Source organism: Hamadaea flava (assembly GCF_024172085.1).
GTDB classification, from domain to species: Bacteria; Actinomycetota; Actinomycetes; order Mycobacteriales; family Micromonosporaceae; genus Hamadaea; species Hamadaea flava.
The window spans coordinates 5942472-6170677 of the sequence record NZ_JAMZDZ010000001.1; the positions used below are offsets into that span (position 1 = coordinate 5942472).

Here is a 228206-nt window from a genome sequence, read left to right on the forward strand (position 1 = left end):
GTGATCGAGAACGACTACTACGACCCGCTGGCCAGGAAGCCGGACGGCTCGCTCCTGCGGCCGGGCCTCGACGAGCAGGTCAACCGGGAACTCCAGGTCGCCTCGGGCTTCCAGGGCATCCTCGACAGCAACGGCCTGGTGAACCAGGTCATCGCCGGAAACCACGACAACCAGCTGGGCGCCGAGACCGGACCGGATTCGCGGTTCAGCAAGACGTTCGGCGCGAGCCGCTACTACCAGGTGGCGCAGGGCTGGCCGGCCGGTTCCGAGTACCACGCCTGGGACGAGGTGACCAACCCCGACGGGACGGTCACCCCGGGCAAGGACAACCAGAACAACTACATCCTGTTCTCGGCGGGCGGCCTCGACTTCGTCGCGGTCGGGCTCTCCTACGGCGTGACGCCGCAGGAGGCCAAGTGGGCGGACTCGATCTTCAAGCGGTACAAGGACCGCAACGGGATCCTGCTGTCCCACGACTACCTGCGGCCGTCGACCAACCCCGACGGGCGGGGCGCGGACTTCTCCGCGCCGGACGGCTCGCCGCTGTACAAGACGGTCGTCGAGGCCAACCCCAACGTCTTCCTGGTCCTCGCCGGGCACGAGCACGGGGTCGGCACGAACCTGAAGACGAAGGTCGGCGTCACCGTCACCCACGACGTGGTGGAGCTGCTGGCGGACTACCAGTTCTACACGGTCTCGGCCGGTGAGCTGTGGCCCGGCAAGATCGACGCCAACGGCGACATCGACGTCAACGGCGACGGCACGATCGACCACAAGGCGACCGACCGGCTGCAATTCGGCGCGAGCTTCCTGCGCCTGCTCCAGTTCGACGTCGCGCGGGCCGAGCTGCACATCGACACGTACTCGCCGTTCCTGAACAACTTCGGGGCGACCGAGTACGACATCCGGCAGGACGGCAGCCAGACCAAGCCGCGCTACAACGGCTCGGAGGACAACCTGACGCTGCCGGTCGACCTGACGACCCGCAAGACGTCGTTCTCGACCGACTCGCTGGCGGCGTACGTGCCGTCCGGGACGATCGGGACGGATCAGGTCACGGCGAACGGCACCGCCACGGCGACCTGGACCGGGCTGGCCCCGGCGACCTCGTACGGCTGGATCGTCACGGCGGAGAGCAGCGACGGCGGTGTCGCGGTCGCTCAGCCGTCCGTGTTCCGCACGACGAAGGGCCGCCCGGAGCTGACCGTCACCACCATCCCGGTGGAGTGGGGGACCGCGGCCACCGTGTCCGTCAAGCTCGCCGCCGCTGGTGTGCCGGTGACCGGCACGGTCGAGCTGCGGGAAGGCGACAAGGTACGCGGTTCGGCGATGCTGGCCGGCGACACGCTGACGTTCCCGCTGCCGGTCGGCCTGTCCGCCGGTACGCACGAGCTGACGGTGTCCTACTCGGGCAACGACCAGCTCGAGTCGGTGCAGACCCCGGTCACGGTGACGGTGAACCTGCCGCCGGCGTGGAACGCGGGTACGCAGTACAAGGCCAACGCCAAGGTCGGCTACGACGGCAAGGCGTACCTGGCCGCGTGGGCGTCGAAGAACGCCAAGCCCGGGGACCCGAACGGCGCCTGGCAGGAACTGGCGATGACCGAGGACGGCGTGGCCGGCTGGACGCCGTCGCGGATCTTCACCGCCGGTGACGTCGTGTCCTACGAGGGCAAGACGTACAAGGCGCTGTGGTGGACGCGCAACCAGAAGCCGGGCAACCCGACCGGGGCGTGGGCCGAGGTGGCTCCGACCCCACCGGACAACAGCCCGGCGGCCTGGACGGCGACCACCGTCTACACCGCCGGTGACCGGGTGACCTTCGACCGCCACGTCTACGAGGCCAAGTGGTGGACCCGCAACCAGGCTCCGGGCGCCGCGAACGGCCCCTGGAAGCTGATCAAGTAAGCGAAGTGGCGACAACCGGATAGGTCAGCGCAGGAACCGGTCCTCGGCCTCGTCGGCGGGGACCGGTTCGGCGAACAGGTGGCCCTGCCCGTACGCGCAGCCCAAGCGGACCAGGTGAGCGCGCTGCTCGGCGGTCTCCACCCCTTCGGCGATGAGCCGCAGGCCGAGTTTGTGTCCCATCAGGATGATCGAGTCGACGAGGTCGCCGCTCTTGGCGTCCTCACCCAGCCGCGACACGAACGACTTGTCGATCTTCAAAGCGTCGATGGGCAGCCGGTGCAACGCCTCCAGCGACGAATAGCCGGTGCCGAAGTCGTCGATGTACAGCTCGCAGCCCAGCGCGTGGATCTCCTCGAGGAAGGTCCGGGCCTGCGCGGGGTCCCGCATGACCACGCTCTCGGTCAGTTCCAGCGCGAGCCAGCGCCCCTCGCACCCGGTCTCGTTCAGGCACTCGGTCAGCGTGCCGATCAGCGTCCGGGTCCACAACTGGCGGTGCGACACGTTCACGCTGACACGCAGGTCCCGGCCTGTCGCCGCCCGCCACGCGGCGAGCCGGCGGCACGAGTCGACGAGGATCTGCTGGCCGATGCCGATGACCAGCCCGGTCTCCTCGGCGATCGGCAGAAAGTCGGCCGGATCGAGCAGGCCCCGGGTCGGATGCTCCCAACGGGCGAGCGCCTCGAACCCGTCGATCCGCCCGGTCGGCAGGTGCACGATCGGCTGCACGAAGGTCCGGATCTCCTGCCGTTCCAGAGCCCGGCGCAGCTCCGACTCGACCTGCAAGCGGCGGACCGCCTTGGTACGCATCGAGTCGTCGAAGACCGCCTGCGAACCCTTCATGCGGGACTTCGCGGTGTACATCGCGATGTCGGCGTCGCGTACCAGATCCTCGGCGGTCGCGGCGGACGAGTCGCCGAAGGTCACGCCGATGCTCGCGGTCACGACCACGTCGTGCCCCTGCACATGGAACGGCTCGGCCAGGCTGGTCTGGAGTCGCCGGGCGACGTCGTCGGCGTCGGAGTTCTGCGCGATGTCGTCGAGCAGGATGAGGAACTCGTCCCCGCCGAACCGTGCCGCGGTGTCCGAATCTCGTAGGTTCTCGTTGATCCGGGCGGCGACCTCGACCAGCAGCCCGTCCCCGGCCGCGTGCCCCAGGCTGTCGTTGACCACCTTGAACCCGTCGACGTCGAGGAACAACACGGCGAAATGGCGGCCGGGCGTACGCCGACGCTGGCGGATCGCCTGCCGGAGCCGGTCCAGGAAGAGCGTCCGGTTCGGCAGTCCGGTCAGGCCGTCATAGAGCGCGGCGGCCCGCAACTGCTCCTTGCCCAGTCGCAGATCGCGGACCATCCGGTCGTAGTCCAGCGTGTGCGACAGCAGCGCCGCCCAGTGGTTGACCGGTTCGCGTCCGGTCTCGACCGCGCGTACCGGGGTGTCGGCGACCGCCAGCAGTCCCCAGTCGCTGTCGTCGACCTTCACCGGCACGACGAAGACGATGCCCTCGGCCAGCCCACCGGCGACGTCGAGCAGGTACGCCGGGGGAAACGCCGTGACGTCCAGCCGCGACGGCAGCTCCGGCGGCGTCCCGCCACGCCGGTACGCCCCGGCGACCTCCAGCGTCGTCTGGTCCCCGGTCCACAGCCCGAGGCAGCCGGCCTCGGCGGGCGTACGCGCGAGCCAGCCGAGCCCGCGCGGATCGTCCCGGTGGCCCAGCAGGAGTTCGGTGCTCACCTCGTACTGCTGGCTCAGCGTCTTCTGCAGGTAGACGTTGTCGTGGAACAGCGCCCGGCCGTGCGCCTGCATCATCGCCCGCATCAGCGGCCCAGCCGGATCGTCCTGTTCGGACACCGTGGTGACCATGTCCATCAGGATCTCGGGCCGTCCGCTGGCCTGCGCCAGCCGCTGCACCGCAGCCGACAGGCCCGGCACGGTCTCGTGCCCGATCGCGTCGGCGACGGCGGCCACGTCCCGGTCGACGGCCGGCGCGGGAACCTCCGGGGCGACCGGCGCCACCGCCGCCCGCAGCTGCTCGGCGACGGTCGCTCCGGCCGGACCTGGTACGCAGCCACACGACTCGCGTACGACCAGCGCCGTCGGCACGTAATGATGGGTGATCGGCTCGCCCGAGCCGTGCAGCAGCCGGGCCAGTTCGGCGATCGCCGTCCGGCCGAGCAGGTGCACCGGCTGCCGCACGGTCGTCAGCGTGGGATCGCCGTACGCCGCGATCCGCTGGTCGTCGAAGCCGATGATGGCCTGGTCCCGAGGCAGGACGAGCCCCTGACCCGTCAGCACGCTCATGATCCCGGCGGCGTTGGCGTCCGTGCCAGCGATGAGCGCCGTCGACGGGATGCCGGCCTCGACCAGCCGCCGCCCGGCCGCCTCGCCGCCCCATTCGTGATTGTCGTCGGCGGCGAAGACGAGCCCGGGATCGACGCCGATGCCGTGCTCATCCAGCGCCTCCCGGTACGCCTCCAGCCGTTCCCGCACGTCGGTCGCGCCGAGGTAACCGGCGAAGGCGATCCGGCGATGCCCGTGCCCGATCAGGTGCGCCACCGCCGCGCGTACGCCCGCCCGGTTGTCCGGCACGATGACCGGGCAGTCCACGTCGGTCACCTCGTCGCCGACGACCACGACCGGCCGCCCGGACTGCTGGACGCTCTTCAGGTACGCCGACCCCACCGCACGCAGGATCACGACCACTCCGGCGACGTGCTCCGCGCCGACGAGGTGGTGGAATTCCGGCGCCCGTTCGATCTCGGTCTGCCCGGTGCCCGCGTCGGTCGTCTGGATCGCGAGGATGTTCGCGCCGAGTTCCCGCCCGGCCCGGGCGATCCCCGTCATGATGCCGCCGAAGTACCACCCGCCGAGAAAGGGCGAGAGCACGCCGAGCGTGAACTCCGTGGACATCAGCGACATGGTATGCCCAAATTGCGAATGACTTAACCCAGGCGCGGCCCGGACCGGCGGAAACAGCTGCCCGAAATGTCACACAAGGCGGGCGCTGCGCTGTGCGTACCATTTGCTGCGGCCGAGGGTCCGCGGGACCCTCGGCCGCACGCACCTAGGGGTTCTGGGTGAGCAGGTGGGCCTTGAAGCCCTCGCCGAACGTCGCGGTCGCGGTGCCGCTGTAGTCGGTGATGAGCACGTTGCCCGAGCCGCAGCCCCACGGGTTCCAGGTCCAGGCGAGGTAGCCGACGCCGTGCGCGTCCGCCCACGCCATCACCTGGTCGATGTAGTCGTGGGCGCAGGTGTTCTGGCCGATCTCACCCGCGACCACCGGCACCTGCGCGGCGACCGTGCCGATCTGACTGTCCCAGCAGGACGTCGTGACGCAGGCGTTGAAGTTGTACGAGTGCCAGGAGGCCACGATGTTGCCCGCCGGATCGGTCGGCTTGTACGCCAGCCACTGGGTCAGGTCGTTGGTCCAGGTCAACCCGGCGACCATGAGGACGTTCGTGGCCCCGGTGGCCCGGACCGCGTTGACCAGGCTCTGCATGCCGGCGACCTGGTAGGAGATGCCGGTGCAGGTGCCGCCGTCACGCAGGCACTTCCAGGCGGCGGTGGCGTCGCTCCAGTTGTTGGCGGCGTCCGGGTACGGCTCGTTGAACAGGTCGAACACCACCGCGTTGGTGCCCTTGAACATGGTGGCGAGCTGCGTCCAGAAGGTCGGCGCGTACTGGGCGTCCGGCATCGGCTTCTGGCAGGTCGCGTTCACATCGGAGCAGGCCGACGAGGTGCCCGTGTAAGTGCCGTGGTTCCAGTGCATCTCGACGATTGGGGTGATGCCGTTGGCCACCAGCAGATCGGCGTACGCCTTCACCGCGGACTGGTAGGTCGAGCCGCTCGGCGTGCCGAAGGTCCCCAGCCAGCAGTCCTCGTTGAGCGGAATCCGCACCGCGTGGATGTTCCAGGCCCTCATCGCGTCGACACTGGCCTGGTCCGGGGTGGCGCTGTCCCACATGCCCTTGCCCTGCACGCAGGCGAACTCGGCGCTGGCCCGGTTGACCCCCAGCAGCCGGTAGGTCGCGCCGCTCGCGGTCAGGATCTTGTTGCCGGACACGTGCAGCGCCGGGGCGGCCGTCCCGCTGGTGCCGGTGACCGTGATGGAGATCGGCGTGGTGGTCGTGGTGGCCCCGAGGTTGTCCACCGCTCGCGCGCTCACCGAATAGGTGCCGGCCGCCACGTTCGTCCACGAGTACGCGTACGGGGACGTGGTGTCCGAGCCGATCACCGTGGAGCCGTTGAGGAAGTCGACCCGGGCGACGGAGCCGTCCGGGTCGCTCGCCGTCGCGGCGAAGTTGACGGTCGCCGGGGCGGTGAACGTCTGGCCCGCCGTCGGACTCGTCAGGCTCGCGCTCGGCGGCTGGTTCGTCCCCGGGCTCGTGCTTGGACTCGTGCTGGGACTGGTGCTCGGGCTCGGTGACGTAGTGCTTCCGGTGCAGGCGACGCCGTTGAGGGCGAAGTCGGTCGGCTGCGGGAACGGGCTCGGCGGGGTGGCGCCGGACGTGGTCCGGGTCCAGTTCCCCTGCAAGCCGACGCTGGCGTTGGTCTGGTTGGTGCCGATCGCCCCGTTCCACCCCGCGTCGGTCGCGGTGATCGCGGTCGTCCCGGTGAAGGTCGCGTTCCACCCACTGGTACGCGTGTGGCCGCTCGGCAGCGTGAAGGTCAGCGTCCAATGCGAGATCGGGTCGCCGAGATTGGTGATGGACAGGGTGGTGGTGAAACCGCCCGAGGTCGGCGTCGACTGCCAGGCGTTCGTGTTGGCGTACGCGACCGTGCAACCCGCCGCGGCCTGCGCCACGCTGGGCAGCAGTACGCCCGCCGCCAGGCTGGTCACCGCGGCCGCAGTCGCGGCGACGATGGTGGACCACCGTTTCATGGAGTCACCCCATATCGAAATACGTATGTGGGAGCGCTCCCATTATTGCGGCGCTGTTTCGTCTGTCAAGAGGCGATCTCTTCGTCCCTGCTCGGCGGCGCTTCTTCGCGCTGGATCAGCCCGCTCGCCGGCGTTTTTCGCGCTGGATCAGGGTTCCTGGCCGAATCTTGACCCAAGATTCGACCTGGAACCCTGATCCAACGGTTACGGCCAGGTCGGCGACCGCCGGATCGGGTCGGCTACGGCCGGGTCAGGTCGAGGCGCGGGGCGACGAGTTCGGCGAACTGCTCGGTGAACTCGACCGGGTGCCGGTCGGGCATCACCTGGATCTCGGTCGCGCCCAGGTCGGCGTACGCCGCCGCCTCGGCGACGAAGGCGTCCACGTCGGCCAGTGGCGCCCGGGTCATCAGGACGGTCTTGGCGATCGCGTCGTAGTCCCGGCCTTCGGCGTCGCAGTGCCGCCGCAGCACGTCGAACTTGTGCGCGACCGCGTCCGGGCCGACCCCGAAGATGTTGCAGGCGTCGGCGTACCGGGCGGCGAGGCGCAGCGTCTTCTGCTCGCCGCCGCCGCCGATCAGGATCGGCGGATGCGGCCGCCGCAGCGGCGCCGGTACGCACAGCGTCTCGGCGAGCTGGTAGTGCTTGCCTTCGAACGGGCCGTCGTCGTCGCTCCAGAACTGGAGGCAGATCCGCAGGGTCTCCTCCAGCCGCTCGAACCGCTCGGCGACCGGCACCACCGGTACGCCCAGCGCCGCCTGCTCGCGCTCGTACCAGGAAGCGCCCAGCCCGAGCCGGGCCCGCCCGCCGGAGAGCACGTCCAGCGTCGTCACGATCTTCGCGAGGACCCCGGGATTGCGGTACATGACACCGGTGACCAGCAGGCCGAGGGTCATGCGCTCGGTGATCGCGGCGAGATAGCCGAGCGTCGTGTAGCCCTCGAGCATCGGCTCCCCGGCCGTGCTGGTCGCCGTCTGCATCTGGAAGAAGTGATCCATCACCGTGAACGACGAGAACCCGGCCTCCTCGGCCAGCCGGGCGGTCTGCGCCAGGGTGGGCGCGATCGCCTCCGGTTCGGCCGGGACGGAGTAGTTCCAGTAGTGAAGGCCGAGCCTCATCGTGTCACCTGCCACTTCGCTAGTACTGCATCACGCAGTACACGACGGTCGGATGGGTGAACCGGTACCACCGGTTCCACTTGTAGTTTTTCGTACACCGGTCGCCGTTGGAGGCACCCGGCACGATGTCGATGACGTGAACAGTGCCTTTCGCTTTGCACTTCGACGCCGCGACCACCCAGCCGGACCCCTTGGGGAACTTGTAGCAGTAGGTCTCGACGAGGTAGAGCGCCAGGCAGAGCCGGTAACCCTCGACCGTGATGTACGGCGACTGCGGGTCGGTGCAGGTGCCCTGCGAGTAGTCGGTGGACAGCACCTTGTAGGTGCCCCGGCTGCCGTTGCAGTTGCCGATCCCGAGGAAGCTGCCCGACTCGTCGACGGAGATGCAGTCGCCGACGTCGACCGGCGACGGCGGGGGAGCGGCTTCGGTCGTCTCCACTACGGTGGGCGGCGAGTACGAGTCGGACGGATACGGGTAGCTCGACTCGTACGACGGCGAGGTCGAGGAGTGGGAGACCGGTTCGCTCTTGTCCCGCAAAAGGAACCAGCCGCCGACGCCGACGCAGCCGCCGATGAGGCAGAGCGCGAGGATGCCGCCGACGATGCCGAAGACCAGGCCCGTCTTGCCCTTCTTGGGCGGTGGGGCCGGCGGGCCGATCGGGGCGCCGGGCGGCACCGGCGGACCCAGCGGCGGAACGGGCGCACCCGTGCTGAGCGTGGGATATGCGGCAGTCGGATCCGTGCCCGGCGGGTTCATGGGGGAACCCGGATACGCCGCCGACGGCGGCTGCTGATAGCCGGGCTGGTTCCACTCCGGAGGCTGGTTCCACTCCGGATAGCCAGGCTGATTCGGCGGAGGGGGTGTGGTCACCCGCCGAGTGTCACACAGGTGATCCACAGCTCGCCAACCGCCGGAGGGCGGGGCAACCGTCTGGCCGCCCCGCCCTCGTTCATCTATCGGTTACGCGACTGATCACGTGACACAGGGGTTGCCGCTGGGGTGCAGCGCCGTGCCGTGGACGTCGGCCGTCGACTCGGCGAGGACCACGTCGGTCAGCAGCGTGTCGAGCACGACCGCCTGCTGCGTGATGCTGGTGCCGGTGGTCGTCGTGCCGTTGAGCTTCAGCGATCCGACGACGAGCGGGATCGTCAGCGGAGCGCTGCCGACCGTCACCGTGACGCCGTTGATCTTCAGTGAGGCGATCGACGATGAGCCCGAGTAGGTCGGCACGAGGCCGCTCGGCCCGGCGGTACAGGTCACCGAGGCCGACGACTGGATGACGCCCAGCTCGATGGTGACCAGACCACCCACGGTGATCTTCGTGGACTCGATCTTCGCGGTGGACGCGGCCTTGTCACCGAGCACCGGGACGATGTTCTGGTTGTTCGGCGACAGGTCGGTGGTCGCGGTGATCACCTTGGCGTCGACGTTCACCAGACCGGAGGTCAGCTTGACGCTGGCCACGGTGTCGCTGTCGGCCGCACACGGCAGGTCCGCCGGGTTGGCCTTGCCGGCCTTGAGGCCGGCCAGGTTCAGCGCGGTCCCCGAGCAGGAGAACACGCCGTTGCGGTCCTGGTCGACGATCGTGCCGACGCCGGTCGGGTCGATCAGCGCCGCCCCGGTCGGAGCGGACAGCGTCACCGTGAAGGTCTCATTGTTCTCGTCGATCGTGTCGTTGACGATCGGGACCGTGACCTGCTTACTGGTCTGCCCGGCGGCGAAGGAGACGACACCGCTGGTGGCGGCGTAGTCGGCCGGGGCCGTCGCCGTCCCGTTGCTGGTGGCGAAGCTCGCGCTCACGGGGAACGGAGCCGGAGCCGACAGCGACACGGTGAAGGTGGCGTTCCCCGCGTTCTCGTTGACGGAGACGTCGTTGATGCTCAGGCCCGGCACCACGACCGTCAGGTTCTGCACGAAGCCGCGGCTCGTGCCGTCGATGAGGAAGTCCACCGCACAGTGGTGCGTACCGGCGGCGGCGTTGGCCGCCACGTTCACCGTTTCGGTGAAGTGCGCGTCGGCACCGCTGGTCACGACCTCGCTGCCCGGGTTGAAGGACAGCGACAGCGGCGGGCCGCAGCCGAACGGCGTCGGGGTAACGGTCACCTTGATCGCCTGGATGCCGGCGAGGATGGCTTCCGAGACCTGGTCCGACGGCACGTTGTTGAGCAGTACGCCGCCGGTCGCGTTCACGATGTCGGTGAACTGGCCACTGACATCGAGGTTGCCCACGTTCACCGCGACGACCCGGACGTTCGCCGCCTGCAGCGCCGAGATCGTCTGGGCGAGCGAGTGGCCGTTGCTCGGGTCCTGCGACGGCGCGTCACCGAAGATGACGATGATGCGCGTGCCGTCCGGCCGGAACGTGACCGCCCCGGTGGACAGCTCGTATAGGGCGTTCAGGTCCGCCTCCGGGAGGTCGCAGCCACCGCCGGCGCTCCAGAGGTTGATCCCGGCCTGCACGGCCGCCGCGTCCGAGGTGATCGCCTGATCCACCTTGAACGGCACCGCGTCGCAGTTGAAGTCCTTGTACTCCGCGACGCCGAACTGTGCGGTCGGCTGGGCCGAGCTGATCGTCGAGAGCACGCCGGCGGCGTTGGTGCGGACGTCGCCGATGGCGGCGCCCATGCTGCCGGTGGTGTCGGCCAAGAAGACGATGTCCGGCTTGGGCGGCACCGTCGGCGTGTGGACGGTCTTGACGATGTCCGCCGTGCCGCCGGGCGGCAGGGTCAGTGTGACGTTCGCAGGTTCGACTCCGGGTTCGGTCGCCGCGGCCGGGGTGGTCGCGAAGCTGAGGCCGGAGGCGAAGGTCGCCAGCGCAGCGAGTGCGATACCCGTACGCAGACGTCCGGACCGCCGTCGGTCGGTCAGGAACATGGTCGCTCCTTTCGCGGGCAGCCGTCATCGGCATCGCCATTCGAATCGCCGTGACGATCCCGATGCGACGGCCAGTGGGGTTGGATGACCACAGTCAAGTAAATGAATTAAGTGCCATCAACTCTTGACTATCCTCAATGGCTGTGCCGATTGATCTCCGTACGCTCGAGGACCGTCCCCAGTGGAGCGGATTGGACGGTGAATGGGTACCCGATCGGCCGATCCGACCGGAGTGGCTATCCCGGTCCCGTGCCCTGTCACGTGAGAATCCCACGCGATTCATGTCCCTCTGTCGGTACTCCGACAATGCCGTGTCTATTGTGGTCCAACCCCGGTTAGTCGGGACCCAGTGGTCCGGACTGCCGGGGTCGGGCTCAGCGGCCCGGGCTCAGCGGCCCGGACTCAGCGGTCGGTGACGATTCCCTCGGCGCGTACGCCGGGATCGGCGGCGAGCCGCAGCCGATAGGTCGTGCCGGCGCGCAGCCCGGTCCAGCACCAGACGTGCCACCCGCCGTCGCCCGGCCAGGCCGCCTCGATCGGGTCGTACCCCGTGCCCTCGACGGCGACGGTCGCCGGTCCTGAAGTGCTGAGCAGGGCGCAGGCCCGGCCGGTGGCGGTCACGAAGGCGGCTGTGTCGGCGGCGTACGCGACCGGCAGTGCTCGCACGTCGGCCGGGGTTCCGGCGTCGACCGGCCGGTTCAGCGGCTCGATGGCGGTCAGGGCGACGGCGGTGGCCCGGCCCGCCGCGCGCGCCTCGCGATCCGCGTCGGCGGCCGCCGACGCCCGATTTCCGGCCTGCTCGGCCGTTGCCCGCGCGGTCACCGCGATCGTCACCACGACCGCCGCCAGCAGCGCGAGACCGATCTTCCTCGCAAACGTGTGCGTCACCGTTCCTCCCCAGGATCGCGCGCTCACGTCTCTCGAACGCGCGTACTAATATCCTTTCACGACAGTTGCCCTTCGTCAACGTTTTCGACGCCGCTGCGGACCTGAGTGATTCGGCGTTCACGCTGCTCAGGGTCTATGACGCGATAGGAGATATGCCACAGTGCGATCACGACGAGGATCGCCGCGACCGCCCAGCCCGGCAGCGGTCCGCCGAACGCGCCGAGCAGCAAGGTGAAGGCGATGGCGGGGACGCCCCAGCCGAACACCCAGCGCACCGGTACGCCGCCGCGCGCCCCGGTGAAAGTGGCGACGAGGAAGTAGAACGCCGCCCCGCCGCAGAGCACCCAGCGGTCGGCCGCCGGCAGATGCCCGCCGGGATGCGCCGCGATCAGGCCGAGCCCGGCGGACATGGCGACGATCGCGCCGGTCATGACGTAGTGCGCGGGGAGGGTGAGGCGGAGCGCGAAGGTGCGGGCGCCGTAGTTGGGCAGTGCGCTGGAGCCGTATTGCAGGGTGAGGTACCAGATCGCGACGAGCAGCCCGAATCCGGCGATCACCGACAGCCACAGCGCGCGGTCCCACTCCGGTACGCCGGCCGCAGCGGACACCAGCTGGGCGACGGCCTCGCCGAGCACGATGATGACGAACAGGCCGAGCCGCTCGCCGAGGTGGGGCGCGTTCGGCTGGGCCGCCTGGATGTCGGGCAGGTCCGGCGCCCGCACCGGCCGCCGCCGGACGTTGCGCGCCATCCGGCGAAGCCAGACCTCCCGCTGCTTCTGCTGTTCGCGCTGCTCGGCGGCGATCTGCTTGTCCGGGTCGAGGGACAGGACGAAGGAGGTGACGATGTCGAGCACGACCCCGGCGAGCCACAGGTAGTACCGCGAATCGGCCAGCCACAGCGACACGATCCACGGGATCACGCCGTTGCCCTGACGGGCCGCCGGCCAGTCGGTCGGGACCAGGTTCGATCGCTTCCAGGTGAACGCGGCCAGGATCCGGCACCCCACGTACGCCAGCACGAACACCCGGTAGTCGTCGCCGTGCCCGTGAACGGCGTGCGGGATCGCCGCGGCCATGACGGCGATGCCGAACATCGCGATCAGGATCGGTCGCTGGCTGACCCGGTCCGCGCGCACGTTGGCGTACAGGCTGAAGGAGGTCCAGACGCTCCACATGGCGTAGTAGAGGATCGCGAAGACGCCGACCTGCTTGAGGCTCAGGTCCTCGTGCAGCAGATGGGCCAGCTGGGCGACGGCCGCCACGATGACGAGATCGAAGAAGAGCTCAAGCCAGGTGGCGTGCCGTTCCTCGACGGCGGCGGGGTTGGACATGATCGGAACTATCTCACCAGCCCGTCCTGGCGACCGGGGCGGATCATGTGAAAAGTCTTAACGGTCAATGTCGCATGGTTCGTGAATCAATTACGGTGACAGCTTCCGATAGAAGGGAAACCGTTATGGCACACCGGATTCGGCTCGCCCTCGCCGGCGCCGCGCTCGCCCTCGGGGCCGCGACGCTCACCGCCGCGCCCGCCCACGCGGCGAGCCTGGTGACCTGCGAGAGCGAAGGCGGCTACTACGACTGCTACCTGCCCAGCGGGTACTACGGCCAGGTCTGGTACTACGACGGCGTACACGTCGCCGGGACCGACGGCTACAGCTCCATGGGCGGCTCCTGTGTCGTCGGCACCAAGCACAGCGTCCGCGTGACCTTCGACGGGGGCGGCCGGTCGAGCACCTCGTTCACCTGCGCGGCCTGACCCCGTCGCTATTACCTGCAGATCAGGGATATGCAGCCTTCCCGAGCCTCGGGAAGCACGCATATCCGTGATCTGCAGCCAAAGAGAGCGGCAAAAGAGAGCGGCGTTGACATCGAAGGAGCGGCATACCACGCTGTGGGAGCGCTTCCACTCCACGGGAGCGAACGCCCCTGAGGGGCGAACTCGTGAAGAGCCCACAACCCGAAGGACGCCCGACGATGAGAAAGAGCCGCATCGCCCTGCTGGCCCTGACGCTGGCAGCGGCAAACCTCGCCGTCCCCACCGGACCCGCGACCGCCGAGGCCGCCCCGGTGACGGTGACCGTCAACGCCCGAGCCGGCCTCGACAACGTCAGCGACGCCGCGTACGGAGTCAACCACGCGGTCTGGGACACCGCCCTCGGCACGAACGCCGTCGCCGACCTCCTCAAGGACGCGGGTACGCAGATCATGCGCTACCCCGGCGGATCCTATTCGGACATCTACCACTGGAAGACCAACACCGCCCCGGGCGGCTATGTCGCCCCCGACACCGACTTCGACCACTTCATGGCCGGTGTCCAGCGGGCGAACGCGCAGGCGATGGTGATCGCCAACTACGGCACCGGTACGCCGGAGGAAGCCGCGGAATGGGTGCGCTACGCCAACGTCGAGAAGAACTACGGCGTGAAGTACTGGGAGATCGGCAACGAGCTGTACGGCAACGGCCACTACGGGTCGAACTGGGAGGCCGACGACCACGCCGACAAAAGCCCGGCCGGCTATGCGACCGTCGTCAAGCAGTACGCCCAGGCGATGAAGGCGGTCGACCCGACCGTCAAGATCGGCGTCGTGCTGACCACCCCGGGCAACTGGCCGGACGGGATCGTCGCCGGCGGTGACGCCGGAACCTGGAACCAGGTCGTCCTGCAGATCGCCGGGCCGAGCGTCGACTTCGCCATCCTGCACTGGTACCCGGGCGGTTCGAACGGCCCGGAGGCGCTGTCGAAGACCGCGCAGGTGACCGACGCGGTGTGGCTGGCCCGCCAGCAGATCACCAAGTACGCCGGGAAGAACCTGGGCATCGCGCTCACCGAGATCAACACCGGCTACGGCCAGAACACCCAGCCGGGCGCGTTGTTCGCCGCGGACGCGTACGCGAGTCTCACGGCCGCCGGCGTCTTCAGCGTCGACTGGTGGAACGTCCACAACGGAATCGGCACGGTGTCGACGGTGGCGGGCCACACCGACTACGGCGACTTCGGCATGCTCTCCAGCGCCAACTGCACCGCCGACGGCACCGTCTGCCAGCCCGCCTTCAACACCCCGTTCGGTCCTTACTTCGGGCTCTCGCTCGCCTCGAAGTTCGCCCCGGCCGGCGCCCAGCTCGTCCGGGCGGCCGCGAGCGATCCGCTGGTCAAGACGCACGCCGCCCGTAAGCCCAACGGCGACCTGTCGGTCCTGCTCATCAACGAGGACGAGGCGAACGCCAAGTCGGTCACGCTCAGCTACGCCGGCTACTCGCCGGCCACCACCGCCCAGGTGGCCGGCTACGGCAACGGCGACACCGCGATCACCACCGCCAGCGGCACGGCCACCTCGGTCACCCTCGCGCCGTACTCGCTGACCGTGCTCACCCTGCACCCGACCGCCGCGGTCACCGGCCCCGCGCAGCCCGCCCGTCCGGCCGCGTCCGGCGTGACGGCCACCGACGCCACGCTGAGCTGGCCCGCCGGGACCGCGGGGCTCAAGTACGAGGTCCACCGGCAGAACGGCACCATCACCGAACAGTGGGGCGAGACCACCGGCACCAGCTTCACCGTCCACAACCTCACGCCCGGCACGCGCTACACGGCCAACGTGATCGCGCGCGACGGCACCGGCAAGGTCTCGTGGGCCTCGCCGCCCGTGACATTCCAGACTGGTACGCCCAGCGCAGCGCCCTGTGCGGTGACGTTCGCGGACGTCAACGACTGGGGCAACGGTTATGTCGGCAGCGTGGACATCACGAACACCGGCACGAACCCGATCGACACCTGGAACCTCGCCTTCACCTGGCCGACCGCGTGGCAGCAGGTCAGCGGCGGCTGGAACGGCACCTGGACGTCCACCGGAGCCGCCGTACGCGTCTCGAACGCCGACTTCAACCGCACGATCGCGCCCGGCGCGACGGTCAACGTCGGCTTCGTCGGGGCGTACCAGGGGCCGAACGTCCTCCCTGCGCTGTTCACGCTGAACGGCGCCCTCTGCACCACCCGGTAACCGATGGGCCGGGGCGACAGCCCCGGCCCACCCTCGCCGCGCCTGTCTAAGGTGGATGTATCTCCTGACACATCGGATCGCCAAGGAGGGCGGCGCATGGGCGTCGACGACGAACTTCGGCTCCGTCATCTCGCCGACGTCCAAGCCACGATTTCGCGCCTCTCCCAGAACTCATTCGCGGTTCGCGGCTGGGCGGTGACGCTGGTGTCGTTCGTTCTCGCGATCCTCGGGACTCGTGCACAGGGCCCGTCGGCGGTCATCCTCGGCGTGCTGCCCATCGCGGTCATCTTCTGGTTTCTCGACGCCTACTACCTGCGGCAGGAACGCCTCTTCCGCCGCCTGTACACGGCGGTCGGGTCGAGCATCGCGGCGGACGAACGTGGTGAGCCGGAACGGCCCGCCGTGCCGCTGTTCGACATGTCCGTCGATGCGTACTCGGCCGACGCGCCCGGTCTGATCGCCACCCTCCTCACCTGGCACGTCGTGGCGATCCCGGGCATTCTCAGCACGGTGGCCTGCATATACGCCGCGCTTGTCGCTTGACGTGAGTGCGCTGTCGCGGCCTGGCGGACGGCATAGGATCGCGGCATGGGAACGGAGATCGAACGCAAGTTCCTGCTCGCCTCGGACGCCTGGCGGTCCTCGGTCGAGCGGTCCATCTCCATGGTGCAGGTCTATCTGGCGTACACCCCGCATTCCCAGGTACGCCTGCGCCGCACCGGTGACAAGGCGTACCTGACGGTGAAGGGCGCGAAGACCGGGATCTCCCGCGCGGAGATCGAGACCGAGGTGCCGCCGTCGTTCGCCGACGAGATCCTCGAAGCGGGGCTTTACGCCCTCAACCCGGTCGTGAAGACCCGCCACCTCGTCCCGGTGGCCGGCCACGTCTTCGAGATCGACGAGTACGCCGAAGCCAACGCCGGGCTGGTCGTCGCCGAGCTGGAACTGCCGGCCGAGGACACTCCGCATCCGCGCCCGGACTGGCTGGGGGACCAGATCAGCGACGATCCCCGGTACGCCAACCTCGCTCTCGCCGAATCCCCGTTCACCACCTGGCGCTGAGTCGCGGCGAGTCAGCGCGACGGCGGCGGGGCGGTGCTTCCGCGGACGACCAGACGCGTTGGAACGAGCGTGGTGCCGGTCTCGTGCTCGGCGCGCTCGATCTGCCGCAGTACGCCTTGGACGCAGCGCCGGCCGACTTCGGCGAAGTCCTGGTGGACCGTGGTCAGCGGTGGGATGAAGGAGTTCGCCTCGGGGATGTCGTCGAAGCCGACGACGCTGACGTCCTCGGGGATCGACTTGCCTCGTTCGTGGAGCGCGCGGAGGATGCCGAGCGCCATCTGGTCGTTGGCGGCGAAGACCGCCGTGCAGCCGGGTTCCTCGGCCAGGCGGAGCCCGGCCTGGTAGCCGGATTCGGCCGACCAGTCGCCGGACAGCGGTGGGGGCACCGGGCGGTCGGCGGCTTCCAGTGTCTGCCGCCAGGCGAGCGCCCGGCGGTTGCTGGCGAAGGACTCCTCCGGGCCCGTGACGTGCCACACAGTGTGGTGCCCGAGATCGAGCAGGTGCGAGACGGCTTGCCGGGTGCCGTCGGCTTGGTCGGTGTCGACCACGCTGTAGAGGTTGCCCGCGTCCGAGTCGGCCACGACGACCTGCACGTTAGGCGGCAACGTCACGGTGGCGGTGTCGAGCAGGTGGACTTCCATGATCACGATGATCCCGTCCACGGCCAGTTCGCCGAGCCGGGTGAACGCTCCGAGGACACTGTCCTGCGTGGGCACCGCGACCGGGATCAGCGTGATCGCGTACCCCTCGTGGGCGGCGTGGGTGGCGATGGCTTCGAGCGTGCGGCTGTTGCCGGTGCTGGCGAGTGAGAAGAGGATCACGCCGATGGTCCGGAAGGCGCCGCGCTTGAGCGCGCGGGCCGCGCTGTTTGGCCGGTAGCCCAGCTCGCGCATGACCGCGAGGACCTGCTCGCGGGTGGTGTCGACGACGCCGGCGCTGCCGTTGGACACCCGGGAGACGGTCTGGGACGACACCCCGGCGACGCGTGCGACATCAGCCATCGACACCCGCCGTGGGTTTGCCATCGCCCTCCGCCCTCCCGTAACGAATCCGAAACCCGCGCTTGACGTGCCGGGTGGCCCGGTGACAGTATCACCGCGCCGATGTTTACGTAAACATCCAGCAAGGTCACAGGATGAAAATCCAGGTGGCGCGCTATGTTTACGTAAACATCATCGATCTAGCGGCGAAGTCTGAGAAGGAGGAGGACATGGCGGTCCTCGCGCCTCCCGCGATCCAACGCTCCGGTCCACCCGGCCGGTCCGGGTCGGCTAGGCGACGCCGAAGCTGGACGGGATGGGCGTTCGTCGGCCCATTCATGGCGGTCTTCGCCTTCGTCTTCCTCGCGCCGATCGCGTACGCGATCTATCTGAGCTTCTTCCGCACGAAGCTCATCGGCGGGACGAGCTTCGTCGGGCTGGAGAACTTCCAGAACGTCTTCACCGACTCGCAGTTCTGGTCCTCGTTCGGCCGGGTCGCCCTGTTCCTCTGTGTCCAGGTGCCGATCATGCTGTTCCTGTCGCTGCTCGTGGCGCTGGCGATCGACAGCGGCCGGCTCTACGGCAAGTCGTTCTTCCGCGTGACGATCTTCATGCCGTACGCCGTCCCCGCTGTCGTCGCGACGCTGATGTGGGGCTTCATGTACGGCCCGCAGTTCGGCCTCGTCGGCAACATCAACGACGCGTTCGGCTGGTCGCTGCCCAACCCGCTCGGTCCCGACTGGCTGCTGGCCTCCATCGGCAACATCGTGACCTGGGAGTTCGTCGGCTACAACATGCTGATCTTCTACAGCGCGCTGCAAGTCATCCCGCGCACGCTGTACGAGGCGGCCGAGCTGGACGGGGCGGGTCAGCTCCGGGTCATCCGCTCGATCAAGCTGCCGAGCATCCGCGGCGCGCTGCTGATCGCGACGATCTTCTCGATCATCGGGACCTTCCAGCTCTTCAACGAGCCCGCGATCCTCAAGTCCCTCGCGCCCAACGTGATCACCACGTACTACACGCCCAACATGTACGCGTACTCGCTGTCCTTCGCCGGCCAGCAGTTCAACTACTCCGCCGCCGTCGCGATCGTCATGGCGCTGCTGACCGCCATCGTCGCGTACGCCGTCCAACTTCGCGGCCTGCGGAAGGAGCGCCAGTCGTGATGACGGCCCGCGCGCGTAAGCGCAGCCCCCTGCTGACCGTCCTGACCGCCATCATGTTGCTGTACAGCCTCGTCCCGCTGGTCTGGCTGTTCATCAACTCGACCAAGTCCCAGGCGAGCCTGTTCGACTCGTTCGGGCTGTGGTTCTCCGGCGACTTCTCGCTGTTCACCAACATCCGCGACACGCTCACCTACGACGACGGCGTCTTCGTCCGCTGGCTGCTCAACACCTTGCTCTACGTGGTGCTGGGCGCGGGCGGGGCGACCGCGCTCGCCACCCTCGGCGGGTACGCCCTGGCGAAGTTCGACTTCTTCGGCAAGCGGGCGGTGTTCGCCGTGGTGATCGGCGCGGTCGCCGTGCCGACGACCGCGCTGGCGGTGCCGACCTTCCTGATGTTCTCCAAGCTCGGCCTGACCAATACGCCGTGGGCGGTGATCATCCCGTCCCTGATCTCGCCGTTCGGGCTCTACCTCATGTGGACCTTCGCGGCCGAGGCCATCCCGGGCGAACTGATCGAGGCGGCCCGCGTCGACGGCGCCGGCGAGCTGCGGACCTTCCTGAAGGTGTGCGTACCGCTGCTCGCGCCGGGGATCGTCACCGTGTCGCTGTTCACCATGGTCGCGACCTGGAACAACTACTTCCTGCCGCTGATCATGCTCAAGGATCCGGACTGGTATCCCCTCACGCTCGGCCTGAACTCCTGGAACGACCAGGCCGCGACCTCCGGCGGGCAGGCCGTCTTCAACCTCGTCATCACCGGGTCGCTGCTCACGATCCTGCCCTTGCTCGCCGCGTTCCTGTTCCTCCAGCGCTACTGGCAGTCCGGCCTGGCCGCCGGCGGCGTCAAGGACTGACTTCTCCGTTCACCGTTCCCTGATTTATCGCACCATCCCTTGAGAGGACCATCATGACGATCAACCGACGCGCATTCCTCCGGGGCGCAGCGGCCCTCGGCACCGCCGCCGCCGCGACGGCCGCGCTCGCGGCCTGCGGCTCCGACGACGACGGCGGCGACAACCCGACGGTCTCCGCCAACGACGTCGACGCCGCGCTCGCCGCCGGCGGCACGCTGACGGTCTGGGCCTGGGAGACCACCCTGAAGCAGGTCGTCACCGAATTCCAGAAGAAGTACCCCAAGGTCACGGTCAACCTGGTGAACGCCGGTACCGGTGACAAGCAGTACACCGCGCTGCAGAACGCGATCTCCGCCGGTTCCGGCGTACCGGACCTGGCCCAGATCGAGTACTACGCCCTGCCGCAGTTCGCGCTGGGCAAGTCGCTGGTCGACCTCTCCGGGTTCGGCGCGAACTCGCTCGACGGCACCTTCACCCCCGGCCCGTGGGCGTCGGTCAAGTCCGGCGGCGTCACCTACGGCCTGCCGATGGACTCGGGCCCGATGGCGCTGTTCTACAACAAGGACGTCTTCGACAAGCACGGCATCGCCGTCCCGGCGACCTGGGACGAGTACGTCGCCGCCGCCAAGAAGCTGCACGCGGCCGACCCGAAGGCGTACATCACCAGCGACACCGGCGACGCCGGCTTCACCACCAGCATGATCTGGCAGGCCGGCGGCAAGCCGTTCCAGGTCGACGGCTCGAACGTGAAGATCAACCTGGCCGACGAGGGCTCCACCAAGTTCGCCGGGCTCTGGCAGCAGCTGGTCAGCGACAAGCTGGTCGCGCCGATCAGCGGCTGGAGCGACGCCTGGTACAAGGGCCTGGGCGACGGCACCATCGCGACCCTGATCATCGGCGCGTGGATGCCGGCCAACCTGGAGTCGGGCGTCGCGGCGGCCAAGGGCAAGTGGCGCGTCGCGCCGATGCCGCAGTGGACCGCGGGCGGCACCGCGACCGCCGAGAACGGCGGCAGCGGCCTGGCCATTCCGAAGCTCGGCAAGAACAACGCGCTGGCCTACGGCTTCATGAAGTACGCCACCACCGGCGAGGGCGCGCAGATCCGTGTCGACAACGGCGCCTTCCCGGCGACCGTCGAGCAGGTGAACGCGGACGCGTTCAAGAACAAGGAGTTCCCGTACTTCGGTGGCCAGAAGGTCAACGAGGTCCTGGCGGCGGCTGCCTCCAGCGTGGTAACCGGCTGGTCCTACCTGCCCTTCCAGGTGTACGCCAACAGCATCTTCAACGACACCGTGGGCAAGGCGTACGTCTCCAGCACCACGCTGACCGACGGCCTCAAGGCGTGGCAGGACGCCGCCGTGAAGTACGGCAAGGACCAGGGCTTCACCGTCAACTGAACCAACCGCTGAACCGGTTGCCGATCCACCCCTGGCCGCGGGCGGGCTGCCACCCGCCCGCGGCACTTTTGACCAATCTGCAAGGAGAGCACCACCGTGACCGCCCCACAGTGGCTGCGCCGCCCCTCCGGCGCCGCGCCGCGCATCTCGTACGGCGCCGACTACAACCCGGAGCAGTGGCCCCGTGAGGTGTGGCAGGAGGATGTACGCCTCATGCGAGAGGCCGGCGTGGACGTCGTCTCGCTCGGCATCTTCTCCTGGGCCAAGATCCAGCCCGCCGCGGACCGGTGGGACTTCGGATGGCTGGACGAGGTCATGGATCTGTTGCACGCCAACGGAGTCGGCGTCGACCTGGCCACTGCGACCGCGTCGCCGCCGCCGTGGCTGACCGCCAAGCACCCCGAGATCCTGCCGGTCAACGCCCAGGGTGAGACGGTCTGGCCGGGCGGGCGCCAGCACTGGCGGCCCACGTCGCCGGTGTTCCGGCAGTACGCCCTGGCCCTGGTGGCGAAGCTGGCCGAGCGATACCGGGATCACCCGGCACTGGTCGCCTGGCACGTGTCGAACGAACTGGGCTGCCACAACGTCTACGACTACTCCGACGACGCCGCCCGCGCCTTCCGCGACTGGCTGCGCGACCGCTACACCACGATCGAGACGCTGAACCACGCCTGGGGCACCGCCTTCTGGTCCCAGCAGTACGCCGACTTCGCGGAGATCCTGCCGCCCCGGCTGGCCGCGACCCACCCGAACCCGACGCAGCAGCTGGACTTCAAGCGCTTCTCCGACCACGCGCTGCGGGCGTACCTGTGGGCGGAGCGGGACCTGTTGCGCGAGCACACCCCGGACGTCCCGGTCACCACGAACTTCATGGTCATGGGCGAGATGAAGACCATGAACTACGCGGCCTGGGCCGACGACGTCGACTTCGTCTCCAACGACCACTACGTCGTGCCGGGCCCGCAGGCCGCCGACGAGCTGTCGTTCTCGGCCAACCTCACGAGCAACATCGCCGGCGGGCGGCCCTGGTTCCTCATGGAGCACTCGACCAGCGCAGTGAACTGGCAGCCGATCAATGTGCCGAAGAAGTCCGGCGAGCTGATCCGCGACTCGCTGACGCACGTCGCGCATGGAGCCGACGCGGTCTGCTTCTTCCAGTGGCGGCAGTCCGCGGCCGGCGCCGAGAAGTACCACTCGGCCATGGTTCCGCACGCCGGGCCGGACAGCGCGGTCTTCCGTTCGGTGACGCGGCTCGGCGCGACGCTGCACGCTCTCGCGCCAGTCGCCGAGGCGGTCCGCGAGCAGGCCCCGGCCGCCATCGTCTTCGACTGGGAGTCGTGGTGGGCGGTCGAGGCCGACTCGCACCCGACCAACCGGCTGAAGTACCGGCAGGAGGCGCTCGACTGGTACACCGCGTTCCTCAACCTCGGCATCCGGGTCGACGTCGTGCCGCACGGCACGCCGCTGGCGGGGTACCGGCTGGTCGTCGCGCCGATGCTGCACCTGCTCACCGAGTCGGCGGCCAAGGAGCTGACGGACTACGCCGAGTCCGGCGGCCACCTGGTCACCACCTACTTCTCGGGCGTCGTCGACGAGCACGACCACATCTGGCTCGGCGGCTACCCGGGCGCGCTGCGCGACCTGCTCGGCATCCGGGTCGAGGAGTTCGCCCCGCTGCTCGACGCCGAGACCGTCCGGCTCGACAGTGGACTGACCGGCACGACCTGGTCCGAACGCGTCGACACCGCCAAGGACGTCTCGGCGCTGGCCCGCTACACCGACGGCGAGCTGGCCGGATATCCCGCGATCACGCGTCGGGTCACCGGTTCCGGCTCCGCGGCGTACGTCTCGACTCGGCTGGGGCCCGCGGGTCTCACCCGGGTCCTGGGCGACCTGGCCTCCGCGGCGGGTCTCGCCAGCGACCTGCCCGCTTCCGTCCGAGGCCAGGTCGAGCTGGTGGTACGCCGAAAGCAGAGCACCAGGTACGCCTTCCTGATCAACCGCACCGCCCGGCCGGTGACCGTCGCCGGACTGGCCGGAGAACCGTTGGTAGGCAAGGTCGCCGGGGGAGCGGTCGAACTGGAACCCCGCGGCGTAGCCGTCCTCCGCCTAGCCCGCTGACTTTCCGCGCGATCATGAACTAACGGTCGTGATCAACCGGTGTGTCGTGTCCCCGCGAGCATGATCGTTCCCGCGGCTCCCTGATCAACTAGCCGCCAGCGTCGTCCCGAGAGCGCCGGCGCTGGCGGTACGCCCGGTGGTGCGTTCGTAGCGGCGTACGAGGTCGCGGGTGCGCGCCTGCCGTCCCCAGCGGCGGTCGGCGCGGAGGATCAGGTTTCGGCGCGGTGGCGGGAAGGCGGCTGTGAGAGCACCGAGCAGGGCCGCCCGAGCGACGCCGAGGTCGGCGAGCAGCCAGGCGACCCCGGGATCGACTGCCACCAGGGCCAGGGCGAGGTGCTCCGGCCGGTGGTCGCGTTCGCGCCGGGCCAACGCCAGCCGCAGCGACGCCTCGTACGCCGCCTGCGCGTCCAGCCCCAGCGGCGGATTCAGCGCGGCACACCGCCGACGGGCCTGACGAGCGCCCAACGGCAACAGCGGTTCGCGGCGGGGCGGCTGGTCTAGCAGGGCAGGACCGGAGCGGTCGAGCAGGCGATCCAGGTCGACGCCCAGGACGGCGAGCGCCGCGCGATCGGCGGCGGCTCCGGCGCCAGGCGTACCGCAGTGGGTGATGCCGTCGCGGACAGCACGGGGCGTGACTCCGGCGGCTGCGAGCACAGTGGACACTCGGGTGGCGTCTGACGTCAGGCTCAGCAAGAGGTGTTCGCTGCCGACCCGGCCCGAGCCGGACTCGCGGGCGAGGCGGAAGGCTCGGCCGACGGCGCGGGCGAGATCGGGATGGTCGCCGCGGAACATTTCAGTCCTCCCCGTGGTACTTGCGATGCACGGTCTGCTTCGTGACACCCAGCCGTACCGCGATGTCCCGCCAGGACCAACCAGCCCGGCGAGCGGCGGCCACCTGCTCGGCTTCGAGTTGCTCGACCAGCCGCCGGAGCCGGGCGACGGCCCGGAGCCCGGCGTCGGGGTCGGCGCTGCGGACGGCTCCGTCCAGTTTCGCCAGCTCGGACATGTCGTCAGCATATGCTGACGACACATCGCCGTCAACATATGCTGACGGCGTGAGGCGCCTGTCAACCTTCGGCCGCATTCCGTGCGTGTGGGGGACATGACGGATCAAGCGACCGGGCCGGGCGCATACGCCGCCTTCGTAGAGGAGGCTCTCGCCCGCCACATCGGGTTGGCGGTCCTGCTCTGCGGCGATCGGCATCGAGCCGAGGATCTCCTGCAGGACTGCCTGGTGAAGCTCTACCTGCGCTGGCGGCAGGTCGCCCGGAAGGGCGATCCGCACGCGTACCTGCGGCGGATGCTGGTCAACGGCAATGTCAGCCGCTGGCGTTCGACCCGGCGGGAGACGCTGACCGCCGAGACGCCCGACCGCGTCGATCCGCTCGCCGAGGTACGCGAGCCGCATGAGCAACTGCGAGCGGCGTTGATGGCGCTCCCACGGCAGCAGCGTGCGGTGGTGGTCCTGCGCTACTACGCGGATCTCAGCGAACAGCAGACCGCCGACGAACTCGGCTGTTCGGTCGGCACTGTCAAGACTCAGCACTCCCGCGCGATGGCCAAGCTGCGCGAGCGAGCGCCGGTCTTCTACTCATCTGTTCTGGAGGTGTACCGATGACGATCGACGAAGAACGCTTCGCGGCGTCGCTGCATGACCTGGCGGACCGCGAGGCGCCTGCGACCTCTGCGGCGACCCAGGTCGTCCGCCGGGCGCAGCGGGCTCGGCGACTGCGTACCGCGCTCGTCTCGACGACGGCGGTGGCGGTTGTGGGCGTGCTGGGTGTGGTCGCGACGGCGGTGGCGGGGGTCGGCGGCGGTCCGTCCGGCGGCTCAGGCGCCGGCGGGCTTCCCGCCGCGAATGCGACCAGAACGACGGAGGCACAGCCGGCGTCGCCGGCGTTGAGGCTCGTCGCGGCGGCCAAGGCGACGTCGCAGACGAGCTTCGCCTTCACCGCGAAAGTCCACGTGCTGGACGACGACCGAGGCAAGAAGTCGTCGCACGACTCTACTTACGTGGGCGCGTTCGACCCGCGACTGCAGCAGGGCTTCATCCGCAATCCGAAGGCCAAGTGGGGCGAGCTGCGTATCGTCGACGGCTTCCTGTACCAGAACAAGGCCGACTTCTGGATCAAGCGGAACGGCCTGGACGTCCTCGTCTACCTCGTGGACGCCGGAAGTGTCGGGTTGCTCAACCCGATGGTGACCGCCGACTTCATGGAGCAGATGACGGTCATCCAGAAGGAGGGAGAGGTCGCCTCGCTCGGCACGTCCGGCAGCGGGGACGCCACGGTCGAACGGTACGCGTTCAGCGCGACGATTCACCCGACCGATTCCGATGAGCCGAAGAGCGTGCCGATCTCGGGTACCGCCGAGGTCAACCTCAAGAGCGGCCTGATCAGCAAGATCGCGTATGAGTCGACGTTCGAGTGGCGGCCGGACGACGACCCGAAGTCCGCGTACTTCCGGGCGCATTACACGGCCGAATGGATCTACTCCGACTTCGGTTTGGCGGTGAACGTCGAGATCCCGGCGAACATCCGGCACTAGCCCCGTTGAGAGAGAAGCCGCCCTGCCCGTCGGTTCGATGGGCAGGGCGGCGGTTCATGCGGGAGACGTCACCACTGCGCGGGCGGTGGCGGCGTCACGACCGGCGGCCGGTCGTCACAGGTGATGGTGTTGGGCAGCTCCCACGACGCCAGCCAGGGTCCGGTGGTGCCGCCGCCGTCGTTGCCGCCGAGGTCGGTCACCGAGAACTCCGACCCCGCCGGGGTGAAGTGGAACGTGCCGCAGTTGTTGATGCCGACCGCCCCGACGTTGCGGGCGTCGACGTTGGCGAACGTGGCCGCTCCGGCCACCCGGGCGCTGAGCACCGAGGTGCCGGTGCCGTCCACGCGTACGTCGGTGAAGTGGACGTTCGAGATGCCGTAGAGGTCCTTCACCGGCCAGTCGCTGACCAGCATGATCGCGTTGTACGTGCTGTCCAGGTAGTGGTCGCCGGTGACGCGGATGTCGGCGTCGATGCTCTTGTCGAGCGCGTAGATCCAGATCGCGCCCAACCCGATGTTCCAGTTCAGTTCGTACGTCCCCGCGCGTACCACGGTGTTGTCGGTGATCGACAAGTGGCCGGCGAACGCGGTGGCGTTGAACCGCGAGCCCACGTGGAGACCGCTGCCCTCGCGCAGCGGGTCGGCCACGAGATTGCCCACGACGGAGTTGTCCGTGCCGCCGTAGATCGCGATGCCGTTGGCGAGCGTCGGCGTCTGGACGGTGTTGCGGCTGAACGTGTTGCGCGCGTTGGCCGTCGTCTCGGACCACATCGCCAGGCCGTCGTCACCGGTGTTGCGGACGAAGTTGTTCGTCGCGACGGAGTCGGTGACGCCGACGTGGAAGTTGAGGCCGTCGGCGATCTGGTCGGCGATGACGTTGTCGCGGACCGTCAGGTTGCTCATCGGCCCGTCGAACCACAGGCCGACCTTCGTGTGGTGGATGTAGAGGCCACTGATGGTCGAGTCGCTCATCGCGCCGCCCACGCCGTTGACCTGGTCGGTGTCGATGCGCTCGCGGACGTCGCCCTCGATGGCGAAGCCCGACAGGTGCACGTTGCGGCTGCCACCCGCGGACGCGTCCTTGCCGTAGAAGCCGACTCCGGTGTGGACGGAGCCGTCCGGCGCCGGTTCGGACAGCGCGACCTCGTGCCCCTTGACGACGGTGTACCAGCTGCCGGCGCCTTCGATCGTCACGTCGTCCACGATGATGTGCCGGTTGACCTGGTACGCACCCGGCGGGAGGTACACCTTCAGGCCCTTGCGCTGGGCGTACGCGATGGCGCGGTCGAACGCGTCCGCCGAGTCGCGGCGGCCGGTCGGGTCGGCCCCGAACAGCAGGACGTTGGCCGCCTTGAATACCACGTGCGGCAGTCCGACCAGCTGCGAGTCGAGCAGGTCGATGACGGTCCAGGCGGCGTTCGTTCCGGCCGGTGCGGTGAGCCGGATCCTGCTTCCGGCCGGGTACGCCTTGCCGAGCAGCAGGCGCTGCTCGTCGTAGAAGTGCATGGGCCGGAACGGCTTGCTGACGACCGGCTTCGGATCGGTGTACGCCGGAACGCACCCGCACTCGGTGATCCACCAGTCCTCGTGCAGCAGCCCGGCGGTCGGGTCGTTGCTGAACGGGTACTGGTTGTAGAGCCACGAGTACTGCGAGGTCAACGTCATGGTGCGCTTGTTCTTGCCGTTCACCGTGACGTCCAGCGGCGCGGTGATGCCGCCGCCGGTCGGGGCGTCCGGAATGCTGTAGCGCACGGTGACCGCGTTGGCCGCGGCGGGCAGCGTGAACTCGACGTACTGCCCGGGAGTCAGCTGGACCGCCGTACGCCCGGAGGCCTCCGCCGGCAGCGTGTACGCCTGCCGGCTCGGGCCGATGACGGAGCCGTTCGTGGCGGCGTTCTCCGCCTCCTGCTCGGCGAATGCGACGGCCGCACCGCGTCCGGCGACCAGCGCCGGGTCGAGCGCGGCGCGCGTGACCACGGGACTGTTCGCCGCTGCGGCCGGGGACGCGCCGACGACCCCGCTGGCGACCAGAGCACCGGTCGCTAAGAGGGCGAGGGCTTTCTTCCTGTGCATAGACCGCTCTCTTCCGGGACGGGGGATAGAGACTGGCCTACGGTAAGACTCGCGTACGCGGCGAGACAATAGCCGATCAGATGATGAAACTTCCCGCGCAAGTCAGTGCAAGAAGTTAACTCAGTGCGGTCAGTCCCAGCGCTGGGCGTTCGACTCGTCCAGCTCGTCGTCCGGCACGACGCAGAAGAGCAGACCGGCGGGGTCCTGCATGATCCACCAGGGGCCAGCCGCGCGTACGCGTCGCGCGCCGAGCGCTTCGAGCCGCGCCACCTCCGCGTCCACATCGGTCGTGTGGAAGTCGAGGTGTACGCGAGCCGCCCCGTCGCCGAGCCGCTGCACGATGAAGCCGAGCCCGTCGGGGGTGAGCTTGGTGCCGCGGAAATCCGGGAACCGCTGGAACACCGGCAGTTCGCGGCCGATGGCACCGGCCCAGAAGGCGACCTCGGCGTCGTGGGTCTCCGGCGGAGCGTCCACGACGATCTGCGAGACGCGGCTGTAGTGCGGCACTTTCTCTCCCTCCGATACGGCTTGCGGCAGACGGTGCGTGTCTCCGATGTGCCCTGTCGGCACGCTACGGCAGATCGTGCGTACCGCGAGTCTTGACGGCGGCGCCGCGGTGATGGATAGTGGGGCTATCCGATAATGGAAAGTGCCGCTATCCGAACGATCGAACAGATTCGGGAGTCGCCATGTCCCGCCTGATCCGTCTCCACCCGCCATTGATGATCACCGCCCTGCTCATGGCCGCGCTGTCCGTCTGGTGCCTCATCGGGCTCGGCGTCGACGACCGCATGTTGCTGGGCGTACCGATCTGGTTGAAGCCGCTGAAGTTCTCCGTCAGCGTCATGATCTACTCGGTCACCCTCGCCTGGCTGATCTCGCTGCTGACCAAGCGCCGCCTCGCCAGCGCGATGGGCACCGTCATCGCCGTCACCGCGCTCATCGAGATGGCCGCGATCGTCGGCCAGGCCGCGCGAGGCCACCGCAGCCACTTCAACTTCGCGACCACTCTGGACGGCGCGTTGTTCATGCTGATGGCAGTCAGCATCGTGGTGCTCTGGGTCGCCACCGCCGTCGTCGCGATCCAGCTCATCCGGCAGAAGATCGGCGATCGGCCGGCGGCGTACGCGATCCGCGCGGGCATCGGAGTCGCGATCGCCGGACTGGCTGAAGGCTTCTTCATGACCCGCCCGAAGCCGGGCCAGATCGACGCGGCGGCCGGCGGCGGCGAGCGCATCTTCGGTGCGCACTCCATCGGCGTCGCCGACGGCGGCAGTGGGCTGCCCTTCGTCAACTGGAGCACCGAAGGCGGCGACCTGCGCGTCGGCCACTTCATCGGCATGCACGCCCTGCAGGCGCTGCCGCTGTTCGCACTGGCCCTGACGCTGCTCGCGCGGCGCATCGGGCGACTGGCCGACGACCAGACCCGGGCTCGGCTCGTGCTGACCGCCGCGACGGCGTACGCCGGACTGACCGCACTGGTCACCTGGCAGGCGCTGCGGGGCCAGTCGGTCGTCCACCCGGACGCGCTGACCTGGTCGGCTGCGGGCGTACTCGGCGTCATCGTGGTCGCCGGGATCGGCTGGGCGCTCCGGCCTCCGGCTCGACCGGCCGGGCGTCCGGCGTCGGCGCTCCCCGAGGTGGCGGGCCGATGAACTGGTTCGCGATCGCCTTCCCGCTCACCGTCCCGTTCTGGGCGCTGATGATCCTGCTGCCGAAGTGGGGTCGGACCGGCCGGATCGTGGCCTCGCCACTGATCGTGCTGCCGGTCCTGGTCGCCTACTTCGGGGCGGTCGCCCCGATCCTGCCCGACTTCGCCGCCGAGATGCTCAACCCCGACCTCGACGGCGTACGCACCCTGCTCAGCAGCGACGCGGGCACGTCCGCGGTCTGGGCGCAGGTGCTGGCCTGGGATCTGTTCATCGGGCGCTGGATCTACCTCGACAGCCGGGCGCGAAACATCCCGTCCCTGATCATGTCGCCGCTGCTCGTCCTGACGATCCTGCTGTCGCCGTTCGCGGTGGTGATCTACCTCGGCCTCCGGGCGTTCTACCAGCCCGCCGGAAAGCCCGCCGGAAAGCCCGCCGGAAAGCCCGCTGAACAGGCAGCTATGTGAGTTCGCCTTCTAGCAGCCCCATCGAGATCTTGTCGTACCACTGGCCGTCCCGGCGGAACGCGTCCCAGAGTCGTCCTTCCTCGACGAAGCCGACCTTCGCGTACACCCGCCGGGCGGCTTCGTTCGCCTCGACGACGGTCAGCCCGATCCGGTGCAGCCGCATCGAGTCGAACCCGTAGCGGCAGATCGTCCGCATCGCGTCGGTGGCGTACCCGCGGCCCCAGTAGTCTTTCTCGCCCAGGTAGACGTCCAGCTCCGCGGCCCCGATCTCCGGCTCGGCGTCGCGCAGCCGGACGAGCCCGATCAGGTTGCCGTCGGCGATCACCTCGACGGCGTACAGGACGTCTCCGTAGGAGTTGCGTTCCCGGTCGGCCAGCCCACGCCGCGCCTGGTCGAGCGAGTTCACGTAGTACTGATCCATCCATCGCATGACGTCCGGGTCGTGGTTCCAGCGCCACAACGCGTCGGCGTCCGCGGGCTCGAAGGCGCGTAACCGGATCAAATCCCCAGTGATCACTTAATCTTCCTACCATGAGCTACGACGTGATCTTCGCCCGGCTTGCGGACGGCCAGAGCTGGGAAGACTTCCTGGCGGCCGAGCCGGCCGACGACGAGGCCCCGCTCGACTCGGCGACGTGGCGGCAGATCGTGCACCGCGTACGCGAGATCCTGCCGGGCGCGACCGAGTCCGGCGACGAACTCCTGCACGAGGAGACGGCGATCCAGCTCTTCTGCCAGGCCGACGCCGCACAGCTCCACTCGCCGTACTGGTTCACGGGAGAGGCTGCCCGCCGTGTCGTCAGCCTGCTCTACCAGGTCGCCGCCGTGGTCGCCGAGGAGACCGGGCTGACCGCTTTCGACCCGCAGGTGGAGGCGCTCGTCGCGGACCAGCGGATCGACGACGCGGTGGCGATCTTCGACAGCGTCGCCGCCTCGTTCGCCCACCACTGACGCCTGCCGCAGGGTTGGGAAGATCGGCGGCGGCCGACGATCAGCGCGCTCTGGGCTCCATGATCGGCGGCGGCCGACGATCTTCGAGGTGGCGAGCGCCATGATCGGCGGCGGCCGACGATCTTCGTCGGGCAGAAGGTCGACGGGGCCGTGGCTATCGACGGGCGACCCGATAGTGCAGGTGGGTGACGGCGGCCGAGGGCGTCACGGAGGTGACGGTGAGCTTGGCCGAGAGGTCGGTGGGGAGGTCGGCGAACAGCCGCGTCCCGCCGCCGAGCAGGAGCGGCACGAGCTGGAGGGTCAACTCGTCGACCAGACCGGCCGCGAGGAACGCCTGGATCGTGGTCGCGCCGCCGAGCACCAGCACGTCCCGGTCGCCCGCGGCCGTCAGCGCCTGTTCGTGCGCCGCCTTCGCCGTCGAGGCGAAGGTGAACGTGCCGCCCGGCATCGTCACCGGCTCCTCCGGCCGATTCGTCAGCACGACCGTCGGCCGGGGATAGGGCGTGTCCTTCCAGATGGGCAGGCCCACCTCGTACATGGTGCGGCCGATGACGACCGCACCCGTCCGCTCCAGCTCCCGCCGCTTCAGGTCCGCGTCGACGCCCACCGCCGAGCCCGTCGGCGTGGCGAACATCCAGTCGTGCAGGCGCTCACCGCCGACGCCCATCGGGTTCCGGTCGCTGATCTGCGGCCCCGCGGAGAAGCCGTCCAGGGAGATCGACTGACTTGCGAACGTGATGGTCACCTTCGGGAGTGTGTCACACAGCTCCGCGCGCCACCCGCTGCTCGTGCACGCGCAGGCTCGCCGTCGCCACGTCCAAAAGCGGCGTTGATACGCCGAAAGCCCTGGCCCGAGCCGTGAGGTCGCCGAGGATCTGTTCGGCTTCGGTCGGTTGACCGGCGACGAGATCCCGGTAGAGCGAGGCCGTGTCGGTCGAGCCGGGCCGGGACACGAACGCCGCGACGTTCGCCAGTGCCTGGGCCGGCATCGGGTGCCCGGCGGCCTCGGCGATGCCGGCTGCCTCCGTCGCGATCTGCGGACCCAGGTGCTCCGCTCCGGCGTCGACGGCCTCGCCGACGGAGCCGCGTACGAGGGTGTTGAGGGCGCCGAGGGTGCTGATGAACACCCACTTGTGCCACATGGCGGTCTGGATGTCGGGGGACACTGCGAAGTCGAAGCCCGCTTCGGAGAGCACCCCCTCGATCCGGCGTACGCGATCCGAGACGCCGCCCGCCGGTTCGCCGATCGTCATGTCGGCCAACGGTGCGAGCTGCAGGATCTCGCCGTTCTCGCCGATGGTCGTGATGACCCGCACGACGCCGCCGAGTACCACGTCCGACCCGTACGCCTTGGTCAGCGTGTCCAGGTGAGCCATGCCGTTCAGGAACGGGACGACCGCCGTACGCGGCCCGACCGCCGGTGCGGTGTCCTCGATGGCCTGTGCCAGCGTCGTCGCCTTCACCGACAGCAGCACGATGTCGTAGTGGCCGGCCAGGTCCGGCGCGGTGACCAGGTTCGGCGTCACCACGGTCTCCTGGCCGAGTCCGCTGATCCGCAGTCCGCGCTCGCGCAACAGCTCGGCCCGTCGCGGCCGGACCAGGAAGGTGACGTCCCGCCCGGCCTCGTGCAGCCGTGCGCCGAAGTATCCGCCGGTGGCCCCGGCTCCTACGACAAGAATCCGCATGGCGCGGACGTTACCAGTTGAACCAGTAACGCAGCTATGCTGTGTGACATGATCGCGGCAGACGAGGCGGCGTTCCGGTTCGTCGCCGGGCGGCCCTCGGTGGACTTCACCGGCACGCTCGGCAAACGATGGCGGAATCCGCCCGTCGAGCGGACGCCGGATCCGGCTGCGCTCGGGCGCTGGTTCGCCGAAGCCGGGCTGACCGACCGGCCCGTGGCGGTGACGACGACGGCTTTGCGTCAGGCGTACCCGTTGCGCGAAGCGTTGTATCGCCTCATGCGCGTGCCGGTGTTCGGGGAGCGACCCACCACGGCCGATCTGAAGCTGGTGAACGACTGGGCCGCGCGGGCCCTGCCGGCGCTGGCCCTGCGGGCCGATCTCACCGCGCGCCTGGTGGAGCCGACCGCGGAAGAGCTGCTCGCCCTGCTGGCTCGCGACGGCGTCGACCTCCTCGGCAGCCCGCACGCCGACCGCCTGCGGGAATGCTCCAGCGAGACCTGCACCCTGCTGTATCTGGACACGTCCCGGGCGGGCAGTAGGCGCTGGTGCTCGATGGATGTCTGCGGCAGCCGCGACAAGATGTCGAGATATCGCCGCCGTGTCGCGGCCGCCGAAGACTAAAGGGCGGCCTTGACCGCGGCGGCCATCGCCTGCTCGCCACTGAGGTTCGGGTGGAACGGGGCGGCGGCCACGGTCGGAATGAGACCCTCGACCCACCGAGTTCCGCCGGACTTGCAGACGTCGTGCCCGATGGTCGGGGTGTAGGTGTCCACATACGACGCGCCGTTGGCGGCCGCCGTGGTACGCAGCATCGAGTTCAGCGATTTCTCCGTGCTCCGCAGGTAGGGCACGTCGCCGAAGGCGATCGGGACGGCCGGGAAGCAGCCGTATCCGCTGTCGGGGACGATGACCGGGTAGCCGACGACCACCACGCGGGCGTTCGGCGCGGCCTGGTGCACGGCCTGCAGCACGGTCGCGATCTTGCTCGCGGTCGCGGTGATCCGGGCCAGCAGCTGATCGGTCCCGTTGGCGGTGTACTTGTCCTTGCACGGGCTGCCGAACGGCTTGCCGTAGCTGGCACTGACACAGTCCTCGATGATGCCGGAGAAGCCGATGTCGTTGCCGCCGATGCCGACGGTCACCAGCGCCGTGTCGCCGGTGACGGCGGCGATCTGGGCCGGGACGGTGATGCCGAGCTGGCCCTCGCCCGGGTTCAGGATGTCGCCGGTGGTGGCCCCGCCGCAGCTGACGTCGGTGAACGCGGACGAGCCGAGCGCGGTCCGGACGAGGTGGGGATAGTTCCGATCCGACCGTACGCAGTTCAGGTCGACCTGCGTCGGGATGAGCGGACCCGACGTGAACGAGTCGCCGAGCGCCACGTATTTGCCGGTCGGCGCGGCTGCCGCCGCGGGGGTCGCGAGGAACGGGAGGGCGATCAGGGCGGCCACCGTGGACGCGAAGGACGCGAAGGCCAGGAGGGACTTGCGCGGGAGACTCATGGACTCCTCCGGGGGACGGTTGTTACCGGGCGGTACGCGCGATTGTCCTCACGGAAGTTATTGATGTCAATACATCTCGACAGCCTTCGGGGGGTTCCGGGATGACGCGTTGTCCGGTGCGGCGGAGGGGCGTCATCCCGGAAGTCTCGCCTCAGACGCGGGTGACCCGGACCGCGTCGGCGATCACGTAGCCCGCGGCGCTGGTCCACCGGCTGACGCCGACGGCGTTGTAGTCACCCGCGGCCATGGCGAAGGTCCCGAGCGACCGCCACGCGCCGCCGCCCGTGGACTGGTCGATGGTGACGGTCTGGTTGCCCGACGAGGTCACGATGACGTGCGGGGTCGCGGTGTTGTAGCCCGCGACGCCCGGGTGCCAGACCTCGACCTTGTAGTTGCCCGCCTCCGGGATGTTCACTTTGAACCAGGCGGCGTCGCTGGCGAGCACCGGGTCGGCGTAGCGGTAGTCGGCGCCGTAGCGCTGGGTCGAGTAGGTGGACGTCGCCCAGTTCGCGCTGGCGGTGAACCGGCCCGAAGTCGTGTTGTCCACGATGGTGCTGTAGCTGGTCGTCTTCGTGGGCAGCCCGAGGTAGGTCGCGATGCCCTTGGCGTGCCCGCGCGCGTCGGCGGTCAGGAAGGCCGCGTTCTTGAGCAGGTTCGCGTCGGCCACGGTGTCGATGAACAGGTTCTCCGTGAGGATCGCCGGCATATTGGTCTCGCGTACGACGTGGAAGTTGGCGGTCTTCAGGCCACGATCGGTGACACTGGCGACAGTACGCATCCCGGCCAGCGCGTTCGCGTGCACCGTGCTGTGCAGCGACTGGGTCGCCGCGTCGGTGGTGAGGTACCGGTAGCTCTCGAAGCCGGTGCCGCCACCGGAGTTGATGTGGATGCTGACGAAGATGTCCGCGCCCCACGCGTTCGCGTCGTCCGAGCGCTGCTGGAGGCTCACCGTCGCGTCGGTCGTCCGAGACATGCGGATGTCGACCCCGGAGTAGGTCGCGAGCAGGATGTCGCGGACCTGCAGCGCGATGTTCAGGGTCAGTGCCTTCTCCTGCAGGCCGTTGCCGACCGCCCCGGAGTCGGTGCCGCCGTGGCCCGGGTCGAGGTAGACCTTCTTGTTGGCGGCGAACGCCGGCACTCCCACCCAGGGGGTGAGGGCGGCGCCGGCGGCCGCAGCGAATAGCGCGCGCCGCCGGATGGGGTGACTGCTCATGGAGGACCTTTCGGCTGGGGGATACCTCTGGGCATCGAAATACTCAGCCGCGTCGAACCGCTCTGTCAAGCCTTAACATGCCTTCACATTGCGTCGTTACTTCTTCACCTCACGCTCGGCTTCCGCTGTGGATTCCGTGCGGATCACGGTTATGCAGGCATCCGAGGGCTTGGGAGGCCCGCATAACCGTGATCCGCACGGCTCAGGAAGCGAGGAAACGGGCGACGTCCGCCTCCTCGGCGGCGAGCTCAAGGTGTCTGTTGTGGAGGGTGCCGTCGAACGCCTCGACCTGCACTCGTCCCGCCGTGCGCTTCCAGCGGCCGACGACGCGCCCGTCCACGACCACCGCCGGGTGCAGGACGCCGCCGCCCGCCTGGATGCGGTGGGCGTACGCGGGGTCCAGGATCAGCGACCGGTCGCGATAGCCCAGCAGATAGGTGTCGTACGCCCCGAGCAGGCGCAGCCCGGTCCCCTGAGTGTCGCCCGGCGTCGTGGCCCGGAACGCGTCCCGGACGGTCGTGATCGGCAGGCCCGACCACGCCGCGAAATCCTCCGCCGTCGCGGGGCCGTACGCGGCGGCGTACCGCCGGGCGAGTTCGGCAAGTGGATCGCTTGGCGGGGCTGTCTTCGGCGCCCACTCGTCGAGCAAGACGTACCCGGGTTCGTCCTTGGCGAGATCCGGCCCCCGGCAGATCAGCCCCATGCCCGCGGCGTACGCCATCAGGTGGGCGGGCGCCTGACCGGTCAGACCCAGGCCCAGCGCCGTCACGATCTCCGCTCGGCTCAACGCCCGTCCGGCAAGAATCGCGGGCAGCTTCGCCATCGCCTTCTCGCACATCCGATCGTCGAGGCCCAGCTGCGCCCGGCGACCCTTGCCCGCGGCGACGTTACGCGGCCCGAAGAGGCTCACCATCCACCGCACATCGGCGGCCGGCACCAGATGCAGCGTCCCGCGCATCAGCCAGGTCCGGGCCAGCCTCCCCGGTTCGGCGCACTCCGCGCGTACGGCCTCGGCGGTGACGTTCCTGGTCCGGGCACGCACCGACAGCCGCATCGCGGCGGTGTCCTGCGCCTGCAAACCGGCGAGGCGTCCGGCCACCTCGACAGCGCCGGCGTCCGAGCGCTCGGCCAGCCCCTGGGCGGCGTACCGGCGTCGCCGGACCTCGTCGTCGCGCATCCGCCCAGCCTAGGCGGCGAAGCGGGTGGCGAAGGCGGCGTACACGGGCGTGTGCGGGAGCGGATCGAGCACCGCGAACACCACGTGATCGAAGTAGGGGACCGCGGTGAGCGCCTCGGCGAACGCGTCGGCCACGACGGCCGGCTCGTTGCGGAACACCCCGCAGCCCCACGCGCCGAGCACCAGCACGCGCTGTCCGTGCGCGGCGGCCACCGCGAGCACCCGGCTCGCGCGGCGGCGCAAGACTGTGGGCACGTCTCCGATGTCCTCGGGCTGATTGCGGTGGATCGCGCCCAGGTTCGGTGCGGCCGCGGTCAGAAACGAGGTCTGGTACGCGGAATCGAGCAACCGGCCCTTGTCGTCGCGAAAGACCGGAACGCCAGGGCTGAAGATCACCCGGTCGCTGTAGCGGAGGTCGCGCTGAGCCCGGTGGAACTCGTAGAACTCGTCGGCCGTCCGGAGGCAGGGGTAGATGGCGGACGCCCGCGCGATGCTCTCCTCCTGCGCCTTCGCCCCGCCGAGGAAGCCACCGCCGGGGTTCTTCGCGGAGGCGAAGTTCAGGGCGGCCGCGTACGGGCCGACGCGGCGCGCGGCGACCAGCGTCGACTCGCGGGTCACCTCGATCGCCGGGGTCGCCTGCGGTCCCAGCGGCGTGAGCGGCTCGTCCGGCCCGTGCAGCCGGGTGCCCGCGATCGCGGAGCGCACCGCGTCGGCGATGTCGATCTCGGCCCCGGCGTCGGTGCGGTAGGAACCGGCTTCCGCGATCGCCACCGTCTGGCGGGCGATCTCCTGCAGTCTCGCGCTCATGACTGGCCAGCGTACGACTTGAGGCGTACGCCGAGTGCAGTCTTCAAGTGGACGCGACCGGGCCTGACCTCGCATTACCGTCGGCGACCATGACGTTGTCTGTTACCGAACTGACGAAGGTCTACGGAGAAGGGGACACCGCCGTCCGCGCGCTCGACGGCGTCACGGTCACCTTCGCCGAGGGCCGGTTCACCGCCATCATGGGGCCGTCCGGGTCCGGCAAGTCGACGCTGATGCACTGCGCTGCCGGGCTGGACACGGTGACCAGCGGTTCAGTGCGGCTGCACGACCAGGAGCTGACCCGGCTCGGCGACGCCGCGCTCACCCGGCTGCGGCGTACGCGCGTCGGCTTCGTCTTCCAGTCCTTCAATCTGCTGCCCACGTTGACCGCGAAGCAGAACATCCTGCTGCCGCTGGAGCTGGCCGGGACCAAGCCCGATCCGGAGTGGATGACGACCGTGATCGACACGCTCGGGCTGGGCGACCGCCTCGGGCACCTGCCGAGCCAGCTCTCGGGCGGCCAGCAGCAGCGGGTGGCGTGCGCGCGGGCGTTGCTGCCCCGCCCGGCCGTCATCTTCGCCGACGAGCCGACCGGCAACCTCGACTCCAAGACCGGGCACGAAGTGCTGGACTTCCTGCGGCGCAGCGTACGCGAACTGGGTCAGACGATCGTGATGGTGACGCACGACCCCAACGCGGCCTCGTACGCCGACCGTGTCGTGCTGCTGGCCGACGGCCGGATCGTCGACGACATCGAGGACCCGACCGCGGACGCGGTGCTGGGCCGGCTGCGGACGTTGGGAGTCTGACGATGTGGCGGGTCACCTTCGCGTCCCTCACCAAGCACGCCCGGCGGCTGGCGGCCACCACGCTGGCCGTGGTCCTCGGCGTCGGCTTCACCGCCGGGACGCTGATCTTCGGCGACACCGCGCAGGCCGGGTTCGACGAGACGTTCGCGCGTACCGCGAGGAACGTGGACGCCGTCGTGCTGGCGGGGGACAAGCCGCTCACCGCTGACCAGCTGACGGCGGTGTCCGGCGTCGCCGGCGTCGAGCACGCCGAGGGCCGGATGGTCACCTCGCTGCCGATGCTCGGCTCGACCGGCCGTCCGCTGGTCAACAACGGCCGCTCCGGGTACGCCGTCTCCGTCGCCGACGACGAGCGTCTGCGCGGTTTCGACCTTGACGGCCGAGTGCCCGGCGCTGGGGAAGCCTTGCTGGACACCGAGACCGCCGCGCACGAGAAGTTGTCGATCGGCCAGACGATTCAGGTGCTCGACAAGGCCGGCACGAAGCAGGTGTACGCGATCTCGGGGCTGGTCGACTTCGGCGTCTCGAAGACGTATTCGGGGCTCAGCGTCGTCGGACTGCCGCGGGCGGAGATCACGCGGCTCACCGGCGAGACCGGCTTCGAGGAGATCGTGATCCGCTCCCGTCCCGGCATCGCCCAGACCGACCTGGCCGGGGCGGTACGCGCGGCGGTGACCGGCTCGACGGCGAACGGCGCGACGGTGCAGACCGGCGACGAACGCCGGACCGATCTGGCGAACCAGGCGACGTCGGTCGCGACGCAGTTCACCTTCATCCTGCTCGTCTTCGGGGTGATCTCCCTCGTCGTCGCGGTGTTCGTCATCTACAACACGTTCGCCATCCTGCTGGCCCAACGCCTACGCGAGACGGCGCTGCTGCGGTGCGTCGGCGCGACGCGACGGCAGATCTTCACCGCGACGCTGCTCGAATCGGCCGCGATCGGACTGGTCGGCGGGGCATTCGGCGTACTGGCCGGGATCGGGGTGAGCTACGGTCTCCCGCTGCTGCTCAACGGGGCGCTCGACGCCGGCGTGCCCGAGCATCCGGTGGTGCTGCGGCCGACGCCGGTCCTCATCGGACTGACGCTCGGCATGGTGGCGACGGTCGCGGCCGCCGTGCTCCCGGCGCTGCGGGCCACCCGGACCAAGCCGCTGGCCGCCCTGCGGGACCTGCCGAGCGCCGTCACGGTAAGCCGCCGCGCGAAGATCATCCGGGGGATCATCGCCTTCCTGATCGCGGGGATCGGCGCGCTCGTCACCCGTCAAGGCCAGCAGACGGAGGACTCGGAGACCGCGACGTTCATCGTGGTGGCCGGCGGCGTCGTGGTCTTCCTCGGCGTACTGGTGGCCTCGCCGCTGTTCATCGGCCGGCTCACCGCCCTGGTCGGACTGCCCGCCAGCCGGCTCGCCGGGCCGCCCGGCCGAGTCGCGGTCGCCAACGCCCGCCGCAATCCGGGGCGTACGGCGGTCACCACCGCCTCGCTCATGATCGGCGTCGGGCTGATGGCCATGTTCAGCATGCTGCTCGGCAGCATCAAGGAGACCGCGCGGGACCAGCTCGCGAGTCACTATCCGGTCGACTACGTGATCACGGCGGTACGCGACGGCAAGACCGGCGAACTCGGCCGGATTCCGGCGGCGTACAGCGACCAGCTCCGGCAGCACGGCGAACTGGCCAAGGTGGCGGTCGTCCGGGGCGCGAAGGTACGCGTCGACGGCAAAACCCTGCACCTGGGCGCCATCGACCATCCCGAACTGCTGCCGCAGCTGCCGGCCGGACTCGTCGACGGGGCGATCATCGTCGACGACAAGCAGCCTGATCCGCAGCTGACGACCTTGCGTACGGCTGCCTCCGGCGACACCACCATCCCCGGCGCGGGCCGCTTCGACGGCCTCGTGACCTGGAGTGAGCTGGCGAAGCTGGCCGGTTCCAGTGACGGCAGCCTCGTCCTGGTCAAGGCGGCCGACGGGGTCAGCCCCGTCGACTCCCGGGCGATCGTCGACCGCGTCGGTTCGGCGTACCCGTTGGTCGAGGTAAGCAGTGTCGCGGACCTGTCGAGCGGCCTGGAGAAGGCGGTGAACGGCCTGATCGGGCTGTTCGCCGGCCTGTTGGGGACCGCGGTCCTGATCGCGCTGTTCGGCATCGCGAACACGCTGTCGCTGTCGGTGATCGAGCGGACCCGTGAATCCGCCACGTTGCGCGCACTGGGGCTGACCCGGGGTCAACTGCGCGGGATGCTGCTCGCCGAGGCGCTGCTCATGGGCGTGGTCGGCGCGCTCGTCGGGATCGCCTTCGGCCTGGTGTACGCACCCCTGGTGCTGCTGGCGGCGTTCCGGGACATCGATCCGGTCATCGTGGTGCCGTGGGATTGGCTGACCGGGATGCTGCTGCTGGCGGCGCTGGCGAGCTGCCTGGCCGCCGTCCTGCCCGCGCGCCGCGCCGGGCGTGGAGCGATCGTGGCGGCGATGGCCGACTAGCCCTCATTCCTTGGGCTCTGGATCAGGGTTCCCGGTCGAATCTTGCCTCAAGATTCGACCCGGAACCCTGATCCAGCGCTTATCGCGAGCGGGGGCGGTTAAGAAAGCGAAGCCCGGACCAGCCCGGTCTCATACGCGAACACGACGATCTGCACCCGGTCGCGCAACCCCAGCTTGGTCAGTACGCGTCCCACGTGCGTCTTCACGGTGGCCTCGGCGACCACCAGCTTCCCGGCGATCTCGGCGTTCGACAGGCCCTGCGCGACCAGCAGCACGACCTCGCGTTCGCGGTCGGTCAGTGTGGCCAACCGGGGTTCGGCGGTGGACACCACGAACCGGCCGGCGAAGTGGTCGAGCAGTTTGCGGGTCACCCGCGGGGCCACCACGGCGTCACCGGCTGCGACGGCGCGGATCGCGCCGAGCAGATCCTCCGGCGGGGCGTTCTTGAGCAGGAAACCACTCGCACCCGCTTGCAGTGCGGCGAATGCGTCCTCATCGGTGTCGAACGTCGTCAGGACCAGCACCTTCGGCCCGTCCGGCTGCTCGGTGAGCTGCTGGGTGGCGCTCACGCCGTCGAGGACCGGCATCCGGATGTCCATCACGACGACGTCCACCGGCTCTCCCCGGCGGGCGAATTCGCGTACCTGGGAGACGGCCGCCGAACCGTCCCCGGCCGATCCGACCACGTCGATGTCGGGCTGCGACGACAGGATCATCTCCAGCCCGGTACGCACCAACGGCTGGTCGTCGACGATGAGCACCCTCATCCGGCCACCGCCTGCGGCAGCGGGGTTCCCACGGGCAGCGATGCGCGTACCTGCCAGCCGCCGGCGGCGCGGGGACCGGCCAGCAAGGTGCCGCCGTGCACGGAGACGCGTTCGCGCATCCCGGTCAGGCCGTGCCCTTCGGCACTGGTCGTGCCGCCGCAGCCGCTGTCACAGAGATCCACCACGATCTCGTCGCCGTCGCGCCGCAGATCCAGGTCCACCTGGGCGTCCGGCCCGGCATGCCGCAGCACGTTCGTCAGCCCCTCCTGCACGATCCGGTAGACCGCCAGCTCCAGCGCGGGCGCGTCCACGGCGCCGACCGTGTTGGCCACCCGGACCGTCAGCCCTGCCGAGCGCGCCCCGGCGACCAGCGGCTCCAGCTCGGCCAAGGTGATCCGGCGACGGCTCTGCGGCGAGTCGGCACTGCCCCGCAGCACGCCCACCAGCCGCCGCATGTCCTCCAGCGCGGCGCGTCCGGTCTCGGCCACCGTCGCCATGGCCTGCCGCGATTTCTCCGGATCGGCGTCCAGCGCGTACCGGCCGCCGTCGGCCTGCACGACCATCACCGCGAGGCTGTGCGCGACCACGTCGTGCAGCTCCCGAGCGATGACCGCGCGCTCGTCGGCCACCGCGATCCGGGCCAGGTGCGCGCGCTCCCGCTCCAAGCTCGCCGCGCGTTCCTCCAGGCCCGCGACGTAGATTCGCCGTTGACGCACCGTGTACGCCATGAGCCAGACGCCGCCGCAGACCCCGGCGTAGAAGAGCGCCTGCTGCCACCAGTGCTCGGCGTCGGAATGCCGGGCGACCTCGATGACGATCCCGATGATCACGACGAACCCGGAGATCAGGCCGCCGCGCAGGGTCTTGCTGTACTTGACCGCGCTGTACATGCCGATGAGCACGGCCAGGTCATAGGGGAGCGGATCGTTGGCCGGCCCCCAGAACAGGACCTGGGCCAGGGCCGCGGCCGAGATGACGCCCATGCTCCAGAGCGGCCGGCCGCGCCGCACCAGCAGCGCCGCCGCCATGGCCAGGCCGAGCCACATGAGCGGCCGGGGTGTCTGCCGCAGGAAGATCGGGAGGCAGGCCAGGCTGGCGACACCCGCCGCGACCAGCAGGTCGAACGCGAGGGACCTCGGGTTGCGCATACCCGTGAGCCTATCCGGCGGCCGGCGCGTGACCGATATGTCGGTTTCACCGGTGTGTATCCTCGGCATGCTCCTCCGACAGCGGGAAGCTGAGGTCTTCGGGTGTCGCGGCCGGGCGCCCTGGACGTATGCTTCGCCTGTTACCGCACTTCCGCATCTCCGATGCCGTCCACAATGTCGTCCATAGTGGCGTGACGGGACGGCCGGCCGTCGAAGGGCAAGGGGGAATGGCGTTCCGATCCAGGTCGGGCGGGACTGGGCCACCAGCAGCCCGAATCCGCCGATGAACGCGTACGTGCCGGCGCCGGCCGAGCCGGTGGAGCCCGACGGCCTCGGACGATTCGCCCGGCGCTGGGCGGAGGCGATCGGCGGGACCAGCGACGGGCCCGTGCCGCATCTGACGGAGTTCCTCGAACGGCTGACCCGTGAGCTCGCGGCCGCACTGCGGGACGACAGCGCCCAGGCGCGTGCGGAAGAGGTGGCGGCGGCCCTGGTCGGCGCCGATTTTCACAGCCCAGCGGCGGTACGCCGGACGATCGAGGTGTTCGCCGACGGCTTCCTCGACGAGATCCGGGGCGAACCCGGGGCCGAGGACGAGATCAAGTTGCGCGCTCGGCTGGGCCAGCTGCTCGGCGGCCTGTCGGCCGGATACGCCCAGGCGCTGCGCGTACGCACCCGGACCGAGCAGGAGGCCGTCCAGCGCGCCGCCCTCCGGGCCGTCCGCCTCGCCGACGACGACCGGCGCGTCGTGGAGGCCCGGTTTCGAGCCGTCTTCGCCGACGCCGCCGTCGGCATCGCCATGGTCGACCTGGGCGGCCGCCTGCTCGAGGTCAACACCGCGTTCGCCCGGATGCTCGGCTTCGTGCCGGAGGAGATCCGGGGCCGGACGGTCGGGGAGATCATCGGCGACAGCGGGCACGGCCCGACCTCCAGCCGCTATCTCGACCTGCTCTCGGGTGGCCGGGATCACTTCCGCACCGAGACGACCCGCGTACGCCCCGACGGCAGCCGGCTGGTGCTGGACCTGTCGATGTCGATGGTGCGCGACGACGACGGCGCGCCCGGCTTCCTGATCGGGGTCACCGTCGACATCACCGAGCGGCGACGGCTGCAGGATCAGCTCTGGCACGAGTCCCGGCACGACGCGCTGACCGGGCTGCCCAACCGGACGTTGTTCGCCGAGCGGCTGGCCGAGCGCCTCGCCGAACCGGCCTGCGGCCGGCTCGGACTGTCCTTTCTAGACTTGGACGGTTTCAAGGACGTCAACGACAGCCTCGGGCACGCCGTCGGCGACCAGCTGCTCATCGCGGTCGCCCGGCGGCTGGAGACGGCCGTCGCCTACGGCGATCGCCTGGTGGCCCGGCTGGGCGGCGACGAGTTCGTGGTGCTCGACGACGACTGCGTGGGCGAGGCGGCCGTCGTCGGCCCGGCCGAGGCGATCCTGGCCGCGTTGCGCGAGCCGTTCCAGGTGGGTGGCCGGGAACTGACCATCTCGGCGAGCATCGGCGTCGTCGACTCCCGGGCGGTCGGCGCCGATCCGCAGGCGCTCATGCGGGCCGCCGACATCACGCTCTACCGGGCGAAGGCCGAGGGAAAGAGCCGGCTGGCCCGCTACGACCCGCGCGACAGCGCCCGGCAGATCACCCAGCACACCCTCGCGACCGCGCTGCCCGCCGCGTTGACGCGGCAGGAGTTCTTCTGCGACTACCAGCCCATCGTCGGGCTCGAGGATAGGCGGCTCCGCGGAGTGGAGGCGCTGATCCGCTGGCGGCATCCGCAGCTGGGCATCGTCGCGCCGAACCAGTTCATCCCGGTCGCCGAGGAGACCGGCCACATCGCCGCCGTCGGCCGCTGGGTGCTCGCCGCCGCCTGCCGCCAAGCCGGCGAATGGGCCGCCGCGAATCCCACGCTGACCTGCTACATCAGCGTCAACGTGGCGGTCGGCCAACTCCGCCGGCCCGGCCTGGTCGACGACGTGATGCAAGTGCTCACCGACGGCGGGATGCCCCCGGAACGACTGCAACTCGAACTCACCGAATCCGCCGTGCTCGGCGACGACCGCGGACCGGTCGGCGAACTGCAGCGGCTCGCCGACGCCGGCGTCCGGCTCGCCATCGACGACTTCGGCACCGGGTACGCCAACCTGGCGTACCTGACGAGGTTGCCGGTTCGCCAGGTGAAGCTGGCCGGGGAGTTCCTCAAGCCATTGCGTACCGGGTCGAGCGTCGATCCGAAGCACGACCGGCTGCTCTCCGCGATCATCACGTTGGCGCACGACCTCGGCCTGAGCGTGACCGCTGAAGGCGTCGAACACCAAGCCCAGGCGGACCGGCTGCGCGCGCTCGGCTGCGACGCCGCCCAGGGCTGGCTGTTCGGCCGGCCCGGCCCGGCCGAGCAAGTCGGGCGGCTCATCGCCCGCCAGAACAGCCAACCCTGAGCTTCCGTGACGGGCACTTCCGCGACGGGCGCTGGGTCAGGGTTCTCGGTCGAATCACGATCCAAGATTCGACCCGGAAACCTGATCCAGCGCCCGTCGGCGGTCAGTCTGGTGATCAGGCGGCGATTCGGTCGCCGAGCAGGCCCGCGAGCTGCTCGACCGCCCCGATCGACAGCGGTGGGTGAGCAGCCCATGCGTACTGGTCCCGAGCGGTTTGAAAGCTGTTGTCGACGCCGATCGACACGAGCGTCCCGTTCGCTAGAGCGACCATGACCCGGTTGACGTGGTCGTGGGGCCCCGAGGTGTACTGCATGATCACGGTACGCAGCCCGCCCGGTGTGGTGCCGCGGGTGCAGGTGTTCTTCTCGCACGGCAGCTCGTCCCAGCAGTTGTAGACCTGTCCGTCGGCCTGCCGGCAGTGCGCGTCGGTGAACTCGACCCGGATCGTCCCCCGCACATCGCCGACGCGTACGCCCCACGTGGTCCGCACATCCGTCGTGCTGCCGCTGAACCGGGGGGCGTCGCCGTCGGCTCCGCTGTACGCGCCTTCCGCCGGCTGGAGAATCCACTGTGCGTCCGGCGCGGCGGTTCGCAGCGCCCGGTCCAGTTCGTCGCCGAGCCAGTTGTAGGTGGGAAAGGACGGCAACGACGGTTCGTAGCGCAAGACGTGCGCGGTGGGGCTGGGCGACGGCGTGAGCGGTGGCTGGGGTGGCGACCCGGTGACACCGAAGGCCAACGTGACCGCCGCGAGGACGGCCACGACGCCGCCGGCCGCCCCCACGACGCTGCGGAGACGCCGGTTCCGGCGCTGCCGGGCGACGATGCCGGGCACGTCTACGGCCGACGGCGGGACCTCGCCGATCACTTCGTCGAACAGAGTTCGGGACATGTCAGGCTCCCATCTTCGAGGCGGTCGAGCGCAGCGTGGCCAGCCCGCGGGAGGCTTGGCTCTTCACGGTTCCCGTGGAGACGCCGAGGATCGCCGCGGTCTCCTCGATCGAGTAGTCCAGGTAGAAGCGCAGCACGAGGACTGCGCGTTGACGGGGGCCCAACGAGGCGAGCAGCCGATCGAGACCGGCGCGGTCGACGACCGGGTCGGTGGGGTCGGAGCCGTGATCCGGGAGCACGTCCACGACCTTTTCGCGTCGCCGCCAGGGACGCCGTCGTTCGTCGAGCCAGGTACGCGTCATGACCGTCTGCGCGTACGCGTCGCGGTTGTCGGCCCCGGCGACCTCCCGCCAATGCCGGTAGAGCTTGCCGACCAGCACGGAGACCAGATCATCGGCCAGATGCCAATCCCGGCACAGCAGGTACGCCGTACGCCGCCAGCGGTCCATCCGTGCGCTGACGTAGACCTGGAAATCGTCCTCGTCGGCTTGTCTCACGACGCTCCCCGTTCTGCTCGCGACGTCGGTCACTGGCACGACGAAGCGAGTGCGGCCGGGGGTTGCACGCGGATTCACGCGGGTGGCAGGGTCACCGTCACCACCAGCCCACCCCCGGTACGCGATTCGGCCCGGACGTCGCCGCCGTGCGCTCGCGCGATGGCCTGGACGATGGACAGCCCGAGTCCCGCACCAGGAGCCTGATGGGCCGTCCGGCTGCCTCGGTGGAACGGCTCGAACAGCGCCGGGACGTCGTACTTGGGGATGACCGGCCCGCTGTTCTCGACGGCCACGAAGACGCCGGCGGCCGAGGGGCCGCAGGAGACGGCGACGAAACCGTCCGGGAGGTTGTAACGGATCGCGTTGTCAACGAGGTTCTGCACCAGCCGCTCCAGCAGTGGCGGGTTCCCCGTGACGGCGGCCTCCTCGGCGGCCAGCCGCAGGTCGAGCGAGCCGAACGGGGTCACCGAGACGACGTGGTCCACGATGTCGGCTAGATCTACATAGGACCGATCGGCGACGCCGCCTTCCGAGCGCTCCGCGCGGGCCAGCACCAGCAGTCCGTCCAGCAGCTGCTCGTGGCGGGTGTTCACCTCCAGCAGCGTCCGGCCCAGCTGGGTCAGCTCCGGAGTCGGCTCGCCGCGATAGAGCGCCACCTCCAGCAGCGACCGGTTCACGGTCAACGGCGTACGCAGCTCGTGGGAGGCGTTGGCGACGAAGCGCCGCTGCCCGTCGAAGGCGTGGTCGAGCCGTTCCAGCATCGTGTCGAAGGCGTCGGCGAGCCGTTTCACCTCGTCGTGCGGGCCGGTGAGACCGATGCGCTCGTGCAGGCCCCGATCCGCGGCGGGCGCGTCGGCGATGCGTACGGCGGTGTCGGTGATCTTGTCGAGAGGGCGCAGCAGTCGACCCGCCAGCAGCCAGCCGATCGCGGTCGCCGCCACGACCACCACCGCCAGGGCGATGCCGCCCCGGGTCAGCAGCGCGTTCAGCGCCACGTCCCAGGCGGATTCGGAGACCTGGTTGACCAGCGTGCCCGCGTCGCCCGGGTTCGCCGACGTGTAGCCGACATTGAAACTCGGCATCTGCCGATCGGCCACGAGCACGTAGGTGATGGCCAGCATGACCAGGCCGGCGACCAGGAAGAGGCAGCCGTAGACGAGGGTCAGCCGCGCGCGGAAGGTCAACCGCTTCACGGCACTCGGTACCCCACACCCGGATCGGTGAGCACGATCGGCGGCTCCCCGAGCTTGCGGCGCAACTTCAGGATGATCATGCGGATCGAGTGGGTGAACGGGTCGGCGTTCTCGTCCCAGGCCTTTTCGAGGAGTTGCTCGGCGGAGACCGGCGCACCGTCGGCGCGCAGCAACTCGGCCAGCACGGCGAACTCCTTGCGGGACAACGGGACGTAGCGACCGTCGCGGTAGACCTCCCGGCGATGCGGGTCGAGCCGGATGCCGCCGCGGTGCAGGATCGGCGGCGTGGCCGGGCGGGCGCGGCGGCCCAGCGCGGTGACGCGGGCGGACAGCTCGGCGAACGCGAACGGTTTCGGCAAGTAGTCGTCGGCGCCCAGCGACAGCCCGGAGACCCGGTCGGCGACGTCGGCGGACGCGGTCAGCATGAGGACCCGCGTCTCGCCGCCGCGCCCGGCCAGCGCCCGGCATACGTCGTCGCCGTGCACCACTGGCAGATCACGATCCAGGACTACCACGTCGTAGTCGTTCACGTCGATGCGCTCGAGGGCCGCCCCGCCGTCGTGGACGACGTCGACGGCATGCGCGTCACCCCGCAGCCAGTGCGCGACCGCGTCGGCGACCAGGGGTTCATCTTCGACGACCAAGATCCGCATGAATCCCATGGTGACACACGGTGATGTCACCTCGCTGTCAACGAATTCGGTGACGGCCGCGAAATCCCGCGGCCGATCTACTGACCGCCGACAGGATCCCTCTCGAAGGAGACGAACCATGCGGATAAGAGCAGCGATCGCGATCGGCCTGCTCGCCACGGCGGCACTGGCCGGGTGCTCGAAGAGCGACGGCGACGGCGTCGCCAGCGCCAACGGCACGTCCAGCCCCAGCGCCACCGCGAGCGTCACCGGCGCGGTCGACGAGAAGGCGCGGGCGCTCCAGTTCGCCAAGTGCATGCGCGAGAACGGCCTGCCGGACTGGCCCGACCCGAAGTTCAGCGACGGCGGCGGGGTGGACCTGAGCGCGCCGGACGGCGCCGACCCGGCCAAGGTCGACGCGGCGATGCAGAAGTGCAAGCCCTACCTGCCCAACGGCGGCGAGCCGCAGAAGCTCGACCCCGCCCGGCTCGACCAGCTGCGCAAATACGCCCAATGCATGCGCGAGCACGGCCTGAAGAACTTCCCCGACCCGACCGACTACGGCTTCCAGCTCGACGGCAACACCTCCGGCATCGACCCGGCCAGTCCGGCGTACCAGGCGGCCGACAAGGAGTGCCAGAAGTTCGCGCCGCCGCCGCCCGGCGAGTCGCCGGGCACGAACTCGGGCAACGGGCGATGAGGCGCCGGATTCTCACCGGCCTCGGGACGGCGGCGGTGGTCCTGGCGATCGGTGTCGCCGTGGTCGCGGCCAAGGGCATCGGCTCCGGCCCGTCGGCGCCCTCGGCCGCGAAGCTGCCCCCGGCCACCGCGACGGTCACCCGTCAGACACTCGTCGACAGCCAGACCGAGAGCGGCGAGCTGGGCTACGGCGACTCGGTCCAGGTCAACGGCAAGCTGCCGGGCACGATCACCGCGCTGCCCGCACAAAACGCAGCGGTACGCCGTGGGCAGCCGATCTATCGCGTGGACAACAATCCAGTCGTGCTCCTGTACGGCGTGCTGCCGGCGTACCGGGCTCTGGTGGCCGGGATGAAGGGCCCGGACGTCAAACAGTTCGAGCAGAACCTGTACGCCTTGGGCTATCGGGGGTTCACCGTCGACGGGACGTTCTCGGCGTCCACGACGACGGCGGTGAAGAAGTGGCAGAAGGCGCTCGGGGTGGCCCAGACGGGCGTGATCGACCTCGGCCGGGTCTACTACGCCCCCGGACCCGTACGCGTGAACGCCCAGCAGGCCGCGATCGGCGACTCGACGGGCCCCGGCATGGCGGTCCTCGACACGACCGGTTCGCAGAAGCTGGTCGGCGTCGAGCTGAGCGTGGCCGAACAGCGCCTGGCTCAGGTCGGCAGCGCCGTCACCCTGAAACTGCCCGACGGCAAGACCGTGCCCGGCAAGATCGTGCGGGCGCGTACGGTGATCAAGCCGGCCGAGGGCAACAATCCCGCCAAGACCGTGATCCGGGTGTCCGTCGCGCCCGACGATCAGCAGACGCTCGCCGCGTTCGACCAGGCCACCATCGACGTCGGATTCACCGCCGGGAAACGGGAGAACGTCCTGACCGTCCCGGTGGCGGCGTTGCTGGCCCTGTCGGAGGGCGGCTACGGCGTACAGGTCGTGGACGGCTCGGCCACGCGCATCGTCGCCGTGCGGGTCGGCCTGTTCGCCACCGGCCGGGTCGAGGTCACCGGGGACGGGCTCCGCGAGGGAGCCACCGTGGGGATGCCGTCATGACCGAGTCCCATGGGGATTCCGTCGTGGAACTGGACGGCGTGACCAAGGCGTACCCAGGTGTGCTGGCGGTGCGCGAGGTGAGCCTGACGGTCGGGCGCGGCGAGCTGGTGGCGATCGCCGGCCCGTCGGGTTCCGGCAAGTCCACGATGCTGCACCTGATCGGCACGCTGGACCGGCCGTCCCGGGGCACGGTACGCATCGACGGCCTGGACGTGGCTCGGTTGTCCGACCGCCAGCTGTCGGCGGTACGCGCGAGCCGGATCGGGTTCGTCTTCCAGCAGTTCCACCTGGCCCCGGGACAGTCCGCCATGGACAACGTGGCGGACGGGCTGCTGTACAGCGGCGTGCCGGCCCGGCACCGACGCGGGCGGGCGGAGCAGGCCCTCGTCAGCGTCGGGCTGGGGGAACGACTGGAGCATCGGCCGCACCAGCTGTCGGGCGGTGAACGGCAGCGCGTCGCCATCGCGCGCGCCATTGTCGGCGACCCGGCGCTGCTGCTCGCCGACGAACCGACGGGGAATCTCGACTCGTCGTCCGGCGCGGGTGTCATGGGGCTGCTGCGGGCGCTGCACGAGGGCGGCACGACGGTCGTGATCATCACGCACGATCGTGAGATCGCCGACAGCCTGCCGCGCCAGATCCACATGAGAGACGGGCAGGTCGTGTCATGAGCAGGTTCACCTCAGGCGAGCGCCGGCCGCCGGACGGTGATCGCAGGAGCAGCACGAGCCTGCGTCCTTCGCGGCTGCGGCCCGCCGATGTGCTGCGGGTCGGCTCGGCCGGACTGCGTACGCGGCCGTTGCGGGTCTTCCTCTCGGCGCTCGGGATCGCCATCGGCATCGCCGCGATGATCGCCGTCGTCGGGATCTCCTCGTCCAGCCGGGCGCAACTGGACAAGCAGCTCGCGGCGCTCGGCACCAACCTCCTCACGGTCTCGCCGGGCGAGACCATGATGGGCGGCCGGGCGGTGCTGCCGGCCGAGTCGGTCGCGATGATCGGGCGCATCGGCCCGGTCACCGGCGTCGCCGCGATCGGGCGCGTACCGGATCTCTCCGTGTTCCGCAGCGATCGGATTCCGGCGATCCAAACCGGCGGGATGTCGGTTCTGGCGGCGCACCTCGATCTGCCGGCGACAGTCGCCGCGCAGCTCGCCGACGGCGTCTGGCTCAACGACGCGACCAGCCGCTATCCGGCGGTGGTGCTCGGCGCGTCGGCCGCCCAGCGGCTCGGCGTCTACTCCGTTCGCGACGGGGTCCAAGTGCTGGTCGGCGGCCGGTACTTCACCGTCGTGGGCATCCTGCAACCGGTCGCGCTGGCACCCGAGCTGGACGTCGCCGCGTTGATCGGATTCCCGGCCGCGGAGTCCTACCTGGCCTTCGACGGGCTGCCCACCACCGTCTACACGCGTACGCGAGACGACGCGGTCACGTCGGTGCGGGCGGTGCTGGCCGCGACGGCCAACCCGGCCGCGCCCAACGAGGTACGGGTGTCCCGGCCGTCCGACGCGCTGGCCGCCCGGCAGGCCACCGATCAGGCGTTCACCGGGCTGCTGCTCGGCCTCGGCGCGGTGGCGTTGCTGGTCGGCGGGGTCGGCGTGGCCAACACGATGGTCATCTCCGTCCTCGAACGCCGGGCCGAGATCGGCCTGCGGCGCTCGCTCGGCGCCACCCGAGGGCAGATCCTGCTGCAGTTCCTCGCGGAATCGCTGCTTCTCGCGGCGCTGGGCGGACTCGGCGGAGTCCTCGTCGGCATCCTCGTCACCAGCTTGTACGCCCGTACGCAGACCTGGCCGGCGGTGGTTCCGGCGTGGGCGACGCTGGGCGGCATGGGCGCCACCGTGGTGATCGGGGCGATCGCCGGGCTCTACCCGGCCATCCGGGCCGCCCGGCTCTCCCCGACGGAGGCGCTCGCGGCCCCCTGACCGGCTCCCGCCCGGGCTCCCGCGCCGGCTCCCGCCCTGGCTCCCGCGCCGGCTCCCCCCGGGCTCCCCCCGGGCTCCCGCGCCGGCTCTCAGATGATCTAGGCGAGAAATGGCGGCCCAGGCGACCATTTCTCGCCTAGATCCACTTCGCCCGACGTGATCTTGAACGGAAAGCGTCGCCAGAGCAGCATTTTCTGTTCAAGATCACCCGCCCCGAAGTGAACGAGCCCGAAGTGAACGAGCCCGAAGTGAACGAGCCCGAAGTGAACGAGCCCGAAGTGAACGAGCCCGAAGTGAACGAGAGTCAGTCGGGGAGCATGGGCATCTCCAGCCCGGGGCCCTTGCCGACAAGCACCCCACGCGTGACGGAGCTGCTGCCGAACCGATCCCGGACCGCGTCCAGCGCCCCGTCGAGGGCCACCCGGTCGGGGGTGCCGAAGGGCAGTTCGAGCTGCATGAAATCTTGGTTCTCCAGGTTGCCGACGCTGATCCCGAGCAGCGTCAGGCCGCGTACGGCGATCATGGGTCGCACGGCGGTCAGCAGAGTCCGAGCGGCGGCGAGGATCTCCTCGGTCTGCACGGTGGGGCGGCTGAGCGTACGCGATCGGGTGGCTCGGGTGAAGTCGCGGAAACGCATCCGCAGCACCACCGTCCGGCCTGGCCGGTCCGCTTTGCGCATCCGCCGGGTGACCCGGTCGACCAGCCCGGCCAGCGTCGCGTCGAGTTCCTCGTAGGACTGATGGCCCCGGCCGAGGGCCCGTTGGGCGCCCATCGAGCCGCGGCGGCGGCCGGTCACCACGCGGCGGGCGTCCTTGTTGTGGGCCAGCGCCCACAGGTGCCGGCCGGCATGCCCACCGAGGATCGAGACCAACGCCGCCTCGCCGATCCGGGCGACGTGCGCGACGGTGCGAATGCCGCGTTCGGCCAGCTTGGCCGCGGTCACCGGGCCGACGCCCCAGAGCATCTGGACCGGCAGCGGATGCAGGAACTCCAGTTCGCGATCGGGCTCGACGGCCAGGATCCCGTCCGGTTTGGCGACGCGGCTGGCCACCTTGGCGAGGAACTTCGTCCGGGCGATCCCGACCGTGATCGGCAGTCCCACCCGGTCCAGAACGTCGGCGCGCAGGCGTACGGCGATCTGGGTCGGCGTGCCGCTGATCTTCCGGAGCCCGCCGACCTCGAGGAACGCCTCGTCGATCGAGATCGGCTCGACCAGCGGCGTGGTGTCCCGGAACACTTCGAAGACAGCCTTGCTGGCCTGCGAGTACGCCGACATCCGGGGTTCGAGCACGATGGCGTCCGGGCAGAGCAGGCGGGCCTGACGACCGTTCATCGCTGTGCGTACCCCTCGGGCTTTGGCCTCGTAGCTGCACGCGAGCACGACACCGTGCCCCACGATGACCGGCTTGCCGCGGAGCGCGGGTCGATCGCGCTGCTCGACCGACGCGTAGAAGGCGTCGAGGTCGGCGTGCAGAATCGAGGCGCCCTCCATTCCCGGATCATAGAACAAATGTTCGACACAAGGGTAGCGATAGGCTGACGACCATGTCTGTCACCGACGACTTCGCGCAGGCCCAGGCCGACGTCAAGCAGCTGCCGACGCGCCCGGGCAACGATGTCCTGCTCCAGCTCTACGCGCTCTACAAGCAGGGCAGCCAGGGCGACGCGACCGGCAAGCGGCCGGGCATGTTCGACCTGGTCGGCCGGGCCAAGTTCGACGCCTGGAGCGAGCTGGCCGGCACGGATCAGGAAGCCGCGCAGACCCGCTACATCGAGCTGGTGAAAAAGCTCCAGTCTGAGGACTGACCGATCGCGACGGTCGCGCCGAGGTCGTCGTCGACCGCGATCTCGGTGCGGAAACCCCCGTCGACCAGCGCCGCTTCCGTCACTCGGGCCTGCTCGTCGCTCGTCTCGATGAGGACCCGGCCGCCCAGCTTGAGCCACGCGCGAGCGCCGGCGGCCACGCGGCGGTGGATCGTCACGCCGTCCGGGCCGCCGTCGAGCGCGGCGCGCGGCTCGTGGTCACGCGCCTCCGGCGGCATCAACGCGATCTGGTCGCTCGGGACATAAGGCGCGTTCACCGCGAGCACGTCGACGCGCCCCAGCAGCTCGCGGGGCAGGGCTTCGAACAGATCTCCTTGATACGCGTGAAGCAGCGCACCGGTCAGGTTGGTCCGGGCGCAGCGCACCGCGACGGGATCGACGTCGGCGGCGTACACCTCGACGCCGGGGACGAATTCGGCGACGGCCCGCCCGACTGCGCCGGTGCCGCAGCAGAGGTCTACGACGATCGAGCCGGGCCGGGCGTACGCGGCGGCCTGCCGGGCAAGGAATTCGGTGCGCCGGCGTGGCACGAAGACCCCGGGTTCGACGAGAATCCGCAGTCCACAGAACTCCGCCCAGCCGAGGATCTGCTCCAGCGGCTCGCCGTCCTCCCGGCGGCGCAGCAGACCGTCGACGGCGGCGGGATCGGCCTCGGCGAGGATCAACTCGGCCTCGTCCTCGGCGAAGACGCAACCAGCGGACCGCAGCCGGGCCACGGCTTGGGTGAACGTGACAGCCATCGCATACGTACCCTACTCGTGCGTATTAGAGTGCCCGGCATGGTCTCCGAGCGGGTGCAGAGCCAGGTCTTCGGCGAGGTGGCGACCGACTACGACGACGTCCGGCCGGGCTACCCGGTCGAGATCGCCGACCGGATCCTGGCGTACGCGGGCCGTCGCCCGGCCGCGATCGCCGAGGTGGGTGCCGGCACCGGCAAGGGCACCGAGGTGCTGCGTACGCTCGACGCCCCGATCACCTGCGTCGAGCCGGACGCCGCGATGGCGGGTGTGCTGCGGCGCCGGTTCCACGACGACGAGTTCGTGGCGATCGAGGTCAGCCGGTTCGAGGACTGGCCACCGCCGGCCGACGGCGTCGATCTGCTGGCCAGTGCTCAGGCGTGGCACTGGGTGAGCCACCAGACGCGTACGCGACTGGCCGCCGAGGCGCTGGCTCCGGGCGGTGTCATCGCCTTGTTCGCCCACGACTTCGGGTTCGACGAGGACACCGCCACCGCGATGCAGAACGTCTACCTCAAGCACGCCCCGGAGATCGCCCACGGCGTACCGGCCAATCTCCACCCCGACGTGTTCCACCCGGACGAGTTGCGGACGTCGCCGCTGTTCAGCGACTTCGAGCAGCAGGAGGTGATCCGGGTCGTGCCCTTTCCGACCCCGCGTTACCTACGGCTGCTGTCGACCTTCTCCAACCACCGCATGCTGCCCGAGCAGCGGCGATCCCAGCTGCACGAGGCGATCGCCAAGCTCATCGACGGCCGCGGCGGGGTGCTGCATCAGCAGCTGACGACCGGCCTGATCCTCGCGCGCCGGGCAGCCTGACCGGTACGCCCGCCGCCCGCCGCTTCCGGAGCAGGTGGGTCAGGTAGAGCAGGGCGGCGGTGAGCACACCCATGTCGTCGAGGTAGATCGGATCGGGCAGCAGATCCACCGGCAGGATCGTGTAGACCAGCGCGCCCCAGAAGGCGACCTTCCCGCCGGTGCCGAGGTCGCCCAGCATGCGCTTGGTCACGAAGAGCTTGCGCGCCAAGCGGATCGCGCCGTACAACGTGGCCAGCGCGATGACGCCGGCGATGACTCCGACGACGATCCAGGCTTCCCGGGACATGGCGCTGAGCGTACCCAGAACCGGCTTGCGTCATGCCAACGCCGACATGACGACCTCCCGCGCGGCTTGTAGCTGGGCTTCGGTGGCGGCGGGCAGGGCGTCCTCCCAGACCGGGAGCGCGTAGCGAGTCGCCTCCAGCATGCCCAGCGGCCGGGGCATGAACCAGACGTGGAAGTGCGCCGCGCCGTCGCCCCAGCGGTAGAGGTGCACGCGGCCTACATCCGGAAGTGCAAGGATCGCGCGCTCGACGCGGGCTGTCACCCGGCCGAAGTCGGCGGCCAGTTCCTCCGGCAGATCCGCGAACGAGTCCACATGGACCCGGGAGGCCAACCAGAGTGTGCCGGGCAGGCTGCCGCCCACCGGCTCGTGCAGCACCCAGTTCGCGTCGGACCAGATGCCGTCGTCCTGGTCGCAGATGCGGCACGGTTCGCCGCCGGGCTCACCGCGGCGGGGCGGCTCGGGAATGGTTCGAGGTCCGGGCTCTACCGGGGTGAGCGGCCCGGCGAAGGGAAGTCTCATCATTCCGTCAGCATGCGCCGAGGACGCCGGTCGATGCAATGCTTGCGTTCAGAAAATGCAACGGCTATGTTTCATTCGTGAAGGAGGATCTCCACGAGGCGACCGTCGCGGTGCTGGCCGATGTCGGGTGGGACGGACTGACCCTGGAACGGGTCGCCGACAAGGCCGGCCGATCGCGGGTGACGCTGTGGCGCAACGGCGTGACCCGGGAGAGCCTGCTGGACGGGTTGCTCAAACGGCTGGCGGCGGACTACCGCGACGCGATGCTGCCGGTGCTCACCGCCGGCGGCGACCCGGCCGAGCGGCTGCGCAAGACGATGAACGCGCTCTGCGACGTCGTCGACGCGCACGCGGACGTGCTGACCCTGTCCGACGAGATGTTCCACCGGGCGGCCGCGACGGCGGACCTCCCGATGCGGTTCCTCGACCCGTTCGTCGCGGTGCTTCGCGACGCCCGGGCGGCGGGCCGGCTGCTCGGCAAGGGCACCGACCTGGATCGGGCCGACATCCTGTTCAACGCGGTCGCCTGGACCTACCTGCACCTGCGCGCCCGGCACGCCTGGACCCCGGCGAAAGCGCGTACCCACCTGCTGCCGATGCTGATCGAAGGGACCGTCCGATGAACTCGCTGCACGACGCGTACTGCTCCAGCCCTGAGTGGGCCGAGATCCTGGTCGGCGAGGTGCTGCCCTGGGGCCTGGCGGGGTTGCCGGAGCCGGAGTACGCCGTCGAACTCGGCGGCGGCTTCGGAGCGAGTACGGCGTACCTGCTGGACTGGGCCCGGCGGCTGACCGTGATCGAGGCCGACGCGACCCTCGCCGCCGGGCTGACCGCCAGGTTCCCCACCGTCGACGTACGCCACGCCGACGCGCGCCGAGTCCCGTTGGCCGACGGCGTCGCCGACGCGGTCGTGTGCTTCACGATGCTGCACCACGTCACCCCGCCGGCCGCCCAGGACGAGTTGTTCTTCGAGGCGGCCCGGCTGCTGCGGCCGGGCGGCTGGTTCGCCGGGACCGACAGCGTGGCGTCGGACCGGCTGCGGGAGTTCCACGATGGGGATGTCTACGAGCCGCTCGACCCCCAAACCCTCCCCGTACGCCTGATGGCGGCCGGGTTCGGCGAGGTGGACGTCGAGGTCGGCGACCGGTTGCGGTTCCGCGCCCGGCGCTGAGGCCTTGCCGCGTCCGGCTGGACGTGCATACTCAGCGAATATGGAGCCAGAACGTCCGGAGATCGGCCGGGACCTCGCGCACGCGTTGCGGACCGGCCCCTTCTCGGCGGCCCTCCATCTGGCCATCGAGGATCGCGGCCTGCGTCTGGAGGAGATCCAGGAGAAGCTGGCCGCGGCGGGGGTGACCGTCAGCCTCACCACGTTGAGCTATTGGCGGCGGGGACGCAGCCGGCCCGAGCGGCCGGATTCCATGAAGGCGGTCCGGCTGCTGGAGGAGATCCTGGCGCTGCCGCCGGAGTCGCTGATCGCCCAGCTCGGCCCGCGCCGTCCGCGCGGCCGCTGGCTCACCCAGCCGCCGGGCACGTTGGACATCGACCGGTTGTTCGAGGACGCCACCAGCGTCTCGCGGATGATCGGCGAGCTGGACCGATGGCTCAACCATGAACTGACCCGGCTGAGTCTGCACGACCTCTATCTGGTCGGCGGCGACCGGCAGGAGATCAGCCTGACCTGCCGCCAGGTGCTGCGGTCCAACGTGGATCGGCTGAGCCGCACGGTCGGCATCTTCCGCACCGACGACCTGAAAGCGTTCACCGACATCCGGGCGCTGCGCAACTGCCGGCTCGGCCGAGTGCGTACCGACGCGGCGTCGGGCCTGCTGGCCGCCGAGATCATCTTCGACCGCATGCTCGCCCGGGGCGACACCGTGGTCATCGAGTACGCCTTCCTCAGCGACTCGGCGACGCCGACCGAGACGTACTACCGCGGCTTCAACGTGCCCGTCAGCGAATACGTCCTGGAGGTGCAGTTCGATCAGCGGGCGGTCCCGGCGCGGTGCTACCGCTATGAGCGCCGGGCGATCCACGCGCCGGACCAAGGCGTACGCGAGATCTGGATCGGCTCGACGCACGGGGCTCACCTGGTCGCCTCCGACGTCCCGCCGGGCATCGTGGGGATGCGCTGGGAATGGGAATAGGACGCGATGGGTGGGCGGCCTCCCTCGTGAGGAGGCCGCCCACCACACCGGTCAGGCGACGTTCAGCGTGACGTCGTCGACGACGAAGCTGGTCTGCAACGACCAGTCCTCGATCCCGGTGAACGTGAGGGTGACCGTCTGCCCGGCGAACTGCGCCAGGTTCACGGTCCGCTCGGCGTACGCCGAATTCGCATTGAGGTTGGAGTAGCCGGCCACCGTCGTGCTGCCCACGGTCACGGCGAAGGTGTCGTAGACGACGCTCTCCGTCTCGGCCGTGGTGATCCGCAGCCAGAACTTCAGGGTGGCGGTGCAGCCGGCCGGGATGGTCACCGACTGCGACAGCGTGTCGGTGTGGGCCGAGCCGCGCCCGCCGAACCACGCGTTGCGGGTGCCGGTCCGGGCCGGGTACTCCGGCCAGGTGCCGACGACGTACTGCGAAGCCGTCCACGGGCTCGTCCCGCTCTCGAACCCGCCGTTGCCGACGAGCTGCGCCGGGGTGCAGCCACCGCCGGTGCCGACCGTCCAGGTGAACTGGGCGGACCCGGTCTTGCTCGCCGAGTCGGTGACGGTGACGGTGACGGTCGACGTCCCAGCCGTGGTCGGCGTACCGGTGATCCGGCCGGTCGACGAGCCGATGGACAGCCCGGCCGGCAATCCGCTCGCGCTCCAGGTGTAGGGACTCGTCCCGCCACTGGCCGACAGTTGCAGGTCGACGGCCTGCCCGACCGCGGTGCTCTGGTTGCCCGGGCTGGTCACCGACGGGCTGCCGGGGTCGCCGCCGCCGATGAATCCGGTGTACAGCAACACATTCGGCGAACCGCTGCCGGGACTGGTGATCTTCCCGGTGGTGCCGTTGGTCACCAGCGCGTTGCGTACCTGGGCGGGGGTGGCCGACGGGTTCGCCCCGAGGTAGAGGGCGGCGGACCCGGTCACGTGCGGCGAGGCCATGGAGGTGCCGGTCATGGTCGCGCTGCCGGTGTTGCTGGAGTAGGACGCCGACACGATGCTCGTGCCCGGCGCGAACAAGTCCAGGCAAGAGCCGTAGTTGCTCGTGCTGTTGCGCGCGTCGGCGTTGGTGCTGTTGCCGACCGTGATCGCGGCGGAGACGCCCTGCGGGCTGTAGTAGCAGGCGTCGTCGCCGGAGTTCCCGGCCGCCTCGACGAACTGCACGCCCGACGAGATCAGGTTGTTCACCGCGCTGTCCATGGCGGCGCTGCTGCACCGGCTCTGGCAGCCGATGCTGTAGTTGGCCACGGCGGGCTTCTGGGCGTTGGCGCGTACCCAGTCGATGCCCGCGATCAAGTCGTCGTTGGTGCCACTGCCTTGGCAGTTCAGGACACGAACGGACACGAGCGACGCCTTCTTGGCGATGCCGTAGGTGGTGCCGACCGCCGTGCCGGCCACGTGCGTACCGTGGCCGTGGCAGTCCTGCGGCGTGCTGTCGTTGTCCACCATGTCCACGCCCTGCTTCACCCGGCCGGTGAAGTCGGTGTGACTGGCGTTGAGCCCGGTGTCCAAGATGTACACGGTGACGCCCTGGCCCGGGTTGGCCGGATAGGTGAACGTCTGGTTCAGCGGCAGGTTCCGCTGGTCGATGCGGTCGTCGCCCCAGTTCGGCGGGTTGTTCTGCGTGTCCAGTACGCCGATCCGCTGCACCTGTTCGACGTAGGCCACGGCGGGATCGGCCGCCAGCTTCCGGGCTTGCGCCTCAGCCAGGTTCGCCGAGAAGCCGTGTAACCCGGCGGAGTAGACGTGCCGGGTCTGCCCGCCGAAGCGGGCACTCAGGTCGCGGGCGCTCACTGCGATGGCCGCGGGGGTAGCGGCGGCCAGTGCGGTGTCCTTCAGCGCCACGATGTAGCGGCCCGGAACGGCGTACGGGCTGTCGGCCGCCCGGATGACGCCGGTCGGCTCGGCGGACGGGGATGCCGACGCCGTTGCGGCGGGGGTGACTGTGGTGGCGAGCGCCAGCAACAGCGTCGCGGCCACGGTGGGGGTGCGATGTGCCAAGGGTTCCTCCTCCCAAGACGCCCCCTGCGGCTTCTGGGGTCGGCCCACCGTCCTTACTGGCTGTTTCGAGCGGAGGGCCGGCCCCGCGGCCGGGTCTTCCTGGCGCCGACCGCGAGGGGCTGGCGGAAAACGTAGGACTCGGTGAATCCACGGTGACAGGTCGTTTAACAGCGGTCGCGGGATCGGCGTCGCAAAACTGTTTATGAGATCGACATCCATTGACACTTCGATAATGGTTAGGCAAACTGTCTAACCATTCGAGCTCTGGAGGTCAGATGAAGCGATACGCAAGGGGCCTCGCCCTCACGGCAGGTCTGGCTCTCGTGGCGGCGCTGTCGCCGGCGACGCCCAGCGCGGCGGCCGCCACCCGCTACGAAGCCGAGGGCGCGACCGTGTCGCAGGGCGTGGTCGAGGCCAACCACCTCAACTACTCCGGCAGCGGGTTCGTCAATGGGGACAACGTCGTGGGGAGCTATACCGAGTGGACGGTGACCGCCGCGAGCGCGGGCACGGCCGCCCTGACGATCCGCTACTCCAACGGCACCACGACCGGCCGACCGGCCGACATCGCCGTCAACGGCACGGTGATCGCGGCGGCGTCGGCGTTCGGCAGCACGACGAACTGGGACACCTGGGCGAACAAATCGGTGACGGCCGCCCTCACCGCCGGGACGAACACCGTACGCGTTACCGCGACGACTGCGAACGGGACGGCCAACCTCGACTACCTCGACGTCGACATCACCGCAGCGGCGACCGACTACCAGGCCGAGAACGCCCTGCTCGCGCAAGCCGCGGTGGCCACCAATCACACCGGCTACACCGGCACCGGCTTCGTGGACTACACCAACGTCGTCGGGTCCTACGTGGAATGGACGGTGACCGCCGCCACCGCGGGAAGCCAGACCCTCACCTTCCGGTACGCCAACGGCACCACCGTCGACCGGCCGATGGACATCGCCGTCAACGGCGCGGTCGTCGCGGCCGGCGTGTCCTTCCCCGCCACGACGAACTGGGACACCTGGACCACCAAGACGATCACCGCGTCGCTCGTGGCCGGCGCCAACACCGTCCGGGCCACGGCCACCACCGCCAACGGCGGTCCCAACGTCGACGTGCTCAGCGTGACCGGAGGCGGCGGCGGTGGGGACACCCAGGCGCCGACCGCGCCGGGCAACCTGCGCTCGACCGGGGTCACGTCGTCCAGTGTGAGCCTGGCCTGGGACGCGTCCACCGACAACGTGGGCGTCACCGGCTACGACGTGTACCGGGGCGGCGTACTCGCCACGACCGTCACGGGCACCACGGCGACCGTCGGCGGGCTGGCGGCGTCGACGGCGTACACGTTCACCGTCAAGGCCCACGACGCGGCGGGCAACAGCTCGGCCGCCTCGAACTCCGTGAGCGCCACCACGAGCGGCAGCTCCGGCGGACCGGCGGTGCCGTTCGGCAGCCACCTGTTCGCGTACGCCGCGGGCATGCTCAAGCCGAGCGGGTCGCAGGCCGCCCTCGACCAGGCCGTGGTCAGCGTGTACACCAAGTGGAAGGCGAACTTCGTCAAGCAGAACTGCGGCAACGGCTGGTACGAGACGATCTCTCCGGACGCCGACCACCCGTACGTCGCCGAGGGCCAGGGCTACGGCATGGTGATCACCGCGACGATGGCCGGAGCCGACGCCAACGCCAAGACGATCTTCGACGGCATGGTGAAGTACGTGCTGGCCCACCCATCGGTGAACAACGCCGACCTCCTCGCGGCCGAGCAGGACACCAGCTGCAAGAGCGTCAACGGCTCCGACTCGGCGACCGACGGCGACATGGACGTGGCGTACGCGCTCCTGCTGGCCGACAAGCAGTGGGGCAGCGCCGGAACCTACAACTACAAGCAGCTGGCGATCAAGCGGATCAACGCCATCAAGGCCAGCGAGATCAACCCGACGACGAACCTGCTGAAGCTGGGCGACTGGAGCAGTTGCTGCGACGCGCTGTACTACACGACGCGCCCGTCCGACCACATGATCGACCACATGCGGGCGTTCCGGACGGCGACCGGCGACACGGCATGGGACACCATCCGCAGCGCCCACCAGACGCTCATCACCAACCTCCAGAACCAGTACGCCCCCAGCACCGGCCTGCTGCCGGACTTCGTGATCACCACGAACACGACGCCGAAGCCGCCGACCGGTGAGGTTCTGGAAGGCCCGAACGACGGCAAGTACTACTGGAACTCCTGCCGTACGCCGTGGCGCATCGGCGCGGACGCCGTCACGAGCGGCAACTCCGCCTCGCTGGCCTCGGCCCGGAAGCTGAACACCTGGATCAAGTCCAAGACGGGCGGCAACCCGGCCGGCATCGTGGACGGCTACTCGCTGAGCGGGGGCAACCTCGACTCCGGCAACGACGCCTGCTTCTACGCGCCGTTCGCGGTCGCCGCGATGACCGACACCGGCAGCCAGGCATGGCTGGACGCGCTGTGGAACCACATGGTGTCGCGGTCGTTCGGCAGCACCGAGTACTACAACATGTCGGTCCAGTTGCAGGTGATGATCGTGGTCTCCGGCAACTACTGGGTGCCGTAGCCCGCAGATACGCGAAGGGGCCGGTGTGCGAGCGTCGGCCCCTTCGCAAGTGCCTCATCTGCTCGCAGTCAGCGGAACGAGGACAGCGCCGTCCGCGCCGCCGCGTAGTCGGCGAGGACTTCCCGGACGGGGGAGAGGACGTGCGAACCGGCGACCGTCGCTATCGAAGCGCGGAGCCGTGCGTACGCCCGCCTTCCCTTGCGCCGCGCGGCGATCCGGACGATCGGGCGTACCACCAGCGCTAGCACGAGGCCGACGAGCAAACCCGCGCCGAGCAGGAAGGTCGGCAGCGGAACCCGGCCCACGTCCGGCATCGGGATCTCCGGCAGCGCCAGCGCGAACATGACGTACCGGACGAGCAGCCAGAGAAGCCCGGCGACGACGGCCAGCGCGCCGATCCACTGCAGTACGCCGAACAGCCGCCACCACGCCGGATTGCGGCCCACCTTCAGATCGGTACGCGCGACGGCCACGTCCAGCGCGTCCGGCAGATCATCCATGCGCCCCCGCGCCGCCGTACGCAACGCGTCCTGCCATGGTGCGGCGAGCCCGCGTCCGGCGTCGTCGGCGATCTGGCGGACGGCCAAGGCCGCTTCGGCCTGCGCCGCCGGGGCGGCCGGTCCGATGGACGTCGCCCCGATGGTGGAGCCGGCGCCGGAAGGAGACGAGCCGACTCGTAGCCGCTGCAACGGGTCCGGCCGGAATCGCCGGATCCACCGCGCGAAGGGCCACCCCGTCGCCTTCCGCGCCCGATGCACGTACGCCTGCTCGGTCGCCGACGCGACCAGCGGCACACCCGCGGCGTGGGCGAGCGCGTCCACCAACGACTTCTCCGAACCCCGATCCAGGTCGGGCGCGGGCGCGGCGACGAGTGGGGTCAGCTGCGCCGACACCGTGGTGACGTCGGCGTCCAACCGGCGCAGCACGGCTTCCCGCCGACGGACCGCGGCGCTCAACCGGGACACCAGGGGGTCGAGCCCCGGCGGCCCGACCGCCGACGTGGCGACCACCGGTACGCCGGCCAGCCCGTCGGCGGCCAGCAGACCGTCTAGATCGGACAGACATTCGCGGAGGTCTCCCGGCGACAGCAGATCCGCCTGGTGCAACGCGACGACGGTCACGTCCCTGTGTGCGGCGAACTGTTCCAGGTACTGCCGGTGGACCACCTTGTCGGCGTACTTCTGCGGGTGCAGCACCCAGACGATCAGGTCCACCACGGCGAGGAGCCGATCGACCTCCACCCGGTGCGACGCCTCGACGGAGTCGTAGTCCGGCAGGTCGAGCAGGACCAGCCCGGACAGCTCCCCGGCCGGGACGGCGTACCGCTTGCCGACGTCGAGCCAGTCCAGCAGCTCCTCCGCGCCGGAACCCCAGACGCAGGCGTACGTCTCGCCGGTGGTGGGGCGGCGTCGCCCGGCGGGGGAGAGGTCCACCCCGGCGAGCCGGTTGAACAGGGTGGACTTGCCGCTGCCGGTCGCACCGGCCAACGCCACGACGGTATGCGCCCGCGACAACGCCAGCCGTTCACCGGCCCAGTCCACCACGGCCTGGGCCGGGGCGAGATCGTCCGCCGACAGGTACGGCGACGTCGTCTCGACGAACTGGCGGAGCGCGCCGACCCGGTCGGCCACGGAGTCCAGGTTCACCGGGCCTCCCGAACCGCCGCCGCGCAGGCTCGCAGGGTCGGCCCCGCCGATCGGTCGACCCCGGAATCGTCGAGCACGGCCCGGAATCGGCCGGCCTCCTCGTCGAGCAGGGCGTCGACCCGGTCCAGCAAATCCTTGCGCGCCTTGGCCGCCAGCTGCCGAACGGCCTGGTCGCCGAAGATCGCCTCGAGCACCTTCTGCGCCGCGATCGTCGTACCGGCGCCGACGGCGATCTCCGCACCGGTCGGGATGAACGCCGTCGCGGCGAAGACGCTGATCATCACCACGAGGCCCAACCCGTTCACGGCGTACGCCCCGGCTCGGGCGACGGCGATGCGATTCCCGGATTCCACCCGCACGAGTTCCAGCACCGAGCGCTGCCAATCGCGTACCAGTCGATCCAGCCGAAGGCTGAGATCCGCCGACGGAGCCGCCAGCTCGGCGTGGGACTTGAGCAGCGCGGACCCGGCCGGATGGGCCCGCCAGGCGGCCGCCGCCTGCTCGGCCGCGTCGGCCGCCGCCCCTCGCACGAACGTGACCACCCCCGACTCCAGCGCGCTTTGCAACTGGTCTGCCGGGCGTGGGCCGCCGGTGACGGTGTCGACGAGCCGATCGCGCCAGCGGGCGACGCGGGCCTGGAGCCCCCGCATGAACTCGCCCGCGCCGACCAGCTCCTGCCAGCGCGCGAGCACTTCGCCGCGCAGCAGGGCGCCGTCGCGGATGCCGCGCTCGACCGCCTTCCCGGCTTCCTCGTAGGCCGACCGGGCCGAGGTCTCCAGCGTCTCCGCCGCCTCGACCTGAGCGTCCGCGGCGGTAGCGAGCGTGCCGACGGTCGGATCAAGTGCCGCCACCGCACCGTCCACGGTCTGCCGGACCACCGCCGCCCGGTCGGCCGCCGACCGGGCCAGCGAATCGAGCCAGCCGCGCAGCTCCGCGATCACCGGCTCGGGCAGCAGCCGACGTTCGTCCACTGTGGTCTCCGGTACGACGAACAGCCGGGCGTCGCCGAAGCCGTTCTCGCCGAGCATCTCGGTCAGATGCGGGGTCACCTCGCTGTCGGCGTCAGCGGGCAACCGGTCCAAGACCATCGCGATCGCGGTGCCGCGTGCTCGGGCCGCGCGCAACAGCTCCCATGGGACGGCGTCCGCGTAGCGCGTCGCGGTGGTCACGAACAGCCAGAGGTCCGCGGCGGCCAGCAGGCGCTCGGCCAGCGCGCGATTGCTCTCCACCACCGAGTCGATGTCCGGAGCGTCCAGCAACGCCAGGCCCGCGGTCAGCCGCTCGCTCGGGACGATCCGCAGGCCGCCGTCGCCCGAAGTGGTACGCCCAAGGCCGGGCAGCAGATGCGCCTCGGTGAACCAGGCGGCGTCGTCGGGATGGCAGACGAGGACGGGATCGCGAGTGGTCGGCCGGCGGGCTCCGGCGGGGCTGACCGGCTCCCGGACGATGCTGTTGACCAACGTGGACTTGCCCGCGCCGGTCGAACCGCCGACGACGACCAGCAACGGCGCGTCGAGCCGGGCCAGCCGGGGCAGCAGATAGTCGTCGAGCTGCGCCCGGGTGGTATCGGCCAGCCGGGCCGAGTCCGCCGCGTCGGGCAGGCCGAGCGGGTACCGCGCCGCCGCGAGCGCGTCGCGCAATGCCCCCAACGCCTCCGCCAGCCTCATGGTCTCCTCTATACCCTTCTCCTGCCCCGCCCGCCCCCGATCCTGCCGCCCCCGATCCTGCCGATCATGAACTTATGTTCGTGCTCGACCGGCGTGTCGCGTCCGCAGCACCCTGATCAACTCCCCGGCGGCATGATCGACATCACTTGCCTCCCAGTCTAGGGAGATCTACAGTGTCGGAGTATCTAGTCAATGACAAGATTCCTGACAACATGGAGGCGCAATGGACCACCTCGTGCTCAGTGACGCCAGCCGGATCGTGGCCGGCATCCTCCTCCTCTCGATCGTGACCATCGAGTTCGGCGGCTGGTTCATGACCAAGATCGTGCGGGGTCAGGTGCCGATGACCGACTTCCAGAAGGCGTTCGCCCGGGCCGGGCACGCGCACGCGGGCGTACTGGTGACGCTGGGGCTGATCGCTCAGGTGCTCGCCGACGCGACGACCTTCGACGGCGCCGTCGGCCGGCTCGTGCGGCTACTCATCCCGGCCGCCGCCATCCTCATGTCCGGCGGCTTCTTCGCCGCCTCGGCCGGGCGTAACGTCACCCAGCCGACCAAGGCCATCGTCATCCTGTGGCTCGGCGCGGCCAGCCTCGCCGCCGGTGCGCTGACCCTCGGGATCGGACTGCTCACCGCCTGAGCCACGTCGCCCAGCCGGTCGAGGTTTTACGGCAGATCATGGATGCGCCGGGAACCTCGGCCGGTTTTGGCATGCGCATCCGTGATCTACCGCCGACGGGGTTGGTTAGAGTGTCGGCTGACCCCTCGCGGAAGGATCGACCGTGCCCCCGACGGTCAAGCGGACTCTGGCGGCGGTGCTTTCTCCCGTCGCCGCGATCGTCCTGGCTCTCGCGCCCGCCACGCCGGCCGCGGCCGAGCCGGACGAGGCGCACAATCAGCAGCTCATCCAGAACCTGGAGGCTGCCGCTCGCGGCTACCTGGAAGCCCAGGACGCGCTGGAGAAATCACAGGCCCGCCAGGTCGTCCTGCGCCGGGAACTGCAACAGGCGACCGCCCAGCTCGCGCCGCTGCGTAAGCAGGTAGGCGCGATCGCGGCAGCGGCGTACACGACCGGGCGGCTCAGCGGCTTCGCGGCGATGCTCGGTGCAGGCACCTCCGAGGACTTCTTCACTCGCGCCACGATGCTGGAGGAGATCACCCTCCGGCAGGATCAGGCGCTCGGCCGGTTGCTGCGGCTGGAGGAGAAGGCTCGTACCGGCAAGGCGGCGATCGACGCCGAGGCGGCGCTCCAGACCGCCCAGGTCGCCGAGATGAAGAAGCGGATGAAGGCGGCCGAGCAGGTCTTGCTCAAGGTGGGCGGGAAGTCGATCCATGGCTGGCTCGACCCGAACTCGCCCGCGGCGATCCCCGCGCCCCGCAATGCGGACGGCAGTTGGCCGAAGGAGAACTGCTCGGTCAAGGACCCGACCAAGACCGGCGGTTGTCTGACGCCTCGGCTGCTGCACGCGTACGAGCAGGCGCGGGCCAACGACTACACGCGGTACACAAAGTGCTGGCGTACGCAGTCGTCGGGTGAGCATCCCAAGGGGCGCGCCTGTGACTTCTCCTCGGCTCGGGCGACCTTCTCCACCTCGGACGCGTCCGGCGACGACAGACGATACGGTGATCGACTCGCCTCGTTCTTCATCAAGAACTCCCGGGCGCTCGGGGTACTGTACGTAATCTGGTACCGCAAGATCTGGTTCCCCGGACTGGGCTGGCGCAGCTACAGCGGATGCTGCGGAGCGGCGGCCGAACACACGAATCACGTGCACCTGTCCGTGTACTGATACCTCCTGGGGGTATGCTGGCCCGCATGAGCGGCAGCGTCAGCCAGATGCGAGCACAGCGGTCGGGACCGCTGCTGCTTCTGCTGCTGCTCCTCGCGGCCGGCATCGCCGGTATGCACACCCTCGGCCACGCCACCCACGGCCCCTCCCACGCACCCATGAGCGTCATGGCCGCCGACCACGCTGCGTCAGGCGTGTCGGCCGGTTGGGAAGGCGGGTCCGGGCGACACGGTCCGATGACCGACCCGACCGTGATGTGCCTGGCCATCCTCGGCGGTGTGGCGCTCCTCGCTGTCGCGCTGCTGCTGCGCTTCCAGCGCTCGACCGCGTCCGGCGTACGCCCGCCGCAACCGGCTGCCCGGGAAAGCGGCCGGGGTCCGCCGCGTACGCCGGTCGGTCTTCTCCTCGCCGACCTCTCGGTATTGCGGAACTAGGACGCCCGGTTCGCCCAGCGTCCGGAATGTCCGTCCACAGAGGAGAAAACTTCATGAACCGCATCGTCAGCCGAGCGCTCCTGCTCGGCCTCGTACCCGTGGCCGCCGTCGCGCTGAGCGCGTGCAACGACTCCGATGACACCGGCATGCCCGGGATGAACCACGGCGGCACGTCGTCCGCGTCCGCTCCGGCCTCGGGTACGGCGAACGCCGCCGACGTCGAGTTCGCGCAGATGATGATCGTCCACCACCAGCAGGCCGTCGAGATGGCGAAGCTCGCGGAGACGCGGGCTGCCGACGCCGAGGTGAAGACGCTCGCCGCCCAGATCAAGGGAGCGCAGCAGCCGGAGATCGACAAGATGACCGGCTGGCTCGCCGCCTGGGGCCGCTCGACCGCCGCCCCGATGGGCCACGACATGCAGAGCATGCCCGGCCTCATGAGCGACGGTGAGATGAAGCAGCTCGCCGCCGCGCAGGGCAACGCCTTCGACAAGAAGTTCGCCCAGCTGATGATCGCCCACCACAACGGGGCCATCGAGATGGCGAACAGCGTCCTGGCCAACGGGGCCGATCCGCAGGTGAAGGCGCTCGCCCAGGCGATCGTCTCGGCCCAGACCGCCGAGGTCGCGCAGCTGCAGAAGATCGTCAGCCGGCTCTGACACACCCCGCCCCGGGCGGGAGTACGCGTACGCCTGCCCGGGGCGGCATCGCACGAGGGAACCTGACATGACCACCCAGCACCACCACGAGCACGGCCAGCCCGCGCCCGCCGTCGCCGAGATCGCACTGACCGCTTGCTTCTGCGGCACCGAGCTGGCACACCTGGAACACGACCTGCGGAGCCGGCCCGGCGTCACGTCCGTCCACATCGACCGGACCAGGTCGGTGGCGCATGTCGGCTTCGATCCGGCACAGACCGACCGGGCGCAGGTGGAGGCGTTCCTTCGCCAGGCGGGCTACGACTGCACCTGCCGGGACTGCGCGGACTCCACCTGCCAGCACGGCCACCCAGCCGCCGGCCACGACGACGAGCACGCAGCCCACGACACCCACGCGACCCCTGAAGAGCACGTCCATGCGGCCTCTGAAGAGCACGCCCACGCGGCCCCTATAGAGCACGAGCACGCTGCCCGGCAGGAGCACGCGGGCCACGACATGTCCCAGATGGGCGCCGAGCATGCGGGCCATGACGGCCATGAGGGGCACGACGAGCACGCGGGGCACGGCGCCGACATGGTCGCGGACATGTTCCGCCGCTTCCTGATCAGCGCGGTCCTGACCATCCCGATCATTCTGTATTCGCCGATCGGCGAGACGTTCGGCTTCACGGCTCACCCGCCGTTCGGGCTGTCGATGGCCTGGTTCGGGCTGATCCTGGCGACCCCGGTGGTGTGGTGGGGCGGCTGGCCGTTCATCTCGGCGGCGGCCCGGTCGCTGCGCCGTGGCGAGGTCACCATGATGACCCTCATCGCGACCGGCATCGGAGTGGCGTACCTGTATTCGGTCGGGGCGACGCTGCTCGGCGAGGAGGAGGACGTCTTCTTCGAGGCCGCAGCGATGCTGACCACGCTCAGCCTGATCGGGCATTGGCTGGAGATGCGGTCGCGCTACGCGACCGGTCGCGCGGTCGAGGCGCTGCTCAGTCTCGCGCCGCCGACCGCTCGCGTCCGCCGGCATGGCGAGGAGCAGGAGGTATCGCTCGACCAGGTGGTGACGGGGGACGAGATCGTCGTCCGCCCGGGCGAGAAGGTCCCGGTCGACGGTGAGGTCCTCGACGGCTCTAGTTACGTCGACGAATCGATGATCACCGGCGAGCCCGTGCCGGTCGCCAAGCAGGTCGGGACGAAGGTCGTCGGCGGCACGATCAACACGACCGGCGCATTCACCTTCCGCGCGACGGCCGTGGGGGCGGACACCGCGCTGGCGCGGATCGTCCAGATGGTCCGCAACGCGCAGGCCTCCAAGGCCCCGGCCCAGCGGCTCGCCGACACCGCCGGCAAATACCTGGTCTACGTCGCGCTCGGGGCGGGCGCGCTCACCTTCCTCGGCTGGGCGGTCTTCGGTTCGCACGGCATCGGCTTCGCGGTCACGGCCGCCGTCTCGGCCGTCGTCATCGCCTGTCCCGATGCCCTCGCGCTGGCCACCCCCACCGCGATCACCGTCGGGGTCGGCCAAGGGGCGCGCGGCGGCGTCCTCTTCAAGAACGCCACGGCGCTTGAGGCCACGGCCGGTGTCACGACCGCGGTCTTCGACAAGACGGGTACGCTCACCGCCGGAACGCCGTCCGTGACGGACGTCGTGGCGCTGGACGGCGTCGACGAAGGCGACCTGCTGAGGCTGGCCGCGTCGGCGGATCAGCCGTCGCAGCACCCGCTCGCCGAGGCGATCGTGGCCGCCGCCCGAGATCGCGGCTCGGCGGTGAACCCGCCCCAGGACTTCGACTCCGTACCGGGGCACGGAGTCGTGGCCACTGTGGATGGTCGTCGGGTGCTGATCGGCAACGCCCGCCTGCTGGAACGGGAGCAGGTCCCCCTGGCCGCACTGCCGGATCGGGCCGCCCTCCTGGCCGCCGACGGCAAGACCGCCATGTACGTCGCGGTCGACGGTGCGCCATGGGGACTGATCGCGGTCGCCGACAAGGTACGCGACTCCGCGAAGGCGGCGATCGGCGCGCTCCACGACGACGGGGTCAAGACCGTCATGCTCACCGGCGACCAGACGCGTACGGCCGAGGCGGTCGCCCGCCAGGTCGGGGTGGACCGCGTCCTCGCCGAGGTGTTGCCGGAGGACAAGGCGGCCAACATCACCCGGCTGCAGGGCGACGGCGCGAAGGTGGCCATGGTCGGCGACGGCGTCAACGACGCGCCGGCCCTGGCGCAGGCCGACGTCGGCATCGCGATCGGGGCCGGCACCGACGTCGCCGTGGAGACCGCCGACGTCGTGCTCGTTCGCGACGACCCCGCCGACGTCGCGTACGCACTCCAGGTGGCGCGCGCTGTGCGTACGAAGATCAAGCAGAACCTGTTCTGGGCGGCGATCTACAACCTGCTCGCCATCCCCATCGCGGCCGGGGTCCTCTATCCGAGTCTGGGCGTCCTGCTGCGTCCCGAGTGGGCGGCGTTGCTGATGAGCGCGTCGACCATCATCGTGACGGTCAACGCGCTCCTGCTCCGGCGGCTGCGCCCCCGGCGTACCGCTGCCGCTTAGTCGGCCGAGGACCGCCGGGGCGCGAGCCGCAGCCGGACCTTGGTGATGGCCCGGCCGGTGACCTCGACGACCTCGGCGGAGAACCCGGGCGCCTTCACGATGTCGCCGGGCTTGTCCGGAATCCGGCCCAGCCGGTCGAGGATCAGCCCGGCGACGGTGGTGTAGTCGATGTCGCCGAGGCGCTCGATGTCGATGCCGAGGTCGGGCAGATCGTGGATGGGGAACGCGCCCGGCAGCAGCAGTACGCCGTCCGCCTCGGTCACGACCTCTTCGATGTCGCGGTCGGTCTCGTCGTAGATCTCGCCGACGACCTCCTCGACGAGGTCCTCCATCGTGATGATGCCGTCGATGGCGCCGCGCTCGTCGACGATGAGGGCGAACTGCTCGCGCTGCTGACGGAACTGCCGCATGGCGTCGGACACCGACAGGGTCTCCGGCATCAACACCGCCGGCCGTACGCGGTCCGCCGCGGACTGCGTACGGTCGCCGCCCAGCAGATCCCGCAGGTGGACGACGCCGAGGACGTCGTCGAGCCCGTCCGGGCCGACGACCGGCGCACGGGTGTGCCCGGACTCGGCCAGCCGGGCGAGGGCCTCGTCGACGCTCAGCGCGACGGGCAACGTCGTGACGTCCCGGCGGGGCACGAGGATCTCGCGGACCATCCGCTCGGTGATCTCGAACGCGCCGGAGATGATCTCCCGCTGCTGCGGCGTGAAGCCCCGCTGCGCCACCACCAGTTCGCGGATCTCCTCGGCGCTGATCTCTTCGCGCGCCGCCCGGGGATCGCCGCCGGTCAGGGCCACGATGAGGTCGGTCGACTTGCCGAGCAGCCACACCACCGGACGGGAGGCGACGGCCATCCAGTCCAGCGGGCGAGCGGCGATCAGCGCCCAGCTCTCGGCCCGCTGCATCGCGATCCGCTTGGGGGCGAGTTCGCCGAGGACCAGCGTGACGAAGGTCAGCACGATCGTCACGACCACGATGGAGACCGGTTCGGCCGCGGTGCCCAGGAACGACAACGGCTCCACCAACGGCTTGGCCAGCGATACGGCGGCCGCCGCGGAGGCGAGGAACCCGGCCAGCGTGATGCCGATCTGGATGGTGGCCAGGAAGCGGTTCGGGTCACGCGACAGCCGGGCGAGCACCCGCCCGCCCCGCGAGGAGCGCTCCAGCCGCTGAATCTGGCTCTCCCGCAGCGAGATGAGTGCCATCTCACTGCCCGAGAGGGCCCCGTTGACCAGTACGAGAATCAGGACAAGCACCACTTGGGTGCCGTATCCGCCCACGGTCTGAGCTCACTCCTTCACGCGTAGTGGCCACCACCGTACCTTGGTCGCTCACGTTCCGGCTGCGACGGTGAACGAGAAACCGCGTGAGAAACATTCGGCCGCCCGGGCAACCACCCGGGCGGCCGAACCGTGGAAGGACCGTGACGGATCGAAACGCAACCAGCCGAGCCGACCAGGCGTACGCAGACTTCGTCGAAGTCGCCTGGCCCCGGCATCTGCGGCTGGCTCTGCTGCTGACCGGCGATCGATGGCAGGCGGAGGAACTGCTCCAGGACAGCCTGGTGCGGATCTACGAGCGGTGGCGGCGGCTGTCGCGAACCGACGACCTCCACGCGTACCTGCGCAAGGTGCTGGTGAACAACCACACCTCGATCTGGCGCCGGCGCCGCCGGGAAAACCTCGTGCACGAAGTCCCCGACCGGCCCGGGCCGTCGGACGACTTCTCCGCGGAAGCTCTGGCGGTACGCGACGCGCTGCGGTCGCTGCCACCGAAGCAGCGCGCGGTGGTGGTGCTGCGGCACTACGAGGATCTGCCCGAACGGGAGATCGCCCGGGTGCTCGGCTGTTCGCCGGGCACCGTCAAGAGCCAGCACTCCAAGGCGCTGGCCAAGCTCCGTCACGTGATGTCCGAACCGGTGAGAAGTAGGTGACTCATATGCAAGAAGAGCAGCTCGGGGACCGGCTGCACGAACTGGCCGAGGTCCCGCCGTCGGCCGCGCCGACCGGGCGGTTGCTGGAGCGGGGCCGTCGCGCCCGGCACCGGCGAGCCGCGGTGACCAGCGCGTCGCTGGCGGCGGTCGTCGCCCTCGGCGTCGTCGGAGTGGCCGCCGCCACCAGCGGTACGCCTGACCGTCCCGCCGCGACGGCGAGCGCCGCCGATCCGCGGCTGGAGCTGGTGGCCGCCGTGACGAAGAGCGAGAACATCAGCTATCGGCTGCGGCTGACCACCGCCACCCCGTCGGGTCAGTCCCTCATGACCTACGAGGGCGCGTTCGACCCGCGGACCGCCACCGGATACGTCCGGGCCCCGCAGGACGACTCGATCATGGTCGAGCTGCTGATCGACGGCACCCGATACATGGGTGCGGAGCGGCCGCAGAGCCCGCTGCCGGCCGACAAAGGGCCGGGGGAGAAGTACGGCCGGTACGGCCAGTACCCGGGCAAGTTCGACCACCTGTCCATCTACGGTGACGCGGACACCGTCGTGGGTGCGGCCGCACCCGACCCGGCCGCGCTGTTCAAGGCGCTGAAGGCCCTCGACGCGACGGTGACCCGGAAGCCGGACGGCTCGGTCCACTTCGAGTACGCCGAGCAGTCCGACAAGGGGCTGACCACCACCAGCACCGCCGGTGACGTCACCTTCGACGCCGACGGCCGGGTGGCGAAGATCGCCATGACCTTCCAGTGGCAGACCACCGTCAAGGGCAAGCTCCAGAGCGGCACGGTCGTGTCGACCCTGCAGCTGTCCGACTACGGCCTCTCGGTGCAGGTCAAGCGGCCGACCGACGTCGTGCCCGCCACCTGACCCACCTCCACCACGCCCGCCGGTCGGCTACGGATCACCCCGTAGCCGGTCGGCGGGCCGCTCCGTGGTGGGTTCCGTAGTCGTCACGGATGTGGGTGGTGCGCCCAGCGCGGGAAGCTGATCTCACCAAACGAGATGCGAACCCAAGGAGCGACACGATGGCCACCACGAAGAACGCCGCGAAGACCACCACGAAGACCACGAAGGCCGCGTCCTACGACGGGTTCACCGAAGCAGAGCGCAGCGCGATGAAGGATCGGGCCAAGGAACTGAAGGCGCGGGGCGCGAAGGGTCCGAAGGTGGACCCTGAGGCCGAAGTGCTGGCGAAGATCGCCGAGTTGGACCCGTCGGACCGGGCGATCGCCGAGAAGATCCACGCCATCATCAAGGCCAACGCGCCCATGCTGACCCCGAAGACCTGGTACGGCATGCCGGCGTACGCCCGGGACGGCAAGATCGTGTGCCACTTCCAGCCGGCTGCGAAGTTCAAGACGCGCTACGCCATGCTCGGCTTCAGCGACCAGGCCAACCTCGACGACGGCGACCTCTGGCCGGCGTACTACGCGATCACGCAGCTCACCCCGGCGGACGAGCAGAAGATCGCCGCCATCGTCGAGCGAGCCGCTGCCTGACGCCTCCCGTAGAGACCGACCGCTACGCCGGGACCCCACCAGGTCCCGGCCAGGTCAGTAGCCGGGCGGCCAGGTGAGCGACAGCAGCAGGTCCATGAAGGCTGCCAGCGAGCACGGCCGAGCGGTCAGCCGGTGGCGGGCACCGCCGGCCTGCCAGGCGGCGGTGAACCCGGAATCGTCCGGATGCACCCCGATCCGGTGGCCGCACAAACTGATCGAGGCCAGCCGCTGGGCCAGGTCACCTTCGTCGAGCCCGACCGTGGAGTGCAGGCTGACGAGCTTTCCGTCGTCGGTCGCGTAGGCGGCGTACCGCTGGGAAGGCGTGAGGACGCGACTGCCGGCGACGGGCCGCCAACCGGGCGGGAGCGCGGGTAGGTGCCACGACGGGGCGGTGTTGACCGGCGGACCGCGCAGCAGCGGGAGGTCGAGAGGCACGTCGAGCAGCAGTTGCCGGAGGGCGCGGGCGGACGCGAGCAAGGGCGGGCTCCATCTTCGTGGGACGGTCGGCCATCGGAGCCCAGCGCTGCGCTCGTCGATACCTTGCCTGATCAGACCGCTTCTTGGGAAGGGAAGCTCAGGAAGTGGGACGCTTCCGGTCGATGCGATAGTGCAGGACCAGGAACGGAAGGCCGAACACCCAGAACGCGTGCTCGGCTCGTAACTGACCGTTGTCGGTATAGACATCGAGCTGTTCGGCGAATCCGGCGACCTCGCCCGCGGTCAGCTCGCCAGACTCGGGATCGATGAACGTCAGATAGTGACCGGGCTGGTCGAGCTCGCTGCGGCTGCTGAGGATCAGGCCGCCGCCGGGCCGGGCGCGCGGCGCGAGCGTCGCGGTGAAGCTGGCCTGGGGCAACGGGAAGCCGACGCTGACATAGCCTCGGTCCTCACGCCGGTAGGTCGTGTAGATCCCGACATAGATCGGCTCGTCGGTGTCGGCGTAGGAGCGGATCCAGCCGCGGACGATGGGCTGGTCCGGGCGGGTGATCGTGTCGATCCGGCTGACCACGCCCCGCTGCGTCTCGCGCTGGTTCATCGGCACGTTCGCCTGGCCCAGCGGGCGCGCCAGCAGGTAGCGGTACAACAGGTAACCGGGCCGCACCCACAGCCGCCACTCCGGCACGATGTCCAGCGTGAACCGGGTGGTGTGCTCGTAGAACTCGCGCACCAGGGGGTCCACTCCCGCCGGGTCGAACTCCGGCCCGGCCAAGTCGTCCAGCGTCGCCACGATGCCCACATCGGCCGCCGCCGGGGTGTAGTCCCCGCCGACCACCTCGGCCAGATCGCGCACATAGCCCGTGCCCACATATTTGGTACGCGCGGCGAGCGGGACGACGAACGGCAGGTCCGCTGGGCGTACGCGTTCAGCGAGCAGGCTGACCTGGGGATCCCGGAAGATGAGGGCGGACAGGCAGCGGAAGGCCACCACGACGACGGCGGCGACGACGGCCGGGGTCACCGACGGCCACAGCGCGCCCAGCGCCCAGCCGAAGACGACGCCGACGACCGGTCCGAGCAGCACCTTCTGCGGACGCAGGCCCATCGCGCCCGCCAGCAGACCGGCGAGCAACCCGATGACGATCGGCCCCCAGCCGGTGATCACGCCGATGAGCCAGCCCAACGGGGCGGCCAGGGCGCCGCTCATCACGATGCGCGACCACAGCGCGGGGATCTGCCCGGGTTGCTGACGCCGCCGCGCGACGACTTCGCTGACGCCCACCGCGACGGCTGCGACGACCGCCCCGATCGCGATGGCGACGCCGCCCGCGCCCGCCGTGAGCGACGCGCCCGCGACCGCCCCGATGATCGCCGCCAGCACCGGCGACCCCTGCTGTTTCGCTTCCGCCACGCGGCGAATCTACCGCCCGAGCAGCGCCGTGCCGTGGTGCAGATCAGGGTTATGCATGCTTCCCGCGCTCGGGGAGGCATGCATAACCCTGATCTGACGGTGAAACGGGGGCGGTATGGCGTTAGGCGTGGCTGGAGCGGCGGCTCCGCCGCGGGTGCGTCTCCCGGTACGCGTAGAACGGCCGGGCCACCGCCGCGACGATGGCGACGCCGATGACGGCGACGGCGACCTGGATCGCCAGTTCCGCCCAGCTCCACGAGAAGTGCCAGTTCACCGAGTTCCAGTCGATCGCGGCGCGGGCGTCGTCGGAGATGCCCAGGTGCTTGGCCGCCCACGAGCCGGCGAGCGCGCCGCCGAAGCCGACCAGCCAGGTGGCCAGGATGCCGATGCTCTGCTTGCCCGGCAGCACCAGGCGAGCCAGCGTACCGACCACCAGGCCGATCAGGATGGCGCTGAGAACGTCGTCAATCCGCATGTCGGTCGCTCCATTCCCTTCAGTCTGCGTACGTCCATTGCCGGATTGGCGGATCGTCAAACCTCGACCCGTCCTGACCAGTGGTTACGGTCTCCCGCTCGACGGTGTGGTGATGCACAATGCGCGGATGATCGAACCCGCGCCCGGTCCCCGGCTGGTCGAGCTGAACCACGTCATCGAGGCCGGCATGACCACGTATCCGGGGTTGCCGGGGCCGGAGATCGCGCCGTATCTGTCCCGCGAGGACTCGCGCGGCCATTACGCGCCCGGCACCGAGTTCACCATCGACTGGCTGCATATCCTCAGCAATTCTGGCACCTATGTGGACAGTCCGTTCCACCGGTACGCGGGCGGCGCGGACCTGGCGGACCTGCCCCTGTCCTCGTTCGCCAACCTGCCGATCGTCGTGGTGACGTCGCGTACGGGGCGGGGCGTCGGGGTGGACGCGCTCCGGCAGGTCGACGTCCGAGGCAAGGCGGTGCTGCTGCACACCGGGTGGGACCGGCACTTCGGGACGCCGGCGTACGGGGTGGACGCTCCCTTCCTCACCGAGGCGGGCGCGGAGTACCTCGTGGAGTCCGGCGTCAAGCTTGTCGGCATCGACTCGCTCAACATCGACGAGGTCACGCCGTTCGGCGCGCGCCCCTGCCATTCGCGGCTGCTCGCCGCCCACATCCCGATCATCGAGCACCTGACCGGGCTGGATCAGCTGCCGGCGACGGGCGCGAGGCTGCACGCCGCGCCGCTGCGTATCCGCGACTTCGGCACCATCGCCGTCCGGGCGTACGCTTTGGTCCCCTGAACAGCCGGAAGGCCGCGCGAATCCGCGCGGCCTTCCGAGTTTTCGAGTGCGAACGTCACGCCGGGTCGGGCGTACGCCACAGCGCGAACGCGAGCCAGGCGCATCCGGCGAGCATCAGTACGCCGTGGCCGATGCGGACCGCTTCGCCGGTGAAGAACTGCGGGATGAACAGGGCGAACCCCGCGCCGAACAGCAACCCCGACAGCTTCGGCAGTACGCCTCCCCGCCACACCGCGACAGCGGCCCAGACCGCGCCGACACCGAGCAGCAGCAGGCCCACGAAGAACGTCGCGACGGCGGCCGGGTGGTAGCGGATGCTGTCGGAGAGGTCGAGCAGGTCCAGCGACTGACCGTCCTTGACCTTGCCCGCCAGCGTGTTGAGCGCGAAGTCCTCCGCGCCGTAGTAGGGCAGCGTCAAGCCCGCGCCGATCCACATGATGACGGCGGCGACCTTGTCGACCCGGAAGAGCGCCAGCGGCACCAGGATGAAGCCGATCATCGCGAACAGGTGAGTCGCGACCCACCACGGCGATCCCATCGCATGGAGGGCTCCGGCGGCGGTGGACTCGTCGGCCCACGGGCGCAGGGCGGGGTAGAGGAGGAAGAGGACACCGGCCACGGCGAGCGCGACGGCGGCGAGGCGATTGCGGGACATCAGGACTCCTGAGGGGTGTGCGCGGAGGAAAGCGAGTTCAGAAACATCTGGATGAGGCGTTCGTAGGTTTCGTCGAGGCCCTGGGGCAGGCCGAAGCCGCCGGCCGACTCCAGGGAGGCGAAGCCGTGGGTGATCACCCGGGCGGCCCGCATGGCGTGCACGAGATCGGCGTCGGAGAGCTGCCACGGCCGCAACGCCGCTCCCATCACTTCGAGGAGCCGCCGACCGGCCTCGGCGAATTCCGCCTGGTGCAACGGGTCGGCCGGCATCGCGGCATAGCGGGCGGGGTGGGCGACCACATAACCCCGGTACGCCCGCATGAGCGTCGCGACCGCGTCGGCCCCGCTGCGCCCCATGACGGCGGTCGCGAACTGGTCCGCCATCTCCCGCAGCACGCGTACGCCGACGAGCGTGCGCAGATCCGCGAGGTTGCTGACGTGCTTGTAGAGCGACGGAGCGGCGACGCCACAGCGCTCGGCCACGGCGGCCAGCGTCAGCGCGTCCAGTCCACGCTCGTCGACCAGGGCGATCGCGGTGTCGACCACCCGGTCCGGGGTGAGCCCGGCCCTAGGCATCGCGACCACCGTCCCGAGCGGCGCCGGGCGCTTGGCTATCTCTCATAGCCTTAAAGCTACGACACGTAGCCAACACTTGTCAACCGCCCAGGCAGCTTCGGCGGTGTCGGCCTGTCCGGCTGGTGGCCGCCCAGGAGGGGAGTAGGTTGGGCCGGGTGATCGTCGCCCGAGCCGCATCAGGCACGCTTCCGCACTTCCCCGACCTCGTAGCCCTCGCCGACGGGCCCCTGCTGTGCGCGTACCGGGAGAGCACCGGGCACGTGCGCGCCGACGGGCGGATCATGCTCGTCGAGTCCGGCGACCGGGGGCAGACCTGGTCCGAGCCCAGGGTCGTCGCCGACGGCGAACACGACGACCGGGATCCGAAACTCGTCCAGCTCCGGGACGGCACAGTCCTGCTGAGCTACTTCGTGCTCGACTGGCATCCGGACGGCAAGTTCACCTGCCTCGGCACGCTGGTGATGCGGAGCGAGGACGGTGGGCGTACCTGGTCGGAGCCGGTGGTCGCCGGTGGGGACGACCTGCTCTGGGCGGTCTCCCACGGCGCGGCCGTCGAGCTGCCCGACGGCGACGTCCTGCTCCCGCTCTACGGCGTCGATCCCCGGCGGTCGACGGGCCTCGACAGCGCGCTCGCCGTCCGCAGTACCGACGGTGGGCGTACGTGGGCGGCGGAGACGGCAGTGCCGCTCGGGATCAGCGCCGACTTCCACTTCCGGGAGCCGACCCTGACCGTGCTGCCGACCGGCGAGGTCGTCGCGTTGCTGCGTACGTCGGTGGAGCACGCCTATCTGGCCCGCTCGACGGACGGCGGCCGCACCTGGACCCCACCCGTGGAGACCGACCTCCCCGCGTCGTCGCACCACGTGCTGCTGCTCGCTGACGGAGCGCTGCTCGTCGCGTACGGCGACATCTCGAAGCGGTTCTCGCCTCGGCGCAGCACCGTCGCGCGGATCGTGACCGACCCCGCGGGCGAGTGGACCGGGCCGGACCTGCATCTGTACGACTCCGGCCACCCGGACCAGGCGAATCCGTCCAGTGTGGAGCTGGAGCCGGGCCGGTTCCTGACGGTGAGCTTCGACGTGCCGGACGCGACCGTCGTCTCCTTCACCAGCGACCGCGCCGCCTACGTCGCGTCGTGACCGGCTCGACGCCGACGATCGTCATCCCGTTGACCGGCTAGACCCTGGATGAGATCGCCCCGAGTGTCACGCCTTGACCGGCTGGACCCCGGATGAGACGCCCCGAGCGTCACGCCTTGACCGGCTCGACGCCGGACGCGGCGTCGACGATGCGGTCGAGTGCCTCGGGCGCGGTCGTGTTGGCGCCGAGCCGGACCACCTTGTTCGCGCCGTGGTAGTCGCTCGATCCCGTGACGACCAAATCGAGGTCGGCGGCCAGTTCGCGCACGTGCGCGCGTTCGGCCGGGGTGTGGTCTTCGTGGTCGGCCTCGATGCCGAACAGGCCGGCCGTGGCGAGTTCCGCGATCAGCTCGTCCGGCACGATCGGGCCGCGCCGTGCGGCCAGCGGATGAGCGAAGACCGGGACCCCGCCCGCGCCGCGGATCAGCTTCAGCGCCGTGAAGACCTCGACGTCCTCCTTGGGTACGCGATACCGCGCGCCCAGCCACTGGGAAGCGAACGCCTCGGAGACCGTGCCCACCAGCCCGGCTCGGACGAGTGCCTGGGCGATGTGGGGGCGGCCGACGGTGCCGCCGGCGGCGAAGGCGCGGATCTCCTCCCAGTCGATGTCGACGCCGTCTTCGCGTAGCAAGGTGACCATGCGTTCGGCGCGGGACTCGCGGGCTTGCTTGACTCGTGCCAGTTCGGCGGCGAACGCCGGTTCCGCCGGATCGAACAGGTACGCCAGCATGTGCAGCCCGACCGAGCGATCCGGGCCGAACCAGCGGCAGGACACCTCGGCGCCCCGGATCAGGGTGAGCCCGGGCGGCAACGCCTCCACCGCGGGCGCCCAGCCCGCCGTCGTGTCGTGGTCGGTCAGCCCGACGACGTCGAGACCGGCGGCTACGGCGTGCCGCACCAATTCGGTCGGAGTGTCGGTGCCGTCGCTGGCGGTGGAGTGCGTGTGGAGGTCGATCACGCCTCCCATTCTGTCGGCTTTCCGGCGATCTTGGTGGCCGGACGGCCGATCGGCGGAGCCAGCGAAAATCTTGACAACATCGATGTATGTGTCGCAGCATGGCGCACTGGAATCGTTTCCACATCCTGGGGAGGAACTCTTGCGACGCATGCCCCGCCTGCTGGCCGCGGCCGTCCTCGCACTGCCGCTTGCCCTGTTCGCCACCCCTGACGCGTACGCCGCCACCGAGCTGATCACCAACGGCACGTTCACCTCGTCCACCACCCCGTGGTGGAGCACCAGCAACACCCCGTTGAGCGTCGACGGCGGACGGCTGAAAGCCGCCGTTCCGGGCGGCACCGCGAACCGCTGGGACGCCATGTTCGGGGAGAAGTCGCCAGCCCTGACACTGCACCAGAACCGCAGCTACACGTTGTCGTTCGACGCCTCCGCCACGGCCACCCGGGCAGTCCGCACGACCGTGCAGCTCAACGCCGACCCGTACCCGGCCACGCTCGACCAGCTGTTCACTGTGGACACCACCGCGCGGCACTTCAGCTGGACCTTCACCGGGACGCTGGAGACCGCGAACGGCGAGATCACCTTCCAGCTCGGCGGGCTCACCGGCGGGGCGTACACCTTCTGGATCGACAACGTGTCCCTCGTGGACAACACCGCCGGCAGCGGCTCGCCGCTCGACCTGACCAGCGGGTTCTACGTCGATCCCGACTCCAACCCGGCGGTGTGGGTCCGGAACAACGGCGGGGACTCCCGAACCGCCCAGATCAACTCGGCCATCGCCACCAAGCCCATGGCCCGCTGGTTCGGCGCGTGGAGCGGCGACATCGGCACCGCCGTCGGCTCGTTCATCGGGGCAGCCGACGCCGCCGACAAGCTTCCGGTCCTGGTCGCGTACAACATCCCGGGGCGCGATGCCTGCGGTGGTCACTCCGGCGGCGGCGCCGGCTCGGCCGACGCCTACAAGACCTGGATCGCCGCGTTCGCCACGGCCATCGGCAGCCGCCCGGCCGTCGTGATCATCGAGCCCGACTCGCTCGCCGACTTCAACTGCATGGACACGGCGGCGATCGCCACCCGGAATGACATGATCTTGTACGCGACGCGGCAGTTCCACGACAAGGCGCCCAACACCTGGGCGTACCTGGACGCCGGGAACCCGGGCTGGGTGGCGGCCGGGACGATGGCCGGTCGGCTGAGCGCCGCCGGGCTCGCCAACATCCGGGGCTTCTCGATCAACGTCTCCAACTACTACACGACCAGCGACGACGTGGCGTACGGGACGGCGGTCAACACCAGCCTCGGCAGCGCGGCGAAGCCGTTCGTCGTCGACACCAGCCGCAACGGGAACGGGACCAACGGCGAGTGGTGCAACCCGGCTGGGCGGAAACTCGGCGTACCGGCGCAGGTCGGCGGGGGTGCGGAGATGCTGCTCTGGCTGAAGGTGCCCGGTGACTCCGACGGCGACTGCGGGATCGGCGCCGGCATCCCGGCCGGTCAGTTCAGCCCGGACCTGGCCGTCCACCTCATCACCGGCTCCTGACCGATCGTTCCGTGCAGATCAGGGATGTGCAGGCCATCTGGGCCTGAGATGGCCTGCACATCCCTGATCTGGTGCTCTCGGGGCGAGGCGGCGTCCAACGGTGCACAATTTGGGCATGTCGGCGGAAAAGGAGCAGAAGACGTCGCGGCGTCTCCGCAAGGCGACCGCGCGAGGCATCCTCGAACGCAGCGGCCTGACCTGCGTGGCGCTGCTGCTGTTCTACTTCGCCGTGCCGATCCGGCCCAGTACGGGGGACTGGCTGATCGTGGTCCAGGTCGGGCTCACCCTCCTGGCCCTGGGGACGATCCTGTTCGGCCTCAAGAACCAATTGCTGCGCCAGCTGGACCAGCCGGACGCCCCGCTCGGCGGGCTGATCGTCGGCATCCTGGGCGGCCTGCTGCTCTTCGCGCTGATCGACTACGCCGTCGCCGTGTACGCCCCCGGCCAGTTCGTCGATCTGAACACCCGGGTCGACGCGCTCTACTTCGCGACGGCGACCCTGCTGACGGTCGGATTCGGGGACATCTCCGCGCACGGGCAGTTCGCCCGCGTGCTGTTGTGCGTACAGATGTTCTTCAACGTCGCGGTGCTCGCGACCACCGCCTCCATGCTGTCCCGGCAGCTCGCCGACCGGGCGAGGTCCCGGCACAACCGCTGAGACCAGGTTGTTCGAATCCTGTCACCGAGATCCGCGTTTGCCCTGCGGGCCCATCGGGGGACAGGTGATGATCGAGGGGATGAAGGAGGACAGATGACCATGAGTTCCATCCCGACCGGTCCCGCGGGCAGTCCGGCGGTCGGACCGGCAGCTGATGCCATCACCGCCGCCGGGCCCGGTGCCGGGCAGGCGACCGTCACCGTGGCGACCTACGGCGACTACGCCTCCGCCCAGCGGGCCGTCGACTATCTCTCGGACAACAAGTTCCCGGTCGAGCACACGTCGATCGTCGGCACCAATCTGCGCCTGGTGGAAAACGTCCTGGGCCGGATGACCGTCGGCCGGGCGGCACTGGCCGGCGCGGCCAGCGGTGCGTGGTTCGGTCTGTTCATCGGTCTGCTCTTCGGCATCTTCGCCGTCGGCAACTGGTTCGGCGTCGTGATCGCCGGCCTGCTGATCGGTGCGGTCTGGGGCGCGATCTTCGGCGCCATCGCGCACGCGGCCACCCGTGGGCAGCGGGACTTCACCTCGCGCAGCGCGCTCACCGCCGGGGAGTACGCCATCGCCGTCACCGCCGACCACGCCGAGCAGGCCCGGCAGTTGCTCGTACGCCTCAACTGGCAGGCCAACGAGGCGGGCACCGGGCGCTGAGGAACCGGGTGGGGGAGAGCGCTCTCTGGTGGGTTGCTATACATTGGCGCCATGGTCGCCCCCCGCCCGCCCGGTCCCCGTTCGCCCACGCTCGAACAGGTCGCCGAGTATGCCGGGGTGAGCCGGTCGACGGTGTCCCGGGTGATCAACCAGGTGTCCACAGTCGACCCGGAACTCCGCGAGATCGTGGAGCGGGCGATCGAGGCGACCGGCTACGTCCCGAACCACGCGGCCCGGTCGCTGGTCACCCGCCGGACCGACTCGGTCGCGCTGGTGGTCTCCGAACCGGCCGGACGGGAGTTCGCCGAGCCGTTCCTGAGCCGGATCTTCACCGACCCGTACCTCGGCCGGATCACCGCCGGGGCGCTGGAGGTGCTGCGCCCCGAGGGCATCCACCTGGTGATCATGCCCGCCGACGCCCCCGCTCATCAGCAGGTCCTGCGGTATCTGCGGCAGGGACACGTGGACGGCGTGCTGATCATCTCCAGCCACGTCGCCGACCCGCTTCCGCAGCAGTTGTGCGACCTGCATGTGCCGGCGGTGCTGTCGGCCCGGCCGGGTCGGCCGCTGCCGATGAGCTATGTCGACGTCGAGCAGCAGACCGGCGCCCGGCTGGCGGCGGAACGGTTCATCGCCTTGGGCCGCAAGCATCCGGCGACGGTCTGCGGCCCGCTCGACACGACTGCCGGGCAGGACCGGCTGGCCGGGTTCCGCTCAGCCCTCGCCGTGCACGGGTACGCCTGGGTGCCGGCCGAGCCCGGCGACTTCACCCGGGCCGGCGGTGAACGCGCGGCGCGGACGCTGCTGACGGCGTACCCGGAGACCGACGCGCTGTTCGTCGCCAACGATCTGATGGCCGAAGGCGCGATGCAGGCGCTCCGCGACCTCGGCCGGCGCGTGCCCGAGGACGTCGCCGTGGTGGGCTTCGACGACAGCGTCTCGGCGCTGGCCTGCCGTCCGCAGCTGACCACGATCCGGCAGCCGCTGGAGGAGATGGCCGCCGAGATGGCCCGGCTCCTGCTGGCCCGCATCCGCGAGCCCGAGGGCCGGCCGCGCTCGGTGATCTTCCATCCGGAGATCGTCGAGCGCGGCTCGGCCTAGGGGGTTACTGGTAGACGCGGACGTAGTCCACCAGCATCTGCGCCGGGAACGGCGTGGTGGCGTCCGGCGAGCCGGGCCAGTCGCCGCCGACCGCCAGGTTGAGGATCACGTAGAACGGGTGGTCGTAGACCCACGGCCCCCGGGTCGACTCGACGGTCGCCTTGCTGGCGTAGAAGACCTCGGTGCTGTCCACGAAGAACCGGATGCCCTTGCTGTCCCACTCGGCCGCGTACACGTGATAGTCCGCGGACAGGTCGGTCGTCCAGATCTTCTCGAACCCGTAGCCGCCGCCCCCGTTGTACGCCGGCGCGTGCAGCGTGGTGTAGCTGCGGGTGGTGTCCTTGCCGAGGATCTCCATGATGTCGATCTCGCCGTTGTAGGGCCATGGCCGCCCGGTGAGGAAGTCGGCGCCCATCATCCAGAACGCGGGCCAGAACCCGTTGCCCTTCGGCACCTTGACCCGGGCCTCGACGCGGCCGTACTGGAAGGTGAACTTGCCGCCGGTGTTCATCCGGTGCGAGGTGTAGTCGCGTCCGCCGACGGTTTCTCGGCGCGCCTCCATCACCAGCGACCCGGCGCCGTTCATCGAGGCGTTGGCGTTGTTGGTGTAGTACTGCAACTCGTTGTTCTGCCCCGTGCCGGTGTCGATCGTCCACTTCGCCGTGTCCGGCTTCGTGCCCGCGGCGCCGTTGAACTCGTCGCTGAACACCAGCCGGGTCGCGGGGAAGCTCGGATCGGCCGGTCGCGCCGGGGGCGTCGTGGGGTTGCCGCCGGTGCCGTAGACCTGGAACTCCCAGATCGAGTAGCCGTACGCGCCGACCCGGGCCGTGCCGTACATCCGCACGTAGCGGCCGGTGCCGTTGACCGTCAGGGTCTCCTTGAACCCGTGCCCCGTCGTGGTGCTGTAGATCGTGCTCCAGGTAGCGGCGTCCGGCGACACCTGGATCTGGTACGCCGTCGCGTACGCCGGGTCCCATTGCAGGATCACCTGGTGGATCGTGGCGGTGGCGCCGAGGTCGACGTAGATCCAGCCGGGGTCGACCCAGCCGGTCGTGGAGCTGGTCGCCCACCGGGACGCGGGATCGAGGTCGAACGCCCGCGCCGGGGTGCACTCGTAGCAGTTCGCGTCGCTCTGCGAGGTCGACGCGACGGCCGGCTTGTTGTAGGACAGCAGGACGTCGCCGCCGGTCGGGGGCGGGCTGCTGGTCGGCGGCGTGCCACCGCCGGTGCGGACGGCGATCTCCCAGAGGGAGTAGCCCCACTGTGTCGCCCTGGCGGTGCCGTAGACGCGCAGGTAGCGACCGGAACCGGCGACGGTCAGCGGCTGCGTTCCGCCCGTCGACGTGGTCGTGCTGTAGATCGAGGTCCACGTCGCGGCGTCGGCCGACACCTGCACCTGGTACGCCGTCGCGTACGCCGTCTCCCAGGTGAGCGTCACCTGGCAGACCGACACGGTCGAGCCGAGGTCGATCTGGATCCACTGAGGATCGGCGGCCGCACTGGACCACCGCGTACCGCTGTTGCCGTCGACCGCCGCGCTCGCCGGAGTGCCGGCGTTCTCGGTGGAGGAGGCGGTCGCGGGCTTGTTCAACGCCGCGTTCGTGGCGGTGTCGCAACCGGTCGACCCGGTCGTGCCGTAGACCTGGAACTCCCAGAGCGAATAGCCGTACGCGGTCGCCCGCGCGGTGGCGTAGACCCGCACGTAGCGGCCCGATCCGGTGACGGCGAGGGTCTGCGTGCCGCCGGTGGAGGTCGACGTGCTGTAGACGGTGGTCCAGGTATTGCCGTCGGCGGACACCTGGATCTGGTATGCCGTCGCGTACGCCGCCTCCCAGCGCAGCACGACCTGGCTGACGGCGGCGGTGGAGCCGAGGTCGACCCGCAGCCATTGCGGGTCGCTGAACGCGCTGGACCAGCGGGTGCCGAGGTCGCCGTCGACCGCGGCGCTCGCCGGAGTGCCGGCGTTCTCGGCGGACGAGGCGGTGACCGGCTTGCCCTGCGAGAGCAGCGGATCGGCGGCGTTGGCCGCGCCGGTCAGCGCGACGGCGAAACCGGCGGCGAGCGCGGCGAGGGCGCAGAGCGCCGTCGTGCGTAACTTCATGACGTCTCCTCTGTGGGCGGAAGAGGGGTGCCTCTCCGGGGACGGGAGAGGCGAGGGAGCGCTCTCTCAGAGCATCGTCCAGGTGTCTACCTATGTCAATCTGACGTTCTCCGACCTGCGACTTTCCGGACAATCGAGATAGGAATGAGGGAGCGCTCCCTCGGAACGTTTGCCGATCTTGCACTCCGGGCAAGCCCGGAGCATGCCGTCACCCCTCCGGATCGCCATGGTCGCCCCGCCGTACTACGACATCCCGCCCAGCGGATACGGCGGCATCGAGATCGTCGTCGCGGACCTGACCGACGCACTGGTCGCGCGGGGGCACGAGGTGACCCTGATCGGCGCGGGAGCCGACGGCACCGCCGGGAAGTTCCGGCGTACCTTCGCCGTGCCGCAGTCCGACCGGCTCGGCGAGCCGATGCCCGAGGTCATGCACGCGGCGATGGCCGCCCGGCTGCTCGACGACCTCGACGTCGACATCGTCCACGACCACACCCTGGCCGGCCCGTTGACGGCGGCGGGCCGGCACGCGCCGACCGTCGCGACGATGCACGGCCCGCTGGAGGGCGAACCCGGCGAGTACTACCGCCAGTTCGGCAAGGACCTGGCGCTGGTGGGGATCTCGGAGTCGCAGCGGTCGCTGGCGCCCGACCTGAACTGGGCCGGCACCGTCTACAACGGACTTCAGGTGGCCGACTATCCCTTCCGGGAGACGAAGGAGGACTGGGTCCTGTTCCTCGGCCGATTCGCCGAGGACAAGGGCGCCGACCTCGCGATCACGGCGGCCCGCGAGGCCGGGCGGCCGCTGGTGCTGGCCGGGAAGATGAACGAACCCGCCGAGGAGGCGTACTTCGACGAGGTGGTGCGCCCCCTGCTCGGCAGCGGCGTGACCTACGTGGGCGAGGCGGACGCCACGCTCAAACGAGAGCTGTACGCCAAGGCGTCCTGTCTGCTCTTCCCGATCCGCTGGCCGGAACCGTTCGGGATGGTGATGATCGAGGCCATGGCCTGCGGCACTCCGGTCGTGGCGCTGGCCGAGGGTTCGGTGCCCGAGATCGTCGACCACGGGCGTACGGGTTTCGTGTGCGGCGAACCCGAGGAGTTGGCCGCCGCCCTCGACCGGGTGCCGGAACTGACCGCTCACGACTGCCGGGTTCACGTCGAGCAGCGGTTCGATGTGGCCACTATGGCCGCCGGATACGAAGAGATCTATCGGTCGGTACTTTGTTGACTGAACACACAGGCTATTCTCAGCCTGGCCCTGCCACGGTCGCCCGGAAGGCTTGTGATCGACGTTTCATGCCCCCGAAGCGGCTACGGCATGGTACGAAAAGGTGACCATCAACCTCGAGGTGCGTTCGGGGGTTAATCGATGAACGACCAGATCAGTACCGATCCCACGCTGGCGGGGGCGGTGTGGCGCAAGAGCGCCCGCAGCAGTCCCAGCGGCGACAATTGCGTCGAGATCGCCTTCGTCCCGGCCGGTGTGGCCGTCCGGGACTCGAAGAACCCCGGTGGCGGCGCCCTCCTGTTCACCGAACAGGAATGGGCGGCCTTCGTCGCGGGAACCAAGGCGGGCGAGTTCGACCTGTAGCACGGCGCAGAAAAGCACCACGGAAAAGGGAGGGCACCGGCCGGCCCTCCCTTTTCCGTGCTCGCTAGCGCAGGTGTTCCGGCCGGACGCCGAGGCCGATCATCCGGGCCGGCAACGCCTGCAGCTTCGGCACCCGGCGCAGCAGCCGGATCGGCCAAGGCGCGGTGATCCGGCCGGTCGCGTGCAGCAGCGGATCGACGATCCGGCGCTGAGCCAGCCGCTGGACGTTCTGGGTGACGACGGTCGGCCGGCGACGGCGGCGCTCCACCTGAGCCAATTCCGCCCCGGTCGGCGTACGCCCGGCGTGCAGGATCGGGCCGAGCAGGCGCGCGGCGGCGACGGCGTCCTGCACCGCCAGGTTCACTCCGACACCGCCGATCGGCGACATCGCGTGCGCCGCGTCGCCGATCAGCAAGGCTCCGGGCGCGTGCCACTGGTCGAGGCGGTTGACCGTCACCGTCAGCAGCTTCACCTCGTCCCAGGTGGACAGTTCAGCGACCCGGTCGGCGAGCGGCGGGGCGAGCCGGGCGACGTGCGCCCGCAACGAGTCCAGCCCCTCGGCCCGGATGGCGGCGTACCCGCCCTTGGCGATCACGAACGCGCACTGGAAGTACTCTCCGCGATCGATGCACAGCATCAAGCCGCCGGCGCCGACGCGCATGTCCAGCCCCTCTGGGTCGGACGGCCGCCGCGAGATCCGGAACCACAGGACGTCCATCGGGGCGGCATAGGTTTGCGGCTTCAGGCCCAGCTCATCGCGTACAAGTGAATCTCGGCCGTCGCACGCGACCGTGAGCCGGGCGCGGATCTCGACCACGCCCTCGGGCCCGTCCGCGACCACCCCCGTGACCGCGCCGTCGGGACCGCGCCGCAGGCCGGTGACCTTGGTCGACCGCAGCAACCGGAAGTTCGGCAGCTGAGCGGCCTCGCGGGCGAGCAGTTCGAGGAAGTCCCATTGCGGCAGGAACATGAGGTAGGGGTGCGCGCCCGTCAGCCGTCCGAAGTCGGCGACCTGGTAGCTGCCGTCGTCGAAGCTGACCCGCAGGCCGCGGACCTTGCGACCGGGCAGCTCCTCGATCTGCCGGCCGAGGCCGATCTCGTCGAGCAGGGTCAGGGTCGACGAGTGGACCGTGTCGCCACGGAAGTCCCGCAGGAAGTCCGCGTGCTTCTCCAGCACCGTGACGTCGACGCCTTGGCGGGCGAGCAGCAGGCCGAGCACCAGCCCGGCGGGACCGCCGCCGACGACGCAGACCGTGGTCTCCATGAGTTCCTCCCCTAATAGCAACTCCCGTTGCATTTGAGTCTGCCACGCGTCGCGCGCTAAAGCAACAGTCGGTGCGATAAGCTGGCGTCATGACAGAGACGGTGCGGCGACCGGGCGGACGGAGCGCGCGAGTCCGCGGCGCGGTGCTGGCCGCGACCAGAGACCTGCTCACCGACGGGTACGCGGAACTGACCGTCGACCGGATCGCCGCCGTCGCGGGAGTCAACAAGACCTCGATCTACCGGCGCTGGACCGACCTCGAAGGTGTCCTCGGCGACCTGCTGGCCGAGTACGCGACCGAGGCGGTGCCGATCCCGGACACCGGGGACCTCGACCGGGACCTCGTCGAACTGGCGTTGCTGATCCGGCAGGGGATGACCGGCGAACCCGGCGACCTCATCGCCGGGCTGGCCGCCGCCGCGCCGCGCAACGAACGGGCGGCTCAGGTCGTCCGGGGCTTCTTCCTCGAGCGCTTCGGCCTAGCGCAGTCCATCGTGGACCATGCGGTCGCCCGGGGTGAACTGCCGACCGGGACCGACGCGCGGGCGGCGATCGAGACCGTCGGTGCACCCTTCTTTCTGCGTCTGCTCGTCACCCGGCAGCCGATCGACGAGGCGTTCGCTCGGCGTACGGCGGCGGCAGGGGTGGCCGCGTTGCGGGCCGGGGTGTTCAGCCCTCCTGGGGGTTTTCGCTCGCCTGCCACAGTTGCCAGGGCAGGCGCTCCCGCCACCCCGGCAGGTCGAACGCCCATGCCGTGACGACCAGACGGACCTGATCGGCGTCGGGCGTACGCGCCTCGAAGTGCGCCTCCGGCCCGCCCTCGCGGAACTCGACGCGGAAAGTCCCGTCATCCTCCCGGTACGCCTGAATGAAGTGCTGCCACGCGGACGGCCGATCGTGGCGCTCGACGACGAGGAACCGGCGATCGGCGCTCAACCCGTCGACGAGTACGCCCAACTGCTCCTCCGACGGATCGTCCCAGGAATCGCCGTCCGCTTCGGTCACACGCAGTCGGGGCAGCAGCATGCCGGTGACTCTAGCCCGCCGCCTTCAGGAGGTGCAGATCACGGATATGCATGCCATCTCGGGCCTGGGAAGCATGCGTATCCGTGATCTGCATGCACCCTCACGGGGCGGTCAGCAGAGCAGGTTCGGCGGGTGGGGGCTGCCTGCGGTACCCGGGGTCAGCTTGGCGATGAGCGTCCAGAGCTGGGCCTGCGATCGTGCGGCGTCGGCGGCCAGGTCGTCGGTCGTCCGCAGCAGCGCCAGATGACGGCAGGCGTGGGCGGCCACGGCGTCCTCGTCGATGCTCGGCGGGCTGGGCACGAGCGGCCCGATGCCCGAGCGCATGCCGTCGACGGCGACGTCTGTCGCGGCCAGTTCGGGGCGCGGATCGGGGAGGGCGGCGTACGTGAGGATCAGGGCGTCCGGCGTATGCCGCCACGAGGTCGAGTGCAGCAGCCCACCGGGAGTGCAGAGCTTCAGGCCGGACAGGCCGAGCGCGACGTCGTCGGGGAACGCGCCGCTCCGTAGTCCGGCGCGCACCATGCGGTAGCGCAGCCGCCCGTCCCACTGGGAGAGCAGGACGACTTCCACGGTGGTCGGGATGCCTGAGCCCGGGATCATCAAGCTACTGTGCCCGTTGTTGCCACCGATGTGCAATAAGACGCGCGTGCGATCTCGCTCAGCGGTCTGGTCAACCGGTGGGGTCCGGCCGGTACCGTGTGTCCATGCTGGCACTGCGCGCCGCCCGCCTGTTCGACGGAGAGCACGCCGCTCTGCTGGAACAGCCGGTCGTACTGGTGGAACAGGGACGTATCGTGGCGGCGGCCAGCGGGCTGGAACCGCCGGTGGACGCCGAAGTGGTCGATCTCGGTGACGTGACGCTGCTGCCGGGTCTAGTCGACGGGCACATCCATCTGACGTTCGATGCCAGTGCCGATCCCGTCGGCCGGTTCGATCGCGTCGACGACGCCGAACTGCTGGCCGGCGCGCGAGTGGCCGCCGAGCGTGCGTTGCAGGCCGGTGTGACGACGGTGCGCGATCTCGGTGATCGCAACTATGTGACGCTGGGCCTTCGCGACGATCCCACGTTGCCCCGGATTCTCAGCGCCGGCCCGCCGATCACGTCGATGAAGGGGCACTGCTGGTTCCTGGGCGGCGAGGCGCTCGGCGTCGACGGCGTACGCCGAGCGGTCCGCGAGCGCGCCGAACGGGGCGTCGACGTCGTCAAGGTGATGGCGACGGGCGGCGAACTGACCGCCGGTACGCAGCCGCACCTGGCCCAGTTCGGGCTGGCCGCCATGCGGGCCGCCGTCGAGGAGGCGCACCGGGCCGGGCTGCCGATCACCGCGCACGCCCATGGCGCGCCGGGCATCTTCAACGCCGCGTCGGCCGGGTTCAACTCCGTGGAGCACTGCTCGTTCACCACCGATACCGGTGCGTCCGCCGACGCCGGGGTCATCCAGGCCCTGCTCGCCAACGGCGTCACCGTCTCGGCCACGCTCGGGCATCTGCCCGGATTCACCCTGCCGCCCCGAATCGCGGCGTTGATCCCGCAACTGTCGGGAGTGTTCCACCAGATCCGGGAGGCCGGCGTACCGGTGGTGTGCAGCAGCGACGCGGGGATCGGCCCGGCCAAGCCGCACGACTGCCTCCCGTACGGCGCCGGCGAGATGGTGAACCTGCTCGGCTACACCCCGGTCGAGGCATTGCGGTCGATGACCTCCCGAGCGGCGGACCTGTGCCGGGTCGGCAACCGCGTCGGGCGGATCCAGCCTGGTCACGACGCGGATCTGCTGGCCGTCGCGGGAGACCCGCTGGCCGACGTCGCCGCGCTGCACGACGTCGTCGGCGTATGGCGCCTCGGCACCCGCGTCCGCTGACGCCCCGCACTCGCCCGCGCCGGGCGGAGCGCGCGCCCGGGCGGAGCGCGCCAAGCGGAGCGGGAGAGCGGCAGAAGACGCGGAAGGGCAAGCGGGCGCATTTCGGGGTATAGATGAGTCATGAGCTGGACACGACGCCGCACGCTGAGCGCATTGGGCCTGGTGGGCGCGGGTGCGAGCCTGACCGGTCTCGCGGCCTGCACGGACGAGAAGAAGACGCCGGGAGCGCAGGACAGCAACGGCGGGAAGGCCGAGGGCAAGGCGCGGGTCACCATCACGAGCCCGGCGGCGGATGCCAAGGACGTCCCCGCGTCGGCCGAGATTGTGTTCTCCGCCACTGAGGCCAAGGAGACCACGGTCGAGCTGAAGAGCAAGGGCGGCAAGGCGGTCGACGGTGCCCCGCACCCGGACGGCAAGGGCTGGCTGCCCGCCGCGACGCTGGAGTACGGCGAGACCTACACGGCCACGGTGACCGCCACCGACGCCGATGGCAAGCCCACCACTGCGAGCAGCACGTTCACCGTGATGGCGAAGCCGTCGAAGCAGGTCCGGTTCGTCAGTTTCCTCGCCGACGGTGCGGTGGTCGGCGTGGGGATGCCGCTGATCATCCAGCTCAGCCGGGCGATCCCGAAGGATCAGCGGGCCGACGTCCAGCGGCGGCTGTTGGTGTCGGCCGAACCGGCGCAGGACGGCATCTGGACCTGGTACACCGACACCGAGCTGCATTGGCGCCCGAAGGAGTTCTGGCAGGCCGGCACCAAGGTACGCGTCGACCTGCGAGTGGGCGGTCTGCCTTGCGGCGACGGCTACTTCGGGCGTACGGATCTGTCGCTGGACTGTTCGATCGGCCCGGCGCTGGTGATGACGGTGGACGACAAGGCGTCGCCGAAGGTGATGACGGTGACGAAGGACGGGGCGGTGCTGAAGAAGATCCCGGTCAGCCTCGGTCGCCCGGGCATGCCGTCGTCCAGCGGCACGATGGTCGTCATCGAGAAGTTCGCCAAGACGGTGTTCGACACGCGTACGGATCCGAATCCGGCCAACCGCTATCGCGTCGACATCGACTGGGCGCAGCGGCTGACCTGGGGTGGCGAGTTCATCCATTCGGCGCCGTGGTCGGTGTCGGATCAAGGCAAGCGCAACGTGTCACACGGCTGTATCAACATGTCGGCGGCGAACGCGAAGTGGCTGTTCCAGCAGACCCGCATCGGTGATCCCGTCGTCGTCAAGGGCACCTCCCGCCAGCTCAAATACGGCAACGGCTGGACGGATTTCACCAAGTCCTGGGACGAATACGTCGAGGGCAGCGCCATTCCGTACGAAAGCTCAGCGAGTCCCGAGCCGACTCCGAGCTAGGTATTCACATACATCTCCGTCAACCGTATCCTCGGGCGAGCCGGTGATCCCCGGTTCACCTACCTGTCACGAGGAGTACGGCGTTGACACACAAACCGATCATGCGCGCCTGCCTCACCCTGGCTGCCGCGCTCACCCTCGTCGCCCCGGCCATCCCCGCGGTGGCGACCGCCCCGGTGTCGGCCACCCAGTCGATCGCGGTAGCAGCAGCCGCGCCCGACATCTCGCTGGCCAACACCAAGGCTCACCTTCAGCAGCTTCAGACGATCGCCACCAACAACGGCGGCACCCGGCGGTCCACCACGGCCGGGTACACGGCGTCGGTGAACTACGTCTACGACAAGCTCGTCGCGGCCGGGTTCTCCGTCGTGAAGCAGACCTGCGCGTCCGGCTGCACCAGCGGCGCCGGGCCGAACATCATCGCGGACTGGCCGGGCGGCGGCGGTGACGCCAACACCGTCTACATGCTCGGCGCGCACCTGGACAGCGTCACCGCCGGGCCGGGCATCAACGACAACGGCTCCGGCTCCTCGACGATCCTGGAGATCGCGCTCACCCTCGCCGCGCAGAACCCGGCGATGCTCAACCACGCCCGGTTCGGCTGGTGGACCGACGAGGAGCAGGGCCTCAACGGCTCGGAGTACTACGTCTCCACGCTCAGCACCACCGAACGCGCGAAGATCAAGGGCTACTTCAACTTCGACATGGTCGCGTCGACCAACGGCGGATACTTCATCAACCGCATCACCAGCGCGATCGGCCAGACCGTCAAGGCGTACTACGACTCGATCGGCGTACAGACCGAGGAGAACACCGAGGGCGCCGGGCGATCGGACGACGCGTCGTTCAACAGCGCGGGCATCCAGACCAGCGGGGTCGCCGCCGGCGCCAGCGCGATCAAGACCTCGGCCCAGGCCACCAAGTGGGGCGGCACCGCCGGGGCCTCCTACGACCCGTGCTACCACAAGGCCTGCGACACCTACCCGAGCAACATCAGCGACACGGTCCTCGACCGGGCGGGTGACGCCGCGGCCTACGCGCTGTGGAACTACGCCGTGGGCACGCCCGCGAGCAACGACTTCTCCCTCTCGGCCTCGCCCACGTCGGGCTCGGTCAGCCCCGGCGGCTCGCTCACCACGACCGTCAGCACCGCGCTCACCAACGGATCCGCGCAATCCATCTCGCTCACTTCGACGGGTACGCCCAGCGGTGTGACCGTGTCCTTCAGCCCGTCGACGGTGACCACCGGCGGCTCCTCGACCGCCACGATCACGGCGTCGGCGTCGGCCGCACCCGGCACCTACACGATCACCCTGACCGGCACCGGGACGTCGGCGACGCACAGTGCGACCTACACGCTGACGGTCAACGGCGCACCCGGGTGCTCGCAGACCAACGCGACCGATGTGACGATTCCGGACAACACCACGGTGGAGTCCCTGATCACGATCTCGGGTTGCGCCGGTAACGCGGGTGCCGGGTCCACCGTCGAGGTGCACATCGTGCACACCTACATCGGTGACCTCGTCGTGTCCCTCATCGCCCCGGACGGCTCCGTCTACACGCTGTCCAACCGGGCCGGCGGCTCGACCGACAACATCGACACCACCTACACCGTGAACCTGTCCAGCGAGGTCGCCAACGGAACCTGGCGGCTGCGCGTACAGGACGCCGCCAGCGGCGACACGGGTTATGTCAACAGTTGGACGCTCAACCTGGCCGGGTCGACGCCACCCGCGTGCAGCGGCACCAACGGCACCGACGTGACCGTTCCCGACAACACCACGGTGAACAGCGCGATCACCATCGCCGGCTGCACCGGCAACGCCGGCTCGACCTCCACCGTCGAGGTGCACATCGTGCACACCTACGTCGGTGACCTCGTGGTCTCGCTGGTCGCGCCGGACGGCTCGGTCTACGCCCTGCGCAACCGGACGGGCGGTTCGGCCGACAACATCGACCAGACCTTCACCGTCAACCTGTCCACCGAGGTACGCAACGGCACCTGGAACCTGCGCGTCCAGGACGCCGCCAGCGCCGACACCGGCTACATCAACAGCTGGACGCTGACCCTGTAAAGAATTTCGCCGACGGAAGGGAACCGTCTCATGTCGTCGTACGTCGATGGCTGGTAGACGGGACCTTTCCTCCCCGCCGGACAGGGCGGGCACGCCACCGCGATCGCCCGCCCTGTCTTACTCGATCCACCCCTTCTTCACCGCGATCACCCCGGCCTGGAAGCGGTTGGCCGCGCCGAGCAGGTCGTGCAGGCGGCTGATGCGTCGCCGCATCGTGCGGACGGACCAGCCGAGCTGGCGCGCGATCGCCTCGTCCTTCAGCCCGCTGACCAGCAGCGTCAGGAGGGCGCGATCGTCCTCGGCAAGACTGTCGTCGGCCGGGGCGTCCAGCGGGACCGCCTGCCGCCAGGCCAATTCCCAGTAGTCGACCAGCGCGTCGAGCAACGTCGACGGCCGGATCACCGCCGCGCGTACGCGGGTCAGGTCGAGCGACAGCGGCATCAGGGCCAGCCGCCGGTCGGCGATGGCGACCTTCACCCGCAGTCCCGGCAGCACCCGGGCCTGTTCGCCATGCCGGATCAGTTCGCGGATGTCGCCCAGGACGCCGGGCCACTCCAACGCCTCGGGTGCGTAGATCGCCCGGTACTGCACGCCCCGGGCCATCGCGGTCTTCTCCACCGGATTGGAGGTCGTCAAGGCGTACGGGGGCCGGTCGAGGGTGATGATCTCCTCGCGCGCCTCCTGTTGCAGCTGGACGAACCAGCGGCCCAACGCCTCACTGCCGTCGGCGATCTCGATCTCCTCGCCACGTCCGGCGTGGGCAGAGGCGAACAGCGCCGAGAGCCGGGCGGCCGCCGCCTGCACCTGATCCAGCTCCGCCGCCCGCGTACGCACCAACGCCGTCACCGCGGCCTGCGGCTCGATCGCGGCGTAGCGGCGGCGAGAGCCGGACAGCCGCCCGACCAGACCCTGCTCCCGCAGCCGGTCGAGGGCGCGCGCGATCCGGTCGGCCGAATGCCCCAGATCCGTCGCGAGTTCGGCCGGGGAAGCCTGATGCCGGGTGAGGATCGCCCGGTAGACCTCCTCGTCGAAGGGGTCGACCCCGGCCGCGGTCAGCTCTCCAGACATGGGCAAGATCTTGGCCCAGGTGTGCCACCGGCAGCAATGGGCCAGGGCGAGATCTTGCCCGGCCACCCCGCTCGTCGGTAGGCACAACACCCATGAGGTCCACCCCACCCCGATCCCTCGCCGTCGCCGTGAGCGCGGTCCTGGCGTTCGGCGGCCTGTCGGCGTACGCGCCGACGGGTTCCGCCGCCGCGCCCGACCCCCTGCGACGGGTCATCGTCACATTGGACGGAGCGGCCGCCGCGACGGCGGCCCCGGCCGGTTCGCTGCGCAACGCGCGTGGCGCCGGTGCCGACCAGGTCGGCCAGGCTCGCCGGGCCCTGTCGGACCGGCAGAGCTCGTTCCTGGACACCGCACGCGGCAAGGGCGTGCATCCGAAGGCCGAGCGCCGGTTCACCCTGCTGGTCAACGCCGTCGCCTTGACCGTGCCGGCGTCCGAGGTCGCGACGCTGTCCAAGGTGCCGGGCGTCACCGGCGTCTACGACAACCTGCGCGTCCGGGCGTACACCGACGTCAGCGTGCCGCTGATCGGCGCGACCGACGTCTGGCAGCAGCCCGACCCGACCGGTACGCCCGCGACCGGAACCGGAGTCACCGTCGCCGTCATCGACACCGGGGTGGACTACTCACACCCGGACCTCGGCGGCGGCTTCGGCCCCGGGCACAAGGTCGTCGGCGGGTACGACTTCGTCAACGACGACGCCGATCCGATGGATGACAACGGACACGGCACCCACGTCGCCGGAATCATCGCCGGCAAGGCGGCCCAGCCCGGTGGGATCACCGGTGTCGCACCCGGTGCGCAGCTCATGGCGTACAAGGTGATGAACGATCAGGGCTTCGGCGAGACCGAGGACATCGTCGCGGCGATCGAGGCCGCGAGTGACCCGGCGAACCCGCACCGCGCGGACGTGATCAACATGAGTCTCGGCGGGTACGCGGACGGCTTGGACCCGCTGGGCCTGGCGGCCTCGGCGGCCAGCGCGGCCGGGATCGTCGTGGTGGCCGCGGCCGGCAACGACGGGCCTGGCGCGATGTCGGTCGGCAGCCCGGCGGCGGCCGACGGGGTCATCGCGGTGGGCGCCTCGGTGAGCAACCTGCGGCTGCCCGTGATCTACCGCGACGGCGTCAAGGTGCAGACCTACCGGGGGCAGATCTCGGCGAACCCGTCGGCGAGCCCGGTGACCGCGCCGGTCGTGAGCATCGGGTTCGGCACGCCGGAGGAGATCGCCGCGGCCGGTGATCTGCACGGCAAGATCGCGTTGCTCAACGGCTATGTCGCGCACGACTTCAACGACCTGTGGCAGGAGCAGATCGACCTCGCCAAGGACCTGGAGAAGCGCGGGGCCCTGGCCTTGCTCGGCGGCCAGGACCCGACCGGCGGACCGGTGCTGGCCGCGACCTCCGGCGTGCCCGCGACCGCCTCCACCGGGAAGATCACGGCACGGCCTGGCGTGACCGAGTCCGGCGACCTCTACCGGATGGACTCGCTGGTCGTGCTGGGCATGGACGAGACGCAGTACCCGGAACTGGCCCGGCTGCTGGCGGCCGGACCGCTGAGCCTGCAGATCCGCGGCGAGGACGCGACCGACCGGATCGCGTCGTTCTCCTCGCGGGGACCGTCACTGCGCTGGGGCCTGAAGCCGGACATCGTCGCGCCCGGGTACGAGATCCGCTCGACCGTCCCGACGAGTCTGTTCGGCCCCGGACAGTACCGGCTGTCGGGCAGCTCGATGGCCGCGCCGCATGTGGCCGGTGCGGCGGCGCTGTTGCGCCAACTGCACCCGGACCAGCCCGCGTCCGAACTCTCGGCGTCGCTGATCGGTACGGCCGCTCCGTTGAAGGAGTCGCCCACGACAGCGGGCGCGGGCCGGTTGAACGTGGCGGCCGCGGCTCGGACCATGCTGTCCGCGACCCCGTCGACCCTCTCCTACGGACTCGCCGACCTGGCGTCCGGCACCGTCGGCGGAACCCGCACCGTGGCGCTCCGCAACGGATCGTCGAAGCCGGTAGCCGTGCGGCTCGCCGCGAGCAGCCGCGACGTCTCCGTCAAGCCGGACCGGGTCACCATCCCGGCGAGCGGCACGGCCACGGTGACCGTGACGCTGAAAGCCAAGCGGCCGACGGCGGACACGGAGATCTCCGGGTTCGTCACCGCCACCGCCGCGACCGGCAAGATCACCATCCCGTACCTGCTGGTGGTGCACCCGCTGGTAGTGCAGACCTCGCCCGATCCCAGCGACGGGCACACCACCGTCTGGGTGCAGTCCTGGGCCGGCCTGAGCGGGCCGCCGGTGATCACTGTGGACCGTCCGCGCGGCCGGTCGTACACGGTGACCACGCGGCCGAACCCGGCCGGGGGCTACATCGCGACGCTGGACGAGCCGGCCGACGGCGCGTACGCGGTGACGGCGCAGGCCACGGCGGTCTCCGGTCAGCGGCTCGTCGGCTGGGGCGGTTTCGAGGTGACGCCGGAGTCCACGCGCGGCGCGGCCTGGCAGCCGATCGGGCCCTACAGCGGCGGCGGGTTCCTCGCGACCGGCCCGTCCGGCACCGGCATCCTCGCGACGGAGGACACCACGTCGCCGTGGGTCTCCGGCGACCAGGGCACGACCTGGAAGCAGTCCGCGCGGCTGCCGATCAGCGGCGCGGCCGGTCTCCTGGAGCCGGTCGCGGACGCGAACAACGCCGACCGCATGTGGTACCCCGTCAACGATCCCATGACGGGTGGGCGGATTCTGCGTACCGACGATCGCGGGAAGACCTGGGACGCACTGCCGCTGCCCGCGAACGGCTGGATCGAACAGCTCGTCTCGGACGCCCAGACCCAGGTGCTCGTCGCGCTCGTCGGCGACAGCCGGCTGCAGGTCAGCTGGAACGGCGGCGACAGCTGGACGGCGTACGACACGGGAGTGGCCGACCCGGTCACCAAGATCGGCCTCAGCCAGGGCAACCTCTACCTCGGCACGGCGAGCGGCGTCTGGAAGCGGCCCGGCATCGTCGACGCGGCGGTCCGCGTCTACTCGAACAGCCGGTACGTGTCGCAGCTCGTCGCCGACGACGGCGTGGTGGCGGTCCTGGTCGGGCAGACCGGCGTGGTCGGCTCGCACGACGGCGGCAAGACCTGGAACACCCTGTACGCCAAGTCGTTCGGCCCGTACGAGCTGCGCCAGTCCGGTGGCGACCTCTACGTCATCACCTTCATCGGGGACGGCCTGATCGGGCACGACCACGGGCGTACCTGGGAGACGATCGAACCGCCGTCGGGCGCGGCCGTCGACCGGGACTTCGACCACTGGGGACAGTCGACCGTCGTCACCAACACTGCCGGGGTGTACGCCCGGACCGGCTCCGGCTACCAGCGGCTGGGCGTGCAGTCGGCGTCCGTCACCGAGCTGGCCGTCGCCGGGACCGAGCTGATCGCCGGGACCAGCAACGGGATCTACCGGACCGCGACGTCGGCGACCACGCCCGAATGGGGTGCGGCCGACGGTGAGGGATACGTCGGGGCGGGCGTACCGCTCGTCGCGGTCTCCCCGCAGGACCCGAAGGTCGTGTGGAAGGTCCGGACCGACGCCTTCGGCGGCTTCGACGTCTCGGTCAGCCGGGACGGCGGGGAGATCTGGGAGCAGAAGGCCCACCAGAACGGCATCCCGCTCGCACTGCTCGTGCACCCGGCCGACCCCGACCGGATCTCGATCAGCTGGGGCCGCATCGACGCCGTGGCCACGTTCAGCACGGTTGACGACGGTCAAACCTGGAAGAACCTCTACCAGGACCGGTACGCCACGGCGCTGGCCGGCGATCCGGCGAAGCCGAACCGCATGTGGTTCGGTACGCCCGAGGGTCTCTACCGCTCCGACGACGGGGGCGTGACCTCGACGAAGGTGCTCGACGGGCAGATCAACGCGATCTCGTTCGACGGTCGCCGGATGGTCGTCGGCGGTGCACAGCTCTGGTCGAGCACCGACGGCGGGCGTACGTTCCGCGCCGGCGACGCCGGACCGCTGGACCTGTGGGTCTCCGACATCGTCCAGGTCGGCGGCGTCAGCTATGCGGCGACTTCGAGCTACTCGGCGTACGGGGTGCTCAAGGGCGGTCGCGGGGTGCTGCGGAGCACTGATGGTGGGCGTACGTGGCACAACGTGTCCACCGCGCTGCAGAACCTCGATGTGCTGTCGCTGGCGGTCAGCGCCGACGGCCAGACGCTGTTCGCCGGTACGCAGAACGGCGGCGTCCACCGGCTGTCGCTCCGCTGAGCCCTTCGGCTTTTGGGAGCTGGATCAGGGATGTGCATGCCTTACCGAGCCTAGGAAGCATGCACATCCCTGATCCGCAGCCAAGCACCTAGAGGAGCGCGGCGTACGCGCCGTCCGATCGCACGAGCGACTCGTGCGTACCGGCTTCGACGATCTGCCCGTCGCGCATGACCACGATGCGGTCGGCGGTGCGGATCGTCGACAGACGGTGCGCCACCACGAAGACCGTACGCCCGCGCACCAGCCGCTCCAGGGCCTGCTGGATGAGGCGTTCGGAGTGGGTGTCCAGCGCCGAGGTCGCCTCGTCGAGGACCAGGATGCGGGGGTCGCGGATCAGCGCGCGGGCGATGGCCAGCCGCTGCCGCTGGCCGCCGGACAACCGCGCCCCGCGTTCGCCGACGACCGTGTCGACCCCGTCGGGCAGGGCGTCGATGAAGTCGAGCGCGTTGGCGTCGGCCAGCGCCTGGCGTACGCGGTCCAGGGAGACGTCGGGCAGTCCGTAGGCGACGTTCTCCCGGATGGTGCCCTCGAACAGGATCGGCTCCTGCGGCACCACCGAGACGAAGGTCCGGTAGGAGCGCAGGTCGAGATCCTGCATGTCCCGGCCGTCCAGCAGAATCCGGCCGGAGGTCGGCCGCAGGAAGCCGATGACGAGGTTGAGCACGGTCGACTTGCCCGCGCCGGAGGCTCCGACGAAGGCGATCCGTTCGCCGGCCGACACCGTGAGGGTGAAGTCCCGGACCGCCGTGCCCGATCCGCCCGCGTACGCGTACCCGACGGATTCGAAGGCGACCTCGCCGCGCACCTCGGTGACCTTCGCCTTGGCCTCGTTGGTCTCCAGGTCGGGCTCTTGCAGCACCTCGCCGACGGACCGGACCGATTCGAGGCCCCGGACGAAGACCGGTCCGAGGCTCATGAGCCCGGTGGTGGCGCTGGTCAGCGTGCCGAAGAAGGCGCTGAGCATGACGACGTCGCCGGGCGTGATCCAGCCGGAGTACGCCGCGAGCGCCGCTCCGGTGAGGCAGCCCGCGCCGAGGACGTTGAGCGTCGTCCAGGCGAGCGCGCCGAATCGGCCGTTGAGCACGTCGACCCGCAGGCCGGCCTCGAAGACCCGCCACAATGTGCCGTCGACCCGGCGCAAGGCGGCCCGTTCGAGGCCGTGCGCTCGGGTGATCGGGATGAGCGTGGTCATCTCGGAGACGCGGGTCGACAGCTGCTCGACTTCGCGGCGGAACCGCTCGTTGTCGGTACGCATCCGTCCGCGCAGCTTCGTCGCCAGCAACGCGGCGCACGGCACGATGACGAGGAAGACCGGCAGGAACGCGGGCGCCCGGAAGGCGATCACGATCAGCCCGCCGAGCAGCATCATCACGGCGCCGAGCCCGGTGTCGCCGGTCTGCTGCACCATCTGCTCGACGCTCTCGACGTCGCGGATCACCTTGTTCTGTAACGCCCCGGCGCTCATCCGGGAGTAGTAGCCGATGGACAGCTGCTGCATCCGGTGGCACAGCGCGGACCGCAGCCGCGTGCCCATCCGGCGTACCGTCCCCGCCCAACAGCGGACGTAGAGGACGTGGAACGGGTAGTTCAGGCTCAGCGACGCGATGAGCAGGCCGGCCGACAGCCACAGCTCGGAGAGCGGCCGATGCTGGACGACGACGTCGATGAGGTTGGCGGTCACGAGCGGCAACAACCAGGTGGGGCTGTGTTTGAGGGCGAAGGCGAGGATGCCGAGCACCAGGCGGCGGCGGTCCTCCCTCAGCAGGTACGCCACACTGCGTACGGGGTGTTCGCCGGAGTAACGATGGTCAAGGGGGTCGGCGTGTGCGGACACGCCGTCGATCTTCACCCGAAGCCGGTGGTCCAGGACAAGAGCGGCCGGGTGTTTCCGGACACAGGGACTACAGCGAGTTCGCCAGCTGGTCGATGAGGGTGATGAGCCGTTCGGCCGTGGCCGTGTCGAGCTGACCGTCCTCGGCGAAGTCGGTCACCTTCTTCCGGAGGTCGTCGACCTTGCCGCCCGCCTCCTCCGGTTCCTCGTCCAGCTTCTCGCGGATGTCGTCGATCCGCCGGTTGAGGTCCCGCGCCCGGTTGTTCGGCAGCCCGGCCGACTCGACGACGGCAGCGATCTCGTCGAGGAGGTCCCCCGGCGCCTTCGATTCCTCAGTAGACGGAGACGGGCTGGGCCCGCCCGCCGAGGTGGTGGCCGTCGTGGGCGTCCCGGCACCCTGGGGCGGGCCCTTCGGCGACCGGTCCGAGAAACTGTAGATCAGCATGATCGCCAACAGGATCGCCAGCGCGCCGCCGGTGATGAGGAACGCCGGGAGCAGCCGCGAGCGCCGGGCCGGTTCGGGCGGCAGAGCCGCCACCATGGTCGGCGGCGACGCCGGGGCCGGTCGGGCCACCCCCGCCGCGTAGGTCCCCGGGATCGCGCCGGCGGCGGTCGTACTGGCGGAGAGCGAGCCGGCCAACGCGGACGCGGCCGGTCGGCGGTTCGGGTCGGCGGACAGACAGGCCATCGTCAGCGCCGCCAGCTTCGGCGGCACCCCCGGCCGGTCGATCGGTGCGACGTCCGCGGTCGGGGTGGCGAGCGCCTGCTGCCAGTCGGCGTACGCCCGCGGCGGCCGGCCGGCCAGCATCTCGTAGAGCACCACGCCGAGGGAGTAGACGTCGCCCGCCGGGGTCGTCGCGCCGCCCCGCTGCATTCGTTCCGGTGCGGCGTACGTGGGCGTGCCGATGAGCCGCCCGCCGTCGGAGTCCGGGCCGTGCGCCAGGGTCGCGATGCCGAAGTCCAGGATCTTCACGCCGGCCGGGGTCAGCATGATGTTGCCCGGCTTCACGTCGCGGTGCACCACCCCGAGCCGGTGTGCCTCGGCCAACCCGGCCGCGACCTGGGCGGCGATCGTCGCGGCCTCGGCCGGCGGCAGGGGACCGGATCGCAGCCGCTCGGCCAGCGTCACGCCCTCGACGTACTCCATGACCAGGTAGGGCACGTGCCCGGACGGCGTCGGCACCTCGCCGTAGTCGTGGACCTGGGCGACGTTCGGATGCGCGATGCGGGCGATCGCGCGGGCCTCCCGCAGGGTCGCCTGCCACAGCGTCGGGTCCGCGGCCAACGAGGAGTCGAGCGCCTTCACCGCCACCGGGCGGCCGAGCACGCCGTCGGTGGCCCGCCAGACCTCGGACATCCCGCCCCGGCCGATCAGCTCCCGCAGGGTGAATCGGTCGTGAATCCGTTGGCCTGGGCTGAACGCGGACATGCCGGACAGTCTGCCCGGCTCCCCGCCGTCCGCGCCACTCGGGCCGTCACAAGGTAAGCGCGGTCTCGACGGCCCAGTCCACCGCCGCGGCGATATCGACCACGGGATACCGCACCGCCCGGATCGTCCGGTCGCCGTCGACGATCAGGATCAGCCGCTTCAGCCGGTGCCGCTCGCCTGCGCGGAACACCGGCAGCCGCAAGGCCGCGGCCAACCCCAGCTCCACGTCGCTCAGCAGGCTGAACGGGATGCTCTCGGCCGTGGCGAAGACCTGCTGCTCGTCCGGCCGCTGTGTGCTCACCCCGCGCAGCGCGATCCCCGCTGTCTTCAACCGGGGATACGCCGTGCGGAACAGCCGGTTCTCGAGAGTGCAGCCCACCGCACCGGGTATCTCGGCCCAGCCGGACGGCAGGGGAGCGGTGGTGCCCGTCGCGGGATAGGCGAACACGACGGCCGGTCCGGCCAGGGCGTCGACCATGCCACCGGCGGCGCTCGGCAGGCGCACCTCCGGCGCCGGCTGCCCGACCAGATCGCGTACGCGGTGAGCGGTCGCGGACTCGTCGGAGTCGGCGGCGGTGAGCGAGCCGTCGCCGAGCCGCCAGCGGTCGCCCCAGTCCTGCAGGGCGACGATCACTCCGAGCAGATCGCGACCGGACTCGGTCAGCGCGTACGCGTACCGAACCGGCCCCGTCTGGTAGGGCTCGCGCCGGAGGACCCCGTCGTCGATGAGCCCCGCGAGGCGTTCGGCGAGCACCTTCCGGGAGATGCCCAACTCGGTCACGAGGTCGTCGAACCGCTGATGCCCCCGGGCGACGTCGCGCAGGATCAGCACGCTCCACCCGTCGCCGAGGACACTGACCGTTTGGGCGACCCCACAGGACGGATCGGGCGACCAGGTGTTCCGCGGCATTGTCACCTCCAGGTGGGACGAGTGGGTTCCTTCGGGGAACCTACCGCACGCGATCGGGCCGGCGACAGTACGCGCTCGGTCTGACGCCCGCTGACCGGGGCGGACGGCATGTGTAACGGTCGTGTGACGATCGGCCGAGGCTGACAACTGACCCGGGATTCAGCCGCTTACCACTTTAGGCACCTATCTGTCCTGCGCAGACAGTTGGCAAACCTAGTCATCGATCAGCGGCACCGGCTGAACGTTCAGTGATGACCACGAGATCATTAATCAGCTGATTCGTGACTGATCCGTTACTCAAAACTCCGAAGCTGGGCGTTAGCTTTGCGCAAGAACGCGGGGGGCGCGGCTGTCAACGGGATATTCCGTGGTCGCTGGCTGCACATCGGCTGGAGGTACTCCGTGGAACCAGTGATCACTGGGACCGAAACGCTTGTCGAACCCGCGACCGGGGACACCTCCCCGGCGAAGCCGGGTTCGGGTGTGAGCAGATCGCCGACCCGGATCGCGCTGGAGCGGCTGCGCCGGGACAAAGTCGCCATGACCTGCTTCGGCATCTTCGTATTCTTCGTGCTGCTGGCCATCTTCGCGCCGCTGCTGGCCAAGCTGGAAGGCCAGGACCCGACCACCTACCACTTCGACCTGATCGACAAGCGCACGACGTTCCCGTACTCGGGCGCCAGCAGCGACCACTGGTTCGGCGTCGAGCCGCGGATCGGCCGCGACCTGTTCGCGCGCTGGGTCTACGGCGCTCGCCCGTCGCTGCTCGTCGCCGGGCTGGTCACCCTGGTCACGACCGTCGTCGGCGTCGTGATCGGGCTGCTGTCGGGCTTCTTCGGCGGCTGGGTCGACCGGGTGTTCTCGTGGATCATCGACTTCATCCTCAGCCTGCCCTACCTGATCTTCGCCATCGCGTTCCCGGCCGTGATCATCTCGGTCGTCTACGGCGGATCCGAGGGAACCACCCCCGAGCAGGTCGCCCGGGTCAGATTCATCTCGCTCATCGTCGTGCTGTCCTTCTTCGGCTGGGCGGGCCTGGCGCGACTCATCCGGGGCCAGGTCCTGTCGCTGCGCGAGCGCGAGTTCATCGCCGCTGCCCGCGTGCTCGGCATCCCCACCCGCCGGGTGCTGTTCCGGGAGCTGCTGCCGAACCTGATCGCCCCCATCGTCGTCTCCGCGTCGCTCGCGCTGCCCGGTTACATCGTGGCTGAAGCGGGTCTCACCTTCCTCGGCGTCGGGTTGATGGACCCCACGCCGTCCTGGGGCGTGACCATCGCCTCCGCGCAGAACTACTACGACACGTACCCGCTCTACCTGTGGGTGCCCGTGCTCGGCATCACCATCCTGGTCCTCGCGCTGAGCCTGCTCGGCGACGCCGTGCGTGATGCGTTCGACCCCAAGACCCGCCGCTAGTCCGGGTCTGGCCAACAAAGAAGATAAGAGGTGACAACTCGTGAGGCGACTCAGGACAACCGTCGTCGTCGGCGCGGTCATCGCGCTCGCCGCGGTGGGCTGTAGCCCGTCGAAGAGCGGGCCGGGCGGCACCAACCCGACGAGCGGTATCGGCCAGGCGCAGACCGCGGTCGACCCGGACGCCAAGGGCCCCGCGCCCGAGGTCTCCGGCGCGAAGAAGGGCGGGACCATCACGGTCTACTCCCAGTCGACGCCGAACACGTTCGACCCGACCGACGTCTACTACGTCGACGCGAACGAGATCGGCAAGCTCATGTGGCGTACGCCGACCCAGATCGCGCTGCGCAACGGCAAGGCGGTCCTCGTTCCGGACCTGACCGACCTGGGCACGCCGTCGGCTGACGGCCTGACCTGGACCTTCAAGATGAAGGGCTCGTTCAAGTACGAGGACGGCAGCGAGGTCAAGGTCGAGGATCTGGCGTACTCGATCAAGCGGTCCTTCGCGCACGACCTGTTCGCCAACGGCCCGACGTACCAGCTGACCTACTTCAAGGACGGCGACAAGTACAAGGGCCCGTGGGCCAGCGGCGACACCTACGCCGGTGTGGAGACCCAGGGCACCGACACCCTCATCGTCCACCTGGCCAAGCCGTTCGCGGACCTCGCCTGGTACATGACCTTCCCGATGTTCACCCCCATCCCGAAGGCCAAGGACACCAAGGACAACTACAAGAACAAGTGGATCTCGACCGGCCCGTACATGCTCGACGCGTACACGCCGGGGACGCAGCTGAAGCTGAAGAAGAACCCCAACTGGGACGCCAACAGCGACGCAGTGCGTCACCAGTACGTCGACAACTGGGACTTCAAGTGGGGCGCTGAGGACGTCGCGAACCAGAAGCAGATTCTGGCGAGCGCCGGCGGCGACGCGACCGCGCTGAACTACTCCAACATCGACGCCTCGCTGATCCCCGACATCGAGGCCGGCAAGAAGAGCCAGCTCGTCCAGGGCGACAGCCCCTGCACCATCGTGCTGCAGCTCGACACCCGGAAGATCCCGCTCGAGGTCCGCAAGGCGATCGCCAAGGCGTACCCGTCGGACCAGATCTGGCAGGCCGCCGGTCTCAACGACTACGTGGCCGAGCCGGCGACGACGATCATGCCGCCGTCGGTGGCCGGGTACAAGAAGTACCCGCCGGTCGCCGACCTCACCGGTGAGGGCAAGGGCGACCCGGCCGAGGCCAAGAAGCTGCTGGAGGCCGCCGGCAAGGTCGGCTTCGAGCTGAGCTGGTACTACGACAACACCAAGCCGATCTCGCAGCAGACCACCGCCATCCGCAAGGAGGCCCTGGAGAAGGCCGGCTTCACCGTCAAGCCGATCGGTGTCACCACCGCCGAGCTGCGCAGCAAGACGTCGGACTACGACGCTCCGGTCAACATGGGCCAGTCGCCCGCCGGCTGGTGCTCGGACTGGCCGACCGGTTCCAGCTGGTTCCCGGTGCTGTTCCAGACGCACAGCATCGCCGACGGCTCGAGCTGGGGCATGCTGCAGGACTCGGCGCTGGACGCGGAGATCGACGCCGTCGCGAAGCTGCCGGCCGCCGAGGCGACCGTCAAGTGGGCCGAGCTGGACCAGAAGATCATGGGCCAGTACATCGCGATCCCGCGTTACTACGACAAGCTCGCTTTCGTCATGGGCACCGGCATCGGCGGCGCCGAGGGCGACGGCACCATGGGCATGCCGTTCTTCCTGAACATGTACGTCAAGTAAGCGTTCCTCCACCCGGCCGGCGTCGCGAGGCGCCGGCCGGGTGCCCCGAAACTCTGCTCAATCGCCAACTCAACGGCACATGGAGGCTCCGGTGCTCCTCTACATCCTGCGGCGGCTCGCCAGCGCGATCTCGGTCATCATCGTGACCCTGGTGGCGAGCTTCGGGCTGTTCTATCTGGCGCCCACCGATCCCGCCGGCGTCATCTGCGGCACCCGCTGCACACCCGCCCGCTACGAGGAGATCTACAAGAGCCTCCACCTGGACCAGCCGGTCTGGCAGCAGATGCTGGACTACCTCCAAGGACTCGTGGTCGGCCGGACCTACACGTCGGGCGGGATCACCATCAATTGCTCGGCGCCCTGCCTGGGGTACTCGTACGGGCAAGGCCAGCCGGTGACGACGCTGCTCGCCAACGCCCTGCCGGTCACCATCTCGATCGTCTTCGGCTCCGCCATCGCGTACCTGCTGATCGGGGTGGCCGCGGGCACGTTCGCGGCCCGCCGTCGCGGTACCGCCCTCGACCGCGTCATGGTCGGCGGCACGCTGACGATCGGCTCCATCCCCTACTTCGTCGTGGCGCTCGTCGCGTCCCTCTACATCCCGCTGTACCTGGGCTTCATCCCGGACGCCGGCTGGACGCCGCTGACCGACAACCCGTTGAAGTGGTTCAGCGGACTGCTGCTGCCCTGGATCATCCTCGGCATCGTGAACTCCGCCTCGTACACTCGATATTCGCGCGCTTCGATGATTGAGTCGCTCAGTGAGGACTACGTGCGTACGGCGCGGTCCAAGGGCATCAGCGAACGACGGGTGATCTACCGGCACGGTCTGCGAGCGGCGATGACGCCGATCGCCACGATCTTCGGCCTCGACGTCGCGTTCGCGCTGACCGGAGCGCTGTTCACCGAGAGCATCTTCGGCCTGCCGGGCCTCGGCCTGGTGACGCTGCGCGCGTTCCAGAAGTACGACCTGCCCGTGCTCATGGGCGGCGTACTCGTCGGCGTGGTGGTGCTGGTCCTGATGAACTTGCTGGTCGACCTTCTTTACACGGTCCTCGATCCCCGGGTGAGGCTCGCATGAGCGAAATGTGGGGCGACGCGGTCGACGCGTCCGCAATCTCGGCCGGCTCCGGCACCGGTCCCGCCACCCCGCCGCAGCCGCGCGGCCCGCAGACGGTCGTCCGCGGCCCGCGGGCACAGCGGACGGCCGGCCCCGGTGAGAACGAGCCCTATCTGGAGATCCGCGACCTCACCGTCGCGTTCCCCACCGCCGACGGCGTCGTCCGGGCGGTCCAAGGGCTGACCTACTCGCTGGAGCTCGGCAAGACGCTGGCCGTCGTCGGCGAGTCGGGCTCGGGCAAGTCGGTGTCCAGCATGGCGATCATGGGCCTGCACGACTCGAAGAGCACCCGGATGACGGGCTCGATCCGGCTCGGCGGCCGGGAGATCGTCGGTATGCCGGCGGACGAACTCAAGCACGTCCGGGGCAAGGCGTCCGCGATGATCTTCCAGGATCCGCAGTCGTCGCTGCACCCGTTCTTCAAGATCGGCGATCAGATCGTCGAGGCGTACCAGGCGCACAACAACGTGTCCAAGCGCGCGGCGCGCAAGCGGGCCGCCGACATGCTGGGCCGGGTGGGCATCCCCAACCCGGCCCGCCGGCTGGACGACTACCCGCACCAGTTCTCCGGCGGCATGCGCCAGCGCGTGATGATCGCGATGGCGCTGGTCAACGACCCGAAGCTGCTGATCGCGGACGAGCCCACGACGGCCCTGGACGTGACGGTGCAGGCGCAGATCCTGGACCTGATCGCCGACCTGCAGCAGGACTTCGGATCGGCCGTCCTGTTCATCACGCACGACCTAGGCGTGGTCGCCGAGATCGCCGACGACGTGCTCGTCATGTACGGCGGCCGTGCGGTCGAACACGGCACGGTCAAGGACATCCTGGGTGCGCCGCTGCACCCCTACACCTGGGGCCTGCTGGAGAGCATCCCGGCGGTGTCCGGCGAGTCGTCCCGGCTGCACCCCATCCCCGGTACGCCGCCAAGCCTGCTGAACCTGCCGACCGGCTGCTCGTTCCATCCCCGGTGCGAGTTCCGTTCGCAGGTGACCGATGACCTGTGCGCGAAGGAGCTGCCTGACCTGGTGGCCCGGACGGATCAGGCGGGCCGGGCGTCGCGCTGCCACCTGGCCCACCCGGATCTGATCTTCGCCGACGAGATCCTGCCCCGGCTGCCGTGAAGGGAACCCGATGACCACGACTGTCGAACCCCAGACAGGACCGGCCGCGGTCGCCCCGGTCAAGGGCGCGCCGCTGCTGGAGCTGCGCGACGTCGTCATGCACTTCAACGTGCGCGGCGACGGCGTACTCGGGGCGAAGGAGAAGGTGCGCGCCGTCGACGGCGTGTCGCTGACCCTGCACGAGGGCGAGACGCTGGGCCTGGTCGGTGAGTCGGGCTGTGGCAAGTCCACGACCGGCCGGCTGATCACGCGGCTGCTGACCCCGACGTCGGGCCAGATCCTCTACAAGGGACACGACATCGCCCGCCTGAAGGAGAAGGAGCTACGCCCGTACCGCCGGGAGCTGCAGCTCATCTTCCAGGACCCGTATTCTTCGCTGAACCCGCGGCACACGGTCGGCGCGATCGTCGGCGCGCCGTTGCGCGTCCACGACATCGTGCCCAAGGGCAGGGAGCTGAACCGGGTTCAGGAACTGCTGGAGGTCGTCGGTCTCAACCCGGAGCATTACAACCGGTACCCGCACGAGTTCTCCGGCGGTCAGCGGCAGCGTATCGGCATCGCCCGCGCGCTGGCCATGCAGCCCAAGGTGATCGTGGCCGACGAGCCGGTGTCGGCGCTCGACGTGTCGATCCAGGCGCAGGTCATGAACCTGCTGGAGGATCTGCGCAAGGAGTTCGGCATCGCGTTCGTCTTCATCGCGCACGACCTCGGCGTGGTACGCCACTTCTGTGACCGGGTGGCGGTCATGTACCTGGGCCGCATCGCCGAAGAGGGGCGGCGCGACGAGGTGTACGGCGCGCCGCATCACCCGTACACCCAGGCGCTGTTGTCGGCTGTGCCGGACCTCGGTGTCGTACGCGGAACGCCGCCGAAGGCGCGGATCCGGCTCACCGGCGACGTGCCGAGCCCGATCAATCCGCCGTCGGGCTGCCGGTTCCGGACCCGGTGCTGGAAGGCCGAGGACATCTGCGCGACCGAGGAACCGCCGCTGGTGGAGAAGGCGCCAGGGCTGGCCGCCGCGTGCCATTTCGCGGCTGCGCCGGAGCGGTCGATCGTCGCCGAGATTCCGCAGGACTGAAACACCCCGACGCGCCCGTCCCTTTTGCCGCTGATCTGCCATTTTGCGGGATAAACGCCCGCCAGATTGGTTCAATGGGGCAGAGGGAAGGGAGCGGGGGATGTCCCACGAAGTCACGATCGGCGACCTGCGGGCCAGCCACTGGAACGTACCCGATTTCGACACGGTCTGGCGCGGACTGAATCCCGCCCAGGTCGACCGGTTCATCCGCGAGATCCATGCCGACGTGGCCCAGGCGATCTCCGCGTACGAGACGGCGCTGGCGGTCGCGGACGAGGAGCGGCAGCGGCTGGAGTCCGAGGTTCTCCGGCTGCGTGGCCCGTCGGTCGTGGCCGCCGAGTACGCGGAGTCGGCCGGTGTGGCCGTCGAGCCGGAGGGCGTAGACCCGACCGCCGAGGCCGAGCCCAATACGCCGGAGGCTGAGCCGGCCGCGCCGCCGGTTCGCGGTCGCCGGGCGAAAACCGCGATCGTCGCAGCCTGACACGGTCAGGGGCGGAACAAGCCGACTGCGCCGGATCTCAGAGTCGAGATCCGGCGCAGTTCGCTGTGCTCGGTTCCGGCGGGCTACGAGTCGCCGCCCATCTTGTCGATGCCGGACTTGGCGGCGTCCGCGCCGCCGTCGATCTTGTCGGAGAACTTGCCGCCGGTGGCGCTGTCGGCCGCGTCCGCTGCCTTGTCGACACCGGCCTTGGCCTTGTCGGTCATTCCGCCCGCAGCGTCCTTCGCCTTGTCGGTCAGGCCGCCGCCGGCGTCGCTCGCCTTGTCCTTGGCGTCGTCGGCCGCGTTCTGCGTGTCGTCGCCGTCCATGCCGAGCATTTCCTTGGCCTTGTCGAGAATGCCCATCGTTGCCTGCCCCCTCCAGTGGCGTCGCCGCTCACTCGGCGCTTGCTAAGGGTGACAGTACGTCGTGCGAATCGCTCTCATGCCGCGTCTCGGGAAAAACCGGCGGGACGATGGCTCACAATCCGGTATGAACCTCGCAGATGATCGCGTACGCCGTTGCCAACGGCGGCTCGACGGGGCGCGGTGATCATCGGACCTCCGGAGGCGGGGCGTTCATATCGGCATCCGTCAAAACCGCAGCTCATCGGCGGTTCCGCTGGCTACGCTCCAAACATGACGCGGCAGACCGAACCCGGCGACGGGTACGAGGACGACGGACTGTTCCGGACGGTGATGTTCGGCTACGACCGCGCCCAGGTGGACGATTACGTGAACGCGATCTGCGACGAGCTGCAGGTGCTCTCGGTCGCCGTGAAGCGGCTCGCTCCGGTCGAGGAGGAGCTGGCGGCGGCGCACGTCGAGCTGCGGCGGCTACAGGGCCAGGTCTCGGCGACCACGCCCAGCGCGACGGCCAGTGCCCGGATCACGCACATGCTGCGGATCGCCGAGGAAGAGGCGGCCGCGCTGCGGGGCGAGGCCGACGAGGCGCTGACCAAGGCCCGCCAGGACGCCGACGTGATCCGCCGGGACGCGGAGCTGGACACCGAGCATGTCGCGGCGGCGCGCCGCCGGGAGAATCAGCGTGCTCGGGAGGACATCATCGCCGGAGCGCGCGCCGAGGCGGCCCGAATACTGTCCGACGCGAACGTGCGCGGCGGGAATCTCGCCGTCAGCGCGATCATCGCCACCAACGGGCACAACGGCTCCGTCAACGGTTCAGTGAACGGCTCGGTCGGCGGCTGCCCGCCCAAGAGCCCGTCGAGGGCCGGCTCGCCCAACGCCGGGCCGATGAGTGCGGGGCCGGTAAGCGCCGTGCCCGCGGACGGTTCCGCGAACGGGCCGGTGCACGGCGTCGCCAAGATGCCGGCGAAGAAGAACGCGGCGAAGAGGCGTACGGAGTCGCCGTAGCGCGCTTCGGCATTCCGGCCCCGGTGGTCAGGCGAACACGTACATTCGCTGCATGAGCACCACGCTGCTGGATCTCAAGCTGGACCGGGCGTTCGGGCACCTGGACGTCAACGCCAACGGCCACATCGAACACGACGACGTCGTGGCCCTGGTCGCCCGGCTGGTCGCCGGCTTCCGGGAGACGCCGGCGAGCCCGAAGTCGAAGGCGGTGGCCGACGGCTTCGAGGAGTTCTGGCAGTCGCTGCTGGTCGCGGTGGATGCCGACGGAGATCGGCGGCTGACGCCCGAGGAGTGGAACACCGGGATGGTCCGGGCCTTCGTCGACGCCGACAGCGGATTCGACCGCCATTTCCGGCCCGCCGTCGAAGCGGTCCTGCGCCTCGCCGACGCCGACGACGACGAGAAACTCGGCATTGACGAATTTCAGACAATGCAGAAGGCGTTCGGCACCCGGCCGGCGGATGCTCAGGAGGCTTTCGACCATCTCGACGCCGACGGTGACGGCGCGCTGACGGTCGAGGAATTGATAACGGCCGCCCGTCGTTACTACACGGGTCAGGGCGGGGCGGCCGGGGACTGGCTGTTCGGAAAGATCGGCTGATCCCGTTTCCGGCAACGACGCCGGGGGTACGGAGCCGCGCATGTCCGAGCCGCGCAACGCGAGGAGCGCGCTGAACCTGCGGCTGGTGCTGGCCAGTTTCGGGCTCATCTTCACGTTGCCGCTGGCTGTCTGGACGGCGTTGGCGGGCTACCCAGTTCCGGCTATTCTGCTAGGCGCGCTGGCGGTGATCGCCTTCGTCGACCTGATCGTGATTCAGGCGCGCCGCCGTCGACGGCACCGCGAGGAACCGCCCGGCACGCATCACTCGCTGTTCGAATAGCGGGGTCCGGCGTGGCGCGACGGGGATCACAGAAATCCGAGCACCAGTACGCCAAGATCGGGGAACATACCCGTCGGCGACTTTGTTCGTTAAGCCACCCAGACCATGTGGGGAGGAGGACAAGCAAATGGCCACAGTGACTGATTACGACGCCCCTCGGCGTTCCCTCGGTGAGGTCGAGGAGGACAGCCTGGAGGAACTCAAGTCGCGTCGCACGTCGGCCCAGTCGCCGTCGGTGGATGTCGACGAGACCGAGGCAGCGGAGGGCTTCGAGCTTCCGGGGGCAGACCTCTCGGACGAGGAGCTGACCGTGACGGTCGTCCCGATGCGGACGGATGAGTTCCGCTGCTCGCGGTGCTTCTTGGTGCACCACCGCAGCCAGCTCGCCAAGCAGAAGGGCGACGAGCTGATCTGCTCCGAGTGCGCCTGATCACGGCGGAGTGACGGCCCCCGGCCGACGACGACCGCGCGGCGGCGATCAGGGCGATGACGATCAGGCGTGCAGGACCGCGACACCGTCGACGCGGTCCTCCGCCAGATCGGTCAACGCCCGATCCGCGTGGCTCAACGCGTACCCGATGGTGTGGACGCGGAGCCGGTGCCGCGCCGCGAGGGAGAGGAACTCGCGGCCGTCGTCCCGGGTGTTCGCCGTGACGCTGCGCAGCGTGCGCTCGTAGAAGAGGTGCTGCTCGTAGCCCAACGGCGGAATGTCGCTGAGATGGATGCCTGCGACGGCAAGGGTGCCACCGCGATCGAGCGCCGCCAGCGCGACGGGGACCAGATCCCCGACCGGGGCGAAGAGGATCGCGGAGTCCAGCCGTTCCGGCGGTCGTTCGCCGGCGCCGGTCGCGGACGTGGCACCGAGCGAGAGCGCGAGTTCCTGAGCGGCCTTGGACCGCGTCATGACGTGTACGCGCGCGCCGAGCGCGATGGCGAGTTGCGCCGTGAGATGCGCTGACCCGCCGAACCCATAGACCCCCAGTACGCCGCCCGGCGGCAGATCGCTCAACCGCAGCGCCCGGTAGCCGATGATCCCGGCGCACAGCAGCGGCGCGACTTCGTCGTCCGGATAGTTCTGCGGCAGGTGGTACGCATAGTCGGCCGGAGCGACGGCGTACTGCGCGTATCCGCCGTCGGCGTCCCAGCCGGTGTAGCGGGAGTTGGGGCACAGATTCTCCGCACCCCGCCGGCAGTACGCGCACTCGCCACAGGTGTGGCGCAGCCAGGCGACCCCGGCTCGATCGCCGACCGCGAACCCGCGAGCTTCCGATCCCAGTCCGACGACTTCGCCGACGATCTCGTGCCCCGGCACCACCGGGGTCCGGTGCGGCGGCAGGTCGCCCTCGGTGACGTGCAGATCGGTCCGGCACACCGCGCAGACGCTGACCCGGATGAGCAGCTCACCCGGGCCGGGCTCGGGAATCGGGTGCTCGGTCAGCCGCAGCGGCCCGGTACGCATCGGCCCCGGCCGTGCGACCTCCCAGGCGGTCATCGACTCCATGACCCCATCCTGGCCCTCAGACGGGACGCCGGCCCGGGAATCCGCAGTCGACCCGGTGGTACCACTCGATGTCGTCGTCGCCTTCGAGCCAGCACCACAGGACCGCCCGGCCGTCGCGTACGCCCGGGAAGTCGAGCAGCACCGGGGCGTAGCCCTTGACCTGGATGTCCTGCTCGGCGATCTCCTCCAGCAGGGCGTGCAGCCGCGCCTCCAGCGCCTTCGCCTCGGCGCGTCCGCCCAGCGGACTCGCCCCGTCGGCGGCGAGGTCGGCGGTCAGCTCGGCCAGGTCGGCTCGGGCGTCGATCAGCTCGTCGATGCGCGGACGGACCTCGGCGTACCGGCGACGGGCCTCCTCCAGCGTGAACACGCTCTCATTATGGGTCACAGCGGCGTGTAGAGGCCGCGTGCGTGGTCGGCTACCGCCGCGCCGGTGATCGTCGCCTCGATCGGCAGCACGTCGAGGCACAGCCGCAGCGCCTCGGTCAGCTTCGCCAGCGGTACCCGCATGGACAGTGTGCAGTGTGGAACCCAGCGGCCCGGTCGGTACAGCTCGGAGGTTTCGATCCCGGCCGCGGCCAGCCGCTCGTGGACCGCGGCGTGGTGCGCCAGCAGTTCCGGCGTGGGCACCGGGCCGAGCCACAGCACCCGGCCCAGAAACTGTCCGATGTAGTCCAGGCTCACGCGCAGCGGCGGCGCCGCGGTCAGCCCGCCCAGTGCGGCCACGACCGCGTCCGGGTCCAGCCGGTCGGCGCCGGTCAGGGAGAGGTGCGGGCGATGCTTGCGGTGGGTCAGGTCCCGCAGCGTCGGCACGCCGGCGGCTTCCAGGGCATCCCACACATTTCGTACGCGTTGGGTCGCGACCGGGTCCAGATACAGCTCGAGCGCGGCGACCATGATCCGGGAGCGTACTCCGGGCGCCCTTCTTTCGGGTGACCTCGGCGTGGCGGTGCGTACCTGGCAAATCCGGCAATTGTTGGGACTTACCCTCCATCCGGAGAAGCCGAATAATCAGGACGGTAGTAGTGCGTACAACATGGATCGGTCGCGGTGCGGCGACCGTTGCAGCAGGCCTCATCTTCATCTTCGGCAGTAGCCAGGCAGCCTTCGCCGCCGCGACGATCGAGATCAACGCGGGCAACGTCCCGACCACGGCGCAGGCCGCCACCCATGGCTGTGACTTCGGTGGCGGGCCGTTCGCGAACCAGGACGTGTGGATCTTCGTCCTGCCCGAACCCAACCTGCAGGGCGATTTCACCTCGCTGACGGTGACCTTCACCGACGCCGGCAACGTCCAGCACGTGCTGAGCATCCCGGCCGACGGCGGCGCGATCGTCGACGACAACGGCACGAGCAAGGCGTACCTCGCGACCCCGGCCGGCTGGACCCTGGTCAACGGCAGCGCCGACATCACCGGCACCGACCCGCAGAACGCCAAGTTCAACCTGACCCACGCCTGCCCGGCGACCGGCTCGCCCAGTGCCGGCCCGAGCGCGAGCACCAGTCCCAGTACGCCGCCGACGGCCAGCCCGTCGCCGTTCGGCGGAGGCGAATCGCCGTCCGCATCGACCGCCGCCTCGGCGTCGACCACCCCGGCGGAGAGCGAATCGCCGACGCCCGGCGAATCGACGTCCGCCTCCACCAGCGGAACACCGGTGCCGAGCGGCTCGGTCAACACCGGCGGCGGTGGCAGCGCGATGAGCATGAGCAGCGTCTTCCTCGGTGGCGGGGCGCTGCTGGGCGCGGTTGCCGGCATCGGGTTCCTCGTGCTGGCCCGCCAGCGCCGTGACCTGGCCTAGCCGACCCGGCGGACCGGGGACCGGGCGGCAGCGACCCGGTCCCCGATCCGGCACCGCCTTCCGGATCGGCTGGTGGCTGGCCTGCGTCGCGCTCGTCGGACTCGGCGGCTGGGGCACCGGCCTGCTGATCGGCGCGGCCGACAAGCCAGGTACGCCGCCCCCGCTCCCGGCCCAGGTGCTCGCGCTGCCGTCAGGCGGCCTCGAGCCGCCCGACCGCGGGCCGGGCCCGCTGACCCGGTCGACCCCACGAAAGATCGTCATCCCCAGGATCGGGCTGCGCGCCTGGATCGAGGAGATCGGGCTGCGCCCGGACGGAGCGATCGAGACACCCTCGTTCGAGCGGGCCAACCACGCCTCCTGGTACAAGCTCGGGCCCAGTCCGGGTGAGGCAGGCGCGGCGGTCGTGATCGGCCACGTCGACTCCCGCAAGAGCGTCGCGGTCTTCTACTACCTGACGCGGCTGCGCCCGGGGGAGGAGATCGAGATCGAGCGAGCGGACCGTACGACGGCGATCTTCACGATCGAGGTCATGCAGTCCTTCCCCAAGGCGGACTTCCCGACCGACCGCGTGTACGCCGGTGGCCCGGTGCCCGAGCTGCGGCTCATCACCTGCGGCGGGCGCTACGACGCCACGTCCCACTCATACTCCGACAACATCGTGGTCTTCGCCCGGCTGACCGGCGTACGCCCACCCCCGCCACCCCAAGTCTGATTCGTGCTCGTGAATGATAACTCGGCTTTTAAAAGGTTGAGTTATCATTTCCTCCGTGACTCTGGAGAAGCCGGACTATCTGCACGGCCGGGATCGGGAGTGGGCGACGTTGAGTGCGTTCGCGACCGACCCGGCGATGGGCGCTCGGTTGGCCCTCGTCTACGGCCGTCGCCGGCAGGGGAAGACGATGCTGCTCGAAGCGTTGGCCCGCGCCGGTGGAGGCTTCGTCTTCACCGGATTGCCGCTGACCGCCCGGCAGAACCTCGTGCGCCTCAGCCGGGCGTACGCAGCGTTCACCGGCGAGGTGGCCACCGCATTCGCCGATTGGGAACAGGCAGTGGACGCGCTCATGCGACTTGGCGAACGCTCCGACCAGCCCTGCCTGGTCGTCCTTGATGAGTTCCAGTACCTCATGGATGGCGAACCCGCGTTGCCGGGCTTCATCCAGCTCGCCCTGGAGCCGTTGGGCCGGGCGCAGACCCGCAGCCGGACACGGTTAGTCCTCTGTGGCAGCGCGCTGCACGTCATGCGGGGCCTTCTCGGCGGCTCGGCGCCCCTACGCGGCAGGGCCAGCCGGGAGGTCATGATCCGGCCGTTCGGATTCCGCGACTCGGCGGACTTCTGGGATCTGAGTGCTGATCCGCAGCTGGCCTTTCAGACGCACGCCCTGCTCGGTGGTACGCCGGCGTACCGGGGAATGGCGGGAGCGGCCCCGTCTTCCGTCCAGGACTTCGGGCGGTGGGTCGCTGAGGCTCCGCTGGCAGACACGTCGGCCTTGTTCCGCGAGGGCGCAGTCATCCTCCATGAAGACCCGGAACTGTCGGACGTCGGTCTCTACTACGCCGTGCTAGGCGCCATCGCGCGTGGCTCGTGCCGTCGCGGCGAGATTGCCGCCGCCTTGGGGCGTAGTGACCAGTCCCTCGCGCATCCGCTCACTGTGCTCGAACACACTCAGCTCATCGAGCGGGTGGACGACGCGTTCCGGCAGCGCCGTCCGGTCTATCGGATCACCGAACCGGTCATCAGGCTGCATCAACTCCTGATCGCGCCGCACGAGCCCGAGCTGGTGGGTGGGGCGGCGCAACAGGTCTGGGAGGAGAACGCCGACACGGTCACGTCGAAGATCTATGGGCCTCACTTCGAGGAGATCGCGCGGCAATGGGCGCTGTGGCATGCCTCGCCGGAGACGCTCGGGGCCCGCGCCAGCGCCGTCCTCTCCGCCACCCTCGCCTGCCGGCTCCATCAGCAGGGCCACGAACTCGACGTCGTCGCGATCCGCCGCCAGCCTTATGACCGGGACGCCGTGCTGGCGATCGGGGAGGTCAAGAGCACGGCGAAACCGGTCGGCGACGGTGACCTCGAACGGCTTGACCACTTGCGCGAGCTGATCCCAGCCGACCGGTACGAGGAGCCGCCCCGACTGCTCCTATTCGCTCGGCATGGATTCACCCGTGAACTGCGGCAATCCGCAGCGTCGCGGCGGGACGTCGAGCTGGTCGACGCGGAGAGGCTCTACACCGGAGGGTGATTCGGGCTTGACCCGGCGGGGCCGATCACCAACTATCGGCACAACGGATCAATCCGGACAATTCATTCGAGGTGATCGGGCATGACGAAGGTGTCCCGGCGAGCCGCCCTCGGCGGTGGGCTCGCGCTCGTGGCCGCGCCGTTCCTGTCGGCCGGGTTCCCGGCGGCGGCTGCGCGACCGCGTACGGAGTCGGGCATGCAGGGACCGGTACGCCTCGGCGTCCTCACGCATTCGGCCGGGCCGCTGGCCGCGTACGCCCAACGGCAGCTGCTCGGTGTGCGTACGCGGGCGGATCAGGTCAACGCCGCCGGGGGACACGGGTCGGCCCCCGAGATCGAGCTGCTCGTACGCGAAGCGGGCGCGGACGAGAAGGCGGCCGCCGCGGCGGCTTCGGCGGTGCTGGACGAAGGCGTGCACGCCGTCATCGTCGCGACCGCGCCCTGGTTGGCCGACGCGGTCGGCGGTCAGTGCACGCTCGGCTGCGTACCGGTGCTGACTCCCGCGACGGGGATCGTCCCGACCAGCCCGTACGCCTTCCAGTCCGCGCCTTCGGCGGCACAGGTTCTGCGTACGCTGATGGGCGCGGCCAAGAAGGCCGGGCTGGCCAAGCTCGCCCACCTCGCGACGGACAAGCTGGCCGCGCCGCCCGTCGTCGACCTCGTCCAGACCGAGGCGGCCAACCAGGGACTGAGCATCGCCGGGTTCGAGCCCGTGCCCGTCGAGGCGACCGATCTGAAGGATGCCGTGGGCAAGCTCGTCGCCGCCAAGCCGGACGCGTTGGTGATCAGCGCACTCCCACCGCAGAGCGGGGCGGCTGTCCGGGACGCGCGCGCGGCGGGTTGGACCGGCCCGATCCTGCTCACGCCGGAAGGCGTGCACCCCACGTTCCACTCGACCGCGGGGGACGCTGCCGACGGCGTACAAGCTGTGAGTCCATGGCTGCCCGCCGCGGATTCGGCGCCGGACAGCGTGTCGAATCTCGCCACGGTCCGGCGGTTCGCGGAGGCGTTCGCGCCGAACGGGCCCGCGAACCCGGCGGCCGGATTCGGCGCGGACGCCGTGGCGCTGACGCATCAGGTGTTTCTTGGGCATCGCGACCGGAAGATGGCCCGCGAACAGTTGGAGAACGCCTGCTGCGTGGGGGTTTGCGGGGTCTACAACCTGACCGCCGCCGATCACAGCGGGCTGGCCGATGACGCCCTGACGGTTCTCACTTCGAAAGCGGGGAAGTGGACCATCTGACATCAGGGTCTGGCGCCGCTGCAACAAACGCGTTAAAGTCTCCGACAACGCTCGTCCGGACGGTTTCCCCCGTGATCGCCCGGACGGGCGTTCCATCGTTCTACAGCTCGTTGCGAACGGCCCAGAGATCGGGAAACGGCCGGTCATGGACCGTTTTCGCGAGCCAGCTCGCGCCGGCCGAGCCACCGCTGCCGGGCTTGTCGCCCATGACTCGCCAGACCGCAGTGAGATGCAACTGACGCCACCGGATGAAGCGTTCGGCGACCTCCATCAGCACCTCGCCCAGCTCGTAGAGATCGGGCTGTTTCGATCCACTGTAGATTTCGAGCCAACTCGTGCCGCGCCGGGCGACCGCGGCCTTCGCGGCGTCGTCGAGGCTGGGCTCGGCCAGCTGCTTCTCCAGATCGGCGACGACCGACGGCATCTCCGCGTGCGGGCAGACCATCCCGGGCCGCTTGTTGCCGAGCAGGAACTCCAGGTGCCGGTACCCGTAGGACTGGAAACCGGAAGCCTCGCCGAAGGCGTCCCGGAACTCCCCGAACTCGTTCGGCGTCAGCGTGGCGAGCAGCTGCCAGGAACTGATCAGCACGTCCTGCGCGCCGATCGACCGGCGCAACGTCCTCGTCGCGGCGCGCACGTCGTCCGCGTCGAGCTGTGTGCGCGCCGTCTCCCACTCGTGGCGCAGCAGCGTGAACAGCAGCTCCATCACCTGCGTCGCGACGATGAAGGAGTACTCCGCCGGGCTCTGCGTCCGCGGGGTCTGGAGGGAGAGCAGCGTCTCGATGTGGGTGTAGTCCGCGTAGGGGGTGGTTCCCTCGAACTCCACCTTGGGGCCGCTACCTCGTCTGCCGTAGACCATGACTTCATCAAACCGCTCCTCCAGGCCCTCGTTGAAGGGCCGTTGCGGCTCGTTACGGCGGTTTGATCTTGCATTCGGCAGGCGTTCGGCGAACCCGGGTTTACGATCGTCAAGTGGACCCAGTGGATTGGCATATTCTGGACGAACTGCAGCGTGACGCCCGGCTCTCGTTCAACGAACTGTCCCGGCGGGTGAACCTCTCCTCGCCCGCCGTCGCCGAGCGCGTACGCCGTCTGCAGGAGACCGGGGTGATCACCGGCTACCACGCCCACGTCGACCTCGCCACGGCCGGACGGCAGGCGACGGCGCTCATCCGGATGCACTGCTACGGGCCGACCTGCCTGCTCCGGGAACCCGCCGTCGCCGACTGGCCCGAGGTACTCCAGATGCATCGGGTCAGCGGCGACGCCTGCTGCGCGCTCAAGGTCTCCGTGGCGTCGATGGCCGACCTCGAACACTTCATCGACCGGCTCGCCGGTTACGGGCGCCCCTCCACCGCGATGATCCTGTCCAGCCCGATCACCTGGCGACCGGTCACGCCGCTCCCTTGACGGGTGCAGATCACGGTTCCGCAGGCATCCTCGGGCGAAGGATGCCTGCGTAACCGTGATCTGCATGTTCGACCAGCGGGTCAGGTGATGCGGGAGCGAGTAACGGGGAAAGCGAGGTGGGAGGAGGCGGCCACGATCGTCCGCAGCCGGGCGAACGCCTCGTGCACCTCGGCGAAGGTCGTGTAGAGCGGAGCGAAACCGATCCGGAGCCGGTCCGGCGTACGGAAGTCGGGGATCACGCCCGCGGCCTTCCACGCCTGACAGATCTGCCAGGCCGCCTCGTGATGCAGCGTCACGTGGGCCCCACGCCGAGCCGGGTCGCGGGGACTCGCCAACCGCAGGCCCAGCGGCGCCAGCCACTCGTCGAACAGCTCGATCGCGTACTGGCCGAGCTGGGCGCCCTTCGCCGCGATCCGATCGACGCCCGCCTCGGCGGTCAGCTTCGCACCCTCCCAGGCGGCGTACCCGCCCATCACCGGGGTCGAGCTGACCAGGAAACGCTCCACAGTGGGCACTGGGTCGTAGTCGAAGCCCATGTCGAACTGGTTGGCCTGCCCGAACCAGCCCCAGATCGGCTGGCGCAGCGATTCCTGGAGATCGCGCCGGACGTACAGGAAACCAGGGGCGCCAGGACCGCCGTTGAGATGCTTATACGTGCAGCCGATGGCCAGGTCCGCGCCCGAGTCCCGCAGCGGCGTCGGCACCGCGCCGGCCGCGTGGCACAGGTCCCAGAGCATGATCGCGCCCCCGTCGTGCGCGGCCCGCGTGATCGCCGCCATGTCCGCGATCGCTCCTGAGCGGTACGCCACATGCTGCAGGCTGATCAACGCGACGTCGTCGGCGGGGCAGGCGGCGATCGCCGCGCGTACCTGGTCGGCGGTGACGCCGAGGTCGAGATCGGTCTTGATCACCTCCAGCCGCATCCCGCGCGCCGCCGCGACGCCCTGGAGCACGTACTGGTCCGACGGGAAGTTGTCGTCGTCGGTGATGATCACCGAGCGGCCGGGCCGGGCCTCGCAAGCGGCGACGGCCAGCTTGTAGAGGTTGACGCTGGCGGTGTCGCACAGCAGCACCTCGCCCGGCTCGACGCCCAGTACGCCGGTCGCCAGGGTGTCTCCGGCGTCGCGGGCCAAGGTGATCCAGCGATCCCAGCCGCGGACCAGGTCGGCGCCCCACTCCTCGTCGAGCAGTTTGATCAGCCGTTCCCGGGTGGCCAGCGGCGGGCGGCCGAGCGAGTTGCCGTCGAGGTAGATCAGGTCGGGCTCTTGCTCGGGGTAGAAGAATCGTGCGCGGTACTCGGCCAGCGGGTCGGCGGCGTCGAGGGCCTGGGCGCGGGTCAGGAGGTCATCCACGCCGCCGACTCTAGCTGCGCCTATTGAGCTGCAGATCACGGATGTGCATGCCACCTTGAGCGCCGGCGGCCTGCGTAACCGTGATCTGCAACTGTCAGTCAGCGGACGTACGCGGCGGTGAGGTTGGGGCGTCCGCTGGTCGGGCTGAGGAACACGCCGCCCAGCCCGGGCCCGCGCAGCAGGAAGGCACTGGCCGACACGGTCGGGATGAGTGGGGCGTACCGGGACATGATGTCGTGGTCGAGGCGGCCGTAGAGCGGCGCGGCGGCCGCCCGGTCGGTCATCGCGGCCAATTCGTCGAGCCGGGCGTTGACGCAGGGCTCGTCGAACTTCGCGAAGTTCACGCTCCACCCGGCGGCGAGGCTGCCGCCGTGGAGCAGCGTGCCGAGGGTGCTCTGCGGGTCGGGGAAGTCGGCGACCCAGGCGCTGTACATCAGGTCGCAGGTCGAATCGGTCGCGCCGATGAGACCCCAGTAGTCACCCGCGTTCAGCGGCGTCGGAGTGATCCGGAAACCCGCCCGCTGCAACCCCGTACGCACGACGGCCGCCCCCGTGGCGTCGTCGGGGGTGTCCGGATAGCAGTAGGTGAGCGTGGGCTTCCGCCCGTGCAGGAGCTGCTTGGCCTGGCTGACGTTGCCGTGCCCCGCACTCGGGTACGCGTCGTAGCCGAGCCACCCCGGCATGGTCGGCGAGAGAACGGTGGTCAGCGGCGTGCCGACAGCGGTGCCGCCCTGGGCCTGGAGCAGGGCGCCTCGATCGAACGCCCAGTTGAGCGCCTTGCGTACGGAGACGTCGGTGATCCGCCGGGTGTTGATGCTGAGGTACTTGGCGAGCCCGGTCGGGCCGGCGAGCGTACGGGTCGACAGCGTCGCGTCGCCCTGCACGACGGGGATCTGGTCGGCCGCCACGTTCGCGGTCATGATCGCCGCCGCGTCCGTCCCCGTCCCCGCCAGCAGGCGCTGGGTCTGCGCCGCCCGGTCCACCGTCCATTCGATGTGGACGGTGTCGGCGTACTGGTGGCGCAGCGGGTCGGAGGCCGGATCCCAGGCGGGATTGCGGCCCAGCGTCAGCGATACGCCGGGGACCTCGGCGATTCGTCGGTACGGGCCGGTCGCCAGGAAGGTCCGGTCGTAGTCGGCCCGCGTGTCCTGGGCCGCCGGCACCGGCGTGGTCGTCGGGAACGCCACGAGATACGGCAACTCGGGATGCGGCTGCGCGAACGTGAAGACCAGCGTCCGATCGTCGGGCAGGCTGATGCCCGGCGGCACCGGCGATCCGGCGTACGGGCCGGGGTAGCTTCCGGACGGGTCCAGCGCGGACTGGAGGTAGTGCGGCCCGAAGGCGCCCTGCTCGCTGAACGACCGCGCGATCCCGTACGCGATGTCGTGCGAGGTGATGGGGCTGCCGTCGGAGAAGGCGATGCCGGGCCGGAGGTGATAGGTCCAGACGCGGCCGCCGTCGCCGGCCTCCCCGGCGTTGGTCGCGAGGTCGCCGACCAGCCGGGTGGGCCCGCCGGCCGGATCTTCGAGGTACCCGGTCAGCGTGCGGTGGAAGAGCTGGGTGGACAGCTCGATGACGTCGTAGATCTGCTGCGGGTCGAGGTGGGCCGGGGGAGCGTCCTGCAGCCAGGTCACCTGACCGCCGGTACGCGCACCGGCCACCGCCGGAGCCGGAGTCGGCGTGGTTCCGGCGAAGTCGAGCACGATCTCCGGGGTCGCCGCCGCCGCGGGTGTGCTGTGGCTGACGACCAGCCCGGTCGCCACCAGCGCTAAGGCAAGAAAGCGTCGCATGCGCGCACCGTATGGCCGGCGGTGGCCGCATCCGGCGTCGCTTAAGCCACGGCTGAAATGGAACGGCCCCCGCGCAGGTGCGCGGGGGCCGTCGGACGTGCGGTCACGCGGACTTCGTCAGGGGCGGGCCCAGGACGAGTCCTCCGACGGCAGGTCGGTGAAACCGTTCTTCTGTGCCGGCGGTTCCAGCAGGTTGGGGCCGGGCGTGGGCTCGGCCTCGGGCAGCGTCTCCGCCGGGGTGCCGAGCTTGCGCGCCCGCTTGGCCGCCTTCCGCTCCTTCCGGCCCTCCACCATGGTGTAGAGGGTCGGCACCAGGATCAGGGTGAGGACGGTCGAGCTGAGCAGACCGCCGATCACCACGACCGCCAGCGGCTGCGAGATGAAGCCGCCCTGACCGGTGATCCCCAGCGCCATCGGCAGCAATGCGAAGATCGTCGCGACCGCCGTCATCAGGATCGGGCGCAGCCGTCGCCGGCCGCCCTCGACCACCGCGTCGACCACGCTCGCGCCCTGGGCCCGGTACTGGTTGACGAGATCCAGCAGCACGATCGCGTTGGTCACCACGATGCCGATGAGCATCAGCATGCCGATCAAAGCCGGTACGCCGAGCGCGGTGTCCGTCACGAGCAGGGCCAGGATCGCCCCGGTGGCCGCGAACGGCACCGAGACCAGCAGGATCAGCGGCTGCACCAGGCTCTTGAACGTCGCCGCCATGATCAGGAAGACGATCGCGATCGCGGCGAGCAAAGCCAGCCCGAGGTTGCCGAAGGCGTCCGCCTGATCGGCGCTCGCGCCGCCGACGGTGTAGCTGGCGCCGGTCGGCAGCTGGAGGGCCTTGAGCTTGGTGTCCAGGTCCTGCGTCGTCTTGCCGAGGTTGCTGCCGGTCGCCGTGCCGCTCACCGTGACGCTGCGGTCGCCGTCGATCCGGGTGATCTGGGTCGGGCCGTCCACGGTGGCCACCGTGGCGACCTGGTCCAGCGTCAGCGGACCGGCGATGGGCAGCTTCTTGAGCTGGTCCAGCGAGGTCGGCGAGGCCGCCCCGAAGGTCAGCATGACCTGCTGCTGTCGGCCGTCCAGGGTGTACTGCCCGAGCGGAGCGCCGCGGAACACCGCGCCGACCGCCTGGGCCACCTGGGCTTCCGTCAGTCCGACCGCCGCCGCCTTCTGGCGATCCACCGTCACCTGGACCCGCGGCGCGCTCGTCGAGAGGTCGCTGGCGACGTCGGTGACGTCGGCCACCTCGGACATCGCCTGGCGTACCTGGTCGCTGGCGGTCTGCAGGGCCGCCTCGTCGTCGGCCTGCACGATGACCTGCAGGGTGCTCGCCGAGAAGCCGCCGCCGCCGTTGCCGGCGTCGACCTTGACCTCGCCGACGTCGGTCAGCTTGGCCATCTCGGCACGCAGCTTCTCCTGCACGTCGTACGCCTTGGCGTCCTTCTTCAGCGTGATGCTGACCGTCGAGGAGTTGCTGCCCCCGGCACCCAGGCCGAAGGTGCCCCCGGAACCGACCGTGACCTGGTAGGTCTCGACGCCCTCGGTGTTCGCCACGACGGACTCGATCTTCTTCGCGGCCGCGTCGGTCACCGCCAGGCTGGTGCCCTTGGGCATCTCCTGGGAGACCGTCAGGGTCGTCTCGCCGGACTGGTCGAGGAAGTTCGTCTTCAGCAGGCTCGCCATCCCCATGGTGAGGAAGAAGACGAGGATCGCCGCCGTCACCGTGAGCCAGCGACGCTTGGTCGCGAACCGGATGATCGGCACGTACGCCCGCTGCAGGATGCTCCGGCGCTCCTTCGCCTCGGCCGCCTCCCGGATCGCCTCGCCGTCCGCCGAGCCGTTGGCCGGCTTGAGGAACCAGTACGCGAGCACCGGGATGATCGTCAGCGACACCGCCAGCGAGGCGAGCAGTGCCACCGTGACCGTGATCGCGAAGCTGGAGAACAGCTGCCCGACCAGGCCGCCGACCAGGGCGATCGGCGAGAACACGGCGACCGTGGTCAGGGTCGACGCCGTGACCGCGCCCGCGACCTCCTTGACCGCGCCGAGGACCGCGTGCTGCTTGTCCTCCCCGTACGCCAGGTGCCGCTTGATGTTCTCGAGGACCACGATCGAGTCGTCGACGACTCGTCCGATCGCGATCGTCAGCGCGCCCAGCGTCAGGATGTTGAGCGAGTAGTCGCCGACCTTCAGCGCGATCAACGCGATGATCACCGAGAGCGGGATGGACACCGCGGTGACGATCGTCGACCGGATCGACAACAGGAAGACCAGGATCACGATGATCGCCATGACCAGACCGAGCGCGCCCTCGGTGGTCAGTCCTTCGATCGACTTCTCGACGTAGGGCGCCTGGTCGAAGACCGCGGTCAGCTGCGCGTCGCCGCCCAGCTTCGACTTCAGCTCGGGCAGCATGTCGGAGATCTCGTGCGAGATGCCCACCGCGTTGCCGTCCGGCGCGGCGAACACCATGATGCCGAGGCTCTCCTTGCCGTTCGTCCGGGTGATGGACGTGGCCGGGGCGAGCTGCTCGGTGATGGTCGCGACGTCGCCCAGCTTGACCGGGACGACCACGGTGCCCGGGGCCGCCGAACTCGGCCGCAGGTACAGGTTCTTCAAGTCGTCGATCTTGGTCAGCGGCGTGCCGACCGAGACCGTCAGGGTCTTGTCGCCGTCGGGCAGGGTGCCGGCCGGCATTGCGATGCCGTTGACCTTCAGCACGTTCATCAGATCGGCGACGGACAGGCCCGCCCCAGCCAGCTTCGCCGGGTTCGGCGCGATGACCAGCTGCGCCTGGCGCTGGCCGGTCAGCTGCGCCTCGCGTACGCCCTCGATGCCCTGGATGGCGGGGATGACGTCCTTGGTGATCTTCTCGGCGAGCTGGCGCTCGTCGCCGCCGTTGCTCGCGCTGAGCAGGACCACGGGGAAGTTGTCCGTGCTGAAGGCGAAGACCTGCGGGTCCACGCCGTCGGGCAGGGTGGCCGAGATGCGGTTCAGCGACGACTGCATCTTGGTCGTGGAGTCGTCGAGGTCGGTGCCGAAGTCGAACTCGACCTGCACCGTCGAGACGCCCTCGGAGGAGGTGGAGGTGACCCGTTTGAGGCCGGGCGTCCCCTGCAGGGCATTCTCGATCGGCTCGGTCACCTGGCTGGCGACCACCTCGGGGGCGGCGCCGGGGTAGGCCGCCGAGACGAAGGCGGCCGGAAAGTCGAGGGAGGGGAAGAGCTGTTGCTTCAGCTGAGGGATCACCATCAGACCGAACGCGGTGACGATCACCGCGACCAGCGCGGTGAGCCCGCGGTTGGCGAGGCTGAGCCTCGAGAAGAACGACATTTTCAACTCCGGGGGTCCGGTGGGCCCAACCCGTTTAGTTTGCCTGAAGCTAATATTTAGCGTTTCACCGGGTTACTGTTACGCTGCTGTTGCGCGGGGGCCGACCAGCACAGGAGTAGCGGTGACCAGCAAAGACGCGGCGATCGCGCGGATCATGGCCGGTCAGCGGCAGTTCCAGCTGGCGATGGCGCGAGATCGAACCAATCCGTTCTTCGCGGTCAACCTGACGATGTCCCAGCTCAAGATCCTCTTCGCGTTGCGGCTGCACGGCGGCCAAGGCGGGCACGAGCTGGCCCAGAAGATGGGGGTCAGCCCCGCCACCATGACGGGCATCGTCGACCGCCTCGTCGCCGGGCGCTACGTCAGCCGCCGCGAAGACCCCCACGACCGGCGCGTACGCCTCGTCGAGCTGACCGAGCGCGGCACCACGATCGTCGACGACATCATGACCGTCGGCGAGGAGCACTCCCGCCGCATCCTGGCCCGCCTCAGCGTCGACGAACTCAGCGTGGTCGCCGACGCGATGGACATCCTCGGCCGGGCCCTCGTCGAGGACGCCACCGCTGCGGAGAGCGAACGGGACACTGCATGATCAGGGTCAATTCGACGCTCCCATAGCGATCCCATAGCGACATGGGAATGACCCTGATCATGGTCAGCGACGATCGGGGTGTCGGGCGATTCGGCGCGGGATCGGGCGGCTGGGTGTGAGCATGATCCAGTGACCTCGTCAACCCTGTTCACGCTGCTGTTGATCACGATAGCGGCGGTCGCTTCGCCGATCGTGGTGGATCGGCTGTCCCGGTGGATCGTGATCCCGGCCATCGTCGTCGAGCTGATCCTCGGGGTCCTGGTCGGGCCGTACGTGCTGCACTGGGCGCAGGTCGACGACATCATCAGCGCGCTGTCCAGTCTCGGCCTGGCCGTGCTCATGTTCATGGCCGGCTACGAGATCGACTTCGGCCGGCTTCGGGGGCGGCCGTTGACCCTCGCGGTCGTCGGCTGGCTGTGCTCGCTGGCGCTCGGGCTGGGGCTGGTCGCGCTGCGTACCGGGTTCAGTTTGAAGACGGTCGTGATCGGGCTCGCCCTGACCACCACCGCGCTCGGCACGCTGCTGCCGATTCTGCGGGATCGGGGCATGCTCGGTACGCCGTTCGGCAACCGGGTGATGGCGGTGGGCGCGATCGGGGAGTTCGCGCCGATCGTCGCCATCTCGGTCGTGCTGACGACCGACAATCCGGTGCACTCGATGATCCTGCTCGTGGTCTTCGCCGTCGTGGCGATCGTGGCCGCCCACCTGGCCCGGCAGCCTCCGTCGCCGCGGATGTCGCGGCTGGTGATCCGAACTCTGCATACGTCGGCCCAGCTGGCGATCCGGCTCATTCTGCTGGTCCTGGTCACGATGGTCTGGCTGGCCTATCGGTTCGAGCTGGACACCCTGCTCGGCTCGTTCGCGGCCGGCATCGTCGTACGCCTCGCGATGCGGCCCGCGTCCGAGCACATGACCCAACAGGTCGAGGCCAAGCTGGACGCGATCGGCTTCGGTTTCCTGATCCCGATCTTCTTCGTGGTGAGCGGGATCAACCTGAACCTCGGCGCGCTCTCCTCGGTCGAGGGGCTGCTGGCGACCGCGCTTTTCGTGGTGGCGTTGCTGGTCGTCCGGGGTGGCCCGATCTTCGTGCTGCACCGGCGGGACCTGCCCGGCGTACGCGATCGGCTGTCGCTGGCCTTGTTCGGGGCGTCGGCGCTGCCGTTGATCGTGGTCATCACCACCATCGGCACGCAGGACGGCGTACTGACGACTCCGCTCGACGCGTCGCTGGTGGCGGCGGGTGCGCTGTCCATTCTGATCTTCCCGCAGGTCGCGATGCGTCTCCTCCGCAGCGGTACGCCGGAAACCGGCGCGTCCACGAAGGACACGCCGGTCACCCTGCCCGCCGAGCCGGAGGCTCTCTAGCTCGCCGGAAGCCGCTACCGGATCAGGTCGTAGACGGTGGTGCCGCCGACGGTCTGCGCGGTGAAGTTCTCCGCCACCCAGCTCGCGATCTGCTGCGCCGAGTTGCTGCCGCCGTTCGACATGCCGCCGAATCCGCTGCTGCCGAGGAAGTAGTGGACCTTCTTCTGCTCGACGAGCTGCTGGAAGTCCGCCAGCGAGATCGACGGGTCGCTGCCGTTGAAGCCGCCCAGGCTCATCACCGGTTCGCCGCTGCCGAGCTGGTAGCCCGCCGCGTTCTGCGAGCCCACCGCCGCTCCGGCCCAGGCGTACTGGTCGGCGTCGGTCCGCAGCAGCTTGACCAGGTCGCTGTTCGGGGTCGACGCGGAGAGCAGACCGCCTGCGCCGCCGCCTCCGCCCATCCGGCCGCCGCCGTCGGAACGCGTGCCGGTACCCGGGAACCCGTTCTGGCCGTTGCCCGGCTGGGTCGCTCCGTTCTGCGTACCCATATTGGGCGGAGCTTGCATGCCCCCGTTGCCGAAGCCGCCCCGCTGACCGCCACCGCCCATCCGGCCGCCGCCGAAGCCCGAGCCTTGCACGGACGGACCGGCCGTGGGAATCGAGCCGGTGTGCGCGGTCGCGGCAGTGTCCAGCGCGTAGGCCGCGGGGCCCGCCAGGCCGGTCGCGATGCTCGCGACCGCGACCACAGTGGCCACTCGGCGCCACCGCAACCAGGGCAACGCGAGGAGCGCGGCGGCCGCGAGCACGCCTACCACGACCACACTGGTACGCAGCCAGGGCACGAAGTCGGCGCTGCGACCGAGCAGCACGCTCGACCAGACGGCGGTGATCGCCAGGGCGACCGCCAGGATCGAGCGGGCCACGATGTGGGCCCGGTGCTGCCAGAGCGAGACGGCCCCGATGCCGATGAGCGCGCCGATCGCGGGCGCCAGCGCCACCGTGTAGTACGCGTGGAAGATGCCGGCCATGAAGCTGAACGTGCCGGCGGTGACCAGCAGCCAGCCGCCCCAGAGGATCAGCCCGGCCCGCATCCGGGAGGTACGCGCGGCGCGGGCGCTCAACGCCAGCCCGCCGACCAGGAAGATCAGCGCGGCGGGCAGCAACCAGGCGACCTGGCCGCCGATCTCGCCGTCGAACAGGCGGGTGAGCCCGGTGGAGCCCCACATGCCGCCGTTGCCGCCGCCTCCGCCGCCGACGCTGCCGACCTCGTCGCCGGTCAGCCGGCCGAAGCCGTTGTAGCCGAGGGTCAGTTCCAGGATGCTGTTGGACTGCGAGCCGCCGATGTACGGGCGGGACGAGGCGGGCCACAGCGACACGATCGCGATCCACCAGCCGGCGCCGGCGATCATCGCGCCGAGCGCGGCCAGCAGCTGCCAGATCCGCTTCCAGAAGCCGACCGGGGCCGCGATCAGGTAGACCAGGCCGAACGCCGGAACGACCAGGAGTGCTTGCAGCATCTTGGCCAGGTACGCGAAGCCGACGAGCCCACCCGCCAGCAACAGCCACTTCGTCTTGCCCTGCTCGACCGCGCGGGTCACGGCGTACGCGCCCGCCACGAGCAGCAACACCAGCAGCGCGTCGGGGTTGTTGAACCGGAACATCAGCACGGCGACCGGGGTCAACGCCATCACGCCACCCGCGAGCAGCCCGGCCGCCGGACCGAACCAGCGGCGTACGGCGGCGTAGAGCAGGCCGACGGCGGCCACTCCTTCGAGCGCCTGCGGAACGAGGATGCTCCACGAGTTGACGCCGAAGATGCGCGCCGAGAGTGACATCGCCCACAGCGACGCCGGGGTCTTGTCCACTGTGATGAAGTTCGACGAGTCGAACGAGCCGAAGAACATCGCCTTCCAGCTCTGCGAGCCGGCCTGCGCCGCGGCCGAGTAGTACGCGTTGGCCCAGCCGGACTTGCCCAGCCCCCAGATGTAGAGGACGCCGGTCGCGACCAGGAGGGCCAGCAGCGCGGGACGCTCCCATCTCCGGCGGTTCGGCCCCGCCGGCGTTGCGGCCGTCGCGGGTTCCAGAGCGGTGACAGGCGTGTCCTGGACGCGGTCTTCTGCGATGGTCATGCCCCCAGGCTGGGCTGATCGGATGGACGTCTCGTCGGACCGGTCTGTGTGGCGCCTGTGAAACTCTGGAGATTTATGGAAAAGAAACCTTACTGATGCGAACGACTCGCGCCCATCACCGCGTTCTGTCGACATGCGTAAATCTGTGCTGATCTTGTCCTTGCTGGTGGCGCTGGCGGGCTGCGGGAACGCCGGTACGCCGTCCTCATCCCCGTCGGCGTCGGACCCGAGCGCGGCGGCCCGGGAGATGCGGTTGCAGTCGGCCAACGCCGTCTGCGTCGCCGACCAGAACCGGGCCCGCCTCGTGACCTACCCGAGCGTGGGCGGCGAACTGGGCGCGGGCTACCTCAACGGCACCGGCGACACCGCAGTCGTCCTGTTGCACCAGGCCGGCGGCGGGCTGTGCCAATGGCTCGGCTACGCCGACGCGTACGCCGCCAAGGGGATGCGCGGCTTCGCGGTCGACATCCGGAACGAGTCCCGGGTCGACGACACCGTCGCGGCGGTCGCGTACCTGCGGTCGACGGGCGTACGGAAGGTCTTCCTCGTCGGCGCGTCGATGGGCGGCACGACGGCGTTGGCCGCGGCCGCGTCGATCCAGCCCCCGGTCGACGGCATCGTCAGCCTCTCGGGCCCGGCGATCTACGCCGGGGCGGATGCCGCCTCGGCCGTGAAGAAGCTGGCGATGCCGGTCGTGTTCGCCGCCGGTACCAACGACGGGAACTTCGCCACCGACGCTCAGTCGCTGTATCAGGACTGCGCTTCGAAGCAGAAGAAGCTGATCCTGCTGCCCGCCAGCGATCACGGCGTACTGCTGATGTCGCGGGGCATGGGCGACTTCGTGCTCGCCTTCGTCGCCGACCCCGTCGCCGCCCTCTCGCTCACCGTCTAACGGTGATCATTGCGTCAGCCATGCTGCTTCACCTGGCGAAATGTCCGCCGGAACAGCATGGCTGACGCAATGATCATGCCTTGTTGAGGGCGCGGAGGAAGGATTCGGCCAGGGGAACCGCGGACGAGGTCGAGTCGCCGCCGTTCTCGACGAACACGGCGAACGCGATGTCGCCCTGCCAGCCCACGAACCAGGCGTGCGTGTGCGCCGGGTTCGCGTCGTACTCCGCGGTGCCGGTCTTACCGCTGACCGCACCGCCGGGGACGTCCGCGAGCGCCTTGCCGGTGCCGCTCGTGACGACCTCGCGCAGCGCCGGGCGCAGCTGGTTCAGGGTGCTCGTCTTCAACGTCGGGCCGTCCGGGGCGACGGCGGCCGGGGAGGGGTCCAGCAGCACGATCGGCTGCTTCCACTGGCCCCGGGCGACGGCGGCGATCGCGCCCACCATGGCGACCGGGGAGACGATCGTGGTGCCCTGCCCGAACGAGGCGGCGGCCCGCTCGGCGGCGGAGCCGCCGGAGGAGACCGCGCCGGTGAAGCAGTCGACGCCCATGTCCCATTTGGTGCCGAGGCCGAGTGCGGTGCCCGCGGCGGCCAGCCCGTCGGGGCCGAGCTTCGGGGCCAGCGACGCGAACGCGGTGTTGCACGACTTCGCGATGTCGGTGTGGAACGGGACCGCGCCGAGCTCGAAGTCGTGCGAGTTCTTGAACGTACGCCCGTCGACGGTGAACGTCTTCGGGCAGTTGACCACTGTGTTCGACGTGATCGAGCCGTTGTCGAGCACCCCGAACGCCGTGACGACCTTGAACGTGGAGCCCGGTGGCACCTGCGCGACGAAGGCCAGGTTGTCGCCGCCGCCGTCCGGTCCGTTCGCCACCGCGATGACGTGCCCGTCGCTGATGCGCATCGCCACGATCGCCGTACGCCGGTCGGTCTTGGTGGCGAGGGCGGCGTCGGCGGCGTTCTGCGCCTTGGTCTCCAGGGTCACCTTCAGCGGCTGCCCGTTGACCGCGTCGGTGTCGTAGACCTGCTGTTCCCGGGTCGTGCCCGCGGACGTCTTGCTGGTGATGAAGACCTGGAAGCCGTCGGTGCCGCGCAGCCGTTCGTCGTACTTCTTCTCCAGTCCGAACAGCCCGACCTGGTCGCCGGCCTGGTACTTGCCCGGGTTGGCGTCCATGATCTCCTTGGTCGCCTCGCCGACCGAGCCGAACAGGGCGCGGCCGAAGACGCGGTTCGGGGCCAGCTCCCGGGTCTCCTCCCGGAAGACGGTGCCGTCGAGGTCGCGGATGTCCTTCCGGATCTGGTCGTACGCCTCCCGCCGCAGGGTCACGAGTTCGACGAAGGAGTCCGGCTTGGCCTCCTTCACGCGGGCGGCCAGGTCGCCGAGGTCCACCGCGACCTTGATCGACTTGAACGCGGCGTCGAGCAGGGCGGTCAGCGCCGGCAGGTTGGTGATCTTCTGCGGCTCGACGCCGACCACGACGACCTGGCGCGACGAGACCAGCGCCTCGCCCTTGGCGTCGACGATGCCACCCCGCTGGGCCTTGACCTGCTTGGTCGCCAGCGACGCCCCGGGCTGCAGGTCGGGGTGGACCACCTGCGGCTGCCAGACCACGTTCCAGGCGTCCTCGCCGCCGACCTTGCCCTTGGCGAGCTTGACGTCCGTCGAGTACTCCCAATGGGCGCCGTCCGGCAGCGTCCAGTTCAGGTGCAGCTTCCCGGTGGCGGTGTCCTTGGTGACCGTGGGTTTGCCCTCGACCTTCGCCGTCGGCGGGGTCAGCGTCCCCGCGTACGCCTTGAGCTGCGTGGCGACGTCTGTGCCCGAAACGGCCTTGCTGTCCGGGTCGACGAAGGTGACCTTGCCATCCCAGGAGCCGGACCCCATGCCCGGCCAGCCGGCGGCGAACGCGTCGAGTGCGGAGCCCGGCTCGGGTTCCTTCGTGCAGGCGGCGAGCGAAGTGGCCGCGAGGAGCGCGGCGAGAGTGGCGGTGAGCAGGCGGCGCGAGGGGGCGTACATGCCGACCATTCTGCGCGAAGAGCACCAACTCGCGCAGCCGCGTATGCCCGGGGTGCCGGTGTCGCCCTTGTTGTGCGGCCCGGGGCGCTTCTGGAGCGTTGTAATCACTGCACTCCTGGCGGCTCGCCCGTGGGGCTCCCCGGCTAGGGTGGAAGTGACGGACGAGCCCACAGCGTGGTGGGTGAGGGGAGCGGTTGTGATGTCACCAGACGGTGGCCTGCTGAGCGGCGAGAGCGTGGACGCTGACGCCGATTCCATGGAAGAGGTCGTGGACGACTCCGCCGACCTCGACGACGATCTGCCCAACGCCGAGCGCCTCGTGGCCACCGCGGTCGCGCTGGCGGGCGAGGACCTCGACACCGCACAGCTGGTGAGCCGCTACTGGCGGTTCGCGCCGGACGAGGAACTGGTCGGGCAGACCCCCAGCGTGATGCTCGCCGCGGTGCGCGCGCACCGCGAGCTGGCGAGCAGTCGCGTCGCCGGGGAACTCAAGCTGCGCATCGCGCTCACTCCCGACGGCCATCACACGGCCATCGAGATCGTCACCGACGACATGCCCTTCCTCGTGGACTCCATCACCGCGGCCCTGTCGGCCCGCAATCTCGACGTGCACATGCTGGTCCATCCACTTCTAGTGGTACGCAGAGAGCCGCTGGGCGAGTTGGTGGAGGTCTGCGCCGACGTCGAGCCCGACGACGCGATCGCCGGCGACCAGATCGAGAGCTGGATGCGGATCGAGACCGATCCGATCCGCGACGCGGCCGAGAACGAGCAGGTCGGCGAGGAACTGCGCCGCGTGCTGACCGACGTCCGGGAAGCCGTCGAGGACTGGCCGTCGATGCGCGCCCGCGCCCTGGAACTGGCCGACGACCTGGCCACCGCCGAGCTGCCGGTGCCGGACAAGGACATCACCGACTCGGTCGAGCTGCTGCGCTGGCTGGCCGACAACCACTTCACGTTCCTCGGCTTCCGCGAGTACAAGCTGGTCGAGGGGCACCTGCTGACCGCCGTCCCGGGCACCGGCCTGGGCATCCTGCGCAACGACCAGGCGCACCCGCGCGAGCTGGCCTCGATGACGCCGGAGGCGTACCGCAAGGCGCTGGAGAAGCGGCTGCTCATCATCACCAAGGCGAACTCGCGGGCGACCGTCCACCGGTCGGCGTACCTGGACTACATCGGCTTCAAGACCTTCAACGCCGAGGGTCAGGTCGACGGTGAGATCCGGTTCCTCGGCCTGTTCAGTTCGGCCGCCTACCGGGGCAGCGTCCGGGATCTGCCGGTGGTCCGCCGCAAGGTCGCCGAGGTGCTCGACCGGTCCGGGCTGAGCCCGCGCAGCCACTCCGGCAAGGATCTGCTGGAGATTCTGGAGAGCTACCCGCGCGACGAGCTGTTCCAGATCAGCACCGAGGACCTCTACCAGGCGTCGGTCGGTGTGCTGCGGATGGCCGGCCGCCGGCAGTTGCGCGCGTTCCTTCGGCGCGACGCGTACGGGCGGTTCATCTCGTGCCTGGTCTACCTGCCCCGCGACCGGTTCACCACCCAGCACCGGCTGGCCATGCAGGAGATCCTGCTCCAGGAGCTGCACGGTGTCGGGCTCGACTACACCACCAAGGTCACCGAGGGTCCCCTGGCTCGGGTGCACTTCATCGTCCGGGTCGACCCGACCGCGCCGCCGGGGGCGATCGACGCCGACGCGCTCGCGGAGAAGCTCGCCGACGCCACCCGGGCCTGGGACGACGACTTCAAACTCGTGCTCGCCCGCAAGCTCGGCGACGAGCAGGCCAAGTTCCTGTTCGGCCGGTACGCCGACGCGCTGCCGGAGACGTACAAGGACGGCTACAACGCGTACGAGGCGATGCAGGACCTCGCCAAGCTGGAGCTGCTGGAGGAACCGGGTCAGCTCGAACTGCACCTGTTCCGCCGCCGGAAGGACGACCGGGACGTCCGGTTCAAGATCTTCCGCTTCGGGGAGCCGATGGTGCTCTCCGCCGTGCTACCGGTGCTGCACTCGCTCGGCGTGAGCGTCACCGACGAGCGGCCCTACGAGCTGCACCGGGACGACGGCCGGGTCTTCGTCTACGACTTCGGCCTCCAACTGCCCGAGAACTCCCGGGAGATGGCCGAGGTCCGGGCGCACGTCGAGAACGCCTTCGCCGCCGCCTGGCGGGGCGAGGCGGAGATCGACGGGTTCAACGAGCTGGTGCTGCGGGCCGGGCTCACCTGGCGGCAGGTCATCGTGCTCCGGGCGTACGCGAAATATCTGCGGCAGACCGGGACGGTCTACACGCAGGAGTCGATGGAGCAGACCTTCATCGCGTACCCGCAGCTGGCCGCCGCGCTGGTCGCGCTGTTCGAGACGCGGTGCGACCCGCAGCTGAAACTGGCCGACGAGGACCGGTCGTTGCAGGGCAAGGAGCTGATCGCGTCGATCAACCGGCAGCTGGACGCGGTGACCAGCCTCGACCAGGACCGGATCCTGCGCCACTACCTGACGCTGATCCAGGCCACCCTGCGGACGTCGTTCTTCCAGAAGGGCATCGACGGTCGGCCGAAGTCGTACGTGGCGTTCAAGCTGGACCCGCGCGCGATCCCCGAGCTGCCCGCGCCCCGGCCGAAGTACGAGATCTTCGTGTACTCGCCGCGGTTCGAGGGCGTACACCTGCGCTTCGGCGCGGTCGCCCGCGGTGGTCTGCGCTGGTCCGACCGCCGCGACGACTTCCGGACCGAGATCCTCGGCCTGGTCAAGGCGCAGATGGTGAAGAACGCCGTCATCGTGCCGGTCGGCGCGAAGGGCGGCTTCGTCCTCAAGCAGGCGCCCGCGCCGACCGACCGTGACGCCTTCATGGCCGAGGGCGTGGCCTGCTACCGGCTGTTCATCTCGGCCCTGCTCGACGTCACGGACAACCTCGACGCCGGCAAGGTCGTGCCCCCGGTCGACGTCGTCCGCCACGACAGCGACGACACCTACCTCGTGGTGGCGGCGGACAAGGGCACGGCGACGTTCTCCGACATAGCCAACGAGATCTCGCTCAGCTACGGATTCTGGCTCGGCGACGCCTTCGCCTCCGGTGGTTCGGCCGGATACGACCACAAGAAGATGGGCATCACCGCCCGAGGCGCGTGGGAGTCGGTCAAGCGGCACTTCCGAGACTTGGGTAAAGACATCCAGAACGAGGACTTCACGGTCGTCGGCGTCGGTGACATGTCCGGCGACGTGTTCGGCAACGGAATGCTGCTGTCGCAACACATCCGGCTGGTCGGCGCGTTCGACCACCGGCACATCCTCGTCGACCCGAACCCGGACTCGGCCACCTCGTGGGCCGAACGCAAGCGGCTGTTCGACCTGCCCCGTTCGTCCTGGGCCGACTACGACGCCTCGCTCATCTCCGCAGGCGGCGGCGTGTTCCCGCGTACGGCGAAATCGATCGAGGTGTCCCCGCAGATGCGGGAGGCCCTCGGCCTGGCCGACACGGTCACCTCGATGAGCCCGACCGAACTGATGAAGGCGATCCTGCTCGCGCCGGTCGAACTGTTCTGGAACGGCGGCATCGGCACCTACGTCAAGGCGACCACCGAATCGCACGCAGAGGTCGGCGACAAGGCCAACGACGCCATCCGGGTCAACGGCGGCCACCTGCGCGTGACCGTCGTCGGCGAGGGCGGCAACCTCGGCTGCACCCAGCGCGGCCGGATCGAGTTCGCCCAGACCGGCGGGCACGTCTACACCGACTTCATCGACAACTCGGCCGGTGTGGACTGCTCCGACCACGAGGTCAACATCAAGATCCTGCTGTCGGCCCAGCCGGAGCTGAGCCTGGAGGACCGCAACGCCCTGCTCGCCGAGATGACCGACGAGGTCGGCGACCTGGTGCTGCGCGACAACTACCAGCAGGCGACCGCGCTGGGGACGGCTCGTTCCCAGGCACATTCGCTGCTGCCGGTGCACCGTCGCCTGATCACCGCGCTGGAACAGTCCGGCCGGCTCGACCGGGCGCTGGAAGGGCTGCCGACCGACGACGAGCTGGCCAGCCGGTTCGCCGCCGGACAGGGACTGGCCACGCCGGAGTTCGCGGTGCTCATGGCGTACGTGAAGATCGCGCTGGAGGAGGACATCCTCCACTCCGACCTGCCGGACGAGACCTGGACCCATCAGCTGCTGTCGGACTACTTCCCGACCCCGCTGCGGGACCGGTGCACCGAGGCGATGGCGCAGCACCCGCTGCGGCGGGAGATCGTCACCACGGGGATCGTCAACGAGGTGGTCAACCGGGGCGGCATCTCCTTCGTCTTCCGGGCGATGGAGGAGAGCGGCGCTCATGCCGCCGACGTGCTCCGGGCGTACGTGATCGTCCGCGACGTCTTCGACCTGCCCCGGTTGTGGGCGGCCGTCGAGGAGCAGGACAACCGCATCCCCACGGACGCGCAGACGATCATCTACCTGCAGGCGCGGCGGCTGCTCGACCGGGCTGTGCGCTGGCTCGTGCAGTCCCGCCGTCAGCTGGACGTCCCAGCCGAGATCGAACGGCTCCAGCCGGGCGTCGCGGCGCTGTTGCCGCAGCTCACGCACCTGTTCCTGGGCGTCGAGCGGGACGCGCTGGCCAAGCACTCGCAGAAGCTCGAGGAACTGGACGTCCCGGTGGAGCTGGCCGAGTGGGGCACCCAGATCCTGCACAGCTTCGGGCTGCTCGACGTGGTCGAGGTCGGCAACCAGACCAGCCGGAGCCTCGACGACGTGGCGGGGGTCTACTTCGTCCTGTCCGAGCGGTTCCGGGTGGACGACCTGCTCACGAAGATCTCGATGCTGCCGCGGGAGGACCGCTGGCAGACGCTGGCCCGGATGGCGCTGCGCTACGACCTGTACGCCGCCCTCGCCGCCCTCACCGCGGAGGTGCTCGCCGCGTCGCCGGACGACGCGGACCTCACCCCGGAGGAGCGGGTCAACCAGTGGGAGCAGGTCAACGAAGCCTCCATCACCCGGGCGTTCAACGCCATCGGCGAGTTCGACTCGTCGCGGGCCGATCTCGCCGCGTTGTCGGTGCTGCTCCGGCAGATCCGCACGCTCGTCATGCGATAGCTCCGCGATGCCCGGCTTGGCGCTTTTGCGCCAGGCCGGGCGTACGCCCGCTGCGTTACATTGAGCGAATGGTGGCTCGATATCTCGCGATCGGCGCGATGGCGGTGGCGTTCCTCGCCGGGTGCTCCTCGGGTACGCCGTCCGCGTCCTCGTCGTCCTCCGCGTCGGCTGCTCCGTCGGCCTCGCCGTCCGAGGCGACCGGCAGCCAGACCTCGGGCGTGGGATCCCCGACGCCGAGCCGGCTGCTGCCGTCGACCAAACCGCCAGCGTCGCCGAAGGCGGGCACAGTGCTGACCGGGACCGTCGTCAAATCCGAAGTCGAGGGCGGCTGCCTGGGGCTGAACGCCGACAACGGCAAGACCTACCAGATCCTCGGCACGGCCGACCGCGACGTGCTGGTGCCCGGCGCCCGCGTACGCGTGACCGGCCGGGTACGCGACGACGTCGCGACGATCTGCCAGATCGGCACTCCGTTCGAGGTGGCGTCGGCAGAACGTCTCTGACCGTCGTCCAGGTTGATCGGCTACCGTTCGCTGCATGACGATCGCTCTGGTCACCGACTCGACGGCGGGCCTGCCCGCGGAGTTCGCCGGCCGGATCCGGGTCGTTCCGCTGGCCGTGGTGATCGACGGCGTCGCCCGCGCCGAAGGCGTCGAGGTCTCCTCCGCCGAGGTGGCTGCGGCCCTGCGCAATCCCAAGCTCAGCGTCACGACGTCCCGGCCGGCCCCGACGGAGTTCGCCGAGGCGTACCAGGCGCTGCTGGACGACGGCGCCACCGGCGTGGTCTCCGTGCACCTGTCGGCCGCCCTCTCCGGTACGCACGAATCCGCTGAACTGGCGGCCCGCGACTTCGCCGGCCGCGTACGCGTCGTCGACTCCCGCTCGACCGCGATGGGCCTGGGCTTTCCCGTCCTGGCAGCCGTCTCCGCCGCCGCATCCGGGGCCACCGTCGACGAGGTGGCCGACGTGGCGACCACGGCCGTCGGGCGTACCGAGACGTACTTCGTCGTCGACACCCTGGAACACCTGCGCCGGGGCGGCCGGATCGGAGCGGCGTCCGCACTGCTCGGCACGGCGTTGGCAGTGAAGCCGATCCTGCACGTCGTCGACGGCTCGATCGTCTCCCAAGACCGCGTACGCACGACGTCCCGGGCACTGGATCGCATGGTGGAACTGGCGATGGCCGCCGCCGGCGACGAACCCGAGGTCGAGATCGCCGTCCAGCATCTCGACACCCCCGAGCGCGCCGAGCAGATCGCCGCGATCGTCCGGGAGCGGCTGGGGGACCGGCTGCGGGCGCTGTACACCTCCGAGGTCAGCGCGGTGATCGGCGCGCACGTCGGGCCGGGCGTCGTCGGGGTCATCGTCCACCGCTGACCCGCCTGTCCCGACCCTCGCCGTCCCACGGGCCGCCTCGCCGTGCGCTGCCCCGCGCTGGCCCGCTGTGCGCTGCCCGCGCTGGCCCGCTGTGCGCTGCCGCGCGCTGGCCCGCTGTGCGCTGCCGCGCGCTGGCCCGCTGTGCGCTGCCGCGCGCTGGCCGGCGTCGCGGCGCCCGGAGGCGTGATGATCTCCGGAAGGCTAGCTACCTGATCTTGGCGCGATAAGGTGCGCACCAGTCCGGAGATCACGAAGCGCTCCGCCGGACGGCGCCGCGCGTCCCGCCGGACGGCGCCGCGCGCCAGCGGAGGGGCAGTGTGCTCTGGTGGACGGGCCGCGCTCGGGCGGACGGGCCGCGCTCGGGCGGACGGGCCGCGCTCGGGCGGACGGGCCGCGCGTCCCGCCGGACGGGACCGCGCGCCCGCGGATCGGACCGCGCTCACGCGGACGGGCCGCGCGGAGGGTTTGCCTCGGCGAATCCGCCGCGTTGTCCACAAAGCGCGGCTGTCCACAGAAGAGGCGTGAGTCGATGGGTGCGACGATCGGTGGAGCGCCTAGCGTCGCCGCGTGACCCAGCCCGACGAACCCGAAGCCCGAGGCCGCCTGGCCGCCCTCGTAGGCAAGCCGTTGGCCAGCCCCGAGCCGAACCGCCGCCCCGAGCAGAAGAGTCACGCAGCGGAGCCGAGCAGCCGCGAGCTGAAGACCAGTCTTGCCAGCGCTTTCGATCCGGGGCGGCCGGGTCTCAAGGCGATCGCCGCGATAGCGGCGGTGGTCGTCCTCGCGGCCGCCGCGTACGCCTGGTTCTCCCGGCCACATGCCGAACCGGTTGCCCCCGCCCCCGCGTCTTCGGCAAGTGCTCCGACGACAGGGCTGATCGTCGCCGTCTCCGGGAAGGTGAAGTTCCCCGGACTCGTCCGGCTACCGGCCGGGGCGCGGGTCGCGGACGCGATCGAAGCGGCGGGCGGCGTACTTCCCGGCACGGATCTGTCCACGGTGAACCTCGCCCGGAAGGTCGCCGACGGCGAGCTGATCACCGTCGGCGCGCCCGCGAATACCACCGCCTCGGGCACGGCCGCCGACGGCAAGGTCAATCTCAACACCGCGACCGCCGCCCAGCTCGACGCCCTGCCCGGGGTGGGTCCGGTGCTCGCCGAGCGGATCGTGGCGTACCGGGATCGCAAGGGCGGCTTTCGCAACGTCGGTGAACTGCGGCAGGTCGAGGGCATCGGCGACGCCAAGTTCGAGCAGCTCAAGGATTTGGTGACGGTGTGACCGGCCGGGATCTCCGGCTGGCGCCGCTCGCTCTCGGCTGCTGGCTGGCGGCGTACGCCGCGCTGCTCACGAGCCTGCCGATCGCGGTCGCGATCACGGCCGCAGCCACTGTGGCCGCTCTCGTCTTCCGCCGGCGGAGGATCGTCTGCCTGGCGTTGATCGGGGTCGCGTTAGGAGCCGGGGCGACGGCGGCCCGCCTCGCGATCCGGGACGATCCAGCGATCACGCGGCTGGTCGACGACAAGGCGACGATCGCGGCGGAGGTGGTCGTCCGCGACGACCCCCGTTCTCTCCCAGGGCGTACGCCCTCTTGGCTGATCGACGCCGAGCTGACGCGGGCGGACGACCTCCGCCTCAGCGTTCCGGTGCTGGTCATCGCCAGCGGCGACGGCGATTGGCGGGCGCTGCTGCCGGGCCAGCGGATAGCGGTCACCGGCCGGCTCGGCGCGACGCGGGGTGGTGATCTCCAGGCAGCCGTCCTCGCGGTCAACCGCCCGCCGCGACTGATCGGCCGCGCGCCCTGGGCTCAGCGCGCCGCCGGAGGTCTGCGCGCCGGACTCCAGAAGGCTTGTGCGGGCTTGGAACCCAGGCGCGGTGGGCTGCTGCCCGGATTGGTCGTCGGCGACACCTCGCGACTGCCGCCGGAGGTGCAGGAGGACTTCAAAGCGGCGGGGATGACACATTTGACGGCCGTCTCCGGCTCGAACGTGGCGATCATCATCGGCTGCCTGCTGCTGTTCCTGCGCTGGTGCCGGGCCAGTCCGGCGATCTGTGCGGCGGCCTGCGTACTGGGGGTCGCCGGGTTCGTCATCCTGGCGCGGCCGTCGCCGAGCGTCCTGCGGGCCGCGGTCATGGGCGGTCTCGCGTTGGCGGCGTTGGCCACCGGCCGGGGCCGGGCGGCACTGCCCGCGCTGTCCGCGACCGTCGCGATCCTGGTGGTCGTCGATCCCGAGTTGGCCGCCGACGCCGGGTTCACCCTGAGCGTCTGCGCCACCGCCGGGCTGCTGCTGCTCGCGCCGGGTTGGCGGGACGCGTTGCAGCGCCGGCTGCCCCGGGTCGCGGCCGAGGCGCTCGCGGTGCCGGCCGCCGCTCAGGTCGCCTGCGCGCCGGTCATCGCGGCGCTGTCGGGCTCGGTCAGCCTCGTCGCGATTCCGGCGAATCTGCTGGCCACGGCCGCGGTTGCCCCGGCAACCGTGCTCGGTGTCCTCGCCGCGGCGAGCTCACCGATCTGGCCGCGGGGCGCGGAATTCGTCGCCTGGCTGGCGAGCTATCCGGCCGCGTGGCTGGTCACGGTCGCGCGGGTCGCCGCCGGTTTGCCGGGAGCCGCTCTTCCCTGGCCCAGTGGTACGCCGGGAGCAGTGCTCCTGGCCGGGTTGACCGTGATGGCACTCGTCGGGTTCCGCAGCGCGACGGTGCGGCGGGTGGTGCTGGTCGTGACGGCGGCGGCGGTGCTGGGCGCGGCCCCGGTACGCCTCCTCGCCTCGGGGTGGCCGCCGAAGGGGTGGCTGGTGGTCGCCTGCGATGTCGGCCAGGGCGACGCGACGGTGCTGCGTACGCAGGACGGCGCGGCCGTCGTCGTGGACGCCGGTCCGGAGCCGGCGGCGGTGGCGGGCTGCCTGGACCGGCTCGGGATCACGACGGTTCCGTTGCTGGTGATCAGCCATTTCCACGCCGACCACGTGGGCGGTGTCGCCGGGGTGTTCCGCGGCCGCCGGGTCTCCGCCGTTCTGACGCCCGACTGGCCGGAGCCGGTGGAGGGGCGTACGGGGGTGCTCGCGGCGGCGGCCGCCGCCCGCTCGCCGGTGAGTGTGGCCACTCCTGGCGAGGTACGCCGCATCGGCCCGCTGACGATGACGGTCACCGGACCGGTGACCCCGTTACGCGGCACGAGGTCGGATCCGAACAACAACTCGATTGTGCTGAGCGTCTCGTTCGGGGGAACGTCGGTGCTGCTCACGGGTGATGCCGAGGTCGAGGAGCAACAGGAGCTGGTCGCGGCCGGAGTCGGTCGCGCCGATGTTCTCAAGGTCGCGCATCACGGTTCGGCCTTTCAGGATCCGGCGTTCCTGGCCGCCGTCGCACCGGCGATTGCGCTGGTCAGTGTGGGTGCGGGCAACGACTATGGGCATCCGAACCCGGCGGTGCTGGCGAGCCTGACCCGTGGCGGCGCGCGTGTCGTGCGTACGGACCAGGCGGGGGACGTAGCGATCGCCATCGACGCTGGTCAACTCACCGTGACGCCCCGGTCGTGAATACCGATGTGCCGCCCACCCCGACGAGTGAGCGGATCATGGCGCTCGGCGTGCGAGTATTGCGGTGTGAGTGCTCCCGCGCTGCTATTGGTTCTCGGTGACGAAGAGTTGTTGGCCTCCCGCGCCGTCAACCAAGTAGTGGAAGCGGTCAGACGGGACGATCCGGTCGCCTCGGTCAGCGAGTTCCAGGGGAGTGATCTGCTCGCGGGCGAGTTGGCGGGCGCGTTGAGCCCGTCGCTGTTCGGCGGTCGCCCGGTGGTGATCGTCTACAACGGACAGGACGCGAAGAAGGACCTGACGGCGGCGCTGCTCGCCTACGCGGCCAACGCCGATCCGGGGGCGACCCTGGTGGTCTGCCACGCCGGCGGCGCCAAGGGCAAGGCCCTCGCCGACGGTCTGAAGCAGGCGGGGGCGGAGGTCGCGCTGGCGGCCAAGCTGTCCCGGCATGCCGACAAGGTCGACTTCATCCGCTCGGAGATCCGGCGGCTCGGCGGCAAGTGCAGCGGCGAGGCGGCCGAGGCGCTGCTCGACGCGGTCGGCAACGACCTGCGCGAACTCGCCGCCGCGTGCAACCAGTTGATGGCCGACACGAACGGGCGGATCGAGCTCGACGTCGTGCAGCGCTACTACAAGGGCCGGGCTGAGGTCAGCGGGTTCGCCGTGGCCGACGCTGCTGTCGCGGGTGACATCCCGGCCGCGCTGGAGGCGTTGCGCTGGGCGCTGGCCACGGGTGTCGACCCGGTCCCGATCGCGGACGCGCTCGCCGACGGCGTACGCACCATCGCACGGGTCGCCTCGGCCGGGCGCGGCGGAAACGCGTACCAGTTGGCGAGCAAGCTCGGCATGCCCGCGTGGAAGATCGAGAAGGCGCAGCGGATGGCTCGGGGCTGGAGTCCGGAGGGCCTCGTGGACGCGATGGCCGCCGCCGCTGTGTGCAACGCCGAGGTCAAGGGCGGTTCCGACGATCGCGGGTACGCCCTGGAACGGGCCATCATGGCGATGGCGGCGGCCCGGAGCGGGCGATGATCGCCGGCATCGGCGCGAAGGATCGTCCGTTCTATGCCCGAGCCCTGGGGCTGCACTACGTCCGGCCCAGTGGTCTGCTGTGCTTCTTCTTCTTCGAGGGCGCGATCGCCCTGGCCACCCTGCTCGCCCTGGCCGAGCTGGTGACGTGGTGGGCGGTCGTGGTGCTCCCCGGCGCGATCGCGATCATGGTGAAGATCAACGATCTGATCGCGGGATTCGGCGCCCGCTCAGCGGCCCGCGCGCAGGCCCGGGCGGCGGTCCGCAGCGCCACCCGGCGGGCGGCCAAACGCGAGGCCAAGGCGGCCCGGCGGCAGGCCGCCCTCGCCTCGGCGGCTGCCGACGGCGGTCCCGCGCAGGTGGACGACGAAGACCTCCTGGAAGAGGCGCCCGCCGCTGTCGGCCGGGCCTCGGTGCCTCAGCCGTACGCCGGCCTGGCCGCCCCGGACGAGGTGCGTTCCAGCCGGGCCCGGCGGCGGCAGTCCGCCGCGCACCGCTACGACTGAGCCCGATCTGGTTCCAGGTACGCAAAAGCCCGCCGCCGATGAGGGCAGCGGGCTTGTCGCGTGTCTGGGGCGTCAGGCCGCGGCGACCGTGTTGAGCCGCTTGGCGATCGACGACTTGCGGTTCGCCGCCTGGTTCTTGTGGATGACGCCCTTGCTGACCGCCTTGTCGAGCTGACGGGAAGCGGCGAGCATCAGCTCCGACGCCTTGGCGGCGTCGCCGGTCTCGGACGCCTCGTGGAACTTGCGGATCGCGGTCTTCAGCGAAGACTTGACCGCCTTGTTCCGCAGCCGCGCCTTCTCGTTCTGGCGGTTGCGCTTGATCTGCGACTTGATGTTGGCCACGTGTCAGCCTCTCCTAGCTCGGGGCATCAACCCCGCTGAAGCGGGGACACAAAAGTTCGACGTGCCAGATTACCAGGCGCGGCCTTGGTCAGCCAAAGCGCAGGGCAGCTCGGGCTGACTAGGTCACCAGCGCCACTTCTGGCGACGCGCCAGCCATTCTATCGCCAGCCGCCCGCAGTGCCGCTGGTGGGTCCGAACATACGGGGAATTCGGGATCTCCGGGCGCATCCCCTGGGTCAGGTAATACCCGGCGAGGCCCGCCAAGGTCGCGTCGAGCGCGTCATCGGGCGCGCCCGCGACGGCAGGATGCGTGGTGAACAGCGTATCCACGTCATGATCGGGCACCGCCGAGATCAGCAGGCTGACCAGGTCGAGCCAGGCCGGTCCACGGCAGAGGTGGTTCCAGTCGCAGATCCACGCCGCACCGGCGGTGTCCAGGATCACGTTGTCCGCCCGCAGATCGCAGTGCATGACGCCGGGCATGGCATCGCCGTAGTCCAGCAGCCGTCGCTCCAGCCGTGCGAGTTCGGCGAGATGCGGCTCCAGCCTTGGGTCCGGCAGCTCGGCCGCGCCCGAGAGCACCGCGGCCCACCGATCGAGGGTGCCGCGCATCACAATGCTGAACGGATCCGGCGCGAACTCGGCCAACGCCGCCGGCATCGGCGTGAGCAGCGCTGCCGTTCGTGCGTACGCGTCCAGGGCGGCGGTCAGATCCGGTGCGCGCCACGGCAGCTCGGGCATGTGCGCGCCGTCCACCGCGTCGAGGCAGATCACGAAGTAGCCGGCCGACTCCGTCGCCCACCGCACCCGGGGCACCGGTACGCCGACCGGCAACGCCTCGGTGATCCGCGCCTCCTGGGCGTACCACTCGGCCACTGTGAGATCGAGTCGCGCGGCCTTGACGAAGGCGCGGAACCCGGCCACCGTGGTGAGGACCGCCGCGAAGCCTTGGGTGAAGCCGCTTCGGGCGACCCGCGCGGACGCGACCTCACCGCCGAGCCGCTCCGCGATCGCAGTGCGCAGCGACTCCGGCAACTGCTCCCAATCGGGCCGTTGCGCGGTCTCGGTGTACGGGATCATGCCCGGAATGGTTCCGCAGAGCCGCGATCGGGCGCTAGTCGTTAAACCACCAGATCGAGGAGGCCACCGTGGAACTGGACGAGTTCTGGGACGTGATCGACGCCGCGCGGGCGGATGTCGCCGGCGAGATCGGCCAGGACGGCGAGGCGCTGGCCAAGGCGCTGACCGACCGGCTCGGGCGGCTGTCGCCCGCTGGGCGTACCGCGTTCGGGCAGACGTTCGCCCAGCTGAGCACCCAGGCTCTCCGGTGGGAGGTGTACGCCGCCGCGTACCTGATCGGGGGCGGTTGTGATCTCGACGGCTTCGAGGACTTCCGCTTCGGCCTGATCGCGACCGGAAAAGACTGGTACGCCAAGGCGCTGGCCGATCCGGACGCGCTCGCCGGGAACCCCGTCGTCGCCGAGGCGGCCGAGTGGGACGACGACAGCGCGATCTTCGCCGAGCTCGTGGGCGACGCCGTCGCCGAGGTGTGCGCCGTCGATCTGCGCAAGCAGGGCGACCCGGCCGGTGAGCGGTTCGACGTCGACGACGACCTGATCATGCGGGCGCGGCTGCCGCGGCTGGCCGCACTGTTCCTGGGCTGGCCCGCGAACGAGGGTTGCCGCTGCTAGGGCTACACATGAAAAGGTTCGGGCCGGGCATGGGATCATAGGAGCGAGCTGCAGCCGCAGCGTCATCCCATCTGACGACGAAACGGACGATCCGTGCCTCCGACGCCCGGTGTGAACCAGCCCGGTGCCACCGACCCCGGTGCCATCCGGAACTTCTGCATCATCGCACACATCGACCACGGTAAATCAACGTTGGCCGACCGGATGTTGCAGCTGACCGAGGTGGTCGATCCGCGCCAGATGCGGGCGCAGTACCTGGACCGCATGGACATCGAGCGGGAGCGCGGCATCACGATCAAGTCGCAGGCGGTCCGCATGCCGTGGACCGTGCGCGAGGGGGAGCGGACCGGCGAGACGGTCGTCCTCAACATGATCGACACTCCGGGGCACGTCGACTTCACCTATGAGGTCTCGCGCAGCCTCGCCGCGTGCGAGGGCGCCGTCCTGCTGGTCGACGCCGCGCAGGGGATCGAGGCGCAGACTCTGGCCAACCTGTATCTGGCCATGGAGAACGATCTGACGATCATCCCGGTGCTGAACAAGATCGACCTGCCGGCCGCCCAGCCTGAGAAGTACGCCGAGGAACTGGCCAACCTGGTCGGCTGCCTGCCCGAGGAAGTGCTGAAGGTCTCGGGCAAGACCGGGGTCGGCGTACCGCACCTGCTGGACGAGATCGTGCGGCGGCTGCCCGCGCCGATCGGCGACTCCGGCGCGTCCGCCCGCGCCATGATCTTCGACTCCGTCTACGACATCTACCGGGGCGTCGTGACCTACGTGCGAGTGGTCGACGGCCGGATCGAGGCCCGCGACCGGATCCGCATGATGTCCACGGGCGCAGTGCACGAGCTGCTGGAACTGGGTGTCATCTCGCCCGAGCCGGTCAAGTCCGGTGCGCTCGGCGTCGGCGAGGTGGGCTACCTGATCACCGGCGTGAAGGACGTCCGCCAGTCACGGGTCGGCGACACGGTCACGATCAACGCCCGGCCGGCCAAGGAGTCGCTCGGCGGCTACAAGGACCCCAAGCCGATGGTCTACTCGGGGCTCTACCCGATCGACGGGTCGGACTACCCGGCGCTGCGGGAGGCGCTCGACAAGCTCAAGCTGAACGACGCCGCGCTGGTCTACGAGCCGGAGTCGTCGGCCGCGCTGGGCTTCGGTTTCCGCGTCGGCTTCCTGGGCCTGCTGCACCTGGAGATCATCCAGCAGCGGCTGGAACGGGAGTTCGGCCTCGACCTCATCGCCACCGCGCCGAACGTGGTGTACCGCGTGCTGATGGAGGACGGCAACGAGGTCGTCGTCACCAACCCCAGCGAGTACCCGACGGGCAAGGTCGCCGAGGTGTTCGAGCCGGTCGCCCGGGTCACCGTGCTCGCTCCCAACGACTACGTCGGCGCGATCATGGAACTCTGCCAGGGCCGCCGCGGCACGCTGCAAGGCATGGACTACCTGTCCGCGGATCGCGTCGAGCTGCGCTACGTGCTGCCCCTGGGCGAGATCATCTTCGACTTCTTCGACCAGCTCAAGTCCAGGACCAAGGGGTACGCCAGCCTCGACTACGAGCCCTCCGGCGAGCAGTCGGCCGAGCTGGTCAAGGTGGACATCCTGCTGCAGGGGGAGACGGTCGACGCCTTCTCCGCGATCGTCCACAAGGACAAGGCCTACACGTACGGCACGACCATCGCCGCGAAGCTGCGCGAACTGATTCCGCGGCAGCAGTTCGAGGTGCCGATCCAGGCGGCGATCGGCTCCCGGATCATCGCCCGCGAGACGATCCGCGCCATCCGCAAGGACGTGCTGGCCAAGTGCTACGGCGGTGACATCACCCGGAAGCGCAAGCTGCTGGAGAAGCAGAAGGAAGGCAAGAAGCGCATGAAGATGGTCGGCCGCGTCGAGGTGCCACAGGAGGCCTTCATCGCCGCGTTGTCGACGTCGGACAGTGGTGACTCGGGCGGCGGCAAGTCCGGGCGCAAGTGATGTTCTGCCCCCGGTGCGGGGCGGCCCTGGAGGCTGCCCCGCCTTCTCAGTGCGGGCAGTGTGCGTACCAGCTGTATGTGAATGCGAGACCCACCGCGAGCCTGATCGTGCACGACGGCGCGGGGAATTTCCTGGCCCTGAAACGGGCTCGCGAGCCGCAAGCGGGACTCTGGGAGACGCCGGGCGGGTTCTGCGACGGCTGGGAGGAGCCGGCGGCGGCCGCAGTACGCGAGGGCCGCGAGGAGCTGGGCGTCGAGGTCGTGCTGGGCGAGTTCGTCGGGATGTACGTCGGCAGCTACCTGTTCCAGGACGAGCTGCTGCCGGTGCTGGACTGCTTCTGGCTGGCCCGGTTGCCCGCGGGCGAGGTCACGCTCGATCCCGAGGAGTCATCGGAGATGGCGTGGTTTCCGCTGGTCACAGCGCCTGCGATGGCGTTCGGCACGATGGACCGCGCGCTCACAGCCGCCGTCCAGATCCTTTGTAGAAAAGATCAGGTCGCTGAGTAACGTCGGCGTCAACCCATCGTTACCCCAAGTGCAGTGTTTGCCGCTTTCGCCCGAATTGCCGGGGCTGAAGCGGACCTATGTGCACAAGGAGTGACAATGCAGATTAAGAAGGCCGGAGCTGTTGCCTTTGGCGCGCTCGCGACCGTCGCGGTGATCGGTGCTCCCGCCGCCGCTTCCGCCCACACCACCGAGGCCAAGGCGCAGTCGATGCGTGAGGTCGCCTCGCCCTTCCTCGGCGCCGCCCGTGACATGTGGCAGGCCCCGTGGGATGGCCCGCAGCAGTCCCTGGTCTCCGCCGGCACCGGTTCCGTCGCGAACGCCGCCGCGTGGCAGATCTGTGCGTCCAACGTCATGGCCGGCGTCGGCGGGGTCATCAACTCCAGCAGCCCGACCACCGTGCTCGACGGCTGCACCAACGCCAACGTCTGGCTGAAGCAGGACACCGTCCCGCCGGTGATCGGCGCGCTGAACGACACGGCGATCGCCGCCGCGTCGTGGCAGTTCTGCGGCTCCAACGGAGTCGCGGGCGTCGGCGGCACGGTCGCCCTCCAGACCCCGGCTACGGTGCTGGGCGGCTGCGACAACTCGAACATCGTGATCAGCGGCCCCGACGGCAACTACACCGAGGCCGGCACGGTGGCCACCGCGCGGACCAAGCTGTCCCCGCAGCAGAAGGTGGCCCTCAAGGCCGCCAAGCAGAACGCCAAGCAGCAGCGCATGGCGGTCAAGCGGCAGCGGCTCGCCGCCAAGCTGGCCGGTGTCGGCGGCGACCAGACCGACGTGGTCCGCGCCGCCTTCGGTGCCCGCAAGGACGCCCTGCTGAACAAGAAGATGCACACCGTCCGGACGGCGGCGGCGTCGCCCAAGGCCGGCATGGGCTGGGGTGCGCCGTGGGACACCGAGCCGCAGTCGCTCGCGACCGTCGGTGACGGCTCGGCGGTTCAGGCCGCCAGCTGGCAGATCTGCGCCTCCAACGTGGTGGCCGGCGTCGGTGGCACCGTCGTCAGCGGCTCGCCCGACGCGGTCTTCGGCGACTGCCGCAACGCGACCGTGAAGATCTCCCAGGACGACCCGACGTCGGTCGTCTCCGTCCTGGACAACACCTCGATCAACGTGGCGCCGTGGCAGGTCTGCGGTTCCAACTCGGTCGCGGGTGTCGGCGGCACCGTCGCGCTGCAGTCGAGCACCACGGTCTTCGGCGCCTGCCACAACGCCGACACGATCATCGACTGACGTCGGGTTCGGCGGTTACGAACAGTTCGGCAGTGGGGCGGATCGACGGGTCCGCCCCACTTCCATGTCCGCTGCGGTCCGCGTCCGCCGTGGTACGCGGTAACGAGATCAGCTTCGGGTCGTTACCCAAAGTGCAGTGTTTGCACCAGTTAGAAGCATTTGTCCACTTTCTTTGGACCAATCTCCAGTACGAGGAGTGACCATGCAGGTGAGAAAGGTGGGGGCGGTCGCCGTCGGCGCGCTCGCGACCGTGGCCGCGATCGGCGCACCCGCCGCCGCGGCACCCGGCTTGACGACGCAGCACGGTGACGCGTCCGCCACGACCGCCGCCGCGACCACCGGTGCCGCGAAGGCGCTGGACAAGGTGGGCGAGCCGTTCTTCCAGCCGCTCATCACGATCGGCGCGGGCTCCTCGGTGAACGCGGCCGCCTGGCAGATCTGCGGCTCGAACGCCGTCGCCGGCCCGGGTGCCGTGGTCACCTCGGGTACGCCGCACACGCAGCTCGGCGACTGCACCAACGCCAACGTCCGGCTCAAGCAGGACACCGTGCCCGGCGTCATCTCCATTTTGGACGACACCTCGGTCAACGCCCTGCCGTGGCAGGTCTGCGGCTCGAACGTGGTGGCCGGCGTTGGCGTACAGGCCGCGGTCGACTCCCCGGCGACCGTCGTGGGCGACTGCGACAACGCCAACACGCAGATCACCGACGGCAAGAACCCGGGCGGCCCGAACAGCCTGGTGTCGCTGCTGTCCGGCTCGGTCGTCAACGCGGCCGCCTGGCAGGTCTGCGGTTCCACCGCCGTCATGGGGGCGGGCGTCTCGGCTGGGTTCAACTCGCCGACGACCGTCACGGGCACCTGCCGCGACAGCAACAACAAGATCAGCGTACGCGAGCCGCAGGCGGACATCCCGCTGCTCAGCAACGTCGTGCTGGACGTGCTGCCGCTCCAGACCTGCGCGCAGGACTCGCTGGTCTCGCTCGTCGGGCTGTCTCCAGCCATCAACAGCCCGGCCAATGTGCTCGGCGGCTGCGTACCGCCGCATTCGATCTACGAGTAGGCCGCTTCAACGCGAAACGGGGGCCCCGACCGGGGCCCCCGTTTTCGTGATCACTTCTAGCGCAGCCAGGGGATCGCGCGGTCGAGCTGGCCGCGCTCCTTCAGCTCCTTGCGCAGCGGGATCTCGTCGTCGATGTAGCCGTCCCAGTTGATGCCCCAGTAGTTCGCCGAGTGCGGCGCCTCGCCGAGCAGCTGACGCTGCACCGGGGTGCGGTTGGCGTACCACTCGCCGTTGGGGTCGAAGTCGATCGCGTCCAGGTGCCGGATCCAGCGATAGGTGTAGCCGACGAACAGCATCTTCCGCGTGATCGTGGAGAGGTTCGTCGACCGGGAGTGCCACTGGCGGCGGTCGAAGATGAACGCGTCACCGGGGTTCGCGGTGATCTCGACGGTGCCCTCGGGGTCCGGGTTGTGCACCGAGAGGTCGGCCGGGCGGGGCAGCGAGTTGACCAGGTGGCTGCCCGGGATGACCTTGGTGGCGCCCCGGCCGGTCTCCGACAGGTCGGAGAGCACGTACGCGATCTTCAGCGAGAACATCGGCCGCGGCAGGTTCGGGTCCATCGTCTCCGGGTCGGAGTTCTGCCGGTAACCGTCCTGGTGCCAGCCCCAGTAGGGCTTCTCCGGCTCCTTGGCCGGCGGGGTCACGTCGAGGTGGTTGTGGTGCGAGTAGATGTTCCAGCCGGCGAGGCCCCACATGTACGGGAGGACCTTGGGGTGCGTCAGCAGATCGCCGAACAGCTCGTCCCGGTTGAGGAAGCCCAGGAGGTGAACGGTGCCGTCCTTGTGCCGCCCGGCCTCGAGCTCCTCGGCGTAGACCCGGTCGACCGCCGCTTCCAGGTCGGCCCGGTGCTCGTCGGTCAGCACGTTGCGCAGCAGCAGGAAGCCCTGCTCGTGGAACTCTTTGCGATCGACCTCGCTGATCGGCTCGTAGCCGGTGAGGCCATAGCCGTAGTCCTTCTTCGCCATGTCTCCCCTAGGGTGGTAAGCGGTCTGGGAGGGACCGGTCGGGACCGCTGCTCGGGCTCGGCCGGACACAAAGCGCGATGGTAACTCGCGTTCCTGGCGGCGTTCAGACCGAGATCTCCACCACTGCAGGGTGCTTACGCTGCGCTTATCCGTGGTCACGGGCGGTTGATGAGACTCGGGGTAAATGTCCGATGTGCTGGATTCGCGGTGCGGCGGTGCCGTCTGGTGTGTTTCCCACTGTGTGAGACGGCACTTTTCGTGCGGTCTAGAGGGCGGCGATCACCTGGGAGGCGTCGTTCACCGCGGCGGGCTTCCACTCGCCGGAGTCGGCGGTCCATACCCGGCCGGCGAAGGTCACGCTGGCCACGCGGTGATCGGCCGCCCGGGCCACCAGCCAGTGGGCGTACGCCCAGCCGCGGGTCGCGTCGGCCGCGCTGACCAGCACCGCCTTGGCCCCGTCGTCGGGCGTGGCGGTGATCGTGCCGTAGTCCAGCTTCATCGCCGCGGCCAGCGAGCCGATCGCGGCGGCGTCGATGGCCGCGCCGTCGGTGTCGGGCAGAGTGCAGCGCACCGCCGCGGACACCTTCCCGAGCAACGCGTTGGCGATCACCTCGGCCTCGTCGGCCCACTTCTGATAAGCCTCCGGGTACGCGGACCGCTGCACCTTCTGGGCGGCCTCGGTGACCCGCATCTTCTGCCAGCCCTTGACCTTCAGCAGGGCGGTGTAGAACTTCTTGGCCGCGTACCGCGGGTCGGCGATCTGGTCCGGCGTGCCCCAGCCCTGGCTGGGCCGCTGCTGGAAGAGGCCGATCGAGTCGCGGTCGCCGCCGTCGAGGTTCTCCAGCTTCGACTCCTGCAACGCGGTTGCCAGCGCGACCACGACCGCCCGGTCGGGCACCTTGCGGCCGATGCCGACCGCGGTGATGGTCGCGGCGTTGCTCATCTGGGTCACGTCCAGCCGGACCTCGGTCTCGGCGTTGGACACCTTGCAGCCGGACGACTGCGGGAGGCGGAAAGTGGGCGAACCGCCCTTCGCGACGAAGTAGAGCACGATCCCGCCCAGCACGGCGACGATCACCAGCCCCACCAGGGTTCCGCGTGCCGCCTTCGTCACGCAGACCACTCTAACCCCGGGCTGCCCTCGGACCGCGCCCCTTCACAGCCCCGGCACTCCCTCCCACAGCGCGAAGTGGCGGGTGGGCGAGTGGTCAGGGGAGCCAGGTGGGGGTGCGCTTCTCGCGGGCGGCGGCGACGCCCTCGCGCCCCTCGGCCGAGGTGAAGTGCCGGACCGACAACGCGGTCAGCTCAGCCATGTCGACGGGGCGTTCCCGCAACAGCCGCTTCGTGGCACGCATCGCGCCCGGGCCGCCGCGCAGTAGTGACTCCCGGAGCGCCTGCGTCGCGGCGTCGAGGTCGTCGGCCGGCACGCTGCGGCTGACCAAGCCGATCTGCGCGGCCCGTGGACCGTCGAAGACGTCTCCGGTGAGGAACAGCTCTGCGGCGGCCCGGGAGGTCAGCCGGGGCAGGACGACCGCTGAGATCACCGACGGGACGACGCCGAGGCGTACCTCGGAGAAGGCGAAGTGCGCGGCGTCGGCGCAGATCGTGACGTCCGCCGCCGCCATCAGGCCGAGCCCGCCCGCCCGGGCCGGTCCGGCGACCACCGCCAGTACCGGCTTGGGGTGCTCGGCCAACGCCGTCAGCACCTCGCCGAGGCGAGCCACCGGCAAGGCGTCCCCGTCGCCCGTCTGCGTCTCCTTGAGATCCGCGCCCGAGCAGAACACCGGACCGGTGTGGCGCAGCTCGACGAGGCGTACGCCGTCGTCGCCGGCCGCGGCCTCCAGGGCCGCCAGCAACTCAGCCATCAAGGCGAGGGACAACGCGTTGCGGTTGGCCGGGCTGTCGAGCGTGATCGTGGCCACCCCGCCGGAGTGCGCCGCCTGAATCAGAGCCATGCCCGTCAGGTTAACGGTCGTTCAACTGCGGCGCTGGGGCAGACTGGTACGCATGCCAGCCACGCTGCCCGACGGCGAGCCCGTCCCCACCTCCGGCGAGTTGCCCGCGACGGCGCTCGACGGCGTACGTGAGCGTGACTTCGGCGTCTATCTCCACGTCCCGTTCTGTGCCAGCCGCTGTGGCTACTGCGACTTCAACACGTACACCCCGACCGAGAGCGGGCTGGCGCAGGGCGACTACGTCAGCGCTGCGCTGGCCGAGATCGAGCTGGCCCGGCGCGTACTGCCGCAGGCCGGCCCGGTGCGAACGGTCTTCGTCGGCGGCGGCACCCCGACCCTGCTCCCGCCGGACGACCTGGCCCGTCTGCTCGACGCCGTCGACCGGACCTGGGGCCTCGCGCCGGGGGCCGAGGTCACCACGGAGGCGAACCCCGAGTCGGTCGACCAGGACTCGCTGGCCCGGCTGCGGAAGGCCGGCTTCACCCGGATCTCCCTCGGCATGCAGTCGGCTGCCGCGCACGTACTGCGGGTGCTGGACCGCAAGCACACACCTGGCCGGGCCACCGCCGCCGCGGCCGAGGCGCGCGAGGCGGGCTTCGAGCACGTCAACCTCGACCTCATCTACGGCACGCCTGGCGAGACCGCGGACGACTTCGAGGCGTCCCTCCAAGCCGCCGTGACGGCCGGGGTCGACCACGTCAGCGCGTACTCGTTGATCGTGGAAGACGGGACGCGCCTGGCCGCACGCATCCGGCGAGGCGAGGTCCCGATGCCCAGCGACGACGTGGCCGCGGACCGCTACCTGGCGGCGGAGGCCGCGCTGAGCGGGGCCGGCCTGGGCTGGTACGAGGTGTCGAACTGGGCGGCGTCGGACGCGGCCCGGTGCGCGCACAACCTGCTGTACTGGACCGGCGGCGACTGGTGGGGGATCGGGCCGGGCGCGCATTCGCACGTCGGCGGGGTCCGCTGGTGGAACGTGAAGCGCCCGGCGCACTACGCCAAGCTGCTCGCCGACGGCCATTCGCCGGGCGCGGGCCGGGAACTGCTGAGCGCGGACGACCAGTACGTCGAGGACGTGATGTTGCGTCTGCGTCTTCGGGACGGCTACTCCCTCGCCCACCTGCGCGAGGACGGCCCGGCGGCCGCCGAACGCGCCACAATGGACGGTCTGCTGGACGCCGCCGAGTACGCGAACGGCCGCGCGGTGTTGACCCTGCGCGGCCGTCTGCTGGCGGATGCGGTCATCCGCGATCTGCTTACTTGATCACGCTGACGGACAACGGATACGAGTAGAGCGTTCCCTCGTTGGCCTTGAGACCCGCGACCACCCCGAAGATCACGGCGATGAGGATGGCCACCGGCAGCGTGAAGAAGCCGATGAACGCGCAGAACAGCACGTAGCTCAGCACCGAGACGATGGCCCACAGGCCCTGGAAGTTCAGTGCGGCGAGGGCGTGCGCCCGGACCGTGGGCGATTCGTTGCCCTTGACGAGCATGGCGATCAGCGGGGGGACCCAGCCGAGCCAGCCACCGCTGATCAGGGCGGCGCCCGCGCCACCGAAGTGGGCGATCAGCGCCCACATCTTCTCGTCCTGGTTGGCATAGCCGACCGGTGCGACCTGACCGGCGATCGGCGGAGGCGGCGTGGAGCCCGTCACCGGGGGAGGCGGCGGCGCGTCGTATTGGGGGGCGGCCGGCGGCTCGGGGTCCGGCGTCCCCGGAGGGGTGGGGGTTTCACTCATGCGCGACACGGTAAGCCCACAGATCAATATCCGCCAGAGCTCGCATTCGACCGGTTGGCGACACTAAGGCGGCCAAATGTCCAGACTATCGTCGCCGGTAGACGTGCAGCCGGACGATTTCGACAGCTTCGTCACTCATGGTGGTCAAGGGGCGATACAGCGCTCCGCCGAGGGAGACGAACGGCCGGTAAACTGGCACTCGCGGCGTACGAGTGCCAGAATCGAGCCGCAGCCCGACCCTCCCCGGGGCCGGGGGCCCGACCACGGAGGGCAGGGAGGTGCGCCGGTGGGACTCGACGATCGCAAGCTCGACGTGCTGCGCGCCATCATCGAGGACTACGTGTCGACCCAGGAGCCGGTCGGCAGCAAGTCCCTGGTGGAGCGGCACTCACTAGGCGTCTCCCCGGCGACCGTGCGCAACGACATGGCCGTCCTCGAGGAGGAGGGCTACATCCGGCAGCCGCACACCAGCGCCGGGCGTGTCCCGACCGACGCCGGCTACCGCCTCTTCGTGGACCGGCTGTCGAAGATCAAGCCGCTCTCCCCGGCCGAACGCCGGGCGATCGAGCGCTTCCTGCTCGGCGCGGTCGACCTCGACGACGTCGTCCACCGGACGGTCCGCCTGCTGGCCCAGCTGACGCGGCAGGTCGCGGTCGTGCAGTACCCGTCGCTGTCCCGGTCCAAGGTGCGGCACCTGGAGTTGGTGCCCTTGTCGACCACGCGGATGATGTTGGTGATGATCACCGACACCGGCCGGGTCGAGCAGCGCCAGGTCGACATCCCCGGCACACTGCCCGCCGAGGACGTACTGGAGCTGCGTCGCATCATCAACGCCAAGCTCGGCGGTCAGCCGCTGACGCAGACCCCGCCGTTGGTCCAGACACTGGTCGAGGAGGTCGCGGAGGAGCTGCGGCCGGCCATGACCACGCTGGCCACCGTGCTGCTGGAGACCCTGGTCGAGCGACACGAGGAACGGATCGCGCTCGCCGGCACGGCGAACTTGACCCGCGCGAGCATGCTGGACTTCGCCGGGTCGATCCGGCCGGTGCTCGAAGCCCTGGAAGAGGAGGTCATCCTCCTCAAGCTGGTCGGCGAGCAGTCCGGTTCCACGCGGGTCAGCATCGGCGACGAGAATGAGTACGCCGATCTGCGCGCCACCTCCATCGTGAGCACCGGATACGGACCGGGCGGGCAGATCGTCGGCGGGATGGGCGTACTCGGCCCGACCCGGATGGACTACCCCGGCACGATCGCGACCGTCCGGGCAGTGGCCCGATACGTGGGCGACCTACTCGCACAGAACTGAAGAGGATCACGTGGCCAAGGACTACTACGGCATCCTGGGCGTGCCCAAGGACGCCACCGCGGACGACATCAAGCGCGCCTATCGGAAGCTGGCACGCCAATACCACCCTGATGTCAACCCGGACCCCGAGGCGCAGGACCGCTTCAAGGAGATCAACGCCGCGTACGAGGTCCTGTCGGACGATCACAAGCGGCAGATCGTCGACCTCGGCGGCGACCCGCTCGCGCCCGGTGGCGGCGGCATGGGCGGTCCCGGCGGGCCGGGCGGCCCCTTCGTCGGCTTCCAGGACATCATGGACGCCTTCTTCGGCGGTGCGACCGCACGTGGGCCGCGGCCTCGCGTACGGCCGGGGGCGGACGCCATCATCCGGCTCGACCTGGAGCTGCAGGAGACCGCGTTCGGCGTCGAGGCCCCGCTCACCGTGGACACCGCGGTGCTCTGCTCGACCTGTTCGGGTGCGGGGACGGCGGCGGGTACGCATCCGGTGACCTGCGACATCTGTCACGGTAAGGGCGAGGTGCAGTCGGTTCAGCGCACCTTCCTCGGCCAGGTCGTCTCGACCCGCCCGTGCTCGGCCTGCCAGGGCTTCGGCACCACCATCCCGCACCCCTGCGCCACCTGCGGCGGTGAGGGCCGGGTGCGTACGCGCCGGACGCTGACCGTGAAGATCCCGGCCGGGGTCGAGGACGGCATGCGTATCCGGCTCGCGCAGCAGGGTGAGGTCGGCCCCGGCGGCGGCCAGCCCGGCGACCTCTACGTCGAGATCCACGAGCGGCCGCACGACGTCTTCGCCCGCAAGGGCAACGACCTGCACTGCAAGGTGACCGTGCCGATGACGGCGGCGGCGCTGGGCACCCGGCTGACCATAAAGACCCTCGACACCGAGGAACAGGTCGACGTCAAGGCGGGAACACAGGCCGGCGCCACCGTCCGGATCAAGGGCCGGGGTGTGCCGCACCTGCGTGGCAGCGCCCGTGGCGACCTGTTCGTGCACCTCGACGTGCGGACGCCGACGAAGATCACGCCCGAGCAGGAGAAGATGCTGCGCGACTTCGCCAAGTCGCGGGGCGAGGAGATGGCCGAGCTGGCCAAGCAGACCGGCGGCTTCTTCAGCTCGCTGCGCAACGCGTTCAACGGCCACTGAGCGGTGAGCAGGCCGCTGTTCCTGGTCGACGCGCTGCCCGCGATCGGACGGTTCGTCCTGGAAGGTGCGGAAGGCCGGCACGCCGCCGATGTGCAGCGGCTCCAGCCGGGCGAGGAGTTGCTGCTCGGCGACGGGCTCGGCGGCCTCGCCCCGGCCACGGTCGTCTCTGCGAGCAAGGGCTCGTTGCTGCTCGATGTGGGGGCGGTCGCGCGTACTGAGCCGCCGCAGCCGCGACTGGTCGTCGCGCAGGGTCTGGCCAAGGGCGATCGCGGGGAACTCGCGGTGCAGGCGATGACCGAGGTCGGCGTCGACGAGATCCTGCCCTGGGCGGCCGCCCGCAGCGTCACCCAGTGGCGCGGCGATCGGGGGGCCAAGTCCCGCGACAAGTGGGCGGCCACCGCCCGCGAAGCGGCCAAACAGGCCCGCCGCGCGTGGGTCCCGGCCGTGGGCGGCACACCCGACGTCTCGACGAAGAACCTCGCCGCGCGCATGGCCGCCGGCTCCGCGTTCGTCCTTCATGAGGAGGCAGTCGTACGCCTGGCGGCCGTCGACCTGCCGGACACCGGTGACCTGATCCTGGTCGTCGGGCCCGAAGGCGGCGTGGCCCCGGCCGAACTCGCCGCGTTCACCGAGGCCGGGGCGGTGCCGGTGCGGCTGGGCGACAACGTGCTGCGTACGTCGACAGCGGGGGTGGCCGCGATCAGCCTGCTGAACACCCGTCTCGGGCGTTGGTGAGGCTCTGCAACTGCAAACGATTGCAAACTCCGACGACCTAGTCAGGTATGCCGCATCCATCAGCGGCGATCGACGCGATCAAGTTATTCGATATATCTGCATGTGCAGAATTATTGGTGGTCTCGGCCGGCTTTCGTAACGTGCTCGGCATGCGTACGACACGTCTGGTGCTCGCCCTCTCGCTCGTCGCCCTGGGGCTGACCGGAGTCGCCGAACCCGCCGCCGCCCAAGGACCCCAGGCCGGTCCGGGACGGGAGGCCTTGGCCGCCAAGGACGGCTGGGCATCGGCCACGACGGGGACGACCGGCGGGGGAGCGGCCGACGCCGCGCACACCTTCGTCGTCCACGACCGGGCCGGTCTGCTCGCCGCGCTCGGCGACGGCGCCGACAGCGCGCCCCGGATGGTGTACGTGGCCGGCAAGGTCGACGGCGACGCCGCCCCGGACGGCTGCGCGAAGTACGCCGACCCCGGCTACACCCGCGAGGCCTACCTGGCGGCGTACGACCCGGCGGTGTGGGGCCGGGCGGCCAAGCCCAGCGGCCCGCTGGAGACGGCGCGGGCGGCCTCCCAGGCGAACCAGTCGGCCGAGACGAAGATCCGGGTCTACGGCAACACCACGATCTACGGCCTCGGCGGCGGCGCCCGCCTGTCCGGGACGAACCTGATGCTCAGCGCGGCCGACAACGTCGTGATCCGCAACCTGGACATCGAGGCCCCGGTCGACTGCTTCCCGAGCTGGGATCCGACCGACGGCGCCGAGGGCAACTGGAACTCCGAGTACGACGCGATCACGCTCACCTACGCCTCGACGCACGTCTGGATCGACCACAACTCGTTCAGCGACGGCCGCTATCCGGACTCGGCACAGCCGCTCTACTTCGGACGGCCATATCAATGGCACGACGGGCTCGTCGACCTGATTCGCGGCAGCGACTTCGTGACGATGTCGTGGAACGTCTTCGTCGACCACGACAAGACCCACCTGATCGGCAACACGGACAAGACGACCAACGGCGACGAGGGCAAGCTGCACGTCACCATTCACCACAACGTCTACCGCAACTCCGGACAGCGTGTGCCCCGCGTACGCTTCGGCCAGGTCGACGTCTACGACAACCTGTATCAGGTCACCGACCCGGACGCGTACTCCTACAGCTGGGGCGTCGGCGTCAGTTCGGCCATCGTCGCGCAGCACAACGCCTTCGAACTGCCGGACGGAGTCGACCCCGCGAAGGTCATCAAGTACTGGAAGGGCACGGCGATCACCGCGTCCGACAACCTCGTCAACGGCGTCGTCGTGGATCTGCTCTCGGCGTACAACTCGGCGAATGTGGACCAGCTCGGCGCGGACGCCGGGTGGACCCCAGCCCTGCGTGCCACCGTGCACGCTCCCACCCAGCTGGCGCGAGTCCTCCGCGACCTTGCCGGAGCGGGCCGCGCGGGGCGCGAGGAGACGATCACCGTCGACCCGCGCGGTGAGTTCCCGACCGTCCAGGCCGCAGTGGACGCGGCGCCCACCGGCAGCCCCACCCGCGTCACCATCCGAGTACGCCCCGGGGTGTACCGCGGCGTGGTGACGGTTCCGGCCGACAAGCCGAATCTCGCTATCGTCGGTACGACGGGCCGAGCCCGTGACGTGGTGATCGTCGAGAACCACTGCAACGGCTGCCTCAAGCCCGACGGCACGACGTACGGCACCACGGGAAGCGCGACGGTCACCCTGAAAGGCGACGGCTTCGTGGCCCGCGACCTGACCTTCGCCAACGACTTCGACGAGGCCGCGCACCCCGAGATCAGCAGTAAGCAGGCCGTCGCGGTGAAGACGACCGGTGACCGGATCCTCTTCGACGACGTGCGGTTCCTCGGCAACCAGGACACGCTGTACGTGGACACCTCCGTGGTCACCTCGACCGCACGGGTCTACGTCCGAGACTCCTATATAGAAGGAGATGTCGACTTCATCTTCGGCCGCGCCACCGCCGTCTTCGACCACGTACGCATCCACGGCCTCGACCGCGGGCTGAACCCGGCGGGCTACTTCACCGCGGCCAGCACGCAGCTGTTCAACCCGCACGGCTTCCTGATCATCCACTCGACGCTGACCAGCGACGCCCCGGCGCAGACCTACTACCTCGGCCGGCCCTGGCACCCGAGCAACGACCCGAACGCCCAAGCTCAGGTCGTGATCCGGGAAAGCGGCCTGCCCGCCGCGATCAAGAGCACCCCGTGGACGGACATGTCCGGCTTCTCCTGGCGAGACGCCCGGTTCGCCGAGTACGCCACCACCGGACCCGGCGCCCTGGGCGATCCGGCCGACCGCCCCCAGCTCACCGACCCCGCCGCGTACACCGTCGCCACCTACCTCGGCGACTGGACCCCACCCCCCTGCTGACCCCCCGCCCCCCGCCCCCCGCCCCCCGCCCCCGCCCCCCGCCCCCGCCCCCCGCCCCCCTTTCCGCGCGATCATGAACTTGTGGTCGTGATCGACCGGCGTGTCGTGTCCGCGGCGCCCTGATCGATTCCCTGAGCTCGTGATCGACTAGCGGGTCGTATATTGCTGAACGTGACCGATTGCCTGTTCTGCCGGATCGTGGCGGGCGAGATCCCCGCGACCGTGGTGTACGAGACCGACGCCGTGCTCGCCTTCCGCGACATCCGGCCCAAGGCGCCCGTGCACGTCCTGGTGATCACGAAGCAGCATTTCGACAGCGTGGTGGACCTTGGCGCCGATCCCGCCGCCGCGAGCGCGCTCATCGCCGCGGTCGGCGAGGTGGCGCGGGCCGAGGGCATCGTCGAGCCCGGCTTCCGGACGATCTTCAACACCGGTCCGGACAGCGGCATGGAGGTGGCGCACGTCCACGCCCACCTGCTGGCGGGCCGTTCCATGGGCGCGCTCGCCGGATGATCAGCGGGGGCGCTATGGTCGCGGGATGATCGACCAGCTCACCCGTTCGGTCCAGCGCTTGCAGGCCGAGGCCCGGATTCCCGCCCTGACCGTCGCGCTGCGCCGCAATGACCGTCCGCTGTGGATGATGGAGGTCGGCGAGTCGGGGACGAGCCGGCCGCTGGACTCGCGTACGCGGCTGCGCATCGGCTCGGTGACCAAGACGTTCACCGCCGTCCTCGTCCTGCAGGCCCGCGACGCCGGGCTGGTCGGGCTGGACGACCCGATCGGTACGCACCTGCCGATCCCCAAGCACGGCGAGCTGACCCTCCGCCGGCTGCTGAGTCACACCGCCGGGCTGCAACGGGAGCCGTTCGGCGACGTGTGGGACACGTTGCGCGTACCGGGGGCGGAGCAGTTCCTGGCCGATCTGGAGCGCGCCGAGGCGCTCTATCCGCAGTCTCGCCGCTTCCACTACTCCAACTTGGCGTACGCGCTGCTCGGGGCGGTCGCGGCGGAGAAGTTCGGCGCGTCGTGGCCCTCGCTGGTCGCCGACCGGATCACCAAGCCACTCGGCTTGGAGAGCATCGGCGCCGACGTCGACGCCCGATGCGCACAGGGGTTCCTAGTCGACCCGTATTCCGATCACGCCCGGCGGGAGCCGTCGACGGACTTCGGGGTCTTCGGCCCGGCCGCGCAGCTGTGGGCGACGGCGGCCGACATGGCGACCTGGGGCGCCTTCCTCGCCGACCCGGCCTCGGTCGACCCCGACGGCCAGGTGCTGACCGCCTCGACGCTGCGGGAGATGCGCTGGCCGCACACCGTACGCGACGACGAACAGTGGATCTCCGGGCTCGGGCTCGGCCTGATGGTCTACCCGCGGCCGCAGCGCGTACTGCACGTAGGCCACAACGGTGCGATGCCCGGCTTCCTGGCCGCCGTCTACGGCCGTGCCGGCGGGCCCGACAACCCAGGCGGCGTCGGGGTGGCCGTGCTGGCCTCCTCGGGCACCGCCGACGACATCTTCCCGTTCACGCATGACCTGGTTGATCAGGCGCTCAGCGCCGACCCGCCGTCCATCGCGCCGTGGCGGCCGGGCGAGCCCGCTCCGGAGGCGTACCGGTCGGTGCTCGGGCGCTGGTGGGGCGAGGGCTACGAGCACGTCTTCCGGTGGTCCGACGGCCGCCTGACCGCCCGGGGCGCCGACGACCCCGTTGGTACGCCGCCGTCGGTGTTCGAGCCGGTGGAACGCGACGTTCTGCGTACGGTGTCCGGTCGTGAGGTCGGTGAGCTGCTTCGACTGCATCGCGACGAAGAGGGCGTGGTGACCCGGATGCACTGGGCGACCTACCGCTTCACCCGGGCTCAGGAGACCTTCGACGGCCAGTTCTGAGCCACGACTTCCCACTGGCCCAGGCGGCGATCCGCGGTCCGGGCGGCGACCGGCGCGGCACCGGCGGCGACACGCCGGGGAATGCGGGCGCCGCCGTCGGCGTTTTCCTCCAGATCAAGGCGGGAATTCCGGTGGCGATGCCCGGTACCATGGAATCCACCGGACGCCCTGAGTGACCGGAGTCGGCAGAGAGCACGGAGAGCAGGTGCGAGAAGGCCGTAGCGCCAGCCCATGACAGAGACCATTTCGAGCAACCGGCAGACACCCGAGCGGGTGCAGACGAAGTTGACCGTCGCTGACCCGCACGCGATGGTCAAGCTCTTGGGCGCGGGCGACGGCATCCTCCGGCTTCTGGAGAAGTCCCTCGTCAGTGACGTCCTCGTGCGCGGAAACGAGATCACGATCTCCGGCCCGGCGGCCGAGAACGCGCTGGCCGAGCGGGTCTTCACCGAACTCCTGGAACTGATCGAGAAGGGCGAGACGCTGACCGAAGACGTAGTCCGCCGCAGCATCGGCATGCTCACCTCGGGTGAGGCCGAGCGTCCGGCGGAGGTGCTGACGCTCAACATCCTGTCCCGGCGCGGCCGGACGATCCGGCCGAAGACGGTCGGCCAGAAGCGCTATGTCGACGCCATCGACGAGCACACCATCGTGTTCGGCATCGGCCCGGCGGGTACCGGCAAGACCTACCTGGCCATGGCGAAGGCCGTCCAGGCGCTCCAGGCCAAGGAGATCACCCGGATCATCCTGACCCGGCCGGCGGTCGAGGCAGGCGAGCGGCTCGGCTTCCTGCCCGGCACGCTCAACGAGAAGATCGACCCCTACCTGCGGCCGCTCTACGACGCGCTGCACGACATGATCGACCCGGAGTCCATCCCACGGCTGATGACCCAGGGCACGATCGAGGTCGCGCCGCTGGCGTACATGCGGGGCCGGACGCTCAACGACGCCTTCATCATCCTCGACGAGGCGCAGAACACCACGCCCGAGCAGATGAAGATGTTCCTGACCCGGCTCGGCTTCGGCTCGAAGGTCGTGGTCACCGGTGACGTCACGCAGGTCGACCTGCCGGGCGGCACGAGCAGCGGCCTGCGGGTCGTCCAGGACATCCTCGACGGCCTCGAGGACGTGCACTTCTCCCGGCTGACCAGCGCCGACGTCGTGCGTCACCGGCTGGTCGGCGAGATCGTCGACGCGTACGCCAAGTGGGACGCCGAGCAGCAGGCCACCCAGATGCCGCACAATTTGCAGCCGCGGCGGGCCGGCCGACGGCGCTGAGCACCACCGCGCGGCCCGGTCAGAGCCGGGCCGCCCGGGGTGCCGTCAGCCTCATGAAGGAAAATGACGAGATGTCCATCGAGATCGCCAACGAGTCCGGCTTCGAGGTCGACGCCGACGAGATCGTCGCCGTCGCCCGGCACGCCCTCGACGAGATGGGCGTGAACCCGCTCGCCGAGCTGTCCGTGCTGCTGGTCGACGTCGACTACATGACCGAGCTGAACCATCGCTGGATGGGTGGCGACGGCCCCACCGACGTCCTGGCCTTCCCGATGGACGAGGAGACGATCGACCACGGGCCCGCCGAGGGCCGGGCCGAGCCCGCGCTGCTCGGCGACATCGTGCTGTGCCCGGAGGTGGCCACCCGGCAGGCCGCCCAGTTCGGCTCGGACGACCCGCGGATGCGTCAGCCCGACGCGCCCGCCCCCACCCCTTCGCCCGACTACGCCATGGCCGACGAGCTGCAGATGCTGACCGTCCACGGCGTACTGCACCTGCTCGGGTTCGACCACGCCGAGCCCGAGGAGGAACGCGAGATGTTCGGCCTGCAGGCCAAGCTGCTCAACAGTTGGCGGGGGCGCGGCCGCTGATGTCCGACGGTCCGTTGATCTGGACGGCGGCAACGCTCGTTGTCGTCGCCGGGTTGGTGGCCATGACGGAGGCCGCGCTCGGCGTGGTGTCTCCGGCCCGTGCCGGTGAGATGGCCAAGGAGGGGAAGCGGGGCGCCGCGACCCTCCAAGTCATCGCCGGCGACGTGGTACGCCACCTCAACCTGTTGCTGCTGCTGCGAATGGCGTGCGAACTCGTCGCCACCGTCATGGTCACCCTCGTCGCCGTCGACGCGTTCGGCACGGCGTGGGGCGCCACCTTCACCGCCGCCGTGATGACCGTGATCCTCTTCGTGGTCATCGGTGTCGCGCCGCGCACGATCGGCCGGCAGCACGCGTACCGGGTCGGCCGGTATGCCGCGCCCATCGTGTTCTGGCTCAGCCGGGTCCTCGGCCCGCTGACCCGCCTTCTGATCGTGCTGGGCAACGTGCTCACGCCGGGCAAGGGCTTCCGCGAGGGACCCTTCGCCACCCAGGTCGAGCTGCGCGAACTCGTCGACCTCGCGGAACAGCGCGGCGTCGTCGAGCACGGCGAACGCCAGATGATCCACTCCGTCTTCGCGCTCGGCGAGACCATCGCCCGCGAGGTGATGGTGCCCCGGACCGAGATGGTCTGGATAGAGAGCGACAAGACGCTGCGCCAGGCGTTGCAGCTCGCGCTGCGGTCCGGCTTCTCGCGCGTACCGGTCATCGGCGAGTCCGTCGACGACGTGCTCGGCGTGGTCTACCTCAAGGATCTGGCCCGTGCGCTGACCGGCGGCTACGACGAGGGCACCACCGTCGGCCGCGTCATGCGCGAGGCGGTCTTCATCCCCGAGTCCAAGCCGATCGACGACCTGCTCGCCGAGATGCAGGCCGCCCGGACGCACATGGCCGTCGTCATCGACGAATACGGCGGCACCGCCGGGCTCATCGCGATCGAGGACATCCTGGAGGAGATCGTCGGCGAGATCACCGACGAATACGACGTGGAGCGTCCGCCGATCGAGCACCTCGCCGACGGCGCGGTGCGGGTCACCGCCCGGTTGCCCGTCGAGGACCTCGGCGAGATCTTCGACGTGGAACTGCCGGCCAACGAGGTCGAGACGGTCGCCGGCCTGCTCGCCCAGGCTCTCGGCCGGGTGCCGATCCCGGGCGCGAGCGCCCAGGTCGGCGGGCTCACCCTCACCGCGGAGGGCGCGACCGGCCGTCGCAACCGCATCGACACCGTGCTGGTCACGCCGCAGAAGGAGCTGCAGGATGCCTGACACCCCCGCCCTCGCGCCCGCGCCCGCCGACCTCACGGCCGAGGACGCGAAGCTGGTCACCCTCGCCCGGTCGGCGCGGGCTCGCGTCGCCGCTCTCGAAGGGGCGGCGGTACGCGATCAGGACGGCCGCACCTATACCGGAGTGACGATCGCCCTGCCCTCGTTCGGATTGGGCGCCCTGCAACTGGCCGTGGCCGCCGCAGTGGCCGCGGGCGCGGCGACGTTGGAGGCGGCGGCCCTGGTGACCGAGGCGAGCACGCTCGACTCGCCGGACGCCGCCGCCGTACGCGACCTGTCGGGCTCAGCCCCGGTCTACCTCGCCGACGCGACCGGCAAAGCGTTCGCCGTCCTGTCCGGCGACTAGCCGACGACGTTCCGCGGTCGGGGGCCGTGGGCGGACGAGCCCACGACCCCTCGGCGGATCAGGCGCGCTACCTCACCTGGTACGCCCGCAGCAGCGTCTCGTCGACGATGTGCCCGTCGGCGGCGACTCCGCGTACCTTCAGGGAGACGAACGTGCCCGCCTTCTGCGGTACGAAGGCGTACCAGCCGTGCGCTGTGCGTACAACATGGACGTTCTTCCACCGCGCGCCGTCGTCGGTCGAGACCTGGACGTCGAGCCGGGTGAGTGGGGCGGTATTGACGCCTGGTTGCGTGCTCACGACGATCGGGACCATGGCGATCGGCGCGGGTGCCGCGTAGTTGTCGTCGTCAAGCTCCGGCGTGAAGCCGACGGCGGTGACCGGCAGCCGGACGACACCGTAGTTCGGGCCGTCGGGATCGGTGTGCCCGGAGCGGAAGGTCCACGTGCCCTTGACGGACGTGCCGAGGCGCGCGTCCCGGGTCACCTCGACCTCCAGCCGGTATTCGGCCGTCTCCGGCGGGACGGTCACCCGCAGCGAGGTGGCCGACTGCTCGGCGATGAGCTGCCCGTCGCGATACAGCCGTGCGGTGGCCGAGCTGGACATGCCGTAGCCCGCGTGCCCGGCGGCGTCGCTGAACATCGCGGGATCGAGGCGCAGATCGTCACCCCGGCGGGTCAGGAAGCTGGTGATTCCGGGCGGATCGGCGAACGACGGGCCGAAGGGAGCTCCGTTCCAGGTCGCCGTAGGGAGCCGACCGGCTTGATGGTGCCGCAGAACGCCCATCAGCGTTGACGAATAGGTGAGCCGGCCGTCGCCTTCGATGACCTCGTCGAGCCCGGACTGGTAGTAGCCGGCGGCGTCGTAGTAGATCGTGCGGTGCAGCGGAAGCTGCGATGGCACACCCGAGGCCCACGCGAAGTCCTCAGCGGGCATCGCGAAGGTGTACGCGTAGGCGGTCGCGCCGGGCATGTGCCGCTGGTAGACGACCTTCTCGGTGGCTAGGCCGCCTGAACCGATCCGCTGGGTGAGCCCGGTGGGAAAGCCGTTGTCGAATCGCCAGGCGCCGAAGTGCAGAGCGGGTGCGTCGGCGTTGTCGCCGGCCGGTCCGTTCCGCCAGAGCGTGGCGCTGATGTTGGTGTAGACGTCGCTCGCCGGCTCGTCGCTCACCTGCCCGGTGTAGTAGCCGGTCGACACGTGGCCGGCGCTGGCGAACCCGTACCCGATCATCTCCGTCGGCAGGAACGACACGTTCGTCATGAGCTCGCCGTCGTCGAAGGCCCCGCCGGCCGAGGTGATGGTGACCGGCCGGGCCCTTCGGGCGTCGAGCGTCTCCGTCTTGTCCCGATCGAGGATGAGCTTCGGATCGACCAGGCTGGTGAGCGGACCGTCGTAGGTCCCGATGTTGGTCAGCAGGAAGTAGCGCCCGGCGGGCAGCCGAAGCGAGGTCGTACGCGAGCCGATGCCGTAGTGGATTCCGGTCTGGCTCACCAGATCGGTGTAGTGCTCAGTGCTGGGCGTGCCGTCGCGCTCGATGACGTCAAAGGTGAGGGTGTATGCCTCGGCTTCCTTCTCCAGGCCGTAGGGGACGCTGACGCTCACTCCGGACGCGGTTCCGACGAGCTGGCCGCTGTAGAGGCCGTCGGGCACGTCGGCCCGGGTGTCTGCGGTTAAGGTCGCGGACGAGGTGCCACCGGCGGGGACGGTCACCGTGGTCGCGCTGAGCGAGAACATCGCCAGGCCGGTGCCCCGGACGGCGAGCTGGAGCGTGACGTCGCTCGTCCCGCTGTTGTGATAGGTGACCGTCTTGGTGATCGGGGTGTCGTCGCCGTGTGGCCACGCGGCCAACCCGAAGCTGACGGACGGCGCTTCCGCGGTGATCGTCTGCCCGATCGCGCGGGCCACATCGACCCGGCCCGCACCCTGCCCGAACGCGGCAATCCCGTCCAGCGGCTTGGCCGAGCCCATCAAGGTCGCCTTCACCTGCGCCGGAGTCCACTGCGGATGCTCCTGCACCAGCAATGCCGCCGAACCCACCGTGTGCGGGGTCGCCATCGACGTGCCCGAGAGCGTCGCGTACGGCTCGCCGGGGGTGCACAGGAAACCCACCGAGCTGCACGCGGCCACGATGTCCACGCCCGGCGCGGAGATCTCCGGCTTGACCGCCGCGTCACCGACCCGCGGGCCTCGGCTGGAGAACTCGGCCAGCTCGTCGGTCTTCGACGTCGCGGCCACCGCCAACGCAGCGTCGGCACTGGCCGGTGAGCCGACCGTCCGGTCACCGAACTCGCCGTCGTTGCCCGCCGCGATCACGAACAACGTCCCGTACTGGGCCGTCAGGTCGTTGACCGCCTGCTCCAGCGGATCGACCTCCGGGGTGTCCGTACCGCCCAGGCTCAGGTTCACCACGTCGGCGCCCTGCTCGGCCGCCCACTGCATCCCCGCCAGAATCCACGAATCGAGGCAGCCGAACTCGACGCAGACCTTGCCGTTGAGCAATTGCGCGTCCGGGGCGACACCCTTGTACCTGCCGCCCGACGCAGCACCACTGCCGGCGATCGTCGACGCGACATGCGTACCGTGCCCCACGTGGTCACGGTCGTCCTCGCCGGGATACTCCGCCGCGAAGTTCACCGAGGAGACGACCTTGCCCGCCAGGTCCGGGTGGGTCACGTCGATGCCGGTGTCCAGCACCGCCACCGTGACGCCCTTGCCGGTCCAGCCCGACTGCCACGCCGTGGGCGCCCCGATCAGCGGAACGCTGACGTCCAGCGTCGGCTTGCGTACGCCGTCCAGCCACACCTTCGCCCCGGCGAGGGACACGGCCGTGGTACGCCGGTTGTGGCCGGTCAGGCCCTGCCACAACACGCCCAGCCGTTTCTTGTCGGCCTTCGCCGCTCGGCTCTTGATCGTCTTGAGGGACTTGCCCAGCTTCAGACCGGCGTCGGCGGGCGGCGTACCCAGCCCTGTCATGATCAGTGGCAGGTCGGGGCGGCGCTGGTCGTAGCCGTACTGGATCAACGAGGTCACGTCGAACAGCCGGGCGTCCAGCCGGCCCGCTGCCAGCAGCGGCTGGGCGTCGGACGGGATGACGGTGACGTGGTCGTGCGACCTCGACATCTTGAAGGTGACGTGCTGGCGGCCCGCGCCCCGGAGCACCGCGACGTTCTTGCCGCTGACCTGGACGACGTCACCGGTGATCAAGGTGACCAGGCGCGTGTTCGCGTCCTGGGCGGATGGGGCCTCGATCGGAGAAACGGTGGTGCTCGCGAAGCCGGGCTGGGCGACGGCGGTCCCGCCGCCGAGCACCAGCACAGCGAAAGCGGCCGCCGTCAGGCGACCGCCTCCCCGTTGGATGCGTAGCATGACCTCCCCTAACTGTGGACGAGACATCCTTGAATGGATGGATGCCTACTCCACATAAGACGACCGGACACCCGGGGAAGGGTGCACCGATCGCGGGAGGTTTTTCAGGCCGTGCGGCTGGGCGTCAGAAACCCAGGCGCCGCAACAGCTTCGGGTCGCGCTGCCACTCCTTGGCGACGCGTACGTGGAGGTCGAGGTAGACCTTCGTGCCGAGCAGGTCCTCGATCTCGGCCCGCGCGGTGGCGCCGATGTTCTTCAACCGGGAGCCGCCCGCGCCGATGACGATCGCCTTCTGACTGGGCCGCTCGACGTAGACGTCGGCGAAGACCCGGGTCAGCCGCTCCTCCGGCAGGATCTCCTCGACCAGCACCGCGATCGAGTGCGGCAGCTCATCGCGTACGCCCTCCAGCGCCGCCTCCCGGATCATCTCGGCGATGAGCACGTGCTCCGGCTCGTCGGTGAGCATGTCGTCCGGGTAGAGCCGGGGCGACTTCGGCAGGTGCCCGACCATGACGTCCACCAGGACGTCCAGCTGGTTCCCGGCGACCGCGCTGACCGGGACGACGTCGGCGAAGTCGCCGAGCTGGCTGACCGCGAGCAGCTGCTCGGCCAGAGCCTGCTTGCTCACCAGGTCGGTCTTGGTGACGACCGCTACGACCTTGGCCTTCAGCTCGGCGATCTCGGTCGCGATGAACTTGTCGCCCTTGCCGACCGGCTCGTCGGCCGGGATGCAGAGGCCGATCACGTCCACCTCGGACCAGGTGGTCCGGACCAGGTCGTTGAGGCGCTCGCCCAGCAGCGTCTTCGGCCGGTGCAATCCGGGGGTGTCCACCAGCACGAGCTGGGCGTCGGGCCGGTGCAGGACGGCCCGGATGATGTGCCGGGTGGTCTGTGGCTTGTTCGACGTGATCGCGATCTTCTGCCCGATGATCGCGTTGGTCAGGGTCGACTTGCCGGCGTTCGGTCGCCCGACGAAACAGGCGAAACCGGCACGGAACTGATCATCAGCCACACGACTACGCTACCGGTCCGGTTTGATCCCCGATGAGGCGGGCGGAAACCCGGTCGCGGGCGCTGGGGGTCGGCCGACTAACCTGGTCGGGTAGTTTGCCGCGTTTCGTAGCCCACCGATGTCACTTATCGAGGAGCCCTGCCATGACCACGGTTGCGCCGCCCGCGTACGAGGAAGTGACCGCGACGTTCGAGCCGGTCATCGGGCTGGAGACGCACGTCGAGCTGGGCACCCGGACGAAGATGTTCTGCGGCTGCCCGACCGGCTTCGGCGCGGCTCCCAACACGCAGGTCTGCCCCGTCTGCCTCGGGCTGCCCGGCAGCCTGCCGGTGGCGAACAAGGCGGCGATCGAGGCCACGATCCGGATCGGACTGGCGCTCAACTGCTCGATCGCCGAGTGGTGCCGGTTCGCGCGGAAGAACTACTTCTACCCGGACATGCCGAAGAACTATCAGATCAGCCAGTACGACGAGCCGCTGTGCAGCGACGGCTGGCTGGACGTCGAGCTCGACGGCGAGCTGGTGCGCATCGGCATCGAGCGGGTGCACCTCGAGGAGGACACCGGCAAGACGCTGCACGTCGGCGGGGCGACCGGCCGGATTCACGGCGCGTCGGAGTCGCTGGTGGACTACAACCGGGCGGGCATCCCGCTCGTGGAGATCGTGACGAAGCCGATCCCGGGCACGGGCGCGAAGGCGCCGATCGTCGCGCGGGCGTACGTCACCGAACTCCGCGACGTCATCCGCTCGCTCAACGTCTCCGACGTACGCATGGAGCAGGGCTCGCTGCGCTGTGACGTGAACACCTCCCTCAACCGGCCGGGCGAGGAGTGGGGTACGCGTACCGAGACGAAGAACGTGAACAGCCTGCGCAGCGTGGAGCGCGCGGTGCGGTCGGAGATGGTCCGCCAGGCGGCCGTGCTGAGCACGGGCGGCCGGATCACCCAGGAGACCCGCCACTTCCACGAGGACACCGGGGAGACCACCTCGGGCCGCTCGAAGGAGACGGCGACCGACTACCGCTACTTCCCGGAGCCGGACCTGGCGCCGCTCGCGCCCGACACGGCGTGGGTGAGCGAGCTGAAGGCAGCGCTGCCCGAGCTGCCGCGAGTGCACCGCCGGCGGCTGCAGAGCGAGTGGGGCCTGTCTGATCTGGACATGCAGTCGGTCGTGAACGCCGGAGCGGTCGAGCTGATCGAGGCGACCATCGCGGCGGGCACGACCGCCGAGGCCGCCCGCAAGTGGTGGCTCGGCGAGTTGTCGCGCAAGGCGAACGAGACCGGCGTCGAGCTGGCCACCGTCGGCGCGACCCCGAAGCAGGTCGCCCAGCTGCAGCAGCTCGTCGACGACGGCAAGCTCACCGATAAACTGGCCCGCCAGGTCCTCGAAGGCGTCGTCGCCGGTGAGGGCGACCCGGCGCAGATCATGCAGGCCCGGGGGATCGAGGTCGTCTCCGACTCGGGCGCGCTGACCGCCGCCGTCGACGAGGCCATCGCCGCCAACCCCGAGATCGCGGACAAGATCCGGGGCGGCAACGTCGCGGCGGCCGGGGTGATCATCGGCGCGGTGATGAAGGCGACCAAGGGTCAGGCGGACGCCAAGACCGTCCGGGAGCTGGTCATCAGCCGGCTCAGCTGAGCCCGCCGTGCTCCGGCCGACGGCTGGGGCGCGGCTACCCGGTCGGGGTCGGCGTCGGTGACACCGACTCGAAGGGTGCCACCTTTCGGGTCAGGGACACCTGCGCCAGCCCCGTCCCACCCACGTGGATGTCGTCGTACGCCTGCAGCGCGACGCTTCCGTTGCCGTCCGGCGCGGAGAAGTAGAGCACGGACATGGCCAGCGGCAACGGCGTACCCGATTCGAGACCGCGAAGGCCCGCGCCGCCGGTCGAGCCCTGGATCATGAGCAGGCTGGAGTCCTCGGTGGCCCCGGAGGCGGGCTCGGCGGGGAGCGTCGAGACCGACCGGGCGTGCAGGTGGCCGGCCAGGATGAGCGGGCAGTGCCCGGCGATCGGCCCGGCCGCGACCGGATCGTGCACCAGCGCCACGTCGACCTTGCCGCCCTGGGCGTCGATGGTGCGGGCGAGCTTCGCCCCGGTCGACTTGACCAGCTCGGTGGTCTTGTCGGTGAGCAGGGAGTCGTCCGCCCGGGTCTGTTTGTCGGGAGTGAACCGGGGGTCGCCGATCCCGGCGAAGGTCAGCCCCTTGACGGTGGTGACGCCGTTCTCCAGGACGATCGCGTTCGGCTGCTGCGCGACCTCTGCCGAGGTCCGCGCCGAGTCGTGGTTGCCTCGGATGTAGATGTAGGGCACCTTGAGCAGCGCGATCGAGTCGGCGTAGGAGCTCTCCATCTCGCTGCCCCAGTCGTTGATGTCGCCCGTGTCCACCACGACGTCGATCTTGAACTGTTCGACGACGGACCGCACGACGGTCCACGCCCCCGGGTTCAGGTGCATGTCCGAGATGTGCAGTACGCGTACCGTCCCGGGCGCGGGGTCATAGGTGGGCAGCGATGACAGCGTGCTGTAGAGCGTGGAGACGTTGTTGACCAGCTTCTGCAGCTGATCGGCGTACGCGGTGTAGTTCTGCGCGATCTTCCGCGCGTCGCCGACGACGGCCGGGGCGTTGGCGAGCAACCCGTCGTAGCGAGGCTCGGCCAGGGCGTCCGCCCGGAAGGTGGCGAGCGCGACGCCCAGCGATCCGCCGGTCACCACCAACGCCAGGCCACCGCACAACGCCACCCGACTCATCCGCCGGAAGACGAGAGCGGCCAGCGCCATCGAGGCGAGGATCGAGACCGACAGCGTCCGCAGGACGAGCCGCACGAGGCCGCTGAGCACGTCGTCGACCGCGTGCTCACTGGCCCGGGTGATCGCGGTGCGGTCCGAGATGAGCGCCTCGGTGCGGCCGCGGTCCAGTGACTCCATCTTCACCGAGATGTGCGCGGGCCCGTCGTGGGTGTCGAAGCTGAGCGACCCCAGCGGCGGGATGTCGACCTCGCTGTCCCCGTAGAGCGTGGGCTCCATCGACAGGGTGGCCTGGAACGGGCCGACCGGAGTCGAGGTGTGGGCGCCGAGGGCGACCCCGATCCAGACTCCGGCGAGGGTGACGATCACGACGCCGAGGATGCGCAGCGCACCGCGCAGCCCTTTGCCGTCGAAGACCGTCTTAACCCGTTGCCGCCACATCAACCAAGACTTACCCGAAGAATCCTGTCATCGCTACTTTCAGGCTCGCCGCGTCCGTCCTTATTGCTGGTCAGGACCCAGATAGAGCCATCGGGAGCGAGTGCGGCGTGTCGCAGCCGGCCGTACTCGTCCACCAATCCCGCGACCGGCGGGCCGGCCAGCGTCCCGGCCGAGCCGTCGAGCGGCAGCATCCACAACCGCTTCCCCCGCAGGCAGGCCGCGATCAGCCGATCCTTGACGATCGTCGCCCCCGAGCAGGAGGCCTCCTCAGGCTTCCAGGCGACGATCGGGTCGACGAACCGTGCATCGTGGGCCGCGCCCTCCACGTCGGGCCAGCCGTAGTTCTTGCCCGGCTCGATGCGGTTGATCTCGTCCCAGGTGTTCTGGCCGAACTCGGTCGCCCACATGTGCCCGCCCGAGTCCCAGGCGAAACCCTGCACATTGCGATGCCCGTAGGACCAGACCAGCGAGTCGCCGAACGGGTTACCCGGGGCGGGCTTGCCGTCGGCGGTCATCCGCAGGATCTTGCCGCCGAGGCTCTTGAGGTCCTGGGAGTTGCCCCGATGCGAGGCGTCGCCGGTGCCCGCGTACAGGAAGCCGTCCGGTCCGAACGCGAGCCGGCCGCCGTTGTGGATCCCCGAGATCGGGATGCCCGTCACGATCGGCTGCGGCCGCTCGCCGACCTTCCAGCGGGCGATCCGGTTGTCCTGCTTGGTCGTGTAGTACAGGAACAGCGTCTTGTCCTGGGCGTACTGCGGCGACGCCGCGATGCCCATGAGGCCGCCCTCGCCGTTCGAGTCCGACTCGGTGATCTTGCCGACCTCGGTCGCGGCTCCCTCCCGCACTGCGAGGATCCGGCCGCTGTCCCGCTCGGTGACCAGGGCGGACCCGTCCGGGAGGAAGGCGACGCCCCACGGTACCTCGAGCTTGTCCACCAGCACGGTCGTGCCGGCGACCGCCGGCGGCTTCGTACTCTCGACCGAGGTGGGCACCGTCGGCGCGGACGCCGCCACGGAATCCGGGTCGCGGGTCTCGGAACAGCCGGTGAGCCCGGCTCCCACGGTCACAGTCGCGATCGCCAAAGCGAGGGCACGGCGCATAGGAGCAACCCTACGCACGGGGGTGCTGCGTGTCGTCATGAAGACGACGACACCGCACCCAGTCGAACGGTTCCCCTCGCATATCGATTTGCCACCGTCTGTGGTGCCGAGGTGGGATCAGTGGTATGCCGAAGATCCGCAACGTCTCGTTCGACTGCGCCGACCCGTACGCGCTCGCCCGGTTCTGGGCCGAGGTCATGCACACCCAGCTGGACTCCGACCATCAGCCGGACGACGAGGAGACCGCCATCCAGCCGCCCGACGGGCCGGCGTTGTACTTCCAGCGCGTACCCGAGCCGAAGTCCGTCAAGAACCGGGTGCACGTCTGCCTCACCCCGGAGATCCGCCGGGACGCCGAGGTCGAGCGCATCCTGGGCCTCGGAGCCACCCTCGTCGCCGACCACCGCCGCCCCGACGGGCTCGGCTGGGCGGTCCTGGCCGACCCCGAGGGCAACGAATTCTGCGTACTGCGCAGCGAGGAGGAGCGCGCCGCGGCATAGGCTGAGGGCGTGAAGATCTGGATCTCCCACCCCGACGCCGTCGAGTTCCTGGGGCCGTTGCCGGACGGGGCGGACCTCGCGTTCCTGCCCACCCCCAGCTCCCCGCTCCCGGGCGACCCGGCCGAGGTGGAGTTCTGGGTGCCGCCGTTCCTGTCCGGCGGCAGCACCACCGTGCTGCTGCCGCAGATGACCTCGCTCAAGGTGGTCCAGTTGCTCTCGGCGGGCGCCGACGCGTGGGCGGCCAAGGTGCCCGCCGGCGTCACGCTCTGCGACGCCCGGGGAGTGCACGACTCCAGCACGTCGGAGTGGGTGGTCGCGGCAATTCTCAGCTCGTTGCGGCGGTTCGATCATTTCGCGCGAGCCCAGGCGGAGCCCCGGTGGTCGTACGCCGACGTGACGCCGACGGACGAACTGGCCGGCAAACGTGTCCTCGTCATCGGCGCCGGATCGATCGGATCGGCGGTGGCCCGGCGACTGGAACCGTTCGAGGTGTCGCTGACCTTCGTGGCGCGCACCGCTCGCCCGGCCGACGGCGTACGCGGAGTGGACGAACTGCCGCAGCTTCTGCCCGCAGCCGATGTCGTGGTGCTGCTGATCCCGCTGACGCCGGAGACCACCGGACTGGTGGACAAGGCGTTCCTGGCCGCGATGCCGGACGGGGCGCTGCTGGTCAACGCCGCCCGAGGGCCGGTCGCGTCGACCGACGCCCTGGTCGCCGAACTGGGCACGGGCCGGCTGTGGGCCGCGCTGGACGTCACCGATCCCGAGCCGCTGCCCCTCGACAATCCGCTGTGGACGATGCCGAACGTCCTGATCACGCCACACGTGGCGGGTTCGGTCCGGGGCGTACTCCGGCGGGGCTACCAGCTCGCCGGAGCCCAGCTGCGCCGGTACGCCGCAGGTCAGGAGCTGGTCAACGTCGTCCGCGACGGCTACTGAGCCCGTTCATCGCGCGGCCGCTGAGCCTTTGGACGGCTGCTGAGCCTTGAGCGGGAGCCGGCCTCGCTTACTGGGCCTGCTCGAGTTCCTTGCCGCTGGCCGCGACCAGCCTGGGAAGGTCCACCGGGCGTACGGCGGTCAGCGTGATGCGGGTGCCGTCGGTGAGGACGGCCTGCGCCTTGTCGCGGCCGGCTGGGACGAGGGCCTCGATCCGGGACCATTCGATCTTCCGGCTACCGAGCAACGCGCGTACGCGTACCCCGTTCGAGTCGGCGTCGGTGCCCGAGCGCCAGGCCCAGACGGCGAAGACGAAGATCCCCAGCGGCACGAAGAAGAACCATCCCGAAGCCCGGAGCAGGGGCAACGCGCCGATGGCGGCGATGAGGCCGGCGACCGGTAGGGCGGTCGGCTGACGGAAGCTGGTCACCTGCGGATTGTCGCATGTCGTGGTAAGTGTCAGACATCACGGCAATACTGTCGGGGTTGGTGCGGCAGCGGCGCTGGAGCCAATCGGGAGGTTGCGATGTCCGTACTGCTCATGATCGGGACCGGTAAGGGCCTCTTCCTGGCCCGGCGCGACGAGGTGGGGCAGGCGTGGCAAGTCAGTGTGCCGCACTTCCCGATGACGGCGATCTACGCGGTGGGCATCGACCCGCGGCCCGCGCAGCCGAGGCTGCTGGCCGCGATCGACAGCTCCCACTTCGGGCCGAGCGTGGCGGTCAGCGACGATCTGGGCGCCTCGTGGCGGGAGCCGGAGGAGGCGCCCATCGCCTTCCCGGCCGGGACTGATACCTCGCTGCGCCGTGTGTGGGCGTTCGCGCCCGGGTCGGCGGCGGGCGATCCGTCGGTCGTCTGGGCCGGCACCGAGCCGTCGGCGTTGTTCAAGTCGGTCGACGGCGGGATCACCTATGAGCTGGTGCGCAGCCTGTGGGAGCACCCGCACCGGACGCAGTGGGGCGAGGGGTTCGGCGGCCAGGCGATCCACACGATCAGCCCGCATCCGGCCGACCCCGAGCGCGTCCTGGTCGCGATGTCCACCGGCGGGGTCTACCGCACGACCGACGGCGGGCAGACCTGGACGGCCAGCAACACCGGGATCAAGGCGTACTTCCTGCCCGACCAGTTCCCCGAGTTCGGCCAGTGCGTACACAAGGTGGCCCGCGATCACGCCAACCCCGATCGGCTCTACCTCCAGAACCACCACGGCGTCTACCGCTCCGACGACGACGGCGTCACCTGGACGTCGATCGCCGATGGCCTGCCCAGCGATTTCGGCTTCCCGGTGGTGGCCCACCCCACGCGGGGTGACACGCTGTGGAACTTCCCGCTGACCGCCGACGGCAGCCGCTTCGCGCCCGACTTCAAGTGCCAGGTCTACCGCAGCACCGACGCCGGGAAGTCCTGGCAGGCGCAGTCGGCCGGGCTGCCGGTCGAGCCCTACTACTCGACCGTGCTGCGCGACGCGATGTGCACCGACACCGCCGATCCCGCCGGGGTGTACTTCGGCGGCCGGAGCGGCGAGGTCTACGCCAGCGCCGACGAAGGGGAGAGCTGGGGGCGGGTCGCCACCCAACTGCCGGGCATCCTCTGCCTGCGGGCGGTCGAACTGTGAGCGTCACCGTGCTGGTGCCGTCCGCTCTGCGTACGGAGATCGCGGGGGCGAAGTCGGTCGCCGTCGACACGACGGGTGACCTCGGCGCGGTCCTGGCCGAGGTCGAGCGGCGCTGGCCGCGCCTCGGCCGTCGCCTCCGTGACGAACAAGGACAGCTCCGGCGCTACGTCAACGTCTACGTCGACGGGGAAGACTGCCGCGGCCTGGCCGGGCTCGCCACGCCCATCGCCGACGGGGCGGAGATTCAAGTGCTCCCGTCAGTCGCCGGCGGTGCCGAGTTCACGGCGGCCGATGGTGACAAGGTCCTCGCCGCCAACTTCGCCGACTGGGTACGCGACCTCGGCCTCACCGTCGAAGAAGTGGGCGCCGACTACGCCACGCTCCGGCTGCCCTGGTCCGGTCGACTGGCCCGAGAAGGCGGCGCACTCTCCGGCCAAGCGCTGATGGCGGCGGCCGACACCGCGACCGTCATGGCGATCAGCTCCGCCAAGGGCGGCTTCGGACCGATGACGACCGTGCAGCTCAACGCCACCTTTCAGCGTCCCGTCGTCGGCGTCGACGTGCTGGTGACCGCCCGGCTGACCAAGCTCGGCCGGTCGATGGCGTTCGCCCAGGTCGACATGGTGGCCGGCGGGGTTCTGGCCGCTCAGGCCACCACCGTGTACGCCCTCCTCTGACTCGCTCCGCTCGCCGCCCGCGGCACCCGCTCGTCGCCCGCGGCACCCGCTCGTCGCCCGCGGCACCCGCTCGCCGCCCGCGTCACCCGCTCGCCGCCCGCGTCACCCGCTCGCCGCCCGCGTCACCCGCTCGCCGCCCGCGGCACCCGCTCGCCGCCCGCAGCACCCGCTCGTCGCCCGCAGCACCCGCTCGCCCCGTGCGCGGCGCTGTCCACTGCACCCACCGCGCTGCCCTCTGCGCGCACCGCACTGCGCCCTCTGCGCGCACCGCACTGCGCCCACTGCGCGCACCGCACTGCGCCCACTGCGCGCGCCGCACTGCGCTCGCCCAAGATCGTCGGCTGCCGACGATCATCTCCGTATTTCGGCCATGAGTGTCGGCAGCCGACGATCTTGGACCGGGGAATCTCCATGAACGGCGGTGGCCGACGATCTTGCGGTGAGCGCAGTGAGCACGGTGAGCACGGTGGGCAGCGCGGCGGATCGCACCTACTCAGGCGCGCCCATACGTAGGCGCCCGTTCGAGTCGATCACGAGCGCCGGGGAACGATCAGGGTCGTGTGGACACGACACGCCGGTCGATCATGGCCGATAGTTCATGATCGCGCGGAAAGCAACCGGGAGGCGGCGGCAGCGGGGGCGGGGGGAGGGGTTAGTAGCCCGCCCGCCTACGGCGGGACCCTGAGCGGGTGAAAGCCGCCCGCGAATCGGGGCGAACCGTAACAAGTTGGGGCGGCTTTCGTACTAGAGGAGGGTGGACCAGAAGGGGACGGGCTTCGGGGAGGGGAGCGGCTCGGCTGTGCCGACGCCGAACTCCCGGTGGAGGTAGTCCGCCAGGGTGTCGCCGTAGCTGACGACGTCGGTCTGCATGACGGACAGCACCGGCAGGTCGGCGATGTCGAGGGCGGGGGCGTATCGGTGGCCGTGGACGGGCACGAGCACCGGGGCTTGGGCCAGCGCCCGGCGGGCCACGCCGATCGCCTTGTCCGTGCTCCTCGGTTTGATGCCCCAGCTGTTGAGCCAGAAGTCGTTCTCCTCGACGTCGAAGAGCACGCCTTCGATGGGCGCGGAGAGTGCTTCGCCGAGTAGGGCGGGGGAGCCGCGCCAGTCGGGCCAGTGCCGGTCGCCCCCCGGTACGCCGGCCGCCAGGAGTGTGCGGTGGTCGGGGTTGAACCGGAAGCCGAACCGGGTTTCGATGGTGCGGAATTCGTCCCCGGTCAGGCCAGGCCCGACCGGGGACAGAAGCGCGCGCAGGAGCTGGTGTGCCACTGCCTGGGTCAACGGCATGCCGCCAGGATATGCGGATCAGGTCCGGGCTCGGGCGGAAGCGCGGGCCGACAGTAGGGCGGAGGCGGTCGCCAGCAGCAGGCAGGCGCCGGTCACCCAGCCCACGGTGGCCCAGTGCAGCTGGAGGCGTACGGGGGTTTGGGTCTCCTCGGCGAGCCCGTTCGCCATCCCGGCCAGTGCGGGGAGGACGACGGCCAGTCCGAGGAGGGCGCCGACACCGACGACGAAGATCGTCTCGGTGGTCACTGTTCGCCGGATCTGGCGTCGGCTGGCCCCGCTGCGGGCGAGGACGAGCCGGTCGGTTCGGCGGGCTTGGGCCGACATCGCCATCGTCGTCGCGACGGCGATCCCGGTGTAGCCGACCGACAGTCCGATGAGGACGAGTGCGAACAGCCACAACAGGCGCATGTCCTCAGCGAACTCGCCTTCGGCGTACGTCTGGGCGTCGACGATCTTCGCGCCCGCCGCCGGGGATCCCTTGGCTCCCATCGCGAACGCTGTCAGGGCGGACGGGTCGTGCGCCCGGACGACGTCCCGGGGCAGGACGAGGTCCTTCCCGGATTCGGCGACGGGCACCGGGAGGGTCTGCCCGTCCGCGAAGGTGACTTGCCGAGTGCTGGTCGCCTTGAAGGAAGCGCGGCCGTAAGCGTCGAACGCCGAGGAGTCGACGAACACCCGAGTGGTGAGGTCGCCGGAGCCGCCGGTGGCGCGTACGGCGGCGTCGGTCAGCCCGGGGGTGTCGTCGGGCAGCGCGACGGAGATCCCGTGCAGCTCCTGGGCCTTGCCGGCGGGGTACGCCTCCCGCATGGTCGTCACCATGCTGCTGAGCAGCACGGCCAGTCCGACGGTGGCGATGATCGGCGCGGCGGTGGCCGCCGTACGCCGGGTCGAGGTCTGGATCTCGCCCCGCACCAGCATTCCCGTCGCGCCCTGGAGGCGCAGCAGCGGCCAGGTGGCCAGGCGGGCCAGCGGCCCGAGCACCACCGGAGCCCACGCGGTCGCGGCGACGATCGCGGCCATCGCTGTGAACAGGGCGTTGTCGACCCGGTGGGACGCGTCGGCGGAGGCGGTCAGCAGAGCCATCCCCAAGGTCAGGGCCGTGGCCAGGACCGCGCAGATCCAGCGGGCGAGCGTCATCGCACGCCGCTCGACGGACGAGTCGAGCAGGGCCTCCATCGGGCGTACCCGGGCGGAGCGGCGGGCCGCCGACCAGGACCCGGCCAGCCCCACGAGCACTCCTACGACGACGGCTGACAGGATCGGCCCCGCCGTTGGGCGTACCACCAGGTCTGGATTCTCCAGCCCCGAACGGACCAGGAACCGGCCCAGCAGGGGTGCGGTGATCAGGCTGAGCAGCGCCCCCGTGGCCGCCGCCGCGACGCCGATCAGCAGCGACTCGCCCACGATCAGCCGCCGGATCTGGCGGGGCGTGGCCCCGACGAGCCGCAGCAGGGCCAGTTCCGGCGGCGATGCGCGGCTTGGAGGGCGAAGGTGCCCGCGACGACGAAGACGGTCACGAATCCGCCCAGGGTGGCCATGGCGACGAGCAGCTGGGTGCCGAGCCAGCGGATGCGCGCGTCGTGCTCGGGTTCGAGCACCTTGCGCGCGTCCCCGGTGACCACCGCGCCGCGCTCGCCCACGGTGCGCTCGATCTCCACAGTCGACGAACCCCAGACGCCGAGCGCGAGGACCCCCGGCGCGAGCTGCGCGGCCTGCGCGTCGCTCAGGTAATACCCCGGCCCGTCCACGGTGCCGACCACGGTCAGCTCGATCGGCCCGCCGCCGGTCAGCACCGGCACCCGCGTGCCCGGCCGCAAACCCAGCCCGGCGTCCGCGACCAGCTCGCCGTCCGCGGGCGCGCTTCCCTCGATCAACTTGTACGCGCCCAGCAGCGCACTGGACCAGTTGTGCCCGTCCGTCGCGTCCAGCTGCCGGTCGTCGACGACGGCTTGGGCGTAGAAGGCACGGTCGACGACGACCTGGGCGACCCCGGGCTGGGCCGCGAGGTCTGCCCGGAGCTTCTCGGTCTCGGCCGCCGACCAGGGGCGCATCGCCCGGACGACGCCGTCGGCGTTCCCGGCGATGGGGGCGTGGACGACGGCCGGGGCGGCGGCGAACCGTTCGGGTGTGCGGGGCGCGGCCGACGCGTAGACGAGCAGCGAGGTGGCCAGCAGCGTCACGCCGAGCGCGAGTGCGGCGAAGGTTCCGGCGAAGCCGCTGATCCGGCCCCGGATGGTGGACAGCGCGATCATCGGGCACCCGCCTCGAGCCGGGTCATCCGGGTGGCGATCTGCTCGGCGTCGGCACCGCTGAGTTCGCCGGCGACCTGCCCGTCGGCCAGGAAGATCACGCGGTCGGCGTACGCGGCCGCGACGGGATCGTGGGTGACCATGATGATCGTCTGCCCGTACGCGTCGACCGAGCGGCGGAGCAGTCCGAGCACCTCCCGGGAGGTGGTGGTGTCCAGGGCGCCGGTCGGTTCGTCGGCGAACAGCACGTCCGGGCGGGTGATCAGCGCGCGGGCGATCGCCACGCGCTGCTGTTGACCACCGGAGAGTTCGGCCGGCCGATGCTGGGCGCGGTCGGACAGCCCGACCTCGGTCAGGACCGCCAGGATCCGGTCGGCCTTGGGCCGGCGGCCCGCCAGCCGCAGGGGCAGTTCGACGTTCTGCGCCGCCGTCAACGACGCGACCAGGTTGAACGCCTGGAACACGAAGCCGACCCGTTCGCGGCGCAGCAGCGTACGCCGATGCTCGGAGAGCCCGGCCAGCTCCACCCCGGCGAGGGTCACCGAGCCCGAGGTGGGCTCGTCGAGCCCGGCGGCGCACTGCAGCAACGTGGACTTGCCTGAACCGGACGGCCCCATGATCGCGGTGAAGGTGCCCCTGTGGAAGTCCAGGTCGACGCCGGCCAGGGCGGTGACCTGCTGATAGGTCTTCTGGAGGTTCGCGAGACGAACTGTGGTGGACATGCCTTCGATTCCAGTCGGGATCGGCGGCGAGATCATTGCCACAGGTGCGACTTCCGGGGTAGTGCCAGCACTACCGCCGTCCGGGAGTGGATCTAGTTATCGTCGAGGCGTGCAGACCCGGACCGCCTGGCAGGCCATCGCGCAGCGGCCGCTGCGGTTCCTGACGTCGTCCTGGCCGTGGCGCTCGCTGGCGTACCTGGTGAGCGGGGTCGCCGTCGGCGTCGTCACCGGCCTGCTGATGATCGGACTGGCAGCGGCCGGCGTGCTGTTGCTCATCGTCGTCGTCGGGATCGGTGTCCTCGTGGTGACGGCGCTGGCCGGGATCTACGTCGCCCGGTTCGAACGGTGGCGGCTCCGCCTGGTCGATCTCGACCGCGCTCCCGACCCGCACCGGCAGCCGTCCGCGCCCGGGCTCCGGGCCTGGCTGACGACCCGGTTGCGGGAGCAGGCGACCTGGCGGGAGTTCTCCTTCGTCGTCATCTGGCTCGGCGGGCTCTGGTTCGTCGACCTGGGCGTACTCGCCTTGACGTTGTGGCTGCCCTTCTACTTCATGAGCGTCCCGATCGCGGATCCGAACACCTGGCCCTGGATGATCATCGGGATCGCCATGCTGCTCCCGGCCCCGTACACGATCACCGCCTGGGCCGGCGCCCGCGCCGCCCTGACCCGGGCGCTCCTCGCTCCGCGGGACGACGAGCTGGGCGTACGCCTGGAGGAGGTGACGTTGTCCCGGGCCCGGCTGGTCGACGCCTTCGAATCCGAGCGGCGTCGCATCGAACGGGACCTGCACGACGGCGCGCAGCAGCGCCTGGTGTCGCTCAGCATGAATCTCGGGCTGGCCCGGCTGGACGCCGCGCCGGGCTCACCGGTGGAAACGCAGCTGGCCGCCGCCCAGGAGCAGGTCTCCCAGGTGCTGAGCGAACTGCGTGACCTCGTCCGCGGGGTGCATCCGCAGGTGCTCGACGATCACGGGCTGGCCGCCGCCATCGACGAGATCGCCGACCGCTCGCCGATTCCGGTCACCGTCGACATCCGCCTGCCCGGCCGGGTCACCGGGGCGGTCGAGCTGACGGCGTACTTCGTGATCGCCGAGGCGCTCGCGAACATCGCCAAGCACTCCGGGGCGAGTCAGGCAACCGTGCGTGGCCGTCTCGAACCGGACCTCCTCGTCATCGAAGTACGCGACAACGGCGTCGGCGGCGCGGATCCGGCCGACGGCACCGGCCTGACCGGGCTGGCCGATCGGGTCGCGGTCGTCGACGGCCGCGTACGCCTGTCGAGCCCGTCCGGCGGCCCGACCCTGCTTCACGTGGAGATCCCATGCCACTCCGTGTAGTGCTCGCCGAGGACTCGCTGCTGTTGCGCGAGGGCCTGATCGGGCTGCTGGGCCGGTTCGGCCACGAGGTCGTCGACGCGGTGGGGGAGGCGGGCGCGATCGCCGCCGCCGTCCGCAGCGCCCAGCCGGACCTGCTGATCACCGACGTACGCATGCCGCCGGGCAACGCGGACGACGGGCTGAAGGCGGCCGTCGATCTGCGGCAGGAGCGTCCCGAGCTGCCCGTGCTCGTGCTGAGCCAGTACGTCGAGCAGTCCTACGCGGTGCGGCTGCTCGACTCGGGCGGTGGTCTGGCGGTCGGCTACCTGCTCAAGGATCGCGTCGGGGCGATCACCGACTTCGTGCAGGCCGTCGAACGGGTGGCCGCGGGCGGCACCGTCGTCGACCCCGAGGTCGTACGCCAGCTGCTCCGCCGACGCCGGGATCCCCTCGAACGGCTCAGCGCCCGGGAGCGCGAGGTCCTGGCGTTGATGGCGGAGGGCCGGTCGAACGCGGCCGTCGCCAAGCAGCTGTTCGTCACCGAGGCGGCCGTGAACAAACACGTACGCAGCATCTTCGCCAAGCTCGACCTGCCGCAGGACACCGAGGACCACCGGCGGGTGCTGGCCGTCCTCGCCTACCTCCGCGCCTAGCCTCAAAGCAGCAGATCACGGTTACGCATGCCTCCCGCTGCGGGTTTGGCCTGCGTAACCGTGATCTGCAAGGTGGCTCTGACGGTAGAGAGTCAGGCGGTGTAGCCGGGCATCGGGTACGCCGCGAGCAGGTCGCGAACCTCGCCGGCGATCCGGTCGAGGGCAGCGGTGTCCTCCTTGACGGCGGCCGTCACCGTCTGGTCCATCCACTCGGCGACCTGCGGCATCTGCGCCTCGGTGAGGCCCCGCGTGGTGAGCGCGGCGGTGCCGAGCCGGATGCCGGACGGGTCGAACGGGCGGCGGGTGTCGAACGGAACCCCGTTGAAGTTCAGCTCGATCCCGGCCGCGTCCAGCGCCTTGGCGGCCGGCTTGCCGGGGATGCCCTTGCTGGTCAGGTCGATGAGGATCAGGTGGTTGTCGGTACCGCCGGAGACCAGGTCGAAGCCACGCTCGTTGAGCGCCACCGCCAGGGCCGACGCGTTCGCGACGATCTGGTGCGCGTACCCCTTGAAGGACGGCTGGGCCGCCTCGTGGAGGGCGACCGCGATGCCGGCGGTGGTGTGGTTGTGCGGGCCGCCCTGCAGGCCGGGGAAGACGGCCTTATCCACGACGGTGGCGTGCTCGGCCTTGGCCATGATCATGGCGCCGCGCGGGCCGCGCAGGGTCTTGTGCGTGGTGGTGGTGACGACGTCGGCCAGGCCGATCGGCGACGGGTGCGCGCCGCCCGCGATCAGGCCCGCGATGTGCGCGATGTCGGCCATCAGGATCGCGCCGACCTCGGCGGCGATCTCGGCGAACGCCGGGAAGTCGATCGTGCGCGGGATGGCGGTGCCGCCCGCGATGATCAGCTTCGGCCGCTCGGCCAGGGCCAGCTCCCGGACCTTGGACATGTCGACGCGACCGGTCTCCGGCTCGACGCCGTAGTGCACCGGGCGGAACCACTTGCCGGTGATCGACACGGGCGAGCCGTGCGTGAGGTGGCCGCCGTGCGCGAGCGACATGCTCATCACGGTGTCGCCCGGCTGCAGGAAGGCGAGGTAGATCGCGAGGTTGGCCGGGGAGCCGGAGTACGGCTGCACGTTGGCGTGCTCGGCGCCGAACACGGCCTTCGCGCGCTCGACGGCGAGGCTCTCGATCGGGTCGATGAGCTGCTGGCCCTCGTAGTAGCGCTTGCCGGCGTAGCCCTCGGAGTACTTGTTCGTCAGCACCGTGCCGGTCGCCTCGAGGACCGCGGAGGAGACGTAGTTCTCGGACGCGATCATGCGCAACTTGTCGTGCTGGCGCTGGGCTTCGGACTCGATCAGGTCGGCGAGAGCGGGATCCTCGGCCGCGAGGTGGGAGATCTTCGGCTCGTGCATTGGGTCAACCTCCTGGCAGACGTAACCCGGCCCGCACCCAGGCGCACGGTGCGTGTGGCCGATCGGATCGCTCCCCGGTGGTTCTCCACCCGAAGTTCGGCGCCAGTCGCGACCTGTCGAAGTTTAGGCCACCTCGTCGGCGGCCTCCCCGGCGGTTCCCGTCGTGGTGTTGACACTTAACCGGTTCAGTGATGTGATGGCGCTCTCACGGACAACCCGACGCCTCAAGGAGTACGCCCATGCTCCGGCGCTTCTGCCTGCTGCTCGCGGCATGCCTCGCCGTCGTCCTGCCCGTCACCCCGGCGTACGCGTCGGACTCGGGTCATGTCACCCGTCAGGGGACCCAGCTGAAGCTGAACGGCAAGCCGTTCAAGTTCTACGGCGGCAACAACTACTACCTGATGTATCAGTCGCCGGCGATGGCCGACGACGTCTTCGCCGACGCCCAGGCGGCCGGGTTCACCGTGCTGCGTACCTGGGCGTGGCTGGACATCGGCAACACCGACGGCAGCGACTCGGTCGCCGGCAAGGCCAACGGCGTCTACCTCCAGTACTGGGACCCGGTGGCGGGCGCGCCCGCGTACAACGACGGGCCGGACGGGCTGGAGCGTCTCGACTACGTCCTCTATCGGGCGCGGCAGAGCGGGATCAAGCTCGTCCTCGCGTTCACCAACAACTGGAGCGACTTCGGCGGCATGGACCAGTACGTGCGCTGGGCCGGGCTGTCGCACCACGACGACTTCTACACCGACGCCCGGATCAAGGGCTGGTACAAGGATTGGATCAGTCATCTGCTGAACCGGACCAACACCCTGACCGGGGTGAAGTACTCCGACGACCCGACCGTGATGACCTGGGAGCTGGCCAACGAGCCGCGGTGCCAGGGCTCCGGCGGGTACCCGACCTCGGACGCCTGCGGCATGCAGCACCCGGAGACGATCACGGCCTGGGCCGACGAGATGACCCGGCATGTGAAGTCGGTCGACCCCAAGCACCTGGTCAGCGTCGGCGAAGAGGGCTTCACCTGCGCCAACCTCGGCACCGACGACTGGACCACCAACTGCGGGCCGGGCACCGACAGCGCCGCGCTCACCGCACTGCCCGCCGTCGACGTGATGTCCTTCCACCTCTACCCGGACGGCTGGGGCAAGACCGCGTCGTGGGGCACGCAGTGGATCACCGACCACATCGCCACGGCCCGACGCCTCGGCAAAGCCGTGATGCTCGGCGAGTTCGGCTACAAGGACAAGGCGACCCGCAACCCGGTCTATCGCGAGTGGACGGACGCGGTGCGGGCCGCCGGCGGCAACGGCTTCCTCTACTGGATCCTGTCCGGCTCACAGGACGACGGGACGCTCTACCCCGACTACGACGGGTTCACCGTCTACTGCCCGAGCCCGGTCTGCGCGACGATCGCCAACGGCGGCGACGAGCTGGTCCACGGCCAGCGCAGCCGGCCGCCGGTCGCCGACCACGACACCGCCGTCACCGAGTTCGACACCCCGATCGGGCTGCACCCGCTGGCCAACGACGTGGCGTACCGGACGTATCTGCGGCCCGCGTCGCTCGATCTGCAACCCGACGTGGCCGGGGTGCAGACCTCGGTCACGGTCACCGGAGGCACGTTCACGGCAAGCTCGGGGGACGTGGGCTTCGCGCCGGCCGCCGGGTTCGTGGGCAAGGCGATCGCACACTATGTCGTACGCGACGCGGCCGGTCGCCTGTCGAACGTGGCGGACCTCCAGGCGACCGTCAAACCCGACCCGACGGCGGCGATCCTCATCGAGTCGTGGGAGTCCGGAGTGGACGGCTGGGCTCCGGGCAGCTGGCAGGCCAACGCCGGCACCGTGGCGCAGACCGCCGACTTCCATACCGACGGGGCGTACGGGCTGCACATCGAGGCGGCCGACGGCGGATGGTTCGGCTTCACCCCGGCTCAGCCGCTGAACATCGCGGGCAAGGCCACCCTGAAGTACGACATCCGCGCCGGGGCGGCCGCGGGCACCTCGACCACGGTCGCACTGCAGGTCGGCGCGGGCTGGGCCTGGTGCCAGGGCTCGTGGACCTGGGTACCGCAGGGCAGTTCCACCACGATCGAGATCGACCTCTTCAACGGAGTGTCGTGCGACCAGACCGCGCTGGGCGAGGTCCACGGCGTCCTGATCTACGTCAGCTCCGGCGACTTCGACCTGGACAACGTCCGGGCCGAATAGCCGGGCTCCGCAGCGGCGCCGGCCGGCGTAGGAGTGGGAGCCGCCCGGCCGGCGCTTCCCCTCGTGATCATTGCGCCAGCCATGCTGCTTCGGGCTGCGAAATGCCCGAAGCAACCGCATGGCTGGCGCGATGATCATGCTTGTGCGGTAGGGCGGAAAACCCAGGCGCGGAGCAGGACGAACCGGAGGAGCGTCGCGAGCAGGTTCGCGCCGATGAGGACCACCATCTCGGCCGGGCGGGCGGGCGTACCGGTGACCGCGTGGAGCAACGCGAGCGACCCGCTGGTGAGGACCAGCCCCAGCCCGAAGATCAGCAGGCCCTGGGCTTGGTGCCGCAGCGCGTCCGCCGATCCGCGTACGCCGAAGGTCAGCCGCCGGTTCGCCGCGGTATTCGCCACCGCCGTGATCAGCAGCGCGAGCAGATTGGCGCCCTGTGCGCCCAGCGCCGACGCGAACCCCGCATACAGCAGCAGGTACGCCAACGTGCTGGCGACCCCGACGCCGCCGAACCGGATGAGCTGCCCGAGCAGGGTGGTCTCGGCGTCCTGGCGGCCCCGGCCGAGCCGTTCGCGCAACTGTGCCAAGGGCAGCGCGCCGGTCAGCAGGTTGCGCCCGACCCGAGCGATCCCGCGCAGGTCGGCCTTGATGGTCGCGACGATGTCGACCCGGCTGTCCGGATCGTCGACCCAGTCGACCGGCACCTCGTGGATGCGCATCCCGGCGTTCTGCGCCAGGACGAGCAGTTCGGTGTCGAAGAACCAGCCGGTGTCCTCGACGAGCGGCAGCAACTCCCGCGCGACGTCGGCCCGGATGGCCTTGAACCCGCATTGGGCGTCGGAGAACGACGCGGCCAGTGTGCCGCGCAGCAGCAGGTTGTAGCCCCGGGAGATCACCTCCCGTTTGGCTCCGCGCACCACGCGGGACTGCCGGGCCAGCCGGCTGCCGATCGCGAGGTCGGAGTGGCCCGTGATCAACGGCGCGATCAGCGGCAGCAGCGCCGCCAGGTCGGTGGACAGGTCCACATCCATGTACGCCAGCACGGCGGCATCGGAGCTGGACCAGACGTGCCGCAGGGCGCGGCCTCGGCCCTTCTGCTCCAGGCGTACCACTCGGGTGTGCGAGAGGGTGGCCGCGAGACTGGCGGCGACCAGCGGTGTCTCGTCGACGGAGGCGTTGTCGGCGATCGTGATCCGGAAGGTGTAGGGCAGGTGCTGAGTGAGGTACGCGTGCAGCCGCCGGACGCTCGGCCCGAGGTCGGCCTCCTCGTTGTAGACCGGGATGACCACGTCCAGGACGAGTTCCCGCTGGCCGGCGGGGTGCACGAGACCGGGTGAAAGGGTCGGCGCTGTCATGACGTCCAGGTTGGCCGGGCCGGGTCAGCGGCGGATCGGCCCGGCCTGGACGTCACCTGTGAGTCGGGAGGTCAGGCGGGCTCGTTGCCGGGCTTCCACTTGATCGAGCAGCCCGTGCTGGGCCAGTGCGGTTCGGCCACGGTCTCGCCCGCGAGCACCGCGTCGACCGCCGCCGCCAGCGACTCTCCGGTGGCGGTCGCACCGCTCTTGGGCCGGGAGTCGTCGAACTGCCCCCGGTACGCCAGCGGCCGCCGCCCCTCGGCGTCAGCTGGCCCGTAAAGGAACAGGTCCGGGGTGCACGCGGCCCGGTAGGCGGTCGCGACCTGCTGGCTCTCGTCGTGCAGGTACGCGAATCCGAACCCGGCCCGCTCGGTCTGCTCCACGAGTTTGGCCGGCGCGTCGTCCGGATAGTTCTCGACGTCGTTGGCGCTGATCGCCACCGTGGCGAGGCCGAGCTTGGCGTATCGGGTGGTCAGCTCGCCGAGCGCCGCCTCGATGTGCCGCACGTACGGGCAGTGGTTGGACAGGAACGCCACGAGCAGCGCCGGGGACTCCCGGTAGTCGTCCAGGGAGACGGGCTCGCCGGTCGCGGCGGAGGGCAGGGTGAAGGCGGGCGCGGGGGTGCCCAGTTCCACCATGAAGGAGTTGACGGCCATACGCCCCAACGTATCCCGCTCATGTGAACGCCGGCCGCCCCAACCCTCAGGATGGGACGACCGGCGTCCGGGAAGGAGTCGGGTCAGTCGGGGACGCGGCGGTACGCCCCGTCGCTGGCGCTGGTCGTCATCGACGCGTACGCCCGCAGCGCCGCGCTGATCGGCCGGACCCGGTCGACCGGCGTGTAGGGCCGATCGCGCTTGTCCTGGGCGACGCGCCGGGCGTCGAGGACGTCCTGCGGCACCTCCAGGACGAGGCTGCGCGCCGGGATGTCGATGCTGATGATGTCGCCGGGCTCGACGAGCGCGATGAGACCGCCGCCGGCCGCCTCGGGCGAGATGTGCCCGATCGACAGCCCGCTGGTGCCGCCGGAGAACCGGCCGTCGGTGATCAGCGCGCAGCTCTTGCCGAGGCCCCGCCCCTTGAGGAAGGAGGTCGGGTAGAGCATCTCCTGCATGCCCGGCCCGCCCTTGGGTCCCTCGTAGCGGATGACCACGACGTCGCCGGGGACGATCTGGCCGGCGAGGATGCCGGTGACCGCGTCGTCCTGGGACTCGAACACCTTCGCCGGTCCGCTGAAGCGCCAGACCTCCTCGGGCACGCCCGCCGTCTTGACCACGCAGCCGTCCTCGGCGAGGTTGCCGTGGAGCACGGCGAGCCCGCCGTCGGCGGTGTACGCGTGCTCGACCGAGCGGATGCAGCCGCCCGCCGCGTCGGTGTCCAGCGTCGCCCACCGGTTCTGCGTGGAGAACGGCTCAGTCGTACGCACTCCGCCCGGAGCGGCGTGGAACAGCTCTATGGCCGCGTCGCTGGTAGACCCGCTGCGGATGTCCCACTCGGCCAGCCACGACGTCAGGTCGGGGGAGTGCACGGAGTGGACGTCGCGGTGCAGCATCCCGCCGCGGTCGAGTTCACCGAGGATGGCGGGGATGCCGCCGGCCCGGTGGACGTCTTCCATGTGGTACTTCGGCGAGTTCGGCGCCACCTTGGCCACGCAGGGCACCCGCCGCGAGACGGCGTCGATGTCGGCGACGCCGAAGTCCAGCTCGGCCTCGCGGGCCGCGGCGAGCAGGTGCAGCACGGTGTTGGTCGAGCCGCCCATCGCGACGTCGAGCGCGACCGCGTTCTCGAACGCCTCGCGAGTGGCGATCGCCCGGGGCAGCACCGAGGCGTCGTCGCCGTCGTAGTAGCGCTTGCACAGGTCGACGATCAGGCTGCCGGCCCGCTCGAACAGCTCCTTGCGGGCGGCGTGGGTGGCCAGCGTGGACCCGTTGCCCGGCAGGGCCAGGCCGATCGCCTCGGTGAGACAGTTCATCGAATTCGCGGTGAACATGCCGGAGCAGGAGCCGCAGGTCGGGCAGGCCGACCGCTCGATGCGGTCCAGGTCCGCCTCGCTCACGGAGTCGTCGGCCGCCGCGACCATCGCGTCGATCAGGTCGAGTTTCTCGTGGACGACGCCCTCGATCGCGACCGTCTTGCCGGCCTCCATCGGGCCGCCGGAGACGAAGACCGTCGGGATGTTGAGCCGCAGCGCGGCCAGCAGCATGCCCGGCGTGATCTTGTCGCAGTTGGAGATGCAGACCAGCGCGTCGGCGCAGTGCGCCTGCACCATGTACTCCACGGCGTCGGCGATCAGCTCGCGGCTCGGCAGCGAGTAGAGCATGCCCGCGTGGCCCATCGCGATGCCGTCGTCGACCGCGATCGTGTTGAACTCGCGACCCACTCCGCCGGCCGCCGCCACCGCGTCGGCGACGAGGCCGCCGAGGTCCTTGAGGTGGACGTGACCCGGTACGAACTGGGTGTAGCTGTTGGCGATGGCGACGATCGGCTTGCCGAAATCGTCGTCGGTCATGCCGGTGGCGCGCCACAGCGCCCGTGCGCCCGCCATAGTCCGGCCGTGCGTGGAGGTCCTCGACCGCAGCTCAACCATGCTGGAAAGTCTGCCACCGAGATCCCGGAACGGCTCGCCGGGCACCCGCCCCGGTCCATCTGTCGGGAACCCGTCGGGTGAACTCCGAATTGTTAACTCCGAATCGCACAGCGGGTGCGGAAAGGATCTTTTCGGTACGGCAGAGTGGAATCGTGCTCCTCCCCTCGGGACTGCCGGCAGCCGCTCCGCTGGAGCGGCCGCTGGTCCTCGCAGCCTCGGTGAGCGCGATAGTCGCGCTGCCGGGCGCCTGGTCCCTGTGGCGGGCGGCCCGTGCCGGCGGCCGGTCCTCCCGCGGCCCCCGGCTGCTTGCCGTCGGGGTCGTGGTGGTCCTGGCCGGGCCGCTCCTCGCAACCTTCGCCGCAGTGGCGTTCCTAGCCGACGGCTGGCAGGACGATCGGCACGAACGCATGATGCTGGGCGCGCTGATCGCGCTCGGGGCCATCGTCGGCGCCCCGATCCTGGGCTGGGGGCTGCTCCGGCTGCCCGGCATCGGCGACACCCCGGGCGTACGCACAAGGCACCTCCTCGACGGGCTGACCATCGGAGCCGCCCTGTTCATCTGCGGCTGGGTGTTCGTCGTGAACCCGAACTCGGCCCTGTTCCCGCTGCCGAGCCGGGGCGGCTGCGTACCGATCGCCGTGGCCGCCGTGCTCACTCCGCTGACCGCCGGGCTGGCCCTGACGCTGTCGAGCCGGGTGCAGCCGCCACGGCGGCCGATCGCGCGGGCGGCCATCGGGGGTGCGCTCGCCGTCGTCGCCGAGACCGCGCTCGGCACCGGCATCTGCTACGGCTTGACCTGGATGATCCTGGTCGGCGGCGGATTGCTGCCGCTCGGCGTCGGGCTGATGGCCGTCCGCCCCCGCTGGCGGGACGTCCGCGCCGAACTGGAGCTGCCCGCCCCGACGTCGGGCCTGCTCACCGCGTTGACCCCGGTCTTCGCCATCCTGGTGGCGACCACGTACCAGGCGTCGCGCAACGAGGGCACCCTCGACCTGCCGACCATCATCGCCGGCATGGTCGTCGGCCTGCTCCTGGTCGCCCGGCAGCAGCTGGGTTACCTCGACGTGAAGCGATACGCCACCCGCCTGGCCGACAGCGAGCGCCACTTCCGGGAGCTGGCCCACACCGACCCGCTGACCGGGCTGAGCAACCGCCGAGGTCTGCTGCGGACCCTGTTCGAGGACGCGGTCGGCGGCCCGCCCTGCACTCTGCTCGCGATCGACCTGGACGGCTTCAAGAACGTCAACGACATGCGGGGCCACGACGTCGGCGACGACGTCCTGGTGGAGGTCGGCCAGCGGCTGCGGCTCAACCTGCGCCCCGGCGACGTGGCGGCCCGCCTCGGCGGCGACGAGTTCGCGGTGCTCATGTGGGCCCGCCCGACCGAGGCGATGCTCGTAGCCGACCGGCTGCTCGGCGTCCTGTGCCGCCCCTATCAGGCCCGTCAGGGCATGGTCTACCTCTCGGCCAGCATCGGCCTCGCCGGCTGCAAGGAGGCCGACAGCGTGCCGATGCTCATGCGCAACGCCGATCTCGCGCTGCGGTTCGCCAAGCAGCGCGGCAAGAACCGGGTCGAGGAGTACTCGCAGGAGTACGACGAATGGCTGCGGCGGCGTACGACGGTCGAGCACGAGCTGCGCGGCGCGATCGAGCGTGACGAACTGCGCGTGGTGTTCCAGCCGGTGGTGTCCCTGCCGTCGATGCGCCCGATCGGGGCCGAGGCGCTCATGCGGTGGCACCATCCCGAACTCGGCACGATCAACCCCGACGAGTTCATTCCGATCGCCGAGGACTCCGGCCTCATCGTCCAGCTCGGCACCTGGGTCCTGAACGAGGCCTGCCGCCAGCTCGCCCGGTGGCTCGCCGACGGCCACGACGTCTGGGTGTCGGTCAACGTCTCGCCGCGCGAACTGCACCCCGCGGAGTATGTGACCCGCGTCGCCGACGTGCTGCGGTCGCATCGCGTACCGGCGTCGCGGCTCGTCTTCGAGGTCACCGAACAGGCCGTCGCCACCGACCTGGAGGAGCTGAAGGCCCGGCTCGCGGCCCTGCGCGACATGGGCGCGCGGATCGCCCTCGACGACTTCGGCTCCGGCTACTCGTCGCTCGGGCAACTGCGCCACCTGCCTGTCGACATCCTCAAGATCGACCACAGCCTGGTCTGGGACACCGGGGTCCGCGAGTCGCAGCCCGCCCCGATGGTGGACGTGGTGGTACGCATGGGGCACCGCCTCGGGCTGGAAGTCATCGCCGAGGGGATCACCGACAAGGCTCAGCGGGCGACGGTGGAGCGGGCCGGCTGCCGATTCGGCCAGGGCAGCCTCTTCGGCTGGGGAGTGCCGGCGGAGCACATGGAAGCGCTGCTCGCTTCGGCCCAGCCGGCCCACGTGCCGCCCGTGATCCCGCCCGCGCTGCCGGCGCAGACGACACCGCTGTCCCAGAAGCTGGGAGAAGTTGACTCAGCGGCTGAGATGCGTAAGAGTTGAGGCCATGTCGACCCGGCACGTCGCCCGAGTACTTACCTGAGCGCACTCTCAGCAAGATCGAGAGTGCGCTAGCCCCGTGCATACAGCACGAGGGCTTTTTTGTTGCTTGAGTTACGGCCGTTGGGGTTACCGAGAGGCAGAAGATGACCAGACCCACACCGGAGGCGCTCGCCCAGCGGGCCGCCGCCCATCGCACGGCGGCCACCCCGCCGCCGCCCGCACCCGTTCAGGTGACCGGCGCGCAGAGCCTGGTCAAGTCGCTCGAGGCGCTCGGAGTAGAGGTGATGTTCGGGATTCCGGGCGGCGCCATCCTCCCGGCGTACGACCCGATCTTCGACTCCTCCGTCCGGCACATCCTCGTCCGCCACGAGCAGGGCGCGGGACACGCGGCGACCGGCTACGCGCAGGCCACCGGCAAGGTGGGCGTCTGCATCGCGACGTCCGGTCCCGGCGCGACCAACCTCGTCACGCCGATCGCCGACGCGTACATGGACTCGGTGCCGATCGTGGCGATCACCGGGCAGGTGGCGCGGCCCTCGATCGGGTCGGACGCCTTCCAGGAGGCCGACATCCAGGGCATCACCCTGCCGATCACCAAGCACAACTTCCTCGTGCAGGAAGGCGAGGACATCCCCCGGATCCTGGCCGAGGCATTCCACCTGGCCGCGACCGGCCGGCCAGGCCCGGTGCTGGTCGACATCCCCAAGGACGTGCTCACCAACCAGACCACCTTCAGCTGGCCGCCGACCCTGGACCTGCCGGGCTACCGGCCGACCCTGCACCCGCACGGCAAGCAGATCCGGGAGGCCGCGCGGCTGATCTCGCAGGCCAAGCGCCCGGTCCTCTACGTCGGCGGCGGCGTGCTGAAGGCGCAGGCGACCGAGGCGCTGAAGGAGCTGGCCGAGCTGACCGGGGCGCCGGTGGTGACCACCCTGATGGCGCGCGGTGCGTTCCCCGACTCGCACCCGCAGCACCTGGGCATGCCCGGCATGCATGGCACCGTCGCCGCGGTGTACGCCCTCCAGCGCTCGGACCTGCTGATCGCCCTGGGCGCGCGGTTCGACGACCGGGTGACCGGCAAGCTGGAGACGTTCGCGCCGGACGCGCACATCATCCACGCCGACATCGACCCCGCCGAGATCGGCAAGAACCGCACGGTGGACGTGCCGATCGTGGGCGACGCCAAGCACGTCATCGAGGAGCTGCTGACCGCCCTCGCCGGGCAGGACGAGACGAGCCGCCGGCGGCTGGCCGAGTGGTGGAGCCAGCTCGACCAGATGCGGACCACCTACCCGCTGGGCTATGACGAGCCCTCCGACGGCACCCTCGCCCCGCAGTACGTCATCGAGCGCATCGGAGCGATCGCCGGACCCGACGCGATCTACGTCGCGGGCGTGGGCCAGCACCAGATGTGGGCCAGCCAGTTCATCAAGTACGAGAAGCCGGGGACCTGGCTGAACTCGGGCGGCCTCGGGACCATGGGGTACGCCGTCCCCGCCGCCATGGGCGCGAAGGTCGGCCGGCCCGGGACGGTGGTCTGGGCGATCGACGGCGACGGCTGCTTCCAGATGACTAACCAGGAGCTGGCGACCTGTGCCCTCGAAGGCATCCCGGTCAAGATCGCCGTGATCAACAACGGCAACCTGGGCATGGTCCGGCAGTGGCAGACGCTGTTCTACGGCGAGCGTTACTCCAACACCGACCTGGGTACGCACAAGCACCGCATCCCCGACTTCGTGAAGCTCGCCGAGGCGCTGGGCTGCATCGGGCTGCGCTGCGAGAGCGCGGCCGACGTCGACAAGACGATCGAGGCCGCGATGGCGATCGACGACGCCCCCGTCGTGGTGGAGTTCGTGGTCGGCAAGGATGCGATGGTGTGGCCGATGGTGGCCGCGGGCACCAGCAACGACGAGATCATGTTCGCCCGGGGCGTGCGCCCCATCTTCGACGAGGACGACCTGTGATGGCCACGAAGCACACGCTGTCGGTTCTGGTGGAGAACAAGCCGGGCGTGCTCGCCCGAGTCTCGGGGCTGTTCTCCCGGCGCGGGTTCAACATCGACTCGCTCGCGGTGGGGGAGACCGAGCACCCGGAGATCTCCCGGATCACCATCGTCGTGGACGCGGAGACCCAGCCGCTGGAGCAGGTCACCAAGCAGCTCAACAAGCTGATCAACGTCCTGAAGATCGTGGAGCTGGAGCCGGCCGCCTCGGTGCAGCGCGAGCTGCTGCTGGTGAAGGTCCGCGCCGATCGGCCGATCCGGTCGCAGGTGCTGGAGACGGTGCAGCTGTTCCGGGCGCGCGTCGTGGACGTGGCCGCGGACGCCCTCACCATCGAGGCGACCGGGACCTCCGAGAAGCTCGACGCGCTGCTGCGCGACCTGGAGCCGTTCGGCATCAAGGAGATGGTGCAGTCGGGCCGGGTCGCCATCGGCCGCGGGTCGCGCTCCATCACCGCCGCGCCCGCGCTCCGATCCGCCGCCTGATCCGTTCTACATATTGAGACATCCCGTCCCACCGTACGGGCCAGTGACGGCCCGGCGGCAGGATGAGCAAGGTTTGCCCAGGAAGGAAGAGTTCAAGTGACCGAGGTTTTCTACGACGACGACGCCGACCTCTCGGTGATCGCCGGCCGCAAGGTCGCGGTGATCGGCTACGGCAGCCAGGGACACGCGCACGCGTTGTCGCTGCGTGACTCGGGCGTCGACGTCCGGGTGGGCCTGCCCGAGGGCTCGAAGAGCCGGGCCAAGGCCGAGGAGCAGGGTCTGCGGGTCGTCACCCCGTTCGAGGCGGCGGCCGAGGCCGACGTCATCATGATCCTCGCGCCGGACACCGCCCAGCGGAAGATCTACGCCGAGGCCATCGAGCCGAACCTGACCGCCGGCAAGGCGCTCTTCTTCGGGCACGGCCTCAACATCCGGTACGGCCTGATCAAGCCGCCCGCCGACGTCGACGTGGCGATGGTCGCGCCGAAGGGCCCGGGTCACCTGGTCCGGCGTCAGTACGTCGACGGCAAGGGCGTGCCGTGTCTGGTCGCCGTCGAGCAGGACCCCACCGGCGGTGCGCTCGCCCTGGCCCTGTCGTACGCCAAGGGCATCGGCGGCACCCGCGCCGGCGTCATCCAGACCACCTTCACCGAGGAGACCGAGACCGACCTCTTCGGCGAGCAGGCGGTCCTCTGCGGCGGCACGGCCGCCCTGGTGCAGACCGGCTTCGAGGTGCTGACCGAGGCGGGCTACTCGCCGGAGATCGCGTACTTCGAGTGCCTGCACGAGCTGAAGCTCATCGTGGACCTCATGTACGAGGGCGGCATCGCCCGGATGCGGTACAGCGTCTCGGACACCGCCGAGTACGGCGACGTGACCCGCGGCCCCCGCGTCATCAACTCCGCCGTCAAGGACGAGATGCGCAAGATCCTGGGTGAGATCCAGTCGGGCGAGTTCGCCCGCGAGTGGATCGCCGAGGACGACGCCGGCCGCCCGAACTTCACCAAGCTGCAGCAGCAGGGCGCGGACCACCCGATCGAGGAGGTCGGCAAGAAGCTGCGCGGAATGATGAGCTGGGTCGACCGGCCGATCACCGAGACCGCCTGAGTTTTTCCGCCAACAGCTGGAACCTTCAGGTAAGGACGGGCCACGCCGGGGCGATCCTCCGGAGCGTGGCCCGTTTTTTGTGCCCCGTTTTGACGTATTGCGTAACGCAGAGTTCATCCACTTGGCGCTCCCCGAAATCCCATGGGTGGGTGCTTTATCGTCCGTTCAGGTATCGTCCGGCCATGCGGTTGGAGTATTCGTACCGAACGGAGCGGTTCGGCGCCGTCCGAATCAGCCCGTTGCAGCGAGTCGTCGAGATCGATGGCTCCGCGGCCGACAACGAGGTCGAGCGGGTCCAAGGGGACGGCTCGACCCGGGTAGTCGGCCGGGACACGCTCCGGGGGATCGAGCGCGACATGGTCATCGTCGTCCCCTGCATGAACGAGCCGCGCCGGGTGATCGAGGGAGTTCTGGCGGGCATCCCGCACGACTGCCTCATCGTCCTCGTCTCGAACAGTGACCGGACCCCCGTGGACCGGTACGACATCGAGCTGCGCTCGCTGGAGGAGTACTGCCGGTTGGCCAACCGGCCGGCTCTGGCGGTGCATCAGCGCGATCCGGGGGTGGGCGCCGCGATGAAGGCGGCGGGCATGCCCGAGATCGTCGACGAGTCCGAAGGCGGCGTACGCCGAGGCAAGGGTGAAGCGATGATCCTCGCCATGGCGCTGGCCGCCATGAGCGGGCGTCGCTACATCGGTTACGTGGACGCCGACAACTACGTCCCCGGGTCGGTCCACGAGTACTGCAAGGTCTACGCGGCCGGTCTCGCGTTGGCCGACAGTCCTTACTCGATGGTCCGCATCGCGTGGGACTCCAAGCCGAAGGTCCGCGACGGGCGGCTGTTCTTCAGCAAGCGCGGGCGGACGTCGGAAGTCACCAACGACTTCCTCAATCGGCTGCTCGCCGAGTACTCCGGATTCGGCACCGACGCGATCGTCACCGGCAACGCCGGTGAGCACGCGCTCAGCCTGGAGCTCGGCCTGCGGATGCGGATGGCCGGCGGGTTCGCCGTCGAGCCGTTCCAATTCGTCGAACTGTTCGAACAGTTCGGCGGGGTGCTGCCGGACGCGTCACCGGTCCCGCCCGAGGTGGGCGTACCGATGTTGCAGATCGGCACGTGCAATCCGCATTTCCACGACAACAAGGGCGACGAGCACGTCCAGTCGATGCGCTTCCAGGCGCTCAACGTGCTCTACCACTCCCCGGTCTGCCCGCCCTCCCTGCGTACGGAGATCTTGGATTTCCTGATCCTGCAGGGGGCGCTGGAGCCCGGTCAGGAGCCGCTGCGGGAACGCGTCTACCCGCCGGTCGGCACCCTCGCCCTGGATCGCCTCTACGACGTGCTCGCCGGTGAGGCGACGTCGTTCCGTCAGTTCGGTCACAAGGTGACCGCTGTGACACCGCGCACGGTCGTGCCGATCGAGCGGGGTGTCGTGCACGACACGGTTCGGGAGACATCGGTGCTCGCATAGGCCGTTGCCCGCCCGGGACGCGCCCGATAGCGTCCCGGACGGGGTGACGTGATGACCGTCACGCCGTGCCAGCCCAGCGCCGGATGCCCCATAAGCCGTACGATTCGCCTGGTAGAGCCCGAGCGCGGCGTTGCGTTCCGGCGGTCCTCCCCACCACGGAGCGGCCGTCTGCGGCGTGCCACCAGCACACGTCATGTCGCGGGCCGGTTTCTCTTTTCTGCCCTGGCCCGTCCGGCCTGGATCACAAGAATCCCGTGAGGCAACAGTGACTCCCGTCGTTCTCATCGCCGAAGAGCTCGCTCCTGCGGCCCTCGACGTCCTCGCCCACGACTTCGACGTCCGGCACGTCGACGGCACCGACCGCCCGGCCCTGCTCGCCGCGCTCGCCGAAGCCGACGCCGTGATCGTCCGAAGCGCCACCAAGATCGACGCCGAGGCGATCGCCGCCGGTTCCCGGCTCAAGGTCGTGGCCCGTGCCGGTGTCGGCCTGGACAATGTCGACTCCGCCGCCGCCACCGCCCGAGGCGTCATGGTGGTCAACGCGCCGACCTCCAACATCGTCTCCGCCGCCGAGCAGGCCGTCGCGCTGTTGCTCGCCGTCGCCCGGCACACCGCCGTCGCGAGCGCCTCGCTCAAGAAGGGCGAGTGGAAGCGCTCGAAGTTCACCGGCGTCGAGATCCAGGGCAAGACGGTCGGCGTCGTCGGCCTCGGCCGGATCGGCGTGCTTTTCGCGCAGCGGATGGCCGCGTTCGGTACCCGGCTCATCGCGTACGACCCCTACGTCCAGCCGGCCCGCGCCGCTCAGCTCGGCGTCCGCCTGGTCGGCCTGGAGGAGCTGCTCCGCGAGTCCGACTTCATCTCGGTCCACCTGCCGAAGACCCCGGAGACGCTCGGCCTCATCGGCGTCAACGAGCTCAAGATGGTCAAGCCCGGCGTACGCATCGTCAACGCCGCCCGCGGTGGGCTGATCGACGAGGCCGCCCTGGCCGACGCGGTCGCCGACGGTCGGGTCGCCGGCGTGGGCCTGGACGTCTTCGCCAAGGAGCCGTGCACCGACTCGCCGCTGTTCGCCTTCGACAACGTCGTGGCCGTCCCGCACCTGGGCGCGTCCACCGCCGAGGCGCAGGACAAGGCGGGCCTGGCCGTCGCCAAGAGCGTGAAGCTCGCGCTCCAGGGCGAGTTCGTGCCGGACGCCGTCAACGTCCAGGCCGGCGGGGTCGTGGCCGAGGCGGTCCGCCCGCTGCTGCCGCTCGCCGAGAAGCTCGGCAAGGTCTTCACCGCCGTCGCCGGCGGAGTCGCCGCCAGCGTGACGGTCGACGTCCGCGGCGAGATCATCGCCAACGACGTGTCGGTCCTCAAGCTCGCCGCGACCAAGGGCCTCTTCGGCGCCGTCGTCGAGGAGCAGGTCACCTACGTCAACGCGCCGCTGCTCGCGGCGGACCGCGGCGTCGAGGTCGAGCTGGTCACCTCGGCCGAGGTCGTGGGCCACAAGAATCTCGTGACGGTACGCGGAGCGAAGCCGAACGGTCGCGTCGTCACCGTCTCGGGCACGGTGGTGTCGAACGGCTTCCGCGACCAGGTGAAGCTGACCGCGGTCGACGACTTCGACCTGGAGCTGGACGCCGAGGGCGTGCTCCTCTTCTTCCGGTACGCCGACCGCCCCGGCATCGTCGGCACGATCGGCACCTTCCTCGGCCAGGCCGGGGTCAACATCGCCTCGATGCAGGTCTCCCGGCGGGCGGCCGGCGGTGAGGCGCTGATGACCCTGACGGTCGACAGTGGAATCGGTGCCGAGCTGCTCCAGCAGGCGGCCGCGTCGATCGGCGCGACTGCGGCGGCGGCGGTTGACCTCACCGAAGAGTGACCGGATGCTTGCTTTGCGTTGCGATGCCCGTTAACCTGCTGAAGTCCCCAGTGGACTTCGGGTCCGTCTTCGGGTGACGCGACCCGCATGTGCTCAAAACCGATGGCCGGGACGATTGCCGCGTCCCGGCCATCGGCGCACCCACCCCCAGTTGGCCCCGCGCCCACCCCCTTCCGCGCGATCATGAACCTATGGTCGTGATCGACCGGCGTGTCGCGTCCCGAGCGCCCTGATCGATCCCGCATGGGACTGATCAACTTGCCGCATCGAGATCAAGTGCCTGCAGCCCGCTGCGGCGGGTGAGAGCTAGCGAGCGGCGGCGTAGGTCGCCGAATGCAGCGCACGAGCCCTGGCCACGACCTCGCCGATCGGCTCCCGGAACTGGATCGCCGGGATGGCCAGCGCACCCTGAAGATGGCGAGCCTGCCAGCGCCGCCACGGCTTCGGCCGCGCCCGGCCCAATACGCCGTCCGCATCCCGAAGCCGGAACGAGAGCGACATCCCGTGGCCGAAGTCGACCCGTTCCACTTCGGCCCAGCCGAAGGTCAGCCCGAGGTGTGGGATGGTCACGCCGTCGGCGTCCATAGCGACGAGTGCGCCTCGTCCCCGTGGGGTGATCGCGGCCGCCGCGACATGAATCCCGCCGAGGCAGATTCCGAACGCCACCACGGTGCCCTTGGCCCAGGGCGCGAGTGCGGTCAGCACGGCGGGCGCGTCCTCGGCCACGACCTCGTCGACGCCATGGAGCAGGAACACCGTCATGGCGACGGTGAAGGCGCCCCACGTGACGGGGGCGAGATCGAAGCCGGGAAGGAACAGTCGTCGATGGGCGACGAACGGTTCGCTCGACGGCCGGTGTATCGCGTTGATCAGCGCCTCGGTGTTCACGCGCTCGACCTGCTCGATGTTGCGTCCGCTGAAGCCGTACCAGAACGCCCAGGTCACCATGACGACCAGGAAGGACAGGTACCAGGCGAGGATGAGGAGATCGACTCCGGCGGAGGAGTCGTACCGGATCGAGCGCGGCAGGAACGTGGGCAACAGGGCCAGCGCCATGTACGGGGACATCCAGACCATGAGGCGGCGGGCGCGGGCTCCCCAGTTCGCCGCCGCCCGCTGGATCGCCGGGTCCGGGTGCGGATACCCGCTTTCCGCTAGCTGCTGGATCTCCCTCCGCGTCGTACGCGGAAGGTCCCGCCAGCGCAGCGTCATCTGCCCTCCACCGATGCCCTCTTGTACGCGTGGGCCGTCTGGAGCAGTTCCACCAGGGGAGCCTGAAGCCAGCCGGCCCGGAGGAAGACGCAGCCCCCGTTGCGGGCGGCGGCGCGCCGCATCCGGCGGCTGACCAGGCTGGCTTCCGGATCGGCGAGGTGCAGGGCCAGCCCCAGGTGGTGGGTGTCCGAGTCGGGGATCGGCCAGATCGCGGCGATCTCCGGCCAGCGGAGCGTGATCCGGGCCTTCGGCAGTTCGACGCCGTCCGGCGTCAGCCGGAGCGCCACCCCGGGCAGCCGGGGCATGAACGGGCTGGAGTACGCCTCCACCGCGACGAAGAAGGGCAGGGCAGCGACGATGAGCACGTTGGCCAGGACGACTAGGCCGCGTCCGTCGGCGTAGGTGTACACCACGCAATAGACCAGCACGATCAGCGGGAATGTGTTGTCCAGATGCCACCAGCGCGTACGCACGTCGCGGCGATCCGGTGGCACATGGCCGGCGGCGCTCAGCGAATGCAACGCCTCGACTGCACGGGGTAGGGCGGATTGGCGTTTCACCGTGATGACGAGGCCGCCGAACACCAGCGCGACCCCGGGCACCGCCAGCAAGGGCGGAGCTTCCAACCACCACAGGAAGACGAGGCAGGCCATCGCGCCGGCCGCGACGATGGAACCGCGACGCTCCAACGTCCGGTAGGCGCGTACAGCTTCGTCGGGGGTGAGCGACGACTGCATCTCGCAATTGTGAGGGCTGCTCGCCACGTGCGGGGGGCGTACCAGAAAGTGGGACGCGAGTACCGCTTCGTAGGACGGTGGCCGTACAGTCGAGCGTACCCAACGGAGTGGAGACGTCGTGCGCATCGCAGTCGTGGCTGGTGACGGCATCGGGACCGAGGTGGTCGCCGAGGGACTCAAGGTGCTGCGCACCTTGCTGCCTTCCGTCGAGACCACCGAATACGACCTCGGCGCGGCACGATACCACCGGACCGGCGAGGTGCTGCCCGCCAGCGTCCAGGAGGAACTGGCCCAGCACGACGCGATCCTGCTCGGCGCGGTCGGTGACCCCAGCGTACCGCCGGGCGTCCTGGAGCGCGGGCTGCTGCTGAAGCTCCGGTTCGACTTCGACCAGTACGTCAACCTGCGCCCGAGCCGGCTGTGGCCGGGCACCGCCGGTCCGCTGGCCGGGGTGAAGCCGGGCGAGATCGACTTCGTCGTGGTCCGGGAGGGCACCGAGGGTCTCTACACCGGCGCGGGCGGCACCATGCACCGCGGGACGCCGGCCGAGGTGGCGACCGAGGAGAGCCTCAACACCCGGCACGGTGTCGAGCGCGTCATCCGCGACGCGTTCGAGCGGGCGACCCGGCGCGAGCGCCACAAGGTCACCATGGTGCACAAGACGAACGTGCTGAGCCACGCCGGCGGACTCTGGGCGCGGACGTTCGACGCGGTCAAGGCGGAGTACCCGGACATCGCGACCGAGTACCAGCACGTCGACGCGGCTTCGATGTTCATGGTGACGAACCCGCAGCGCTATGACGTGATCGTGACGGACAACCTGTTCGGCGACATCCTGACCGACATCGCCGCTGCGGTGACGGGTGGCATCGGCCTGGCGGCCAGCGGCTGCATCAACCCGCTTTCGGCGTACCCGTCGATGTTCGAGCCGGTGCACGGATCCGCACCGGACATCGCGGGCAAGGGCGTCGCGGACCCGGTGGCCGCGATTCTGTCGGTGGGTCTGTGCCTGGACCACCTCGGCCACCCCGAGGCGGCGCAGAAGATCAATGACGCGGTGGCGGCGGAGCTCACGCAGCGTAACGGCGCCGCGGTCGTGACCGCCGAGGTCGGCGACCGTGTCGCCCAGTTCGTATCCGGCGGCGCCGTAGTAGGCGCGCAGTAGCACCACGGCCCGGCCGTGGCCGGGCGCGAGCTTTCTCCCGTTGTCCGGCACAGCCCGGGTCTGCAGTTGAACGACCGTTAGAGGTAAGTTTCAGCCAGACCACGGTGACGCCCGCAGCGCGGCCTCGTCACCCCAGTGGCATCAGATGGAGGGCACGCCGCCATGGGAGACCAGTTCGAGATCCACCCCAACCCCCACCCGGTCGCGCGGGCGGAGCGCGAGGCGCTCCTGGCCAACCCCGGTTTCGGCCGGGTATTCACGGACCACATGGTGACCATCAAGTACGCGGAGGGCAAGGGCTGGTACGACGCGCGTGTCGAGGCGCGTGGACCCCTCCCGCTCGATCCCGCGACGGCGGTGCTCCATTACGCGCAGGAGATCTTCGAGGGGCTGAAGGCATATCAGCTCGCCGACGGCGGGGTGAGCCTGTTCCGGGCGGACGCCAACGCCGCGCGCTTCGTCGACTCGGCCCAGCGGATGGCGATGGCGCCGTTGCCGCCGGAGCTGTTCCTCGGCGCGATCCGCGAGCTCGTCACGATCGACCGCGACTGGATCCCGGGCACCGAGGAGGCCAGCCTCTACCTGCGGCCGTTCCAGATCGCCAGCGAGGTGTTCCTCGGCGTGCGGCCGGCCAAGGAGTACATCTTCTGCGTGATCGCCTCGCCGGTCGGCGCGTACTTCACCGGTGGCGTCAAGCCGGTCTCGCTGTGGGTCTCCAGTGAGTACACCCGCGCCGCGCCCGGCGGCACCGGCGCGGCCAAGTGCGGCGGCAACTACGCGGCCTCGCTCGCGCCGATGGTCGAGGCCGCCGAGAAGGGCTGCGACCAGGTCGTCTTCCTGGACGCGGTGGAGCGCAAGTACGTGGACGAGCTGGGCGGCATGAACGTCTTCCTGGTCCTCGACGACGGCACGCTCGTGACGCCGCCGCTGACCGGCACCATCCTGCCGGGCATCACGCGTGACTCGCTCATGACGCTGGCCCGGGCCGACGGCCGCGCCATCGAGGAGCGGCCGATCAGCATGGACGAGTGGCGCGAGGGCGCGCTCAGCGGCCGGGTGGTCGAGTCGTTCGCCTGCGGCACGGCCGCGGTGGTCACGCCGATCGGGACCATCCGGTCCGAGGCGGGGGACTTCACCATCGCCGACGGCGGCACCGGCCCGGTCACCGACTCGCTGCGCAAGCGCATCCTGGACATCCAGTGGGGCCGGGCTGCGGACCCCTATGGCTGGACGTCTCGCCTCCTCTGAGTCTCACCCGCATTTCAGGGATACGCCGAAAGCACGCGTATCCCTGATCTGTTTTCGCCAGGCACCCAGGACGAGCGGTGGGCTCGCTAGGTGCGCTCGATGGGCGACAGGGAGTCGGCCGTCAGCGACGCGGCGGCCGCGACGACGTCGGCCGCGCGCCCGCCGGGCGGGAGCCGACCGGGCGTGACCCGGCCGGACGGGTTCCGGCCCAGCTCATCGAACGGGTGACCCCGGTAAGGGTGTCGACGTCGGTGCCGGGGCGTCCTAGGTTTGCGGGAGTGCTGTGGTGTGCCATGTCAAACTCCTTCGATACCCCGACCAACGACAGCAGACGTGGCCGGACACTGGCACACCCCCAGCAATCGGACATTGTGCAGGGTATCGCGGACGTTCAGGCGGCCCGGCGTAGAACTTCCATGGATGCGTCCGTTGTAGACCGTGCGGATCTCCGCAACGTCATGGGATACACCGTCGCCGCAGGGGCGGGCGGCGCGGGCGTGATCGTCCGGCTGTGCCGGGAGTCCAGCAGCGACGCGTCCAGCGCCACCATCGCCGCGAGGAGCGCCTGCTGCGCCTGGTCGCTGGTCGGCAGGCGCCAGCCGACGTCGTCCGGCGACACCTCCCAGCGGACGGGACCGCTTCGCAACCGGGTCGGCGGCAGGGGGACCCAGGAATCCGTGGCGTGGCACAGGACGTCCTCGCGGCTCGACAGCTCCGGGCACAGCCGTGCCGCCTCCCCTTCGGTACGCACGAAGAACATCCACCGGTCCTGTGGAGTGACCGCGACGGGTCCCCGCAGTGCGCCGGTGACCGACGGCCGGCCGGGCCCGGTGACCGGACCGCAGACGGCGCGCGCGCCCAGCAGTGCCGGAACCTCGATGACCTCGATCCCGTGGCCGGTGGCCAGGAGCAGCGAGTACGGCGCGTCCTGCCACCATTCCTCGACCTGCGCCGGATCGGTGGTGGCGTCGGAGTCCCAATGGGCCAGTGCCGGGTGGCACGAACTGGTGACGCACCCCGGCCGTCCACATTCGAATCGAGACGGCGCCTCGTCGCCCGCGGGTTCGAGCCAAGCCCCCGGCGTGACGGTCCAGTCCTGTTCCGCGAAGCGCATCGCGGCTCGCCGAAGTCGGAAGTGGGACACCCATCTGTCGATGGCCCAATGCATCTCGTCGTACCCCCTATCCGTTGACCTGCTGCGCTTCCACCTGGTGTTTCCGAAGTTGCCGCATTGCCGAACATCACTGTGCGGTACGGCGTCACCGGTACGGCGTACATCTCGTTGGACCAGGCAACAGCTTGTGCAACTTGCATCGAAAATTACGAGCGAGAGCGGTAACCTCAGCGCACATGGTGTGCGACTAGCCCCGGGGAGGTCGAGCACGTGGACGAGCTGCCGATAGGACGACGGGTCGCCTACTGGCGCAACCGCCGGAAGATGTCCCAGCAGGTCTTCGCCGACCGCCTAGGCAAGTCCAAGAGTTGGGTCGACAAAGTCGAGCGCGGCGTACGCCGGCTGGACAAGTTCTCCGTGGTCTACGAGATCGCCGATGTGCTTCAGGTCGACGTGCAACTGTTGCTGGGCAAGGAACCTGAGCGCAAACCGGAGTCGGTCAACTGTGTCGACGCCGTCGAGGTCGCCGAGATCCGTGCCGCGTTGGAGCGTTACGACGCGTTCAGCGCGTTCTTCAGCCCGGCCGGCGAACCGCCGCCCGTCCCGGAGATGCACAAGGCGGTGAACCACGCCTGGCTGACCTTCCAGCACGCGCGATACGGCGTACTGGCGCGGAGTCTGCCGAAGTTGCTGCGGGACGCGCAGGCCGCCGACACGGCGTACGCGGCGACCGATCAAGCGACCGACGTCGCGAAACTGCTCGGGCAGGTCTACCAGATCTCCTCGTCGGTGCTGCGCAAGCTCGGCGAATTGGAGCTGGCCTGGCTGGCCGCCGACCGGTCGATCGCAGTGGCGCAGCGCGCCGGAGATCCGTTGCTGGCCGGCACCGCGACCTATCGCGTGGGCTCGGCGCTGCTCGCCCTCGGCCGGGCGCGCCCGGCGTTGGAGATCAACGTCAACGTGGCGAACCGGCTCGCCCCCGGGACCGGCGACTCGTCACCCGAACAGCTTTCCGTGTACGGCATGCTGCTCCTTCAGGGTGCCATGGCAGCGGCCCGGATCGGTGACAGCGCGACGATGCGCGACCTGCTCGACGGCGCGGCCGACGCGGGCGCAGCGGTCGGCGAGGACCAGAACCATTACTGGAGCTGCTTCGGGCCGACGAACGTGCTGCTGCACCGGGCCGCGGCCAGCGTCGAGATCGGCGAGGGCGGCCTCGCGGTCAACGTGCACGAGCAGAGCATCCCGGCGTCGTCGTTCACGACGCTGATGCCGGAGCGCCGGGCGCATCACTTCCTCGACATGGCCCGCGGGTTCGCCCAGGTCGGCGACGTCGACCGGGCGGGAGAGATGTTGCTGGAGGGCGATCGGCTCGCGGCGGCCGAGATCCGCTGCCGTCCCATCGCGCACGAGGTACTCTCGGACGTCCTCCGGCGAACCAAGGGCACCCCGTCGGCGCCCATCGCGGAACTGGCCGAGCACATGGGAGTCGGCGTTTGACCGTCCTATATGTAGTCACGTGCGGCTCGCCCGCCGCGCGGGACGTGGCACGCCTCGTCACGAGCGCACAGGAGATCGGCTGGCAGGTCTGCGTCGTCGCGACCCCCGACGGCCGCAAGTTCATCGACGTTCCCGCGATCGCCGAGCAGACCGGGTACGCCGTCCGCAGCACCTTCAAGAACCCCGGCGAACCGGATCTGCTCCCGGCCGCCGACGCGATGATCGTCGCGCCCGCGACCGCCAACACGATCGCCAAATGGGCGGCCGGCATCGCCGACACGCTCGCGCTCGGTCTGCTCTGCGAAGGACTCGGCCGTGGCCTGCCGATCGTCGCCGTACCCTTCACGAACTCCGGGATGGCCGGCCACCCGGCGTTCGTGGAGTCACTCGAACGGCTACGGGGCTGGGGGGTGACCGTCCTCTGGGGGCAGGACATCCTGCCGACGTTCCGGCCCGGCGAGGGCGACGCGCATTTCGAGGCGATGCCGTGGGACCTCGCGCTGAGCGAGATCCGCAAACGCCTCGATGTGGCCTAGTCTGCCCCGAACCCTCTCGGATACTGTGGGGTCGCTGAGCGTTAACGCTCCGTCGGCGACTCCAAGGGGGACGATCGGGTGGCGGTCAGGGTCGGCATCAACGGCATGGGCCGCATCGGGCGAACCTTCTGGCGGGTGAGCCTGTCCCGGCCCGAGCTGGACGTGGTCGCGATCAACGACATCGCCCCCGCCGCCAACCTGGCCTACCTCATGAAATACGACTCGGTGCGTGGCCGGCTCCCGGCCGACATCACGAGTACGCCGAACGCGATCACGGTCGACGGCATGCCCGTCGCGGTGTACCAGGAGGCGGAGCCCGGCCGGGTGCCGTGGGGTGATCTCGGCGTCGACGTCGTCCTGGAGGCGACCGGCCAGTTCTTCTCGGCCAACCTCGCGGCCGCCCATCTGCGCGCCGGCGCGAAGCGGGTGCTGATCTCGACGGCCACAGTGGACGCTGACGCGACCGTCCTGATGGGAGTCAACGAGGAGGGGCTCGACCGCGATCGTCACCGGATCGTGTCGCCCGCCTGCTGCACCAGCAGCGCCGTCGTGCCGATCCTCGCCGTCCTGCGCAACCTCGGCGAGTTGAAGGAAGGCACGCTCACCACCGTCCACGCGTACGACGCGACGAAGAGCGCGCTGCTGGACTCGCCGCACTGGAACCCGCGGATGGGCCGGGCGGCGGCGGCCAACCTGATCCCGGTGCCGCTCAAGCCGGGCAGCCTGCACGCGATGGGCGTGGCCGTCCCGGAGCTAGCCGGTCGCCTCGACGGGCTGCACGTCCGGGTGCCCGCGATCATCGGCTGCCTCGCCGACCTCGTCGTACGCATGCCGCACGCGCCTGCGGCGGAAGCTGTCAACGCCGCGCTCGCCGCGGCTGCGGCCGGGCACTTCAAGGGCGTGCTCGGCTACACCGAGGAACCGGTGGTCTCCTCCGACATCGTCGGGGCGGCCGAGTCGAGCATCGTCGACGGGCAGTTCACCACTGTCGTCGGCGACACGGTGAAGGTCGTGGCCTGGTACGACAACGAGTGGGGTTTCGCCCACCGCCTGGCCGACGTCACCGGCCTGCTCGGGTAGCGTCTGCCGAATGAGCCCCGACAACGGGTCGCTGAGCGACGCCGCCGACCGCGAGATCACGGTTTCCGGTCGAATCTTGGGCCAAGATTCGATCCAGAACCCTGATCCGGCCGGAGCGGCGACGGCCGAGAAGGCGACGGCCGAGAAGCCGACGGTCGGCGAGGTGATCGCCGCGCTGGACGCGTGGTACCCGCCGGCGACCGCCGCGAGCTGGGACCGGGTCGGTCTGGTGCTCGGTGAGCCGACGGCCCGCGTCGAGCGCGTGCTCTGCGTCGTCGACGTCGTGCCGGAGACCGCCCGGCAGGCGCTCGACCTGGGCGTACAGCTGATCGTGTCGCATCATCCGCTGCTGTTCCGGGGCGTCTCCTCGGTCGCGCCGACCACGTACGCCGGTCGCATCGTGCACGACCTGATCCGCGGCGGCGTCGCGTTGCATGTCGCGCACACCAATGCCGACGTCGCGCCGGACGGGGTGAACGAGGCGCTGGCCGACCTGTTCGGGCTGACCGACCGGGAGCTGATGACGCCCGAGGGCATCGGCCGCGTGGGCACCCTGCCGACGCCGCTGCCGCTGCGTGAGCTGACGAAGAAGGCGGCCGAGGTGCTGCCGGTGACCGCCTGGGGCGTACGCGCCGCCGGCGATCCCGACCGGATGATCAGCCGCCTCGCCGTCAGCTCGGGATCAGGCGCGGAGCACCTCGCGGACGTGGCCGTCACGGGTGCGGACGCTGTCGTCACCTCCGACGTGAAGCACCACTACGCGAGCGAGCACATCGCCTCGGGCGGCCCGGCGATCATCGAGGCGGCCCACTGGGCGACCGAGTGGCCGTGGCTGCCGCGGGTGGCGGAGTTGCTGCGGAATCGCTTCGGTATTGAGACGATCGTCTCCCAGATCCGGACCGACCCGTGGAACCTGTACGCCCCCGGCGGAGAATTGATCAGGGAGCAACGGGGTTGATCAGGGTGCCCGGGACGCGACACACCGGTCGATCGTGGCGATAAGTTCATGATCGGCGGGACAAAACAGGGCAGGTAGGGGAGAGGGAACGTATGAAGGCCGACCCGGAAGACCAGCGGCGCCTGCTCGACCTGCAGGCGATCGACACGACGCTGGCCCAGCTCGCGCACCGGCGCAAGACCCTGCCGGAGCTGGCCGAGCTGGATCGGCTGGCCCGGGAGATCTCGTCCCAGTCCGACGAGCGCGTACGCGCCCAGGTGGATGTCGACGACCTTGATCGGGACATCGCCAAGCAGGAGCGTGAGGTCGACACCGTACGCCAGCGGCTGACCAAGGATCAGCAGCGGCTCGACGACGGCCGGCTGCCGGCGCGGGAGCTGACCGCGATCGAGCACGAGATCACCGCGTTGAAGCGCCGCCAGTCGGATCTCGAGGATGTCGAGATCGAGCTGATGGAACGCCGGGACCAGGCACAGGGCACGCTGGACGGGATCGAGCAGCGGCTCGCCCAGGCGCGGGTGGACCGCGAGGCGACCGAGACGAGGCGGGACGAGGCGCTGGCCGAGATCACCAAGGAGGCGGAGTGGAAGGCGGGCGCCCGCAAGCCGCTCGCCGCCGATCTCCCGGCTGAGCTGGTCACGCTGTACGACAAGATCCGCGAGGTGTCCGGCGGGCTCGGCGCGGCGCTCGTCCAGCACGGTCGCTGCGGCGGCTGCCGGATCGAGCTGGCCGGGGCGGACCGCGTACGGGTCAAGTCGGCCCCGGCGGACGAGGTGGTCCGGTGCGAGGAGTGCCGCCGGATCATGGTGCGGACCAGCGAGAGCGGGCTGTGAAGGTCGTCGTCGAGGCCGACGGCGGGTCGCGGGGCAATCCCGGCCCGGCGGGCTTCGGCGCGGTCGTCCGGGACGCCGGGACCGGAGCGGTGCTCGCGGAACGGTCCGAGTCGCTGGGGATCGCGACCAACAACGCGGCCGAGTACGCCGGCCTCATCGCCGGGTTGACGGCCGCGGCCGAGGTGGGCGCGACCGAGGTCGACGTCCGGATGGACAGCAAGCTCGTCATCGAGCAGATGGCCGGCCGGTGGCAGATCAAGCACCCGGGGCTGCGTCCGCTCGCGGCCAAGGCGGCCGATCTCGTCCGCGGCTTCGCGTCCGTGCGCTACCAGTGGATTCCGCGCGAACGCAACCAGCACGCCGACCGGCTCGCCAACGAGGCGATGGACGCGGCGACCCAGGCCGAACTGACCGAGGCGGCCACCGAGCAGAGCTGGGAGCCCCGCGAGGACCCGCCCACGCGGCTCATCCTCGTCCGCCACGGCGAGACTCCGCTCACCGCCGAGAAGCGCTACAGCGGCCGCGGTGACGTCCCGCTCGCGCCGGTGGGCGAGGCCCAGGCCCGGGCGGCCGCCGAGCGGCTCAAGTCCCTCGGCCCGCTGTCGGCTGTGGTCTCCTCTCCCCTCCAGAGGTGTACGCAGACCGCCGGATACATCGCGGAGATGGCTGACGCGGAGTTGCCGGTCGAGGTCATGCCGGACCTGATCGAGGTCGACTTCGGGCAGTGGGAGGCGCTGACGTTCGCCGAGGCCCGGGAGCGGGATCCGGCGGCGATGCAGGCGTGGCTGAAGTCCACCGCGGTCGCACCGCCCGGCGGGGAGTCCTTCCAGCGAGTGGCCCAGCGGGTACGCCGGGCGATCGCCCAGATTCGCCAGCAGCACGCCGGGCACACGGTGGCCGTCGTCTCGCATGTGTCACCCATCAAGCTGATCCTCCGGGATGCCCTCGCCGCCGGGGACGCCTTCCTCTATCGGCTCTATCTGGACCCGGCCGGGATCAGCGTCGTGGACCTCTATCCCGATGGCGGCGTCGCGGTGCGTTCGGTGAACGAGACCGGTCACCTGCCGTCCAGGTAGGCATGATTCACTTCCCTGCGTGACCGGGGAGACCACTGCGCCGCTTCGCCTTCGGGCCGTCCACGCCGCGCTGCTGATCGGGGCGTACGCCGTGGTCTCGCTGGAGGCGCTGAGCGCCTTCGACGCGCTGAACCGCTGGTCGGCCGCCCTCGTGTGGGCGCTCTTCCTCGTCGGCTTCCTCGGCTGGTGGGCCCGCCGGGGCCGCCCCCTGCCGCGTCCGGCCCGGCGATGGGCGTCGGCCCGCGCCTGGTGGGCGGCCGCCTCGAAAGTGGAGCGTCTGCTCGTCGCGGTGATCGGCGCGCTGCTGCTGATCGAGTTGGTCATGGCGATCCTGGCCGAGCCGAACAACTTCGACTCCCAGACGTATCACCTGTCCCGGATCGAGCATTGGGTCGCCGACGGCAACCTGCAGGCGTACCCGACGGCGATCCAGCGGCAGATCAGCCTGGCTCCCGGCGGCGAATACCTGCTGGCCCATCTACGTCTGCTGACCGGCGGGGACGCCCTCTACAACCTCGTGCAGTGGGCCGCCGGAGTGCTGTGTGTCTTCGCCGCCGCACGGATCGTCGCCCAGTTCGGCGGGAGCCGACGTGCCCAGCTGCTGACCGCTTTCGTGGTCGCGACCACGCCGATGGTGACCCTCCAGGCCAGCAGTACGCAGGTCGACCTGATCGTCGCGGGCTGGGTCGCCTCGGTCGCCACGCTCGTGCTCGACGACGCGAATCGGAAGGCCACGCTGCGTACGGCGCTGTGGATCGGGCTGGGCTTCGGGCTGGCCGCCGTCACGAAGGCGACCGGGCTCCTGGGCACCGCGCCGATGCTGGTCCTCTGGGGACTCGCGCAGCTCCGCCTCGGCCGCGTACGCGGAATCGCCCGGGTCGTCGGAACGTCGGTCGCGGTCCTCGCGGTCGCGGCCGTCCTCTGCGCGCCTTTCTATTACCGGAACTATCAGGAGTTCGGCAGCCCGCTCGGCTCGTCGCGGCTGACCGACTCCGTCCCGATGCAGCGGCACGACCCGGCGGCGATCCTGGTCAACGGGCTGCGCATCGGCCAGACCGCGCTCGACACCCCGCTCGCGCCGCTGAGCCACGCGGTCGCGGCCGGGGTCGAGGGGATCTCGCGGGCGGTCGGCGTCGACCCGCAGGACCGCGACATCACCTTCGGCGTCACGTACTTCCCGGTCGTCGCCTGGTATCCCGACGAGGACCGGGTCTCGCTGCCCATCCAGGGCGTACTGGCTCTGCTCGGGGTGCTCTTCTGCGCGATCCGGCCGCGCCGCTTCACCGAATCCGCCGGGCTGCTCCGGGCGTACATCTTGATGGTCGCGATGGCCGGGCTGCTCTACGTCGCGACCGTCAAATGGCAGCCGTGGGGCAATCGCCTGATCGTGTTCGTGCTGGTCCTGGCCGCACCGCTCGTGGGCCTATGGCTCGACAAGGCGATGGCGCGGCGCTGGCCGTTCCGGTTGATCGTGGTGACCATCGTGGCGGCCGCGTTGTCGGCCACCCTGGCCGTGGGGTACGGCTTCCCGCGGCGCCTGGTGGGTGAGGGTTCGCTCGTCACGACCAGCTCGGTCGACACCCGATTCCTTCGCCGTCCGCAGTGGACGGGCGACTTCCTGTGGGCGCGCGACCAGATCGAGGCCGCCGGCGCCCAGCGCATCGGGCTCGTCCAGCAGAACGACAACTGGGAATACCCTTGGTGGGTCCTGCTGCCCGGCCGTGAGTTCGTCGCGATGCAGTCGGTGATCCCGAAGCGACCGCCCGCCCGTGCCGACGAGGTCGACGCCATCGTCTGCACCGGTGACCTGAAGGTCTGCCGGAAGCTCGTCCCCGAGGACTGGACGCTGACCACACACGGTTACGTGGCGTACGCGCACAGGTGAGACCGCTCGGCGCAGCGGTGTGACCGTTCGGCGCTCAGCGATGCACTCGCGACTGTCGCGGCCTCTCAAGATCTGGTCTCCTTCGCGCGACCCGCGATTGTCAAAGGAGGCGCTCAATGGGAGAACCCGCCCCGCCCGCTCCCGATCCGGCCGGCGATCGCAGCCCGTGGAACTGGCTGCTGATCATCCCGATCGTGGTCCCGCTCATTCCCGCACTGTTCAACGCGATCGAGCCGAAGCTCTTCGGCTTCCCGCTGTTCTACTGGCTCCAACTCGCCTTCATCGTGCTCGGCGTGACCACCACGACCGTCGTCTACCAGATGACCAAGCGGCGTGGCGCGGCTTCAGGAGGTGACCGCTGATGTGGAAGAACGTCCACGTGGTGGAGCTGGTCGTCTTCGCCGTCCTGTTCGTCGCCGTGTCCGCGATGGGCTTCGTCGCCGCCCGCTGGCGCCGCCCGGCCACCATGGAGCACCTCGACGAATGGGGTCTCGGCGGCCGGAACTTCGGCTCCTGGATCACCTGGTTCCTCATCGGCGGTGACCTGTACACGGCGTACACCTTCGTCGCCGTTCCGGCCCTCGTCTTCGGGGCGGGTGCGCTCGGCTTCTACGCCGTCCCGTACACCATCATCCTGTATCCGATCTTCTTCCTGATCCTGATCCGGCTCTGGTCCGTGTCGCACAAGCACCGCCTGGTCACCCCGGCCGACTTCGTCCGGGTCCGGTTCGGGTCGCCGACGCTGGCGCTGCTCGTGGCGATCACCGGCATCGTCGCCACCATGCCGTACATCGCGCTCCAGCTGGTCGGCATCGAGGCGGTGCTCAAGACGATCGGCCTCACCGGCGACTCCACGGTCGCCCGCCACCTGCCGATCATCATCGCGTTCGCCATCCTGGCGGCGTACACCTATCAGTCGGGCCTGCGGGCGCCGGCGCTGATCGCCTTCGTGAAGGACTCGCTGATCTACGTCGTGATCCTCGCGGCGATCATCATCCTGCCGACCAAGCTGGGCGGCTGGGACGGCATCTTCTCGGCGGCCGACGCGAAGTTCCAGGCTTCGGCCAACCCAGCCGACGGCGTCCTGCTGAATGCCAACAACCAGTTGCAGTACATCAGCCTCGCGCTGGGCTCGGCATTGGCGCTGTTCCTCTACCCGCACTCCGTGACCGGGGTGCTGGCCTCGAAGAACCGCAACGTGATCAAGCGGAACATGTCGGCGCTGCCGGCGTACTCGCTGTTGCTCGGGCTGCTGGCGCTGCTCGGGTTCGCGGCCATCGCCGCCAAGGTGACGCCGTTGCCGGGCACGAAGGCACCCGACACGAACACCGTGGTGCCGCTGCTGTTCCAGGGCCAGTTCCCGGCGTGGTTCGCGGGCGTCGCGTTCGCCGCGATCGGCATCGGCGCGCTGGTCCCGGCGGCCATCATGTCGATCGCCGCGGCGAACCTGTTCACCCGCAACATCTACCGGGAGTACCTGAACAAGGAGGCCACGCCGGCTCAGGAGGCGAAGGTCAGCAAGATCACCTCACTGGTGGTCAAGGTGGGCGCCCTGCTCTGCATCATCCTGCTGGACCCGCAGTTCTCCATCGACCTTCAGCTCATCGGCGGCGTGATCATCCTGCAGACGCTGCCGTCCGTCGCGATCGGACTGTTCACCCGCTGGTTCCACAAGGGAGCCCTGATCGCGGGATGGGTTGCCGGAATGGCGTTCGGCATGTGGATGTTGTACAACGTCAGCAACGCGACCCGGGACCACTTCGCCGGATCGAACTTCCCGCTGTCGAAGCTCGGCTTCGACACGAAGATGACGATCTACGCGGGGCTTGTCGCGGTGGTGGCGAACCTCGTCGTCGCGGCGCTCGGCACGGTCCTCCTGCGGGCGTTCAAGGTCGCCGACGGAACGGACGGCACGGCTCGGCCGGACTACTTCGTCGACGAGGACGAGCCCCAGGGCGCGGCCACGCCGACCGAGGCGGCCGTCGCCTGACCCGCTAGGGCCGAAGACTCGACCTGGGGAGGTCGATCAGGGGCCGGTGCTCTTCGGAGCCCGGCCCCTTCCGCCCTCTCAGCGCCGGCCGCCCTTTCAGCGCTGGCCGTGCTTTAGCGCTGGCCGTCCTTAGCGCTGGATCAGGGATATGGGTCGAATCATGGCTCAAGATTCGACCCGGATCCCTGATCTGGTGGGATCGCCGGTCGCTGATCTGGTCGAAGCGGCACGCCTGGGGCCGGGGGAGCGGAGATGGGCGCGTTGAGCGCCAGCTCGGGATGATGGAGGTCGAACGCCGGCCGCTCCGACCGGATACGCGGGATGCGGTCGAAGTTGCGCAGCGGCGGCGGGGTGGGCGTCGCCCACTCCAGCGAGTTCCCGTGGCCCCACGGATCCTCGGCGGTCACGACCGGCCCGAACCGGTACGACTTCCAGACGTTCCACAGGAACGGCAGCATCGAGAAGCCCAGGATGAAGGAGCCGATCGTCGAGATCGTGTTCAGCGTGGTGAACCCGTCGCTGGGCAGGTAGTCGGCGTACCGGCGGGGCATGCCCTCGTTGCCGAGCCAGTGCTGCACGAGGAACGTGGTGTGGAAGCCGATGAAGGTGAGCCAGAAGTGGAACTTGCCGAGCCGCTCGTCGAGCATCCGGCCGAACATCTTCGGGAACCAGAAGTAGACGCCGGCGAAGACGGCGAAGACGATCGTGCCGAATAGCACGTAGTGGAAGTGCGCGACGACGAAGTACGAGTCGGACACCTGGAAGTCCACCGGCGGGCTGGCCAGCAGCACACCCGACAGACCACCGAGCAGGAAGGTCACCAGGAAGCCGATCGAGAACAGCATCGGCGTCTCGAAGGTGACCTTGCCGCGCCACATGCTGCCGATCCAGTTGAAGAACTTCATGCCGGTCGGCACCGCGATCATGAAGCTGAGGACCGAGAAGAACGGCAGCAGGACCTGGCCGGTGACGAACATGTGGTGCGCCCACACGCTCATCGACAGCGCCGCGATGGACAGCGTCGCCAGCACCATGCCCTTGTAGCCGAACAGCGGCTTGCGGCTGAACACCGGGATGACCTCGGTGATGATGCCGAAGAACGGCAGCGCGACGATGTAGACCTCGGGATGGCCGAAGAACCAGAACAGGTGCTGCCACAGGAGCGCGCCGTTGGTCGCCGCGTCGTAGACGTGCGCGCCGAGCACCCGGTCGGCCATCACCGCCAGCAGCGCCGCCGCCAGGATCGGGAAGACGAGCAGCACCATCAGCGACGTCACCAGGATGTTCCAGGTGAAGATCGGCATCCGGAACATCGTCATGCCGGGCGCGCGCAGGGTCAGGATCGTGGTCATCATGTTGACCGCGCCGAGGATCGTGCCGAGGCCGGAGATCACCAGGCCGACGAACCAGGCGTTGGCGCCGGGCCCGGGGCTGTTGACCTCGCCGGCGAGCGGCTGGTACGCGAACCAGCCGAAGTCGGCCGCGCCGCCGGGCATGGCGAACCCGGAGACCACCATCGTTCCGCCGAACAGATACAACCAGTACGCGAGCGCGTTGAGCCGTGGGAAGGCGACGTCCGGTGCGCCGATCTGCAACGGCACGACGTAGTTCGCGAAGGCGAACAGGATGGGCGTCGCGAACAGCAGCAGCATGATGGTGCCGTGCTCGGTGAACAGCTGGTTGTACTGCTCGGCGGACAGGAATTGCAGGCCCGGCCGGGCCAGCTCGGTTCGCATGATCAGTGCCATCAGTCCGCCGGCCATGAAGAAGCCGAACGACGTGACGAGATACATGATCCCGATCTGTTTGGCGTCGGTGGTCCGCAGGATGCGGCCGAACGCGGAACCCTTGGCCGGTAGGCGAACGGGTCCCGGATATGTGTTGATGATCGCCGGCTGTATGGAGGTGCCCGGCGTGTTCACGGGAGTCACGCGCGTCACGCTACTCTTTGATAAAGATCATTACAGGGAGTTTGTCCGGATCTGACGCGTGTACCTGATCGGGGTTCAGGGTATGCGGGCTGATGTGACCAGAGCCGATGACGAGGTGCTGATCGAGGCGCTGAAGGTGGCGGCGAGCGTCCTCAAGAGCGCGCAGATCCCGTTCGCGCTGGCCGGGGGGTACGCCGTCTACGCGCACGGCGGTGCGTCCAGCGACCATGACGTCGACTTCCTGATCAAGGCCGAGGACGTCGACCGGTCCCTGGAGGCGATGGCCGCCGCGGGCCTGGAGACTCACCGTCCCCCCGAAGACTGGCTGGTGAAGGCGTACCACGAGGGCACCTTGGTGGACCTCATCCATCGTCCGGTGGATCGGGAGGTCGACGACGACACCCTCGCCGACGCGGCCGTCATGAAGGTCGCCGCACTCAGCATGCCGGTGCTGTCGCCGACCACGCTGATGGTGCACAAGCTGCTGACCTTCAACGAGCACCACTGCGACTACTCCAAGGGGCTGCCGCTGGCCCGGTCGCTGCGCGAGCGGATCGACTGGAGCCGCGTACGCCGTGAGACCAAAGAGTCTCCGTACGCGGCGGCCTTCATCCGCCTGGCGGAGCTGCTGGAGATCGCGCCGCGGCAGCTGGAGACGGGAGATGCCTGAGATGAAGGACGAATATCTACTGGCCCAGGTGCAGCGCCTGCTGGCCGAGGACGGCGGCGAGCTGGGTATCGACGCCGTCCGGCATGACGATCTGCTCGTGCTGCGGGGCGAGGTCGAAAGCGAGCTCCGCTGCCGCGAGGTCGAGCTGCGGATCGCCGAGGCCTTCCCGGAGTTGACCATCCGCAACGAGTTGTCCGTTCCTCACGTACACAAGCCGCAGGAATCTGAGGAACTGACCGGCCGGCCGTCCGCCGGGGCGGGCGCGGCCAGTGAGGATCGGCACTGATGGGACGCGTACGAGTCGGCGCAGTCGGAGACGTGCACCTCGACCGGGACGTGGTGGGGCGGTTCCGGCCGGCCCTGGACGACGTCGCGGATCATGCCGACGTCCTGCTGCTCGCGGGCGACCTGACCCGCCACGGTACGCCCGAGGAAGCCGAGTGCGTGGCGGAGGAGTTCGGCGGGCTGGACGTGCCGGTGGTGGCGGTCCTGGGCAACCACGACTACCACGGTGACCGGGTCATCGAGGTGACCGGCATTCTGCAGGCCGCCGGGCTGACGGTCCTGGAGGGGGAGGGGACCGTCGTCGACACCCAGAACGGTCAGCTGGGAGTCGCCGGGGCCAAGGGTTTCGGCGGCGGCTTCGCCGGCCGGTGCGCGACGGCCTTCGGGGAACCGGAGATGAAGGACTTCGTGCGGCATACGGAGTTCAGCGCGAGCCTGCTCACCAAGGCCCTGGAGTCGCTCGAATGCGACGTACGCGTCGCTCTCACGCATTATTCGCCGGTGCCGGACACCTTGCAGGGCGAACCGTTGGAGATCTACCCGTTCCTCGGCTCCTACCTGCTGGCCGAGGCGATCGACGCGGTGCCGACCCAGCTGGCGATCCACGGGCATGCCCACGCTGGTGTCGAACGAGGCGTCACCCCGGGCGGCGTACGCGTGCGGAACGTCGCGCATCCGGTGATCCGGCAGGCGTACAGCGTGTTCGCGATCGACCAGACCTGCTAGGAACGCACGACAGAGGAACGCACGACGGAACGCGGCCCGCGGTGTGCACCTCCGCGGGCCGCGTGCATCGATCGCCAGATCAGACGAGGGCGAGCCGACCGGCCGACTCCACCGCCTGCTGGTACACCTGCGCGTACCCGCGGGCCATCGCCTTGGCGCTGAACATCTCGGACACCCGGCGACGGCAGGCCGCCGGATCGATCCGGGTCACATCGTGCAACGCCTGCGGCAGCTCGTCGGGCTCCTCGCAGATGATTCCGGTGACACCGTGCTCCACGACTTCGGGAACCGACCCGGAGCGCAGGGCGACGACCGGTGTGCCGCAGACCATGGACTCGATCATCACCATGCCGAACGGCTCTTGCCAGGTGATGGGGAACAGCAGGCAACGGGCGTTGACCATCAGCTCCCGCTTTTGAGCGGCGTCGGCGACGCCCATGGCGACGTCGTCCGGGCCGAGCATCGGCTCGATGACCTCCTCGAAGTACTCCTTCTCGACGGCCTCCATCTTCTTGCCCGCCATGATGAGCGGCAGGCCGGCCCGGTGCGCGGCCTCGATCGCGAGGTGCGCGCCCTTGGTCGGGTGATAGCGGCCGAGGAAGAGCGCGTAGTCCTGTTTGCGCTCGGCGTACGGCCAGTCGTTCGGACGTAGTCCGTTGTAGACGGTGCCGACCCAGTTCAGCTCGGGCGCGAGCCGCCGTTGCTGACCGCTGATGGAGATCAGCCCCACGTCGGTGCCCAGGGCCCGGTAGAACCGGCGGTTCTGCTCGTGAGCCGGACCGTGCACTGTGGTCAGCGCCGGTACGCCGAGATCGGCGTAGATCGCCCCGTTGAGCGGGCCCGAGAAGGTGTGGTCGTGCACCACGTCGACCGCCCGTCGGGCGATCAGTTTCTGGACGGCCCGGCGGGTCATCAGAGCGATCTCCACCTCGACGGCCGAGTCCCCGAGCCGGTCGCCGAGCGTGCTCGGCCAGACGGAGACCAGTTCCCCGAGTGTGCCGTTCCGCCCCGCGCCGACCAGTGTCACCTTGTGTCCGGCGGCCATCAGGCCGTCCGTCAGATCGGCCACGACCGCCTCGATCCCGCCGTAGCCGGCGGGCGGTAGATCGAAGTAAGGCGGCGCGACCATCACTATGCTGAGCGATTCCACGATCGCGTCCATACCCAGGTAAAACGCCGGTATGCAAATTGCCCCGTTTGCGAATTGGACCCACGTCTGTCACGGCGTGTCGGTCGGGACACGCCGGACCGCGGTCACCCGATTGGGGTGGTGCCGCGTCACCCTGGGGTCACCCGCTCGGGCGGTTTGCGTCAGCCGCCGGTGGGTATTGGCCGTTTTTCCCTAGAGCGGTGCTTTTCCGCAAAGAGTCCGTAAGCGTCGTAGACGCCGGCGCTGGATCAGATCCCTGGTCCAGCGCTCTGACAACCCACGGGGATGGGCAGGTTTGGCGATGGAAGTGGCTGGCATGCGATCGGGGATCGTCGTCGTGACGACCGAATGGATCGCCGGATACGAGGTCGAGACGATCATGGGCGCCGTCGTCGGGGTCTCCCCGCACTCGATCAGCCCATACCTGGAAGGCATGCGATCACTCGCGGACGGGCAAGGTGTGTCCAACACCGAACGCATGGACCTCATGCGGCGCTGTCGGGAGGAGGCGATCGAGATGATGGCGTACAACGCGCGGAAGATCGGGGCGAACGCCGTCATCGCCATGCGGATGGACCACCGTCTGGTGACCGAGGTCTGGAACGAGATCTGCGCGTACGGGACTGCGGTTCGTGCGGTTCCGGCAGTTCCGGCTCCCGCTTCTCGGCGCAAGAGGGTAAGTTCGGTCGAGACTATGCGCCTCTAGAAGAAACGGATGTGCGCCGATTGCGGCGATGCGTATGGATGACCAGGATTTCGCGGTAGAACGAAAGTCTGAACCGGACGCCACCGCAGTGCTCGTCCGGGGAGACGTCGACCTGACCACCGTCGCCCAACTGACCGAAGAACTGCAGTCCGCGATCGCCGACCGGCGTGACGTCGTCATCGACCTCGCGGGCGTCACGTTCATCGACTCCACCGGCGTACGCGCGCTCGTCGAGGCGTACCGGTCGGCCCGGCAGGCGAGCTTGCAGCTGTCCGTCCGCGGCGCCCGGCACTGGGTGGCCCGAGTACTGGAGGTCACCGGGGTCGCGACCATGCTCTCGGCACAGAGCAGCTGACCCGCTCGCCACGACAGCTCGATGCGAGAGATCGTCACGACAGGGCGACCGTCCACTCGGGAGGAAGCCCGGTGATGTGCGCGCCGCTGGTCGAAGCGCCGACTCGCAGGTCGTAATCGCCCAGCCGCAACCGGCGCAGGCTGATCCGACCCCACGACGGCGGCAACGCCGGGGCCAGCCGCAGGCGCCGGTTCGGCACGTCCGGCTCCAGTCCGAGGAACGAGCGCACCAGCAGCAGGGGAGCGGCGCTCGCCCAGGCTTGAGGCGAGCACGAGGTCGGGTACGGGATCGGCGGGCTGAACGCGTCGGCGGAGAACCCGCAGAACAGCTCCGGCAACCGGCCGCCGAACGCCTGCCCCGCCCGGATCAGGCCGTCGGCGAGCCGGTGGGCGAGCGGGACGGCGCCTGGGATGTGGGCGTACCGCATCAGCCCCGCGACCGCGATCGCCGTGTCGTGCGGCCAGATCGAGCCGTTGTGGTAACTCATCGGGTTGTACGCCCCCATGCGATCCGACAGCGTCCGCAGCCCGAAGCCCGAGTCCAGCCCGGCGAGCCCGGCCACGATGCGTTCGGCGTGCTCGTCGGGGACGATGCCGCTCCACAGGCAGTGCGCCGGGTTGCTGGTGATCGAGTC

General features: G+C 69.9%; 203 protein-coding genes and 1 riboswitch (2 of these 204 cut by a window edge). Of the genes, 121 read left to right on the plus strand and 82 right to left on the minus strand.

Annotated features, from left to right (window positions below; all coding sequences use genetic code 11):
* A protein-coding gene (locus tag HDA40_RS27880; RefSeq protein WP_253760765.1) for a carbohydrate-binding protein crosses the window boundary here: on the plus strand, window positions 1-1908 show its final stretch. The gene continues 3063 nt to the left of window position 1, outside the view; 1908 of the gene's 4971 nt are visible here — the last part of the coding sequence; the start codon falls outside the window, past its left edge; it ends in the stop codon at window positions 1906-1908.
* A gap of 24 nt (window positions 1909-1932) precedes the next feature.
* Here HDA40_RS27880 and HDA40_RS27885 read toward each other — a convergent pair whose 3' ends face one another.
* From HDA40_RS27885 to HDA40_RS27915, 7 genes are all read right to left on the minus strand, one after another.
* Window positions 1933-4815: an EAL domain-containing protein gene (locus tag HDA40_RS27885; protein ID WP_253760766.1), complete on the minus strand. Its 2883-nt coding sequence runs from the start codon at window positions 4813-4815 to the stop codon at window positions 1933-1935.
* 154 nt (window positions 4816-4969) lie between these two features.
* Complete coding sequence (locus tag HDA40_RS27890) at window positions 4970-6787, minus strand: cellulase family glycosylhydrolase (protein WP_253760767.1); 1818 nt, start codon at window positions 6785-6787, stop codon at window positions 4970-4972.
* Between the two features lie 239 nt (window positions 6788-7026).
* On the minus strand, window positions 7027-7902 hold the full coding sequence (locus HDA40_RS27895; protein ID WP_253760768.1) for an LLM class F420-dependent oxidoreductase: 876 nt from the start codon (window positions 7900-7902) through the stop codon (window positions 7027-7029).
* A 19-nt stretch (window positions 7903-7921) separates the two neighbouring features.
* Window positions 7922-8773 (minus strand): hypothetical protein, encoded by an 852-nt coding sequence (locus HDA40_RS27900; RefSeq protein WP_253760769.1) that lies wholly within the window; start codon window positions 8771-8773, stop codon window positions 7922-7924.
* 102 nt (window positions 8774-8875) lie between these two features.
* Window positions 8876-10777, minus strand: a complete 1902-nt coding sequence (locus HDA40_RS27905) for a Calx-beta domain-containing protein (RefSeq protein WP_253760770.1) — start codon at window positions 10775-10777, stop codon at window positions 8876-8878.
* Between the two features lie 402 nt (window positions 10778-11179).
* Window positions 11180-11665: a hypothetical protein gene (locus HDA40_RS27910; protein ID WP_253760771.1), complete on the minus strand. Its 486-nt coding sequence runs from the start codon at window positions 11663-11665 to the stop codon at window positions 11180-11182.
* Between the two features lie 56 nt (window positions 11666-11721).
* Window positions 11722-12996, minus strand: a complete 1275-nt coding sequence (locus HDA40_RS27915; protein WP_253760772.1) for a low temperature requirement protein A — start codon at window positions 12994-12996, stop codon at window positions 11722-11724.
* 125 nt (window positions 12997-13121) lie between these two features.
* On the opposite strand from HDA40_RS27915, the gene HDA40_RS27920 reads away from it, so the two are divergent.
* From HDA40_RS27920 to HDA40_RS27935, 4 genes are all read left to right on the plus strand, one after another.
* Window positions 13122-13424 carry a hypothetical protein gene (locus HDA40_RS27920; protein WP_253760773.1) on the plus strand — a complete coding sequence of 101 codons (303 nt, stop codon included), beginning with the start codon at window positions 13122-13124 and terminating at the stop codon, window positions 13422-13424.
* 218 nt (window positions 13425-13642) lie between these two features.
* Window positions 13643-15664, plus strand: coding sequence for a cellulose binding domain-containing protein (locus HDA40_RS27925; protein ID WP_253760774.1), 2022 nt, complete (start codon window positions 13643-13645; stop codon window positions 15662-15664).
* 96 nt (window positions 15665-15760) lie between these two features.
* Window positions 15761-16207 carry a hypothetical protein gene (locus HDA40_RS27930; protein ID WP_253760775.1) on the plus strand — a complete coding sequence of 149 codons (447 nt, stop codon included), beginning with the start codon at window positions 15761-15763 and terminating at the stop codon, window positions 16205-16207.
* A gap of 45 nt (window positions 16208-16252) precedes the next feature.
* A complete protein-coding gene (locus HDA40_RS27935) occupies window positions 16253-16726 on the plus strand; it encodes a CYTH domain-containing protein (RefSeq protein ID WP_253760776.1) in 474 nt (157 codons plus the stop codon).
* A gap of 11 nt (window positions 16727-16737) precedes the next feature.
* Here HDA40_RS27935 and HDA40_RS27940 read toward each other — a convergent pair whose 3' ends face one another.
* Entirely contained in the window at window positions 16738-17727 is a 990-nt protein-coding gene (locus tag HDA40_RS27940; protein WP_253760777.1) for a LacI family DNA-binding transcriptional regulator, read from the minus strand.
* A gap of 209 nt (window positions 17728-17936) precedes the next feature.
* Here HDA40_RS27940 and HDA40_RS27945 point away from each other — a divergent pair, with 209 nt between their 5' ends.
* The 4 genes from HDA40_RS27945 (at window position 17937) to HDA40_RS27960 (ending at window position 23244) form a co-directional block, all read left to right on the plus strand.
* Entirely contained in the window at window positions 17937-18872 is a 936-nt protein-coding gene (locus HDA40_RS27945; protein WP_372502987.1) for a carbohydrate ABC transporter permease, read from the plus strand.
* A complete protein-coding gene (locus HDA40_RS27950; protein ID WP_253763843.1) occupies window positions 18872-19726 on the plus strand; it encodes a carbohydrate ABC transporter permease in 855 nt (284 codons plus the stop codon). The genes HDA40_RS27945 and HDA40_RS27950 overlap by 1 nt, the downstream gene beginning before the upstream one ends.
* A 53-nt stretch (window positions 19727-19779) precedes the next feature.
* Entirely contained in the window at window positions 19780-21123 is a 1344-nt protein-coding gene (locus HDA40_RS27955; protein WP_253760778.1) for an ABC transporter substrate-binding protein, read from the plus strand.
* 96 nt (window positions 21124-21219) lie between these two features.
* Window positions 21220-23244, plus strand: a complete 2025-nt coding sequence (locus HDA40_RS27960; protein ID WP_253760779.1) for a beta-galactosidase — start codon at window positions 21220-21222, stop codon at window positions 23242-23244.
* A gap of 84 nt (window positions 23245-23328) precedes the next feature.
* Here the strand turns inward: HDA40_RS27960 and HDA40_RS27965 are convergent, their stop codons facing one another.
* Both HDA40_RS27965 and HDA40_RS27970 read right to left on the minus strand, forming a co-directional pair.
* Entirely contained in the window at window positions 23329-24036 is a 708-nt protein-coding gene (locus tag HDA40_RS27965) for a Clp protease N-terminal domain-containing protein (RefSeq protein ID WP_253760780.1), read from the minus strand.
* Window position 24037: 1 nt separating this feature from the next.
* Window positions 24038-24250: a helix-turn-helix domain-containing protein gene (locus HDA40_RS27970; protein ID WP_253760781.1), complete on the minus strand. Its 213-nt coding sequence runs from the start codon at window positions 24248-24250 to the stop codon at window positions 24038-24040.
* A gap of 96 nt (window positions 24251-24346) precedes the next feature.
* On the opposite strand from HDA40_RS27970, the gene HDA40_RS27975 reads away from it, so the two are divergent.
* Window positions 24347-24862, plus strand: coding sequence for a SigE family RNA polymerase sigma factor (locus HDA40_RS27975; protein WP_253760782.1), 516 nt, complete (start codon window positions 24347-24349; stop codon window positions 24860-24862).
* Window positions 24859-25791 carry a hypothetical protein gene (locus HDA40_RS27980; RefSeq protein ID WP_253763972.1) on the plus strand — a complete coding sequence of 311 codons (933 nt, stop codon included), beginning with the start codon at window positions 24859-24861 and terminating at the stop codon, window positions 25789-25791. Before HDA40_RS27975 ends, HDA40_RS27980 begins: the two co-directional genes overlap by 4 nt.
* A 68-nt stretch (window positions 25792-25859) precedes the next feature.
* Here the strand turns inward: HDA40_RS27980 and HDA40_RS27985 are convergent, their stop codons facing one another.
* Both HDA40_RS27985 and HDA40_RS42230 read right to left on the minus strand, forming a co-directional pair.
* Window positions 25860-27863: a glycosyl hydrolase family 28-related protein gene (locus HDA40_RS27985; RefSeq protein WP_253760783.1), complete on the minus strand. Its 2004-nt coding sequence runs from the start codon at window positions 27861-27863 to the stop codon at window positions 25860-25862.
* 129 nt (window positions 27864-27992) lie between these two features.
* A complete protein-coding gene (locus tag HDA40_RS42230) occupies window positions 27993-28370 on the minus strand; it encodes a VOC family protein (protein ID WP_253760784.1) in 378 nt (125 codons plus the stop codon).
* 182 nt (window positions 28371-28552) lie between these two features.
* Here HDA40_RS42230 and HDA40_RS27995 point away from each other — a divergent pair, with 182 nt between their 5' ends.
* Both HDA40_RS27995 and HDA40_RS28000 read left to right on the plus strand, forming a co-directional pair.
* Window positions 28553-29518, plus strand: a complete 966-nt coding sequence (locus tag HDA40_RS27995) for a hypothetical protein (RefSeq protein WP_253760785.1) — start codon at window positions 28553-28555, stop codon at window positions 29516-29518.
* Window positions 29515-29979 (plus strand): ABA4-like family protein, encoded by a 465-nt coding sequence (locus tag HDA40_RS28000; protein ID WP_253760786.1) that lies wholly within the window; start codon window positions 29515-29517, stop codon window positions 29977-29979. The genes HDA40_RS27995 and HDA40_RS28000 overlap by 4 nt, the downstream gene beginning before the upstream one ends.
* Here HDA40_RS28000 and HDA40_RS28005 read toward each other — a convergent pair.
* Entirely contained in the window at window positions 29972-30496 is a 525-nt protein-coding gene (locus HDA40_RS28005) for a GNAT family N-acetyltransferase (RefSeq protein WP_253760787.1), read from the minus strand. The genes HDA40_RS28000 and HDA40_RS28005 overlap by 8 nt on opposite strands.
* Before the next feature lie 14 nt (window positions 30497-30510).
* Between HDA40_RS28005 and HDA40_RS28010 the strand changes: the two genes are divergently transcribed.
* Entirely contained in the window at window positions 30511-30930 is a 420-nt protein-coding gene (locus HDA40_RS28010) for a hypothetical protein (RefSeq protein ID WP_253760788.1), read from the plus strand.
* Between the two features lie 154 nt (window positions 30931-31084).
* Here HDA40_RS28010 and HDA40_RS28015 read toward each other — a convergent pair whose 3' ends face one another.
* Both HDA40_RS28015 and HDA40_RS28020 read right to left on the minus strand, forming a co-directional pair.
* Window positions 31085-31675 carry a dihydrofolate reductase family protein gene (locus HDA40_RS28015; protein WP_253760789.1) on the minus strand — a complete coding sequence of 197 codons (591 nt, stop codon included), beginning with the start codon at window positions 31673-31675 and terminating at the stop codon, window positions 31085-31087.
* Between the two features lie 13 nt (window positions 31676-31688).
* The gene (locus tag HDA40_RS28020) at window positions 31689-32615 is read right to left on the minus strand and encodes a ketopantoate reductase family protein (RefSeq protein WP_253760790.1); all 927 of its coding nucleotides are present in this window, start codon (window positions 32613-32615) and stop codon (window positions 31689-31691) included.
* 48 nt (window positions 32616-32663) lie between these two features.
* Between HDA40_RS28020 and HDA40_RS28025 the strand changes: the two genes are divergently transcribed.
* Window positions 32664-33236, plus strand: a complete 573-nt coding sequence (locus HDA40_RS28025; RefSeq protein WP_253760791.1) for a CGNR zinc finger domain-containing protein — start codon at window positions 32664-32666, stop codon at window positions 33234-33236.
* Here the strand turns inward: HDA40_RS28025 and HDA40_RS28030 are convergent.
* From HDA40_RS28030 to HDA40_RS28045, 4 genes are all read right to left on the minus strand, one after another.
* A complete protein-coding gene (locus tag HDA40_RS28030; RefSeq protein WP_253760792.1) occupies window positions 33233-34114 on the minus strand; it encodes an SGNH/GDSL hydrolase family protein in 882 nt (293 codons plus the stop codon). The two genes, HDA40_RS28025 and HDA40_RS28030, sit on opposite strands and share 4 nt — an antisense overlap.
* Window positions 34115-34265: 151 nt before the next feature.
* Window positions 34266-35327 (minus strand): N-acetylmuramoyl-L-alanine amidase, encoded by a 1062-nt coding sequence (locus HDA40_RS28035; protein WP_253760793.1) that lies wholly within the window; start codon window positions 35325-35327, stop codon window positions 34266-34268.
* Between the two features lie 202 nt (window positions 35328-35529).
* A complete protein-coding gene (locus HDA40_RS28040; RefSeq protein ID WP_253760794.1) occupies window positions 35530-36504 on the minus strand; it encodes a winged helix DNA-binding domain-containing protein in 975 nt (324 codons plus the stop codon).
* A 9-nt stretch (window positions 36505-36513) separates the two neighbouring features.
* A complete protein-coding gene (locus tag HDA40_RS28045; protein ID WP_253760795.1) occupies window positions 36514-37311 on the minus strand; it encodes a TIGR02452 family protein in 798 nt (265 codons plus the stop codon).
* A gap of 89 nt (window positions 37312-37400) precedes the next feature.
* On the opposite strand from HDA40_RS28045, the gene HDA40_RS28050 reads away from it, so the two are divergent.
* Both HDA40_RS28050 and HDA40_RS28055 read left to right on the plus strand, forming a co-directional pair.
* Window positions 37401-38120, plus strand: a complete 720-nt coding sequence (locus HDA40_RS28050) for an ABC transporter ATP-binding protein (protein ID WP_253760796.1) — start codon at window positions 37401-37403, stop codon at window positions 38118-38120.
* A gap of 2 nt (window positions 38121-38122) precedes the next feature.
* Entirely contained in the window at window positions 38123-40597 is a 2475-nt protein-coding gene (locus HDA40_RS28055; RefSeq protein WP_253760797.1) for an ABC transporter permease, read from the plus strand.
* A gap of 98 nt (window positions 40598-40695) precedes the next feature.
* Here HDA40_RS28055 and HDA40_RS28060 read toward each other — a convergent pair whose 3' ends face one another.
* Together HDA40_RS28060 and HDA40_RS28065 are read right to left on the minus strand one after the other, a co-directional pair.
* The gene (locus tag HDA40_RS28060) at window positions 40696-41364 is read right to left on the minus strand and encodes a response regulator (protein WP_253760798.1); all 669 of its coding nucleotides are present in this window, start codon (window positions 41362-41364) and stop codon (window positions 40696-40698) included.
* Window positions 41361-42512, minus strand: a complete 1152-nt coding sequence (locus tag HDA40_RS28065) for a sensor histidine kinase (RefSeq protein WP_253760799.1) — start codon at window positions 42510-42512, stop codon at window positions 41361-41363. Before HDA40_RS28065 ends, HDA40_RS28060 begins: the two co-directional genes overlap by 4 nt.
* Before the next feature lie 283 nt (window positions 42513-42795).
* On the opposite strand from HDA40_RS28065, the gene HDA40_RS28070 reads away from it, so the two are divergent.
* A complete protein-coding gene (locus HDA40_RS28070; protein ID WP_253760800.1) occupies window positions 42796-44949 on the plus strand; it encodes a putative bifunctional diguanylate cyclase/phosphodiesterase in 2154 nt (717 codons plus the stop codon).
* 115 nt (window positions 44950-45064) lie between these two features.
* Here HDA40_RS28070 and HDA40_RS28075 read toward each other — a convergent pair whose 3' ends face one another.
* The 4 genes from HDA40_RS28075 to HDA40_RS28090 form a co-directional block, all read right to left on the minus strand.
* Window positions 45065-45838: a hypothetical protein gene (locus HDA40_RS28075; protein WP_253760801.1), complete on the minus strand. Its 774-nt coding sequence runs from the start codon at window positions 45836-45838 to the stop codon at window positions 45065-45067.
* Window position 45839: 1 nt separating this feature from the next.
* Complete coding sequence (locus HDA40_RS28080) at window positions 45840-46334, minus strand: SigE family RNA polymerase sigma factor (RefSeq protein ID WP_253760802.1); 495 nt, start codon at window positions 46332-46334, stop codon at window positions 45840-45842.
* A 74-nt stretch (window positions 46335-46408) separates the two neighbouring features.
* Window positions 46409-47527, minus strand: a complete 1119-nt coding sequence (locus tag HDA40_RS28085; protein ID WP_253760803.1) for a sensor histidine kinase — start codon at window positions 47525-47527, stop codon at window positions 46409-46411.
* Window positions 47524-48180 (minus strand): response regulator transcription factor, encoded by a 657-nt coding sequence (locus tag HDA40_RS28090; protein ID WP_253760804.1) that lies wholly within the window; start codon window positions 48178-48180, stop codon window positions 47524-47526. The genes HDA40_RS28085 and HDA40_RS28090 overlap by 4 nt, the downstream gene beginning before the upstream one ends.
* 118 nt (window positions 48181-48298) lie before the next feature.
* Between HDA40_RS28090 and HDA40_RS28095 the strand changes: the two genes are divergently transcribed.
* Genes HDA40_RS28095 through HDA40_RS28110 form a run of 4 tightly spaced genes read left to right on the plus strand, consistent with a single transcriptional unit; the run spans window position 48299 to window position 51832 of the window.
* Window positions 48299-48859, plus strand: coding sequence for a hypothetical protein (locus HDA40_RS28095; RefSeq protein ID WP_253760805.1), 561 nt, complete (start codon window positions 48299-48301; stop codon window positions 48857-48859).
* Window positions 48856-49911, plus strand: coding sequence for a peptidoglycan-binding protein (locus tag HDA40_RS28100; RefSeq protein WP_253760806.1), 1056 nt, complete (start codon window positions 48856-48858; stop codon window positions 49909-49911). The genes HDA40_RS28095 and HDA40_RS28100 overlap by 4 nt, the downstream gene beginning before the upstream one ends.
* A complete protein-coding gene (locus tag HDA40_RS28105) occupies window positions 49908-50582 on the plus strand; it encodes an ABC transporter ATP-binding protein (RefSeq protein WP_253760807.1) in 675 nt (224 codons plus the stop codon). The genes HDA40_RS28100 and HDA40_RS28105 overlap by 4 nt, the downstream gene beginning before the upstream one ends.
* Window positions 50579-51832, plus strand: coding sequence for an ABC transporter permease (locus tag HDA40_RS28110; RefSeq protein ID WP_253760808.1), 1254 nt, complete (start codon window positions 50579-50581; stop codon window positions 51830-51832). Before HDA40_RS28105 ends, HDA40_RS28110 begins: the two co-directional genes overlap by 4 nt.
* Before the next feature lie 304 nt (window positions 51833-52136).
* Here HDA40_RS28110 and dinB read toward each other — a convergent pair whose 3' ends face one another.
* A complete protein-coding gene (dinB, locus tag HDA40_RS28115; RefSeq protein ID WP_253760809.1) occupies window positions 52137-53324 on the minus strand; it encodes a DNA polymerase IV in 1188 nt (395 codons plus the stop codon).
* A gap of 53 nt (window positions 53325-53377) precedes the next feature.
* Here dinB and HDA40_RS28120 point away from each other — a divergent pair, with 53 nt between their 5' ends.
* On the plus strand, window positions 53378-53638 hold the full coding sequence (locus HDA40_RS28120) for an acyl-CoA-binding protein (RefSeq protein ID WP_253760810.1): 261 nt from the start codon (window positions 53378-53380) through the stop codon (window positions 53636-53638).
* On the opposite strand, the gene HDA40_RS28125 is transcribed toward HDA40_RS28120, so the two are convergent.
* A complete protein-coding gene (locus HDA40_RS28125) occupies window positions 53599-54396 on the minus strand; it encodes a putative protein N(5)-glutamine methyltransferase (RefSeq protein WP_253760811.1) in 798 nt (265 codons plus the stop codon). The genes HDA40_RS28120 and HDA40_RS28125 overlap by 40 nt on opposite strands.
* A gap of 39 nt (window positions 54397-54435) precedes the next feature.
* On the opposite strand from HDA40_RS28125, the gene HDA40_RS28130 reads away from it, so the two are divergent.
* Window positions 54436-55212, plus strand: coding sequence for a class I SAM-dependent methyltransferase (locus tag HDA40_RS28130; RefSeq protein ID WP_253760812.1), 777 nt, complete (start codon window positions 54436-54438; stop codon window positions 55210-55212).
* Here HDA40_RS28130 and HDA40_RS28135 read toward each other — a convergent pair.
* Both HDA40_RS28135 and HDA40_RS28140 read right to left on the minus strand, forming a co-directional pair.
* Window positions 55139-55498, minus strand: a complete 360-nt coding sequence (locus HDA40_RS28135; protein WP_253760813.1) for a DUF1232 domain-containing protein — start codon at window positions 55496-55498, stop codon at window positions 55139-55141. The genes HDA40_RS28130 and HDA40_RS28135 overlap by 74 nt on opposite strands.
* A gap of 30 nt (window positions 55499-55528) precedes the next feature.
* A complete protein-coding gene (locus HDA40_RS28140) occupies window positions 55529-56020 on the minus strand; it encodes an HIT family protein (protein ID WP_253760814.1) in 492 nt (163 codons plus the stop codon).
* A 74-nt stretch (window positions 56021-56094) separates the two neighbouring features.
* Here HDA40_RS28140 and HDA40_RS28145 point away from each other — a divergent pair, with 74 nt between their 5' ends.
* The 3 genes from HDA40_RS28145 to HDA40_RS28155 are packed head-to-tail and all read left to right on the plus strand — an operon-like array spanning window position 56095 to window position 58164.
* Entirely contained in the window at window positions 56095-56640 is a 546-nt protein-coding gene (locus tag HDA40_RS28145) for a TetR/AcrR family transcriptional regulator (protein ID WP_253760815.1), read from the plus strand.
* Complete coding sequence (locus tag HDA40_RS28150; RefSeq protein WP_253760816.1) at window positions 56637-57188, plus strand: class I SAM-dependent methyltransferase; 552 nt, start codon at window positions 56637-56639, stop codon at window positions 57186-57188. The genes HDA40_RS28145 and HDA40_RS28150 overlap by 4 nt, the downstream gene beginning before the upstream one ends.
* A 40-nt stretch (window positions 57189-57228) precedes the next feature.
* Entirely contained in the window at window positions 57229-58164 is a 936-nt protein-coding gene (locus tag HDA40_RS28155; RefSeq protein WP_253760817.1) for a hypothetical protein, read from the plus strand.
* Between the two features lie 51 nt (window positions 58165-58215).
* Here HDA40_RS28155 and HDA40_RS28160 read toward each other — a convergent pair whose 3' ends face one another.
* Window positions 58216-60171 (minus strand): S8 family serine peptidase, encoded by a 1956-nt coding sequence (locus HDA40_RS28160; protein ID WP_253760818.1) that lies wholly within the window; start codon window positions 60169-60171, stop codon window positions 58216-58218.
* A 275-nt stretch (window positions 60172-60446) separates the two neighbouring features.
* Here HDA40_RS28160 and HDA40_RS28165 point away from each other — a divergent pair, with 275 nt between their 5' ends.
* Entirely contained in the window at window positions 60447-62753 is a 2307-nt protein-coding gene (locus HDA40_RS28165; RefSeq protein WP_253760819.1) for a glycosyl hydrolase family 8, read from the plus strand.
* A gap of 68 nt (window positions 62754-62821) precedes the next feature.
* Here the strand turns inward: HDA40_RS28165 and HDA40_RS28170 are convergent, their stop codons facing one another.
* Window positions 62822-64399 carry a GTPase family protein gene (locus HDA40_RS28170; RefSeq protein ID WP_253760820.1) on the minus strand — a complete coding sequence of 526 codons (1578 nt, stop codon included), beginning with the start codon at window positions 64397-64399 and terminating at the stop codon, window positions 62822-62824.
* The gene (locus tag HDA40_RS28175) at window positions 64396-66066 is read right to left on the minus strand and encodes a GTPase (RefSeq protein WP_253760821.1); all 1671 of its coding nucleotides are present in this window, start codon (window positions 66064-66066) and stop codon (window positions 64396-64398) included. Before HDA40_RS28175 ends, HDA40_RS28170 begins: the two co-directional genes overlap by 4 nt.
* 223 nt (window positions 66067-66289) lie before the next feature.
* On the opposite strand from HDA40_RS28175, the gene HDA40_RS28180 reads away from it, so the two are divergent.
* From HDA40_RS28180 to HDA40_RS28200, 5 genes are all read left to right on the plus strand, one after another.
* On the plus strand, window positions 66290-66706 hold the full coding sequence (locus tag HDA40_RS28180; RefSeq protein WP_253760822.1) for a hypothetical protein: 417 nt from the start codon (window positions 66290-66292) through the stop codon (window positions 66704-66706).
* Window positions 66707-66848: 142 nt separating this feature from the next.
* Window positions 66849-67856, plus strand: coding sequence for a coiled-coil domain-containing protein (locus HDA40_RS28185; protein ID WP_253760823.1), 1008 nt, complete (start codon window positions 66849-66851; stop codon window positions 67854-67856).
* A 26-nt stretch (window positions 67857-67882) separates the two neighbouring features.
* Window positions 67883-68290, plus strand: a complete 408-nt coding sequence (locus HDA40_RS28190) for a DUF6153 family protein (RefSeq protein ID WP_253760824.1) — start codon at window positions 67883-67885, stop codon at window positions 68288-68290.
* Between the two features lie 53 nt (window positions 68291-68343).
* Window positions 68344-68949, plus strand: coding sequence for a DUF305 domain-containing protein (locus HDA40_RS28195; RefSeq protein WP_253760825.1), 606 nt, complete (start codon window positions 68344-68346; stop codon window positions 68947-68949).
* 67 nt (window positions 68950-69016) lie between these two features.
* A complete protein-coding gene (locus HDA40_RS28200; protein WP_253760826.1) occupies window positions 69017-71497 on the plus strand; it encodes a heavy metal translocating P-type ATPase in 2481 nt (826 codons plus the stop codon).
* Here the strand turns inward: HDA40_RS28200 and HDA40_RS28205 are convergent.
* Window positions 71494-72783, minus strand: a complete 1290-nt coding sequence (locus HDA40_RS28205) for a hemolysin family protein (RefSeq protein ID WP_253760827.1) — start codon at window positions 72781-72783, stop codon at window positions 71494-71496. The genes HDA40_RS28200 and HDA40_RS28205 overlap by 4 nt on opposite strands.
* Before the next feature lie 143 nt (window positions 72784-72926).
* Between HDA40_RS28205 and HDA40_RS28210 the strand changes: the two genes are divergently transcribed.
* The 3 genes from HDA40_RS28210 (at window position 72927) to HDA40_RS28220 (ending at window position 74943) form a co-directional block, all read left to right on the plus strand.
* The gene (locus tag HDA40_RS28210) at window positions 72927-73436 is read left to right on the plus strand and encodes a SigE family RNA polymerase sigma factor (RefSeq protein WP_253760828.1); all 510 of its coding nucleotides are present in this window, start codon (window positions 72927-72929) and stop codon (window positions 73434-73436) included.
* A 5-nt stretch (window positions 73437-73441) separates the two neighbouring features.
* Window positions 73442-74311 (plus strand): hypothetical protein, encoded by an 870-nt coding sequence (locus tag HDA40_RS28215; protein WP_253760829.1) that lies wholly within the window; start codon window positions 73442-73444, stop codon window positions 74309-74311.
* Between the two features lie 158 nt (window positions 74312-74469).
* Window positions 74470-74943 carry an iron chaperone gene (locus HDA40_RS28220; RefSeq protein ID WP_253760830.1) on the plus strand — a complete coding sequence of 158 codons (474 nt, stop codon included), beginning with the start codon at window positions 74470-74472 and terminating at the stop codon, window positions 74941-74943.
* A 54-nt stretch (window positions 74944-74997) separates the two neighbouring features.
* Here HDA40_RS28220 and HDA40_RS28225 read toward each other — a convergent pair whose 3' ends face one another.
* The 3 genes from HDA40_RS28225 to HDA40_RS28235 all read right to left on the minus strand — a co-directional run bounded on the left by HDA40_RS28225 (window position 74998) and on the right by HDA40_RS28235 (window position 77267).
* The gene (locus HDA40_RS28225) at window positions 74998-75420 is read right to left on the minus strand and encodes a hypothetical protein (RefSeq protein ID WP_253760831.1); all 423 of its coding nucleotides are present in this window, start codon (window positions 75418-75420) and stop codon (window positions 74998-75000) included.
* Between the two features lie 97 nt (window positions 75421-75517).
* Window positions 75518-76792, minus strand: coding sequence for a hypothetical protein (locus HDA40_RS28230; RefSeq protein WP_253760832.1), 1275 nt, complete (start codon window positions 76790-76792; stop codon window positions 75518-75520).
* A 121-nt stretch (window positions 76793-76913) separates the two neighbouring features.
* Window positions 76914-77267, minus strand: a complete 354-nt coding sequence (locus HDA40_RS28235) for a GlsB/YeaQ/YmgE family stress response membrane protein (RefSeq protein ID WP_253760833.1) — start codon at window positions 77265-77267, stop codon at window positions 76914-76916.
* Window positions 77268-77379: 112 nt separating this feature from the next.
* On the opposite strand from HDA40_RS28235, the gene HDA40_RS28240 reads away from it, so the two are divergent.
* Window positions 77380-78069 carry a cyclase family protein gene (locus HDA40_RS28240; RefSeq protein ID WP_372502994.1) on the plus strand — a complete coding sequence of 230 codons (690 nt, stop codon included), beginning with the start codon at window positions 77380-77382 and terminating at the stop codon, window positions 78067-78069.
* Between the two features lie 55 nt (window positions 78070-78124).
* On the opposite strand, the gene HDA40_RS28245 is transcribed toward HDA40_RS28240, so the two are convergent.
* Together HDA40_RS28245 and HDA40_RS28250 are read right to left on the minus strand one after the other, a co-directional pair.
* A complete protein-coding gene (locus tag HDA40_RS28245) occupies window positions 78125-78724 on the minus strand; it encodes a hypothetical protein (RefSeq protein ID WP_253760835.1) in 600 nt (199 codons plus the stop codon).
* Window positions 78724-79299: a TetR/AcrR family transcriptional regulator gene (locus HDA40_RS28250; protein WP_253760836.1), complete on the minus strand. Its 576-nt coding sequence runs from the start codon at window positions 79297-79299 to the stop codon at window positions 78724-78726. Before HDA40_RS28250 ends, HDA40_RS28245 begins: the two co-directional genes overlap by 1 nt.
* A gap of 155 nt (window positions 79300-79454) precedes the next feature.
* Between HDA40_RS28250 and HDA40_RS28255 the strand changes: the two genes are divergently transcribed.
* Window positions 79455-80438, plus strand: coding sequence for an exo-alpha-sialidase (locus tag HDA40_RS28255; RefSeq protein WP_253760837.1), 984 nt, complete (start codon window positions 79455-79457; stop codon window positions 80436-80438).
* A gap of 109 nt (window positions 80439-80547) precedes the next feature.
* Here the strand turns inward: HDA40_RS28255 and HDA40_RS28260 are convergent, their stop codons facing one another.
* Window positions 80548-81405: a PHP domain-containing protein gene (locus HDA40_RS28260; protein ID WP_253760838.1), complete on the minus strand. Its 858-nt coding sequence runs from the start codon at window positions 81403-81405 to the stop codon at window positions 80548-80550.
* A 139-nt stretch (window positions 81406-81544) separates the two neighbouring features.
* On the opposite strand from HDA40_RS28260, the gene HDA40_RS28265 reads away from it, so the two are divergent.
* The 4 genes from HDA40_RS28265 to HDA40_RS28280 all read left to right on the plus strand — a co-directional run bounded on the left by HDA40_RS28265 (window position 81545) and on the right by HDA40_RS28280 (window position 85346).
* Window positions 81545-82936, plus strand: coding sequence for a glycoside hydrolase family 6 protein (locus HDA40_RS28265; RefSeq protein WP_253763844.1), 1392 nt, complete (start codon window positions 81545-81547; stop codon window positions 82934-82936).
* Between the two features lie 115 nt (window positions 82937-83051).
* A complete protein-coding gene (locus tag HDA40_RS28270; protein WP_253760839.1) occupies window positions 83052-83594 on the plus strand; it encodes a potassium channel family protein in 543 nt (180 codons plus the stop codon).
* A 93-nt stretch (window positions 83595-83687) separates the two neighbouring features.
* Window positions 83688-84245 (plus strand): YflT domain-containing protein, encoded by a 558-nt coding sequence (locus HDA40_RS28275; RefSeq protein WP_253760840.1) that lies wholly within the window; start codon window positions 83688-83690, stop codon window positions 84243-84245.
* Between the two features lie 51 nt (window positions 84246-84296).
* Window positions 84297-85346, plus strand: a complete 1050-nt coding sequence (locus HDA40_RS28280) for a LacI family DNA-binding transcriptional regulator (protein ID WP_253760841.1) — start codon at window positions 84297-84299, stop codon at window positions 85344-85346.
* A gap of 4 nt (window positions 85347-85350) precedes the next feature.
* Here the strand turns inward: HDA40_RS28280 and HDA40_RS28285 are convergent, their stop codons facing one another.
* Window positions 85351-87447, minus strand: a complete 2097-nt coding sequence (locus HDA40_RS28285) for a discoidin domain-containing protein (protein ID WP_253760842.1) — start codon at window positions 87445-87447, stop codon at window positions 85351-85353.
* Between the two features lie 202 nt (window positions 87448-87649).
* On the opposite strand from HDA40_RS28285, the gene HDA40_RS28290 reads away from it, so the two are divergent.
* Window positions 87650-88678: a glycosyltransferase family 4 protein gene (locus HDA40_RS28290; protein WP_253760843.1), complete on the plus strand. Its 1029-nt coding sequence runs from the start codon at window positions 87650-87652 to the stop codon at window positions 88676-88678.
* 141 nt (window positions 88679-88819) lie between these two features.
* Complete coding sequence (locus tag HDA40_RS28295) at window positions 88820-89041, plus strand: DUF397 domain-containing protein (RefSeq protein WP_253760844.1); 222 nt, start codon at window positions 88820-88822, stop codon at window positions 89039-89041.
* A 64-nt stretch (window positions 89042-89105) separates the two neighbouring features.
* Here the strand turns inward: HDA40_RS28295 and HDA40_RS28300 are convergent, their stop codons facing one another.
* On the minus strand, window positions 89106-90305 hold the full coding sequence (locus HDA40_RS28300) for an FAD-dependent oxidoreductase (protein WP_253760845.1): 1200 nt from the start codon (window positions 90303-90305) through the stop codon (window positions 89106-89108).
* A gap of 89 nt (window positions 90306-90394) precedes the next feature.
* On the opposite strand from HDA40_RS28300, the gene HDA40_RS28305 reads away from it, so the two are divergent.
* The gene (locus HDA40_RS28305; protein WP_253760846.1) at window positions 90395-91063 is read left to right on the plus strand and encodes a TetR/AcrR family transcriptional regulator; all 669 of its coding nucleotides are present in this window, start codon (window positions 90395-90397) and stop codon (window positions 91061-91063) included.
* Here the strand turns inward: HDA40_RS28305 and HDA40_RS28310 are convergent.
* Together HDA40_RS28310 and HDA40_RS28315 are read right to left on the minus strand one after the other, a co-directional pair.
* Window positions 90975-91331 carry a hypothetical protein gene (locus HDA40_RS28310; protein ID WP_253760847.1) on the minus strand — a complete coding sequence of 119 codons (357 nt, stop codon included), beginning with the start codon at window positions 91329-91331 and terminating at the stop codon, window positions 90975-90977. The two genes, HDA40_RS28305 and HDA40_RS28310, sit on opposite strands and share 89 nt — an antisense overlap.
* 111 nt (window positions 91332-91442) lie before the next feature.
* On the minus strand, window positions 91443-91931 hold the full coding sequence (locus tag HDA40_RS28315; protein ID WP_253760848.1) for a hypothetical protein: 489 nt from the start codon (window positions 91929-91931) through the stop codon (window positions 91443-91445).
* A 104-nt stretch (window positions 91932-92035) separates the two neighbouring features.
* On the opposite strand from HDA40_RS28315, the gene HDA40_RS28320 reads away from it, so the two are divergent.
* The 3 genes from HDA40_RS28320 to HDA40_RS28330 all read left to right on the plus strand — a co-directional run bounded on the left by HDA40_RS28320 (window position 92036) and on the right by HDA40_RS28330 (window position 96624).
* Window positions 92036-93190 (plus strand): amidohydrolase family protein, encoded by a 1155-nt coding sequence (locus HDA40_RS28320; RefSeq protein WP_253760849.1) that lies wholly within the window; start codon window positions 92036-92038, stop codon window positions 93188-93190.
* 120 nt (window positions 93191-93310) lie between these two features.
* Window positions 93311-94546, plus strand: coding sequence for a L,D-transpeptidase (locus HDA40_RS28325; RefSeq protein ID WP_253760850.1), 1236 nt, complete (start codon window positions 93311-93313; stop codon window positions 94544-94546).
* 101 nt (window positions 94547-94647) lie between these two features.
* A complete protein-coding gene (locus tag HDA40_RS28330) occupies window positions 94648-96624 on the plus strand; it encodes a M28 family peptidase (RefSeq protein ID WP_253763845.1) in 1977 nt (658 codons plus the stop codon).
* A 117-nt stretch (window positions 96625-96741) separates the two neighbouring features.
* Here HDA40_RS28330 and HDA40_RS28335 read toward each other — a convergent pair whose 3' ends face one another.
* Complete coding sequence (locus HDA40_RS28335; protein ID WP_253760851.1) at window positions 96742-97692, minus strand: helix-turn-helix domain-containing protein; 951 nt, start codon at window positions 97690-97692, stop codon at window positions 96742-96744.
* 92 nt (window positions 97693-97784) lie between these two features.
* On the opposite strand from HDA40_RS28335, the gene HDA40_RS41660 reads away from it, so the two are divergent.
* A complete protein-coding gene (locus HDA40_RS41660; protein ID WP_275978319.1) occupies window positions 97785-101948 on the plus strand; it encodes a S8 family serine peptidase in 4164 nt (1387 codons plus the stop codon).
* Window positions 101949-102036: 88 nt separating this feature from the next.
* On the opposite strand, the gene HDA40_RS28345 is transcribed toward HDA40_RS41660, so the two are convergent.
* The 3 genes from HDA40_RS28345 to HDA40_RS28355 all read right to left on the minus strand — a co-directional run bounded on the left by HDA40_RS28345 (window position 102037) and on the right by HDA40_RS28355 (window position 106118).
* Window positions 102037-103782: an ABC transporter ATP-binding protein gene (locus tag HDA40_RS28345; protein ID WP_253760852.1), complete on the minus strand. Its 1746-nt coding sequence runs from the start codon at window positions 103780-103782 to the stop codon at window positions 102037-102039.
* 67 nt (window positions 103783-103849) lie between these two features.
* Window positions 103850-105208, minus strand: coding sequence for a serine/threonine-protein kinase (locus tag HDA40_RS28350; RefSeq protein WP_253760853.1), 1359 nt, complete (start codon window positions 105206-105208; stop codon window positions 103850-103852).
* Between the two features lie 46 nt (window positions 105209-105254).
* Complete coding sequence (locus tag HDA40_RS28355; protein WP_253760854.1) at window positions 105255-106118, minus strand: winged helix-turn-helix transcriptional regulator; 864 nt, start codon at window positions 106116-106118, stop codon at window positions 105255-105257.
* A 483-nt stretch (window positions 106119-106601) separates the two neighbouring features.
* On the opposite strand from HDA40_RS28355, the gene HDA40_RS28360 reads away from it, so the two are divergent.
* From HDA40_RS28360 to HDA40_RS28385, 6 genes are all read left to right on the plus strand, one after another.
* Window positions 106602-107531: an ABC transporter permease gene (locus tag HDA40_RS28360; protein WP_253760855.1), complete on the plus strand. Its 930-nt coding sequence runs from the start codon at window positions 106602-106604 to the stop codon at window positions 107529-107531.
* Between the two features lie 40 nt (window positions 107532-107571).
* A complete protein-coding gene (locus HDA40_RS28365; RefSeq protein ID WP_253760856.1) occupies window positions 107572-109302 on the plus strand; it encodes an ABC transporter substrate-binding protein in 1731 nt (576 codons plus the stop codon).
* A 91-nt stretch (window positions 109303-109393) separates the two neighbouring features.
* Window positions 109394-110383, plus strand: a complete 990-nt coding sequence (locus tag HDA40_RS28370; protein ID WP_253760857.1) for an ABC transporter permease — start codon at window positions 109394-109396, stop codon at window positions 110381-110383.
* Window positions 110380-111546: an ABC transporter ATP-binding protein gene (locus HDA40_RS28375; protein WP_253760858.1), complete on the plus strand. Its 1167-nt coding sequence runs from the start codon at window positions 110380-110382 to the stop codon at window positions 111544-111546. Before HDA40_RS28370 ends, HDA40_RS28375 begins: the two co-directional genes overlap by 4 nt.
* A 10-nt stretch (window positions 111547-111556) precedes the next feature.
* Complete coding sequence (locus tag HDA40_RS28380; RefSeq protein WP_275978322.1) at window positions 111557-112624, plus strand: ABC transporter ATP-binding protein; 1068 nt, start codon at window positions 111557-111559, stop codon at window positions 112622-112624.
* 100 nt (window positions 112625-112724) lie between these two features.
* On the plus strand, window positions 112725-113105 hold the full coding sequence (locus tag HDA40_RS28385; protein ID WP_253760859.1) for a hypothetical protein: 381 nt from the start codon (window positions 112725-112727) through the stop codon (window positions 113103-113105).
* Window positions 113106-113188: 83 nt separating this feature from the next.
* On the opposite strand, the gene HDA40_RS28390 is transcribed toward HDA40_RS28385, so the two are convergent.
* Entirely contained in the window at window positions 113189-113467 is a 279-nt protein-coding gene (locus HDA40_RS28390) for an Rv0909 family putative TA system antitoxin (protein WP_253760860.1), read from the minus strand.
* A 273-nt stretch (window positions 113468-113740) separates the two neighbouring features.
* On the opposite strand from HDA40_RS28390, the gene HDA40_RS28395 reads away from it, so the two are divergent.
* The 4 genes from HDA40_RS28395 to HDA40_RS28410 all read left to right on the plus strand — a co-directional run bounded on the left by HDA40_RS28395 (window position 113741) and on the right by HDA40_RS28410 (window position 115786).
* Window positions 113741-114475 carry a DivIVA domain-containing protein gene (locus HDA40_RS28395; RefSeq protein WP_253760861.1) on the plus strand — a complete coding sequence of 245 codons (735 nt, stop codon included), beginning with the start codon at window positions 113741-113743 and terminating at the stop codon, window positions 114473-114475.
* 52 nt (window positions 114476-114527) lie between these two features.
* A complete protein-coding gene (locus tag HDA40_RS28400) occupies window positions 114528-115076 on the plus strand; it encodes an EF-hand domain-containing protein (RefSeq protein WP_253760862.1) in 549 nt (182 codons plus the stop codon).
* A 40-nt stretch (window positions 115077-115116) separates the two neighbouring features.
* Window positions 115117-115356, plus strand: coding sequence for a DUF6343 family protein (locus tag HDA40_RS28405; protein WP_253760863.1), 240 nt, complete (start codon window positions 115117-115119; stop codon window positions 115354-115356).
* A gap of 127 nt (window positions 115357-115483) precedes the next feature.
* Window positions 115484-115786, plus strand: a complete 303-nt coding sequence (locus tag HDA40_RS28410) for a DUF4193 domain-containing protein (protein ID WP_253760864.1) — start codon at window positions 115484-115486, stop codon at window positions 115784-115786.
* A gap of 63 nt (window positions 115787-115849) precedes the next feature.
* Here the strand turns inward: HDA40_RS28410 and HDA40_RS28415 are convergent, their stop codons facing one another.
* From HDA40_RS28415 to HDA40_RS28425, 3 genes are read right to left on the minus strand one after another with little or no spacing between them, the layout of a single operon-like run.
* The gene (locus tag HDA40_RS28415; RefSeq protein ID WP_253760865.1) at window positions 115850-116857 is read right to left on the minus strand and encodes a zinc-binding alcohol dehydrogenase family protein; all 1008 of its coding nucleotides are present in this window, start codon (window positions 116855-116857) and stop codon (window positions 115850-115852) included.
* A 16-nt stretch (window positions 116858-116873) separates the two neighbouring features.
* Window positions 116874-117224: a DUF2203 domain-containing protein gene (locus HDA40_RS28420; protein WP_253760866.1), complete on the minus strand. Its 351-nt coding sequence runs from the start codon at window positions 117222-117224 to the stop codon at window positions 116874-116876.
* A gap of 14 nt (window positions 117225-117238) precedes the next feature.
* Window positions 117239-117751: a 2'-5' RNA ligase family protein gene (locus HDA40_RS28425; RefSeq protein ID WP_253760867.1), complete on the minus strand. Its 513-nt coding sequence runs from the start codon at window positions 117749-117751 to the stop codon at window positions 117239-117241.
* 128 nt (window positions 117752-117879) lie between these two features.
* On the opposite strand from HDA40_RS28425, the gene HDA40_RS28430 reads away from it, so the two are divergent.
* The 4 genes from HDA40_RS28430 (at window position 117880) to HDA40_RS28445 (ending at window position 122135) form a co-directional block, all read left to right on the plus strand.
* Window positions 117880-118653: a hypothetical protein gene (locus HDA40_RS28430; RefSeq protein ID WP_253760868.1), complete on the plus strand. Its 774-nt coding sequence runs from the start codon at window positions 117880-117882 to the stop codon at window positions 118651-118653.
* Window positions 118640-119365 (plus strand): class F sortase, encoded by a 726-nt coding sequence (locus HDA40_RS28435; RefSeq protein WP_253760869.1) that lies wholly within the window; start codon window positions 118640-118642, stop codon window positions 119363-119365. Before HDA40_RS28430 ends, HDA40_RS28435 begins: the two co-directional genes overlap by 14 nt.
* A 55-nt stretch (window positions 119366-119420) precedes the next feature.
* On the plus strand, window positions 119421-120893 hold the full coding sequence (locus HDA40_RS28440; RefSeq protein ID WP_253760870.1) for an AAA family ATPase: 1473 nt from the start codon (window positions 119421-119423) through the stop codon (window positions 120891-120893).
* An 81-nt stretch (window positions 120894-120974) separates the two neighbouring features.
* Complete coding sequence (locus tag HDA40_RS28445) at window positions 120975-122135, plus strand: ABC transporter substrate-binding protein (protein ID WP_253760871.1); 1161 nt, start codon at window positions 120975-120977, stop codon at window positions 122133-122135.
* A gap of 100 nt (window positions 122136-122235) precedes the next feature.
* Here HDA40_RS28445 and HDA40_RS28450 read toward each other — a convergent pair whose 3' ends face one another.
* The gene (locus HDA40_RS28450; protein WP_253760872.1) at window positions 122236-122994 is read right to left on the minus strand and encodes a tryptophan 2,3-dioxygenase; all 759 of its coding nucleotides are present in this window, start codon (window positions 122992-122994) and stop codon (window positions 122236-122238) included.
* Window positions 122995-123107: 113 nt separating this feature from the next.
* Between HDA40_RS28450 and HDA40_RS28455 the strand changes: the two genes are divergently transcribed.
* Window positions 123108-123545 (plus strand): Lrp/AsnC family transcriptional regulator, encoded by a 438-nt coding sequence (locus tag HDA40_RS28455; protein WP_253760873.1) that lies wholly within the window; start codon window positions 123108-123110, stop codon window positions 123543-123545.
* 80 nt (window positions 123546-123625) lie between these two features.
* Here the strand turns inward: HDA40_RS28455 and kynU are convergent, their stop codons facing one another.
* The 3 genes from kynU to HDA40_RS28470 all read right to left on the minus strand — a co-directional run bounded on the left by kynU (window position 123626) and on the right by HDA40_RS28470 (window position 130014).
* Complete coding sequence (kynU, locus tag HDA40_RS28460) at window positions 123626-124897, minus strand: kynureninase (RefSeq protein ID WP_253760874.1); 1272 nt, start codon at window positions 124895-124897, stop codon at window positions 123626-123628.
* Between the two features lie 98 nt (window positions 124898-124995).
* The gene (locus HDA40_RS28465) at window positions 124996-126687 is read right to left on the minus strand and encodes an ABC transporter substrate-binding protein (protein WP_253760875.1); all 1692 of its coding nucleotides are present in this window, start codon (window positions 126685-126687) and stop codon (window positions 124996-124998) included.
* A gap of 117 nt (window positions 126688-126804) precedes the next feature.
* A complete protein-coding gene (locus HDA40_RS28470; RefSeq protein ID WP_253760876.1) occupies window positions 126805-130014 on the minus strand; it encodes an efflux RND transporter permease subunit in 3210 nt (1069 codons plus the stop codon).
* 121 nt (window positions 130015-130135) lie between these two features.
* Here HDA40_RS28470 and HDA40_RS28475 point away from each other — a divergent pair, with 121 nt between their 5' ends.
* Both HDA40_RS28475 and HDA40_RS28480 read left to right on the plus strand, forming a co-directional pair.
* Complete coding sequence (locus tag HDA40_RS28475; RefSeq protein ID WP_253760877.1) at window positions 130136-130606, plus strand: MarR family winged helix-turn-helix transcriptional regulator; 471 nt, start codon at window positions 130136-130138, stop codon at window positions 130604-130606.
* A 129-nt stretch (window positions 130607-130735) separates the two neighbouring features.
* Entirely contained in the window at window positions 130736-131971 is a 1236-nt protein-coding gene (locus HDA40_RS28480; RefSeq protein ID WP_253760878.1) for a cation:proton antiporter, read from the plus strand.
* Between the two features lie 14 nt (window positions 131972-131985).
* Here the strand turns inward: HDA40_RS28480 and HDA40_RS28485 are convergent, their stop codons facing one another.
* Window positions 131986-134037, minus strand: coding sequence for an ArnT family glycosyltransferase (locus tag HDA40_RS28485; RefSeq protein ID WP_253760879.1), 2052 nt, complete (start codon window positions 134035-134037; stop codon window positions 131986-131988).
* Window positions 134038-134182: 145 nt separating this feature from the next.
* On the opposite strand from HDA40_RS28485, the gene HDA40_RS28490 reads away from it, so the two are divergent.
* On the plus strand, window positions 134183-134929 hold the full coding sequence (locus tag HDA40_RS28490; protein ID WP_253760880.1) for an alpha/beta hydrolase: 747 nt from the start codon (window positions 134183-134185) through the stop codon (window positions 134927-134929).
* A gap of 73 nt (window positions 134930-135002) precedes the next feature.
* On the opposite strand, the gene HDA40_RS28495 is transcribed toward HDA40_RS28490, so the two are convergent.
* Entirely contained in the window at window positions 135003-136943 is a 1941-nt protein-coding gene (locus tag HDA40_RS28495; protein WP_253760881.1) for a penicillin-binding transpeptidase domain-containing protein, read from the minus strand.
* A 199-nt stretch (window positions 136944-137142) separates the two neighbouring features.
* Between HDA40_RS28495 and HDA40_RS28500 the strand changes: the two genes are divergently transcribed.
* From HDA40_RS28500 to HDA40_RS28530, 7 genes are all read left to right on the plus strand, one after another.
* Window positions 137143-142017 carry an NAD-glutamate dehydrogenase gene (locus HDA40_RS28500; RefSeq protein WP_253760882.1) on the plus strand — a complete coding sequence of 1625 codons (4875 nt, stop codon included), beginning with the start codon at window positions 137143-137145 and terminating at the stop codon, window positions 142015-142017.
* Window positions 142018-142085: 68 nt separating this feature from the next.
* Window positions 142086-142520: a hypothetical protein gene (locus HDA40_RS28505; RefSeq protein WP_253760883.1), complete on the plus strand. Its 435-nt coding sequence runs from the start codon at window positions 142086-142088 to the stop codon at window positions 142518-142520.
* A gap of 34 nt (window positions 142521-142554) precedes the next feature.
* Entirely contained in the window at window positions 142555-143394 is an 840-nt protein-coding gene (locus HDA40_RS28510; protein WP_253760884.1) for a DegV family protein, read from the plus strand.
* 567 nt (window positions 143395-143961) lie between these two features.
* The gene (locus HDA40_RS28515; RefSeq protein WP_372502997.1) at window positions 143962-144666 is read left to right on the plus strand and encodes a ComEA family DNA-binding protein; all 705 of its coding nucleotides are present in this window, start codon (window positions 143962-143964) and stop codon (window positions 144664-144666) included.
* Entirely contained in the window at window positions 144663-146918 is a 2256-nt protein-coding gene (locus HDA40_RS28520) for a ComEC/Rec2 family competence protein (protein ID WP_253760885.1), read from the plus strand. The genes HDA40_RS28515 and HDA40_RS28520 overlap by 4 nt, the downstream gene beginning before the upstream one ends.
* Window positions 146919-146924: 6 nt before the next feature.
* Entirely contained in the window at window positions 146925-147944 is a 1020-nt protein-coding gene (gene holA, locus HDA40_RS28525) for a DNA polymerase III subunit delta (protein WP_253760886.1), read from the plus strand.
* Complete coding sequence (locus tag HDA40_RS28530; RefSeq protein WP_253760887.1) at window positions 147941-148447, plus strand: hypothetical protein; 507 nt, start codon at window positions 147941-147943, stop codon at window positions 148445-148447. The genes holA and HDA40_RS28530 overlap by 4 nt, the downstream gene beginning before the upstream one ends.
* Window positions 148448-148519: 72 nt before the next feature.
* Here the strand turns inward: HDA40_RS28530 and rpsT are convergent, their stop codons facing one another.
* Window positions 148520-148789, minus strand: a complete 270-nt coding sequence (rpsT, locus tag HDA40_RS28535; protein WP_253760888.1) for a 30S ribosomal protein S20 — start codon at window positions 148787-148789, stop codon at window positions 148520-148522.
* Window positions 148790-148912: 123 nt separating this feature from the next.
* Window positions 148913-149869 carry a phosphotransferase family protein gene (locus HDA40_RS28540; RefSeq protein WP_253760889.1) on the minus strand — a complete coding sequence of 319 codons (957 nt, stop codon included), beginning with the start codon at window positions 149867-149869 and terminating at the stop codon, window positions 148913-148915.
* Between the two features lie 68 nt (window positions 149870-149937).
* Between HDA40_RS28540 and HDA40_RS28545 the strand changes: the two genes are divergently transcribed.
* The 5 genes from HDA40_RS28545 to HDA40_RS28565 all read left to right on the plus strand — a co-directional run bounded on the left by HDA40_RS28545 (window position 149938) and on the right by HDA40_RS28565 (window position 155253).
* The gene (locus tag HDA40_RS28545; protein ID WP_253760890.1) at window positions 149938-150480 is read left to right on the plus strand and encodes a DUF4240 domain-containing protein; all 543 of its coding nucleotides are present in this window, start codon (window positions 149938-149940) and stop codon (window positions 150478-150480) included.
* 93 nt (window positions 150481-150573) lie between these two features.
* Entirely contained in the window at window positions 150574-152454 is a 1881-nt protein-coding gene (gene lepA / locus HDA40_RS28550) for a translation elongation factor 4 (protein WP_253760891.1), read from the plus strand.
* Window positions 152455-152531: 77 nt separating this feature from the next.
* Window positions 152532-152960: an NUDIX hydrolase gene (locus HDA40_RS28555; protein ID WP_253760892.1), complete on the plus strand. Its 429-nt coding sequence runs from the start codon at window positions 152532-152534 to the stop codon at window positions 152958-152960.
* A gap of 96 nt (window positions 152961-153056) precedes the next feature.
* A complete protein-coding gene (locus HDA40_RS28560; protein ID WP_253760893.1) occupies window positions 153057-154193 on the plus strand; it encodes a hypothetical protein in 1137 nt (378 codons plus the stop codon).
* A 202-nt stretch (window positions 154194-154395) separates the two neighbouring features.
* The gene (locus HDA40_RS28565) at window positions 154396-155253 is read left to right on the plus strand and encodes a hypothetical protein (RefSeq protein ID WP_253760894.1); all 858 of its coding nucleotides are present in this window, start codon (window positions 154396-154398) and stop codon (window positions 155251-155253) included.
* A 56-nt stretch (window positions 155254-155309) separates the two neighbouring features.
* Here HDA40_RS28565 and HDA40_RS28570 read toward each other — a convergent pair whose 3' ends face one another.
* From HDA40_RS28570 to HDA40_RS28580, 3 genes are all read right to left on the minus strand, one after another.
* Window positions 155310-156218 (minus strand): phytanoyl-CoA dioxygenase family protein, encoded by a 909-nt coding sequence (locus HDA40_RS28570; protein WP_253760895.1) that lies wholly within the window; start codon window positions 156216-156218, stop codon window positions 155310-155312.
* A 265-nt stretch (window positions 156219-156483) separates the two neighbouring features.
* On the minus strand, window positions 156484-157332 hold the full coding sequence (locus tag HDA40_RS28575) for a hypothetical protein (RefSeq protein ID WP_253760896.1): 849 nt from the start codon (window positions 157330-157332) through the stop codon (window positions 156484-156486).
* A gap of 94 nt (window positions 157333-157426) precedes the next feature.
* Window positions 157427-158173 (minus strand): enoyl-CoA hydratase-related protein, encoded by a 747-nt coding sequence (locus tag HDA40_RS28580; protein WP_253760897.1) that lies wholly within the window; start codon window positions 158171-158173, stop codon window positions 157427-157429.
* A gap of 52 nt (window positions 158174-158225) precedes the next feature.
* Here HDA40_RS28580 and hemW point away from each other — a divergent pair, with 52 nt between their 5' ends.
* Entirely contained in the window at window positions 158226-159437 is a 1212-nt protein-coding gene (gene hemW / locus HDA40_RS28585) for a radical SAM family heme chaperone HemW (protein ID WP_253760898.1), read from the plus strand.
* Here the strand turns inward: hemW and HDA40_RS28590 are convergent.
* Window positions 159430-159915, minus strand: a complete 486-nt coding sequence (locus HDA40_RS28590) for a DUF4870 domain-containing protein (RefSeq protein WP_253760899.1) — start codon at window positions 159913-159915, stop codon at window positions 159430-159432. The genes hemW and HDA40_RS28590 overlap by 8 nt on opposite strands.
* Before the next feature lie 286 nt (window positions 159916-160201).
* Here HDA40_RS28590 and hrcA point away from each other — a divergent pair, with 286 nt between their 5' ends.
* The 10 genes from hrcA to HDA40_RS28640 all read left to right on the plus strand — a co-directional run bounded on the left by hrcA (window position 160202) and on the right by HDA40_RS28640 (window position 170875).
* Window positions 160202-161221 (plus strand): heat-inducible transcriptional repressor HrcA, encoded by a 1020-nt coding sequence (gene hrcA, locus HDA40_RS28595; RefSeq protein ID WP_253760900.1) that lies wholly within the window; start codon window positions 160202-160204, stop codon window positions 161219-161221.
* A 10-nt stretch (window positions 161222-161231) separates the two neighbouring features.
* Complete coding sequence (gene dnaJ, locus HDA40_RS28600; protein ID WP_253760901.1) at window positions 161232-162365, plus strand: molecular chaperone DnaJ; 1134 nt, start codon at window positions 161232-161234, stop codon at window positions 162363-162365.
* 3 nt (window positions 162366-162368) lie between these two features.
* Window positions 162369-163100: a 16S rRNA (uracil(1498)-N(3))-methyltransferase gene (locus HDA40_RS28605; RefSeq protein WP_253760902.1), complete on the plus strand. Its 732-nt coding sequence runs from the start codon at window positions 162369-162371 to the stop codon at window positions 163098-163100.
* Between the two features lie 149 nt (window positions 163101-163249).
* Window positions 163250-165493 carry a pectinesterase family protein gene (locus tag HDA40_RS28610; protein ID WP_253760903.1) on the plus strand — a complete coding sequence of 748 codons (2244 nt, stop codon included), beginning with the start codon at window positions 163250-163252 and terminating at the stop codon, window positions 165491-165493.
* Window positions 165494-165658: 165 nt separating this feature from the next.
* Complete coding sequence (locus tag HDA40_RS28615) at window positions 165659-166006, plus strand: histidine triad nucleotide-binding protein (RefSeq protein WP_253763848.1); 348 nt, start codon at window positions 165659-165661, stop codon at window positions 166004-166006.
* 25 nt (window positions 166007-166031) lie between these two features.
* Complete coding sequence (locus tag HDA40_RS28620) at window positions 166032-167378, plus strand: serine hydrolase domain-containing protein (protein ID WP_253760904.1); 1347 nt, start codon at window positions 166032-166034, stop codon at window positions 167376-167378.
* Between the two features lie 231 nt (window positions 167379-167609).
* Window positions 167610-168656: a PhoH family protein gene (locus tag HDA40_RS28625; protein WP_253760905.1), complete on the plus strand. Its 1047-nt coding sequence runs from the start codon at window positions 167610-167612 to the stop codon at window positions 168654-168656.
* 71 nt (window positions 168657-168727) lie between these two features.
* On the plus strand, window positions 168728-169246 hold the full coding sequence (gene ybeY / locus HDA40_RS28630) for an rRNA maturation RNase YbeY (RefSeq protein ID WP_253760906.1): 519 nt from the start codon (window positions 168728-168730) through the stop codon (window positions 169244-169246).
* Window positions 169246-170511 (plus strand): hemolysin family protein, encoded by a 1266-nt coding sequence (locus tag HDA40_RS28635; protein WP_253760907.1) that lies wholly within the window; start codon window positions 169246-169248, stop codon window positions 170509-170511. The genes ybeY and HDA40_RS28635 overlap by 1 nt, the downstream gene beginning before the upstream one ends.
* Window positions 170504-170875: a cytidine deaminase-like protein gene (locus HDA40_RS28640; RefSeq protein ID WP_253760908.1), complete on the plus strand. Its 372-nt coding sequence runs from the start codon at window positions 170504-170506 to the stop codon at window positions 170873-170875. The genes HDA40_RS28635 and HDA40_RS28640 overlap by 8 nt, the downstream gene beginning before the upstream one ends.
* Before the next feature lie 67 nt (window positions 170876-170942).
* Here the strand turns inward: HDA40_RS28640 and HDA40_RS28645 are convergent, their stop codons facing one another.
* Together HDA40_RS28645 and era are read right to left on the minus strand one after the other, a co-directional pair.
* Window positions 170943-174239 (minus strand): S8 family serine peptidase, encoded by a 3297-nt coding sequence (locus HDA40_RS28645; protein WP_253760909.1) that lies wholly within the window; start codon window positions 174237-174239, stop codon window positions 170943-170945.
* A gap of 124 nt (window positions 174240-174363) precedes the next feature.
* On the minus strand, window positions 174364-175251 hold the full coding sequence (gene era / locus HDA40_RS28650) for a GTPase Era (RefSeq protein ID WP_253760910.1): 888 nt from the start codon (window positions 175249-175251) through the stop codon (window positions 174364-174366).
* A 143-nt stretch (window positions 175252-175394) separates the two neighbouring features.
* On the opposite strand from era, the gene gatB reads away from it, so the two are divergent.
* Complete coding sequence (gene gatB, locus HDA40_RS28655; protein WP_253760911.1) at window positions 175395-176888, plus strand: Asp-tRNA(Asn)/Glu-tRNA(Gln) amidotransferase subunit GatB; 1494 nt, start codon at window positions 175395-175397, stop codon at window positions 176886-176888.
* A 34-nt stretch (window positions 176889-176922) separates the two neighbouring features.
* Here gatB and HDA40_RS28660 read toward each other — a convergent pair whose 3' ends face one another.
* Window positions 176923-178437 (minus strand): metallophosphoesterase family protein, encoded by a 1515-nt coding sequence (locus HDA40_RS28660; RefSeq protein WP_253760912.1) that lies wholly within the window; start codon window positions 178435-178437, stop codon window positions 176923-176925.
* Window positions 178437-179537 carry a PQQ-dependent sugar dehydrogenase gene (locus HDA40_RS28665; protein ID WP_253760913.1) on the minus strand — a complete coding sequence of 367 codons (1101 nt, stop codon included), beginning with the start codon at window positions 179535-179537 and terminating at the stop codon, window positions 178437-178439. The genes HDA40_RS28660 and HDA40_RS28665 overlap by 1 nt, the downstream gene beginning before the upstream one ends.
* Window positions 179538-179662: 125 nt before the next feature.
* Between HDA40_RS28665 and HDA40_RS28670 the strand changes: the two genes are divergently transcribed.
* Both HDA40_RS28670 and HDA40_RS28675 read left to right on the plus strand, forming a co-directional pair.
* Window positions 179663-180037 carry a VOC family protein gene (locus tag HDA40_RS28670; protein ID WP_253760914.1) on the plus strand — a complete coding sequence of 125 codons (375 nt, stop codon included), beginning with the start codon at window positions 179663-179665 and terminating at the stop codon, window positions 180035-180037.
* Window positions 180038-180046: 9 nt separating this feature from the next.
* Window positions 180047-180976: a 2-hydroxyacid dehydrogenase gene (locus HDA40_RS28675; protein ID WP_372502999.1), complete on the plus strand. Its 930-nt coding sequence runs from the start codon at window positions 180047-180049 to the stop codon at window positions 180974-180976.
* A 67-nt stretch (window positions 180977-181043) separates the two neighbouring features.
* Here HDA40_RS28675 and HDA40_RS28680 read toward each other — a convergent pair whose 3' ends face one another.
* Window positions 181044-181403: a PH domain-containing protein gene (locus HDA40_RS28680; protein WP_253760915.1), complete on the minus strand. Its 360-nt coding sequence runs from the start codon at window positions 181401-181403 to the stop codon at window positions 181044-181046.
* A gap of 96 nt (window positions 181404-181499) precedes the next feature.
* Here HDA40_RS28680 and HDA40_RS28685 point away from each other — a divergent pair, with 96 nt between their 5' ends.
* Both HDA40_RS28685 and HDA40_RS28690 read left to right on the plus strand, forming a co-directional pair.
* A complete protein-coding gene (locus tag HDA40_RS28685) occupies window positions 181500-182588 on the plus strand; it encodes a WD40/YVTN/BNR-like repeat-containing protein (protein ID WP_253760916.1) in 1089 nt (362 codons plus the stop codon).
* Window positions 182585-183265: a hotdog domain-containing protein gene (locus HDA40_RS28690; RefSeq protein ID WP_253760917.1), complete on the plus strand. Its 681-nt coding sequence runs from the start codon at window positions 182585-182587 to the stop codon at window positions 183263-183265. Before HDA40_RS28685 ends, HDA40_RS28690 begins: the two co-directional genes overlap by 4 nt.
* Window positions 183266-184009: 744 nt before the next feature.
* Here HDA40_RS28690 and HDA40_RS28695 read toward each other — a convergent pair.
* Genes HDA40_RS28695 through HDA40_RS28710 form a run of 4 tightly spaced genes read right to left on the minus strand, consistent with a single transcriptional unit; the run spans window position 184010 to window position 187523 of the window.
* Complete coding sequence (locus HDA40_RS28695) at window positions 184010-184552, minus strand: hypothetical protein (RefSeq protein ID WP_253760918.1); 543 nt, start codon at window positions 184550-184552, stop codon at window positions 184010-184012.
* 18 nt (window positions 184553-184570) lie between these two features.
* Window positions 184571-185956 (minus strand): FtsX-like permease family protein, encoded by a 1386-nt coding sequence (locus tag HDA40_RS28700; protein WP_253760919.1) that lies wholly within the window; start codon window positions 185954-185956, stop codon window positions 184571-184573.
* 2 nt (window positions 185957-185958) lie between these two features.
* Window positions 185959-186804 (minus strand): hypothetical protein, encoded by an 846-nt coding sequence (locus HDA40_RS28705; protein WP_253760920.1) that lies wholly within the window; start codon window positions 186802-186804, stop codon window positions 185959-185961.
* A complete protein-coding gene (locus HDA40_RS28710; protein WP_253760921.1) occupies window positions 186801-187523 on the minus strand; it encodes an ABC transporter ATP-binding protein in 723 nt (240 codons plus the stop codon). Before HDA40_RS28710 ends, HDA40_RS28705 begins: the two co-directional genes overlap by 4 nt.
* 109 nt (window positions 187524-187632) lie before the next feature.
* Between HDA40_RS28710 and HDA40_RS28715 the strand changes: the two genes are divergently transcribed.
* Together HDA40_RS28715 and HDA40_RS28720 are read left to right on the plus strand one after the other, a co-directional pair.
* Window positions 187633-188859: a sensor histidine kinase gene (locus tag HDA40_RS28715; protein WP_253760922.1), complete on the plus strand. Its 1227-nt coding sequence runs from the start codon at window positions 187633-187635 to the stop codon at window positions 188857-188859.
* A complete protein-coding gene (locus HDA40_RS28720; protein ID WP_253760923.1) occupies window positions 188844-189491 on the plus strand; it encodes a response regulator in 648 nt (215 codons plus the stop codon). The genes HDA40_RS28715 and HDA40_RS28720 overlap by 16 nt, the downstream gene beginning before the upstream one ends.
* A 92-nt stretch (window positions 189492-189583) precedes the next feature.
* Here HDA40_RS28720 and glyA read toward each other — a convergent pair whose 3' ends face one another.
* Window positions 189584-190849, minus strand: coding sequence for a serine hydroxymethyltransferase (glyA, locus tag HDA40_RS28725; protein ID WP_253760924.1), 1266 nt, complete (start codon window positions 190847-190849; stop codon window positions 189584-189586).
* Window positions 190850-190877: 28 nt separating this feature from the next.
* A riboswitch (ZMP/ZTP riboswitch) is annotated at window positions 190878-190969 on the minus strand.
* A gap of 119 nt (window positions 190970-191088) precedes the next feature.
* On the opposite strand from glyA, the gene HDA40_RS28730 reads away from it, so the two are divergent.
* A complete protein-coding gene (locus HDA40_RS28730) occupies window positions 191089-193062 on the plus strand; it encodes a cellulase family glycosylhydrolase (RefSeq protein ID WP_253760925.1) in 1974 nt (657 codons plus the stop codon).
* Window positions 193063-193196: 134 nt separating this feature from the next.
* Here HDA40_RS28730 and HDA40_RS28735 read toward each other — a convergent pair whose 3' ends face one another.
* The 3 genes from HDA40_RS28735 to ilvD form a co-directional block, all read right to left on the minus strand.
* Window positions 193197-194414 (minus strand): bifunctional glycosyltransferase family 2/GtrA family protein, encoded by a 1218-nt coding sequence (locus HDA40_RS28735; RefSeq protein ID WP_253760926.1) that lies wholly within the window; start codon window positions 194412-194414, stop codon window positions 193197-193199.
* 71 nt (window positions 194415-194485) lie between these two features.
* On the minus strand, window positions 194486-195070 hold the full coding sequence (locus tag HDA40_RS28740; protein ID WP_253760927.1) for a thioredoxin family protein: 585 nt from the start codon (window positions 195068-195070) through the stop codon (window positions 194486-194488).
* 83 nt (window positions 195071-195153) lie between these two features.
* A complete protein-coding gene (gene ilvD / locus HDA40_RS28745) occupies window positions 195154-197001 on the minus strand; it encodes a dihydroxy-acid dehydratase (protein WP_253760928.1) in 1848 nt (615 codons plus the stop codon).
* A gap of 152 nt (window positions 197002-197153) precedes the next feature.
* On the opposite strand from ilvD, the gene HDA40_RS28750 reads away from it, so the two are divergent.
* The 6 genes from HDA40_RS28750 (at window position 197154) to serA (ending at window position 206415) form a co-directional block, all read left to right on the plus strand.
* Window positions 197154-199487: a putative bifunctional diguanylate cyclase/phosphodiesterase gene (locus tag HDA40_RS28750; RefSeq protein ID WP_253760929.1), complete on the plus strand. Its 2334-nt coding sequence runs from the start codon at window positions 197154-197156 to the stop codon at window positions 199485-199487.
* A gap of 143 nt (window positions 199488-199630) precedes the next feature.
* Window positions 199631-201451, plus strand: coding sequence for an acetolactate synthase large subunit (locus HDA40_RS28755; RefSeq protein WP_253760930.1), 1821 nt, complete (start codon window positions 199631-199633; stop codon window positions 201449-201451).
* On the plus strand, window positions 201451-201972 hold the full coding sequence (ilvN, locus tag HDA40_RS28760; RefSeq protein WP_253760931.1) for an acetolactate synthase small subunit: 522 nt from the start codon (window positions 201451-201453) through the stop codon (window positions 201970-201972). Before HDA40_RS28755 ends, ilvN begins: the two co-directional genes overlap by 1 nt.
* A 96-nt stretch (window positions 201973-202068) precedes the next feature.
* Window positions 202069-203079: a ketol-acid reductoisomerase gene (gene ilvC / locus HDA40_RS28765; protein WP_253760932.1), complete on the plus strand. Its 1011-nt coding sequence runs from the start codon at window positions 202069-202071 to the stop codon at window positions 203077-203079.
* 182 nt (window positions 203080-203261) lie between these two features.
* Entirely contained in the window at window positions 203262-204551 is a 1290-nt protein-coding gene (gene mpgS / locus HDA40_RS28770) for a mannosyl-3-phosphoglycerate synthase (RefSeq protein ID WP_253760933.1), read from the plus strand.
* 265 nt (window positions 204552-204816) lie between these two features.
* Window positions 204817-206415: a phosphoglycerate dehydrogenase gene (serA, locus tag HDA40_RS28775; RefSeq protein ID WP_253760934.1), complete on the plus strand. Its 1599-nt coding sequence runs from the start codon at window positions 204817-204819 to the stop codon at window positions 206413-206415.
* Between the two features lie 306 nt (window positions 206416-206721).
* Here the strand turns inward: serA and HDA40_RS28780 are convergent, their stop codons facing one another.
* Window positions 206722-207627, minus strand: coding sequence for a hypothetical protein (locus tag HDA40_RS28780; protein WP_253760935.1), 906 nt, complete (start codon window positions 207625-207627; stop codon window positions 206722-206724).
* Window positions 207624-208364: a hypothetical protein gene (locus HDA40_RS28785; RefSeq protein ID WP_253760936.1), complete on the minus strand. Its 741-nt coding sequence runs from the start codon at window positions 208362-208364 to the stop codon at window positions 207624-207626. Before HDA40_RS28785 ends, HDA40_RS28780 begins: the two co-directional genes overlap by 4 nt.
* 118 nt (window positions 208365-208482) lie before the next feature.
* Here HDA40_RS28785 and HDA40_RS28790 point away from each other — a divergent pair, with 118 nt between their 5' ends.
* The 3 genes from HDA40_RS28790 to HDA40_RS41665 all read left to right on the plus strand — a co-directional run bounded on the left by HDA40_RS28790 (window position 208483) and on the right by HDA40_RS41665 (window position 211005).
* Entirely contained in the window at window positions 208483-209529 is a 1047-nt protein-coding gene (locus tag HDA40_RS28790) for a 3-isopropylmalate dehydrogenase (protein WP_253760937.1), read from the plus strand.
* Window positions 209530-209691: 162 nt separating this feature from the next.
* Window positions 209692-210777 (plus strand): branched-chain amino acid aminotransferase, encoded by a 1086-nt coding sequence (locus HDA40_RS28795; RefSeq protein ID WP_253760938.1) that lies wholly within the window; start codon window positions 209692-209694, stop codon window positions 210775-210777.
* A 99-nt stretch (window positions 210778-210876) separates the two neighbouring features.
* Window positions 210877-211005, plus strand: coding sequence for a hypothetical protein (locus HDA40_RS41665; RefSeq protein WP_275978324.1), 129 nt, complete (start codon window positions 210877-210879; stop codon window positions 211003-211005).
* Window positions 211006-211168: 163 nt separating this feature from the next.
* On the opposite strand, the gene HDA40_RS28800 is transcribed toward HDA40_RS41665, so the two are convergent.
* Window positions 211169-211891 (minus strand): bifunctional DNA primase/polymerase, encoded by a 723-nt coding sequence (locus HDA40_RS28800; protein WP_253760939.1) that lies wholly within the window; start codon window positions 211889-211891, stop codon window positions 211169-211171.
* A gap of 270 nt (window positions 211892-212161) precedes the next feature.
* Between HDA40_RS28800 and HDA40_RS28805 the strand changes: the two genes are divergently transcribed.
* From HDA40_RS28805 to mctP, 9 genes are all read left to right on the plus strand, one after another.
* A complete protein-coding gene (locus HDA40_RS28805) occupies window positions 212162-213391 on the plus strand; it encodes a helix-turn-helix domain-containing protein (protein WP_253760940.1) in 1230 nt (409 codons plus the stop codon).
* The gene (locus HDA40_RS28810; protein ID WP_253760941.1) at window positions 213388-213927 is read left to right on the plus strand and encodes a flavoprotein; all 540 of its coding nucleotides are present in this window, start codon (window positions 213388-213390) and stop codon (window positions 213925-213927) included. Before HDA40_RS28805 ends, HDA40_RS28810 begins: the two co-directional genes overlap by 4 nt.
* Window positions 213928-214005: 78 nt before the next feature.
* Window positions 214006-215007, plus strand: a complete 1002-nt coding sequence (locus tag HDA40_RS42235) for a type I glyceraldehyde-3-phosphate dehydrogenase (RefSeq protein ID WP_253760942.1) — start codon at window positions 214006-214008, stop codon at window positions 215005-215007.
* Window positions 215008-215170: 163 nt separating this feature from the next.
* Window positions 215171-215965 (plus strand): Nif3-like dinuclear metal center hexameric protein, encoded by a 795-nt coding sequence (locus HDA40_RS28820; RefSeq protein WP_372503191.1) that lies wholly within the window; start codon window positions 215171-215173, stop codon window positions 215963-215965.
* Window positions 215966-216057: 92 nt separating this feature from the next.
* Window positions 216058-216798, plus strand: a complete 741-nt coding sequence (locus HDA40_RS28825; RefSeq protein ID WP_253760944.1) for a zinc ribbon domain-containing protein — start codon at window positions 216058-216060, stop codon at window positions 216796-216798.
* Window positions 216795-217874, plus strand: a complete 1080-nt coding sequence (locus tag HDA40_RS28830; RefSeq protein WP_253760945.1) for a histidine phosphatase family protein — start codon at window positions 216795-216797, stop codon at window positions 217872-217874. Before HDA40_RS28825 ends, HDA40_RS28830 begins: the two co-directional genes overlap by 4 nt.
* A 19-nt stretch (window positions 217875-217893) precedes the next feature.
* Window positions 217894-219759, plus strand: coding sequence for a glycosyltransferase family protein (locus HDA40_RS28835; RefSeq protein ID WP_253760946.1), 1866 nt, complete (start codon window positions 217894-217896; stop codon window positions 219757-219759).
* 116 nt (window positions 219760-219875) lie between these two features.
* Window positions 219876-220121 (plus strand): DUF3311 domain-containing protein, encoded by a 246-nt coding sequence (locus HDA40_RS28840; protein ID WP_253760947.1) that lies wholly within the window; start codon window positions 219876-219878, stop codon window positions 220119-220121.
* Entirely contained in the window at window positions 220121-221749 is a 1629-nt protein-coding gene (gene mctP, locus HDA40_RS28845; protein ID WP_253760948.1) for a monocarboxylate uptake permease MctP, read from the plus strand. Before HDA40_RS28840 ends, mctP begins: the two co-directional genes overlap by 1 nt.
* 158 nt (window positions 221750-221907) lie before the next feature.
* Here the strand turns inward: mctP and ctaD are convergent, their stop codons facing one another.
* On the minus strand, window positions 221908-223671 hold the full coding sequence (gene ctaD / locus HDA40_RS28850; RefSeq protein ID WP_253763850.1) for an aa3-type cytochrome oxidase subunit I: 1764 nt from the start codon (window positions 223669-223671) through the stop codon (window positions 221908-221910).
* A 103-nt stretch (window positions 223672-223774) separates the two neighbouring features.
* On the opposite strand from ctaD, the gene HDA40_RS28855 reads away from it, so the two are divergent.
* From HDA40_RS28855 to HDA40_RS28865, 3 genes are read left to right on the plus strand one after another with little or no spacing between them, the layout of a single operon-like run.
* On the plus strand, window positions 223775-224350 hold the full coding sequence (locus HDA40_RS28855; RefSeq protein WP_253760949.1) for a nucleotidyltransferase: 576 nt from the start codon (window positions 223775-223777) through the stop codon (window positions 224348-224350).
* Complete coding sequence (locus HDA40_RS28860) at window positions 224343-224636, plus strand: hypothetical protein (protein WP_253760950.1); 294 nt, start codon at window positions 224343-224345, stop codon at window positions 224634-224636. The genes HDA40_RS28855 and HDA40_RS28860 overlap by 8 nt, the downstream gene beginning before the upstream one ends.
* Complete coding sequence (locus tag HDA40_RS28865; RefSeq protein ID WP_253760951.1) at window positions 224636-225361, plus strand: metallophosphoesterase family protein; 726 nt, start codon at window positions 224636-224638, stop codon at window positions 225359-225361. Before HDA40_RS28860 ends, HDA40_RS28865 begins: the two co-directional genes overlap by 1 nt.
* Before the next feature lie 79 nt (window positions 225362-225440).
* Here the strand turns inward: HDA40_RS28865 and HDA40_RS28870 are convergent, their stop codons facing one another.
* Window positions 225441-226511 (minus strand): glycosyltransferase family 4 protein, encoded by a 1071-nt coding sequence (locus tag HDA40_RS28870; RefSeq protein ID WP_253760952.1) that lies wholly within the window; start codon window positions 226509-226511, stop codon window positions 225441-225443.
* Between the two features lie 337 nt (window positions 226512-226848).
* On the opposite strand from HDA40_RS28870, the gene HDA40_RS28875 reads away from it, so the two are divergent.
* Both HDA40_RS28875 and HDA40_RS28880 read left to right on the plus strand, forming a co-directional pair.
* Window positions 226849-227217 carry a YbjQ family protein gene (locus HDA40_RS28875; protein WP_253760953.1) on the plus strand — a complete coding sequence of 123 codons (369 nt, stop codon included), beginning with the start codon at window positions 226849-226851 and terminating at the stop codon, window positions 227215-227217.
* A 34-nt stretch (window positions 227218-227251) separates the two neighbouring features.
* Window positions 227252-227572: an STAS domain-containing protein gene (locus HDA40_RS28880; RefSeq protein ID WP_253760954.1), complete on the plus strand. Its 321-nt coding sequence runs from the start codon at window positions 227252-227254 to the stop codon at window positions 227570-227572.
* A gap of 34 nt (window positions 227573-227606) precedes the next feature.
* Here the strand turns inward: HDA40_RS28880 and HDA40_RS28885 are convergent, their stop codons facing one another.
* Window positions 227607-228206, minus strand: partial view of an amylo-alpha-1,6-glucosidase gene (locus HDA40_RS28885; RefSeq protein WP_253760955.1) — the 3' portion only. 1506 nt of this gene lie beyond the right edge of the window; 600 of the gene's 2106 nt are visible here — the last part of the coding sequence; its start codon lies off the right edge, out of view; its stop codon occupies window positions 227607-227609.

What these genes read in the sequence shown, in the direction of transcription:
- HDA40_RS27885 (WP_253760766.1), bottom strand. Translation starts at nt 4,815, where the DNA reads ATGTCCACGGAGTTCACGCTCGGCGTGCTCTCGCCCTTTCTCGGCGGG.
- HDA40_RS27890 (WP_253760767.1), bottom strand. Translation starts at nt 6,787, where the DNA reads ATGAAACGGTGGTCCACCATCGTCGCCGCGACTGCGGCCGCGGTGACC.
- HDA40_RS27895 (WP_253760768.1), bottom strand. Translation starts at nt 7,902, where the DNA reads ATGAGGCTCGGCCTTCACTACTGGAACTACTCCGTCCCGGCCGAACCG.
- HDA40_RS27905 (WP_253760770.1), bottom strand. Translation starts at nt 10,777, where the DNA reads ATGTTCCTGACCGACCGACGGCGGTCCGGACGTCTGCGTACGGGTATC.
- HDA40_RS27915 (WP_253760772.1), bottom strand. Translation starts at nt 12,996, where the DNA reads ATGTCCAACCCCGCCGCCGTCGAGGAACGGCACGCCACCTGGCTTGAG.
- HDA40_RS27920 (WP_253760773.1), top strand. Translation starts at nt 13,122, where the DNA reads ATGGCACACCGGATTCGGCTCGCCCTCGCCGGCGCCGCGCTCGCCCTC.
- HDA40_RS27925 (WP_253760774.1), top strand. Translation starts at nt 13,643, where the DNA reads ATGAGAAAGAGCCGCATCGCCCTGCTGGCCCTGACGCTGGCAGCGGCA.
- HDA40_RS27930 (WP_253760775.1), top strand. Translation starts at nt 15,761, where the DNA reads ATGGGCGTCGACGACGAACTTCGGCTCCGTCATCTCGCCGACGTCCAA.
- HDA40_RS27935 (WP_253760776.1), top strand. Translation starts at nt 16,253, where the DNA reads ATGGGAACGGAGATCGAACGCAAGTTCCTGCTCGCCTCGGACGCCTGG.
- HDA40_RS27940 (WP_253760777.1), bottom strand. Translation starts at nt 17,727, where the DNA reads ATGGCTGATGTCGCACGCGTCGCCGGGGTGTCGTCCCAGACCGTCTCC.
- HDA40_RS27945 (WP_372502987.1), top strand. Translation starts at nt 17,937, where the DNA reads ATGGCGGTCCTCGCGCCTCCCGCGATCCAACGCTCCGGTCCACCCGGC.
- HDA40_RS27950 (WP_253763843.1), top strand. Translation starts at nt 18,872, where the DNA reads ATGACGGCCCGCGCGCGTAAGCGCAGCCCCCTGCTGACCGTCCTGACC.
- HDA40_RS27955 (WP_253760778.1), top strand. Translation starts at nt 19,780, where the DNA reads ATGACGATCAACCGACGCGCATTCCTCCGGGGCGCAGCGGCCCTCGGC.
- HDA40_RS27965 (WP_253760780.1), bottom strand. Translation starts at nt 24,036, where the DNA reads ATGTTCCGCGGCGACCATCCCGATCTCGCCCGCGCCGTCGGCCGAGCC.
- HDA40_RS27970 (WP_253760781.1), bottom strand. Translation starts at nt 24,250, where the DNA reads ATGTCCGAGCTGGCGAAACTGGACGGAGCCGTCCGCAGCGCCGACCCC.
- HDA40_RS27975 (WP_253760782.1), top strand. Translation starts at nt 24,347, where the DNA reads ATGACGGATCAAGCGACCGGGCCGGGCGCATACGCCGCCTTCGTAGAG.
- HDA40_RS27980 (WP_253763972.1), top strand. Translation starts at nt 24,859, where the DNA reads ATGACGATCGACGAAGAACGCTTCGCGGCGTCGCTGCATGACCTGGCG.
- HDA40_RS27985 (WP_253760783.1), bottom strand. Translation starts at nt 27,863, where the DNA reads ATGCACAGGAAGAAAGCCCTCGCCCTCTTAGCGACCGGTGCTCTGGTC.
- HDA40_RS27995 (WP_253760785.1), top strand. Translation starts at nt 28,553, where the DNA reads ATGTCCCGCCTGATCCGTCTCCACCCGCCATTGATGATCACCGCCCTG.
- HDA40_RS28000 (WP_253760786.1), top strand. Translation starts at nt 29,515, where the DNA reads ATGAACTGGTTCGCGATCGCCTTCCCGCTCACCGTCCCGTTCTGGGCG.
- HDA40_RS28010 (WP_253760788.1), top strand. Translation starts at nt 30,511, where the DNA reads ATGAGCTACGACGTGATCTTCGCCCGGCTTGCGGACGGCCAGAGCTGG.
- HDA40_RS28020 (WP_253760790.1), bottom strand. Translation starts at nt 32,615, where the DNA reads ATGCGGATTCTTGTCGTAGGAGCCGGGGCCACCGGCGGATACTTCGGC.
- HDA40_RS28025 (WP_253760791.1), top strand. Translation starts at nt 32,664, where the DNA reads ATGATCGCGGCAGACGAGGCGGCGTTCCGGTTCGTCGCCGGGCGGCCC.
- HDA40_RS28030 (WP_253760792.1), bottom strand. Translation starts at nt 34,114, where the DNA reads ATGAGTCTCCCGCGCAAGTCCCTCCTGGCCTTCGCGTCCTTCGCGTCC.
- HDA40_RS28035 (WP_253760793.1), bottom strand. Translation starts at nt 35,327, where the DNA reads ATGAGCAGTCACCCCATCCGGCGGCGCGCGCTATTCGCTGCGGCCGCC.
- HDA40_RS28040 (WP_253760794.1), bottom strand. Translation starts at nt 36,504, where the DNA reads ATGCGCGACGACGAGGTCCGGCGACGCCGGTACGCCGCCCAGGGGCTG.
- HDA40_RS28045 (WP_253760795.1), bottom strand. Translation starts at nt 37,311, where the DNA reads ATGAGCGCGAGACTGCAGGAGATCGCCCGCCAGACGGTGGCGATCGCG.
- HDA40_RS28050 (WP_253760796.1), top strand. Translation starts at nt 37,401, where the DNA reads ATGACGTTGTCTGTTACCGAACTGACGAAGGTCTACGGAGAAGGGGAC.
- HDA40_RS28055 (WP_253760797.1), top strand. Translation starts at nt 38,123, where the DNA reads ATGTGGCGGGTCACCTTCGCGTCCCTCACCAAGCACGCCCGGCGGCTG.
- HDA40_RS28060 (WP_253760798.1), bottom strand. Translation starts at nt 41,364, where the DNA reads ATGAGGGTGCTCATCGTCGACGACCAGCCGTTGGTGCGTACCGGGCTG.
- HDA40_RS28065 (WP_253760799.1), bottom strand. Translation starts at nt 42,512, where the DNA reads ATGCGCAACCCGAGGTCCCTCGCGTTCGACCTGCTGGTCGCGGCGGGT.
- HDA40_RS28070 (WP_253760800.1), top strand. Translation starts at nt 42,796, where the DNA reads ATGAACGCGTACGTGCCGGCGCCGGCCGAGCCGGTGGAGCCCGACGGC.
- HDA40_RS28075 (WP_253760801.1), bottom strand. Translation starts at nt 45,838, where the DNA reads ATGTCCCGAACTCTGTTCGACGAAGTGATCGGCGAGGTCCCGCCGTCG.
- HDA40_RS28090 (WP_253760804.1), bottom strand. Translation starts at nt 48,180, where the DNA reads ATGCGGATCTTGGTCGTCGAAGATGAACCCCTGGTCGCCGACGCGGTC.
- HDA40_RS28095 (WP_253760805.1), top strand. Translation starts at nt 48,299, where the DNA reads ATGCGGATAAGAGCAGCGATCGCGATCGGCCTGCTCGCCACGGCGGCA.
- HDA40_RS28100 (WP_253760806.1), top strand. Translation starts at nt 48,856, where the DNA reads ATGAGGCGCCGGATTCTCACCGGCCTCGGGACGGCGGCGGTGGTCCTG.
- HDA40_RS28105 (WP_253760807.1), top strand. Translation starts at nt 49,908, where the DNA reads ATGACCGAGTCCCATGGGGATTCCGTCGTGGAACTGGACGGCGTGACC.
- HDA40_RS28110 (WP_253760808.1), top strand. Translation starts at nt 50,579, where the DNA reads ATGAGCAGGTTCACCTCAGGCGAGCGCCGGCCGCCGGACGGTGATCGC.
- dinB (WP_253760809.1), bottom strand. Translation starts at nt 53,324, where the DNA reads ATGGAGGGCGCCTCGATTCTGCACGCCGACCTCGACGCCTTCTACGCG.
- HDA40_RS28120 (WP_253760810.1), top strand. Translation starts at nt 53,378, where the DNA reads ATGTCTGTCACCGACGACTTCGCGCAGGCCCAGGCCGACGTCAAGCAG.
- HDA40_RS28125 (WP_253760811.1), bottom strand. Translation starts at nt 54,396, where the DNA reads ATGGCTGTCACGTTCACCCAAGCCGTGGCCCGGCTGCGGTCCGCTGGT.
- HDA40_RS28130 (WP_253760812.1), top strand. Translation starts at nt 54,436, where the DNA reads ATGGTCTCCGAGCGGGTGCAGAGCCAGGTCTTCGGCGAGGTGGCGACC.
- HDA40_RS28135 (WP_253760813.1), bottom strand. Translation starts at nt 55,498, where the DNA reads ATGTCCCGGGAAGCCTGGATCGTCGTCGGAGTCATCGCCGGCGTCATC.
- HDA40_RS28140 (WP_253760814.1), bottom strand. Translation starts at nt 56,020, where the DNA reads ATGATGAGACTTCCCTTCGCCGGGCCGCTCACCCCGGTAGAGCCCGGA.
- HDA40_RS28150 (WP_253760816.1), top strand. Translation starts at nt 56,637, where the DNA reads ATGAACTCGCTGCACGACGCGTACTGCTCCAGCCCTGAGTGGGCCGAG.
- HDA40_RS28155 (WP_253760817.1), top strand. Translation starts at nt 57,229, where the DNA reads ATGGAGCCAGAACGTCCGGAGATCGGCCGGGACCTCGCGCACGCGTTG.
- HDA40_RS28165 (WP_253760819.1), top strand. Translation starts at nt 60,447, where the DNA reads ATGAAGCGATACGCAAGGGGCCTCGCCCTCACGGCAGGTCTGGCTCTC.
- HDA40_RS28175 (WP_253760821.1), bottom strand. Translation starts at nt 66,066, where the DNA reads ATGAGGCTGGCGGAGGCGTTGGGGGCATTGCGCGACGCGCTCGCGGCG.
- HDA40_RS28180 (WP_253760822.1), top strand. Translation starts at nt 66,290, where the DNA reads ATGGACCACCTCGTGCTCAGTGACGCCAGCCGGATCGTGGCCGGCATC.
- HDA40_RS28190 (WP_253760824.1), top strand. Translation starts at nt 67,883, where the DNA reads ATGAGCGGCAGCGTCAGCCAGATGCGAGCACAGCGGTCGGGACCGCTG.
- HDA40_RS28195 (WP_253760825.1), top strand. Translation starts at nt 68,344, where the DNA reads ATGAACCGCATCGTCAGCCGAGCGCTCCTGCTCGGCCTCGTACCCGTG.
- HDA40_RS28200 (WP_253760826.1), top strand. Translation starts at nt 69,017, where the DNA reads ATGACCACCCAGCACCACCACGAGCACGGCCAGCCCGCGCCCGCCGTC.
- HDA40_RS28215 (WP_253760829.1), top strand. Translation starts at nt 73,442, where the DNA reads ATGCAAGAAGAGCAGCTCGGGGACCGGCTGCACGAACTGGCCGAGGTC.
- HDA40_RS28220 (WP_253760830.1), top strand. Translation starts at nt 74,470, where the DNA reads ATGGCCACCACGAAGAACGCCGCGAAGACCACCACGAAGACCACGAAG.
- HDA40_RS28235 (WP_253760833.1), bottom strand. Translation starts at nt 77,267, where the DNA reads ATGCGGATTGACGACGTTCTCAGCGCCATCCTGATCGGCCTGGTGGTC.
- HDA40_RS28240 (WP_372502994.1), top strand. Translation starts at nt 77,380, where the DNA reads ATGCACAATGCGCGGATGATCGAACCCGCGCCCGGTCCCCGGCTGGTC.
- HDA40_RS28245 (WP_253760835.1), bottom strand. Translation starts at nt 78,724, where the DNA reads ATGTCCCGCAATCGCCTCGCCGCCGTCGCGCTCGCCGTGGCCGGTGTC.
- HDA40_RS28250 (WP_253760836.1), bottom strand. Translation starts at nt 79,299, where the DNA reads ATGCCTAGGGCCGGGCTCACCCCGGACCGGGTGGTCGACACCGCGATC.
- HDA40_RS28260 (WP_253760838.1), bottom strand. Translation starts at nt 81,405, where the DNA reads ATGGGAGGCGTGATCGACCTCCACACGCACTCCACCGCCAGCGACGGC.
- HDA40_RS28265 (WP_253763844.1), top strand. Translation starts at nt 81,545, where the DNA reads ATGCCCCGCCTGCTGGCCGCGGCCGTCCTCGCACTGCCGCTTGCCCTG.
- HDA40_RS28270 (WP_253760839.1), top strand. Translation starts at nt 83,052, where the DNA reads ATGTCGGCGGAAAAGGAGCAGAAGACGTCGCGGCGTCTCCGCAAGGCG.
- HDA40_RS28275 (WP_253760840.1), top strand. Translation starts at nt 83,688, where the DNA reads ATGACCATGAGTTCCATCCCGACCGGTCCCGCGGGCAGTCCGGCGGTC.
- HDA40_RS28280 (WP_253760841.1), top strand. Translation starts at nt 84,297, where the DNA reads ATGGTCGCCCCCCGCCCGCCCGGTCCCCGTTCGCCCACGCTCGAACAG.
- HDA40_RS28285 (WP_253760842.1), bottom strand. Translation starts at nt 87,447, where the DNA reads ATGAAGTTACGCACGACGGCGCTCTGCGCCCTCGCCGCGCTCGCCGCC.
- HDA40_RS28290 (WP_253760843.1), top strand. Translation starts at nt 87,650, where the DNA reads ATGCCGTCACCCCTCCGGATCGCCATGGTCGCCCCGCCGTACTACGAC.
- HDA40_RS28295 (WP_253760844.1), top strand. Translation starts at nt 88,820, where the DNA reads ATGAACGACCAGATCAGTACCGATCCCACGCTGGCGGGGGCGGTGTGG.
- HDA40_RS28300 (WP_253760845.1), bottom strand. Translation starts at nt 90,305, where the DNA reads ATGGAGACCACGGTCTGCGTCGTCGGCGGCGGTCCCGCCGGGCTGGTG.
- HDA40_RS28305 (WP_253760846.1), top strand. Translation starts at nt 90,395, where the DNA reads ATGACAGAGACGGTGCGGCGACCGGGCGGACGGAGCGCGCGAGTCCGC.
- HDA40_RS28310 (WP_253760847.1), bottom strand. Translation starts at nt 91,331, where the DNA reads ATGCTGCTGCCCCGACTGCGTGTGACCGAAGCGGACGGCGATTCCTGG.
- HDA40_RS28315 (WP_253760848.1), bottom strand. Translation starts at nt 91,931, where the DNA reads ATGATCCCGGGCTCAGGCATCCCGACCACCGTGGAAGTCGTCCTGCTC.
- HDA40_RS28320 (WP_253760849.1), top strand. Translation starts at nt 92,036, where the DNA reads ATGCTGGCACTGCGCGCCGCCCGCCTGTTCGACGGAGAGCACGCCGCT.
- HDA40_RS28325 (WP_253760850.1), top strand. Translation starts at nt 93,311, where the DNA reads ATGAGCTGGACACGACGCCGCACGCTGAGCGCATTGGGCCTGGTGGGC.
- HDA40_RS28330 (WP_253763845.1), top strand. Translation starts at nt 94,648, where the DNA reads ATGCGCGCCTGCCTCACCCTGGCTGCCGCGCTCACCCTCGTCGCCCCG.
- HDA40_RS28335 (WP_253760851.1), bottom strand. Translation starts at nt 97,692, where the DNA reads ATGTCTGGAGAGCTGACCGCGGCCGGGGTCGACCCCTTCGACGAGGAG.
- HDA40_RS41660 (WP_275978319.1), top strand. Translation starts at nt 97,785, where the DNA reads ATGAGGTCCACCCCACCCCGATCCCTCGCCGTCGCCGTGAGCGCGGTC.
- HDA40_RS28350 (WP_253760853.1), bottom strand. Translation starts at nt 105,208, where the DNA reads ATGTCCGCGTTCAGCCCAGGCCAACGGATTCACGACCGATTCACCCTG.
- HDA40_RS28355 (WP_253760854.1), bottom strand. Translation starts at nt 106,118, where the DNA reads ATGCCGCGGAACACCTGGTCGCCCGATCCGTCCTGTGGGGTCGCCCAA.
- HDA40_RS28375 (WP_253760858.1), top strand. Translation starts at nt 110,380, where the DNA reads ATGAGCGAAATGTGGGGCGACGCGGTCGACGCGTCCGCAATCTCGGCC.
- HDA40_RS28380 (WP_275978322.1), top strand. Translation starts at nt 111,557, where the DNA reads ATGACCACGACTGTCGAACCCCAGACAGGACCGGCCGCGGTCGCCCCG.
- HDA40_RS28385 (WP_253760859.1), top strand. Translation starts at nt 112,725, where the DNA reads ATGTCCCACGAAGTCACGATCGGCGACCTGCGGGCCAGCCACTGGAAC.
- HDA40_RS28390 (WP_253760860.1), bottom strand. Translation starts at nt 113,467, where the DNA reads ATGGGCATTCTCGACAAGGCCAAGGAAATGCTCGGCATGGACGGCGAC.
- HDA40_RS28395 (WP_253760861.1), top strand. Translation starts at nt 113,741, where the DNA reads ATGACGCGGCAGACCGAACCCGGCGACGGGTACGAGGACGACGGACTG.
- HDA40_RS28400 (WP_253760862.1), top strand. Translation starts at nt 114,528, where the DNA reads ATGAGCACCACGCTGCTGGATCTCAAGCTGGACCGGGCGTTCGGGCAC.
- HDA40_RS28405 (WP_253760863.1), top strand. Translation starts at nt 115,117, where the DNA reads ATGTCCGAGCCGCGCAACGCGAGGAGCGCGCTGAACCTGCGGCTGGTG.
- HDA40_RS28410 (WP_253760864.1), top strand. Translation starts at nt 115,484, where the DNA reads ATGGCCACAGTGACTGATTACGACGCCCCTCGGCGTTCCCTCGGTGAG.
- HDA40_RS28415 (WP_253760865.1), bottom strand. Translation starts at nt 116,857, where the DNA reads ATGGAGTCGATGACCGCCTGGGAGGTCGCACGGCCGGGGCCGATGCGT.
- HDA40_RS28425 (WP_253760867.1), bottom strand. Translation starts at nt 117,751, where the DNA reads ATGGTCGCCGCGCTCGAGCTGTATCTGGACCCGGTCGCGACCCAACGC.
- HDA40_RS28445 (WP_253760871.1), top strand. Translation starts at nt 120,975, where the DNA reads ATGACGAAGGTGTCCCGGCGAGCCGCCCTCGGCGGTGGGCTCGCGCTC.
- HDA40_RS28450 (WP_253760872.1), bottom strand. Translation starts at nt 122,994, where the DNA reads ATGGTCTACGGCAGACGAGGTAGCGGCCCCAAGGTGGAGTTCGAGGGA.
- HDA40_RS28465 (WP_253760875.1), bottom strand. Translation starts at nt 126,687, where the DNA reads ATGCGACGCTTTCTTGCCTTAGCGCTGGTGGCGACCGGGCTGGTCGTC.
- HDA40_RS28470 (WP_253760876.1), bottom strand. Translation starts at nt 130,014, where the DNA reads ATGTCGTTCTTCTCGAGGCTCAGCCTCGCCAACCGCGGGCTCACCGCG.
- HDA40_RS28485 (WP_253760879.1), bottom strand. Translation starts at nt 134,037, where the DNA reads ATGACCATCGCAGAAGACCGCGTCCAGGACACGCCTGTCACCGCTCTG.
- HDA40_RS28495 (WP_253760881.1), bottom strand. Translation starts at nt 136,943, where the DNA reads ATGTACGCCCCCTCGCGCCGCCTGCTCACCGCCACTCTCGCCGCGCTC.
- HDA40_RS28500 (WP_253760882.1), top strand. Translation starts at nt 137,143, where the DNA reads ATGTCACCAGACGGTGGCCTGCTGAGCGGCGAGAGCGTGGACGCTGAC.
- HDA40_RS28505 (WP_253760883.1), top strand. Translation starts at nt 142,086, where the DNA reads ATGGTGGCTCGATATCTCGCGATCGGCGCGATGGCGGTGGCGTTCCTC.
- HDA40_RS28510 (WP_253760884.1), top strand. Translation starts at nt 142,555, where the DNA reads ATGACGATCGCTCTGGTCACCGACTCGACGGCGGGCCTGCCCGCGGAG.
- holA (WP_253760886.1), top strand. Translation starts at nt 146,925, where the DNA reads ATGTGCCGCCCACCCCGACGAGTGAGCGGATCATGGCGCTCGGCGTGC.
- HDA40_RS28530 (WP_253760887.1), top strand. Translation starts at nt 147,941, where the DNA reads ATGATCGCCGGCATCGGCGCGAAGGATCGTCCGTTCTATGCCCGAGCC.
- HDA40_RS28540 (WP_253760889.1), bottom strand. Translation starts at nt 149,869, where the DNA reads ATGATCCCGTACACCGAGACCGCGCAACGGCCCGATTGGGAGCAGTTG.
- HDA40_RS28560 (WP_253760893.1), top strand. Translation starts at nt 153,057, where the DNA reads ATGCAGATTAAGAAGGCCGGAGCTGTTGCCTTTGGCGCGCTCGCGACC.
- HDA40_RS28565 (WP_253760894.1), top strand. Translation starts at nt 154,396, where the DNA reads ATGCAGGTGAGAAAGGTGGGGGCGGTCGCCGTCGGCGCGCTCGCGACC.
- HDA40_RS28570 (WP_253760895.1), bottom strand. Translation starts at nt 156,218, where the DNA reads ATGGCGAAGAAGGACTACGGCTATGGCCTCACCGGCTACGAGCCGATC.
- HDA40_RS28580 (WP_253760897.1), bottom strand. Translation starts at nt 158,173, where the DNA reads ATGGCTCTGATTCAGGCGGCGCACTCCGGCGGGGTGGCCACGATCACG.
- hemW (WP_253760898.1), top strand. Translation starts at nt 158,226, where the DNA reads ATGCCAGCCACGCTGCCCGACGGCGAGCCCGTCCCCACCTCCGGCGAG.
- HDA40_RS28590 (WP_253760899.1), bottom strand. Translation starts at nt 159,915, where the DNA reads ATGAGTGAAACCCCCACCCCTCCGGGGACGCCGGACCCCGAGCCGCCG.
- HDA40_RS28610 (WP_253760903.1), top strand. Translation starts at nt 163,250, where the DNA reads ATGCGTACGACACGTCTGGTGCTCGCCCTCTCGCTCGTCGCCCTGGGG.
- HDA40_RS28620 (WP_253760904.1), top strand. Translation starts at nt 166,032, where the DNA reads ATGATCGACCAGCTCACCCGTTCGGTCCAGCGCTTGCAGGCCGAGGCC.
- HDA40_RS28625 (WP_253760905.1), top strand. Translation starts at nt 167,610, where the DNA reads ATGACAGAGACCATTTCGAGCAACCGGCAGACACCCGAGCGGGTGCAG.
- ybeY (WP_253760906.1), top strand. Translation starts at nt 168,728, where the DNA reads ATGTCCATCGAGATCGCCAACGAGTCCGGCTTCGAGGTCGACGCCGAC.
- HDA40_RS28635 (WP_253760907.1), top strand. Translation starts at nt 169,246, where the DNA reads ATGTCCGACGGTCCGTTGATCTGGACGGCGGCAACGCTCGTTGTCGTC.
- HDA40_RS28640 (WP_253760908.1), top strand. Translation starts at nt 170,504, where the DNA reads ATGCCTGACACCCCCGCCCTCGCGCCCGCGCCCGCCGACCTCACGGCC.
- HDA40_RS28645 (WP_253760909.1), bottom strand. Translation starts at nt 174,239, where the DNA reads ATGCTACGCATCCAACGGGGAGGCGGTCGCCTGACGGCGGCCGCTTTC.
- gatB (WP_253760911.1), top strand. Translation starts at nt 175,395, where the DNA reads ATGACCACGGTTGCGCCGCCCGCGTACGAGGAAGTGACCGCGACGTTC.
- HDA40_RS28660 (WP_253760912.1), bottom strand. Translation starts at nt 178,437, where the DNA reads ATGTGGCGGCAACGGGTTAAGACGGTCTTCGACGGCAAAGGGCTGCGC.
- HDA40_RS28665 (WP_253760913.1), bottom strand. Translation starts at nt 179,537, where the DNA reads ATGCGCCGTGCCCTCGCTTTGGCGATCGCGACTGTGACCGTGGGAGCC.
- HDA40_RS28670 (WP_253760914.1), top strand. Translation starts at nt 179,663, where the DNA reads ATGCCGAAGATCCGCAACGTCTCGTTCGACTGCGCCGACCCGTACGCG.
- HDA40_RS28685 (WP_253760916.1), top strand. Translation starts at nt 181,500, where the DNA reads ATGTCCGTACTGCTCATGATCGGGACCGGTAAGGGCCTCTTCCTGGCC.
- HDA40_RS28695 (WP_253760918.1), bottom strand. Translation starts at nt 184,552, where the DNA reads ATGCCGTTGACCCAGGCAGTGGCACACCAGCTCCTGCGCGCGCTTCTG.
- HDA40_RS28705 (WP_253760920.1), bottom strand. Translation starts at nt 186,804, where the DNA reads ATGATCGCGCTGTCCACCATCCGGGGCCGGATCAGCGGCTTCGCCGGA.
- HDA40_RS28710 (WP_253760921.1), bottom strand. Translation starts at nt 187,523, where the DNA reads ATGTCCACCACAGTTCGTCTCGCGAACCTCCAGAAGACCTATCAGCAG.
- HDA40_RS28720 (WP_253760923.1), top strand. Translation starts at nt 188,844, where the DNA reads ATGCCACTCCGTGTAGTGCTCGCCGAGGACTCGCTGCTGTTGCGCGAG.
- glyA (WP_253760924.1), bottom strand. Translation starts at nt 190,849, where the DNA reads ATGCACGAGCCGAAGATCTCCCACCTCGCGGCCGAGGATCCCGCTCTC.
- HDA40_RS28730 (WP_253760925.1), top strand. Translation starts at nt 191,089, where the DNA reads ATGCTCCGGCGCTTCTGCCTGCTGCTCGCGGCATGCCTCGCCGTCGTC.
- HDA40_RS28735 (WP_253760926.1), bottom strand. Translation starts at nt 194,414, where the DNA reads ATGACAGCGCCGACCCTTTCACCCGGTCTCGTGCACCCCGCCGGCCAG.
- HDA40_RS28740 (WP_253760927.1), bottom strand. Translation starts at nt 195,070, where the DNA reads ATGGCCGTCAACTCCTTCATGGTGGAACTGGGCACCCCCGCGCCCGCC.
- ilvD (WP_253760928.1), bottom strand. Translation starts at nt 197,001, where the DNA reads ATGGTTGAGCTGCGGTCGAGGACCTCCACGCACGGCCGGACTATGGCG.
- HDA40_RS28755 (WP_253760930.1), top strand. Translation starts at nt 199,631, where the DNA reads ATGACCAGACCCACACCGGAGGCGCTCGCCCAGCGGGCCGCCGCCCAT.
- ilvN (WP_253760931.1), top strand. Translation starts at nt 201,451, where the DNA reads ATGGCCACGAAGCACACGCTGTCGGTTCTGGTGGAGAACAAGCCGGGC.
- mpgS (WP_253760933.1), top strand. Translation starts at nt 203,262, where the DNA reads ATGCGGTTGGAGTATTCGTACCGAACGGAGCGGTTCGGCGCCGTCCGA.
- HDA40_RS28780 (WP_253760935.1), bottom strand. Translation starts at nt 207,627, where the DNA reads ATGACGCTGCGCTGGCGGGACCTTCCGCGTACGACGCGGAGGGAGATC.
- HDA40_RS28785 (WP_253760936.1), bottom strand. Translation starts at nt 208,364, where the DNA reads ATGCAGTCGTCGCTCACCCCCGACGAAGCTGTACGCGCCTACCGGACG.
- HDA40_RS28795 (WP_253760938.1), top strand. Translation starts at nt 209,692, where the DNA reads ATGGGAGACCAGTTCGAGATCCACCCCAACCCCCACCCGGTCGCGCGG.
- HDA40_RS41665 (WP_275978324.1), top strand. Translation starts at nt 210,877, where the DNA reads ATGGGCGACAGGGAGTCGGCCGTCAGCGACGCGGCGGCCGCGACGACG.
- HDA40_RS28800 (WP_253760939.1), bottom strand. Translation starts at nt 211,891, where the DNA reads ATGCGCTTCGCGGAACAGGACTGGACCGTCACGCCGGGGGCTTGGCTC.
- HDA40_RS28825 (WP_253760944.1), top strand. Translation starts at nt 216,058, where the DNA reads ATGAAGGCCGACCCGGAAGACCAGCGGCGCCTGCTCGACCTGCAGGCG.
- HDA40_RS28840 (WP_253760947.1), top strand. Translation starts at nt 219,876, where the DNA reads ATGGGAGAACCCGCCCCGCCCGCTCCCGATCCGGCCGGCGATCGCAGC.
- mctP (WP_253760948.1), top strand. Translation starts at nt 220,121, where the DNA reads ATGTGGAAGAACGTCCACGTGGTGGAGCTGGTCGTCTTCGCCGTCCTG.
- HDA40_RS28860 (WP_253760950.1), top strand. Translation starts at nt 224,343, where the DNA reads ATGCCTGAGATGAAGGACGAATATCTACTGGCCCAGGTGCAGCGCCTG.
- HDA40_RS28865 (WP_253760951.1), top strand. Translation starts at nt 224,636, where the DNA reads ATGGGACGCGTACGAGTCGGCGCAGTCGGAGACGTGCACCTCGACCGG.
- HDA40_RS28880 (WP_253760954.1), top strand. Translation starts at nt 227,252, where the DNA reads ATGGATGACCAGGATTTCGCGGTAGAACGAAAGTCTGAACCGGACGCC.